247 protein-coding genes and 1 pseudogene (2 of these 248 cut by a window edge) are annotated in these 225682 nt (G+C 41.9%); 123 read left to right on the top strand and 125 right to left on the bottom strand.

Annotated features, from left to right (window positions below; translation table 11 throughout):
• The 4 genes in view from MCUP_RS07455 to MCUP_RS07440 are tightly spaced (each overlapping or abutting the next) and all read right to left on the bottom strand, a layout consistent with a single transcriptional unit that may run on beyond the window.
• A protein-coding gene (locus tag MCUP_RS07455) for a radical SAM protein (protein ID WP_013738186.1) crosses the window boundary here: on the bottom strand, positions 1 to 306 show its start. It extends 804 nt beyond the left edge of the window; the window shows 306 of its 1110 coding nt (coding positions 1-306); the start codon lies at positions 304 to 306; the stop codon falls past the left edge of the window.
• The gene (locus MCUP_RS07450; RefSeq protein ID WP_013738185.1) at positions 290 to 1348 is read right to left on the bottom strand and encodes a radical SAM/SPASM domain-containing protein; all 1059 of its coding nucleotides are present in this window, start codon (positions 1346 to 1348) and stop codon (positions 290 to 292) included. Before MCUP_RS07450 ends, MCUP_RS07455 begins: the two co-directional genes overlap by 17 nt.
• Positions 1342 to 2034 carry an MBL fold metallo-hydrolase gene (locus tag MCUP_RS07445; RefSeq protein ID WP_048057592.1) on the bottom strand — a complete coding sequence of 231 codons (693 nt, stop codon included), beginning with the start codon at positions 2032 to 2034 and terminating at the stop codon, positions 1342 to 1344. Before MCUP_RS07445 ends, MCUP_RS07450 begins: the two co-directional genes overlap by 7 nt.
• On the bottom strand, positions 2027 to 3151 hold the full coding sequence (locus MCUP_RS07440; protein ID WP_013738183.1) for a peptidase U32 family protein: 1125 nt from the start codon (positions 3149 to 3151) through the stop codon (positions 2027 to 2029). The genes MCUP_RS07445 and MCUP_RS07440 overlap by 8 nt, the downstream gene beginning before the upstream one ends.
• Positions 3152 to 3358: 207 nt before the next feature.
• Between MCUP_RS07440 and MCUP_RS07435 the strand changes: the two genes are divergently transcribed.
• From MCUP_RS07435 to MCUP_RS07420, 4 genes are all read left to right on the top strand, one after another.
• A complete protein-coding gene (locus MCUP_RS07435) occupies positions 3359 to 4564 on the top strand; it encodes a radical SAM/SPASM domain-containing protein (protein WP_013738182.1) in 1206 nt (401 codons plus the stop codon).
• A gap of 99 nt (positions 4565 to 4663) precedes the next feature.
• Positions 4664 to 5209, top strand: coding sequence for a hypothetical protein (locus MCUP_RS07430; RefSeq protein ID WP_148230920.1), 546 nt, complete (start codon positions 4664 to 4666; stop codon positions 5207 to 5209).
• Between the two features lie 219 nt (positions 5210 to 5428).
• Positions 5429 to 6187: a hypothetical protein gene (locus tag MCUP_RS07425; protein ID WP_013738180.1), complete on the top strand. Its 759-nt coding sequence runs from the start codon at positions 5429 to 5431 to the stop codon at positions 6185 to 6187.
• Positions 6184 to 6939 (top strand): oxygen-binding di-iron domain-containing protein, encoded by a 756-nt coding sequence (locus tag MCUP_RS07420; protein WP_013738179.1) that lies wholly within the window; start codon positions 6184 to 6186, stop codon positions 6937 to 6939. The genes MCUP_RS07425 and MCUP_RS07420 overlap by 4 nt, the downstream gene beginning before the upstream one ends.
• 316 nt (positions 6940 to 7255) lie before the next feature.
• Here MCUP_RS07420 and MCUP_RS07415 read toward each other — a convergent pair whose 3' ends face one another.
• Positions 7256 to 8002, bottom strand: coding sequence for a nucleotide-binding protein (locus MCUP_RS07415; RefSeq protein WP_013738178.1), 747 nt, complete (start codon positions 8000 to 8002; stop codon positions 7256 to 7258).
• Positions 8003 to 8357: 355 nt separating this feature from the next.
• Here MCUP_RS07415 and MCUP_RS07410 point away from each other — a divergent pair, with 355 nt between their 5' ends.
• Both MCUP_RS07410 and MCUP_RS07405 read left to right on the top strand, forming a co-directional pair.
• Complete coding sequence (locus tag MCUP_RS07410; protein ID WP_013738177.1) at positions 8358 to 9365, top strand: diiron oxygenase; 1008 nt, start codon at positions 8358 to 8360, stop codon at positions 9363 to 9365.
• Between the two features lie 95 nt (positions 9366 to 9460).
• Complete coding sequence (locus tag MCUP_RS07405; RefSeq protein WP_237698038.1) at positions 9461 to 10255, top strand: ParA family protein; 795 nt, start codon at positions 9461 to 9463, stop codon at positions 10253 to 10255.
• Positions 10256 to 10480: 225 nt separating this feature from the next.
• Here MCUP_RS07405 and MCUP_RS07400 read toward each other — a convergent pair whose 3' ends face one another.
• The 6 genes from MCUP_RS07400 to MCUP_RS07375 form a co-directional block, all read right to left on the bottom strand.
• Positions 10481 to 11320, bottom strand: coding sequence for an ABC transporter permease (locus MCUP_RS07400; RefSeq protein ID WP_013738175.1), 840 nt, complete (start codon positions 11318 to 11320; stop codon positions 10481 to 10483).
• Positions 11317 to 12222 carry an ABC transporter ATP-binding protein gene (locus MCUP_RS07395; RefSeq protein ID WP_013738174.1) on the bottom strand — a complete coding sequence of 302 codons (906 nt, stop codon included), beginning with the start codon at positions 12220 to 12222 and terminating at the stop codon, positions 11317 to 11319. Before MCUP_RS07395 ends, MCUP_RS07400 begins: the two co-directional genes overlap by 4 nt.
• A gap of 210 nt (positions 12223 to 12432) precedes the next feature.
• Entirely contained in the window at positions 12433 to 13380 is a 948-nt protein-coding gene (locus MCUP_RS07390; RefSeq protein ID WP_013738173.1) for a VIT1/CCC1 transporter family protein, read from the bottom strand.
• A 25-nt stretch (positions 13381 to 13405) separates the two neighbouring features.
• Positions 13406 to 13855 (bottom strand): hypothetical protein, encoded by a 450-nt coding sequence (locus tag MCUP_RS07385; protein WP_237697983.1) that lies wholly within the window; start codon positions 13853 to 13855, stop codon positions 13406 to 13408.
• A 58-nt stretch (positions 13856 to 13913) separates the two neighbouring features.
• Positions 13914 to 14837 carry a 2-oxoacid:ferredoxin oxidoreductase subunit beta gene (locus MCUP_RS07380; RefSeq protein ID WP_013738171.1) on the bottom strand — a complete coding sequence of 308 codons (924 nt, stop codon included), beginning with the start codon at positions 14835 to 14837 and terminating at the stop codon, positions 13914 to 13916.
• Positions 14824 to 16713 (bottom strand): 2-oxoacid:ferredoxin oxidoreductase subunit alpha, encoded by a 1890-nt coding sequence (locus MCUP_RS07375; RefSeq protein WP_013738170.1) that lies wholly within the window; start codon positions 16711 to 16713, stop codon positions 14824 to 14826. Before MCUP_RS07375 ends, MCUP_RS07380 begins: the two co-directional genes overlap by 14 nt.
• 255 nt (positions 16714 to 16968) lie before the next feature.
• Here MCUP_RS07375 and MCUP_RS07370 point away from each other — a divergent pair, with 255 nt between their 5' ends.
• Positions 16969 to 17454, top strand: a complete 486-nt coding sequence (locus MCUP_RS07370; protein ID WP_013738169.1) for a PaREP1 family protein — start codon at positions 16969 to 16971, stop codon at positions 17452 to 17454.
• Positions 17455 to 17456: 2 nt separating this feature from the next.
• Complete coding sequence (locus tag MCUP_RS07365) at positions 17457 to 19553, top strand: xanthine dehydrogenase family protein molybdopterin-binding subunit (RefSeq protein WP_013738168.1); 2097 nt, start codon at positions 17457 to 17459, stop codon at positions 19551 to 19553.
• Here MCUP_RS07365 and MCUP_RS07360 read toward each other — a convergent pair.
• Positions 19548 to 20339, bottom strand: a complete 792-nt coding sequence (locus MCUP_RS07360) for a hypothetical protein (protein ID WP_013738167.1) — start codon at positions 20337 to 20339, stop codon at positions 19548 to 19550. The two genes, MCUP_RS07365 and MCUP_RS07360, sit on opposite strands and share 6 nt — an antisense overlap.
• A gap of 167 nt (positions 20340 to 20506) precedes the next feature.
• Between MCUP_RS07360 and MCUP_RS07355 the strand changes: the two genes are divergently transcribed.
• Positions 20507 to 20989, top strand: a complete 483-nt coding sequence (locus tag MCUP_RS07355) for a hypothetical protein (RefSeq protein ID WP_013738166.1) — start codon at positions 20507 to 20509, stop codon at positions 20987 to 20989.
• 31 nt (positions 20990 to 21020) lie between these two features.
• Here the strand turns inward: MCUP_RS07355 and MCUP_RS07350 are convergent, their stop codons facing one another.
• Complete coding sequence (locus MCUP_RS07350) at positions 21021 to 21740, bottom strand: carbon-nitrogen hydrolase family protein (protein WP_013738165.1); 720 nt, start codon at positions 21738 to 21740, stop codon at positions 21021 to 21023.
• The gene (locus MCUP_RS07345; protein ID WP_013738164.1) at positions 21737 to 22864 is read right to left on the bottom strand and encodes a CBS domain-containing protein; all 1128 of its coding nucleotides are present in this window, start codon (positions 22862 to 22864) and stop codon (positions 21737 to 21739) included. The genes MCUP_RS07350 and MCUP_RS07345 overlap by 4 nt, the downstream gene beginning before the upstream one ends.
• A gap of 47 nt (positions 22865 to 22911) precedes the next feature.
• Here MCUP_RS07345 and MCUP_RS07340 point away from each other — a divergent pair, with 47 nt between their 5' ends.
• Positions 22912 to 23958, top strand: a complete 1047-nt coding sequence (locus tag MCUP_RS07340) for an acetoin utilization protein AcuC (protein WP_013738163.1) — start codon at positions 22912 to 22914, stop codon at positions 23956 to 23958.
• Here MCUP_RS07340 and purT read toward each other — a convergent pair whose 3' ends face one another.
• The 6 genes from purT to MCUP_RS07310 all read right to left on the bottom strand — a co-directional run bounded on the left by purT (position 23959) and on the right by MCUP_RS07310 (position 29023).
• Complete coding sequence (purT, locus tag MCUP_RS07335) at positions 23959 to 25146, bottom strand: formate-dependent phosphoribosylglycinamide formyltransferase (protein WP_013738162.1); 1188 nt, start codon at positions 25144 to 25146, stop codon at positions 23959 to 23961.
• Between the two features lie 57 nt (positions 25147 to 25203).
• Positions 25204 to 25806 (bottom strand): hypothetical protein, encoded by a 603-nt coding sequence (locus MCUP_RS07330; protein ID WP_048057591.1) that lies wholly within the window; start codon positions 25804 to 25806, stop codon positions 25204 to 25206.
• 63 nt (positions 25807 to 25869) lie between these two features.
• Positions 25870 to 26304 (bottom strand): hypothetical protein, encoded by a 435-nt coding sequence (locus MCUP_RS07325; RefSeq protein WP_013738160.1) that lies wholly within the window; start codon positions 26302 to 26304, stop codon positions 25870 to 25872.
• A gap of 167 nt (positions 26305 to 26471) precedes the next feature.
• Positions 26472 to 27119 (bottom strand): hypothetical protein, encoded by a 648-nt coding sequence (locus MCUP_RS07320; RefSeq protein WP_013738159.1) that lies wholly within the window; start codon positions 27117 to 27119, stop codon positions 26472 to 26474.
• 80 nt (positions 27120 to 27199) lie between these two features.
• On the bottom strand, positions 27200 to 27616 hold the full coding sequence (locus MCUP_RS07315) for a DUF3211 domain-containing protein (RefSeq protein ID WP_258167327.1): 417 nt from the start codon (positions 27614 to 27616) through the stop codon (positions 27200 to 27202).
• 426 nt (positions 27617 to 28042) lie between these two features.
• Positions 28043 to 29023: an FAD-dependent oxidoreductase gene (locus MCUP_RS07310; protein ID WP_013738156.1), complete on the bottom strand. Its 981-nt coding sequence runs from the start codon at positions 29021 to 29023 to the stop codon at positions 28043 to 28045.
• Between the two features lie 33 nt (positions 29024 to 29056).
• Between MCUP_RS07310 and MCUP_RS07305 the strand changes: the two genes are divergently transcribed.
• Positions 29057 to 29866: a hypothetical protein gene (locus MCUP_RS07305; RefSeq protein WP_013738155.1), complete on the top strand. Its 810-nt coding sequence runs from the start codon at positions 29057 to 29059 to the stop codon at positions 29864 to 29866.
• Here the strand turns inward: MCUP_RS07305 and MCUP_RS07300 are convergent.
• Positions 29772 to 30425 carry a hypothetical protein gene (locus tag MCUP_RS07300; RefSeq protein ID WP_148230919.1) on the bottom strand — a complete coding sequence of 218 codons (654 nt, stop codon included), beginning with the start codon at positions 30423 to 30425 and terminating at the stop codon, positions 29772 to 29774. The two genes, MCUP_RS07305 and MCUP_RS07300, sit on opposite strands and share 95 nt — an antisense overlap.
• A 47-nt stretch (positions 30426 to 30472) precedes the next feature.
• Between MCUP_RS07300 and MCUP_RS07295 the strand changes: the two genes are divergently transcribed.
• A complete protein-coding gene (locus MCUP_RS07295; RefSeq protein ID WP_048057588.1) occupies positions 30473 to 31012 on the top strand; it encodes a MogA/MoaB family molybdenum cofactor biosynthesis protein in 540 nt (179 codons plus the stop codon).
• Between the two features lie 106 nt (positions 31013 to 31118).
• Here the strand turns inward: MCUP_RS07295 and MCUP_RS07290 are convergent, their stop codons facing one another.
• A complete protein-coding gene (locus tag MCUP_RS07290; protein WP_048057587.1) occupies positions 31119 to 32957 on the bottom strand; it encodes a 4Fe-4S dicluster domain-containing protein in 1839 nt (612 codons plus the stop codon).
• A 162-nt stretch (positions 32958 to 33119) separates the two neighbouring features.
• The gene (locus tag MCUP_RS07285) at positions 33120 to 33335 is read right to left on the bottom strand and encodes a hypothetical protein (protein WP_013738151.1); all 216 of its coding nucleotides are present in this window, start codon (positions 33333 to 33335) and stop codon (positions 33120 to 33122) included.
• A 35-nt stretch (positions 33336 to 33370) separates the two neighbouring features.
• Between MCUP_RS07285 and MCUP_RS07280 the strand changes: the two genes are divergently transcribed.
• Together MCUP_RS07280 and queC are read left to right on the top strand one after the other, a co-directional pair.
• Complete coding sequence (locus MCUP_RS07280; protein ID WP_013738150.1) at positions 33371 to 35593, top strand: DEAD/DEAH box helicase; 2223 nt, start codon at positions 33371 to 33373, stop codon at positions 35591 to 35593.
• Positions 35594 to 35683: 90 nt separating this feature from the next.
• The gene (gene queC / locus MCUP_RS07275; RefSeq protein WP_013738149.1) at positions 35684 to 37072 is read left to right on the top strand and encodes a 7-cyano-7-deazaguanine synthase QueC; all 1389 of its coding nucleotides are present in this window, start codon (positions 35684 to 35686) and stop codon (positions 37070 to 37072) included.
• A gap of 162 nt (positions 37073 to 37234) precedes the next feature.
• Here queC and MCUP_RS07270 read toward each other — a convergent pair whose 3' ends face one another.
• From MCUP_RS07270 to MCUP_RS07260, 3 genes are all read right to left on the bottom strand, one after another.
• Positions 37235 to 37642 (bottom strand): DUF3211 domain-containing protein, encoded by a 408-nt coding sequence (locus tag MCUP_RS07270; RefSeq protein WP_048057770.1) that lies wholly within the window; start codon positions 37640 to 37642, stop codon positions 37235 to 37237.
• A gap of 284 nt (positions 37643 to 37926) precedes the next feature.
• Positions 37927 to 38649: a DUF1614 domain-containing protein gene (locus tag MCUP_RS07265; RefSeq protein WP_013738146.1), complete on the bottom strand. Its 723-nt coding sequence runs from the start codon at positions 38647 to 38649 to the stop codon at positions 37927 to 37929.
• Between the two features lie 19 nt (positions 38650 to 38668).
• On the bottom strand, positions 38669 to 39160 hold the full coding sequence (locus tag MCUP_RS07260; protein ID WP_237697982.1) for an NTP transferase domain-containing protein: 492 nt from the start codon (positions 39158 to 39160) through the stop codon (positions 38669 to 38671).
• Between the two features lie 72 nt (positions 39161 to 39232).
• Here MCUP_RS07260 and MCUP_RS07255 point away from each other — a divergent pair, with 72 nt between their 5' ends.
• Positions 39233 to 40300: an NAD(P)/FAD-dependent oxidoreductase gene (locus MCUP_RS07255; RefSeq protein WP_048057769.1), complete on the top strand. Its 1068-nt coding sequence runs from the start codon at positions 39233 to 39235 to the stop codon at positions 40298 to 40300.
• 348 nt (positions 40301 to 40648) lie between these two features.
• On the opposite strand, the gene MCUP_RS10150 is transcribed toward MCUP_RS07255, so the two are convergent.
• Positions 40649 to 41458 (bottom strand): hypothetical protein, encoded by an 810-nt coding sequence (locus MCUP_RS10150; protein ID WP_013738143.1) that lies wholly within the window; start codon positions 41456 to 41458, stop codon positions 40649 to 40651.
• The gene (locus MCUP_RS07245) at positions 41451 to 42113 is read right to left on the bottom strand and encodes a ParA family protein (protein ID WP_013738142.1); all 663 of its coding nucleotides are present in this window, start codon (positions 42111 to 42113) and stop codon (positions 41451 to 41453) included. Before MCUP_RS07245 ends, MCUP_RS10150 begins: the two co-directional genes overlap by 8 nt.
• Positions 42114 to 42248: 135 nt before the next feature.
• Here MCUP_RS07245 and segC point away from each other — a divergent pair, with 135 nt between their 5' ends.
• A complete protein-coding gene (gene segC / locus MCUP_RS07240) occupies positions 42249 to 42731 on the top strand; it encodes a SegC family DNA-binding protein (RefSeq protein WP_013738141.1) in 483 nt (160 codons plus the stop codon).
• Here segC and MCUP_RS07235 read toward each other — a convergent pair.
• Together MCUP_RS07235 and MCUP_RS07230 are read right to left on the bottom strand one after the other, a co-directional pair.
• A complete protein-coding gene (locus MCUP_RS07235; protein ID WP_013738140.1) occupies positions 42702 to 43703 on the bottom strand; it encodes a (Fe-S)-binding protein in 1002 nt (333 codons plus the stop codon). The genes segC and MCUP_RS07235 overlap by 30 nt on opposite strands.
• Complete coding sequence (locus tag MCUP_RS07230) at positions 43694 to 45076, bottom strand: FAD-binding oxidoreductase (RefSeq protein WP_013738139.1); 1383 nt, start codon at positions 45074 to 45076, stop codon at positions 43694 to 43696. Before MCUP_RS07230 ends, MCUP_RS07235 begins: the two co-directional genes overlap by 10 nt.
• Before the next feature lie 35 nt (positions 45077 to 45111).
• Here MCUP_RS07230 and MCUP_RS07225 point away from each other — a divergent pair, with 35 nt between their 5' ends.
• Both MCUP_RS07225 and MCUP_RS07220 read left to right on the top strand, forming a co-directional pair.
• Positions 45112 to 46122, top strand: coding sequence for an FAD-binding oxidoreductase (locus MCUP_RS07225; protein ID WP_013738138.1), 1011 nt, complete (start codon positions 45112 to 45114; stop codon positions 46120 to 46122).
• Between the two features lie 121 nt (positions 46123 to 46243).
• Complete coding sequence (locus MCUP_RS07220; protein WP_013738137.1) at positions 46244 to 47158, top strand: AbrB/MazE/SpoVT family DNA-binding domain-containing protein; 915 nt, start codon at positions 46244 to 46246, stop codon at positions 47156 to 47158.
• Positions 47159 to 47236: 78 nt separating this feature from the next.
• Here the strand turns inward: MCUP_RS07220 and MCUP_RS07215 are convergent, their stop codons facing one another.
• Positions 47237 to 47500: a hypothetical protein gene (locus tag MCUP_RS07215; protein ID WP_013738136.1), complete on the bottom strand. Its 264-nt coding sequence runs from the start codon at positions 47498 to 47500 to the stop codon at positions 47237 to 47239.
• Between the two features lie 142 nt (positions 47501 to 47642).
• Here MCUP_RS07215 and MCUP_RS07210 point away from each other — a divergent pair, with 142 nt between their 5' ends.
• From MCUP_RS07210 to MCUP_RS07200, 3 genes are all read left to right on the top strand, one after another.
• The gene (locus tag MCUP_RS07210) at positions 47643 to 48497 is read left to right on the top strand and encodes a sulfite exporter TauE/SafE family protein (RefSeq protein WP_048057585.1); all 855 of its coding nucleotides are present in this window, start codon (positions 47643 to 47645) and stop codon (positions 48495 to 48497) included.
• Positions 48497 to 48880 carry a DUF1634 domain-containing protein gene (locus MCUP_RS07205; RefSeq protein ID WP_013738133.1) on the top strand — a complete coding sequence of 128 codons (384 nt, stop codon included), beginning with the start codon at positions 48497 to 48499 and terminating at the stop codon, positions 48878 to 48880. The genes MCUP_RS07210 and MCUP_RS07205 overlap by 1 nt, the downstream gene beginning before the upstream one ends.
• A gap of 223 nt (positions 48881 to 49103) precedes the next feature.
• A complete protein-coding gene (locus MCUP_RS07200; protein WP_013738132.1) occupies positions 49104 to 49643 on the top strand; it encodes a thiamine-phosphate synthase family protein in 540 nt (179 codons plus the stop codon).
• Here MCUP_RS07200 and MCUP_RS07195 read toward each other — a convergent pair.
• Entirely contained in the window at positions 49622 to 50077 is a 456-nt protein-coding gene (locus tag MCUP_RS07195) for a PadR family transcriptional regulator (protein WP_237697981.1), read from the bottom strand. The genes MCUP_RS07200 and MCUP_RS07195 overlap by 22 nt on opposite strands.
• Before the next feature lie 211 nt (positions 50078 to 50288).
• Here MCUP_RS07195 and MCUP_RS07190 point away from each other — a divergent pair, with 211 nt between their 5' ends.
• Complete coding sequence (locus tag MCUP_RS07190; protein ID WP_013738130.1) at positions 50289 to 52136, top strand: type II secretion system F family protein; 1848 nt, start codon at positions 50289 to 50291, stop codon at positions 52134 to 52136.
• A gap of 117 nt (positions 52137 to 52253) precedes the next feature.
• Positions 52254 to 53972, top strand: coding sequence for a type II/IV secretion system ATPase subunit (locus MCUP_RS07185; protein ID WP_013738129.1), 1719 nt, complete (start codon positions 52254 to 52256; stop codon positions 53970 to 53972).
• Here the strand turns inward: MCUP_RS07185 and MCUP_RS07180 are convergent.
• The 5 genes from MCUP_RS07180 to MCUP_RS07160 form a co-directional block, all read right to left on the bottom strand.
• A complete protein-coding gene (locus tag MCUP_RS07180; RefSeq protein WP_237697980.1) occupies positions 53962 to 55146 on the bottom strand; it encodes a glycosyltransferase family 2 protein in 1185 nt (394 codons plus the stop codon). The genes MCUP_RS07185 and MCUP_RS07180 overlap by 11 nt on opposite strands.
• An 89-nt stretch (positions 55147 to 55235) precedes the next feature.
• Positions 55236 to 55751, bottom strand: a complete 516-nt coding sequence (gene ppa / locus MCUP_RS07175) for an inorganic diphosphatase (RefSeq protein ID WP_013738127.1) — start codon at positions 55749 to 55751, stop codon at positions 55236 to 55238.
• Between the two features lie 33 nt (positions 55752 to 55784).
• Positions 55785 to 56318, bottom strand: coding sequence for an HD domain-containing protein (locus MCUP_RS07170; RefSeq protein WP_013738126.1), 534 nt, complete (start codon positions 56316 to 56318; stop codon positions 55785 to 55787).
• Positions 56315 to 57652, bottom strand: a complete 1338-nt coding sequence (gene thiD, locus MCUP_RS07165; protein ID WP_013738125.1) for a bifunctional hydroxymethylpyrimidine kinase/phosphomethylpyrimidine kinase — start codon at positions 57650 to 57652, stop codon at positions 56315 to 56317. Before thiD ends, MCUP_RS07170 begins: the two co-directional genes overlap by 4 nt.
• Positions 57649 to 58338, bottom strand: coding sequence for a MoaD family protein (locus tag MCUP_RS07160; protein ID WP_013738124.1), 690 nt, complete (start codon positions 58336 to 58338; stop codon positions 57649 to 57651). Before MCUP_RS07160 ends, thiD begins: the two co-directional genes overlap by 4 nt.
• Before the next feature lie 100 nt (positions 58339 to 58438).
• Here MCUP_RS07160 and MCUP_RS07155 point away from each other — a divergent pair, with 100 nt between their 5' ends.
• Both MCUP_RS07155 and MCUP_RS07150 read left to right on the top strand, forming a co-directional pair.
• Positions 58439 to 58864, top strand: coding sequence for an SRPBCC family protein (locus MCUP_RS07155; RefSeq protein ID WP_013738123.1), 426 nt, complete (start codon positions 58439 to 58441; stop codon positions 58862 to 58864).
• Positions 58861 to 59202 (top strand): SRPBCC domain-containing protein, encoded by a 342-nt coding sequence (locus MCUP_RS07150; RefSeq protein WP_013738122.1) that lies wholly within the window; start codon positions 58861 to 58863, stop codon positions 59200 to 59202. Before MCUP_RS07155 ends, MCUP_RS07150 begins: the two co-directional genes overlap by 4 nt.
• 54 nt (positions 59203 to 59256) lie before the next feature.
• On the opposite strand, the gene MCUP_RS07145 is transcribed toward MCUP_RS07150, so the two are convergent.
• On the bottom strand, positions 59257 to 60819 hold the full coding sequence (locus tag MCUP_RS07145) for a GTPBP1 family GTP-binding protein (RefSeq protein ID WP_013738121.1): 1563 nt from the start codon (positions 60817 to 60819) through the stop codon (positions 59257 to 59259).
• A 60-nt stretch (positions 60820 to 60879) separates the two neighbouring features.
• Between MCUP_RS07145 and MCUP_RS07140 the strand changes: the two genes are divergently transcribed.
• Complete coding sequence (locus MCUP_RS07140; RefSeq protein ID WP_013738120.1) at positions 60880 to 61386, top strand: ZPR1 zinc finger domain-containing protein; 507 nt, start codon at positions 60880 to 60882, stop codon at positions 61384 to 61386.
• On the opposite strand, the gene hsp20 is transcribed toward MCUP_RS07140, so the two are convergent.
• Together hsp20 and mce are read right to left on the bottom strand one after the other, a co-directional pair.
• Positions 61358 to 61870: an archaeal heat shock protein Hsp20 gene (gene hsp20 / locus MCUP_RS07135; protein ID WP_013738119.1), complete on the bottom strand. Its 513-nt coding sequence runs from the start codon at positions 61868 to 61870 to the stop codon at positions 61358 to 61360. The two genes, MCUP_RS07140 and hsp20, sit on opposite strands and share 29 nt — an antisense overlap.
• Positions 61871 to 61934: 64 nt before the next feature.
• Positions 61935 to 62357, bottom strand: coding sequence for a methylmalonyl-CoA epimerase (gene mce, locus MCUP_RS07130; protein ID WP_013738118.1), 423 nt, complete (start codon positions 62355 to 62357; stop codon positions 61935 to 61937).
• Between the two features lie 88 nt (positions 62358 to 62445).
• Between mce and MCUP_RS07125 the strand changes: the two genes are divergently transcribed.
• A complete protein-coding gene (locus MCUP_RS07125) occupies positions 62446 to 64107 on the top strand; it encodes an acyl-CoA mutase large subunit family protein (protein ID WP_013738117.1) in 1662 nt (553 codons plus the stop codon).
• Here the strand turns inward: MCUP_RS07125 and MCUP_RS07120 are convergent.
• Together MCUP_RS07120 and MCUP_RS07115 are read right to left on the bottom strand one after the other, a co-directional pair.
• A complete protein-coding gene (locus MCUP_RS07120; RefSeq protein WP_013738116.1) occupies positions 64104 to 64643 on the bottom strand; it encodes a phosphoribosyltransferase in 540 nt (179 codons plus the stop codon). The genes MCUP_RS07125 and MCUP_RS07120 overlap by 4 nt on opposite strands.
• Positions 64636 to 65721, bottom strand: coding sequence for an alkaline phosphatase family protein (locus tag MCUP_RS07115; protein WP_013738115.1), 1086 nt, complete (start codon positions 65719 to 65721; stop codon positions 64636 to 64638). Before MCUP_RS07115 ends, MCUP_RS07120 begins: the two co-directional genes overlap by 8 nt.
• Before the next feature lie 147 nt (positions 65722 to 65868).
• Between MCUP_RS07115 and MCUP_RS07110 the strand changes: the two genes are divergently transcribed.
• Together MCUP_RS07110 and MCUP_RS07105 are read left to right on the top strand one after the other, a co-directional pair.
• Complete coding sequence (locus MCUP_RS07110) at positions 65869 to 67419, top strand: phytoene desaturase family protein (RefSeq protein ID WP_013738114.1); 1551 nt, start codon at positions 65869 to 65871, stop codon at positions 67417 to 67419.
• Positions 67420 to 67480: 61 nt separating this feature from the next.
• Positions 67481 to 69298, top strand: coding sequence for an AAA family ATPase (locus MCUP_RS07105; protein ID WP_048057583.1), 1818 nt, complete (start codon positions 67481 to 67483; stop codon positions 69296 to 69298).
• Here the strand turns inward: MCUP_RS07105 and MCUP_RS07100 are convergent.
• From MCUP_RS07100 to MCUP_RS07090, 3 genes are all read right to left on the bottom strand, one after another.
• Positions 69222 to 70010 carry an inositol monophosphatase family protein gene (locus MCUP_RS07100; protein WP_048057582.1) on the bottom strand — a complete coding sequence of 263 codons (789 nt, stop codon included), beginning with the start codon at positions 70008 to 70010 and terminating at the stop codon, positions 69222 to 69224. The two genes, MCUP_RS07105 and MCUP_RS07100, sit on opposite strands and share 77 nt — an antisense overlap.
• The gene (trxB, locus tag MCUP_RS07095) at positions 70010 to 70981 is read right to left on the bottom strand and encodes a thioredoxin-disulfide reductase (RefSeq protein ID WP_048057766.1); all 972 of its coding nucleotides are present in this window, start codon (positions 70979 to 70981) and stop codon (positions 70010 to 70012) included. Before trxB ends, MCUP_RS07100 begins: the two co-directional genes overlap by 1 nt.
• Positions 70982 to 71462: 481 nt before the next feature.
• Positions 71463 to 72290, bottom strand: a complete 828-nt coding sequence (locus tag MCUP_RS07090; protein WP_013738111.1) for a mechanosensitive ion channel family protein — start codon at positions 72288 to 72290, stop codon at positions 71463 to 71465.
• A gap of 235 nt (positions 72291 to 72525) precedes the next feature.
• Here MCUP_RS07090 and MCUP_RS07085 point away from each other — a divergent pair, with 235 nt between their 5' ends.
• Both MCUP_RS07085 and MCUP_RS07080 read left to right on the top strand, forming a co-directional pair.
• Positions 72526 to 73122 (top strand): hypothetical protein, encoded by a 597-nt coding sequence (locus tag MCUP_RS07085; RefSeq protein WP_048057580.1) that lies wholly within the window; start codon positions 72526 to 72528, stop codon positions 73120 to 73122.
• 48 nt (positions 73123 to 73170) lie between these two features.
• On the top strand, positions 73171 to 73644 hold the full coding sequence (locus tag MCUP_RS07080) for an NUDIX hydrolase (RefSeq protein WP_013738109.1): 474 nt from the start codon (positions 73171 to 73173) through the stop codon (positions 73642 to 73644).
• Here the strand turns inward: MCUP_RS07080 and MCUP_RS07075 are convergent.
• Positions 73630 to 74988, bottom strand: coding sequence for a RuvB-like helicase (locus MCUP_RS07075; protein ID WP_013738108.1), 1359 nt, complete (start codon positions 74986 to 74988; stop codon positions 73630 to 73632). The genes MCUP_RS07080 and MCUP_RS07075 overlap by 15 nt on opposite strands.
• Before the next feature lie 263 nt (positions 74989 to 75251).
• On the opposite strand from MCUP_RS07075, the gene MCUP_RS07070 reads away from it, so the two are divergent.
• Together MCUP_RS07070 and MCUP_RS07065 are read left to right on the top strand one after the other, a co-directional pair.
• Positions 75252 to 76073, top strand: coding sequence for a PfkB family carbohydrate kinase (locus tag MCUP_RS07070; protein ID WP_237697979.1), 822 nt, complete (start codon positions 75252 to 75254; stop codon positions 76071 to 76073).
• On the top strand, positions 76070 to 77116 hold the full coding sequence (locus MCUP_RS07065; protein ID WP_048057578.1) for a Y-family DNA polymerase: 1047 nt from the start codon (positions 76070 to 76072) through the stop codon (positions 77114 to 77116). The genes MCUP_RS07070 and MCUP_RS07065 overlap by 4 nt, the downstream gene beginning before the upstream one ends.
• Here the strand turns inward: MCUP_RS07065 and MCUP_RS07060 are convergent.
• Positions 77096 to 77533: a hypothetical protein gene (locus MCUP_RS07060; RefSeq protein ID WP_013738105.1), complete on the bottom strand. Its 438-nt coding sequence runs from the start codon at positions 77531 to 77533 to the stop codon at positions 77096 to 77098. The genes MCUP_RS07065 and MCUP_RS07060 overlap by 21 nt on opposite strands.
• A gap of 13 nt (positions 77534 to 77546) precedes the next feature.
• Here MCUP_RS07060 and rtcA point away from each other — a divergent pair, with 13 nt between their 5' ends.
• Entirely contained in the window at positions 77547 to 78557 is a 1011-nt protein-coding gene (gene rtcA, locus MCUP_RS07055) for an RNA 3'-terminal phosphate cyclase (RefSeq protein ID WP_013738104.1), read from the top strand.
• Here rtcA and MCUP_RS07050 read toward each other — a convergent pair.
• Together MCUP_RS07050 and MCUP_RS07045 are read right to left on the bottom strand one after the other, a co-directional pair.
• A complete protein-coding gene (locus MCUP_RS07050; RefSeq protein WP_048057765.1) occupies positions 78538 to 79500 on the bottom strand; it encodes an alcohol dehydrogenase catalytic domain-containing protein in 963 nt (320 codons plus the stop codon). The two genes, rtcA and MCUP_RS07050, sit on opposite strands and share 20 nt — an antisense overlap.
• The gene (locus MCUP_RS07045; protein ID WP_013738102.1) at positions 79500 to 80786 is read right to left on the bottom strand and encodes a glutamine synthetase family protein; all 1287 of its coding nucleotides are present in this window, start codon (positions 80784 to 80786) and stop codon (positions 79500 to 79502) included. The genes MCUP_RS07050 and MCUP_RS07045 overlap by 1 nt, the downstream gene beginning before the upstream one ends.
• A gap of 86 nt (positions 80787 to 80872) precedes the next feature.
• Here MCUP_RS07045 and MCUP_RS07040 point away from each other — a divergent pair, with 86 nt between their 5' ends.
• Entirely contained in the window at positions 80873 to 81106 is a 234-nt protein-coding gene (locus tag MCUP_RS07040; protein WP_013738101.1) for a hypothetical protein, read from the top strand.
• Here the strand turns inward: MCUP_RS07040 and taw21 are convergent.
• On the bottom strand, positions 81098 to 81871 hold the full coding sequence (gene taw21, locus MCUP_RS07035) for a tRNA 4-demethylwyosine(37)-methyltransferase Taw21 (protein ID WP_013738100.1): 774 nt from the start codon (positions 81869 to 81871) through the stop codon (positions 81098 to 81100). The genes MCUP_RS07040 and taw21 overlap by 9 nt on opposite strands.
• Positions 81834 to 82958, bottom strand: a complete 1125-nt coding sequence (locus tag MCUP_RS07030) for an amidohydrolase family protein (protein WP_013738099.1) — start codon at positions 82956 to 82958, stop codon at positions 81834 to 81836. The genes taw21 and MCUP_RS07030 overlap by 38 nt, the downstream gene beginning before the upstream one ends.
• A gap of 56 nt (positions 82959 to 83014) precedes the next feature.
• Between MCUP_RS07030 and MCUP_RS07025 the strand changes: the two genes are divergently transcribed.
• The 7 genes from MCUP_RS07025 (at position 83015) to cutC (ending at position 87142) form a co-directional block, all read left to right on the top strand.
• Entirely contained in the window at positions 83015 to 83836 is an 822-nt protein-coding gene (locus MCUP_RS07025) for a phosphoheptose isomerase family protein (RefSeq protein WP_013738098.1), read from the top strand.
• A gap of 7 nt (positions 83837 to 83843) precedes the next feature.
• The gene (locus tag MCUP_RS07020) at positions 83844 to 84086 is read left to right on the top strand and encodes a hypothetical protein (RefSeq protein WP_013738097.1); all 243 of its coding nucleotides are present in this window, start codon (positions 83844 to 83846) and stop codon (positions 84084 to 84086) included.
• Positions 84087 to 84092: 6 nt separating this feature from the next.
• Entirely contained in the window at positions 84093 to 84683 is a 591-nt protein-coding gene (locus tag MCUP_RS07015) for a hypothetical protein (RefSeq protein WP_013738096.1), read from the top strand.
• A 181-nt stretch (positions 84684 to 84864) separates the two neighbouring features.
• Complete coding sequence (cobA, locus tag MCUP_RS07010; RefSeq protein ID WP_013738095.1) at positions 84865 to 85590, top strand: uroporphyrinogen-III C-methyltransferase; 726 nt, start codon at positions 84865 to 84867, stop codon at positions 85588 to 85590.
• A gap of 18 nt (positions 85591 to 85608) precedes the next feature.
• Entirely contained in the window at positions 85609 to 85746 is a 138-nt protein-coding gene (locus MCUP_RS09890; RefSeq protein ID WP_083808577.1) for a YHS domain-containing protein, read from the top strand.
• Between the two features lie 40 nt (positions 85747 to 85786).
• Positions 85787 to 86623: a glyceraldehyde dehydrogenase subunit beta gene (gene cutB, locus MCUP_RS07005; protein ID WP_013738094.1), complete on the top strand. Its 837-nt coding sequence runs from the start codon at positions 85787 to 85789 to the stop codon at positions 86621 to 86623.
• Between the two features lie 6 nt (positions 86624 to 86629).
• Positions 86630 to 87142, top strand: coding sequence for a glyceraldehyde dehydrogenase subunit gamma (cutC, locus tag MCUP_RS07000; RefSeq protein ID WP_013738093.1), 513 nt, complete (start codon positions 86630 to 86632; stop codon positions 87140 to 87142).
• On the opposite strand, the gene MCUP_RS06995 is transcribed toward cutC, so the two are convergent.
• Together MCUP_RS06995 and MCUP_RS06990 are read right to left on the bottom strand one after the other, a co-directional pair.
• Positions 87087 to 87644 carry a nucleotidyltransferase family protein gene (locus MCUP_RS06995; protein WP_048057764.1) on the bottom strand — a complete coding sequence of 186 codons (558 nt, stop codon included), beginning with the start codon at positions 87642 to 87644 and terminating at the stop codon, positions 87087 to 87089. The genes cutC and MCUP_RS06995 overlap by 56 nt on opposite strands.
• Before the next feature lie 5 nt (positions 87645 to 87649).
• Positions 87650 to 89899 carry a 4Fe-4S dicluster domain-containing protein gene (locus MCUP_RS06990; protein ID WP_013738092.1) on the bottom strand — a complete coding sequence of 750 codons (2250 nt, stop codon included), beginning with the start codon at positions 89897 to 89899 and terminating at the stop codon, positions 87650 to 87652.
• 53 nt (positions 89900 to 89952) lie between these two features.
• Here MCUP_RS06990 and MCUP_RS06985 point away from each other — a divergent pair, with 53 nt between their 5' ends.
• Positions 89953 to 90696, top strand: coding sequence for a GHMP family kinase ATP-binding protein (locus MCUP_RS06985; protein WP_013738091.1), 744 nt, complete (start codon positions 89953 to 89955; stop codon positions 90694 to 90696).
• On the top strand, positions 90651 to 91451 hold the full coding sequence (locus MCUP_RS06980; protein ID WP_013738090.1) for a 4-phosphopantoate--beta-alanine ligase: 801 nt from the start codon (positions 90651 to 90653) through the stop codon (positions 91449 to 91451). Before MCUP_RS06985 ends, MCUP_RS06980 begins: the two co-directional genes overlap by 46 nt.
• On the opposite strand, the gene panB is transcribed toward MCUP_RS06980, so the two are convergent.
• Together panB and MCUP_RS06970 are read right to left on the bottom strand one after the other, a co-directional pair.
• The gene (gene panB / locus MCUP_RS06975; RefSeq protein ID WP_048057577.1) at positions 91430 to 92218 is read right to left on the bottom strand and encodes a 3-methyl-2-oxobutanoate hydroxymethyltransferase; all 789 of its coding nucleotides are present in this window, start codon (positions 92216 to 92218) and stop codon (positions 91430 to 91432) included. The two genes, MCUP_RS06980 and panB, sit on opposite strands and share 22 nt — an antisense overlap.
• The gene (locus tag MCUP_RS06970; protein ID WP_048057576.1) at positions 92118 to 92801 is read right to left on the bottom strand and encodes a hypothetical protein; all 684 of its coding nucleotides are present in this window, start codon (positions 92799 to 92801) and stop codon (positions 92118 to 92120) included. The genes panB and MCUP_RS06970 overlap by 101 nt, the downstream gene beginning before the upstream one ends.
• Positions 92802 to 92832: 31 nt before the next feature.
• Here MCUP_RS06970 and MCUP_RS06965 point away from each other — a divergent pair, with 31 nt between their 5' ends.
• The 3 genes from MCUP_RS06965 to MCUP_RS06955 are packed head-to-tail and all read left to right on the top strand — an operon-like array spanning position 92833 to position 95003.
• On the top strand, positions 92833 to 93561 hold the full coding sequence (locus MCUP_RS06965; protein ID WP_013738087.1) for an ABC transporter ATP-binding protein: 729 nt from the start codon (positions 92833 to 92835) through the stop codon (positions 93559 to 93561).
• Positions 93561 to 94736 (top strand): ABC transporter permease, encoded by a 1176-nt coding sequence (locus tag MCUP_RS06960; RefSeq protein ID WP_048057575.1) that lies wholly within the window; start codon positions 93561 to 93563, stop codon positions 94734 to 94736. Before MCUP_RS06965 ends, MCUP_RS06960 begins: the two co-directional genes overlap by 1 nt.
• A 36-nt stretch (positions 94737 to 94772) precedes the next feature.
• Entirely contained in the window at positions 94773 to 95003 is a 231-nt protein-coding gene (locus MCUP_RS06955) for an Lrp/AsnC ligand binding domain-containing protein (protein ID WP_013738085.1), read from the top strand.
• 148 nt (positions 95004 to 95151) lie between these two features.
• Here the strand turns inward: MCUP_RS06955 and MCUP_RS06950 are convergent, their stop codons facing one another.
• The gene (locus tag MCUP_RS06950; RefSeq protein WP_048057574.1) at positions 95152 to 95442 is read right to left on the bottom strand and encodes a hypothetical protein; all 291 of its coding nucleotides are present in this window, start codon (positions 95440 to 95442) and stop codon (positions 95152 to 95154) included.
• A gap of 143 nt (positions 95443 to 95585) precedes the next feature.
• On the opposite strand from MCUP_RS06950, the gene ccr1 reads away from it, so the two are divergent.
• Positions 95586 to 95762 (top strand): aCcr1 family cell cycle regulator, encoded by a 177-nt coding sequence (gene ccr1, locus MCUP_RS06945; protein WP_013738083.1) that lies wholly within the window; start codon positions 95586 to 95588, stop codon positions 95760 to 95762.
• Between the two features lies 1 nt (position 95763).
• Here the strand turns inward: ccr1 and MCUP_RS06940 are convergent, their stop codons facing one another.
• Genes MCUP_RS06940 through MCUP_RS06920 form a run of 6 tightly spaced genes read right to left on the bottom strand, consistent with a single transcriptional unit; the run spans position 95764 to position 99204 of the window.
• Positions 95764 to 96369, bottom strand: a complete 606-nt coding sequence (locus MCUP_RS06940; RefSeq protein WP_048057573.1) for an MBL fold metallo-hydrolase — start codon at positions 96367 to 96369, stop codon at positions 95764 to 95766.
• Positions 96370 to 96384: 15 nt separating this feature from the next.
• On the bottom strand, positions 96385 to 97518 hold the full coding sequence (locus tag MCUP_RS06935) for an isopropylmalate synthase (protein WP_013738081.1): 1134 nt from the start codon (positions 97516 to 97518) through the stop codon (positions 96385 to 96387).
• Between the two features lie 37 nt (positions 97519 to 97555).
• The gene (locus tag MCUP_RS06930) at positions 97556 to 98179 is read right to left on the bottom strand and encodes a 6-hydroxymethylpterin diphosphokinase MptE-like protein (RefSeq protein WP_048057572.1); all 624 of its coding nucleotides are present in this window, start codon (positions 98177 to 98179) and stop codon (positions 97556 to 97558) included.
• Positions 98176 to 98376, bottom strand: coding sequence for a hypothetical protein (locus MCUP_RS10145; protein ID WP_148230918.1), 201 nt, complete (start codon positions 98374 to 98376; stop codon positions 98176 to 98178). Before MCUP_RS10145 ends, MCUP_RS06930 begins: the two co-directional genes overlap by 4 nt.
• Positions 98360 to 98776 (bottom strand): hypothetical protein, encoded by a 417-nt coding sequence (locus MCUP_RS06925; RefSeq protein ID WP_013738078.1) that lies wholly within the window; start codon positions 98774 to 98776, stop codon positions 98360 to 98362. The genes MCUP_RS10145 and MCUP_RS06925 overlap by 17 nt, the downstream gene beginning before the upstream one ends.
• The gene (locus tag MCUP_RS06920) at positions 98773 to 99204 is read right to left on the bottom strand and encodes a hypothetical protein (RefSeq protein WP_048057571.1); all 432 of its coding nucleotides are present in this window, start codon (positions 99202 to 99204) and stop codon (positions 98773 to 98775) included. Before MCUP_RS06920 ends, MCUP_RS06925 begins: the two co-directional genes overlap by 4 nt.
• Before the next feature lie 32 nt (positions 99205 to 99236).
• Here MCUP_RS06920 and MCUP_RS06915 point away from each other — a divergent pair, with 32 nt between their 5' ends.
• Entirely contained in the window at positions 99237 to 99719 is a 483-nt protein-coding gene (locus MCUP_RS06915) for an NAD(P)/FAD-dependent oxidoreductase (protein ID WP_048057570.1), read from the top strand.
• On the top strand, positions 99719 to 100135 hold the full coding sequence (locus tag MCUP_RS06910; protein WP_013738075.1) for a 6-pyruvoyl trahydropterin synthase family protein: 417 nt from the start codon (positions 99719 to 99721) through the stop codon (positions 100133 to 100135). Before MCUP_RS06915 ends, MCUP_RS06910 begins: the two co-directional genes overlap by 1 nt.
• A gap of 21 nt (positions 100136 to 100156) precedes the next feature.
• On the opposite strand, the gene MCUP_RS06905 is transcribed toward MCUP_RS06910, so the two are convergent.
• Positions 100157 to 100552: a hypothetical protein gene (locus MCUP_RS06905; RefSeq protein ID WP_048057569.1), complete on the bottom strand. Its 396-nt coding sequence runs from the start codon at positions 100550 to 100552 to the stop codon at positions 100157 to 100159.
• A complete protein-coding gene (locus MCUP_RS06900; protein WP_013738073.1) occupies positions 100518 to 102029 on the bottom strand; it encodes a dihydropteroate synthase-like protein in 1512 nt (503 codons plus the stop codon). The genes MCUP_RS06905 and MCUP_RS06900 overlap by 35 nt, the downstream gene beginning before the upstream one ends.
• A 350-nt stretch (positions 102030 to 102379) precedes the next feature.
• On the opposite strand from MCUP_RS06900, the gene MCUP_RS06895 reads away from it, so the two are divergent.
• From MCUP_RS06895 to MCUP_RS06885, 4 genes are read left to right on the top strand one after another with little or no spacing between them, the layout of a single operon-like run.
• Entirely contained in the window at positions 102380 to 104977 is a 2598-nt protein-coding gene (locus MCUP_RS06895) for a COG1361 S-layer family protein (protein WP_048057568.1), read from the top strand.
• 49 nt (positions 104978 to 105026) lie between these two features.
• The gene (locus tag MCUP_RS10035) at positions 105027 to 105164 is read left to right on the top strand and encodes a hypothetical protein (protein WP_237697978.1); all 138 of its coding nucleotides are present in this window, start codon (positions 105027 to 105029) and stop codon (positions 105162 to 105164) included.
• Complete coding sequence (locus MCUP_RS06890) at positions 105149 to 105877, top strand: helix-turn-helix transcriptional regulator (protein WP_013738070.1); 729 nt, start codon at positions 105149 to 105151, stop codon at positions 105875 to 105877. The genes MCUP_RS10035 and MCUP_RS06890 overlap by 16 nt, the downstream gene beginning before the upstream one ends.
• Complete coding sequence (locus MCUP_RS06885; RefSeq protein WP_048057567.1) at positions 105874 to 106278, top strand: hypothetical protein; 405 nt, start codon at positions 105874 to 105876, stop codon at positions 106276 to 106278. The genes MCUP_RS06890 and MCUP_RS06885 overlap by 4 nt, the downstream gene beginning before the upstream one ends.
• A gap of 15 nt (positions 106279 to 106293) precedes the next feature.
• On the opposite strand, the gene MCUP_RS06880 is transcribed toward MCUP_RS06885, so the two are convergent.
• Positions 106294 to 106722 carry a PaREP1 family protein gene (locus tag MCUP_RS06880; RefSeq protein ID WP_013738068.1) on the bottom strand — a complete coding sequence of 143 codons (429 nt, stop codon included), beginning with the start codon at positions 106720 to 106722 and terminating at the stop codon, positions 106294 to 106296.
• 229 nt (positions 106723 to 106951) lie between these two features.
• Between MCUP_RS06880 and MCUP_RS06875 the strand changes: the two genes are divergently transcribed.
• The 3 genes from MCUP_RS06875 to MCUP_RS06865 are packed head-to-tail and all read left to right on the top strand — an operon-like array spanning position 106952 to position 108624.
• Positions 106952 to 107335 carry a hypothetical protein gene (locus tag MCUP_RS06875; protein WP_052296640.1) on the top strand — a complete coding sequence of 128 codons (384 nt, stop codon included), beginning with the start codon at positions 106952 to 106954 and terminating at the stop codon, positions 107333 to 107335.
• A 28-nt stretch (positions 107336 to 107363) separates the two neighbouring features.
• Positions 107364 to 107843: an AAA-associated domain-containing protein gene (locus tag MCUP_RS06870; RefSeq protein WP_013738065.1), complete on the top strand. Its 480-nt coding sequence runs from the start codon at positions 107364 to 107366 to the stop codon at positions 107841 to 107843.
• Between the two features lie 40 nt (positions 107844 to 107883).
• Positions 107884 to 108624, top strand: coding sequence for a VIT1/CCC1 transporter family protein (locus MCUP_RS06865; RefSeq protein ID WP_013738064.1), 741 nt, complete (start codon positions 107884 to 107886; stop codon positions 108622 to 108624).
• Here MCUP_RS06865 and MCUP_RS06860 read toward each other — a convergent pair.
• On the bottom strand, positions 108608 to 109531 hold the full coding sequence (locus MCUP_RS06860; protein WP_013738063.1) for a hypothetical protein: 924 nt from the start codon (positions 109529 to 109531) through the stop codon (positions 108608 to 108610). The two genes, MCUP_RS06865 and MCUP_RS06860, sit on opposite strands and share 17 nt — an antisense overlap.
• A 62-nt stretch (positions 109532 to 109593) precedes the next feature.
• Here MCUP_RS06860 and MCUP_RS06855 point away from each other — a divergent pair, with 62 nt between their 5' ends.
• From MCUP_RS06855 to MCUP_RS06835, 5 genes are all read left to right on the top strand, one after another.
• On the top strand, positions 109594 to 110925 hold the full coding sequence (locus MCUP_RS06855; RefSeq protein WP_013738062.1) for a DEAD/DEAH box helicase family protein: 1332 nt from the start codon (positions 109594 to 109596) through the stop codon (positions 110923 to 110925).
• Positions 110912 to 112354: an endonuclease Bax1 gene (gene bax1, locus MCUP_RS06850; protein ID WP_013738061.1), complete on the top strand. Its 1443-nt coding sequence runs from the start codon at positions 110912 to 110914 to the stop codon at positions 112352 to 112354. The genes MCUP_RS06855 and bax1 overlap by 14 nt, the downstream gene beginning before the upstream one ends.
• Positions 112351 to 112971 carry an HAD family hydrolase gene (locus tag MCUP_RS06845; protein ID WP_013738060.1) on the top strand — a complete coding sequence of 207 codons (621 nt, stop codon included), beginning with the start codon at positions 112351 to 112353 and terminating at the stop codon, positions 112969 to 112971. The genes bax1 and MCUP_RS06845 overlap by 4 nt, the downstream gene beginning before the upstream one ends.
• 42 nt (positions 112972 to 113013) lie before the next feature.
• Complete coding sequence (locus tag MCUP_RS06840; protein ID WP_013738059.1) at positions 113014 to 113901, top strand: hypothetical protein; 888 nt, start codon at positions 113014 to 113016, stop codon at positions 113899 to 113901.
• 121 nt (positions 113902 to 114022) lie between these two features.
• Complete coding sequence (locus MCUP_RS06835; RefSeq protein WP_237697977.1) at positions 114023 to 115135, top strand: RsmB/NOP family class I SAM-dependent RNA methyltransferase; 1113 nt, start codon at positions 114023 to 114025, stop codon at positions 115133 to 115135.
• A 51-nt stretch (positions 115136 to 115186) separates the two neighbouring features.
• Here the strand turns inward: MCUP_RS06835 and MCUP_RS06830 are convergent, their stop codons facing one another.
• The 3 genes from MCUP_RS06830 to mcu7 form a co-directional block, all read right to left on the bottom strand.
• Entirely contained in the window at positions 115187 to 115546 is a 360-nt protein-coding gene (locus MCUP_RS06830) for a hypothetical protein (protein ID WP_048057565.1), read from the bottom strand.
• 36 nt (positions 115547 to 115582) lie between these two features.
• A complete protein-coding gene (locus MCUP_RS06825) occupies positions 115583 to 115936 on the bottom strand; it encodes a hypothetical protein (protein ID WP_013738055.1) in 354 nt (117 codons plus the stop codon).
• Positions 115937 to 116115: 179 nt separating this feature from the next.
• Positions 116116 to 116304 (bottom strand): DNA-binding protein Mcu7, encoded by a 189-nt coding sequence (mcu7, locus tag MCUP_RS06820; RefSeq protein WP_013738054.1) that lies wholly within the window; start codon positions 116302 to 116304, stop codon positions 116116 to 116118.
• Between the two features lie 315 nt (positions 116305 to 116619).
• Between mcu7 and MCUP_RS06815 the strand changes: the two genes are divergently transcribed.
• On the top strand, positions 116620 to 118959 hold the full coding sequence (locus MCUP_RS06815) for a M1 family metallopeptidase (RefSeq protein ID WP_013738053.1): 2340 nt from the start codon (positions 116620 to 116622) through the stop codon (positions 118957 to 118959).
• Here MCUP_RS06815 and MCUP_RS06810 read toward each other — a convergent pair.
• Genes MCUP_RS06810 through MCUP_RS06800 form a run of 3 tightly spaced genes read right to left on the bottom strand, consistent with a single transcriptional unit; the run spans position 118934 to position 123579 of the window.
• Positions 118934 to 119641 (bottom strand): hypothetical protein, encoded by a 708-nt coding sequence (locus MCUP_RS06810; RefSeq protein ID WP_013738052.1) that lies wholly within the window; start codon positions 119639 to 119641, stop codon positions 118934 to 118936. The two genes, MCUP_RS06815 and MCUP_RS06810, sit on opposite strands and share 26 nt — an antisense overlap.
• A 10-nt stretch (positions 119642 to 119651) precedes the next feature.
• On the bottom strand, positions 119652 to 122471 hold the full coding sequence (leuS, locus tag MCUP_RS06805; protein ID WP_013738051.1) for a leucine--tRNA ligase: 2820 nt from the start codon (positions 122469 to 122471) through the stop codon (positions 119652 to 119654).
• A gap of 52 nt (positions 122472 to 122523) precedes the next feature.
• Positions 122524 to 123579, bottom strand: a complete 1056-nt coding sequence (locus tag MCUP_RS06800) for a radical SAM/SPASM domain-containing protein (protein ID WP_048057564.1) — start codon at positions 123577 to 123579, stop codon at positions 122524 to 122526.
• A gap of 323 nt (positions 123580 to 123902) precedes the next feature.
• Between MCUP_RS06800 and MCUP_RS06795 the strand changes: the two genes are divergently transcribed.
• Positions 123903 to 124142, top strand: a complete 240-nt coding sequence (locus MCUP_RS06795) for an Rdx family protein (RefSeq protein WP_048057563.1) — start codon at positions 123903 to 123905, stop codon at positions 124140 to 124142.
• Between the two features lie 2 nt (positions 124143 to 124144).
• On the opposite strand, the gene MCUP_RS06790 is transcribed toward MCUP_RS06795, so the two are convergent.
• Positions 124145 to 125809 carry a cbb3-type cytochrome c oxidase subunit I gene (locus MCUP_RS06790; protein ID WP_013738047.1) on the bottom strand — a complete coding sequence of 555 codons (1665 nt, stop codon included), beginning with the start codon at positions 125807 to 125809 and terminating at the stop codon, positions 124145 to 124147.
• Positions 125810 to 125933: 124 nt separating this feature from the next.
• A complete protein-coding gene (locus MCUP_RS06785; protein ID WP_048057762.1) occupies positions 125934 to 127862 on the bottom strand; it encodes a 4Fe-4S binding protein in 1929 nt (642 codons plus the stop codon).
• Positions 127863 to 127996: 134 nt separating this feature from the next.
• On the opposite strand from MCUP_RS06785, the gene MCUP_RS06780 reads away from it, so the two are divergent.
• Entirely contained in the window at positions 127997 to 128722 is a 726-nt protein-coding gene (locus MCUP_RS06780) for an ABC transporter ATP-binding protein (RefSeq protein ID WP_013738045.1), read from the top strand.
• Positions 128722 to 129717 (top strand): ABC transporter permease, encoded by a 996-nt coding sequence (locus MCUP_RS06775; RefSeq protein ID WP_013738044.1) that lies wholly within the window; start codon positions 128722 to 128724, stop codon positions 129715 to 129717. The genes MCUP_RS06780 and MCUP_RS06775 overlap by 1 nt, the downstream gene beginning before the upstream one ends.
• Here the strand turns inward: MCUP_RS06775 and MCUP_RS06770 are convergent.
• The gene (locus MCUP_RS06770; RefSeq protein ID WP_013738043.1) at positions 129700 to 130464 is read right to left on the bottom strand and encodes an enoyl-CoA hydratase/isomerase family protein; all 765 of its coding nucleotides are present in this window, start codon (positions 130462 to 130464) and stop codon (positions 129700 to 129702) included. The genes MCUP_RS06775 and MCUP_RS06770 overlap by 18 nt on opposite strands.
• Positions 130465 to 130684: 220 nt before the next feature.
• Here MCUP_RS06770 and MCUP_RS06765 point away from each other — a divergent pair, with 220 nt between their 5' ends.
• From MCUP_RS06765 to MCUP_RS06750, 4 genes are all read left to right on the top strand, one after another.
• A complete protein-coding gene (locus MCUP_RS06765; RefSeq protein ID WP_013738042.1) occupies positions 130685 to 131203 on the top strand; it encodes a hypothetical protein in 519 nt (172 codons plus the stop codon).
• A 213-nt stretch (positions 131204 to 131416) separates the two neighbouring features.
• The gene (locus MCUP_RS06760; protein WP_013738041.1) at positions 131417 to 131743 is read left to right on the top strand and encodes a translation initiation factor aIF-1A; all 327 of its coding nucleotides are present in this window, start codon (positions 131417 to 131419) and stop codon (positions 131741 to 131743) included.
• Positions 131744 to 131848: 105 nt separating this feature from the next.
• On the top strand, positions 131849 to 132496 hold the full coding sequence (locus tag MCUP_RS06755; RefSeq protein ID WP_013738040.1) for a serine protein kinase RIO: 648 nt from the start codon (positions 131849 to 131851) through the stop codon (positions 132494 to 132496).
• Positions 132496 to 133038 carry a KH domain-containing protein gene (locus MCUP_RS06750; protein WP_013738039.1) on the top strand — a complete coding sequence of 181 codons (543 nt, stop codon included), beginning with the start codon at positions 132496 to 132498 and terminating at the stop codon, positions 133036 to 133038. Before MCUP_RS06755 ends, MCUP_RS06750 begins: the two co-directional genes overlap by 1 nt.
• 192 nt (positions 133039 to 133230) lie before the next feature.
• On the opposite strand, the gene MCUP_RS06745 is transcribed toward MCUP_RS06750, so the two are convergent.
• Positions 133231 to 134421 (bottom strand): thiolase family protein, encoded by a 1191-nt coding sequence (locus MCUP_RS06745; protein WP_013738038.1) that lies wholly within the window; start codon positions 134419 to 134421, stop codon positions 133231 to 133233.
• A 33-nt stretch (positions 134422 to 134454) separates the two neighbouring features.
• The gene (locus tag MCUP_RS06740; RefSeq protein WP_013738037.1) at positions 134455 to 135711 is read right to left on the bottom strand and encodes a tRNA (N(6)-L-threonylcarbamoyladenosine(37)-C(2))-methylthiotransferase; all 1257 of its coding nucleotides are present in this window, start codon (positions 135709 to 135711) and stop codon (positions 134455 to 134457) included.
• Between the two features lie 55 nt (positions 135712 to 135766).
• On the opposite strand from MCUP_RS06740, the gene MCUP_RS06735 reads away from it, so the two are divergent.
• The 5 genes from MCUP_RS06735 to MCUP_RS06715 are packed head-to-tail and all read left to right on the top strand — an operon-like array spanning position 135767 to position 138893.
• On the top strand, positions 135767 to 136189 hold the full coding sequence (locus tag MCUP_RS06735) for a translation initiation factor IF-2 subunit beta (protein ID WP_013738036.1): 423 nt from the start codon (positions 135767 to 135769) through the stop codon (positions 136187 to 136189).
• 8 nt (positions 136190 to 136197) lie between these two features.
• Complete coding sequence (locus tag MCUP_RS06730; protein ID WP_013738035.1) at positions 136198 to 136494, top strand: DUF424 domain-containing protein; 297 nt, start codon at positions 136198 to 136200, stop codon at positions 136492 to 136494.
• A gap of 5 nt (positions 136495 to 136499) precedes the next feature.
• Positions 136500 to 137195, top strand: a complete 696-nt coding sequence (locus tag MCUP_RS06725; protein WP_013738034.1) for a 60S ribosomal export protein NMD3 — start codon at positions 136500 to 136502, stop codon at positions 137193 to 137195.
• Positions 137192 to 137818, top strand: coding sequence for a ribonuclease HII (gene rnhB / locus MCUP_RS06720; RefSeq protein WP_013738033.1), 627 nt, complete (start codon positions 137192 to 137194; stop codon positions 137816 to 137818). Before MCUP_RS06725 ends, rnhB begins: the two co-directional genes overlap by 4 nt.
• A 1-nt stretch (position 137819) precedes the next feature.
• Positions 137820 to 138893 carry a TGS domain-containing protein gene (locus MCUP_RS06715; protein WP_048057561.1) on the top strand — a complete coding sequence of 358 codons (1074 nt, stop codon included), beginning with the start codon at positions 137820 to 137822 and terminating at the stop codon, positions 138891 to 138893.
• 7 nt (positions 138894 to 138900) lie between these two features.
• On the opposite strand, the gene msrA is transcribed toward MCUP_RS06715, so the two are convergent.
• A complete protein-coding gene (msrA, locus tag MCUP_RS06710; RefSeq protein WP_048057560.1) occupies positions 138901 to 139449 on the bottom strand; it encodes a peptide-methionine (S)-S-oxide reductase MsrA in 549 nt (182 codons plus the stop codon).
• Between the two features lie 309 nt (positions 139450 to 139758).
• On the opposite strand from msrA, the gene ilvD reads away from it, so the two are divergent.
• From ilvD to MCUP_RS06680, 6 genes are all read left to right on the top strand, one after another.
• Entirely contained in the window at positions 139759 to 141432 is a 1674-nt protein-coding gene (ilvD, locus tag MCUP_RS06705; RefSeq protein WP_013738030.1) for a dihydroxy-acid dehydratase, read from the top strand.
• Between the two features lie 49 nt (positions 141433 to 141481).
• Positions 141482 to 142000, top strand: a complete 519-nt coding sequence (locus tag MCUP_RS06700; RefSeq protein ID WP_013738029.1) for a hypothetical protein — start codon at positions 141482 to 141484, stop codon at positions 141998 to 142000.
• Positions 142001 to 142065: 65 nt separating this feature from the next.
• Entirely contained in the window at positions 142066 to 143139 is a 1074-nt protein-coding gene (gene asd / locus MCUP_RS06695) for an aspartate-semialdehyde dehydrogenase (RefSeq protein ID WP_013738028.1), read from the top strand.
• Positions 143140 to 143190: 51 nt separating this feature from the next.
• Entirely contained in the window at positions 143191 to 143967 is a 777-nt protein-coding gene (locus tag MCUP_RS06690; RefSeq protein ID WP_237697975.1) for a hypothetical protein, read from the top strand.
• A 59-nt stretch (positions 143968 to 144026) separates the two neighbouring features.
• Complete coding sequence (locus MCUP_RS06685; protein WP_013738026.1) at positions 144027 to 145385, top strand: hypothetical protein; 1359 nt, start codon at positions 144027 to 144029, stop codon at positions 145383 to 145385.
• Positions 145386 to 145449: 64 nt separating this feature from the next.
• Positions 145450 to 145794, top strand: coding sequence for a hypothetical protein (locus MCUP_RS06680; RefSeq protein WP_013738025.1), 345 nt, complete (start codon positions 145450 to 145452; stop codon positions 145792 to 145794).
• On the opposite strand, the gene MCUP_RS06675 is transcribed toward MCUP_RS06680, so the two are convergent.
• Positions 145795 to 149022 (bottom strand): S53 family peptidase, encoded by a 3228-nt coding sequence (locus tag MCUP_RS06675; protein ID WP_013738024.1) that lies wholly within the window; start codon positions 149020 to 149022, stop codon positions 145795 to 145797.
• 227 nt (positions 149023 to 149249) lie between these two features.
• Between MCUP_RS06675 and MCUP_RS06670 the strand changes: the two genes are divergently transcribed.
• Both MCUP_RS06670 and MCUP_RS06665 read left to right on the top strand, forming a co-directional pair.
• On the top strand, positions 149250 to 149774 hold the full coding sequence (locus tag MCUP_RS06670; RefSeq protein WP_013738023.1) for a class I SAM-dependent methyltransferase: 525 nt from the start codon (positions 149250 to 149252) through the stop codon (positions 149772 to 149774).
• 136 nt (positions 149775 to 149910) lie between these two features.
• Positions 149911 to 151143, top strand: a complete 1233-nt coding sequence (locus MCUP_RS06665) for an NADP-dependent isocitrate dehydrogenase (protein WP_013738022.1) — start codon at positions 149911 to 149913, stop codon at positions 151141 to 151143.
• Here MCUP_RS06665 and MCUP_RS06660 read toward each other — a convergent pair.
• Together MCUP_RS06660 and MCUP_RS06655 are read right to left on the bottom strand one after the other, a co-directional pair.
• Positions 151140 to 151472, bottom strand: a complete 333-nt coding sequence (locus MCUP_RS06660; RefSeq protein WP_013738021.1) for a DUF6788 family protein — start codon at positions 151470 to 151472, stop codon at positions 151140 to 151142. The genes MCUP_RS06665 and MCUP_RS06660 overlap by 4 nt on opposite strands.
• Positions 151438 to 152619, bottom strand: coding sequence for a Cdc6/Cdc18 family protein (locus MCUP_RS06655; protein WP_013738020.1), 1182 nt, complete (start codon positions 152617 to 152619; stop codon positions 151438 to 151440). The genes MCUP_RS06660 and MCUP_RS06655 overlap by 35 nt, the downstream gene beginning before the upstream one ends.
• Before the next feature lie 484 nt (positions 152620 to 153103).
• Between MCUP_RS06655 and MCUP_RS06650 the strand changes: the two genes are divergently transcribed.
• Positions 153104 to 153397, top strand: a complete 294-nt coding sequence (locus tag MCUP_RS06650; protein ID WP_013738019.1) for a 4a-hydroxytetrahydrobiopterin dehydratase — start codon at positions 153104 to 153106, stop codon at positions 153395 to 153397.
• 41 nt (positions 153398 to 153438) lie between these two features.
• Here MCUP_RS06650 and MCUP_RS06645 read toward each other — a convergent pair whose 3' ends face one another.
• From MCUP_RS06645 to MCUP_RS06635, 3 genes are read right to left on the bottom strand one after another with little or no spacing between them, the layout of a single operon-like run.
• Complete coding sequence (locus MCUP_RS06645; protein WP_013738018.1) at positions 153439 to 154245, bottom strand: gamma-glutamylcyclotransferase family protein; 807 nt, start codon at positions 154243 to 154245, stop codon at positions 153439 to 153441.
• A 2-nt stretch (positions 154246 to 154247) separates the two neighbouring features.
• Positions 154248 to 154520 (bottom strand): hypothetical protein, encoded by a 273-nt coding sequence (locus tag MCUP_RS06640; RefSeq protein WP_013738017.1) that lies wholly within the window; start codon positions 154518 to 154520, stop codon positions 154248 to 154250.
• On the bottom strand, positions 154504 to 154869 hold the full coding sequence (locus tag MCUP_RS06635; RefSeq protein WP_013738016.1) for an NfeD family protein: 366 nt from the start codon (positions 154867 to 154869) through the stop codon (positions 154504 to 154506). Before MCUP_RS06635 ends, MCUP_RS06640 begins: the two co-directional genes overlap by 17 nt.
• Positions 154870 to 154908: 39 nt before the next feature.
• Here MCUP_RS06635 and MCUP_RS06630 point away from each other — a divergent pair, with 39 nt between their 5' ends.
• The 4 genes from MCUP_RS06630 to MCUP_RS06615 all read left to right on the top strand — a co-directional run bounded on the left by MCUP_RS06630 (position 154909) and on the right by MCUP_RS06615 (position 158358).
• Positions 154909 to 156201, top strand: coding sequence for a thermopsin family protease (locus MCUP_RS06630; RefSeq protein WP_013738015.1), 1293 nt, complete (start codon positions 154909 to 154911; stop codon positions 156199 to 156201).
• A 74-nt stretch (positions 156202 to 156275) separates the two neighbouring features.
• Positions 156276 to 157088: a slipin family protein gene (locus MCUP_RS06625; RefSeq protein ID WP_013738014.1), complete on the top strand. Its 813-nt coding sequence runs from the start codon at positions 156276 to 156278 to the stop codon at positions 157086 to 157088.
• The gene (locus MCUP_RS06620) at positions 157085 to 157825 is read left to right on the top strand and encodes a cobalt-precorrin-4/precorrin-4 C(11)-methyltransferase (RefSeq protein ID WP_148230915.1); all 741 of its coding nucleotides are present in this window, start codon (positions 157085 to 157087) and stop codon (positions 157823 to 157825) included. Before MCUP_RS06625 ends, MCUP_RS06620 begins: the two co-directional genes overlap by 4 nt.
• Positions 157822 to 158358 carry an SAM-dependent methyltransferase gene (locus tag MCUP_RS06615; RefSeq protein ID WP_013738012.1) on the top strand — a complete coding sequence of 179 codons (537 nt, stop codon included), beginning with the start codon at positions 157822 to 157824 and terminating at the stop codon, positions 158356 to 158358. The genes MCUP_RS06620 and MCUP_RS06615 overlap by 4 nt, the downstream gene beginning before the upstream one ends.
• A gap of 206 nt (positions 158359 to 158564) precedes the next feature.
• Here the strand turns inward: MCUP_RS06615 and MCUP_RS06610 are convergent, their stop codons facing one another.
• The 7 genes from MCUP_RS06610 to MCUP_RS06580 all read right to left on the bottom strand — a co-directional run bounded on the left by MCUP_RS06610 (position 158565) and on the right by MCUP_RS06580 (position 163934).
• Positions 158565 to 159455, bottom strand: coding sequence for an ATP-grasp domain-containing protein (locus tag MCUP_RS06610; protein ID WP_013738011.1), 891 nt, complete (start codon positions 159453 to 159455; stop codon positions 158565 to 158567).
• A 22-nt stretch (positions 159456 to 159477) separates the two neighbouring features.
• Positions 159478 to 160326: a hexaprenyl pyrophosphate synthase gene (gdS-2, locus tag MCUP_RS06605; protein WP_013738010.1), complete on the bottom strand. Its 849-nt coding sequence runs from the start codon at positions 160324 to 160326 to the stop codon at positions 159478 to 159480.
• Positions 160327 to 160335: 9 nt separating this feature from the next.
• Positions 160336 to 161109 (bottom strand): hypothetical protein, encoded by a 774-nt coding sequence (locus tag MCUP_RS06600; RefSeq protein WP_237697974.1) that lies wholly within the window; start codon positions 161107 to 161109, stop codon positions 160336 to 160338.
• Entirely contained in the window at positions 161076 to 161885 is an 810-nt protein-coding gene (locus tag MCUP_RS06595) for an S-methyl-5'-thioadenosine phosphorylase (RefSeq protein WP_013738008.1), read from the bottom strand. Before MCUP_RS06595 ends, MCUP_RS06600 begins: the two co-directional genes overlap by 34 nt.
• Positions 161886 to 161978: 93 nt before the next feature.
• A complete protein-coding gene (locus MCUP_RS06590) occupies positions 161979 to 162437 on the bottom strand; it encodes an Lrp/AsnC family transcriptional regulator (protein WP_013738007.1) in 459 nt (152 codons plus the stop codon).
• A complete protein-coding gene (locus MCUP_RS06585) occupies positions 162434 to 163423 on the bottom strand; it encodes an NAD(P)/FAD-dependent oxidoreductase (RefSeq protein ID WP_013738006.1) in 990 nt (329 codons plus the stop codon). The genes MCUP_RS06590 and MCUP_RS06585 overlap by 4 nt, the downstream gene beginning before the upstream one ends.
• Positions 163424 to 163433: 10 nt before the next feature.
• A complete protein-coding gene (locus MCUP_RS06580) occupies positions 163434 to 163934 on the bottom strand; it encodes a hypothetical protein (protein ID WP_013738005.1) in 501 nt (166 codons plus the stop codon).
• Positions 163935 to 163991: 57 nt separating this feature from the next.
• Between MCUP_RS06580 and MCUP_RS06575 the strand changes: the two genes are divergently transcribed.
• Together MCUP_RS06575 and MCUP_RS06570 are read left to right on the top strand one after the other, a co-directional pair.
• On the top strand, positions 163992 to 164807 hold the full coding sequence (locus tag MCUP_RS06575; protein WP_013738004.1) for an isoaspartyl peptidase/L-asparaginase: 816 nt from the start codon (positions 163992 to 163994) through the stop codon (positions 164805 to 164807).
• A complete protein-coding gene (locus MCUP_RS06570; RefSeq protein ID WP_013738003.1) occupies positions 164804 to 165343 on the top strand; it encodes a metallophosphoesterase family protein in 540 nt (179 codons plus the stop codon). Before MCUP_RS06575 ends, MCUP_RS06570 begins: the two co-directional genes overlap by 4 nt.
• Here the strand turns inward: MCUP_RS06570 and MCUP_RS06565 are convergent.
• The gene (locus tag MCUP_RS06565; protein WP_013738002.1) at positions 165333 to 165563 is read right to left on the bottom strand and encodes a hypothetical protein; all 231 of its coding nucleotides are present in this window, start codon (positions 165561 to 165563) and stop codon (positions 165333 to 165335) included. The two genes, MCUP_RS06570 and MCUP_RS06565, sit on opposite strands and share 11 nt — an antisense overlap.
• A gap of 107 nt (positions 165564 to 165670) precedes the next feature.
• Here MCUP_RS06565 and MCUP_RS06560 point away from each other — a divergent pair, with 107 nt between their 5' ends.
• Both MCUP_RS06560 and MCUP_RS06555 read left to right on the top strand, forming a co-directional pair.
• A complete protein-coding gene (locus tag MCUP_RS06560) occupies positions 165671 to 166048 on the top strand; it encodes a DUF5751 family protein (protein ID WP_013738001.1) in 378 nt (125 codons plus the stop codon).
• A 39-nt stretch (positions 166049 to 166087) separates the two neighbouring features.
• A complete protein-coding gene (locus MCUP_RS06555) occupies positions 166088 to 167449 on the top strand; it encodes a digeranylgeranylglycerophospholipid reductase (protein WP_013738000.1) in 1362 nt (453 codons plus the stop codon).
• On the opposite strand, the gene MCUP_RS06550 is transcribed toward MCUP_RS06555, so the two are convergent.
• A complete protein-coding gene (locus tag MCUP_RS06550) occupies positions 167420 to 169021 on the bottom strand; it encodes a DUF2070 family protein (RefSeq protein ID WP_048057557.1) in 1602 nt (533 codons plus the stop codon). The two genes, MCUP_RS06555 and MCUP_RS06550, sit on opposite strands and share 30 nt — an antisense overlap.
• Before the next feature lie 29 nt (positions 169022 to 169050).
• Here MCUP_RS06550 and MCUP_RS06545 point away from each other — a divergent pair, with 29 nt between their 5' ends.
• Genes MCUP_RS06545 through MCUP_RS06520 form a run of 6 tightly spaced genes read left to right on the top strand, consistent with a single transcriptional unit; the run spans position 169051 to position 174044 of the window.
• Positions 169051 to 169347: a hypothetical protein gene (locus tag MCUP_RS06545; RefSeq protein ID WP_013737998.1), complete on the top strand. Its 297-nt coding sequence runs from the start codon at positions 169051 to 169053 to the stop codon at positions 169345 to 169347.
• Complete coding sequence (locus MCUP_RS06540; protein ID WP_013737997.1) at positions 169326 to 170117, top strand: HAD-IIA family hydrolase; 792 nt, start codon at positions 169326 to 169328, stop codon at positions 170115 to 170117. The genes MCUP_RS06545 and MCUP_RS06540 overlap by 22 nt, the downstream gene beginning before the upstream one ends.
• A 37-nt stretch (positions 170118 to 170154) precedes the next feature.
• On the top strand, positions 170155 to 171855 hold the full coding sequence (locus MCUP_RS06535; RefSeq protein WP_013737996.1) for a succinate dehydrogenase flavoprotein subunit: 1701 nt from the start codon (positions 170155 to 170157) through the stop codon (positions 171853 to 171855).
• Position 171856: 1 nt separating this feature from the next.
• Entirely contained in the window at positions 171857 to 172834 is a 978-nt protein-coding gene (locus MCUP_RS06530) for a succinate dehydrogenase/fumarate reductase iron-sulfur subunit (protein ID WP_013737995.1), read from the top strand.
• Complete coding sequence (locus MCUP_RS06525; protein WP_013737994.1) at positions 172831 to 173703, top strand: CoB--CoM heterodisulfide reductase iron-sulfur subunit B family protein; 873 nt, start codon at positions 172831 to 172833, stop codon at positions 173701 to 173703. Before MCUP_RS06530 ends, MCUP_RS06525 begins: the two co-directional genes overlap by 4 nt.
• Entirely contained in the window at positions 173700 to 174044 is a 345-nt protein-coding gene (locus MCUP_RS06520) for a hypothetical protein (RefSeq protein WP_013737993.1), read from the top strand. Before MCUP_RS06525 ends, MCUP_RS06520 begins: the two co-directional genes overlap by 4 nt.
• Positions 174045 to 174135: 91 nt before the next feature.
• Here the strand turns inward: MCUP_RS06520 and MCUP_RS06515 are convergent, their stop codons facing one another.
• From MCUP_RS06515 to MCUP_RS06495, 5 genes are all read right to left on the bottom strand, one after another.
• Entirely contained in the window at positions 174136 to 175260 is a 1125-nt protein-coding gene (locus MCUP_RS06515; protein WP_013737992.1) for an aminotransferase class I/II-fold pyridoxal phosphate-dependent enzyme, read from the bottom strand.
• Positions 175244 to 176182: a homoserine kinase gene (locus MCUP_RS06510; protein WP_013737991.1), complete on the bottom strand. Its 939-nt coding sequence runs from the start codon at positions 176180 to 176182 to the stop codon at positions 175244 to 175246. Before MCUP_RS06510 ends, MCUP_RS06515 begins: the two co-directional genes overlap by 17 nt.
• An 82-nt stretch (positions 176183 to 176264) precedes the next feature.
• Positions 176265 to 177905, bottom strand: coding sequence for a molybdopterin-binding protein (locus MCUP_RS06505; protein WP_013737990.1), 1641 nt, complete (start codon positions 177903 to 177905; stop codon positions 176265 to 176267).
• Between the two features lie 44 nt (positions 177906 to 177949).
• On the bottom strand, positions 177950 to 178303 hold the full coding sequence (locus MCUP_RS06500; protein WP_013737989.1) for a PqqD family protein: 354 nt from the start codon (positions 178301 to 178303) through the stop codon (positions 177950 to 177952).
• Positions 178300 to 178770: a single stranded DNA-binding domain-containing protein gene (locus MCUP_RS06495; RefSeq protein ID WP_013737988.1), complete on the bottom strand. Its 471-nt coding sequence runs from the start codon at positions 178768 to 178770 to the stop codon at positions 178300 to 178302. The genes MCUP_RS06500 and MCUP_RS06495 overlap by 4 nt, the downstream gene beginning before the upstream one ends.
• Positions 178771 to 179139: 369 nt before the next feature.
• Between MCUP_RS06495 and MCUP_RS06490 the strand changes: the two genes are divergently transcribed.
• Together MCUP_RS06490 and MCUP_RS06485 are read left to right on the top strand one after the other, a co-directional pair.
• Complete coding sequence (locus MCUP_RS06490; protein WP_048057555.1) at positions 179140 to 180249, top strand: AAA family ATPase; 1110 nt, start codon at positions 179140 to 179142, stop codon at positions 180247 to 180249.
• Entirely contained in the window at positions 180246 to 181598 is a 1353-nt protein-coding gene (locus MCUP_RS06485) for a vWA domain-containing protein (RefSeq protein WP_013737986.1), read from the top strand. Before MCUP_RS06490 ends, MCUP_RS06485 begins: the two co-directional genes overlap by 4 nt.
• A gap of 1 nt (position 181599) precedes the next feature.
• On the opposite strand, the gene MCUP_RS06480 is transcribed toward MCUP_RS06485, so the two are convergent.
• Both MCUP_RS06480 and MCUP_RS06475 read right to left on the bottom strand, forming a co-directional pair.
• Positions 181600 to 181914 carry a hypothetical protein gene (locus MCUP_RS06480; RefSeq protein ID WP_013737985.1) on the bottom strand — a complete coding sequence of 105 codons (315 nt, stop codon included), beginning with the start codon at positions 181912 to 181914 and terminating at the stop codon, positions 181600 to 181602.
• Entirely contained in the window at positions 181893 to 182417 is a 525-nt protein-coding gene (locus MCUP_RS06475) for a hypothetical protein (RefSeq protein WP_048057554.1), read from the bottom strand. Before MCUP_RS06475 ends, MCUP_RS06480 begins: the two co-directional genes overlap by 22 nt.
• Before the next feature lie 757 nt (positions 182418 to 183174).
• On the opposite strand from MCUP_RS06475, the gene MCUP_RS06470 reads away from it, so the two are divergent.
• The 5 genes from MCUP_RS06470 (at position 183175) to MCUP_RS06445 (ending at position 187482) form a co-directional block, all read left to right on the top strand.
• The gene (locus tag MCUP_RS06470) at positions 183175 to 183504 is read left to right on the top strand and encodes a PadR family transcriptional regulator (protein ID WP_048057553.1); all 330 of its coding nucleotides are present in this window, start codon (positions 183175 to 183177) and stop codon (positions 183502 to 183504) included.
• Positions 183505 to 183922: 418 nt separating this feature from the next.
• Positions 183923 to 184732 carry an NAD+ synthase gene (locus MCUP_RS06465; RefSeq protein ID WP_048057552.1) on the top strand — a complete coding sequence of 270 codons (810 nt, stop codon included), beginning with the start codon at positions 183923 to 183925 and terminating at the stop codon, positions 184730 to 184732.
• 662 nt (positions 184733 to 185394) lie between these two features.
• Positions 185395 to 185637, top strand: coding sequence for an ArsR/SmtB family transcription factor (locus MCUP_RS06455; protein ID WP_013737981.1), 243 nt, complete (start codon positions 185395 to 185397; stop codon positions 185635 to 185637).
• 44 nt (positions 185638 to 185681) lie between these two features.
• Complete coding sequence (locus MCUP_RS06450; protein WP_013737980.1) at positions 185682 to 186530, top strand: LysO family transporter; 849 nt, start codon at positions 185682 to 185684, stop codon at positions 186528 to 186530.
• A 211-nt stretch (positions 186531 to 186741) separates the two neighbouring features.
• Positions 186742 to 187482: a class I SAM-dependent methyltransferase gene (locus MCUP_RS06445; RefSeq protein WP_013737979.1), complete on the top strand. Its 741-nt coding sequence runs from the start codon at positions 186742 to 186744 to the stop codon at positions 187480 to 187482.
• On the opposite strand, the gene MCUP_RS06440 is transcribed toward MCUP_RS06445, so the two are convergent.
• The gene (locus MCUP_RS06440) at positions 187479 to 188129 is read right to left on the bottom strand and encodes a uracil-DNA glycosylase (RefSeq protein ID WP_013737978.1); all 651 of its coding nucleotides are present in this window, start codon (positions 188127 to 188129) and stop codon (positions 187479 to 187481) included. The two genes, MCUP_RS06445 and MCUP_RS06440, sit on opposite strands and share 4 nt — an antisense overlap.
• Positions 188130 to 188385: 256 nt before the next feature.
• Here MCUP_RS06440 and MCUP_RS06435 point away from each other — a divergent pair, with 256 nt between their 5' ends.
• Both MCUP_RS06435 and MCUP_RS06430 read left to right on the top strand, forming a co-directional pair.
• Positions 188386 to 189627, top strand: a complete 1242-nt coding sequence (locus tag MCUP_RS06435; RefSeq protein WP_048057550.1) for a hypothetical protein — start codon at positions 188386 to 188388, stop codon at positions 189625 to 189627.
• The gene (locus MCUP_RS06430; protein ID WP_013737976.1) at positions 189617 to 190276 is read left to right on the top strand and encodes a chlorite dismutase family protein; all 660 of its coding nucleotides are present in this window, start codon (positions 189617 to 189619) and stop codon (positions 190274 to 190276) included. The genes MCUP_RS06435 and MCUP_RS06430 overlap by 11 nt, the downstream gene beginning before the upstream one ends.
• On the opposite strand, the gene MCUP_RS06425 is transcribed toward MCUP_RS06430, so the two are convergent.
• Positions 190248 to 190757, bottom strand: coding sequence for an NUDIX hydrolase (locus tag MCUP_RS06425; protein WP_013737975.1), 510 nt, complete (start codon positions 190755 to 190757; stop codon positions 190248 to 190250). The two genes, MCUP_RS06430 and MCUP_RS06425, sit on opposite strands and share 29 nt — an antisense overlap.
• Positions 190754 to 191404, bottom strand: coding sequence for a hypothetical protein (locus tag MCUP_RS06420; RefSeq protein ID WP_013737974.1), 651 nt, complete (start codon positions 191402 to 191404; stop codon positions 190754 to 190756). Before MCUP_RS06420 ends, MCUP_RS06425 begins: the two co-directional genes overlap by 4 nt.
• Positions 191405 to 191409: 5 nt before the next feature.
• On the opposite strand from MCUP_RS06420, the gene MCUP_RS06415 reads away from it, so the two are divergent.
• The 6 genes from MCUP_RS06415 to MCUP_RS06390 all read left to right on the top strand — a co-directional run bounded on the left by MCUP_RS06415 (position 191410) and on the right by MCUP_RS06390 (position 198251).
• Positions 191410 to 191628, top strand: coding sequence for a hypothetical protein (locus MCUP_RS06415; protein WP_013737973.1), 219 nt, complete (start codon positions 191410 to 191412; stop codon positions 191626 to 191628).
• A 46-nt stretch (positions 191629 to 191674) separates the two neighbouring features.
• Positions 191675 to 192112 (top strand): HIT family protein, encoded by a 438-nt coding sequence (locus MCUP_RS06410; protein ID WP_013737972.1) that lies wholly within the window; start codon positions 191675 to 191677, stop codon positions 192110 to 192112.
• Between the two features lie 10 nt (positions 192113 to 192122).
• Positions 192123 to 195092: an FAD-binding and (Fe-S)-binding domain-containing protein gene (locus MCUP_RS06405; RefSeq protein ID WP_013737971.1), complete on the top strand. Its 2970-nt coding sequence runs from the start codon at positions 192123 to 192125 to the stop codon at positions 195090 to 195092.
• An 82-nt stretch (positions 195093 to 195174) separates the two neighbouring features.
• On the top strand, positions 195175 to 196647 hold the full coding sequence (locus MCUP_RS06400) for a M61 family metallopeptidase (protein WP_013737970.1): 1473 nt from the start codon (positions 195175 to 195177) through the stop codon (positions 196645 to 196647).
• Positions 196648 to 196746: 99 nt separating this feature from the next.
• Positions 196747 to 197577 carry a TIM barrel protein gene (locus MCUP_RS06395; RefSeq protein ID WP_013737969.1) on the top strand — a complete coding sequence of 277 codons (831 nt, stop codon included), beginning with the start codon at positions 196747 to 196749 and terminating at the stop codon, positions 197575 to 197577.
• Complete coding sequence (locus MCUP_RS06390; protein ID WP_048057549.1) at positions 197574 to 198251, top strand: phosphoglycolate phosphatase; 678 nt, start codon at positions 197574 to 197576, stop codon at positions 198249 to 198251. The genes MCUP_RS06395 and MCUP_RS06390 overlap by 4 nt, the downstream gene beginning before the upstream one ends.
• Here MCUP_RS06390 and MCUP_RS06385 read toward each other — a convergent pair.
• The 4 genes from MCUP_RS06385 to cobT all read right to left on the bottom strand — a co-directional run bounded on the left by MCUP_RS06385 (position 198216) and on the right by cobT (position 201378).
• Positions 198216 to 198791: an METTL5 family protein gene (locus MCUP_RS06385; RefSeq protein WP_013737967.1), complete on the bottom strand. Its 576-nt coding sequence runs from the start codon at positions 198789 to 198791 to the stop codon at positions 198216 to 198218. The genes MCUP_RS06390 and MCUP_RS06385 overlap by 36 nt on opposite strands.
• Positions 198791 to 199456: an HAD family hydrolase gene (locus MCUP_RS06380; protein WP_013737966.1), complete on the bottom strand. Its 666-nt coding sequence runs from the start codon at positions 199454 to 199456 to the stop codon at positions 198791 to 198793. Before MCUP_RS06380 ends, MCUP_RS06385 begins: the two co-directional genes overlap by 1 nt.
• Positions 199457 to 199539: 83 nt before the next feature.
• The gene (locus MCUP_RS06375) at positions 199540 to 200334 is read right to left on the bottom strand and encodes a sugar nucleotide-binding protein (protein ID WP_013737965.1); all 795 of its coding nucleotides are present in this window, start codon (positions 200332 to 200334) and stop codon (positions 199540 to 199542) included.
• A gap of 15 nt (positions 200335 to 200349) precedes the next feature.
• Complete coding sequence (cobT, locus tag MCUP_RS06370) at positions 200350 to 201378, bottom strand: nicotinate mononucleotide-dependent phosphoribosyltransferase CobT (protein ID WP_013737964.1); 1029 nt, start codon at positions 201376 to 201378, stop codon at positions 200350 to 200352.
• A gap of 191 nt (positions 201379 to 201569) precedes the next feature.
• Between cobT and MCUP_RS06365 the strand changes: the two genes are divergently transcribed.
• Positions 201570 to 201902 carry a hypothetical protein gene (locus tag MCUP_RS06365; protein WP_013737962.1) on the top strand — a complete coding sequence of 111 codons (333 nt, stop codon included), beginning with the start codon at positions 201570 to 201572 and terminating at the stop codon, positions 201900 to 201902.
• On the opposite strand, the gene MCUP_RS06360 is transcribed toward MCUP_RS06365, so the two are convergent.
• The 5 genes from MCUP_RS06360 to MCUP_RS06340 form a co-directional block, all read right to left on the bottom strand.
• Positions 201871 to 202992, bottom strand: coding sequence for an aminotransferase class V-fold PLP-dependent enzyme (locus MCUP_RS06360; RefSeq protein ID WP_048057758.1), 1122 nt, complete (start codon positions 202990 to 202992; stop codon positions 201871 to 201873). The genes MCUP_RS06365 and MCUP_RS06360 overlap by 32 nt on opposite strands.
• 73 nt (positions 202993 to 203065) lie before the next feature.
• Positions 203066 to 203947 (bottom strand): hypothetical protein, encoded by an 882-nt coding sequence (locus MCUP_RS06355; RefSeq protein WP_237697972.1) that lies wholly within the window; start codon positions 203945 to 203947, stop codon positions 203066 to 203068.
• A gap of 93 nt (positions 203948 to 204040) precedes the next feature.
• Entirely contained in the window at positions 204041 to 204532 is a 492-nt protein-coding gene (locus MCUP_RS06350; protein WP_048057548.1) for an NOB1 family endonuclease, read from the bottom strand.
• Positions 204520 to 205260, bottom strand: coding sequence for an NAD(+)/NADH kinase (locus MCUP_RS06345; protein ID WP_013737958.1), 741 nt, complete (start codon positions 205258 to 205260; stop codon positions 204520 to 204522). The genes MCUP_RS06350 and MCUP_RS06345 overlap by 13 nt, the downstream gene beginning before the upstream one ends.
• Before the next feature lie 292 nt (positions 205261 to 205552).
• Entirely contained in the window at positions 205553 to 205903 is a 351-nt protein-coding gene (locus tag MCUP_RS06340) for a hypothetical protein (protein WP_013737957.1), read from the bottom strand.
• 204 nt (positions 205904 to 206107) lie between these two features.
• Here MCUP_RS06340 and MCUP_RS06335 point away from each other — a divergent pair, with 204 nt between their 5' ends.
• Together MCUP_RS06335 and MCUP_RS06330 are read left to right on the top strand one after the other, a co-directional pair.
• Positions 206108 to 207106 carry an NAD(P)/FAD-dependent oxidoreductase gene (locus tag MCUP_RS06335; protein ID WP_013737956.1) on the top strand — a complete coding sequence of 333 codons (999 nt, stop codon included), beginning with the start codon at positions 206108 to 206110 and terminating at the stop codon, positions 207104 to 207106.
• Between the two features lie 13 nt (positions 207107 to 207119).
• Positions 207120 to 207977 carry a class I SAM-dependent methyltransferase family protein gene (locus MCUP_RS06330; RefSeq protein ID WP_013737955.1) on the top strand — a complete coding sequence of 286 codons (858 nt, stop codon included), beginning with the start codon at positions 207120 to 207122 and terminating at the stop codon, positions 207975 to 207977.
• Here the strand turns inward: MCUP_RS06330 and MCUP_RS09880 are convergent.
• The 3 genes from MCUP_RS09880 to MCUP_RS06320 are packed head-to-tail and all read right to left on the bottom strand — an operon-like array spanning position 207864 to position 208888.
• Positions 207864 to 208373 carry a DUF371 domain-containing protein gene (locus MCUP_RS09880; RefSeq protein ID WP_083808575.1) on the bottom strand — a complete coding sequence of 170 codons (510 nt, stop codon included), beginning with the start codon at positions 208371 to 208373 and terminating at the stop codon, positions 207864 to 207866. The genes MCUP_RS06330 and MCUP_RS09880 overlap by 114 nt on opposite strands.
• Positions 208360 to 208581 (bottom strand): YhbY family RNA-binding protein, encoded by a 222-nt coding sequence (locus MCUP_RS06325; RefSeq protein WP_237697971.1) that lies wholly within the window; start codon positions 208579 to 208581, stop codon positions 208360 to 208362. Before MCUP_RS06325 ends, MCUP_RS09880 begins: the two co-directional genes overlap by 14 nt.
• Entirely contained in the window at positions 208487 to 208888 is a 402-nt protein-coding gene (locus MCUP_RS06320; protein WP_013737953.1) for a ribonuclease P protein component 4, read from the bottom strand. The genes MCUP_RS06325 and MCUP_RS06320 overlap by 95 nt, the downstream gene beginning before the upstream one ends.
• A 51-nt stretch (positions 208889 to 208939) precedes the next feature.
• Between MCUP_RS06320 and MCUP_RS06315 the strand changes: the two genes are divergently transcribed.
• A complete protein-coding gene (locus MCUP_RS06315; protein ID WP_013737952.1) occupies positions 208940 to 209569 on the top strand; it encodes a 16S rRNA methyltransferase in 630 nt (209 codons plus the stop codon).
• Here MCUP_RS06315 and MCUP_RS06310 read toward each other — a convergent pair.
• Positions 209560 to 210138 (bottom strand): hypothetical protein, encoded by a 579-nt coding sequence (locus MCUP_RS06310; protein WP_013737951.1) that lies wholly within the window; start codon positions 210136 to 210138, stop codon positions 209560 to 209562. The genes MCUP_RS06315 and MCUP_RS06310 overlap by 10 nt on opposite strands.
• Before the next feature lie 92 nt (positions 210139 to 210230).
• Complete coding sequence (locus MCUP_RS10085; RefSeq protein ID WP_013737950.1) at positions 210231 to 210377, bottom strand: hypothetical protein; 147 nt, start codon at positions 210375 to 210377, stop codon at positions 210231 to 210233.
• Positions 210378 to 210616: 239 nt separating this feature from the next.
• Between MCUP_RS10085 and MCUP_RS06305 the strand changes: the two genes are divergently transcribed.
• The gene (locus MCUP_RS06305) at positions 210617 to 211537 is read left to right on the top strand and encodes a cation efflux transmembrane domain-containing protein (RefSeq protein ID WP_013737949.1); all 921 of its coding nucleotides are present in this window, start codon (positions 210617 to 210619) and stop codon (positions 211535 to 211537) included.
• Positions 211482 to 212180, top strand: coding sequence for a hypothetical protein (locus MCUP_RS06300; RefSeq protein WP_148230913.1), 699 nt, complete (start codon positions 211482 to 211484; stop codon positions 212178 to 212180). The genes MCUP_RS06305 and MCUP_RS06300 overlap by 56 nt, the downstream gene beginning before the upstream one ends.
• A 1-nt stretch (position 212181) precedes the next feature.
• Here MCUP_RS06300 and MCUP_RS06295 read toward each other — a convergent pair whose 3' ends face one another.
• Complete coding sequence (locus MCUP_RS06295) at positions 212182 to 213048, bottom strand: MqnA/MqnD/SBP family protein (RefSeq protein ID WP_013737946.1); 867 nt, start codon at positions 213046 to 213048, stop codon at positions 212182 to 212184.
• A gap of 28 nt (positions 213049 to 213076) precedes the next feature.
• Between MCUP_RS06295 and MCUP_RS06290 the strand changes: the two genes are divergently transcribed.
• A complete protein-coding gene (locus tag MCUP_RS06290) occupies positions 213077 to 213583 on the top strand; it encodes a DUF84 family protein (RefSeq protein WP_048057546.1) in 507 nt (168 codons plus the stop codon).
• Positions 213584 to 213781: 198 nt separating this feature from the next.
• Here the strand turns inward: MCUP_RS06290 and MCUP_RS06285 are convergent, their stop codons facing one another.
• Positions 213782 to 214882: an aminotransferase-like domain-containing protein gene (locus MCUP_RS06285; RefSeq protein WP_013737944.1), complete on the bottom strand. Its 1101-nt coding sequence runs from the start codon at positions 214880 to 214882 to the stop codon at positions 213782 to 213784.
• Between the two features lie 1108 nt (positions 214883 to 215990).
• On the opposite strand from MCUP_RS06285, the gene MCUP_RS06280 reads away from it, so the two are divergent.
• Positions 215991 to 217418 carry an MFS transporter gene (locus MCUP_RS06280; RefSeq protein WP_048057757.1) on the top strand — a complete coding sequence of 476 codons (1428 nt, stop codon included), beginning with the start codon at positions 215991 to 215993 and terminating at the stop codon, positions 217416 to 217418.
• An 832-nt stretch (positions 217419 to 218250) separates the two neighbouring features.
• A complete protein-coding gene (locus MCUP_RS06275; RefSeq protein ID WP_013737942.1) occupies positions 218251 to 219732 on the top strand; it encodes an ammonium transporter in 1482 nt (493 codons plus the stop codon).
• A 233-nt stretch (positions 219733 to 219965) separates the two neighbouring features.
• Here MCUP_RS06275 and MCUP_RS10140 read toward each other — a convergent pair.
• The 4 genes and pseudogenes from MCUP_RS10140 to MCUP_RS06260 all read right to left on the bottom strand — a co-directional run.
• A pseudogene (locus MCUP_RS10140) lies at positions 219966 to 220111 on the bottom strand (DUF488 family protein, N3 subclade); the annotation flags it as partial.
• Between the two features lie 42 nt (positions 220112 to 220153).
• Positions 220154 to 220954, bottom strand: coding sequence for an ABC transporter permease (locus MCUP_RS06270; protein ID WP_013737941.1), 801 nt, complete (start codon positions 220952 to 220954; stop codon positions 220154 to 220156).
• Positions 220942 to 221853 carry an ABC transporter ATP-binding protein gene (locus tag MCUP_RS06265; protein ID WP_013737940.1) on the bottom strand — a complete coding sequence of 304 codons (912 nt, stop codon included), beginning with the start codon at positions 221851 to 221853 and terminating at the stop codon, positions 220942 to 220944. Before MCUP_RS06265 ends, MCUP_RS06270 begins: the two co-directional genes overlap by 13 nt.
• Positions 221840 to 222244, bottom strand: coding sequence for a PadR family transcriptional regulator (locus tag MCUP_RS06260; RefSeq protein WP_048057545.1), 405 nt, complete (start codon positions 222242 to 222244; stop codon positions 221840 to 221842). The genes MCUP_RS06265 and MCUP_RS06260 overlap by 14 nt, the downstream gene beginning before the upstream one ends.
• 437 nt (positions 222245 to 222681) lie before the next feature.
• Here MCUP_RS06260 and MCUP_RS06255 point away from each other — a divergent pair, with 437 nt between their 5' ends.
• Positions 222682 to 224058: an MFS transporter gene (locus MCUP_RS06255; protein WP_013737938.1), complete on the top strand. Its 1377-nt coding sequence runs from the start codon at positions 222682 to 222684 to the stop codon at positions 224056 to 224058.
• 19 nt (positions 224059 to 224077) lie between these two features.
• Here MCUP_RS06255 and MCUP_RS06250 read toward each other — a convergent pair whose 3' ends face one another.
• Both MCUP_RS06250 and MCUP_RS06245 read right to left on the bottom strand, forming a co-directional pair.
• Positions 224078 to 225439, bottom strand: coding sequence for a hypothetical protein (locus MCUP_RS06250; RefSeq protein WP_048057544.1), 1362 nt, complete (start codon positions 225437 to 225439; stop codon positions 224078 to 224080).
• A gap of 5 nt (positions 225440 to 225444) precedes the next feature.
• Positions 225445 to 225682, bottom strand: partial view of a hypothetical protein gene (locus MCUP_RS06245; protein WP_013737936.1) — the 3' end only. It continues 257 nt past the right edge of the window; the window shows 238 of its 495 coding nt (coding positions 258-495); the start codon falls outside the window, past its right edge; its stop codon occupies positions 225445 to 225447.

The raw sequence follows: 225682 nt of genomic DNA, 5'->3' as shown, positions 1-225682 counted from the left end.
TCCTCTCTCCCACGCTTCTCTAGCTATGAGGCTTAAATCCCTTCTGGCAAGAGGCTCTCCTCCAGACAGAAGTATGTGTTTTACCCCCATGTCTGAAGCCTGTTTAACTGCCTCAATCCATACTGAGAGAGGCAAATCATAAAACTGCTGAGTCCCAGAGCTAGAATAGCAATGGAGACACCTTAGATTGCAGTTCCTAGTTACGTTAAAAACTAACACGCTCGGGTATATGTCTTTCTGTCCTGAGTATCTTATCCTATCTGCTCCCTCTGGTCTGTTTGTTATTAGCCTAGAAACGCTTATCATGGCTTAAGACCCTCAAAGTTCTAGGAACGTAAGAGCAGAAGGGATCCTCATCCATTAGGTCTCCAGTTAGACTGAAGGCCCTAGCCCTACACCCACCACACACTGACCTGTACTCGCATATTCCACATTTTCCTCCCAAAGAGGAGGGGTTCCTCAACGATCTGAAAATAGGGGAGGTTTCATATATCTCGCTAAATCTTCTAATCCTAACGTTTCCGGCAGGTGTTGGAAGGAAACCGCATGGATATACCGTCCCGTCATAAGATATGAAGGCGTAACCGTTGCCAGCCATGCAACCTCTAGCTCCATTAACGCTTCTTCTTCCGTAAATCCTATCAGGGGGTAAGGGATTTGTAACGTTTAACTCGTTCATCACCCTAACTAAATAGGGTGCACATGTCATTCTTACGTTCAATCCGTCTGATCTCCATTCTGTCACCCTTTTCATAACTATTTCGGCTTGATCGGGGGAGATCATCATCTCCTTTGTAGCTCTCCCTGTAGGAATAAGCATGAAAATGTCCCAGAACGCGGGGTTGAATCCTTCAACCACCTCTCTCAATAGGTCAAGCTTTTCAACGTTATACTTACTAATTGTAGTGTTTATCTGAACAGGAACTCCAACCTCTTTGAGCGATTCTATTGCTCCCTTAGCCATTTTGAAAGCCCCCTTAACGCCTCTGAACTCGTCATGGACCTCTTCAGGACCGTCTACACTTATCGAAACTATGCTCACCCCAGTTTCCTTAATTTTCTTAGCCACATCAAGGTTTATACGACTGCCACTGGGTGATAGGGCGGTATTTAGTCTCCTTGAGGAATACCTCAATATCTCAAAAATGTCATCCCTCTTGAGTGCGTCCCCGCCACTCACTACGAAAAGCTTAACTCCGGAACTTGAGAGGTCTTCTACAAGTGACTTCACCTCTTCAGTAGTGAGCTCTCCTGGTAATCTATTGGGCAAAGCGTTAGCTCTACAGTGCCTACAAGCTAAATCACAAGCCTTTGTGCTTTCCAGGACAACTACGTATGGAGCTACCAACGGTAGATCACCTCACCGTGATATGGAACTAAAACAGAGTATGGAAGGGAGATCAACTTGTTGTACGACTCAAGGGCTAAACGATAGTCCCATGAAAAGAATCGCAATGGTGGTGAAGGCACGCCGTTAACGCCTCTAACCGCGTCTCCTGTGATCAAGTACGAGCCGTCAAAGAGAGCTATATGACCTCTCGTGTGTCCAGGCACGTAGATAACCTTAAACTTTGAGATAACCTCTCCTCCCTTAAGCGGAAAGTCCACATACACTGATTCATATTTTAATTCATTTATTCTTTTAGCAGTAGATTCAAATTGTTGCTTTGAAATTTGCATGAAGTCCTTCACGTCATCGTAAGATAGATCATACTTACTAGGACTTCGTAGAAAGTCTATCTCATTCACGTGCGCATAAACTTTGGCTTTACTAATTCTCCTTATTTCAGATGCGTTCCCAGAGTGATCGTGATGCCAGTGGGTTATCACTATATCTGAAATGTCCTCAACAGAGAATCCCCAGGCTTTGAGGTGATTCTCTATCGCGTCGAGATAACCAGGTAACCCGGTGTCTATCATCAGAAGCCCACCAGAAGGCCCTCCCTCTTTTATCACAATGTTGTGATTCAGAACCCCTCCAAAGAACTCCGGTTCCAACATCTCCATGATCCTTATGTCCCCTAACTTAACCATCTCCTCCAAACCTCTGAATTAACTCTATAGGAACCTGAATCCTTTTCAGGTCCAGGCTGTTTAGATCCTTTCCGTTTACGGTTATGACTTCCCTTGCAATTATGTCGCAGTACTTGCATTCTGAGCAACTTCTCTCCTCGCAGTTGTTATAGTCGAAGAAGTTTAGCCATTTCGATGGGAATCTCTTGTTATTAACTATGACCTCCTTAAGGACTTCATAGTCTTTAGACCCGTTAACCTTTTCCATCACCTTTGGTACTGCCCTCCCTTGAGGGTAGCTTAATACGTCTAAGAGGTTCCCCTCATAACTTCTCTTTGAGTAAGCTTTCACTGCCCGAACGATCCAATCGGTTTTCTTGTTCCTACCGGCTATCTTAAATCTATCGTAACCTAGCCTTTCGTAAAAATCTAAGTCTTCGGGCCTTATCCATCTCATCCTAATTATGTTAGCTAGATCGTTCCTCACGTCAGTAGCGCAGAATAGTATGGGATACTCAAACCATGCGTTTATTCCGCCTTCAACAGAACTCAGTGAGGATACTAAGTCATGAGTCCTCCTATATATACATCCCCAAAGACAGGAGTTGTTAGTTATCAACTCAAGGTCCACTTCCTTCCTAAATCTCTGTAGCGACCTCAGTAACTTAAAGTTCCTATTATCATCCTCGTGCAGTATTATCGTATTTGCCCCCAACTCAATAAAGTTCTCAACCTCCCTTAGGTTGTAGATTCTTGCGTAAGATGAGATCGAGACCTCTAACTCAGGATGCTCGCTCTTTATTATTTTCAATAGGAAAGGTAAAGTTACGATAAAACCGTCCACTCCAAGCTTTACTAACCTTTCGATCTCAGCTGAAAGTTTCCTTACGAAAGTCTCTGAATACTCCTTTCCATTTAACGTGGCCGTGTTCATCGTGTAAAGGAACTTAATGCCTCTCTCGTGAGCTAAGTCTAAATGATCCTTAAACCTCTCATCGTCCACATTCGGAAGCACAAAGGATGCCCTCCCATGCCCTGTTAACGTCTTAGTATGACTACCAAAAATATGCGTTACTGGGAACTCCCTTATTCTCTCTATTAAATTGTCGTCGAAATTGGTTCCTACAACGAGTCTCATGAAATTTTAATCTTTTCTCTCTTTTTTAAACTTGTTATATGATTAACTACCTTTAACGTAAGCTATAATGGAATAAAATTAGAAACGGAAAAAAGAGATCGTTGCCTCTTCACCTCAATGCAGACAACAAAAAGGATCCTGAGGATAGAAAGAAGGACCGGGAGATGTGGATATTCTCCTAGTTGGGGAGAATAGGGTGATCTCCCAGTGGTCCTCTCTAAGTTCAATGTTTTTATTGATAACATCATTTTTAATACGTTAACAGGCTACGCAATGGAACTTGACAAAGATGAAATTGAAAGGTTGAAGAAAGGAGACGTCCCAGATCATCTAAAGGACATCATAGAGGAGGGCTTCTCAAGCGGAGATGAAGACCTGCAAGATCTTGTAGAGTCCATATCGAAAAAACCTGTATTAGAGCCGACCTTACTTCTTACGTACAACTGCAACTTCGATTGCGTTTATTGTTTTCAAAAGGGATTCAGAAGGGCTATCTCAGTTTCAGAGAACGTAATGAGAGGATTCGTGAATTACATAAAGAGAAAAGAAGGAGGGAGGAAAGTGAGAGTCACGTTCTTTGGAGGCGAACCTTTATTAGAGCTTAGAAAAATCGAGGATATATCGAAATCGCTTTCGGGACTTAAGTACTCATTTAGCGTGGTCACTAACGGATCTTTACTCACTAAAAGCGTGGCTGAGAGGCTTATCTCATTGGGCTTATCTCACGTGCAGATAACGTTAGATGGGCCTAGAGAGGTTCACGATAAGAGGAGACACTATTTAGACGGAAGAGGCTCCTATGAGGTGATACTCAACAACTTGAGAAACTTACAGGATATTGTTAATGTGATCTTAAGGATAAACGTTGATGTGAAAAACCTCGATGAGGTGGACGTACTGTTTAGTGAGTTAAGGGAGAGAGGGATAACGAACATTAGATTAGACCCTCACTTCGTTCACTCTAACGTGTTCAGGAATGAGTGGTGGGATAACGTGATACCAAGGGATCAGGAGGCTGAGGTGCTAGAGAGATTCTGGGAAAAAGCTAGAGCTCACGGGTTTAAAATACCTCACGACGTCTTTAGACTAGGGCTCTGTGTAGCTCACGTCGATGAGGATATTGTTGTTGACCCCGAGGGAAGGGTATACCCGTGCTGGGCATTTTCTGGAAATCCCCTTTACGTCAAGGGGAGACTGACAGAGCAAGGGGATCTCATTATACTAAACGAGAGGTTGATTGGGAAAAATAGTTTAATATTAAGCCCTAAATGCAAGACATGTCCGTTTCTTCCGTTATGTATGGGAGGTTGCAGGTTCTTATCGATGTTAGAAGGAAAGGGGTATCATGGGCTCGATTGTAGGAGAGAGACTTATGAGCGGCTCGTTAATTTAGTAAGCCGTATCATGCGGTAATCTCCTTTGAGGGTAAAGTTTTCATGCGGTAAACCCCGTTAAAGAGAGATGAGATATGCTTTTAATAAACTTTTTAAAAAATTATAATCTTGATATTCTATGATTACAATGTGTGACTACAGAATATTCAGTACTGAGAGGCCGGTTAAAAGGTCCGAAAAAATAATCATGCTATCAAGGGAAAACTTCAATAAGCTTGGAACAGAAAATTACATTAAAGTTTTATTTACTGATAGAAGGGAAAGTCTAGACTTAAGCAAGAGCTATTATTACTATATCTTAGAAGATCTTAAAAAAATGGGCTTGATAGAGGATAACGCAATTTCGTTCAAGGCAGTCATACCGTTCATACCGAGGAACGACTCCATACAGGTGGATACGGGAGTACTTTATACTTTCAAGAATCATTTGATCTTCATTGACATGGGTTCAACAAGGTACGAGTGTGTTACCTGTCCGGTTTACTCAGAATGTGTTTATGGTCTGAAAAGAATAGCAAATGAAATGAAGATTAGGATAGGGAACCCTGACGATGACGAGGGAAAAAGAAAACTGAGAGTTCCATCTCTTTTGTGGAATAATCTAGTTAAGGCCATATTTGCAAAAAATATAGTAAGACTGGAAGTAATTCCAATAAAAAGTTGAGAACCCTCATTGTTACGCTTCTCAACATTATGTCAAGTTCTTTAACCCCCTCATCTTAAATCATAAGACGTCCAATGGAATTGGGTCATCTCTATACGTTGGGTCATCTCTATACGTTAATGGAATTCTGAACTCATGTACTTAACATGGTTAATCATCCCATTGGCTTAGCTTTATGAATTAGATTTTTAGCTTTATTTCTGTAAAGACAAAATAAGATTGAAATTGAAGAATTTCACTACCCAATTAAACGTTCCGTCTGCCTATGCTTTAATTAAACTGGCTGGCGATCCGCAAAACATTATCTCAGTTATGCCAGGAGTCGTCTCCATCAAGGAAAACAAGGTCAGACTTAAGTTCAGGAGGCTGTTTTTCTATCATGACTCCACCTATACTATATCCCCTGTAATTCAAAGTCAGAAGATGGTAGAATATAAACTTTCTGATGACAAAAACAATACTTTAAAAATTTTACTTTCTATAACTGAAAAAAATGAAGTAACGATTGCGGTAAGCTATTCGGGAGAAAGGGAATGGGTAGTTGGAAAGGCGTTGGATTCAATAGCGAAGGAAATCAGTTATGGATTAAAAAGAGAGTTAGAGAGTTCCATTACGGTGGAAAAGAACTATCAATCTGACTATTCAGATCTGCTCTCAAGACTGTCAACCCTAACTAAACTCATCATGAAGTCGAAAATGGTAAAGTCTGAACTCGTTGAAATCAAGGAAGGGGAACTTATAAACTACCTCCAGGAAGTAATAACTGAGTTCCAACAGTATCCAGTTATCTATGTGTCAGGAAGCGGTCAGGGTACCTTTAGACTACTCTTCATAAATGGAGAATTGAAAGGGGTTTACATGATTAAGAACGGAGAGGAACACAAGGGTGAAGAAGAGACGTTAAATAAGTTGAGTGGAACGTACAAGATACACACTTATGTAGCCCTATCTCCTAGAGTATTAGAGGTGATACAATGAAAGTCCATAAACCTTACGTTATATTTGAGGAGGGTGACCTATCGTTCATCTGGCTAGGTTTAGATGAGTCTGATAGAGAGAAGGGAGTATTAACGAATCAGTATCTGATTAGGCAAGGAAACGTGGGGGCATTATTGGATGCGGGAGGCTACTTCGTTTTCGAAAGAGTGTTAAACTCCATAAAGGAATTTGTGAGACTAGAAGACGTAGAGCTCCTACTCTTTAGTCACCAGGATCCTGATGTGGCTGGGGCACTAAATCTGTGGGTTGACATGCTACCTAACGCGAGGATATACGTCTCGGAACTTTGGGAGAGATTTTTACCTCATTTAGGTTACGATCTAGGGGAGAAAATAAATGACATACCGGATCAAGGGATGAAGATCCCTTTTAACGGGCGCTACATAGAGGCTATCCCAGCTCACTTCCTTCACTCACCAGGTAATTTTCACTTCTACGATCCAATATCTAAGGTTTACTTCTCAGGCGATATGGGGGCTGCAATCTTTCCTAAAGATAAATGGTATCTGATAGTAGAGGATTTTGAATCACATACTAAATTGATGGAATCTTTTCACAGGCGTTATATACCAAATAAAATCGCTGTTGATAAATGGTTAAAGAAAATAGAGAACCTTAACATAGATATCATTGCCCCACAGCACGGATCTATATTTATTGGAGATAACGTGAGAAAGTTCTTAACATGGATAAAATCCTTTGATAAGTTAGGGCTGGATCTGATCCCATGAAAATAACGATCTCTATTTTATTTATGAGTTTTAATCGATCAGAAGGCTTTTGTTAAGCAGAGGCGATGTAGGACTCTCACATGTCATCTGAAAAACGTAGTTTAAAAACCTGTTGGGTAATGACCATCAATAATAGACTTGAAATGTAATAAGATCTTTGTCTTACATAGAGATAACAGAATTTATAATTTCCTTACCCAGATCTGTTTCTTCTTAGATATAAAGAGACCACCATTTTATATTTTATAATTATTTACATCTTAAGATTTCAGATTATGGATCTGATTAATGATTCTTAGGAAAAACTAACATTGTTTTATTGAATCTGAAGATTATGAGATTGCACTAAGATACCCCCCCCGCTGCGAATTTGTTTTATCCTCTCTTCCATCAACCGTATCATGCTGTCTAGATCCGGTCGTATAGATGAGTCGACAAAACTACGAAACAATAACTCTTTATAAAACGGGATTTGTATTACATTAATACCTGGTATTTCAATGTTTAAATTACCTTTAACCATGTTTACTACTAACGCTAATAACCTCGCAAATGAGATCTGAGGTACCCAGCTAACTAACGTTTTCACGATGTCATTAAGGTGGGATAGTGTTAAGGAGAGAGATACTCCAGGAGTTGTTACAACGACTGATGAACAGTGAACTTCGCCCATAACCTCATAATAGCCCTTGAACTCCATGGCCATAATCTCATCAAATCCTGGAGGGTTGTCCGTTATCATAACATCTACTCCCTCCAGGAAGTTAGAGTAGGCCCTCGCGAAATCCCCTAATGATGGAAGGGAGCTAGGAGAAAAGGAAACCAATGACAAGACTCTTAACTTACCTATATTATCATAGAACTTCCCTTCTACTCCATCTCCCAAAACGTTGAGTAAACCAGTCTCAAGTCCATAAATCTTTCCTATAGTGTTAGTATAATCCCTGTCAACTAATAGAACGTTATACCTCTTTGATAACTCCTTTGCTAAATAATAGGCTAGCGTTGATTTACCTACTCCCCCTTTTAGACTCATCACCGAGAACCTAGCTATTTTAGCCATTATAATAAATGATCATTAAATGTTTAATAAATATTTTCATTTAACAATTAACTAAGCAAGAAATCCAACGAGACGTTTTTCAACACTATCCAAGTCATTAAAGTCGAGAAAAATTTTATTTAAACACGGTATTGAGACTGGTGGGCTCGTCATCTGTAGAGTTAATGACCAGGGACCTGTCTCGCCCACCTGAGAAGCCTATCGCCTGCAAATCCGATCATTAGAATTTACATCATAGAAAATCTCATCTCAAAAACTAATTTATATTATGAGTTATATATCTAAAAGGGAATTCAGTTAATTTGTTTCGGAAACATTTATATGTAAGTGAATATGATTATAATATAGTGAGAAGGTGACTTTAGACTTTAGTAGGGATCCTGAATATCCTCCATATAACGTATATCCACCCAAGTGGAGTTTTGATAATGAGAGGGCGTGGCAACTGTACAGGAGGGCGAAGAGGGAGCAGTGGGACGAGGAGGACATAGATTGGAACAAGATTAAGGAGATTGCCTCAGGTTTGGATAGGAAGCAGAGGCTGGCCATCGCCTACTGGTGGTCTCTACTCTCCAACTTCGATAACGCCACTCCCGTTTTCGCTTACGCCCTAGTTAAGTCCCACGAACTTCATCTGAACACTGCAGTGAAAGGTGTTTTGACTACAATTACGTATGACGAAAATAGACATAACGTTATGTGCGGGTTGGCTATAAACAGTGTGCTACCCGGTTATCCATTTGACTTTAAGCCCCAAGACGAGTTTGAAAACAAAGTTAGACTTAACACCCTGTGGACGTGGTACAACGGGGCGAGGTATTGGAGAGCGTATTTGGAGGCATATAGTAAGTACACCTTGGACGTGCTTTTCACCTCCTTCATGATGGGTGAGGCCGCAGCGACGACGGTCTTCACCACCATGTCTAAGGGATCTAAGATTGAGGAGATGAGGAAGGCCTTCAGGAACACAGCGGTGGATGAGACTAGACACTACGCTTTCACCCACTTAATAATGACTGACGGGGCGTCGAGGATGACGGACGAGCAGAGGAAGCTTGTGACCAAACAGGTGAGGGCTGGGTTCGTCTTCCTCTCCCTAATAACCTACAAACCCCCTAAGGAGTTCTGGAGGTTACCTCCTTGGTTTGAGGAAGTCAACGAGAGGATGGAGGACTTAGCTAGAGGGGCCGGGTTTTACATACCTGAGCTCAAGGAGAAGGAGGAGGCCTGGAGGACGGCCTTAGTCAGGGTGGGAGCCACGCTAGCTAGGTACGGGGTGAAGATACCTGCAATACCGGAGTTAGGGATCACAGGGGAGGAGATTGAAGACCTGAAAGAAGACGATTTCGTCCCAGTGTTCTAACCCTGAAATCGTGTTATTATTTTAAGCAAAAAATTTTTATCTAGTCTAAATGTGAAGGAATCAAAAAATAAGTGGGGAATTAAATTTTGCGCATAGTGATTCTAGGAAGTAAAGGCGGGGTAGGAAAGTCCACTATTGCACTACTTTTAGCTAAGCAACTATGTAGCTTAGGTAAGAAAGTGCTTTTAGTAGATAGAGATCAGCTAGGCTACGTTTCGTGGTTAGTTAGAATAAAGGGAAAGGGATTGGTCGCTAGCACTGTAGACAATGAGGAGGGGGATTATCTTAAACAGCTAGATATGAGCAATGGGGCTCTCACGGTTCTCAAATTTTACGGTGATGGCCCTAGATTTTATAATGATATTAAGAATATAAATTCTAACAAAGATCTTTTAGAGTCTCTCCAAAGAAGGTATAAGGACGTAATTAAGATAAAACACGACTTTGTAATACTTGACAACAAATCACATTCTTTCCCTTCTTCTAGAGAGATAGAGTTGGAATTGAAAGCTTATCTTTCCCTTTATCCGGGTACGCCATCGTATAGAGTTTTTGTTACAGACTCTCATAAAATTGACATAGAGAACTCGCTCTATTTTATATCGACGTTGGACAGAAAGGTGAACGAAAACAAGTTGGGCATTAGAGTTATTGCTCAATCGTTTGTAATAAATATGGTTCCACCTCAACGTATGGGTGAAATAGAGGAGCAAACCAGAAGCTTGAGGAGTTCGTTTGATTCTGTAATACTCTTACCATTTTTAGAAGAGTTATATGGTTTCACAGGAGAAGTGAAAGACATCCCTAATTTGAAGGAAATCAACAAACTGACTAGTGATATCCTTAAGTTTTATGACGATCCTTCTAAGAATTTTAAACGATCTTTTTGAAAGTCAAGGAAAATGAAACTTATTTACAGATTTGAGGTTTTAGTAACGTTCACGATCTTAGAGAATAATCTAATTTGGGATAGATCTTTTCCTTAGTCACGCTCTGATACCTGACTTTTATCAGATGCGTTTCATTTCTCGTTATCAGAAATATAAAGAATTGAATCGTTTATTTGATTTAATGAAACTTTTAAAAACGACGAACTGGGCGGGAAGCCCTTAGGTTTACGAGATCCTCTTTGGTATATCCCTTGAGAGCAAACTCATGAAACTTAAGATGAACGCAACTCCAGCGTAACCCAAAGTGAGTACTATAGCATCCGCTTCCGTACCAGGTATTGCTGGGAATATTTCAAGTGCCTGAACTATAAGGGAAGCGTTAGGTATCGAGCTGGCGTAAAGGAAAGGTAGCTCAGTAGCCCCCCATGAAGGCAAGGCTATGGCTATCGAATTGAAGATAGGATCGTTTGTTAATCTAGCCACAAAAATTAGGACGGCGCCTATCAGTATCGAACCTATAAGTACAGAGCTCGACACTAGAAATGCAAGACTACTTCGTCTCAAAAGCTCTCCAGCCATGAAAGCCACACCGAAGAAGGTTAGAGAGGAAAAAATCACAGAACCAACTAGACTAGGTAAGTAAGACAAGTCCGTTTGAACCCCAAATAGAAGTTCCGAGAGAGTTACAGCCAAAAGTACCATCAATAGATATATCGAAATCACTAAAATATAACCTCCAATTAGCTTACTTAGTCCAAATTTTAGCCTAGTTATTGACTTCGTAAGAAAGAAGTCTACAGTACCCTGTTCGTACTCTTCTGACATAGAACCAGAGGCAATAGATATGGCTATGAAGTGCAAAAGTAAGCTTTGAGGTAAAAGCACTCCAGCTATCCATAGGAGAGGTTGGATTGGAGAGATCAGCTGTTCTATCCTTGGGCTTCTAATCTGGGAGAGCGCAACGTACGTGCCTACTTCAAAGAGAACGGTTATCGTAATAAGCGAAATTACCTTTTTCCTGGCGACTGACCTCCTTAGTTCATAGAGGATGAGATCTAACATCATTTAGCTCTAGCCTCCCTTATTGCCATCTCGTAGGCCTTCTCTAAATCTTGGTTAAGATAAAACGATTTGACCCTAATTCCTCTCATCACGATCTCCCTAAGCAATTCCTCCCTTGAGTCCTCGGTAAGTTCTACAAAGAACTTGTTACTTTCGAACTCTATGTTCTTCACGTAATCCAATTTCTTAAGCAAAGAGAGGAGTGCCTCTCCATCCTGCGTCTCTATTATCACCCTGATCCCTAAAAACTTTAACACTAGGTCTTCCGTCGAGCCCTCAAAGAAAACCTTGCCCTGAAATAAGAAAAATACTTTGTCCGCCATTTTCCTAACCTCCTCTAACTCGTGAGTGGTCATTACTATGGTTACCCCTTCTCTCCTCATGTGATTCAGGACGTCCCTCATTTTTAAGTTAAGGATCGGATCGGTCCCTACGTTTGGCTCATCCATAATTAAGACTTCAGGACATCCCAATAGGGCCTCGGCCAGAGCTATCCTCTGGATCATTCCCTTACTGTACTTAGCAATCTTCTTATCAGCGTTCTCAGTCATATCTACGAGTTCTAGAACTCTCTTTATGTCTTCCTTGTTCACACCTTTGAGCCTAGCGGAGAGGGAGAGAAGTTCCTTCCCACTTAAAAAGGGAGGCAAGTTAGGTAACTCCTGAACATAACCGATTTTGTTAAAGACGTTCTTCTCCTTGAATGGGTCCTTTCCTAAGATCTCTATCCTACCCTGATCTGGGTTAATTAACGTAGTAATTATCCTAATGAGGGTAGTCTTGCCCGCTCCGTTAGGGCCTAATATAGCAGTAATGTAACCTTTACTCGCGGATAAGGAGACGCCATTAAGAGCCCTCTTAGTGCCATATCGCTTAAATACATTAGTTACGTTAACTGCTCCCATCAAACGATTCCTTATTCTATAAAGTAAAAAGAATGTGTGAAGTTTCAAACGATAACGTGTCTAAATGTTCAGTCAATAAACCATCTCCTAGGAAGCTAATCGGATTGCATTCAGCTGAATTTGATACTTCTCTGGTCAACGAATAGTTCATCTTCATGTTCGTATTTCACTTTTCGAAAGGATTTGTTTAGTTAAGTTCATCTCAATAGATCATCCAAGTCCTTCAAGATGGGCTAGAACTCCAAGTCCATGAGTCAGCAGGGCAGCACCTAGCGCTAAACCGGTCATCAAGGCTCCTCTCTTCCAAGGGTTAACGTCACTTACTATTCCAATCAAAGAACCAACCATGAAAGTCGAGGCTCCAGTTATAGCGTAAGCGGTGAGCAGCCCAGGATTCCCTTTCAATCCCAGGATAAACGGTATGATAGGAACAAGTGCACCGATTATGTAAGAGATTGCGGTAGTCCTTACGCTCTCTTTTGTCCTAGAGTTAGCTTCAGCTTGATCCGTCTCCTGGTTCTTCAACCTCGCTCTCCTTAACGCGTTGTTCCTAATGTCCTCCTCTGACTTTGAGGACAGGTAAGCCCCAATGCTCATTGATATCATGCCAGAAACTCCGACAATTAACCCCCCAATGGCAACGTAAAGCGGATTAGGAAAAATACCAGCTAAACCTGACACGGAAGCTAACACCTCTATTAGTCCGTCACTTACAGCGTAAATTGAGTCCCTAATAGAGTCCACGTTAATCTGATTCTGAATTAGAAGATCTTCATGAACTAACTCTTGCATCATTATGTTCTTAAACCCCTCCCTTTCAGTATCGCTGAACTCGGGAGACGTAGAGAGTTTGTAATACTTCTCAGCGTCATTTTCCTCTCCAGCCTCAACCAACTTGAGTGCTAAAGCTACGCCAAGGACCTTCCTAACCTTCAGGAGAAGGCGTATCTTAATTCTGTCCATAACTCCCAGATTACCTAGCCTTATTCCCCTAGACTGGGCTATACTCTCCCAGAACTTAGCGTGATTAGCTTCTCCCTCGGCTAGTTCTCTAAGCACTTCTTTCACCTTCTCGTCTTTCTCAATAGAGGCTAAGCTAGCGTAGAGCTCGCTCCCAAGCAACTCAGCTTTGTAGTTCCTTTGAACAAGCTTTTCCATGTGAATTTATTAGAATTACTACTATTTAAGAGTTGTTTCGAATAATTTCTCCCATGAACACCTTCTTGAAACTTGATGGTACTTCCACGTCTCGTGTAGATGCTATAAGAACGCAACACCAATCCTTGTACTCTTCTGGGTTGGCGTCCTTTAATACAAAATACTTTAATCTGTTTGGCGATGAATTCTCTATCCTTTTATAATCTGTGTCGTCCCTCAGAACCAGGTAAACGTTATCAGCCTCTATTTCCTTTTCTAATATGTACCAGACGACTCTCCTAGATTTGATCTCATTCCAGCTCTCCTTCGGCTTAGAGAGTTTTAAACCTGCGGGCGCGCGTCCTATTACCTCGTCTATTTCCATCAACTCAACCTCATCCTTCTTTAAGACAAACACTGCGTCCCCCTTAGGGTAATAAAGGTAGGTTTTATCGACTGAACTACCGATAAGAATTACAAAAACTTTATCGTTCATGTAATTAATAAAATACTCCTCTGACATTAAGAAAATAAAGTTCTAGGAAATAAAAGAGTTATACTTCCTTTTCCTTCAGTATATCATCAATTATGGTAGTTAACTTTCCTCCGTCCTCAATCTTAACCTTTGATGGGTTCCTCTGCTTGTAAGACTGAGCGTTACCGGCTATCCTCTCTTCATATGATGGGACCAATTCGTTCTGATAGAATATTCCTATGGGAATCTTCTCTCCCCACTCCAAAGATTTAAGCATGGCCTTAGCCATCTTGTCTCCTTCCTCTTCTGGTTTCCTCACCACTGGATCCCAGTTTGGATCAGAGTCCAATTTATACACCCTCTTATCATAGTACTCCTTAGTGTGTATGTCGTTGTAAGTAGGGCACGGTTGAAGTATGTCAATCAATGCCAACCCTTTATGCCTCACCCCAGCTTTGATCAGCTCCTTGAGGTGCTTTACGTCATAAGCGTATGATCTCGCTACAAACGTGTATCCTGAGGATATAGCTAAGGCTATAGGATTAACGTTATCGTTGATGTTAGGTCTAGGAAGGGATTTCGTCTTCTCTCCTCTCCTTAAAGTCGGCGAAGCCTGGCCCTTTGTCAGACCGTATACTCCGTTATCGTGAAGCAAAATCAACATATCCACATTTCTTCTACCCGCATTTACGAAGTGCCCAGCCCCGATTCCCAATTGATCGCCATCCCCGGCGTTAACTATCACGGTAAGCTCTGGATTAGAGAGCTTTATACCGATGGCAAAGGTTAACGCTCTTCCATGAAGTGTGTGAACCCCTGAGATGGGTAGCCTAAAGAAGTGTGGCGTCTTTCCGGAGCATCCTATTCCTGAGACTACCACCACATCCTCCGGAGTTAATCCCAGCTCTGATATTGCCTGTTGTTCGGCATTTATTATTCCAAAGTTACCGCATCCAGGGCACCAATCGTTCCACTCGGGTGTCCAGACCTTAGGCACCGCCATGTAATACCACCCTCTTCTCTCCCTTCAACGCCAACTTGATCCCCTCATATACCTCATCCCACGCCATTGGCCTACCGTTCCACTTTAGTATGTAGTTAGTCGGTTCTATTCCAGTACTTAACTTGTTAATGATACCGGTTTGGCCCTCATAGTTACCCTCGACGTCGATTATGACCTCCTTGTTTGAGAGTAACCTCTTCATCAGGTTCTTTGGATACGGGTTGAACATCCTGATCTGAATCACTTGTAACTTCATCCCCTCATTTTTAAGTTGATCCACAGCATCTAGGACTGCACCCTTAGGCGAACCCCAAGTTATAACAGCGATCTTTGAGTCTTGATCGCCGTAAAGCTTAACTCTCTCTTCCTCTGGTATCTCCTTGTCAGCCGTTCTCAACTTGATGAGCCTCTTCTCATACATCTTAATCCTGTTTTCGGAATCCTCAGATATATGCCCCAGTTCGTTGTGCTCATCGCCTGTATAGAACAGGTAAGCCTTACCTAACACGGCTCTAGGAGATATGCCGTCCTCACTGAACTTGAACCTCTGGAATTCGCCATCTGGTGCGTCAACCATTTTTCCCCTCTCTGCACGTAATTTGTCAAGGCCTAGTTCGTCTGTCTCGAAAATTGAATAGGCGTTGGCTATAGCCTTCTCAATTAAATGGATTACTGGAGTCTGATACCTTTCGGCTAGGTTGAAAGCCCAAACAGCGTCCTGAAAAGCCTCAACGTGATCGCTAGAGGCTATGACCAGTCGGGGGAACTCCCCATGACCAACGTACATTGAAAATAAGAGATCCGCTTGTGAGGTCCTAGTTGGCTGACCAGTCGAAGGGCCTCCTCTTACATAATAAGTTATCACGACTGGAACCTCGTTCATTCCGGCCCAGCCTATTCCCTCACCCATCAATGAGAATCCAGGACCAGACGTTGCTGTGGCTGCTCGGACACCTGTTAGCGCTGCCCCAGATGCCATATTAATTGCTGCAAGCTCGTCCTCTGATTGAACCACTACGATGGGCCTCTTTACCTTATCTCCAGTCTCAGGATCAAGTGACATCACTTCCTGGTGCGCCTCTATGTAAACGCTCTCATCGGAGGCAGGGGTTATAGGATAGTAACTCTGGAAACTCAATCCTGCATATATCTTCCCCATCGCCACTGCGGTGTTGCCATCCACCTGTATTCTCCTTCCAGTCTTAGGCAGCTCCTTTAGGTTGTAAAGGGGTTTGACTGAAGCCAACACAAGATCGGCCGCCGTAGTGTTTATCTTAACGAATGTCTCCTGTTTAAACGTTCTCCTCAAAGCGTCAAAGAGATAGTCCTTTTTCAGACCAGTGAGGCCATACGATACGGCAATAGCTGCAGTGTTCTTAGCCCTCTCAGCTACTGACATAGGGACTCCCACGCTCTCTGCGGTTTTCTTAACTATTTCGTCATAATCCAGTTCGATTAGTTTCACTCCCTTTCCCTCAGCGTATTTTAGAGCGTCCGATACAGTAGTCCCAAATCCTTTTGACGTCAAGAACTCACTAACTCGTTCTTGAATCTCCGGTTCCATGCTTTGAACCCTTTCTAACTTAGTGTCCTTTACACCCTTATTGTAAATTATCACGCCCTTAACTTCGGTAAAGTGTTGAAAGACGGTTTCTGCATCGAACGTTGCAAGTATGTCAACAACGCTTGAAACGCTCCTTGCTCTAACGTCGCTTATTGTCAAATTGAAATAACTATGCCTACCTTTTATGTTGGAGTAATATTCTCTATTTCCGTAAATGTAATAACCAGCACTAGCTAATGCTGCTCCAAAGATGTTAGCAGAAGTGTCCACACCTGCACCCTGGGCCCCTCCAATTTCCCAACTTATCCTCATTACTCTCGTATTATAATATGCTTCAGAAGATATTAAAGTGAACCTCCTGATGATTATAAACATGTCAGATACTATATAAACTTTCGAAATTCGTGAACGCTCGATAACAGAACTGATTAACTTCTCCTTAAGAATAAGTTTATTCCTCATCTTTTAACCGATCTTTGTAATTAACGATATAAGATCGATCGCTGCATTAGATTTGTTCATATAACAGTAGATTTGTTCATATAACAGTTACACACACTATAACTCATGCAAACCTTAGAAGTACCGAACGAGCTAGCTAGAAAGATAAATCAGATCGCTGACAACAGTAGAAGGAGGAACTATGACGTGATAATAGATCTTTTGCTAGATAGGTTGGACAAAGAGGAGGGATTAGATTTCCTCATGAAACTGAGCGAGGACTTTGAAACTGAGGGTGATGAACTTACTGAGGCGGGAATGTTAATTGAGGCTGGGGAGCTGTATTGGAGAGCTCTCTCCTATCTGATGAAGGCTGTGGGATTGAAATTAGGTTTCCAAGTAGCTAGCTATCAAGATCACTACTCTTTGATAGAATTTTTAGCTTATAAGTTAAACAAAGGGTCACTAATAGTTAGCTTCGTGAATGCGGAAAGACTTCATGGAGAGTTTCATCCACGTCCTCAAAATAGAGAGGAGTTCGACTATAGAGTGAGGCACTTGAAGTCACTACTTACTGAACTAAGAAATTTAATAGTTGAGTTTCAAAGTTAAGCATGCGCAGATCCGACGTTATAGATCTGATTCAAGGAAAAGGAACTTATGTAGATGACATACCTTTCAAAGGATATCACGCTGTGTTGGTGAGGAGTCCATACCCTCACGCACTAATAAGGTCAATAGATTACTCCGACGTTGTTAACAGGGGTGGTCTAGTCTTAACGGGTAAAGATATGATTTTAGGGAAAACGGATCGAAACGAGAGGGAGGGATCCTCTTTAGAGGGGGTCACACTAGCTGTAAAGAAAGTTAGATATGTTGGTGAACCCGTAGCCATGGTGATTTCAGACGACCCGTACAAGGCCTTAGATTTGGCCGAATTGGTTCAGGTTGACTACGACGAATTAAAACCGGTTAACAACATAGATGAGGCGTTGAAGGGGGAGAGTCTCCTATTTGAGGAACTGGGGTCTAACGTAGTGGGAAGTAAGACGTTCGAATACGGTAGTATACCTGATAATAAAGAGGTGACCCTGGACCTCTACTGGTCCAGATCCTCAGGGAACCCGATAGAACCCTTTGAGGTAATAGCGTACCCGGAACAGTGGGGAGTTAGGCTTAAGGCTAACATGCAGGCCCCTAACTTCTTGGCTAATGAGATCTCAAGGGCCTTAAACATAAGAGTGATAGCTGAACCTATAAGACAGGGAGGTAGTTTTGGGGCAAAGTTCTCAGTTCTAAATTACGCAGTCACTGCCGCGTTCGCATCCTGGAAATTTAAGTTGCCTATAAAGTGGGTAGAGACGAGAACAGAACACCTTACGTCATCGAACAGTTCAGGACCGGAAAGGAAATTTAGAGCGAGGGCAACTTTCCTATCAGACGGAACTATAACGGGTTTGGATATCAAGATTTGGGAAGATGTAGGCGCAGCTACATCTGGTGGACAAGCTTTTAAGCCTACAGGAATACTAGCCGGTCCCTATTCAATAAAGAACATTAGATATGAAGTTAATTTAGTTGCTACTAATAAGAACCCGCCAGGGGCTTTCAGGGGAGCTGGGACACCTCCTCATACCTGGGCACTGGAAAGGATTATGGACGCAGTGTCGGATGAGCTGGGGATCTCGAGGTATGAGATCAGAAAAAGGAATCTAATAAGGACGTTCCCTTACGTGGCTCCCTACGCCACTTACGACTCGGGTAATCCGACCGGCTTGCTAGAACTAGCGCTGTCTAGAAAGGACATATTTGAAATGAGAAATAAAGGATATGGTGTGGGATTAGCCTGTTCCACTGATCCCAGCACTCCCTCAGGGCAAGAGGAGGTTAAACTCTCAATAAGAGGTGGTAAAGTGATCGTTGGGATAGGATATGGACCTGAGGGCCAAGGAAACGAGCACACGGCTATGAAGTTAGTCTCTCAACTTCTGGGGTTACCTATGGAAAAGACATCGATAGAGTATCTGGACTCTTCTAAGATAAGCTCGAGTTTCGGACCTGGAGGAAGCAGGATGGCAGTCTTCATGGCTGGAGCGATAAAAGGGGCCACGGAGGAGCTAGTGAGAAAAGTTAGAACCAAGATTAGGGAAGATTTAGGTAAGGACGTTACGTTCTCGAATGGGGCTTTCTGGACAGATGATGGAACTGAAATACCGCTGACACAAGTTGAGGAGGAGGTTAACTATACGTACACTCTCCAAGGTAAAGCTAGATTCAACGCTTACCCATTCTCTTGCGACTTAGCCGTAGTGAAAATAGATCCCGATACGGGTATCATAAGACCAGTTAAACACGTGGTCTATATAGACCCTGGTAATCCTATCGACGAGGAACTAGTTAAGGAACAGGTGATTGGGGGCACGTACATAGGCATATCACTAGCGCTATATGAAAGCTTTGAATATAAGGAGGGTAAGCCAATGGCAACCAGCTTGTCGGACTATAACATGCCAACTGCAGTTGAGATTCCGGAGATAGAGGTGAACATAGTCCCCTCGCCTTCTCCTTTCACTCCTATGGGAGCTAAGGGAATAGGTGAGATACCAGTTGGAGTTGCAGCTGCTGCCGTAACGTCGGCTATAGAAGATCTGATAAAGAAGAGGGTTTCCAAAATTCCCGTAAAACCGGAAGATATATTTGAAAAGTCATAATAACTTGCTCGCTAGGGAGTCTATGATCTCCTTACCAAATATTAGTTTTCTTTTATAATCGTAAAATAATGCGGCCTTACTTCTAGCGCTTAACGTGTTTCCCTCAATAACCTCCTGTTTACTAGCTTTACCACTCTCTACCCTCATTATCACATCTTCACCTTGCGTAGAGACTTTAACAACGTTCTCCCACAACCTTACGTTCATGGCCAAAACGGAGGAGAATAAAACGAATTTAGTTGGATAGAAGTTCAGCGTCACCTCTCCCTCACTTAAGGCATCTACGGATTTGTTCTCTATAAAGATATTCCTTTTCTTCTCCAAATGAATTAGTTTCCCGTTTTTAAACGTCGCCACTAGGTCATCTTCACCTTGAGACGATACGGCTCTTCTTAACTCACCGTAAGACTCGTAAGGTACAAAGGTCAGTCTTACCTTACCCTCTTTAATCACTACCTTAGGCGGAACCAAGTTGTTCTCTACAAAAGTCAACTCGACCTCATCCTCTGGAAGGGCATAATAAGGGAACTCGTTCATCTTTTTAGCGTTAATATCAATTTTTTTTATAGCATTTTCCAAAAATAAATTCCTATCTTTAGAAAAATATTTGTATACATCTTTCAAATATTGTTCTAAATTTTTAATTAGATTCTTTAAAAGCTCATCTTCTAAATAAAAAGATACAATTGGAACAATATCCATCTCTTCTGACAATTTAAATGCTACTTCTGCTAAATTCCTAGTAAATGGGTTTCCCATAAACGCTTTCAGTGATATTGGTTCCATAGGTCAACTTTTCGTAGCTAACAATATATATTTACGTATTTAATCTCTTATATCATATATAAATTGGCTTTTCATTAAATGAAACAAATATATTTCTATGAAATTAGCGCTCCGGAAGCCCTGATATCGTTTAACATATATATAGAGGAACGAAGCGAAATACCTCAATGAAACCAATATACCTGGCTCTAATAGCGTTGCTAATAGGATCTGGAGTAGCCGCTTCCTCAGTTACCGGTTTCGGTCCTATAGCATTTATATCGTATCATATAATCTCCACACAAAATAACATTACAATAATACCAGCAAATGTAAATTTAGGTAATTTAACTCCAGGAATGAAAGGAAATGTAACAGTTAACGCTACAATAGTAATAACTAAAACAGATAATTACACTATAATGTTATTACACGTTGAAAAGTTGAAAAAGGACTTCTCGAAATTTGTTGTAGAAATAATGATGGAAGGTCAAACGTTTAATTTGAGTGAAGAACACCCTTCTAAGGTATTACAGATCCAAAACGGAACGTATAACGCAATGATAACGATATATTATAAGGTATCTCTAAACCCTAAAGGAGATCTCAACGTTAGCAACGAACCTCTTCTAATTATTCATCCAGCGGAACATGAAGTGAAACATGACTAACGTGGTTTTGACTAAAGTTAAGGATTTTTTTTCACTCGTTCAGCTCTTGAACAGAAAACTGAACTACTTCCTTCTGTCTTTCTAGCCTAAGATGAAAGAACGACATTGGATCGATATCGGCTATTGTGAAACCCTCTTCCTCTCCCATCTCGGCCACAACCTTTAGGTCAACTATCTCTCCTCTCTTGTAGGGAAGTATCGCAATGCTTCCACCTGGATAGTCAGGTAACTGAAAGGCATTAGCGTTGACTATTGCTATCCTGTTCTCAATGGCTCTCATCCTCACGTAATCTCTCCATCTGTCCATCCACTCACGTTTAATTTTTGAAGGTACCATAACTATCTCCACACCGTGTAAGAAGAGCGCTCTCACTATTTCAGGGAAGTCTAAGTCGTAGCATATTACCACTCCTATTCTCACTCCGTTTACTGAGAAAAAGGAGATTGATGTACCCGGTATTAACCTGCCTCTCTCCTTACCGAAAAGGTGAACCTTCTTCGCCAAGCCCAAGATGTTCCCCTTTGGAGATATTATGGGAGATATGACAGAAACGCCGTCCTCCACGGCTCCCGGTATTATGTAAGCCGTGTATTTCACTGCCAACCTTTGAAAGTCGGTTATGGGCAATTCGTCTAAAGTGCTTACCCACTTTTCTGGGAGCAAAATTATTTGTGATCCAGCCTCTAGAGCCTTTTCAGTGCTCTGAATTGCCGTCTGCTTAGCTGTTGGTTGCACCATAGCTATTTTCAAATTACCTCTTCCTTGTCACCCTTTTTCTCCTGTATTCTCTTTAATTTTTTGATTAACCTTTGCTCTAGAGTATCTACAGCCCTCTTCACTGCTGCAACTGGATCCCTATCGCTTTCGTTAGCTATGAAGTTACCTATCTTAGTTGAAACGTTTACTGATACCTTATATAACGGTTTGCCCTGACTTGAAGCCTCCTCCTTGAACGATACCCTGAAATTATTTACGTCAATGAACCTTTCTATTTTGGACATGTATCTCTCCAAGACTCCGTCTAGCTGCGCCTTAAGCTCTTTGTTTCTTAGACCTGTAGTTAACTTAGCCTCAATAGGCATAGACAGTTGGAACTTCGATTGAAGCGATTTTATGAGATCTATTCCACTTATTACGCCTGCAACGAAATCCCCCTCCATGACCGGTGCCCCGGATATCTTGTACTTGAGGAGCTTTTGGGCAACCTCTTTAAGAGAATCTGTGCCGTTTACGGTAATTACTGGAGACGTCATGATCTCCTTCACTGGACTAGCCATTATTCTCTCCTCTTCCGTTAATATGGAAGACCTCTTTCTTTCGCTCAATGGAACGTAAAGGGCGTTAACTATATCCCTTGTTGTCACTATCCCTACTAGTTTCTTCTCCTCTAACACAGGCAACCTGGATACGTTATCTCTTACCATGTTCCACCTAGCTTTTGCAACTGAGTCCTCAGGGTTCAAGGATAGTGGAGGGGAGCTCATGAATTCCCTAGCTTTCCCAGAGTCTAGTTGATTTGTATTAAGAAGATATGAGATCACCTGTTCCCTAGATATCATACCTAGTAAGTTCTTCGAATCGTCTACGACCGGTATGGCTCTAACCTTAGTTGTGTAGAACTTGACGATAATTTTAGTGAAGTCGTCCTTTTTAGATAAAGATACGACAGGTGAGGAAACGTTTATTATCTTTGTCTCTAAATTAATTCTCCTCCTAATTAGGTCCTTGAAACTGAGTATTCCGACTAACTTCTTGTTATTAACTACCGGAACGACCCATTGATTGGCCTCTCTCATTTTGTTCAGAACGTCCCTCAACTTCTCGCTAGAGCTAACTATCAGACCCGGCTGGCTCATGAGTTCTAAAGCGCTCATAACCCCACGTGTAATCTTTTATTAATCTAATTATAAAAGCTACTAGGATGCACAAGACAGTTTTTGTATGGGATGACAAGTATCTAGATTACTCGTTCCCAGGGGATCATCCTTTCAAGTCACTTAGAGAAAGTAAAGCAAAAAAATACATGGAGGAGAGAGGATTCTTCCATCAAATGGAAGTACGAAGACCTGACCCTCCTGATGAGAATGTGCTTTACTCTCTTCATTCTAGAGACTACGTGGAGTTCGTGAAGCTGAAGAGCATTGAAGGTGAGGGTCTGCTCGATTATGGCGACACTCCAGCCTTCAAAGGCGTTTTTGAAAGCTCTTTGATCAGAGTGATGGGAAGCGTTACCGGGATAAGGCTTCTCTCTCAGGGATACGAGCACGCAATTAACATTGGGGGAGGCCTACATCACGCCCAGAGAAGCTCAGCTTCAGGTTTCTGCGTGTTCAATGATGTGGCTCTAGCGGCAAAGGAAGGAGAGAAGTTCTTCAAGAGGATAGCTATAGTTGACGTAGACGGACATCACGGAGACGGTACACAGGCTCTTCTTTACGATGATCCCAACGTGTTAAAGGTTTCGCTCCACATGTACCATAAAGGTTTCTTCCCAGGTACAGGTGAGGTTTACGAAGATGGTATAGGAGCAGGGAAGGGTCTAACAGTTAACGTACCTTTGCCGCCTGGGACTGGAGACGATGCCTACCTTTACGCCTTCGACGAGGTGGTTATGCCACTTTTAAATAGATTCGGTCCAGAGGTAATAATAATCCAGGAAGGTGGAGACTCTCATTTCGACGACCCTCTAGTTGAGCTCAAGTTGAGCACCAGAGGGTACCTCTCAATAATTAGGAGGATTCACAACTTAGCTCACGAGAGATCATCGAAGATCCTCCTCCTTGGAGGTGGAGGATATAACTACGATGCTACCGCAAGGATATGGACCGTGTCTGTTGCAGAGCTTTTAGCAATACCTGAGGAGGAAGTGGAATCTCTTCATGACTGCTGCTTAACTTCAACAACTTCGTTCACTATGGATAAGGTAAAGGAAGTAGTAGAAAGAGTGAAAAAAGTTCATCAAATCTGATCACTTTACAAGAATCATGGATGCTGCCTTTCTGGCCTTCTCTCTAGCTTCATTTACGTCACTCCCGTTGGCCAGCACTACTCCCATTCTCCTCTTCTCGTAAGCCGAAGGTTTCCCAAAGAGCCTAATCTGTACCCCTGGAATTGAAAGAGCTTTCTCTACGTTCAAGTAGGTGGGAGACCAAGTCTCATATTGAGCTAAAATGACGTGAGACGCTGCAGGAGTTAATAGCCTCACTTGAGGTATCGGGAGACCCAGTGCAGCTCTGATATGAATCTGAAACTCACTGATATCCTGGCTGGCTAGAGTAACCAACCCAGTATCGTGAGGTCTAGGTGAGACTTCACTGAATAAAACTCTATTACCAGATACTATTATTTCTACACCGAATATTCCAACTCCGCCTAACTCGTTAACTACTCTTGTAGCATATTCCTTAGATCTTGAAATGATATCTTGATCTACAGTAGAGGGATGCCAGGACTCGACGTAGTAGTAACTAGGTCTCTGATGCTCGATAGGCTCTAGCGTTTTAGTTTCTATTGAACCGTTGTTCATATGCCTATATGTCAAGACCGTAAGCTCTGTGTCAACCTTAACGTATTCCTCAACTATAACAGACCTCCCCTTTCCTCTCGCGTGCGATATTGATTCCCTATACCCTTTCTCCACATCTTCCACGGAGTTTACTAAGACGTGACCGTGACCACTTGAACTCATCTCAGGTTTTAAAAGACAAGGAAAACCTACGTCTTTACAGGCGCTTTTAGCCTCCTCTTCATTACTCGCGAAGGCGTACCTTGTAGTAGGAACGCCTACTCCCTCTGCAGCCAAACGTCTGAGATCTATTCTATTCATGCAGGTTTTTACAGCGTTTGCATTAGGTACTATCTTGAAACCTTGCTCTTCTAGATCCAAGAGGGCATCGGTATCTATCGCCTCTATCTCCGCTATAACCGCATCAGGACTCTCTCTCTTCACGATACCCTTCAGAGCGTTCTGATTGAGCATGTCAATAACGTATTTCCTATGAGCCACGTGCATAGCGGGGGCCATATCGTATCTATCGACCGCAACTGTCTCGATGCCCAATCTTTGCGCCTCAATGATCATCTCCTTACCTAACTCACCGCTCCCTAAAATCATGATCTTCTTTGAACCTTGTAAAAGAGGTGTACCGAACTCCATGAGTGTCATTACTTAGCTAACATAAAAATGTAACTATTTTGTGATAGAAATTTTTACTTAAGCATGTAAAACAGAATCCAACCAATTTAGAAGACGTCTTTGATCTGCAAGAAAATTAGTGAAGTACCTCCAACCGGATGGCACGTAGCAGTTGGACGAGTAAGCCAGAACTACAGCACCAACTCTATATTTTTTAGAATATTCTGAGATCTGCTCGTAGTTATAAAAGGATACTTTAGCCTCTACAGGTATCCTTCCCTCAACAAGGATGTCAGGAGTGTTGTGATACCTTCTGTGAGTGAAATTGTATAAGGATTCGAACGCCTTAACCTGCCTTTGAACTTGAAACTTGTTCGCTAGGATTCTATACACGAACTCCTCGAATATTTGACCCATGAGTTTATTCAACATCAAAGTTCTGCTCTTTCCAGGATAGGCTAAAGCGGGTGTAGGGTCAACCTCTATCCCTGTGCTGCGCGAGATCATCTTTACCTTTTCTAGAAGAGCTCTTTCTTTAATAGTAAGATGAAACTTTAGATCATTAAGCTCCCTTCCCATGTACTTGATTAAAAGGTGTTGCCCTTCCACGAAGACTAATACCTCTCCATTATCATCTGGATAAAGCTCTCCATTTACAATAGAATAGCGAAAGACTTGCACATCTTGTAAAACGAGACTCGATTAATTAGTTGATCGCTTCGTTACGATCGTTGGGAACTGGACTTAAGTGTGAAACCCCTCCCAGACAGCTAACCTTTCGTTCACTGAAGCGAAGGGATCTACGTTGATCTGTAGCCTCTGTTCATCTTCACAGTTTTTACAATCGTAAAGAACCCATCCGCCCTCAAACTCCCATAAGTAGTAATATTCTATTGCCCTCCACCTTCTCCTCTGAGCTAACTCCCTTAGATCTTTCAGGTTAAACACTGGGAACGCTACGTAATCTTTCAGTTTCAGGTAAGATATTACTAACTTGTTCAGGTTCCTAGGATGAATTAAGACTGTGACCTGGGAGTGGAGAGGATCTAAATCTGATACCTTAACAATCTCAATTACACCTTGAGCGCTTGAATAAACTGCAACGTTTTCAAAATCTTGAAACATTTCCCTAAAATAGGCCCAGTCCCGGACTTTAGATCCAAGTAACCACGATATCATGGAAACAGTTTTTAAATGTGATATCCTATATCGTTTTTGATGATGACGTGACGGTTTCCTGATCGGTGAGGAACGTTTCCCATTCCTGAATCCGTTTACTAGATTGTACCTTAGTAATCATTTTCAGACTTAAATCCTGAATTTTTAAAATAGTTATGAATAATAAATTAACCAAATCTAACGGCTACGAAAAGGAACGCAAAAGAGAGAAAAGGAACGCTTAAGTTATCATCTATTAACGGAATGGCTTCTACCACTGTCGCTATCAAAGCGGAAATTAGACCAGGAATTGAGAGTAAAAAATACCCCAATGGTATGGTAAGGGCTAGCATGGCCACAGAGCCCCAGAAACCTTTGAACCTCCTCCCGTAAACGTAATTTCTAACTATTCCAGTAACAGCGTCTCCGAACGAAATGAAAAGGAGGGGAAGCAAAGCTACGTATAAGTACTTACTTCCCAGTTGCCAAAAGTCACCCTCCAGAATCCACGACATCAATAATATGGTTCCGAAGGAGAAAGAGAAATAAACCTCTCCCATGTTATCTGCTTCTTGAAACCATGACATGGGCTTCCTTAATCTAGTTACCAACAAGTAGGCCATCATAAGGTAGGATGCTAATATTATCACCAACGGTGAAGAAAGTAGGAAAGGAGACGTGACAGCTACGACTCCTCCACCTGCCATATGTATGAACTTCCTAGCTACATAGGTATTAGTTTTCTTAGAGACGATCCTAGAGAGCTTCAGTGTAACTAAAGCTACCCAAACTACGTAGAGAAGGCCAATCAGAAAGTCCTTAAGCGTAAAGATCATGTAGTTATCCTATCACTTGTGCCGGTTAAAAGAGTTGTCTGAAGACTTCATAGGACCTTTTTAAAAATATAAAAGCCATTTCATATTTTCCTTTTTATTCTCTCCAAACGTAAATCTTCCTCTAACCCGTGGAGAAATGACTCAATCCATTTGTTTAGGAGCCGATTAGAGAGCTTCTCCATCCATCCTTCGTATGATAAAGAGAGAACAATCTCAGCGATTTGCCCGTTCGGTCTGAACGAAATTGATAGCTTACCTGAACCTATTTTCTCTTTATAGAATAAAGTGAACGGAACGCTGATCTCGTTTTGTGATACGTATACGTTGCCTTTCACTTCGTGTTGGTAAAGAAAGTATTTCGCTTTCCCATTAAACGATCCATCCCTTATTATCAACATTTTGATAGTAGGGAACAACCTAGGGATAGTGAAGTTCGGATCTGAGAGGATCTTAATGAGGCTATCCATTGTATGCTGCGATGTTATAACTCTAGTCACTTTAATCAATGTGACCTACTATGATTAGTTGCTTATACTCTTTAAACTTTTTCTATTAATACAAATGTATGGTTCAAATAAAGTTTTTCCAGGTAAGAATAATTAAATATATTTATAGATCAAAATGATTTATAATTATTTGTTTCTAACTATATTGTAATTATATGAAGAAGCTTGATTGTAACCTGACAAGAGTCCAATCAACAAGTTGAGATAGAATTTAATCTCAATCTATTATTTGAATTAGTAGTCTGATTCTAGTATCCTTTTTTAATTATTTTATACTCAAAATTGTTTGTGATCCAAGTAAAATAAATACAACGTTTCATTTCGTTTAGAGGTTCAGACGACGGCCCAAATTGAGAGAAAGCTGGATGTCGTTCTGGCCATTTATCTAAAGGCAGAGACTTTACGTACGCTGCCCTCTCAGATCTCATGAGCCTCTCTACCAATTGAAAAATCTTGAACGTTAGAGAATCTATCCATGAAATACTCGTTGACTTTCTCTCCTTTAAATATGTAATTTACAAGGAGCTTAGCCACTCCTGGACCTACCTCAGCGCCATATCCGTCCAATCCTCCCGCGTAATAGATGTTTTCCACTATCTCGCCGTATGAAGGTCTCATATCTGGGGTACCCTCACAGAACTCTCCTGAAGTATGAAGTGGAACTATCTTACCTATTCTCTCTCTAATCCTATCTATCACCTCATCTCTTTCTATCGCAATCCTTCTTCCAGGAGGGGACTCTATGATCTTGCCGTCACCCACAATTGCCATCCCGCCGCCAAGGCCTAGTAGTGGTCTTGAATAAAATCCCTTTTCATAATCATAAATAAAATATTTACCTAATTGCATTAAACTCGTCATAACTACGGTAGCCCAACAATAATAGCTTTTTGACTTTACTTTAGCTAAACATGGGTTCCAAGGTCCAGCCGTTATCAGGAACTTATCTGCGCGAATAGTTCTGCCATCAACTTGAACTTCCCTTTTTTCTAAATTGACTTTTGCCCTACCTTTAATGAAAGGAACAGAAGAGATCAGTCTTGAAATGTAGACTAACCTGTCCCCTCCCCTAGATACTATGCCTCTCTCTCTCAACCACTCTACATACGTTTCCTTAATTTCAACGCCTGCTTTACCCCACGAATCTAAAATTTCCTTACTTATGTTACCTAGCGTTATAGAATCGAACTCCTTAATTGGAACGTTGATTTCCCTATAAAAGTTAAGGCTCTCACTAGCTAGCTCAATGTCCTTTCCTTTAAGTAGAAGAGAATGGATCAAACTTGGAAACACTCTTCTCTCTCCTGATTCTATAACGATAACTTCGTGACCTAACCTCCTTAACATGTGATAGAGCGAACTTCCTAGTATTCCTCTTCCCACTATAACTAGCTTCAACGATTTTTTGATCTTGTTGGTAGATATAAGATTATGCAGATATTTGAGGGCTACATGATAGTTCACAATGGGATAGTGTGGTCAGTGAAAGGATGTTTTCATCCTCCCGGTCATGCCATAGCTCTACCAAGATACGTCATGGGGAAAAAGGTAAAGAGAATGAGCGATGAATTGAGGATAGTAAGGGAAAGGTTTCCATCTTATCTCAGATACCTTGAGGAAATAGGGTTTGAAGTTCCTTTAGTTCCCTTAAGCGAGAGCGAGATTCTAGATCCCTTTTCTTTGAAAAAAGATTCGCTTGATGCGAAATTATCTGAATTTATCTCACTTTTTGACAACGTCGGAGTAACTGGAAGTTACCTTTATTCAAGGACAGGGAACGACTTCGATTTGTTAAGTACCGATCCTAGAAATTACTTTATCCTTAAGGAGTTAAGGAAGAAGGGAATTACGGATCCCTTAACTAGCGTGGAGAAATCCGAGCTAGAGACGTTAGACTCTAGAGACTTCTCTCTTCTTAAATCTAGAAGAGTTTTAGAAGGGATGTATAAGGGCGTCCCTTATACTTTTAAGATAGTAGAGTGTATTAATTTCGGAAGAGTGAAGAAAATAGAAAGATTTGAAGGGACCATTAAAATCACTGAAGCGAAGAAGCCCTTCTCCCTTCCAGTTATGTATTTGACCTCCTTAGGAATAACGTTGACTAGTTTCAGGATAAGGTTTACGGAGATACCCGTAGGAACTACGCTTATGGTGAAGGGGAGCCTCCTCCATAGGGAGGATATGCTGGACCTGGACCTGGACCTTGCTGAAGAGGTGAAGATAGTAGAGCTTGGGAAATAAGAATCAGCCTTTTAGTTAGCACACCTAGCGTTAAACCGTTAGTAATAATAGTTGCCAACTCAAGACCTGCAGTATCAGGGAAGTAGCCCCCTCCAAACCCTAATTGACTTTGTAATACTAACAAGTTTCTGATCCTTCCGTATTCCCTTCCTATGTAATACACTAAGGGGATTATATTTAGTAAAGGTATTTCGTTTACGATGGAGAATATCAGGAGAACTATCATGAGCTTAACACCGTTCTCCCTCCGCGAACTGAAGTTCGAGATGCTCTGATAGCCGTAAAGGTAGACGGGAGAGTTGACCGGATGGGACTCTATGTACGCCTTGAATCTCTCTGATGAGGAGGTATATATCGAGTTCGCCTCCATGACTACAACATAGGTCTCGTAAACCATAGCGACACCAGATATGAAATATAGCGCCAAAAACAGTCCTACTATGGATGAGATTTTAGGTAGTGAACCAATACCTAGACCGGCGATGGGTAGACTTATCAGAGCCAAAACTCCAGAAATAGAGTGAATGATCCCAAAAATTGTAGAGTACACTGTTCTCATTCTTCTCCACATTTTTTATAAATAGGATCTTATTTAACTTGATTCAAATGAGTCACGCGCACGAGAGTCACAGAAAGATGGCCCCAAAAAAGCTCCAGTTTTTTGTTATCACGATAAGCACTTCGAGATATGAGAAAATGCAAAGGAGAGAGCCCGTAGTGGACGAGTCAGGAGATATAATAAAACAGATCATAATCTCCAACGGACACGAGCTCAAAGGTTACTCTCTAGTCCCGGACGATAAGCTAAAGATCCTTAAGGCAGTTATAGATGCCTTACTTCTAGAAGACGTCAATGTCGTTGTGACTACAGGGGGCACAGGTTACGCACCTTCGGATGTTACCGTAGAGAGCTTAAGGGGAGTAATGGATAGAGAAGTGGAGGGTTTTGGAGACGTTTTTAGAGCCGTAAGCTTTGCTGATCCCAAAGTGGGTCCCGCCTCGTTCCTAACAAAGGCGAGCGCAATCATAGTAAGAGGGAAATTAGTTTACATGCTTCCTGGCTCCCCAGACGCAGTAAGACTCGCTATGGAGAAGTTAATAATTCCTGAAACCCCTCACTTGGTGTATCTAGCCAACTCGAGTTGAGAGCCCAATAGGAGATACTAAGTCAAATTTTCTAAGACCTCTGAAATATTTTATTAAATTGAGCGCATATGTGAGCTTCACAATAATCATAGACTAATTCCTGAATTTAACTTGCTAAGCTGTTCCTTATCCTTTCTAGGAAAACTCTCTTCGTCTTTTCATCGTTTATCAAGTTATTCCTTGACGCTTCGACGTACGCCAGAACTAACGATGCCGGGTCCTTATCCTTAATAAAGGAATCTATTAGTCTTGTAATAAAATCTATTTTTATATTATCATCTAATCCCTCGTACCAGCTTAGATCTTGTATTAATAACTCGTTGCCGTTAATTAGATCATTTAATTCTAATACCAGTTTGTTTGTATCGTTTTTATCTACATCGTCTAACACATCGACGTAGCTTGCTATATTCAATTTCTTAGCAGCTAGCGGGCAAACTGAGATCTCGCCTTTCGCCTTAGGGTTAGCTGACCTTTCATTATTAGCCATTTCAAGGAGAGCAAAACTACATTTATTGTTTCCCTTAATATTAGATTTATAAAAGCATGACTTATGAATTTCTTTAGAAAGTACTAGGTTCCTCTTCTCATCTGGAAGCAAATCAAAGACGAAGTACACATCTACGACGTTTTTGGGTTTAGACTGAAGTAAAAAGTACTGTTCCTCTGGGGTAAGCACGTAAATTTCCTCTATTGTGTTCGAGATCTCCACTTTCGATCCTTTGAGCAAGGACGAGAGTGGAACGTTCAGAGTAATTAGACCTAACTTAACACCCAGTGAATTGAAGTATTTTATAACTCTTAACGCCTCGTTAAGAAGGCTCTGCGAGATAGGTGTAATAACTATAGCCTTCTTGCTTGGAAGATCTATAGATAAGCTCATTGAAACCTCACTGTTTTTTGCCTTTTGTTTCAAATTATCTACAATATTTAACGAGACAGGACATACGTTCTCGCATTTACCACAGAAATGGCAGTTAGCGTAGTCGGTCTGATTGTTTAAGGCTAGCGAAATAAAGAATCCTAGAGGTGAGTAATTCTTATCATCCCTCTGTTCAACGTGAGGACAAACATAAACGCACTTACCACACAATATGCATCCTGAAAATAGCTCCTTTGAGTTCGAATCGGAGTAAGGCTCGAGACTGTAGGGAAAGGAGAGCGGAGTGTTTGATAAGGCTACGAATTTTATACTGTCTTTTCTTATGAACATGATAAGTTCTTCGACGTTGGAGAAAGCCCTTTCGTCCACTTCTAGAGTGTTTATACTTCCGAAATACCTATACTTGTAGTTTCCCATTTTGAATGAGTAAGGCCCCGACTCTGACATGTCCTTAATTTTATCTTCAAGTAAAGTTTTCCTAGTTTCTGGAAAAGACACATAAAGTGAGGCAAGGTCACCTACCTTGTGGAGCGTTACGTCCCTAAATGGTGGGATCCCTCCACTGTATAATAGCTTCACCCTATTTATAACGAAGTTGAAACTCCTCTCTAGTTTCATGAATAGAATCGGCTTAAACTCCTTTCTTATAAAAACCGATGAAATAAGCCCACCTTTGTAAAAGCCCGTGTATGTATTACCGTCAATTACCGCTTCGACCTCTACTCTTTTCCTTATTGAACCGAACTCATTAAATCCAAAACCTGCATCCTCAAAATGTACAGAGCCCCCAACTGAAGCGTCCTCTAATCCGTACACTTCCACATTGTAGTTCAGTAAATCTTTCCAAGGAGTTCCAGGAAGTACTTTTAATTTATCTCCTAAGTCCTGTACTCCCTTAAAGTCGGTGAAGTCAAGTACTCTCTCCCCTTCCTCTCCCCTAAAGTACTCGTATCTTGGTGTACCCCCGTTCATTAAGTCTTGAGTTCCCCTTACATGAATTACTTCCTTTGGCTTGCTCACCAATTTGGTCCTCGAGATGGCGGAAAAGATTGTCCCTTCCATTGCTGACTGTTATAATTGCGGGAATAAATGCGTTTCATCTATCTTGCGATATCATGTTTTTTATCAAATCATTTAATATAGTTGAAATAAGGTTAACCTTAAGAAAGAAACACTAGAATATATTAACTTTCTAGAATAAAATTTTGTGTTCCCTGAGAAGCTTTAATCCCCCCTACGAGTGGACCTATACTCTAACGTGAGTTTAAAGAACTTGTTTGGAAGGTCCTCAGCGTCGATAAGAGCGTAATCGTATTTCCTTATCACGGGAATTAAAACCCTGAGAACAGCTTCATTAATAACTACGGTGAGTCTATCTTCACCCTTATGGCTTGCAAGAAAAGATACCAATCCCTTTTCGTCAGTGACAATATCTGGCATAACTTTTATCCTCCTTATGAGAGATAATAAAGTCCATGCAAGTGCTTGATAAGATCTCAGAATCTCTAAAGGTATTTGGCGCTCAAATAGCTCACGTTTATACCGAAACGGCTTTAGATCCAGAGATCGGGCCACCGTTAGATGATACTAACCTCGATAAAAGGATAGTAAATGGGCTTGAAAAACTCGGCATTCAGAGACTTTACAAATACCAATACGAATCTATCAGTTCCATTCTTAATGGTGAGAACGTAGCGATAATTTCGGGTACGGGAACCGGAAAAACTGAGGCCTTCCTCATCCCCCTTCTAGAATTGGCCCTAAAAGGTGAAAGATCGGTCTTGATTTATCCAACTAAGGCGTTAGCAAGGGATCAACTCAGTAGAATAAATTGGTTGCTAAATTTCTTACCTGAGATAAAGGTCGACGTTCTTGATGGGGATACAGATAGGGCCAAGAGACAAAAGATATACGAAGACCCTCCGGAAATATTGATAACTAACCCGGATATGATACACGTGGGTTTAGCGCTCTCTCCTAATTTCAGACAAGTGATAAGGGGGGCTGACCATTACGTTATAGACGAGATGCACGTTTATGACGGCGTTTTAGGTTCGCATCTGAGAAGGATACTAGATAGAATTAGAGAGCTGAACGGTCCGATTCACGTTATAGGAGCAAGCGGAACAATTGAGGCCACTCCCCTACTCTTTAACGAACTCTTTGGTGTAGATGGAAAGATAGTGAGGGGAGTAAATAGAAGAAGGGGGATGGCAATTCATGCTTTGATCGACTCGAAGGGTGTAAGTAGATGGACTTTATCGTCCTATCTAGCGGGGCTCCTAGTTAAGGAAGGTCTTAAGACGTTAGTTTTTGTGGATTCGCAGCAGATGGCCGAGAGGCTTGCCAAGATAGCAGAAAGATTCGGTGCTAATCTTGCTGTGCATAGAGCTGGGATATTACCAAAGGAGAGGATGGAGGTGGAGGAGAAGTTAAGGAACGGTGAACTTCACGGAGTCGTTGCCACTCCAACGCTTGAGCTAGGAATAGATATAGGTAGCCTTGATGTTGTGGTCATGGCAGAAAATCCTCCTAGTTATCCTAAATACATTCAAAGAGCTGGAAGGGCCGGAAGAAGAGACAAACTAGGTCTGATCTTTACAGTGTTAGGTGATAGTCCTATAGATAACTATTTCCTTAGGAGACCAAGTGAGTTCTTTAGCCGGAAATTAACACCTATAACCTTCGACAACAGCAACATGGAGGTCCTAAAGGTACACACTGCTGCCTTTATCCTAGAAAAGTTAGGAGTGAATATGAACACTCTTCCAGATCTGTGGAGGAGAGCGGCAGAAGAGTTGAAGAAGGAAGGGATAATAGCGTGCGAAAACAAAGTATACTATTCCACCTCTAGCACAAGGGAATTTGTGCGTAAGAGCTCGCTGAGGAGCTCCGGTCCCATTGTTAAGGTAGTGGAACAAAGGAAAATAGGAGAAAGAGAGCTACCTGCCGCTCTTTATGATCTTTACCCAGGGTCACTATACATGGTGTCAAAAAGGACGTATGAGGTGAAGAGTCTAGACCTCAGAAGTCTAGAAGCTAGAGTAGTTAAGATCGAACAAGATAAAGGATATTACACCAAGCCCCTCTACTCTGTTGACATAAAGGAGTTTAAGGAGACAGAGTCTAGGAAGGTCCTTGGGTTACCAGCTAAATACGGTGAGTTGACCGTTACTGTATTTGTTACAGGTTACGTTGTCTACGATTACTATTCCAAAAGGGAAAAACCGGTGAATGAGGTCCAATACGACAACCCAATCGAGTTCACGTATAATACTAAGGGTATAATTATAAAGCATCCAGCAATGGATGATTGGGACCTGCTGTCCTCTATGGAAGCTTATCATGCAACTGAACACGTATTAATATCAGCCGGAAGAGTTGTAGCTGGCGCTTCGTTGACCGATCTGTCAGGGATCAGTTACCCTTCAGGACACGTGGTAATATACGATTCGAGTGTGGGAGGAAACGGGGTATCTAGACTGCTCTATAGTCGTCTTGAGTCAGCCTATGATATAGCCCTGGACATAGTGAAGGGATGTGACTGTGAAGATGGCTGCCCAAAATGTGTCTATGATCCGTACTGCGGAAATAACAATAGAGTCCTTTCACGTAAGAAGTCACTGAGGTTAATAGACTACGTTATCAAAGGTGAGGAAGCCGACGACTCTCCTATAGAGGGTAAGAGCGTCAGATAGACCCTTAAGGGTATGACGTCGAGACACTAGATCACAAAACGCTGAGTTAAAGTTAAAACGTAAAAGCGGTCAGACTTTTAGGTATTAGAAGTGTGCAGCGTTACTGGAGTTCTAATTCTAGATCCTAGTACGTACCTTGACGTAGAGAGTAAACTCAGTTCTATTCTAATTAAAGCTGAGGACAGGGGAAGGGACAGTTTCGGGATAGTATCAATAAATGTAGATGGCTCCGTGAATCAAGTTAAGTCCCTAGGCAGGCCATCAAAGAACCAAGAGAAGCTCAAGGGAATTGTATCCGAGAAGACTAGGGTAATCGTAGCTAACAATAGGGCCGAGCCTACAACTGAGTTTGTAAGATTCAAAACTGAAAAAGACATTCAACCTTTCGTTGGAAATAGGTTCGTAATAACTCATAACGGCATCATTGCTAATGACATGGAGATAGAGAAAAAATACGAAATCAATAGGACGACCAAGATAGATAGTGCGATCATACCACCGTTTCTTGAGAAGAAATGGGACGGCTCTCTGGAAGGATTACGTAATTCCCTAAAAGAACTGAAGGGAAGTTACGCACTAGTAATAGGAGATAGGCTTAAACCTGACAGAATATTCCTCGCTCAGAACTTCAAGCCCATATACATGGCTTATGACTTCAAACTTAGAGCTATCTTTTTCACATCTTTAGACGATTACTTTGATGTCCAGCCCTTCGATGAAGTCAACGTTAGAAAATTAGAACCTTATAGCGTAGTTGAGGTTTCAAACAAAAAAGAGTTTAGGACTTTGAGCCTTTACGACAAACCGAAGAGGAGAGCACTTGTGATTGCAAGTGGAGGTCTAGATTCTACGGTCGCTGCAACTAAGATGGTAAAAGATGGCTATCAGGTTACGCTGCTCCACTTCAACTATCATCACAAGGCAGAGGAGAGAGAAAGGGAAGCTACTAGAAAAATTGCCTCTTACCTCAACGTAGATCTCATTGAAGTCAATACTGACGTGTTTACCCTCATAGGTGAGAGTCCATTACTGAAAGCGGGAGGAGAAATAGTAAAGGAGAGGAAAGGTGAGGAGGGAGCGGAATTCGCTCATGAGTGGGTGCCAGCACGAAACTCAATATTCTTCACAGTGGCTATGGCAATAGCTGAAGCGCGAGGTTACGATACTCTCGTCTCAGGGATAAACTTGGAGGAGGCAGGAGCTTACCCTGATAACGAAATGGAGTTCGTGAGGATGTTCCAAAGACTATCTCCTTATGCAGTTGGACCCAATAAGAGAGTTGACATAGTGATGCCTGTCGGAAATTTGGTGAAGCACGAGATAGTTAAATTGGGCCTAGATATAGGAGCTCCGTTACATTTGACATGGAGCTGTTATGAAGGAGGCGAAAAGCATTGCGGGAGATGCGGGCCTTGTTACATGAGGAAGACCGCGTTTGAGATCAACGGTGTGAAGGATCCGATAGAATATCAAGATTGATCCTAACCTAAATAAATGATGATTGCTATTAATGAACTTATAACATAACGATTGTAATCCCAAATGTCCCCTTCACGCAATCATTTTTTCCTAATCATAGCAATACCAAAGATAACCCGGAGCAGTAGAGAGTTAACCTAGATTAAGGTGATCAGTGGCTTTCTAGATCTTCCTTTTTATTCGTTCTAGTCTGACTTCCTCGTCGAGCTTACTTCCGAACCCTGTGAACCACTTGCCCATGAATAGTCCTGACGTTCTTTCCATCCATCCATCATACTCAAATCTTAGAGAAACTGAACCTTTTTGTAACTCTATTGCCAATTTCCCGTTACCTGTTTCGTTCCCAGAGCCTAACGTGAATACGTAAGTTATGTTGTTCCCCTTAAGGACGTTTCCATGTATGGAAAATCTCATTAACATAAATCTACCTTCAGCGTTAAACGAATCTTTCTCTAAATTAACCTGTTTTATAGGAGGGAATAGCCTCGGGAGAACGAAAACAGGGTCTGACAAGATTGTAAATAAGGACTGAGGATCGTGAGATGTAGGAACAGTTATCGATTTAATCATTATAAATCTCGATAATCTCATATGAGATATCTAGATAAAAAGTTTATGGTTTTCTTATATTTTGGAAAATCTATGAATTCTTGAAGAATAAGGTAATAGGGATATAATTGAAACGCTAAGATACTAGTCTTAAGGGGACTTCTCTACTATCTTGATCTACTATATTAAACTACCATCCTATTACGTGGAAGCCTTTTCCTACCTTGACACTCATGCCACGAACTAACTTAAGGTTTTTAGTTGGACATTAAATTAAAACTAAAAAGCGATTAAAATGAACTTCATTATATGGACAATATTAACTGACCTAAGAAAATTGAGAGCAACCCTGAAATGAATATTCCGTCAAAAGTTCCCATTCCTCCAACGCTTATCAGCTGAGGCCTAGCCTCTAGAATCCTCCTTATGTTGAGCAGGTCCGCCCCAATTAAAGTTCCTATCACACTACCAACGTATGCTGAGGTAGGTATAAGTAGAGGGTCATTAAAGAAGAGAAGATAACTTGTTAATACAGAAAATATGGGAGCTATTAGAGGGTTCATCACCACACCCACCCCGTTAACTACCTTTGAGAACGACTTTGATATAATTATCATGATTATTATATTAAGCAAAATAAGTAACTTGTGTGGCAGAAGATAAAGTAAGGTTAGAGATAATAACAAAGGAATGACAGCGCCACCCACGTTAAATGCCAATAGAGTTGTAACGTAAGACCTTTCTAATCTAGGTATGTAAATAGGAAATCCGAATACGTACATGACCTCGTACTCTGGAACGATGGCAGGTGACTTAAACTCCTTCACGACTATATTCAACGAGCTGGTAATAAGGCTGAGGAAAGAAATCTCGACCGCTAATGCGTAACCTATTCCGGAGGGAAGACCGGCATAGACTAGTATATCTTTGAAATAGTTTATTGATATGATAAGAAGCAGAAGGCTAAGAATGACGTATATCGGCAACATTAAACCTCTGACTGGGGAAACTATTAATATCCTTTTCAAATGGAATCTTAAGAAATTATTAAGGACAATTTTTATTTATTTTCTCATAATCCTCTTTCGTATTAACATTGATTATAAGACCTGGATAAGTTACGGACTGGTAATTATCTAACGTTAAGCCTTTCCAAATGCTTACTCCAATGAACTCTGATCTGCTAAGCAATGAACAGATTGACGATCTGCATTCGCTAATGAGAAGATTTATCGCATCTTTGGGGATAAGAGGGACGTCGCTTGGGAAGACAATAGTTGGTCTCTCGACTCTAGAGACTGCCTCTAACACATCAACCTCGTACCCATAACCTGAGGTGTACAATATCTTGGCATCCATGGTTCTCAACATTGGTTCTATTGGGTGATTTCTGGTTGTAGCGATGAACACTTGATCAGAGAAATCCCATGCCGTTTCGATGACCCATCTTATCATGGGCTTTTTGCATACCTCCAGAACTGGTTTAAAAGGTGATAGCCTAGTCCCCTTTCCTCCAGCCATAATGATTGAGGTCGGCAATTTCAATTTAGATCAGTTGAATAATTAAGGATTATCTTAAATATTCTTTCTTCAGAATAAAGTATGTTAATCATGAAAAAGGTTATCGTTGTAGGAGGAGGAAACGGAGGTATCGTAGCCGCAAACAGGTTATCTGGGAAAGGATTGGACGTAACCGTCGTAGAACCGTTAGACGCACATCTGTACCAACCTGGAATAGTTGATTTCTCTCTCGGAAATGAAGACGAGAGGTCTATAGTGAAAAGTCTAGACTCCGTACTCTCCGCCAAACGCATTAAAGGAAGGGTTAGCAAAGTCTTACTTGAAGAGCACTCGGTCTTAGTAAATGGAGAAAAATTAAGCTATGACTACTTAATACTCTCCCCAGGAGTGGTGAGTAAACAAATAGACGGGGCATTAGATTGGCACACGTTAGAGCACGGTAGGATCTTAAGAGAAAACATTGCGTCGTTCTCTGGAGAATCCATAGTCATTGGATACACAGGTGTGATAAAGTGCCCTGCTGCTCCATTCGAGTTCGGCTTTCTGTTGAGAGAGAAGTTCCCTAAAACTAAGATCACCCTCTTAAATCCTGTAACAAGTCCTCCTGAGATACAAAGGCCCATGGCTGAAGCTTTCGGAAGAAGATCAAAGGAACTCAACATAGACGTGAAGAGAGGTTTCAAGATAGCAAAGATAGATAAACTAAACAAGATCATTGAATCAGAAGGCGGAGAAAAAGTAACTTATGATCTAGCCTTAATAGATCCGCCCGTAACTGTACCTGAGGAGTTTAAGGAGCTGGCTGATAAAAGCGGTTTCATCCCTGTGGATAGAACGACGTTAAAATATAGAGATTATGATAACGTTTTCGTTATTGGAGACGCTAACAATATATTAACACCGCCTAAAACTGGAGCTAAAGCTCATTATGAGGCTAAGATAGTTTCGGAGAACATTCTAAACGACGTTCACGGCGGAAATAAAAAGATCTATGATGGAAGTGCGATATGTGCAGTCTATGCGGGTGAAACAAAGGGATACCTTGTGAGAATGAACTTCCAGAAAAGTGGAATATATGGAGCCTCCTACATGTTTTATGAAATGAAGAGGATGTTCACTCGTTTGTATTGGACATCCTTAAAAGGTTTGATACCTTAGCGATGTTCTGAAGAGTCTAGAGTAGAGAGGACAGGAATTCAAGTTTAAGAGCTGGAGGTTTTCCCCCAGATTGTCATGATTTGAATGCAGGACTGGAGGATATATTTCCTTATAACTGCTATAATATTAAATCACAAAATTTTTCTGACAGCTTTATTTTCTCATGATCATTAATTATATTAAGGGTAGAAACTTATAGCGTCTAAGGGCATCTCTTGAACTGCTTTTCACAAGTGGTAAAAGAGTAAAGTTCAGGAACCTTCTCATGGATAAAAATCGAGAGACTTTGAAGTATAGTTGTTAAGCTGATTAGGTTCTAAGCACAAATCTTCCTTAGATAAATTGAATCTACTTTACTAAACCTCTCTGTTTAGTAATTAGCTCCGCCTTGGTATATAGATCTGGGAAAAGTTGCCTCATACCTATTTCTAGAGCTTCTTTAGCTACTTTGCTTATCTTAAAGCCAGGTCTCGTGTTGAAAAGATACTGTAGCACAACATAACTAGGATAACTCCATATTCCTATCTTAGGATCTTTATCCAAGAACTTTCTCATTAGCTCTAATTCCTCGTCCTCTAATCTCTGATCCCTTTTAACGTTTTGATTCTCTAGGGATATCATAGGAGACTTGTCAGCTCCAGAGTCTATGGTGTTGTCTACCCTCTGAGGAGAGTTGTCTACTCCCTGGACCCTGTTGTCTACCCTCTGAGGAGAGTTGTCTACTCCCTGGACCCTGTTGTCTACCCTCTGAGGAGAGTTGTCTACTCCCTGGACCCTGTTGTCTACCCTCTGAGGAGAGTTGTCTACTCCCTGGACCCTGTTGTCTACCCTCTGAGGAGAGTTGTCTACTCCCTGGACCCTGTTGTCTACCCTCTGAGGAGAGTTGTCTACTCCCTGGACCCTGTTGTCTACCCTCTGAGGAGAGTTGTCTACTCCCTGGACCCTGTTGTCTACCCTCTGAGGAGAGTTGTCTACTCCCTGGACCCTGTTGTCTACCCTCTGAGGAGAGTTGTCTACTCCCTGGACCCTGTTGTCTACCCTCTGAGGAGAGTTGTCTACTCCCTGGACCCTGTTGTCTACCCTCTGAGGAGAGTTGTCTACTCCCTGGACCCCACCATCCCTTTTCTTTCTATTAAGTAAAAAATCGAGTTCACTCACTTAAAATCACCTTTCCCAACTCCTCGTAAAGTTTTTCAATTCTAGGTCTCCTCAGTCTTATTTCCTCGTATCTCGAGACTGGTACGCCCAGTTTAGACGCTTCCGAGAACAGTCTAGACTGAGGTATGGACAATTGAAGGAACTTTACTGCCTTTAATTCCACATCTATAGGCTTCTTTGACATGCTAGTAAACGCTACTGCTTTCTTATTTAGACTCTGTAATCTAGAGTCTAGATTTCTTACCGCTTCAATTGCTAGAGGTTGAGGAGTTACAGGAGATAATATCTTGTCTGCAGCTACCATAGAGGCAACGGCTAAAGTTCCTAAATTGGGGGGCGTATCTATTACTAAGACGTCAAAACTTTCCGCGATCTTGACGATTGACTTCATCACGTCTTCTACTTCTCCACCTATTTCCAGCTTTAACAGTCCTAAATGAGCTGGAAAGACTTCAATGTTGAAGATGTTGATGCTCTTACCGCCTAGAGGGAACTCTCTCTTATCTCTCCTTATTCCGAATGAGAAAGATGTTCCACCCTCAGGGTCCATATCTAGAAGACCTACATTCATTTGCTTAGACAGACCATACGCTAAATTAACTGCCGTTGTTGTTTTGCCCACACCGCCTTTTTGATTAATAACTGTAATAATCATGTCTAGACTATTCCCTGAATACTCTATATAAGGTGTGGAACTAGTATTACGATAATTAACATAAATTAGTTAAAATAATAAATATAAATTAAGCTACCTCAATGTATATATATCTCTTGTTTAAATAGTTAAAGCATGTACATACAACAGGAGTTCGTTAGGTCCTTCTTCAGAGCCAATTGGTTCTCTAAGCTTATCATAGGAAGGGAGTTGGAAGCGGATGAAATAGCTGGGATGTACTTGGCAAGTAAGCTAAACTGCCCTACTGCAAAGAGGAATATAGGAGTCGGCTTCTATAGGTTAGGTTTAGAAGCCGTGAAATGGTTCCATCCCTCTGGCTCAATAGTCCAACCTAGGGCTGGACTTTACTTAATTCCTAGGCCCCACAAAAGGCAAATTTGTATTGGTTGCGATTGGGGACTTTCAATTAAGGTGTCGAATATAGGAAAGGACTTTCAGGACCTTGAAGAGGTGAGAGACTGCCCGAGAGTCTATGTAAAACCAGAGATAAAGGACGAAATGATAGAGGTCTTCGTAGAAAACGGATACGAAATTGAGCGAGAGCAACTTTTAGCAAAAAAGGAGATATTAGGCGCTCTCGCCCAGAATATCGGCTAAATGAACTGGTTTCAATCCTTTAAAAGCTAGAGCTAAGGAACAAGCTGGGTTGGTTGATAAAACCAGGTTCACTCCGCTCTTCTTGACTTTCTCGGCCTTTATTTTCATCACTTCGTCTGAGATCTCAGGATGATAAAGGAAGTACCCTCCTCCAGCCCCGCATTCAAAGGAGGGTTCGTCCATCTCAACTACCTTTATACCCACTTTCCTCATCACGTCTCTCGTGACTTTGGTTAATCCAATTAGGTTGGCGTGACACGGGTCATGGATTGTTACAGTCATATTGACTCTTCCATTTACATGTGCCAAAGCGAACTCCGAGAAATCCTCCACTTGAAGGCCCATTTCCCTCATGTGCGCTGAGCAATTGGAGGATAGAGACACCACTCTCCTTCCTTTGAACTTTTCCTTCAAATTTCCGATTAACTCCTCACTTCTTTTCTTCTCTCCTTCACTATAATGAGAAAGACCGCAGCATCCATTTACTATCTCAACCTTATAACCCTTTGACTTGATAAAACGAAGTGCGTTCTCTACCGTCTTTCTGAACGATAACGCCATCAGACAACCAGGGAACAGTAGAACGTTTGGATTATCCTCTCTATAGTCTAGAGGTGAATCAACAGACGGTATGAAGTCTCTAATCCTCTTTATCAAAGACGAGTTCAGGCCACTACTGGCTTTGAGCAACCTATAGGCCAACTTCGGTCTCTCCATTAGCAAGTTCATGGCCTTCCTTAAAGGTTGTTCCTCTCTCCTTAAGTGAATCAATCTCCCATATTCAACTCCGCTAGGACAAGCTGCTTCACATCTCCTACAGAACATACAAGTCTCTATTCCCACACTTGATATACCCAGCTTCACTGAAGCTATCCTTCCACGAGGAGAGTGAATTTCTGACCTAGTCACAACATAAGTTGGACAGGACTCAAGACAGAATCCACAGTGAACGCAAGAGTCCTCTAATCCCACTCCCACATCCACCTCAGCACATCGTTATTGGACTTACATCCTCCTAAAAGCTTACAGGGGTTTACCAAGTTCTTGGGGTCAAACGCTTTCTTAACTCTCTTGAACACCTCTAACTCCTCTTCAGAGTAATATAGACTCATAAACTTCAGTTTCTCTATCCCAATGCCGTGTTCCCCTGATGGGACGCCTCCTAACTTCAACGCCAGTTTCATTATCTCAGAACTCGTGTCTAAGGCTAGCTTCAAACTTTCCAACGAGTCTGGATTATAGGGGATTAGTGGGTGAAGATTTCCATCTCCTGCATGAAACACGTTGGCTATGAAAACCTTCCTCTCCCTTGCTATCTTCTCTATTCCAGAGAGGACCTCTGGGAGCGTCTTCCTCGAGACATTACAATCGAGAGTGAGATAAGCAGGGGCTATCACACCCATGGCAGGAAAAGCGCCCTTCCTAGCGTTCCAGAGCTTTTGTCCTCCGTCCTCTGGATGTATCAACTCACCGCCTGCTCCCTTCAAGACCTTGTTTATAAGGGAGACTTGCTCCTCGACAGCTTCTTGGCTGCCATCTAACTCAATAAGGAGTAGCGCCTTCACCTCAGGTATACCAGCCTTGTATCTACTTCTTTCAATGACCCATATTGAGTTACCATCCATCATCTCAAGAGCTGATGGTATAATACCGGCCTTAAAGATCTCTACCACTGCCTCTCCCGCCTCCTTGACGCTATTGAAAACCGCGAAAACGTCCCTTTTTGAAGAAGGTCTTGGGAATAGCCTAAGTCTAGCTCTAAGTATTCCTCCTAGCGTACCTTCTGCTCCAACGAAAATTGGAGTGGAAGAGAGAAAAGGTTCATGAGTTATCTGCTCAACGTCTCCGTTGGGTAGTATCACCTTTAGCGAGATAACGCTATTTACGGTCGGTCCATATTTTACTACGTGAATCCCGCCTGAGTCGTGAGAAACGTTACCACCTATTGACGAGACGCTAAAGCTAGATGGATCAGGGGCATAAAACAAGTGAGGAGGGGCATTCTTTGTAACCAAGGCGTTTACTATACCTGGACCTACTTCTATCTCCAGACCTGATTGAAAGTGAACCTTATTGAGTCTGGTCATACTGATGACGACTTCGTCATGTAGGGGAACTGTAGCTCCGCTCAAGCTAGTTCCACTTCCTCTGAACACGAACTTCACGTTATTGTCATAGAGAAATCGTACCACTTTAATGACATCCTCCTCGTTACCGGGAAGCACTACGAGTGAAGGACTTCCCTTAATCGCAGTAAATCCGTCAAATCCGTAGAGCTTCTTTTCGTCGCCAGAAACTATCCATCTCTCTCCTACGATACTCGCTAATCCTTCCTCTACGTTCATCACTTTAAATAATCACATTTCAGTAATAAAACGTAATGTGGATTGATGAGCTAGAGAAAGTGACTAAGGTGAGACAAATAAAAGAAAAGTCTGGATCCGTCCTAGTTCAACCCGAAAGTGAGCTCGAGTTCAAGGAAGTGATTAAGTTAGCTAACCAGCGACAAATAAAAGTCCACGTTATAGGTACGGGAGAGAACCATATAGGAGAGCCAGTAAACGCCGATCTACTCGTATCCACGAGAGGTTTGGTTGGAATTTTAGAAAGCTCTCAATCAGACCTTTACGTTAGGGTTAAAGCCGGTACTCCCTTCAGAGACCTCGTCAGAGCTTTGGATAAGTCTGGATTATGGATACCATTCTATCATACGGGGACTGTTGGAGGGTTCTCCTCTCTAAACTTTCCGTTCCACTACAGCCTTTTTTATGGATATCCTAGAGATTGGTTAATCGGTGCTAAGAGCGTTACCGGACTAGGAGAGATCATAAGGACTGGAGATAGGACTCCAAAGTTCTCCTCCGGATATAAGATCTGGAAAGCTATGTCTGGGGCCCTTGGTAAATTGGGTGCGTACCTTGAGATAACATTGAAAGTGATACCGAAGCCAGAGGAAACTTTTCCAGCACAAATCAAAGTTAGTGAAATTTGGAAGGCCATATCGAAGGGAGCGATTGGTATTACAATTTATAGAAAGGGTGAGGAGAGGGCCATAGCGTGGTTCTCAGGCCATTCAAGCTACGTTAGGAAAGTAGTACAAGAATATCGACAGGCCGATATCCCTAAATGCAGCGGAAGCACTATCTATTCTATCATTACGGTAAGGGGATTAGAACTCGAAAATACGCAAAATATAAATGCAGAGTGCATTGTTTCCTTTTTCGGATCTGGTTACTCTAGAATATACAATGGAGAAGATCTCTTAGCTCTGAGGGAGAAAGGTTACAACGTTATAGGGGAGAAGGGATGCTATAGAGATTGCCTCCCTAAGCAAAGCGAAACGTTCAAGATCTTGAAGAGTGCGCTCGATCCAAATGATATTCTAATATAAAGACACTTCTTTCGATGGATACCTAGAACTCCATATTCTTGTTGTTAGTTTTATATATCCATATATAATAGATTCAATCTAATACATAATCTTTTAAATAAATATCTTTGTAAATAACCATATGGATAAGAGGAGACTACAAAAGATCAAGGGAGGTAGCTACATAATTTCCTTGCCTAGTGATTGGGTCAGGAAAATGAACTTGGATGTGAAAAGTGAGCTAAAGGTTTACGAAGTATATGACGGCCTTAAGATAAGACCTCCTATCAAACCGACCCTAGAAAAAGTTATTGAACTTAAAGATCTTGAAAGCACGAAATACCTTGTAATAACCTATTACATGCAAGGTCTTAACAGAATAGTCATTAAGTCAAATTCTGTAATACCATTGGATGTTAAGAGAGAGTTAAGAGAGTTGCAACTTCAATGCTATGGATTGGAGATCGAAACTGAAACGTTCGACAGCATCTCCTTTAGGATTAACGTTAGCGTCTCAAACGACTTGATAGAATCGATGAGACAGTTTGTGAAAAAAATTGAGACTATTTTGGGAGACGTTGAGCTTCTCTTTAAGAACTTTACAAATGAGATGAGAGAGGATCTACTAGCAAGAGTTAGCATACTTAATAAGGATTATAGACTCCTAGTAAGGATGATAGCCGTAGGGGTTCAAAGGGATGACGAAGTTAACTTTCACATATATCCAAAAGATATCATACTTTTTGCAGTCGCACTCAGGGACCTCGGCAGGTTCATAACTCATCTAATGCTTTTCCTGAGGGAGATAAGTCAAGAGGAGCTAAACGAAATCTTTGAATTTTTTGAGAAACTAAGGGAAATATTCTTAATCTCTACAAATATGTTCTTAACTGAGGATCTCTCTAATATGGGGAAAGTTAGGGAGGGCTTTAGAGAGCTAGAAAAGGGAGCTCCTAAAACTGAAGCTGGTAAGGAAATGGTCAGAATGGGCTCATACTGCATAGCAATGATGGATAACGCAGTTAACAAAAGCGTTAGGCTTTACGATTTCGCATAAAAGCAAACCGCTCAGAAAGCCAAACTAGGATCTGAATCGTTCTCAATGTAGATGTTAATGTACCTTCGATGAGCGATACTATTCTCTTAGTTCGTTAGTAATATCCTCTCCTAAGGATCCTTTTATCCTCTCAAACGATTCGATACTTAAGAGTAGAACGGTTATATAAAACTCATCTCCGTACTTATAGACTTCGTTCAATACCGCGTCGACTATCTTCGTTTTCTCCTTACACGATACTTGATTTACACCTACTAACGTATATTGGTCCTCTTGTTTAAATGCCCAAGCGTCACCCACTAATTCCTTTAACTTAAGATAGCCAGCTTTGATTCCGTTCATATCATAATATGCACATTAAAGCTAATTAAAGGTGTGTTTTATAGTTCTTTCAAATGTGTTTTTCTCAACCAATGAAACCCTTTGGACAATAAGGTAACGAATGGTTTTAAAAACTCATTAGCCCCTAGACTCTGTGATCAGTATGAGTATCATACTAACTTTTTTATCGATATTAATTTTTAGCATGTTAGCAGGTTTCCTTGGTTCACTCACTGGTCTCGGCGGAGGTACGGTCTTGGTTCCCATCCTAACACTCTACCTAGGAATACCCATAATTTACGCCACGGGCTCAAGTCTGATCTCCACAATCGCTACTTCTAGTGGATCAGCCTCAGCTTACGTAAAGGAAAGGATAACTAGCGTTAGGATAGGTATTTCCCTTGAGATAGCCACGACAGCAGGATCTATAGTCGGATCGTTAACTGTGGCATACATTTACTCACTGCGTTTGCAGTATTTAGTTTACATCATATTTGGAATTGTCCTCCTATTTTCAATTTATCCTACTTTGAAAAAGATGAAGGGAGAGTTCCCCACACCTAAACCTCCAGACTGGACCACTAAAGCGTTAAATCTATACGGTGAATACTTCGATCCTGCAAATAACACAACGGTTAAGTACTGGGGGGTAAGATGGTGGTTGGGTCTCATTGTGATGTTCTTTGCAGGTTTCATTTCTGGTTTGTTGGGTATAGGTTCAGGAGCTCTCAAGGTTATAGGTATGGATTACGCAATGAACCTCCCGATGAAAGTTACAACCACTACCAGTAACTTTATGATTGGAGTCACTGCAGCAACGGGTAGCGGGATATATTGGGCCCTAGGTTACATACAACCGTTCCTTGCGGCTCCAACTGCGATAGGTGTCTTAATGGGGTCACTAATTGGAACTAGAGTTCTAGTAAGGATGAAGAACAAGAGAATAAGAGCAGTGTTTCTAATTATACTAGGATTCCTAGGCGTGCAGATGATTCTAAGAGGATTGGGGGTGTTATAATGGAAGTAGAGGACGTTATAAGTTACTCTCTCATCGTGGGGGTCGTAGCAAGCATACTTCTGATCATTATTGGGGTGGTCCTTATATTTGTTCATGATGGAGCTCAGGGATTCACACTAGAGCAGATAGGTAACGTTCACTCGTTTATCAACACTTCAACCACCACTCCTGAGAAGGTTGTACAAGGAGTTCAGAAATTGGATGGCCTTTCATTCGTTTATCTGGGATTAATTGTTCTTATAGCCACACCCATTATCAGGGTAATTTTACTAATTGGAGATTTCCTTAAGAACAGAGATCTGCTTTATACGATACTTTCACTTATAGTTTTGATTAACATACTTATAGCTATATTTATAGTCCCTGATTATATCATAAAATAAAAGATATATTAGAATTTCATTACCTTAACTAGGTTTATCGAAAGTTGAAGTGACCTGCCGGGAACTTTTAACGTATCTGTGGATGAAGATTAACCCGTTGAAATGTTTGAAATGGAAAGAGTCCTGGTACCGCTCAATATAGTTATCTCAATCGATGCGTTAACTCGAAAGAAATTGGCAAAGATCTAGTAAGTTTTATGATTCAGATAATCTAGGTTTCCCTATGATTGAAGAGAGAGCTCAGGTTCTACGTGACCTTGAAGAGGCCGTTAAGCGTTTCGTTTCCAATGATAAATCATTTTTGTTAATTCCTGAGATTAGGACAAACGTAGGATACGCTTTAGTGAACGCGCAGGACACTTATGACGTGGCTGCAATACCTGGCAGATTAACTGTGGCCTTCAACAAGGTAATATATTGCCTTCCTCCAGCGTTTGGAGCATCAGACCATATAGCCAGGGTCATCTTAACGAGTATGAAGTTTGATCCCAACATTAGAAGCGCGATGAATCTAGCGCTTTACCCACAATTCTTCGGTCTCAATCCTTACGTTTTTGATAGGACGACTGAGCCCGCTGAGAGAAAAAGGTTAGAGAAGAAAACAATGAACTTCATGATTGAAAAAGCGTTTAGTGACCTCGGAAGGATACCAGAGTTCATTGTAGATAAGGGAGATCTTGGAAAGGAGCCGGGACTATTCGTGTTAGGTAAGACCCCTCAAGAGGTTGTGAATAAAGCTCTTCAACTGACCTCTTTGTTATGATCCTCAAGGATCATCTCTATCTTTTTTCTACATTCCATCAAAACTAAGTCAACGTCATGAAATACTTCCGGTTTTTCAAGTTTAGACCTATAGTTATATAATACAAGGCTTAAATCGAATAGTTCTGAGGCCAATCTTCTATAATTCGTGTTTGAGAAGAAGTGCTTAACGTGAGCTTTAGCCTCAGCCCACTTTTGCTCTCCGTCCTCAGTCAATTTGTAAACCTTTTTACCATCCTTCTCGACTACTGTCACCGAGCCTTCCTTGATTAAGCTCTTTAAAACTGGATAAATTGATCCTGGGCTCGGTTTATAAACTCCATTAAATCTAGTTTCAATAGTCTTCATTATTTCATAAACGTGCATGGGCCTTAGATTGAGCGCATCTAATATCAGGAATCGCAAGACGCCACGACGCAATCTCTCTAAGTTCATCTTCATAAGTGAGTATATGCATTCTAAAGAAATATTTGTTTTATTATGACACACTTTTCATAACTCATGTTATCTGGACATTAGGGCGTACTCCAGATTATATATTGAAATTTGTATATTTATTTTTATTACACAATGATAATATGCCTACAGTGACTCAAAATGAATTAAAAGGAAATATTTTTAAACATATAAGTAAAGATACTTATTAATGGCATTTAAAGGATGGAGAAGAGGAAATCAAGCTACTAAACCATCTAACAGACAATCGTTAGGTATAATAGGAAACTTTTACGAACTTGGAATCGTAAAGTCAATATCTAAAAGCGTAGAGAAAAAACTACTCATGGCGGGCCTCTCAATCGATCCTAGAATATTTGCAGCGCAGATCTTCTTTTACTTAAGTATCTCCTCAGCGTTTTCGGCTCTTCTCGCCTTCTTTGGCATTTACATTATAGTTAAGTTGTATTTGGTTTACAGATTGGCTAAATTTGCTGTGCTAGGACTTATGTTGTTAATGTTTGCCGTAATAATTCCTCCAGTGACCTATCTTTTACTTAACGTTAATATCTCACAGACTATAGAGAATAGAAGAATAGGCTTAGATGCGGAAAGCGCCGCGTTCTCGGCCGTCTTCACAATTTTCCTTAAGTCTGGCCTTAGTCCAAGGATCCTCTTTGAGAGATTATCTAAAACGACCGCCTTTAATTATATTAATCAGCTGACGCTTTACGTATCAAAGAGAATTGATTTCCTTGGAGAGAGCGTAGAGGACGCCCTCCTAAGAGCTATTAAAGTGTCACCTTCAAGGATACTCAATGACTTTCTCCTAAGTTACGTTTCGGCTGTGAGGAGCGGAGCACCCGTTCTAGACACCGTATCGGCAAAAGCTAAGGACATTTTAAGACAATTAGAATTAGCTGCCGACATAGCTGCTGATAAGCTATCAGGAGTGGGAGAAACCTACGTAATTTGGTTGGCCTCTGGTTACATCACGTTCTTTCTAATTCTGCTTCTGGAGGCTCTATTCCCTGGGATTGTGGGAGGGTCCATTCCTTTAAACGTATTCGGGGCAATTCTGGTCTTAATTCTTCCCTTGGTTGATGGAGTTTTCATTTTGATGGTAGAGCAATCCCAAATGAGGTTCCCGGAAAGGAAGGTCTCATCCTATAGAGTGTTTTATGTCTCCCTAGGGGTAGGCCTTATTACTATGTTTGTTTTGTTAGGCTTGACGAAGGAGCTCATTCCCTTCCTCACGCTCTCGGGTAACACTAACGACGTTACGGCGATTTCACTAATAATGATGATAGCCTTTTTGATAGCGTCAGTACCCCCAGCTATCATAACATCAAGAGAGTTGAAAAAAGGCACAGGTTATGACCCATATGTAGTTAGTTTACTGAGGGCTATTTCAGAAGGAATAAGGGCGGGCTTGTCTCCAGAAACGATTATAGAAAACATAAAGAACAGTCCTGAAATGGGTAAACTATCTAATATTTTGAAAAAAATAAGTGGATACATCTCGCTTGGCTATCCTTTGAGAGACGCTTTCATAAAAGGAGTGGAAGAGATCCTTGATTTTACTTCAAGGATTTCGTTAGTATCCATAGCTGACATGATAGATATTGGTAGCCTTACACCTGAAACTATTGAAAGCCTGGCTGAGCAGGTGGAAACTCAAATAAAGATAAAAAGACAATATGAAAGTAAGGTCAAGATCTTACTTTATACACCCTATATAGGAGTGATAATTTCAATCATAGCTGTAAACTTTCTGTCCGCCGCAATCCTAGGATTAATAACCAGTAATTCCTTCGCTTTCTCATCTGGAGCTCTTGGTGAAGCTAAGGTACTGTTACCAGAGGCGGTTTTCATAACTACAATAACCAGTATGATAAACGCATTCGTTGCTGGCTTACTAGTTGGAAAGCTAGGACATGGAAAAGTTGCCTCAGGATTTATTCACTCAGCAATTATGGTGGTTATCACTGCAATACTAATGATAATCATCATTCATGTTCACTTTACGTTCGGTCCATCTGTAGCGCCAAGCGGATGAGAGAGTCACCAAGTATTCTTAATCTTCATCCTTTAACTAATTGTACTTGAAACTCTCTATTTACCCTTAATTGAAAAAGAGAAGTTTATATAATAGCTAATTATAACAATATTTAGCATGAAGTTAAACTTTCAAATCTCCTTGCCAAAGAGAGGTACATCTAAGAACAATGAATTGAATATTGATGACCTCCCTATTAGCCTTTATCCAATAACTGTACCTTACGAAGAACTTCCTGAAATAATGTCAGAATATGAAATTGATATGTCTAATCTTTTGCCATCTAATGTGAAGTCATCTTTTGCATCTCACAACATGGAATTATCCGTGGCTAACCCTCACACTTTCATTGTCTTCGACCAGGATAAAGGAATATTTAGATACGTCCTAGTTGAACCTCCAATAGACGAAAACATATTTAATATCTATATCTTTTTAATTAGAGAAATAGAAAGATCCTTGTTAAGTAAGGAAGAATCTATAGACGTAGCTAAGATCCTGTTAGACGCAAACTCTAAAATGCCATCTATGAATCTAATTCAGGGACAAGTAGGAGGAGTGTTCAAGCTAAGCACTAAGGGAAAGGTGGCTCTATATTATCTCCTGAGGAACATGTTCGGGTATAACATCTTAACCCCGCTTTTAGCTGACAGCAAAGTTGAGGACATTTCTTGCAGTGGAATCGGGTTACCTATCTATGTTTATCATAGGGAATACGATTATGTGCCAACTAATCTAGTTTTGAGCTCAGAGATGACGGTCTTAAACAAGACGATAAGAGGTTCTGATCTTTTAGACCAACTGGTTCTAAGATTGATATCTTTATCTGGCAAGACCGTGTCGATCGCCAATCCTATAGCTGACGGTATATTACCGAAGGGAGATAGAATAGCTGCAACCTTTAGACATGAGGTGAGCGCTAGGGGATCTTCATTCGTTATTAGGAGATTTAGCGAAAGACCCATAACAATTCTTGACTTGATGAACAGCGGAGTAATCAGCGCTGAAACTGCTGCTTATCTATGGTATTCGATAGACCTTAGGATGTCATTGATGGTCATAGGAGTGACGGGTGCGGGGAAAACTACAATGCTTGGATCAATATTGAACCTCGCTAAAGAGTCTCTAAAGATAGTATCAATAGAAGACATCCCAGAAATAAGGCTTGCTCAAGAAAATTGGGTTCAGTTGTACTCAAGGCAAGCTTACGGCGATTCTGGCAAGGAAATAAGTTTAATGGATCTACTAAAGCTGTCATTAAGATACAGACCTGACATAATAGTAGTAGGGGAGATAAGAGGTGCAGAAGCGTACACCCTCTTCCAAGCACTTTCAACAGGACATGGTGGAGCTACCACTTTCCACTCTTACGATTCAGAAAGTGCAGTAAAGCGATTAATGAACCCGCCATTGAACATCCCATCCGAATGGATACCGATGAATAACATAATCATTAACGTTAGGCGTTTGCCTGTATTGATTGGTGACAAGATTCAATTGAAAAGAAGAGTAGTTGCTATAGACGAGATAGTTACAGCGTCGGACTTCAGGAGGGTTGTAAACTGGGATCCTAAGGTTGACGTACATACGGTCGATCTTGAGAACGCTAAGGTACTTAGAACAAGACTGGAGGAATCAGGAAGATCTCTTGAGGAAGTTAAAGATGAGATTTCAAGAAGGGCCCTATATCTTAAGCTAATGGCGACTTCAAAGGATATAGTTCAGAGCTCAGAGAGTTATAGGATGGTTAAGAAGTTCATTATAAAATACAGTTTAAGACCTGAGGAGGCCTTGAGGGAAGTCTCCAGGATGTCATCGATTAAGGTTACGGTATAATTAGTAATAAAATTGATATTATAAACAATATTATGGCTTGAAACGGTTGATTCGATAGGGAAACGAGACCTGAGACGAAGAAAAGAAATGAGAGAACGTTCGCCTCTATTGGAATCCAGTCACTATCTACATCTTTTATGGAGTTTACGATCTTTGGCGTCACTTTCCATTTGAACTTAAGCCTTATCAGTCCTGAGAAATAACCTACCGAAAATGCGGAAATTGTCAAAGCTGGTATCCTCATGTCGTACTCTCTTGTCTTGCTTCTTAATGAGAAAACAAACGTTATGACCAGAAACGTGGACAAAGATGCAAGCCAATAGAATGGAGAAGACCTTAATAATCCAGAGAGAAGGCCTAAGACCAGCAATCCAACTAGAAGTAAAGGATAGATGCCCCATTGGTTCGCATAAAGAGTACCTTCTATACCTCTTATACCCTTCCTTATCATTGAGAGGCTATATGGGAAAAGTTCACCTGAACCGTAGGCCCATCTTTTCATCTGTTCGAAGAAATCTCTCCATGAGTAAGGGGCAAGTGTGGTTACCAAAACATCGTCAGCGTAACTAACTCTAAGCCCTTTGAGATACATCCTGATACCTATTTCCAGGTCCTCAGCTACCTTATTTTCCTTCCATCCTCCTATCCTATTCAGAGCATCCCTTGTTATCGCGAAAGCAGAGCCGTTGGGGAAAATGGGAAGATTTCTGATAAATCGTCCGCGAAACAGGGAGTTCATTGAAAACTCTGTCATTTCTGCATAAAGTTTCTGGAGTTTGTTGAGAGGAGACCTCACCTTTAATCTAAGTGATACCGCATCTGAACTAGAGAGATGATGTGACACCCCTTTCAAGAAATCTCTGTCAACTCTAGCCTCGGAATCCAGGTAAACTAAGAAATCGCCTTTCGCGATGTTTGAGGCGAAGTTTAGAGCTCCAGCCTTCCTACCCAATGGCTTATCCCGTCTTATCAATCTGAAGTTAGCAGGATACACCTTTGGTAAAAGGTTGAAGGCTTCTTCGCTATCGTCTGACACTATGATCACTTCGTAATCCTCATAGTTAAGATTAGAGAGGTTTTCAATTAGTTCCTCTATTACCTTAGGCGGTTCGTCCTTTATAGCAACTATAATTGATGCCTTTCTATTAGAACTTGTGTGACCCTCGCATTTCAAAGGCGTTTCGGTATAGTAAAGCGATTGAAGTAGAATCCATAAGGATGAAATAAGAGCGAAAGTCAGGATTAGCACATCAATAAAAAGCATTAACTTTTCTTCCTCTCTATTGCCTTATTTATCTTCTGCTTGGCCTCCGAGGCTGATCCCCATCCAGATATCTTCACCCACTTTCCTGGCTCCAACTCTTTATAGTGCTCGAAGAAGTGGACAATCTTGTTTTTGATCGCATCGTCTATATCGCTTACATCTTTTATCTTAGAAAAGGACGGATCTATCTTCTCCTTAGGTACAGCTACTATTTTCTCATCTATTCCCTCTTCGTCCTGCATGTGAATAACTCCTACAGGTCTAGCCTCAATAACCGTCCCTGGGAATACCGGTTGATTCGTTAGAACTAGAACGTCTAGTGGATCTCCATCCTCACTTAAAGTACCTGGAATAAAACCATAGTTAAACGGGTAACTCATTGAAGTGTAGAGAAATCTGTCAACTTTAATTACCTCTTCGTTCTCCTTGTATTCGTATTTTACGCTTGACCCGCTTGGAATTTCTATCAAAACGTTAACTACGTCTGGAGCTTTCTCCCCTGGACCTATTTTCATGTTCTCGATAACTAGCTAGATTATAAAAAAATATTATTTTCGATCTAGAATTATACCCTCGATATCCTTCTTAATTGAGAGGAAACAATCAGTTTTCCACATCTCATTCAGTTTAGATTCATAGGTGTTGATTATCTCATCCACATCGTAACCTGTTTTCTTGTATCTAAGAGCCTGCTTATAGGTGGCTAACACTTCTGAAAACTTGGCTACCATTCCTTCCAACGTCTCTCTATTCTCGTACTCCAAAAATAGGTCCTTTCCCACTCCTAACTCCTCAATCGCTGAAATTTCTAGTTCTCTTTTATCCGTTCTCTCAGTTACCCACTTAGGTAAATCGCCAACTAAGCTCTCCCCTACATCATGAAACAGGGCTATCACAGAAGCATGATCTGGATTGACTTGATATCCTTTCTCCTTAAGTTTAGTTGCTATGACATATGCTATTACAGCAGCTTCGAAGCTGTGACCTGCCACGGTCTCGCCAATACCCGGAGGGACTCCCCTTTGCATCCATCCTGTTCTTACTAAGTTCTTACATCCTACAATTAACCTTTCCAGTTTCAAGTTCTAACCTCCTTCAAGACCAAACTAATGGAGTGCATCATCTCATCAATTGATTCCGTCCAAAACCTTATCATAGCTTCCTTTCCTTTGATCCCTGTATCGAAAATAACGTTCGGTAACTTACCGTGATTCTGAGAAACGTATTCTACGATCCAGCTCATAGTCCTTCCTTCCTCTCCCTTAGGCTCCTTCTCTCGATCAACTTCTAAAACCTCATAGCCTATATTCTTAAAGGCTCTGACCAACTTTTGGTCGTAGCGAATGTTGATCAGCGTGTCCCCCTTTCGCTCCTTAAGTACTATCGAAAGGAGAAGTCTAGCGGTGTGTGTGGGGTAGCCGAAAGAGGGAGGCATACCAACTCTAACTCTCCCTCCCCATTCTCTGATGATCCTGCCTTTAAATGTGGCTATGTCCTCAAGACCTTCCACATATTCTGGAGAGATTGAGTGAGCCAGGTTTGACTGAACTTCAGGTATTAAGACGTGAAAGTGGTCTTGACTCTCTACGAAATCAGCAAACGTTTCCATATCACGAAGGACCTTAAACCTCATGGAGTCTCTCTCAAGGGAGACAAGAGGTTCCACAGGACCTATCCCTTTCCCTATTTCTAACCCAAACTTGATGCTCTCTTCCATTCTGCTCTTCACTGCCGGTAAGGCTTCCTCGACCTTTATTCCCTTAGCTAACATACCGGCAAGCATTGAAGCGAAGACGCTTCCCGTACCGTGAGTGTTCCTGTTCTCAAGCCTGTGAGATCTCACTAACATGGTCTCCTTTCCGTTATACAAAACGTCAACTACTTCGTCAGATTGAATGTGACCCCCTTTCACTATGACGTATGGTATCGAGAAGAGATCGTGAATAGATTTTGCCGCTCTAATTTGATCTTCTATTGAAACGACCTTAAACCCCGCTAACGCTTCGGCCTCAACTGCGTTTGGGGTTAGTACGTATGTCTTAGGCAGTATCATCTTCTTAAAAGAGTCTAGATCCTCTATGAGCCTGGTTCCGTCCTTGGCCACAATCACAGGATCCACAACGGTCAGACGATCAATTAACTCTGAAATAACCTTCATCTGTCCAGAACTAACTATCATGCCAGTCTTTACCGCTGAGACCTGAAAATCTGTAAATATCGTCTCTATCTGCTTTTTCAAAAAATCAGGCTCAATTAGCAAAGTCCCCTTTATTCCTAAGGTATTCTGTGCAGTAATCGCGGTGACGACTCCTAAACCGTGGACGCCAACGGACTCAAACGCCTTTATATCGCTCTCTACTCCGGCCCCAGCCCCAGTATCAAATCCTCCAATAGACAGTGCATTGAGCTTCTTCAAGTTCTCTTCACCCTTGTGTTCCCAGCAACCACCCAATACTCACCGTCATCTCTAACCTCTAGTTTCCATATCCCTGTAGTGTGTTTCACAAGCTCTATAGTATCCTTAACCGCATCAATAGCGTCCTTCCTTCCTCTACCCAAAACCATTATTAAGATTACGTCATCCCCGGGTTTCATTTTATCAATAGCGTGGATTATCTTAATGCCTATTACGTCACGATACCTCCTTTTTATCTCTTCTTCAATCTCGAGCAATCTCTGTTGAGTGTAAGATTCATATGACTCGTATATCAAGTCGTTCACTTTATGACCGTCTACCATCCCCTTGACGAAACCCACGTACACTACCATAGATCCGGCTTCTAGCGGAGCCAAGCTCCTGAAGTTTTTGATCTCTTCTAGGATATCAAGCTTGCCTTTTCTCAATTCTCCTCCTGCAGGAGGGGGCAATATCGCCACTTCGTCACCTTCCTTCAATTCTTTCACGTCCATTTTCCCGTTCACTAGAACGAAAACCTTAACTCCAGTCACTTGGCCTTCAAGGAGAGCCTTAAATCGCTGACCGTACCTTTCTTTCAATTCATTAATGAGGCAATCCAATGTGAAGCAATTAGTGTAAACTTCTTCGATCTCTTTTCCAGTTAAGTCCTTAACTAGGGCGAAGTACCTTAACTTTAACCTCATCGATCTCAACTATGTATATTCTGTCACAATTTTTAAGTAAGCTAGAAAGAGATTTGATACTTGCTATAGATTTTTTTGTGAGGAACCAAAAAGGTAGTTTATGAAATATCAAGGTGAAATCAAGTTAAACGTTGATAAGGCGATGATCTGGAGCATATTGAGCAACCCTGAGTCTGTGTCATCGTGTTTCCCAGGCGTCAAAAGTTTCTCAAAAGAAGGGGATACCTATAAGGTGACAGGCACTGCCGGTATAGGATTTATTAAAGGCGAATACAAGGCAACGGTTACTTTCAGTGAGGTAAAGCCTTTCGAGAGCATGGTTATAAATGCGAAAGGAAGCGGGTTGAACAGTAACGTCGATATAACAGCAAAGGTGATAGTTGATGATGGAAAGCTTGCCTATGATGCGGACGTTAAGGTAGCTGGAGTGTTAGCCTCGGTAGGGGCTAGACTAATGGATCCTGCAGTTAACAAGATAATATCTGACCTCTTTGAATGTATAAAGGCTAAGGTGGAGAAGAAGTGACCACATTAAAAGGAGAGGAGAAAATTAAGAACAGGAAGGTAGCTATAGATTTCTTTTCAAACGAAAGGAATCTCTTGGAGTGTATCCCAGGTATAAAGAAAATAGAGGGGAAAAGATTCACAATCGAAGCTAAGATAGGACCTCTTAGGGCCGAACTGTCCGGACAAGTCGAGGAATATGAAGTTAGAGAAAATGAGGTCTCTAACTTACTCAAGGTAGAAGGACCTGGACTTACGATCGTGATAAAGACCAGGTTGCACATAACTGAGGCTGAACTTAATTGGGAAGCCGAGTACTTAACTGACGGTTCGCTCGCAAAAGCTTCGCCAGCACGATAGCGAAACAAGCGGAAGAGGTCTCTAGAAGCATAATCTCATGTGCGCTGTCTAAAATCAATCGGTCCTAGTTATTATCCCCAGTCCTCTTGTCCTACCTTCCCTAAAGACGAATATCTGACCCGGCTCTACATACTCCGACCTGAACATAAACGTTAAGTGAACTTCAGAAGTGTCTCCAGTCCTTAGTATGCCCTTAGCTATCTCAGAGAACTTGACTGCCTGTCTTATAGTATGTAAATGCATGGTTGCTACGTAACCTTCCCTAATTGTAGTGGGATGATGTAACAGTATCACTCTGGACCAAAAACTCCTTACGGCTTTAGCCTTATTTCTAATTAGAACCATGCCCTTCCTTAAGCTGTCTCTATCGATCCCTTGAAGAGCGAAAGTGGCTATCGATCCTTGAGTCACAGAGTCTACAAATATTTTATTTAACTGAATGCTTTTTACCCTTACCTCCCTGAATTCGTTATATTCATTTGGACCAATCAAAAGGATATCGTTAGCTGATACCTTTCCCCTTATTACAGATCCTAAAACAACGGGTCCTACTCCAGGCACATTGTACGTCTCGTCAATGTAAACGAGTGGGTCTGGTGAAGGAACCGTCCTTCTAGGAGGGAGAAGGTTTAGAAACCTTATCAACAAGTCGAGTCCTTGACCAGTAACGTTGGATATCTTAAACACTGGAACTACCCTCTTTGTCTTCATCCCTATTATTCCGTTCAGCACGTCACCCTCATCTTCTACCTCTAATGCCAATCTGTTAATTCCAGGTATCTTCAGCATCTCCTTTATTTGATTGATGATCTCAACGGTTCTCGATTCAGGGAATTTATCTATTTTGGTGATAACAATGAAGATGGGGAACTTAAGAACTGTGGAGACAGCTAGATGCTCCCTACCCATAATGCTTAGACCGTCGTCGGCTCCTACGACTAACATGACGTAATCGACTTCGTAACCCATCAATCCCTTTAATGTGGTTCTGAGGTACCTCTCGTGTCCTCCTAAATCAATGAGCCTTATGGTTTTAGCGCTCTTTAAAGTTATTTCAGCTTCGTCAGTAGGATCTCGACAAAGCGGGTTTACTGGATTCCCTGAATAGTCAAACCCAAGTAATCTCATGGTTATGGAAGAGGTCCTTCCGCTGATCACTTCATGTAGATATCTAGCTACCGCACTTCTCAGCGATCCGTTTCCATCGTCCAACTTTCCTAGGATCAAGGTACCGGTCAAAGTGCTCTTACCTGCATTAACGTGCCCCATGACAGCTACGTTTATTTGTATAGGGATCTTCTCTTTATGCAATCTTACCAAAAGCTCCCCAACGTAAAGTTCTTCCCTTACCTTCACTATCCTCTTGTGGGAAATTTTAGCGCTTATCATCGAGGCTATCTTTTCTACTGTTCTGATGGTTGACTCAAGTTCCTTTAGTGGTAAACCTATCGCTTCTCCTTCATCACTTACCCCGACGACGTATAGCGCCTCTCCTCCTCCTTCCTCTAACCTGAACTTCATTTGTGTAGCTAACTCCTGGAGCCTCTGTTCACTGAGGTCTGTGAGAATAAGTTTATATTCTATCTTTCCCAAATCATTTTCTCGTGGAAATCTCATACCTTAGGTACTCTCTATATTTAATTTGTTATAATACCAAATAAGCTTTGGTTGAAGAGTATGGAGCCACAACTCATAATGGATCAGGTGTTCAAGTGTCCTGTATGTGGGAATGAGACGCTTCAAGCTAAGGATTACGTTTATGAAACCTCTACAGACAAACTACTTCTGTCATACTGGTCGTGTACTACATGTCATTTCACTTACAGGGACGTTAAGCCCTATGAAACGAAAACGCCCATAGAACTTTCTCTTTCTGTGGAAAATGATGATGATCTGTCCTCTATAGTTTATAGATCAGCTTTTTGTACTGTCAATATACCAGAACTGGGAGTGGAGATCCTACCAGGTTCGTCCTATCAAGGGACAGTGACTACGGTCAGGGGACTACTAGAGATATTAGTCGATAACGTAGGATATTTTTGCAAGGGGAATAAGTGTAATAAAATCAAAGACGCTATGGATGGGAAAATAACCTTCACTTTGATCTTGAAGGACCCTTCAGGGACAAGTTTCATAAAAAATGATAAAGTTAATGTTACTCGACCTTTATATCCTTCCCAGTAGTCACTACCTTCTTCTTCATAACTACCTCTAAAACTCCGTTCTTGTAGTTGGCCTTAGCTGAATTCTCGTCTACTGCAGCCGGAAGTTCGACCTCTTTGTAATATTTTTTATCTTGAGAGTTAGCTGATATTACCAAGATATCGCCATTAATCTTAACCTTTATATCGTTCTTGTCCACTCCAGGTACCTCAACTACTACCCTAATCTCGTCGTTCTTTTCAATGACGTCCACTAGTGGTTCCCTTTCCTCAGTTAACAGAGGTTTGTTACCTATCCTCTTTACGTTCCCGAACTCTTCAACCACTGGTTTCCCATCAGGTCCCATAGTTACCTTAAAGCCGTAAACGTAAGGCTTGTATCCTGTAGTTCCTCCCTTCTCTGCCGCCTTGAAGAACTCCCTCTCCATTTGTTCGAACTCTTCCTCAATTTGCCTTACGAGATCGTCGAAGTAACTAAATATATCTTTTGATTTCTTGGTGGGCATCGTTGATCCCGTTTATATATTTGATTGAGAAAATATAAAATTTTCGCTCAAAGTATAAACTTCTTTAATGTGCCTCCTGAACTAGCTCCAAAAGTAAGCCCATTACACTTTTCGGGTGAACGAACGCTACAAGATGACCTCTAGCTCCCTTTCTGCCAGTTTTATCTATGAGGGCTAATCCTTTACTCTCAAGGTCTTTCAAAGACTCATTAATGTCCTTAACCTTTACTGCTAGATGATGCATTCCCTGTCCTCTAGTCTTGAGGAACTTCGCTACCGTATTGTTCTGGTCCTCATGGTTCATAGGTTCCATTAGCTCAACTGCCGTTTGCCCCTCCTTACCCGTTAGGAAGGCTACCTTTATGCCCCTATCAGGCAGATCTTCTCTGTGAACTAGTTTCATCCCCATCTTCCCTGTGTATAACTTAATCGCTTCATCTATGTTCTCCACAGCCACTCCCACGTGATCTATATCTAGAGTATCCATATGATCTATGATGATTTTTACTATATAAGTTTAAGCAAAAGGCAAAGGTTATATATTGTATAAGCAAATTATAACAGGGTATTCCTGGATGGTTACACAAGAAAGGGTTAACGAGTGGGAGAAGAAGTACCTAAACCCCTGGTTGGCCAAAAGAAAAGAGAGGAAGGTTAAGTTTACGACCCCTTCTGGAATAGAGGTAAAATCTCTTTACACACCATTAGACTTGAAGGGCGATTATGAGGAAAAGGTAGGGTTTCCAGGAGAGTATCCGTTCACACGAGGAATATACCCAAATATGTACAGGGGGAGAATATGGACAATCAGACAGTACGCAGGTTTCGGTTCAGCTGAGGATACGAACAATAGGTTCAAGAAACTGTTGGAAGCTGGACAAACAGGGCTAAGTACCGCTTTCGATTTGCCCACCCAATTAGGTTTAGATCCTGATAATGACTTAGCTTACACAGAAGTGGGAGTAGTAGGAGTATCTATGTTCCATTGGAGAGAGATGGACCTGGTTACCAATGGCATACCTCTAAACAAGGTGTCAACGTCAATGACCATAAACGCAACCGCAATGGAGTTGCTCTCCATGTACGCTGCGGTAGCTGAAAGTAGGGGAGTCTCCCTAACTGAGATAGATGGGACGGTACAGAACGACATTCTAAAGGAGTATATCGCAAGGAAGAATTACATTTACCCACCAGAACAATCAATGAGATACGCAATTGACATCATTGAATACTCTTACAAAAACATACCGAAATGGCATCCAATAAGTATAAGTGGATATCACATAAGGGAAGCTGGAGCTGACGCAGTGCTTGAGGTAGCTTTCACTTTAGCGGATGGGATAGAATATGTGAGGAAAACTTTGGAAAGAGGTATCCCTGTAGACGATTTCGCACCTACCCTTTCCTTCTTCTTTGCAGGTTACACTAACCTGTTTGAGGAAGTAGCCAAGTTCAGGGCAGCCAGGAGGATGTGGGCCAAAATAATGAGAGATATGTTTAACGCTAAGAAAGCTGACTCTATGACGTTGAAGTTTCACACACAAACCGGAGGAGCTGAGCTGACTGCCCAACAACCTGAAATCAACATTATAAGGACAACTATCCAGGCTCTCGCCGCAGCCCTTGGAGGCACTCAAAGCCTTCACGTTAACTCCTATGACGAAGCCGTAGCTCTGCCCAGCGAGAAGGCCGCGAAGATAGCGATAAGGGTTCAACAGATAGTAGCGTATGAAAGCGGATCTACAGAGACCGTTGATCCTTTAGCGGGATCATACTATGTGGAGTGGTTAACCGATGAGATAGAGGAGAGAGCATGGAAGATCATAGAAAGGGTGGAAGGTATGGGAGGTATGATGAAGGCTGTAGAGAAAGGGTTCCCTCAAGCGGAGATCGCTGAGAGCTCGTATAGACTTCAGAAGAAAGTAGAGGAGGGCGATATGATAAGGGTTGGGGTTAACATGTCATACGAACCCGATTGGATAGGTACAACTGAGGTCTTCAGGGTTAGACCAGAGGTAAGGGAGAGAGTGATAAGTAGGTTAAAGAATTACAGATCTGAGAGAGACGAGATGAAAGTAAGGGACTCTATCAACTCTTTAAGGAGGGCTGCTGAAAGTCCATCGACTAATCTATTCCCATACGTTTTGGATGCCATAAAGAAAGGTTGTACTGTAGGCGAAATTAGCGGAACGCTGAGAGAGATCTGGGGAGAATACAAAGAACCTATTATATTCTAACCTCTCATTCTCGAGAATATATTGTGAAGCTCAAAATACTTTTCTTTCTTAGCTACGGGAGCGTCAGGGTTAGTTCTGACCACGTCCCATTTGTCCCATGGAAAGATAATCCACTTGCCCACCTTATCCCCGTAATAGTCGGGTATCTTCCTCGACCATGGCTTGACGTAAAGTGTTGCCGTCCTAATTACTTTAGGTGAGAACATGGACACTACGTTAGTTACCGCTTCAAGGGTCTCTCCCGTATCTGAAACGTCATCTACGACGAGCACCTTCTTGTTATCTAGATCGTTAACGTAAACCGCCTTTATCACTGGTTTACTCTCAGTTTTCCCCACGTCTCTATAGAATTTTATATCTATATACTTTATGTTTTTCATATTAAGTATATCAGCGAAAAGTTTAGCTGGTATTACCCCTCCTGTAAGAATGGCCACTATGGCATCTGGCAAGAAGTTATCCTTAGCCATTTCTTTAGCTATTCTGAATATCTGTTCCTCGATGTCGTCCCATGTTGGATTGTAAAATTCAACCATTCACTGTCACCAACGGAACTTCGATTTCTTCCTTGAGGAGACCTCCGTGATGACCTTTAAGTCTTGCGTACGTCGAGCTCTCTCTGAAGCTAAAAATGTAAGAGGTGTAATCTAAGGGTACGCCTATGAAGTCGGGCAAATTAGGGTTTTCCACACCGCCTAAAAGAGGTATCGCCTCATCTCTCTTGAAAACCCTCATGTTGAACTTGTTCTCCAGATAAACCTTAAGGTCGAATCTAGATTTGAGGAACAAAGCTCTTGAATCCCCATAAGGAGGTACATCAAGCATTGACATGAGCTCCGGTTCCTTTTCGATCTCCACTATGTTTGATGTACCGATGAGTCCATGGTCTGCAGTTATCAGCCCTACGTAGTCCTTCCTTTCTTTAAATAATGAGAAGAATCTCATAAATATCTCCCTTGCCGCTAAGATAACGGGTTCAGCATATGGACCGTATTTGTGAGCTAAAGAATCTACGTCAGGTATGTAAACGTAGATGAACTTAGTTCCCTTTTCCATTAACTGTTTCGTGGACTCGTAAGCGTCCCAGACGTTGAGGAAAGTTCTAGTCTCTTGAACGTGACCGTGTATAGCCTTAGTGTACTCCGTGTTCTCTATCCCTGCTGGTATCACTGAAGCCGTTCCATCCTTTACTTGAGATAAATATCCGATGGCGTTTGGAAAAGCCTTCTCAAACGGAAAGCCCCTGGCTAATGAGTCCCTTTCGTTTGAAGTAGGATGAGTATACCTTAGGGTATTTATTATACCACCTAAGCTCTTCACGAACGTATTGTAACCTAGAACTCCATGCTCGGCCGGCGTCTTAGCAGTGAATATCGTAGCTAAGGTAGTAGAGGTGGTAGAAGGGAATACCCCATGAATCTTGTTTGCTTCCTTAACCTCACCTAGTGATCTCTCCATTATGTTCCATCCGAACCCGTCCAGTAAGAGAAGGACTAGTTTATTTCCTGCAATTTCAATGTGACTCCTGCATTGCACCTGAAGATCAAGCCACTTAGCTAACCCGCAACCTAAAGAGTACAGGTTCTTTCCGTAGTCAGGGAATATTAGTGACATAGGATAGTGTTAAAAATCACGTATAATAATATGATTATATGTCAATAGCTGAAGTCATGGTTTACATGTCCTATTTAGCTATAGCCTTGATATCAATCGCTGTAGCCCTCTCTGTTCTAAACTGGTTGTCAAAACGGAAGTGAAACAATGTATGACGTGACGGTGATAGGAGGTGGTCACAATGGTCTCGTGGCTGCAGCCTACCTTGCTATGAAAGGACTAAAGGTTGCCGTATTTGAAAGGAGGGAAATAGTTGGAGGGGCCTCAGTAACGGAAGAGCTGTGGCCAGGTGTAAAAGTATCAACTGGAGCTTACGTACTTAGCCTCCTGCGGCCTAAGATCATAAAGGACCTTAATTTGGAACGTTTCGGACTAGAAGTCATTACTAAAGATCCAGGCTTGTTCGTACCTTTTGAAAATAGGAAGGCGTTATACGTTTGGAACGACGTGAATAGGACCCTGAAAGAGATAGAGAAGTTCTCTAAGAGAGACGCTCAGGCTTATCGTAGATGGCTAAAGTTCTGGGAGCCCTTTTATGATATGGCCGACTTGTTGATGCTCAACCCACCTGTCTCACTTGAGGACATCGGAGAATTGGTCCAGCTTATGAAACTCTCAGATAATAAGGAGGACTTACTTTACTCACTCAGAACTTTAGTTCAGGACGCTTCGTCTCTTCTTAATGAGTTCTTTGAGTCGGAAGAACTGAAGGCTGCGCTCGTTGAAGATGCGGTGGTGGGTACTATGGCGTCTCCCTCAATGCCAGGTACGGCCTACGTATTGGCTCATCACGTACTTGGAGAAGTTAACGGAATTAAGGGAGCGTGGGGTTATGTAAAGGGAGGGATGGGAGGAGTGACTCAAGCTCTTAGAAGGGCTGCTGAGACCTTAGGAGTAGAGATTTACACTGGGACTGAGGTGGATAAGATATTAGTTAAAGGAGACAAAGTGGAAGGCTTAACTCTCACTGACGGTAAAACCATAAGATCTAAAGTAGTACTATCTAACGCTGATCCTAAAACTACTTATCTGAAACTACTGAGAGAAGCTGAGATTGACGAAAAAATAATTAGCAAAGTGAGGTCATTAAAAAGTAGGGGAGTTTCGTTCAAGATCGTGGGTTACCTTGACGAACTTCCGGATTTCGGTGGTGGAAAGTCTCTAAGCCCAGAACATATGGCCTCAGAGTTAATACTACCGTCTGTGGATTACGTGGAGAAAGCGTTTACCGATTCCAAGGTCTTTGGTTACTCTAAAGAGCCGTGGCTATCTATCAACATACAATCTTCCGTAGATCCTACAGCGGCCCCACCAGGTAAGTTCGCTTTCTCCATATTTGGTCAATACTTACCTTATAATCCAAAGTTAGATGAGATGAAAGACCTAATATATCAACTCTCAATAGAAAAAATTAGAGAGTACGCACCTAACTTTAAGCCTGTTAAATACGAAGTCTTGACTCCTTTAGACATTGAGAGAAGGTTCGGAATAATTGAGGGAAACATTTTTCATCTAGATATGACACCGGATCAGTTGTACTTATTTAGACCCCTCCCAGGTTACAATTACAATACACCCATAAAAGGACTTTATCTTTGTGGATCGGGCACTCATCCAGGTGGTGGTGTTACAGGAGCTCCAGGCTATAACTCTGCAAAAAAAGTCATTTCTGACATGGAAAGCGGAGTCCTTAGATGAATAAAATTATACCAATTATTTTTACTGTAACTTATATACGAGGGAACAAGAATATCACTTAATGAACTACACTGAGACAATGGTAATCCTTTTTATAGCCCTAGCGGTAATAGTCTACATACTTATGGGATTATTTAAAAGATTTACTACCAATTTCACAACAAGTGATAAGGCAGCCCAGGTTCAGTTAAGAACCAATAAAAAGAAGGAAGAGGAAGAGAAGAAAGCTTCCTGGGATGAAATCGGAGGGTACGATGACGTAAAGAAGGAGATTAGGGAGTACATAGAATTTCCATTAAAGAATAAAGATCTGGCCAAAACTTACGGGTTGAGACCTCCGAAGGGGGTTCTATTATTCGGTCCACCAGGATGTGGTAAAACCCTCATGATGAGGGCCTTAGCTGGAGAAGCTAAGTTAAACTTCATTTACGTGAATGTGAGCGATATAATGAGCAAATGGTACGGTGAGAGCGAAGCCAGATTGAAGGAGCTCTTTGCTAACGCAAGGAAAAACGCTCCTTGTATACTTTTCTTTGATGAAATAGACACGATAGGAGTTAGAAGGGAGACACACAGCGGAGACTCGGTAACTCCAAGGTTACTTTCCCTAATGCTTTCTGAGATAGACGGGCTTCATAGCGATGAAGGGGTCATAATTGTCGGCTCCACTAACGTGCCTCAAACCTTGGACAAGGCGTTACTTAGAGCTGGAAGATTCGATAAGTTAATATTTATAGGTCCCCCTAGTAAACAGGCTAGAGTAGAGATCCTTAAGGTTCACTGCGGAGGTAAACCACTAGCGCAAGATGTTGATCTAAACAAGATAGCAGAGATGACTGAAAGATACAGTGGAGCTGATCTAGCCAATATATGCCAAGAGGCAGCTAGGAAGGTGGCGGTGGAAGCGTTAGAGAGTAAAAAGGACAGGAAAATAACCATGCAAGACTTTACTGAAATAATTCAGAGATATAAACCTAGTATAACGCTTCAAATGCTTGAAGAATTCGAAAAGTTTAGACTAGACTATGAAAGGAGATCTAGGAAATCTGAAGATGTAAGAGAAGGAGAGGAGAAAATAACCCTTGACGATATAGGTGGATACACTAAGGTTAAACAGGAACTTAAGGAGCTACTAGAGCTTCAACTTAAGTACGCTAAACTTATGGAACAAATGAAGGTTCCACCTATAAGAGGACTACTTCTCTACGGCCCTCCGGGAGTTGGTAAGACTATGATGGCGAAAGCGCTAGCTAAAACCCTTGACGTTAAGCTAATCTCAGTGAGTGTTGCCGAGATAATGTACAAAGGGTATGAGGGCGCAGTCGCAAGCATAAAGGAGGTATTTAATAGGGCGAGAGAGAACAGACCCTCAATCATATTACTTGATGAGTTGGACGCAATAGCCTCAAGAAGGAGTCAAAGGGGCAATTCCGAGTCGTCTAAGATAGTTAATCAGTTGTTAACTGAGATGGATGGAATAAGGAACTTGAAGGAGGTAGTGGTAGTAGGCACGACTAACAGAATAAAAGTTATAGATCCTGCACTGCTTAGACCCGGTAGATTTGATATAGTAGTCAAGATGGGACTCCCTAACCTAGAGGAGAGGTTAGACATACTCAAGAAATACCTAGGAGAGGAGAACTGCGAACAAGTTGATTGTAAACGAATAGCTGTGTTGACAGAGAACTACACTGGGGCCGACTTGGCAGCCTTAGCTAGAGAAGCTAAGATAATAGTGCTAAAGGACATGATAAAAGGAAGACAAGATAGGAAACTAAGCAAAGAGGACTTGGAACAGGCGCTCAAGAAGATAAAGCCTTCCACATTTTCAAGATCTTCTGAGAAAGAGAAGAGTCTGGAGTCACCAGAACGTTCTTAATAACTGAAACCCTTTGCAAATCTATAGTTATTCTTTCTCCATCTAAATTAAACGGGTGTATCCCTAGCCTCTCACAGAAGCTCAAGGACGAGGCTATGTCAACGTTCCTCAGCTTATTTCTAAGATCTACGAATAGATAAGCTCTCCCTGTACAAACTAGAATCATATCTAATGACGCGGCTCCTAGATTCCTAGTCTTATAGCTCCCTTCAATCCAAGAAAGTATTAAAGAGGTTTGGTTGAGCCCAGTCTTATCGAAGTATGGGAGGACTATTCTCTGCTTAGGTAAGGGAAACTGCTCTATCCTCAATCCGTTCACATACGTCCCAGAGGAGTCGTATGAGTAAGTCTTCCCAGAGAATATCTCTCCAATTACGCCGGCTACAGGAGCCCCTGAACGAGAGAATAGAGCTATTGAGACGGATGCCCAGGTTATTCCGTTTAGATAATTAGTGCTACCATCAAGAGGATCTATGACAGCCACGAACTCAGCGCCTTTCTTCTCTATGGTACCGCTCTCTTCAGTCACGTAGGCTACAGAATATCCAGTTTCGTTTAATTTCTCAAGGATGAAATCCTCAGCTAACTTATCTACCACCTTTGTAGTATCGTTATCGTGTGTTCCAATTACCCTATCTAATCCCTCCTCCCCGCTCATTTCCCTTAAATATTTGGTAGCCTCTACAGCAATCTTTTCTAAGCTATCTCGCATTAGGTCTTACCTTTCTTTTCGTTTATAAAGTTGTAAGCACTATGGGCTGCAACTGCACCCATGGCTGTTGACGTGGCTACCTGCCTAAAGCCTATCCAAGTGTTTGTACAGTCTCCTGCAGCAAAGACTCCTGGCAGGTTGGTCCTGGTCCACTCGTCTACCTTAATGTAGCCTTGCTCATCAACTTCCAGTCCGTTAAGTTTTGCGAATTCCTTAGGAGGTTCAAAACCTATCTCCACGAAGATACCATTAACGTCGAGCTCCTTCACTTCTCCAGTTTTTAAGTTCTCGATTAAAACTTTTCTTACCAACTTATCTCCCCTTATTTCCTTCACTACCGAGTTAAGAAGCATTTCAACATTTGACTTCTCTTTGACCAGTTTCACTATAATTGGCTGTGCCCTGAACTCCTCTCTCCTGTGAACTAGGTAGACCTTCGTTGCGTACCTACTTAACAGTTCCGCTCCGTCTAAGGCCGAGTTACCGCCTCCTACTACCACCACAGGTCTATTCTTAAATAGGGGCGCATCACAAACTGAGCAGTATGAGACCCCTCTCCCTAGAAACTCATTCTCTCCAGGGACGTTGAGTTTCCTCCTCTTCGTTCCAACTGCAACTATTATCGTAGAGGCCCTGAACTGACCTTTCCTTTTAGTCTTTACTACGTAACTGTCTCCTTCCTGTTTAAAGGACTCCACTCTATCCATCAACATAGGTACCTTGTATTTTTCTACATGAGAGTTGAACGTTTTTATCATATCCATTGCTTGGATACCGATCAATCCTAGATAGTCATCAACTTCTCCCGCTTCAGTCAATTGACCGCCAGGCGTCTCTCCTATAACCAACGTTTTAAGCATGTATCTAGCTGCGTAGAGTGCAGCGCTATAGGCTGCAGGACCGAGACCAATGATTATGGTATCGAACTTTTCATTTGGATCTATGTTATCTAACCGTGGAATGAGATTCAAATTGAGACTCATAAAATCTCCATTATTTTCAAAATATTAAATGTTGTCTCTATTCGTGTTTAAACTTTTTCTTATAAAAAGATAAGTTTTTGGATGCCAACTCGGTGTCATGAAGTATCGTAAATATAGGTTAAACAGCGCTGGGAAGTTCTCGCGCATATTATAAACCCAGCCTAAGAAAGGTTTTACCAGGCATGACACAAACTCACGTTATAGAGCCTCATCGCCCTTTTCATTCATTAAGTTAATAGAAGACGTCATAGAGCTCCTTCAATGGGAATCTGCGCTTCATAACGTAAGTGTTATTCCGCAGAGACGTTCAATACCCTCCTGAGTTCTCATGTCCAAATACGATGCGTTTTTATAGACTAAAATTTTTCATATTTTTCCAATCTTAAACCGTGTATTTATTGAAACTCTAGTCAATAGAATTTGGGTAACACGATGAATCTCCCTGATCGTGCACACTTGAAGTTCCTTCTCACTTACCTTTAAGTTCCCAGTAAGCCCTATCAAACGCCTTATTTATTATATCCATATGATGTACTAGGTTCTTAATGTCCTCAACTTTTATCAAAACAAGGAAAACGTTAGTTGAACCGTTCTTGCTATTGAAGGAAAGTTTAGGTGGTTCCGCCTTCGCTACTTTGAACTCGTCCTCAATTATGTTTTTAGCTCTCTCGAGTAGAACAGTCCCTGGAACGTCAGCGTTAATCGTTAGCTCATATGGATAAACAAGCTCCTCGCCTTCCCTAAGTTTCGTGAAAACTGTATTCCCAAGGAAGGCCGAGTTAGGAACCTTTACTAGGTTTCCAGTATACGTTCTTACTTCTGTAAAGAGGAGGGTTACTCTCTCTGCCTCCCCAACGATAGGAGGTGACCATATCCAAGAACTTAAAATTACAGCGTCACCTGGTCTCACTGTTTTACTCGTGGTCACCATGATCCCGGATAATATGTTTGATACCACGGTCTGAGCCGCGAGTCCTATCGCTACTCCACCCACAGCACCTCCTATAGCAGCCCCGGTTAAGTTGACTCCCAACGCTGACAAAACAGCTAACACGAGTAGAGAATAGAGAAGTATATCCACTATAAGAGAGATAGATCTGACTGTAGTTTTATCAGCCTTAGATGCGAGATAGTTGTCTAAAGCGTACTTAATTATCCTGATCATAATGTAACCAACTATACCTACTATCGCAGCGTCTAAACCGAGCTGTATGTCGTTAAGATATGGGGCTAAATTGGATTTAGAAGATACAAAGGCTATAAGCAACGTATGAACAACGTACGCTATTATTCCCAATATAACCAGTAATATAAGAACGCGTATGAGGGGTCGCGTGTAACTCATGGGTAATACAATGGACGTGATTATATTTATTTGTTATTAATTAGTCTAATATATAGATAATTATTACAAGGAATCTTCCTTATCAAATCCTGTAGAAATTTTATTAAAGACCACTTCCTCACTTAAATTTAACGTTTAGCACATTATAATTAAGATTTTTAAAAGGGAGTTTAATCGTTTGGGATCAATGAAATATATTAAAAGGCCAAAACGAGAGAAGGACGTTCATGTCGCGCTGGAGATTTCTGCCGAGCTGTTTTCATCAGAACTAGGAAAACAATTAGGTTTGCCTATTAATGAGGTTGAACTTGTAGATTTAGGCAACGAAGGTTTCGCTCTTTCAATGGATCATCTAGATGAATTAAAAGAACAGGATATAAAGAACTACTTTGATCTAGGTAAGACATTACCTTTTGAGGAATTCCTACTCAATGTAGATCTAAAGAGAGAACACGTAATGATGAGAGATGGAAAGGGATACATTATAGATCACGGGCACGCTCTAGACGCATGGAAACCTCTTTATTACGTTGAGCAGATAATTCAATCCCCTGTAACTCGATTTGATTTGTGGGCCACTGATGACGCTCTAAAGGAAGGTGTAGAAATAATTAAAACGATTGAAATTGAAGAAGTAACGAGAACTTTAAGGAAGTCAATGGAGTCTGTACTTGATGCAAAAATTTGTGCTGTCTTTAATAAGCAAGCTCTTGAAGACCACCTTAGTATTTCAAAGAAGATTTTGAAACACAGGAAAATGATTGTCCCTAGATTCTATGGCTAATCAATCTTCTTAGGAACAGTTATAATCAAGGTAATAAGTATTTAATTTATGGAATGTAACGCAGCTGTTGTTCTTATCATAAGAAAAGATAGGAAGTTCCTAGTGATTAAGAGAGCGGAGCAGAACGGAGATCCGTGGAGCGGACATATGGCTCTACCAGGGGGCCATAGGGATGGAAACGAAAGTTGTGAAGAAACTGCAAGGAGAGAGGTCATGGAGGAGGTCGGGATAAACGTGAAGAATCTCAGTTTCTTGGGAACGTATTCGCCAAATAATAAGAGAGACCTACATGTAGCGGCCTATTTAGGTGAAACTGATACAGAAGAAGTTCGTCCAGACGCGGAAGTTGATAGGTGGTTTTGGATAGATCCTGAAGGACTGGTGGAGCAAGATGATCACTATATTTATGAAGGTTACGTTATCTGGGGCATGACGTATCGAATAATTAAGGACTTTTTGTCAGTCCGGCAACGATCAGGTCATCAAATCCACGCCGTCGACCAGTCATCACTTGAGAAATAGACTTTCATTCTCCTTTACATATTTAACGCTTCTTCTTAAGTCGCTGAACAACCTGGACGCCTCCTTAACATCCTCCGCTTTCACTACGCCTCGGCCCGCTTTTCTAGCTATCACCTGAGAAGGCTCTAATAACTGAATTGAATATCTAAGGCTATCCTCAACTGATAGATTGGTAAGCTCCTCTAACGCCTGGGGATCCAATTCGATATCTAGCTCCTCAGCTCTTATCGCTATTATATCTCTGTTTTCCTCCCTGGTGTAAGGTTTCGTAGTGATTATTAACAACCTGTCAAGAAGGTCCAGCGGCATGCCGTGAGGGGCCTCAACGTCTGTACCCCTTATTTTTGTCGTTCCCCTATTAGTTGCCAAGACTAGGATTGGTGCTAGCTCGGCCTCAAGTGCTTTAGTCAGGAAAGAGAAGGTTTCGATATCTAGCATATGAGCGTCGTCTATGAAGAGCACCCCTGGAATAAGTTCGCCTACTCCCTTGCTGATCAAGTCTTTCACGTATGAGTCCACTTGTTTTCTAATGTCCTGGTTCACTTCCCTCTCAGTCCAGGCTGAGAACAAGGCAGTTATAGAGAAGCTTTGTGCAGCTATCGTTAAATCTAAGTCGTATAAGGTGAACGTGTTGGTTAGCTCCTTCTCCTTTTTCACTGGCCCTGCAGGTATCTCCACCAGTTTTCCTGACTCTATATCATAAGTTTTAACGCCCTCGAAACCTTTAGCCCTTCCAACTTTAACTACGTTTCCGGTTTCTGCATCTATCCATATTACATCTCCTTTACGTACTCCTTGTCTACTTATCTGCTCTGCAATGGCCTCTCCTGCAGTTAAACTCCTTTCCTCATCCTTGGTTCCTAGTTTGATCTCAACTTCCCTAGGTATCTGTACGTAAGGGTTCATCTTACTCCTAGCTATTTTCATTTTAATCTCTTTCACCACTCCCTCATATACCATCCTCTTTTGTCTCACTCTTACGCCAATAGATTTCCTCAGAGCCTGAGTTAGTACCTCTGTTTTCTTTAAGTCTACAGAGTAAATTTCAGATGCGTTTAGGGTGTTGAAAGGAGTGTCCTCTCCTAATTCCTTAGCTATACCTACTGCTAAGGCGGTCTTTCCAGTGCCTGATGGGCCTACTAGTAGTATCCCCTTCCCTGCCATCTTGCCTTGCCTTATAAGCTGGACTACTACCCAAGCTGCCTCTCTGGCCTCTACTTGTCCAACGAGTCCGTCTGCCTTATATTTAGCCTTTCCGTTCTCATCTATCCCTAAGCCTGTAATATGGCTGTGAATACTAGACCTCTCACTTCCAATCTTCTTAATCTCTTTGATCTCAGCCATTGGACACCCCATAAATTTGAGGGAAGAGGTATTTTTGAATTTAACTTTACAATTTATGGTTTTTATCTCTTAACTAGACGAGAAGGATATTCAAAGTGTTTAGAGACGGCCCTATGTTATTAAGGTTGATACGCCAGTCAGCTAAACATTAATTAACTAGAGGAGAGGAGGAACAGTCTTAATACATGATGACACCAATTAAGTCAGAAATGTGAAGAGGTGGCGGCTAACTGAACGTACCGGTTCATTTATCAGTAGGTAAGTTGAACATAGACGTGATAGTTAAGGCTGATAAAATACCTGAACCAGATAGCCCTGTTTACACAGACGTTATGGGAATATTCCCTGGAGGAGCGGCCACAAATTATGCACTTAGCGTACGCAGACTAGGACATGGTTCCAAGATACTTTCAAAGATAGGGAGATCCTCAGTAGTAAAGAGTCTCATGTCTCAGTTGGCAGAGGAAGGGGTTGGATTAGATTACGTGGAGGAAGTTGAAAGTGAGCCTAACATGACATTAATTTTCTTGAGGGAAGAAGGTAAGATTTCAATGATAAGGAAAACTATTCGAACCCTACTACCAACTGCAGAAGACGTCATCAAAATGAGGGGTATGTTTGACGTGATTCATTTCGCTTCGATTCCACCGACTTCAGTGATTTATGACGAGAGCGCTAGGCTGGTCAGCTACGATCCGGGCCCTTACGCGTCTGACTACTCAGGCGAAAGGGTGGACATTATTTACTCCAATTATGCTGAGTATCAGAAACTCGGTTCTAGGATCAACGCCAAGCTGGTAGTTATAAAAAGGGGCTCTAAGGGAGCGCTAGTCTATGGTGATGGAGTGGAATGTCAAGCTGAAGGGCTTAAGGTGAACGTGCTCGATACGACAGGTGCAGGTGACGTTTTCGATGCTGCGTTCAACGTTAAGTACTCAACGGACGAGTCCGTAGAGGAAGCTTTGAAGTTTGCTATAACGGCTTCTGCATTAAAAGTGGAGAGACTGGGAGGTGTAAGTTCACCAACTCTGCACGAAATAATGGAAAAGCTAAAAAGTATTGATCTAAAAATAACTTGCAGATGATTGTATTATTTGTGGACATAGACTATTTCTTTGCACAAGTGGAAGAACTACTAAACCCTTCCCTTAAAGGAAAGCCAGTAGCAGTCTGCGTTTACTCGGGTAGAACTAAAGATAGTGGAGCCATAGCTACTTCCAACTATATGGCGAGAAGACTAGGAATTAAGGCTGGGATGGCTATAGTGAAGGCTAAGGAAATAGGAAAGGATGTCATTTTCGTTCCCATGAGAAAGGATCTTTATAAGGAGATCTCAGATAGGGTCATGAGCATTGTGTCGACTTATGGCGACTCGATGGAAATAGCTAGCATAGATGAGGCATACGTTGACGTAAGTAGGAAGGCAAGGAACTTACTTGAGGCAATGGATCTTGCCAAGAGATTGAAAGAAGACATACTTAGAAAAGAAGGGCTAAGAGTGACGATAGGTGTAGGTCCAAACAAAGTATTAGCTAAGATTGTCGCTGAAAGGAACAAGCCAGATGGGCTAGGTGTAGTTGATAACGTGACGAAATTCATCGATGAGATAGAGATCTCAGAGGTACCAGGTGTAGGTAAGAAGACTGAGGAGATCCTCAAAGAGAGAGGAATAAAGACGTTAAGGGATGTGAGAGAGTTAAGGATAGAAGATCTGGCTAAACTTGTCGGCAGAAGCAGGGCCTCCTACTTGATGAGCCTAGCCTTTAATACTTATAACGAACAGGTAAAGCCTAGGCAAGTGTCACACCGAGGTAGATATGTCACTTTAACCGAAAATACTAGAGATATAAACGTCATACTCCCGTTTATCAAGAGAGCTGTTGACGAAGCGTTCAGTAAAATAAACGGCTTACCAATGGAAATATACGTTGTCGCTATAATGGAGGACCTTGACATAGTAAGTAAGGGAAAGAGCTACAAGTTCGCCCTCACGAGGGAATACGCAAATGTAGTTTCAATCGAGCTGCTCAAGAAGATCATTGAATCGGACAGAAGGAAAATCAGAAGGATTGGAGTCAGGCTAGGTAAGATATCGAGGTCCTCAACCTTAGAGGATTTCCTCCACTGATAACTGAATTAAATTTCGTATATCTTTTAAATCTGGAATACCAAATTTGTTGATGTAATTTAAATAGCCCATAATCCCTCTATCCTCTCCCTCTATTTGCGATTTGACAGAAACGTTAAAGAATAATGGTATAAAGGAAGATAGTCTGAACTTCTCAATCCTTAAGACTTTAGATATCTTATTGTAATCATGTCTTACCTCTGCTGCCTCCACTAGGGCCTTTTCGCCTTCAACTAGTTTGATATCGTTTAGTTCATCAAATTTATCGATAACAACCACGAACCTACCTTGCCTCCCTCCCTCCACGTCTTCAAAGAAGTTCAGACCTAGAACGTACTTTCCACTAGAGGTCAGAGGAATCACAACTAACCTTTCCCATCCTATCGGGTTAACTACCGACTTTATTTTCACTTTCATTGACACTTATTACATGATAGAACTAGATGGGTCTTTCGGTGAAGGCGGAGGACAGATCCTGAGGACGTCTCTTGCCCTATCCTGCTTGACTGGGAAGGGGTTTAAAATCACTAACATTAGGGCCAAAAGGAAGAATCCGGGCCTACAGCCTCAACATCTGAGCAGCGTTGAGCTAATGAAAGCGATCTGCTCTGCAAGGGTGAAGGGAGACGAGTTGAACTCGACGGTCTTAGTTTTCGAACCCGAAGAGATAAAGGAGGGGGACTTCACTATCGATATAGGAACTGCAGGAAGCATATCCTTAGTTGCCATCACTGCTCTACCCGTTATGATTAACAGAAAGATAACCTTAAAGATCAGAGGTGGAACTGACGTTCCTCATTCACCTCCTATAGATTACCTCAGATTGATTCTGATCCCTATTTTAGAGAAGGCTGGAATTAAGGGAGAGATAGGACTCGTAAGAAGAGGACACTTTCCTAAAGGCGATGGAGAGGCCGTTTTCTCTTTCTTTAACGCCAAGATAAGTGAGGTAAACCTTACTGAATTTGGTAAACTATCGGAGATAGCAGGAATATCACATTCGACGTCGTTACCACCTCATGTGGCTAAAAGGCAGATTCAAGGGACGTTGCGCATTTTAAATCAGCTAAAGGTTCCAACGAAAATCATAGAAGACACTGAAACTACAGGGACCGTAGGAAGCGGAATTGTGCTAGCTGCAAGAGGAGACTCGGTGATTGGGTCCAGTTCGCTCGGTGAGCGAGGCGTTTCAGCTGAGAAGATAGGAGAAAATGCAGCTAAAGACCTTATCTCAGAATTGAGCTCTGGAGCTGCTGTAGACTCGCATATGAGCGACATTTTGATTACTCTCTCGTCTTTAACTAACTTAGACTACATAGGATCGAGTTTTACGCTTCACGCAAGGACAAACCTTGAGGTAGTGAAGAGGTTCGTTAGAGTGAACGTAGACCTTCAGGGTCACTCGCCCTTCAGACTAAAAATTAGGAACCTGGATATATGACGGGTCTGCCTATTACCCTACCTTGAATGAGATCTATAATTGCACTGTTTATCTCCTTAATTGAGTAAGGCAAGGCTAGAGTCTTCAATTTGCCCGTTTCGTATAGCCTAACCACACGCTTCATCTGTTCTAAACTTCCGTAAAGTATACCTCTCACCTTTAATCCCCTCAAGACGAGGAGTTGTTCGGGTAGGGTTAATTCGCCTCCGAACTCTCCGACCACCCTTAACTCACCCGTTCTCCTAAGCAACCAAGGCAGATCTCTGAGAGTGTACTGACTTCCTACGTAATCTATGATAACGTCGAATTTGTTAGAGGTGGCAAATGCGGATAGATCTGTTGAGTATTCACCACCGGTGTAGACTATCTCGTCGGCACCTAACTCCTTTGCCTTCCTTAGCTTAGCTTGATTCCTGCCAACAACCCAAACTTCAGCCCCTTCGTTCCTAAGTAGTTGGATTGAAATCATAGCTACCTCCCCAGTCCCTAAAACGGCTACTTTGCTTCCCTGTTCTATACCATCAACAGAGTTCATTGCTGTAACTCCAGCGTCAGCAAGTGGTGTCGCATCAATAGGATTCCCTTTTACCGGTACCAATGGGAAACCTGTAACGTCTACGTACTCTGCAAAACCTCCGTTCATATTTACTCCCAATACGTTCAGTTTTTCACAAAATTGATTCTCTCCCCTTCTACACTGTTTACAAAGTCCACATCCTCTTGCGTTATATACCAAGTAAGTTTTATCCTCATTAACTACGGATATCTCATGTCCTAGAACTAAAGGTAACTTTAAACTCAAATCCCATGTCCATTCACCCATAATAATGTGAAGATCCCCATGGCACAGCCCAGTAGCACCAACTTTTACTGGGTTTAATGGGCTTGAGACTTCCTCCAGTGACAATGGTCCTCCGAACTTTCTCAGTACAGCGGCTAGCATTACCATCCAGCCTTCAGGTATGCTTCCCTTTCCCAATCTGTCACAAAGGATTCGTAGTCCTCTATCTCTTTAGACTTGAGGTCTAAAAACGCTCTCACCAAGTCCTCTCCGAGCGAGTACTTCAATGAAGAGTCTCTCTCAAGGAAACCTAGAGCCTCCCTGATATCCCTAGGAGGAGTGGTCATCTCATTATTAACGTCAGTGTCTAGGTTCTTTTCCAACCCTTCTATACCTGCAAATATTATTGCCGAAAGGAGCAGGTAAGAGTTAGTAAGAGGATCTGCGAGCCTAAGCTCTATGGATCTGCTCTCCTTTACGTTACTGGGTATTCTAAGCAAGAAGTGTCTCTCAAATCCCATCCCTCCTAAACTAGGAGTTATTATCTCTTGAAACCTCTTGTAAGAATTTATAGTTGGGGAGGCAATAGCCAAGATGCTCTTAAGGTGCTCTAATATTCCTCCAAAGAACGAATAAGTGGCTTTACTTAATCCGATTCCCTTTGGATCGTTAGGATCTAGCGTAGCGTCTGAACCGTCTGTCTTCTTAAGAGTTACGTATATGTCCATACTACTTGCAGGAGTGTTGGAAAAAGGCTTGGGCATGAAAGTCGCAATCTTGTTGTATAACTTCGCTACGTCCCTTATGATTTCCCTAGCTGTGATAAGGTAGTCTGAAGAGACCATAACGTCGGCAGGGGAGAACGTTATCTCGTATTGTCCGGGGCCGTAATGTTTGTTTATCATTTCCACTTGAACGCCGACAAGCTCAAGATACTTTATGACATCCCTAAGGAAAGATTGCTGATCCATTAAACCTTCTGGAGAGAAAGCCTTACCTGCATCAGAGGGTTCTAAGTAACCGTCGTTATTCTTTAAAAGATAAAAAGTGGGTTCAAATGATATCTCAAGCTTGTATCCGTGCTCCTCAAGTTTACTGTTGGCCTTTTGTAAGAGAGTCCTTGTACAGTACTTTAATGGAGTCCCATCAGGTAACGATAAAAAGGAGAGAACCCTAGCTGTCCTCTCTAGGTAGGGTATTATCACGAACGACTGTGGATCAGGTATTGCAATAATGTCCTCATAACGAGATTTGAGTGGCCTATCTTGAAAATCTAATAACACTAACGATTCTGCATACGGTACACCTAGGTCCTGGGTCATTATTCTCTCAAACTCAGCTCTCCTTAGAGATCTTCCTCTAACGTGACCTAGTACATCTATGAACTCGACTCTGACGTAATCTACTCTACCAGACTTTAAGGTTTCAATAAGATCCGTCTTGGACAAATCTATCTGCGGATAACTGTCGTAGCTAAAATAAAAGCGTTAAATAGACATACCAGGTTTTATCATAGCGTCGGAAATATAGAACTATGGGTATAGGAACGGAAGAGTTAGAATTAATGAACCTTGGAGTCTTAATAATACAAAGACGAAAGGTTAGTTTAGGCAACTATGAAATCGTGTTCTATAGGAGAAGAAGGGGAAACGAATTCGTTTATGTTGTTGAGGTAAGTCTAATGGGGGAGATCAAGGCTAGGGGTCTCTTCACGGAGTTCAGGAACGCCTCCCTATACGCAGGGACCTGGCTAAAAAGTTTAATGTGATCTCTTCTTTATATCTAAAATGACGTGATACTTACCGGGGTTTGTACTTCTAACTATCCTGCCTTCTAGTGCTCCGGGAAACCTATCCATAGCCTTCCTTACCGGATCCTCTCCCCTCTCAACTTCAACCTCCACAAACAAGTGTAAATGTCCGCCCTCCTTGAGTCTTTTCATAGCGCTCAGATAAGCTTCCTCGTCTCTTTCGGGAAGAGGAGATATGACTCTGTCTGCTTCCTCAAGTTCTTCCATCCTTTTGAAAGCGTCACCGTACATTGGTATTACGCCATAAGCCTTATTCAACTCAACGTTAACCATCATGAAATAATATGCGAAAGGATTAATGTCAATGGAGTAAACTACGCTCGGCTTCCTCATCTTATAGGCTAGTATCGAGATGGCCCCAAAACCAGAAAACATGTTGATAACCTTCTCACCTGGCCTCACTTTTTCTGCTATTCTCCTATGTTCATAACTCAATTTTTCAGAAAAGAAGACCTTCCTTAGATCAAGGTAAAAGGTGCAACCGTGCTCCTTGTAAAGGGTGTCGCTCCTAGATTCTCCAGCCAGATGTAAATAAGTTGGTAACCTATACCGTCCTGATACGTCCCTCTTCCTTCCCCAAACCGCACTAGTTTTAGTTTTACTCATGACTTCTTCGGCATACACTTTTAACTCTTGGAGATCGTACTCAAATGGGACCGGTATTATAGCTATGTCGCCTACTATTTCAACCCTTTTCCAAAGACTTGGTCTTTCTGAACTCATCTATGATCTCCTGAGCTTCCTCTATATCTTTCATCCCTACGTTCAGAGGAGAGCCTCCGTCTAACACAGGTTCCCCGCCTACGATAACCGTCTCAGGAATTCCTGTGGAGAATATGAGGGTCTCATAAGGTGACGAGAAATCTAGTGGAAAATAAGGAGGCTCATTAACTTGATAAACAACTAAGTCCGGTGTGGATCCTAGTTCAAGAGGATACCTCATTGATAGTTGCTCGTAACCCCAAAGCGAAATGGCTCTCAATGCTTGATCTGGCGTGAGGAGTAGCCTAGAGACAGCGTACCCAACTTCCATCCTAGGGTCAAACCTTAAACTAAGGTCCAGAGAGAGGGATGGGGAGTAGGATCCCAAAGTGAATTTGCAGACCTCTACAGATGGAAGGAAAGATAGACCCATCCTTCTATCCTTGATAAGGGAAAGATCTGACCTAGATCCTCCACCCATAGCTATTACTGTGGGAGGAAACTTGTTCGTCACGTTTACTATCCTATCCACTAAAACCGGAACTTTAGTTTCTTGTGAGAGAGCAATAACTTCCTCTGCATACTCGGGATCACAAAGCTTCAGTATTACCTTGGTGTCTCCTCCTTTCCATCTTTCATTTAGTACATTAAACTCCCTTTTCCAGTCTGAAGGGCCCCAGTTACATCCTACATTTACAGAGATTATGGGCCTTATGCCTACCTTCATCATGGCCCTCGCGACGGTCTCTGGAAACGGATCTGCGGTCACCGCAGTAGTAACTCCACTCCTTAGAAGGTGATACGCCCCTAAAAGGGAGAGATGATAGACGTCGTTTTGAGTCATGGATGATATCAGGTCATTAGCGTTCTCATGGCCTGAAACTATTGAGTATCTGAAAGGATAGAGCGAAAGTAGAGTATGAGTCGAGACGAACCCAGGAGACACTATCCTTTCTCTCCCTCCCAAAACTAATTCTACGTCCTCAAATCCTTCCTCATCTCTTGATTTCGAGATAGAAACTACCTTTGATCCTTCTATATAAATCGATACGTTCCTTAACACAGAAGACCTTTCAAAAGCCAGTCCCGCATTAATTTGTATCCTCAAGATTGATACTACCTAACCGTAACGGGAATTAAGCCCTTATATAAATTTAGTATGTTATGGCCATAGAACTGTTGGAAAAAGAGGCTAGAGAAATACACAAGATCAGACCAAAAATAAAGATTGTACTTGATCACGGAGTTGTTACTGGAGCAGGGGACTCGTATGCGGCCTGTTTAACCCTAGAAGGCAAGAGCAGAGGTAAATTTAGATGTGTAGATCCTTATGAACTGTTAGATTGGGAACCTCCAGATAACCTGATTGTTGTCTCAGTTTCTGGAAAGCCTAAGGTCTACCAGCACCTGATGAAGGCGTTTTACAGAAGGTCAAATATCCTCCTAGTTACAGCGAACCCCAGTTCTATCATCTCATCTCTAGCTAACGAAATAATTGAGATCCCTTACGTACATAATCAGAGACTTCCTGGCACCCTATCATTTGTAGCTACGTTGAAGGTCCTCTACGCGTTGGGTGGATACACAGAACCAGAGGAAATTTCTAAGCCGATCAAACTTGGAAGAAATCCTTTCTTTGTAGGGAAATCGGAGAACTTTGGAATTGCGTACTTCGCATGGCTAAAGATGGCTGAGGTCTTTGGAGAGCAGGCTAACGCTGAGAGGCTGGAGCAGTTCCTTCACTCTCCAATTTTCTCCTCAGGAGGGAGAAACGTAATCGTTTTCTCGTCTGGAGATCCTAGGGAACTGGACTTGAGTAATGAGGATCGTGAGAAGTTTATCCTCACCGAATGTAAGACCTCTCTCTGTAATGCAGAGACTATGATTTTATCTTTAATTCAGGAGATGAAAGAGAGAAATTGGGACAAGATCTACTTTTTAGAAAACGAAAAGGTATTAAGGATCAGCTCCAAGTTGATATATTAGAACAGCAATGTCAGAGGAGGTTGATTTAACTAAGCAATCAGGAGGTTGTGGAGCGAACTCGCCTGCAGTGACTCTCATGAAGACCTGGCTGGAGAAAGGAGGGAATAGGAACATTAAAGTCGTTGCAACTCCAGGAGTTCAAGTGGATCAAGTTGAAATGTGGGTAGCGGCTATGAGCGAACAGGGTGTTAAGTTGATCGAGAAGAAAATCGAGGACGGGAAGGTGGTATTCACAATTAGTTTACCGTGATACTAGATGAATTATCTTAACCTAGGAAAATACATAGGGATTTCCCTGTTGTTCGTGTCCGCTCTCGTGTACATACTAGGAGATCCTCTACTTCGCCTGATATCTTATCAAGGACCTATCATTTCGGGGGCTCTCTTAGGCTGGTACGTAATTCACAGCTCCACTCCTCAGGATAGATACATAGAGGATCAGGATAACGAAAAGGTACCCGTAACTTCACTACTACTGAGGAAAAGAGCTTGGTTGTTGATAACTCTAGGCATTGCACTTCTGATCCCTTGGTTTACTCCTCAAGTCTTCGCTATTTCCTTGAGGGATCAGTTCTTTTTCGTTGTGGCATTCCTTTTTCAAGTCATTGGCGGATTCGTTATAGGATACGTTATACCCTCTCTCAGATTCATGGAGAAGTTCATTTTGTATTCACTGGGCTTCGGAGCAGACCTTTTCTTCATTTTACTTCTATACATAGATTCTATGCTGTTCTACATTTCTCAGACAGTCCTACTTAACGACGTCATCATCCTTGTCTACGGTATAAAATTACTTGAGGGTATATTATTCGGAGTCTACATAGTAAAGAGAATTAACGCTATTTAACGCTTTACAATTGTAGCCTAACTGACGTAAAGTTCAGAACTTAGAAAGAGACGTCGAGTCGCTCTAAGTTAGACCACTGTTCCCTTTAGGTAGTTTAAACTCATCTCTCCAGGTTTCAATCACTCAATATTTTCTTTATCGTATTATACTTTATTAGGCTAGCTTATCTAATTTCTGAGGAATGAAAGGAAGGGTTGTCCTCGTTGGAGCCGGTCCTGGAGATCCAGGGCTGATCACAGTGAAAGGTTTGCAGTTACTAAGCACATGCGACGTAGTGGTGTACGATAGGCTGGTCTCAGAGGAGCTACTGAAGTTCGCCAGGAAAGATGCCGAACTCATATACGCAGGTAAGAACTTGGGTGAAGCGTTAACTCAGCATTCAATAAATGAGATGCTGCTTAAGAGGGCGCTTGAAGGTAAACTTGTTGTGAGATTAAAAGGAGGAGATCCTTACGTTTTCGGTAGAGGTGAAGAGGAGTGTTCGTTTTTGCTTGAGAGGGGTGTGGAATGCGAAGTAGTTCCAGGAGTTACGAGCGCTATAGCCGTCCCTAGTTATGCTGGAATTCCAATTACCTCTAGATGGTTCTCTTCAGGGTTTACCGTTCTCACCGGATCAAAAGCTGATGGTTCAAGTATTGACGTAAATTACATTCCGAAGAAGGGAACCTTGATCATAATGATGGGTGTATCAAAAATTGATGAGATCAAGAAGGTCCTCCTTCAAGTGAGGGATATCAATGAACCCGTTGCGCTGATTGAGAGAGGAACTACCCCGTTTCAAAGAGTTATCGAGTGTGTCATTGGTAATATGGACTCGTGCGTGAAAGAACACGGAGTCTCTCCACCTACAATAATCGTCATTGGAGAGGTGGTAAAGTTAAGAAATAAATTATGGAAATACCAATAGTGTGATAAGGACGTAATCATGAAGGACCCTGTATGTAATGAGGAGATTAAGACTTCAAATTACACCTATGTATACAAGGGTAAGACGTACTACTTCTGTAGTCCTATGTGTATGGCTGAGTTCAAGAAACGACCAGAAAAATACATCAAACCGTGAATTATGAAAAATATTTATATGACGTCATTTAAGTAAGGTTATGTATCCGCCTAAGTTTGGATATGTTATACCAGATAGTATAGACGAGGTTAACGAATTTCTGAGCGAGCACGAGGACGCTAAGGCCTTAGCAGGTGGGCATAGTTTGATTCCAATGTTAAAATTGAGGATATTGAGACCTTCTTATCTTGTAGAATTGAAAGGATTAAATGAGTTGCACTATCTTGTTAACGAGCAAAAAAGGATCAGAATAGGAGCCTTAACAACTCATTATGAGATCTTAAAATCTAACTTGCCTCTCCTGAGTGAGGCCGCCTCAACTGTGGCAGATCCCCAAGTTAGAAACATGGGTACGATAGGAGGTGTTATATCACACCTAGATCCCTCAGCTGACTATCCAGCCTCTCTAATAGCCATGGACGCCACTGTGAAAATAAAGGGCGTGAAGGGGGAGAGAGAAGAACCTTTCAAGGACTTCGCAAAGGATATGTTCTCACCTGATCTCAATCCAGGTGATTTAGTCAAGGAGATCATCGTCCCAGACTTCTCAGGTTACACATATTCGTATAAGAAATTGGAGAGAAGGGCAGGAGACTTCGCCATAGTAGGGGTAGCAGTGTTGATGAGGAAGGAATCTGGAGTGATAAAGGACGTGAGGATAGGACTCACTGCTGTAAACAACAAGGCTGTAAGAGCCTATGAGGCTGAGAAGATGCTTCTTGATAGATCATTAGATGACAAGCTATTGGAGGAAGCGTCTACCAAAGCTATGGAATACGCTAATCCAACTTCAGACATAAGAGGAAGCTCTGAATATAAAAAGAAAATGACTAAAGTCATGACGAAGAGGGCCCTTCTTGATGCGTACAAGAGGTGAAAAGTTATGAAAATATATGAAAAAGACCAAAAAGTGAAAATAAGCTTCAAAGTAAACGGAAAACAAATAGAAACTGAGGTGGAACCTAGAAGGTTACTTGTGCACGTCCTCAGAGAGTTAGGTTTCACGGGAGTACACATAGGGTGTGATACATCGAACTGTGGCGCATGCACTATCCTACTTAACGGGAAGAGTGTAAAGTCGTGCACTTTACTTGCTGTAGAGGCAAATAATACTGAGATTCAAACAGTTGAGGGCTTAGCTCAAAATGGGCAACTTCACCCAGTGCAAGAGGCCTTCTGGGACAAGCACGCGTTACAATGTGGTTACTGTACACCAGGAATGATAATGCAAAGCGTATGGCTCCTAAAGGAGAACCCTAATCCAACTGAGGAGGAGATCAGAGAAGGGATATCTGGTAACCTATGTAGATGTACTGGATATCAAAATATAGTCGAAGCTATCAAGGCAGCAGCCGAGAAACTTCGACTAAATCAGCCTCTGTATCAACGTCAATAAGTATTTCATTTCCGCACTCCACAAAACATACTCCTTCGGTTTGTTTCAATATAACTTTAGCTCCCACATCTCCCTTTATATCTCTTATTTTAGAATAAAGTTTATTTGATATTAATACTGGGTTCCCCCACTGCCCATCGTGTACAGGAACTACCGCTTGGCATTCTTGAGAGAAACCATTTATAATTCTCCTCACAGTTTCCTTTGTAATTAGTGGCATATCGCCCAGGGCCACTAAAATTCCTTCAGTGTTGGTAAAAAACTTTAATCCGAGTTTTAAGGACGACGAAATACCATCTCTCCACCAGGGATTGTACACAATTACCTCATCCGGAAAAGATTGGATTATTTCTTTAGCGTATCTCCCCGCCACAATTACCCTTTGATTAGGTAAAGACTCCAATACCCACTTCAGGACTGGCTTTCCCTTTAGGTCAGCCAATAACTTATTTTTTCCGAATCTAGATCCCTCACCCGCAGCTAAGACTATTACTCCTATCATAGGTTTCACATGTAAACAATTTCATCTATCACGTCTCTGATGATCGGAGGAATGACAACCTTTTTCAAAACATCGTTTAGTAAAGCGGCCCTGAATTCAGACCTCCCTACGATGCTCCTTGATTCGTATTCTAACTTCTCTGAAGCCTCTACTCTCTTTATAAGCTCGTCAGTAAGCTGATCGAAATTCATGCTGTTAACTATCTCACTCCATCTGTTAGCCTTTTCCTGCAAGTTTAGTTGGTTTGTTGCTATATTTGTAAAATAACTCTTTATTTCCTTATTAGTAGCCAATTTCTGAGTCAATAGATTCAAAAACCGTTTCCTAACCACAGGTATTGAAAGTAGTACAAAGTAGGATTTTCCTCCTAAACTCCATGAGTTCACTCTCTCCGCAATGTCATCAACTGACAAATATATGGCGTCCTTCAAAGCGTCTTTAATCATGTTTACAATCATCTCCTCATTAACCTCGACGTTCATAGGCGTTAGCTTACTAGCCTCCTTTTTAACAAAGGAAGCGTAAACTGATACAGTGTTAAACTTCCACGTGGAGAAAGGACAGAGAGTGAGAGCTTGCTTCGTCTTCATCTGAACTAACCAGCCGTAATAAGAGGTCATATATGAACCTGCACATTCGGTGTCGTCTCCAGAGAACCCTAGTTTTCTAGCCCAACAACCCACATGCACTGGTCCCTTTATCTTATCTTTGAGAAATTCAAAGGCTAACACCCCCTTTTCTCCGCTAAGTTTATTGTATACGTATAACCCCTCAGGGCAGAGGAAATATACTGCTTGTAGGCCTAACTTATCCTTTAGTTCCTTAATTTTCATGACGTCTGATTTAGCGTCCTCCAGATTTCCTGAAATGTATTTGTCGTAACCGCAGCAGGTACCATCTATGATCTTAACTCTGGGGGACGATGAAAGTTTTTCTCCTTCATCTGTGAGGAATTGAAGAAAACCTTCAACTCCTTGAACATCGTACTTTGAGGCACATCCCACAAAGAGCATAACAGGAGGTCTGTTTCTGTATTTACTATCGATGGCCTTCTCCATCTCCTTTAACCTTGAGGGAATGGAAGGAGTATCAATCTGTCTCACTTTCCTATTCTCGTTTATGCGAGGTAATGCCTCTGTTATTGACGAAATCTGAACTCCTACTGGACAAGCTTCCTGGCAATTCATACACCCAAAGCAGGGCTCAAATGCAGTTTCTTCTGTGACTAGCCTGCTGAATTTACCAGGTGGAGAACGTGCGAAGTCACGAGTTAAGTTATAAGCTAGACAAGAATCTAGGCACTTCCCACAATTTACACACTTCAACGACTCCTCATACTCTACTTTAATTGAATTAGCGTACTTTGGCACCTTCACCTTGTTTTCAAATTTTTGTAGAATTAACTTGTGTACCTCAGAGTAACTCTGCAGATTGGGGAAAGGTAGAACTTTAGGGTTCTTTTTCAGGAAGTCGAACGTATCGTCCAGAGCTTCTTTAGGCACACTGCCGCATCTAACTATCATCCTGGACGGTGAGTTATAATTTATTATATATCCTAAAATAAAATTGATTTTTGGCACTTCCACAAACTCTTCTGATCTTAAGCATATCGGTATCTCATCCCTTTTTATCGACTTCTCAATAGAGGTAGATACGTCCTTAATCAGTTCCCTTGTGTCTATTGTGCTTTCCTTTTTATTTACTAAAGAGGAGTATATGGAAGGAACGTAATAAGACGCTGCTCCATCCCTTATAATCCCCGCCCACGCGAACTTAGACTCCTCTTTAGTTTCAATTAATTCAGAATAATTTACAGCGAGAAGGTTTACGTTTAACTTATCTTCAAACTCGTAAACCTTTTTCTTAAAATTTACGAAACCGAACTTGTAGCTCCCGAAACCTGAACCGTTGGTCGCTGTAAAGCCTCCTACAGTTCCAAGCAGATATAAAGGGAACAGAGCTGGAAAAAGGCCTTCTTCGCTCGTCTTGTCGATAAGGTCTTTAAAGGTAACACCAGAAGGCACGAGAAGTTTAGCGAAGGGACCGTTACTTTCAACTATCTTATATACGCTTCCATCCCCAAAACGAGATGGGGCCGAAACGGGCCTGGGTTTCAAATATTGGATAATCGTGCCTGACATAGAGGTCCCCTTTCCTAGTATTACCTCAGTCTCCTCTTGGATTAACTGTTTCTTTATATTGCCCGGTCCCATGATAGCTAAAGCCCTACTGAAGATCGAAGCGTCTAATAGCATTCGAGGACAACTAGGATTTATAGTATTTAAATATACTACTCTTAAGACCCTAAATGGTTGACGTTCTAATACCTTTGAGTGTTTCCGGCGTTTGGTATCCGTACTTAGCCGAAGACTTAGCTCAATCGGGCTCAATAGGGATTACCGTATTACTAGAACCATTCTCATACGCTAAAGTTGGGAATGGTGAAGGGATCCTCATAAATGGGGAAAAAGTTAGGCTAGACAACGTAGAATACTTATCTAGAAAATTAGGAAAGGTTAAAGTGGAGATTGAGACAGGAGTTCCTCTTGGATATGGATATGGATTAAGCGCGTCGATAAGTCTAGCTTACGCTTTGGGTGCCTCAGAGATAAAAGGAATCGATCCTTATTTAGCGGTCTTGGAGGCTCATAAGAGCGAGATAATAGCAAAGAACGGCTTAGGTGACATAGTGTCTCAATACTTTGGGAAAAATATTGTGTATAGGGAGAAACCTGGATTCCCTCCTTACGGAGTGGTAAGATCGTTCCCTATAGATAGCGACAATATTTATTCTTTGCCTATTGAGTCCTTACCTACTACAACTATATTGAAACCGCTTGATGTATCGTTCGAGTTGATCCAAGATTTTTTGCAAAATCCTACCTTAGAAAGATTTTTTAGTGTATCTAAAAGATTCACAGAGCTTTTAGGATTTGAAAGCAAGTACCCTAATTCGTTCAGAAAGAAGGGGTTAATACTTAAATTTGGGGAACCTGAATCCGAATCATGGATAAGGCACAGGATCGCGAAAAGAGGAGCTTACGTGGAATAGTCCCTGAGAACCATCCTAGGAGAGACTCAATATTAGTTAGGGAGAGACTGGTTGAAGCGATGGAGGAAGACGTGGTAGTTCCACAAGGTTTGATAGCTCAAGGTAGAGGAGAATGTTTCGATTATCTCATAGGCGAACAGACGCGTGACTTTGCAAAGAAAGCAATTAGATACGCCGCACTCCTTTTAGTTAAGGCTAGGAACCCCGTAATCTCAGTGAACGGAAATGTGGCTGCGTTAGTACCGAGAGAAGTTGTAGAATTGTCTAAAGCTATACCAGCTAAGCTTGAAGTGAACTTATTTTATAGAGACGAGAAAAGGGAGAGAGCGATAGCTAAGGTCCTAAGGGAGGCAGGAGCACAAGAGGTATTAGGTGTAGGAGAAAACGCATCAGAGACGATCCAGGAGTTATTTAGCGAGAGAAGGCGAGTAAGCAAGGAAGGTATATTTAGTGCGGACGTAGTTTTAGTAGCTCTGGAAGATGGGGATAGGACAGAGGCGCTAACCAAAATGGGGAAGAAAGTGATAGCCATTGACCTTAATCCGCTATCTAGAACGTCAATGAAAGCGACGGTCACAATCACGGATAATATAATTAGAGCTATACCGGCGCTAAAGAACGAAGTGATAAACGTTAAGAAAATGAGAGAAGAGGAGATAATGGAAATAGTTCAAAACTATGACAATAAAGACACATTAAGGGAAGCAATGAAATATATCTCACGCAGATTAGATCAACTCTCTCTTGATTTGTAGTTCTCCCTTCCAGGAAACTGCCCTGATTTTACATCTTCAACATACTTCTTTACCGCGTTAGAGATCTCGGCCTTAAGATCTAAATATTTTTTAGCGAAGTATGGTTCTACATCCCCCATACCTAGCAAGTCATGAATCACGAGTACCTGTCCATCACAGTGTGGGCCTGCCCCTATACAAATAGTTGGTACTGAAACCTCTTCCGTTATTTTCCTAGCAATCTCGGAGTACACATTCTCTATGACTATTGAAAACGCGCCCGCCTCCTCCAAGGCTCTCGCGTCTGCAAGTAGCTTCTGCTCGTCCTTAACTGTTCTATAACCTCCAAGAGTCAGGAACCTCTGAGGTGTCAGCCCTATGTGACCCATAACTGGTATTCCAGATTTAACGATCTTACTTACCCTTTCGTAGACCTCAACTCCTCCCTCGAGCTTAACCGCATCGGCCCCCTCTTGAGCTAAAGTACCTGCGTTTCTTATAGCCGATTCGTTTGATGTCTCGTAGCTCAAGAAGGGCATATCAACCACAATGAGTTGCCTTGGAAATGCCCTAACTACTGCTCTAGTGTGATGTATCATATGTTTCATTGTAACTTGAAGAGTGGAGGGGAAACCTAACATGTTCATACCTAACGAATCTCCCACCAGAAGTCCATCAAGCTCCGTGTTAGCTAATATCCTCGCCATGGAGTAATCGTAAACTGTCAACATCGTTATTTTCTCCTTTCCCTTCTTTTTCAGGAAGTCTCGGATAGTTACCTTTTGCATTGCTATTCTTTACTACCTTAGAAGCCAGCGTTAATATTTTCTTAATACGTTGTGAAATTTCCCTCGTCTCCTCGTATTGTGTAGACCTCCTGTAAACGTCTAGGAGAAGAGGCAGTTCCTCAAACGCAATCTTTCTAAACGTTATCCTATCCAGATCCGTTTTGAGCCCCCTCTGGAGAAGGATACCCAACTTCTTCTCTAACCCCACTAGGTCAAGACTTAAAGCTTGAGTCTTGATTAAAACTATTTCAGGGTCTTCCTCATCCTGTTGTAAAGCTTCCCTCACTGCATCCTCGTCAATGAACCTCCACCAGTGCTGGTTACTTGTCTTATAGGAGGTCTGGATAATTCCATAGTCTCTCTCTAGTGCCCTTAATATCATTTTAGGCTCTATGTCGTAGCCTAGTTCCATCAGCTTAGAGACTAAAGACTTGTAGTCAAAATCGCCTACCTCGCTCCTTCCTCTATCCTCAGTTACAGAAAGGGCTACCCTTAATATTATGGAGGCCTTCTCGTACTTCAGCAAAGCTTCTGTTAATCTATCTTTTAGAGTCGCTATCAATGACCGTTCTTCTGAAAACATTATTATTAGTTAATCTCCTCTAGATTAGAGTATGATCAATGACCAATACGCGGTTAGTGTTACATCGCTTACCAAAGAAGTTAACAGGAAGAAGATATTACGAGATTTGTCCTTTCAGGTTAACGAAGGAGAGATATTCGGAATAATAGGACCCAACGGAGCTGGTAAAACTACGACTCTCAGAGTCTTAAGTGGGATTATTGAGACCTATCAGGGTATTGTTAAATTGTTTGGGTTACCTCCTGAAGTTGCTAAAAGGAAGGGTTTTATCTCTTACATGCCCGAAGACGCGTTCCCTTACGATAGGTTAACTGGACTAGAGAATTTAGAATTCTATGCTAGAATATATTCTGGAGGAGATAAGCGACTCGAAGGTGAATTTCTAGAGCGCGGTATAAAGATAGCAGGGTTAGGAGATAGGATATACGACAGAGCTGGTGAGTACAGTCGAGGAATGAAGAGAAGATTGATATTAGCCAGGACCCTAATGGTAGAACCCAAGGTGGCTATCCTTGACGAGCCGACATCCGCTCTGGACGTTGAGTCGTCCGTAAAAGTAAGGGAAATCATTAGAAATATGACCGGTCATACCATTATTTTGTCCTCTCATAACTTACTGGAGGTAGAGTACATGTGCGATAAGGTCCTTTTAATTAACGCAGGGACCGGAGTAAAGATAGGCAAACCTCGAGAGATAGTTGAGGAAACTAAGACCAAAAACCTTGAGGAGTCCTTCATAAAGCTCATAGGTGAGAGATAGTGTTGTCGGATTTACTTAGGAAGGAATGGCTGGATTTAAAGAGGGACAAGAAGATCTTGTTAGCTTCGATCCTAGTCCCTCTTTTTCTCCTTCCTCTGATAGGAGTTGTCATATACGCCTCATTCATATCCCAACCTCCAGTTGTAGGTATAGTAAACAATGAGAGTTATAATCTCCCTTACGTGAACGCACTGAGAGACTACGTTCAGACTCATGGAGGTATAGTTTATGTAAACAACTTCTCCATAGTTCCCGACGTTGAGGTTATATTTCCTCCCGATTTTGCAAAAAATATTACTAGCATAAATGAGGTAGCTTACGTAAGGGAGATAGTTCTTATCTCGTCCCAAAGTACGGCCCAGGAGCTTGTAAATAACGGGTTGTACTCGATCCTGTATAACACATCGTTACACAGGATCGAAACGTTGGAAAACAGATCAGGTGTGAGCGTCAACCCCTCAGTGGTGAGAGATCCTTTGCAGATCCAACTCGGATACATAAAGCCTAGCAAACAGCCCACTTCGGGAAGTGTAGACAGGTTGGGGCAACTAGCTAGAGTGATCTCGTTAATACTATTCCCAGCCTCAACGCCAGTGATATTTTTCCTCACCGATGGTATTTTAGGAGAGAAGGAAAGGAAAACATTAGAGTCCTTACTTGCATCCCCCATCTCTCCCTATAATTTTATTCTAGCTAAATTACTTATTTCAATATCATTAGGGGCCATCTCTTCTTTAGGAGATCTGATAGGGCTTGCGATCTTCTCGATATTCTCACCTATAATCGTGGGTGGGAGCACCAATCTTACCGTCTCTTTCGCCCTTTCTGTTATGATAGCGTACCTACTGATGGTCTTATTAACAGCTTCAATCTCGCTGATCTTACTTATCTTAATAGGAGGGTCTCAGAGAAACGTTCAGATTATAAACTTCTTAATAACTGGATTTGGAATGCTGGCGTCCTTCTCTGCCTTGATTCTAAACTTTGCGTCATTGGGAGGACTTTCGTTCATCCTTTTGATACCATACGTTCAGATAATTGCTGGACTACTTGATGGTGTATTTGGTATCACAAACATGATGCTGACGCTCTACGTTGGAACCTTTACGGCTTCGCTTGTTCTAATTTTTATCTCTTCAAAGATTTTAAATCCTGAGAGACTCCTTCTTAAGTGATGAAAAGTTTTTAATTGAAAACTATATCTTTAATGTATGGGAAACCTAAAAGCATATGTTTTATTAATAACCTCAATTGGAAAAGAACTAGATGTTGTAAATGATTTGAAAAAAATTGAAGGTGTAAAAGACGGTACGCCTGTGTATGGTGAGTACGACGTTGTAATAGAAATTGAAGGTAAATCCCTAGACGATGTTAACAGGACTATTTCTCAGATCAGAAGAAATCCGAATATAATTAGAACCGTGACTCTAATATCAATGTAATCAGTTTTTTATCCCTCTTCATCTAACGTCAGGACGTCTCTGCCACATCATTAACATGATTGAAAGGGGACCCACCTATGTTCATCCTACCCTGGAACCCAGGATCACAAATCCCATAGGCCCATTAATAAAATTTAGTTAAGAATATTTATGCTTGATCTATCTCCATCTGCTCATCATCTGTTTCCTCAAGCACTTTAAGCTTTTTTGCCATCTCCATTACTAATAGATCCAGTTGAGCCAACCTAGCCTCAAGATACGCTATCGACTCTTCCAATTTCTCTGTATTTTCATTCCTTGAAGAATCTTCGCCCCTGTTTTCTATCCCGTTCTTCACGTAGAACTTAACCAGGTCAGTTATTTGAATGCCCATGTCTTCAGCTTTCCTTTTCAGTTCCTCATACATCCATTCCGGGATAGAAAGGTGAATAGTTGGCACTGTACTTTCCTCTCATATAAAATATAGGGGCTACTATTATATTAATCTTCCTAATTAGATCTTCCTCTTTATTTAGGAAGATGGTAGTATCGCTACAGAAAATACTTAAACCATAGCGATCTAATATAACTATTAGGTCTCAAATGAGAGTAATCACATTTAAAGCGGAGGAAGATCTATTGGAACTGTTAGATAGATACGCAATAAGGTACGGTTTGAATAGAAGCGAAGCTATCAGGAAAGCTATTGAGAAGATGGTTAAAGATGAGATGAGCAAGGAAACGGTACCAGTAGCAAGAGTTGAGAGAATAAAATTGTAAGCTAAATTTGAAATAAGTATATTCCTTTTTCCATTCTTGTTTCATCTACTTCTCTGGTAATGAATTGCTTGTAGTTGATGTTCTTAAGGAATTCGTTTGGAGGATCTAAAGGCATTAAATGTCCTTTAATCCAGTAGTGAAGGGGAATTACTATTGAAGGGGATAATTCCTTGATTACCTCAATAGCTTGAGACCAGTCTATTGTTATTGTACCTCCTATTGGGAGGGCTAGAACGTCAGGTGAAATCTCTTTTAAGATTTTGCTAGGTATCTCCCCTATATCTCCCATGTGAACGAAAGACACGCCTTCTTTGTTAACTTCGTATATGCTAGTTTTCCCCCTCGCTTTACCCCCTTGTTGGTCGTGATTGGCCCTAAAGGACCTAACCTTGTACTTAGAAATGCGAAATTCACCTAAGTATCCTATCTTCACATCCTCACTTTCAATGATTTGATACGCGTTATGGTCAAAGTGATCGTGAGTTATAAGCACGATGTTGGCCTTAGTCAAGCTCGGCTTAGAGAGCCCTATACTTCCACCGTCATGAGGGTCTATAACTATTATATCGTCTATTGAAACCATGGAATGACCGAATAGTTTTATCATTGGCTAAATAGACAGTTAAGAACTCAAAAATCTAGAGGCTATCCTCCTAGCGTCTTCCGCACTGACTTTCCGACCTGTATCTGCTATCCTTTTTACCTCGCTTAACACTATCTTAAGTTTCTCGTCATCCAGATATATTCCCTGTTCCTCTAAGATCTTCCTCAACCCGTGGATTCCGCTGTGCTTACCTAGAGCTAATCGTCTGAAGTTTCCGACCTCTTCAGGTGACATCGGTTCATAGGTTAACGGATTCTCTATAACACCGTGAACGTGTATACCGGCCTCATGTCCAAAAGCGTTATCACCAACTACTGCCTTAAAGAAGGGCACAGGAACACCAGTTAGTTCTGACACAAGCCTGCTAGTGTCATAGAGCAGCCAAGGTTTAACTCCTACATCAAAATCCAGGAGCTTCTTGAGTGCCATCACAACCTCCTCCAATGAGGCGTTTCCGGCCCTCTCTCCTATCCCGTTCACTGTTACATGCACTTGTCTTGCTCCGCCAAGAACGCCGGCGATGGAGTTGGCCGTAGCCAATCCAAAGTCGTTGTGGCAATGTACACTAATGATTCTACCAGAGGAGACCGAGGTGATTTTACTAATTAGCTGTTGGAACCTGAAGGGATGCATAACTCCTACCGTATCGGGTATATTTATTCTGTCCGCCCCGGCCTCAACTGCCGTTTTTACTACTTGGAGTAAGAACTCTTCGTTTGTTCTAGTTGCGTCCTCTGGACTGTACTCTACTATAAGCCCGTGAGATTTTGCATACCTAATAGATTCGTAAATCCTATCTAAAACTTGATCTCTTGTCATCTTTAGCTTATATTTTAAGTGAACGTCTGAAGAGGCTATGAACACGTGTACACTAGCTAGTCCCGCCTCTATTCCCCTGTCTATATCTCCATTGTTTGCCCTAGCTAACCCCGTTACTTCTACGCTATCCCCAACCTCCTCTAAGATTTTCTTTGTTGCAATGAACTCTCCTTCTGAAGATGCAGGGAAACCTGCCTCAATCGCATCAACTCCTAATCTCTGAAGTTGTCTCGCTATCTTCACCTTCTGTTCTATAGTGAGATCTATACCAGGGGCTTGCTCCCCATCCCGTAAAGTTGTATCAAATATCCTAACTTTCCTAGTGGAGAACACTCATCCCTCTACCACATTAATAAAAAACTCCCTATTTTTATAAATCTTTCCTATTTAGGGTATGTATAATCTCTTTGGCTAAGTTGAGTTTTTTTCTCTTCACATAAGTCATAGGAACGTCTGCCTTATAGTGCGGCTTAGAATATCTACCTATATAATCTGAGTCGAAATCCATGCCGTATAACTTTATCTTTCTGGCGTTGAAAATTTTTGCGATCAGGTAAGCTCGATCCCCATCAGTGAAACCTCCATACAACTTCACTCCGCCGAAGGGGCTCACTTGCGCCGTAACGATAAATCTTCCCATTAGGTCAGTTTTCCAATGATGCTGAATGTTATCTCCATGAGCGTGGACTACGTAAAGCGAACGCGGATAGCTGGTGATTCCATCTAGATCTGTAACCACAACGTCTGGTACAATAAAGTTTTCCACGAGGTAGTTGGTAGCACCGTCTGCAGCAATTATTACGTCCTCGTTCAATTCCTTAACCTTTACGATAGAGGGTCCCGCTCCCACTACGGCCACGTTAGCTCCATCCAACATATCCATTAGATCTTTTTCCAAATCGACTTTCAATTTCATGTTCAACAACAATGCGGAAACGTAATCCCCTCTTATAGAGTATCCAAACTCCCTTCTAACCCAGTTATAGAAGCTCAGCCATCTGACCTTATCGTAAAGTATATTGTGTCACCTTTTCTTGAAATAATATTAATAGTATATTTATTTTTAATAAAAATAAAAAATGGACTATCTTTAGATATTGTAAACACGACGTCTCTCCCTTTGAGAAACTCTATGGCCTCTAATGGATCGCTTGAGCACGTAATGTCGTTAAGGTCAATTGTGGAATCCATCAAAGATCTCCCTCACCTTGTCAAAGACGGACGTTACTCTCTTCAACAATAAATCGACCTCTCCCTGTCTTGCTGGAACCGAAGGAGCCTTAGTCGGTGATTCGTGTAACAGAGTTAGAGGGAAAATCTCCCTCCACAAGTCTTGAATCTCTGATATTACAGCCTTCGTGGTTCTGTCCAACTCTCTACTCTCTATTAGATAACCTAACACGTCTACTGAGGAACCTGACTCTGGGATCACGGCATAAAGAGAAAGCAAAGTTGATGCAATGTTATCCAATGTCTCCTTACACCTCACCACCGTAAAGTACAAATCGCCGTCATTGAACGCTTCGGTTGATTCCTTCAAGGTCCTCGTTGCCCTTAAAAGGTACTCTGATGCTAGGGCACTATTGTTCAAATATCAACCACCTCTCCTCTCTTAACGTTCTTCAGATCAATTAATTTTTTCCCCATATAATTTACAATTTTTTTATTAGATTGAATAAAGATGTTATCTGGGTCATAAAGAACGTGTCCTAGTGAAGAAATGATAACAACGATAGGGAGATTGAACTCTAGTTCTTTAGGGCTTATGATAATCCCCCTGATAGATGGGTCAGAACGTTTCTCCAAGACCCACTTTTTGCCCTTCTCTGTCTTCCTTAAGGACTTATAGAAATAATTAAATATCTGTCCCCTAGCTAAGAAAGAGATAGTATCAACTTCCTCAAGTATGACCAACATTAGGTTAGGATTTCCTTCTAGAAAAATCAGACCCCTTAACTTCTCACGATAGTGATAAAGAATCGACTCAGATAGGTCAGATATCAGCTCCCAAATGGTCATGTTTAAAGTCTTAAAGAAACTGAAATAAAGTTATGGATTATTGGGCGTCAAGGTATTTGTCTCAAAGACCATCCATGAAAATTGATATAATAGAGGTGGAAGCTCCTTGCAACTCTGAATGCCTTGAGGGAACTGAGTTTAGATCCCTCCTGAGTGACGAAACTTTCAGATCTAGGCTGGAGGTTATAGATAGCCTAGTGAGCTTAATAAAAGAACAGGTTTCAGTGCTAAGAAGGGAGGTAAAGGAAAGAATAACAGGGCAAGGAGTAAACATAGATTCCTTAACCTACGCTATTTACAGATTAGTGGAGTATGGGGGTAACACGTCGCTTGGGGAAAAGGTGACCTTCGATAATAGAGTGATTGCAGAAGGGCCCTTTAATTTTCTGGTAAACGTGAACGGCCAGATAGATAGGATTATCAAAGATCCTGATATAAGATCTATATGTGACGAAATCAGATATTTAATTGAGGCGTTATGGGAACACTTTAATAAGAACATGGTGAGAGATTAATGAAGATAAAAGTAGGTATAGAAGGTTTTACTATAGATTCGGCCCACTATACGCTGTCTTCCCCTAAAGATGACCAGCTTCACGGCCACACCTACACTGTAAGCGTGGAAGTTGAGGGAGACATTAACGAAGACAACGGATTCGTAGTAGACTTCAACAAGTTAAGGAACTTAGTAAATCAAACCATATCTCTATGGGATCACAAGTTTATAGTCCCAAAAAAAGACTTTGAAAAGATAAATATCGCCTCTCCTTTTAGGGTTGACGTCAAACTCATTGAGGCTCCTTATCCCACCGTTGAATACATAGGAATAGAGATCGCCAAGCATATATATAATTCATTAGGAAATAATTTTAAGATATCAGTAAAAATTTACGAAGGGAGAGATTCCTATGCCGTAGTAGAGTATCCGTGATACTGATAATATAATTAAAAGTTAATCTACTATCATCCTTAGTCCAATTGGATCTACCCTAGTGCAAGATTCACAGCTAGATAAGAACTCCACTATTCCTTCCTCTATTTTTAAGCATGTGTTCTTTCCTTCTTCAATCTTGGACATGAATCTAGGTCTATCATCTGCACATGCTCCCTCTCTGCTAACTTTGAAAAACCCATCGTACTCACCCCTCCATATAGGATTAAACCCATTAAAGAGGAATATACCGCCAAATATTTTTGGATAGCATAGAGGTGAACTACACGACGAAAGTCTCATTGTTTCTAACAACTTTTTAACGCATTCACCAGTTGTTTCGAGAGGATAGTGTGCAATTGCTAACTTATACTCTCCGTCATTAAGAATCGTAATCCTTGGAACTGCTATCCTCACATCCAATCCTCCTCACTAAGGGTTCATCTTGAATATAACTCTTATCTAAACTACTAGCTATTTCGGCTTTGGCTAACTCATAACCTAGATATAATGCGTGATCAGGGGAAATCTGTCCAATTTCTCTTAAGATGGTCCTTCCTACAGACAGTCCATCCTCTCCCTCAACTAGAACGTTGGTTCTTCCTGAGAAGGATGCGACTATCTTCCTGTTCTCGAGGAAAATACGAAAGTATCCTGAATCCATCTTAGGCTCTATTTTTTCAGCCTTAATCCTTTGTCCAGATATGGGAGGAACCTCGACCCTTTTTTTCTCCTTAACGATAAGAAGATCTATACCCAAACCTTTAGGGACTTTTCCCTGTTCGTGAGCCACAGTCATCATCTTTGTAGCTCTCCTCAGTTCCCAAGAGCTCCATTTAGTTTTACCTTTCTCCATAGTAAGGAAGATCGAAATACCGAGTTCCATTCCAATTACAGATAGTAAAGAGTTTATCCCATGACTATCCGCATCTAACAGTTCTGTAACGTTGAGAGATCCCATTAACATTGGTACGTCTCGCAAAGTTCGGCTTAGCTTTGAGTATTCCATAATACTATCAGTGAACCCCATCAGAGGAGGACCCAACACTGGATCAGCTATTAATTTCTCATAGCCTCTAACCTTTGCCTTCTTAACAATTTCTAAAGTCTCTTGGGCTCTGTTTTCAGTAGTAAAAGGGGCAACAACGAACGCCGCATCCTTCCTAAAGTCCTCCAGATCATAAACGTTTGTCTCATTTAAGTTAAATACTATAGAAGCGCCTCCCTTAATTCCCTCCTTCAATAAATACGGGGAATCGCTGTCTATACCAATAACGGGAGCGATATCTTTTATCGCCTTTACTCTTCTTCTCACTTCATCAATATCGTTAAATCCCACTGGGAATCCCACAACATAAGCGTCAACGAAATTTCTAGTTCTCTCCACCTCTTCAATCCATTTGTCTAGAGGAGATGATGGATTTAACTCTAAAAATATCCTGAAAGGTGGAGGTCTCAGTGGGACTTTCAGACCTATGTCGAAGGAGTATATCGCTTTCTCCTCTGCTTTCCTTAAAGTAGCTTCTATTTCTTCTTTGAAGTTTGATTTCAGGATCACATCGGCTGGATAAATAGTTGAGAGCTCTATTCCTTTCCTTAAGGCTTCGATAGCTTTCCCTACATCCCAGGCGTTCTCCGTTCCCTTATAAGTCCTTACGCCTAGTTCTTTCTCCAGGATCTTAGCGTCTCCGTACACTAAACCTGGAAGGATAAGGTAATCGTAGGATGAAATCTCATCCTTCCTAGCTTTGAGTTTTTCAAGGATATACCTCATGCTCATTAGGGAGGCTACAGGATAATCCAACGATATTATCGTAATTTGATCTTCATATCCTTTAATGGCTTCCTCTAGAATTGGCCGAGCCAGCTTACCTGTTAGCAAAAGGACTCTCATATTTCTTAAGTAAGGATCACTTCATGAGTTTATATAACTGAGATTAAGTGACATTTCGAGCCTTTAACTAATCATTTATTAATATTTTAAATCCAAATATTTTTGATTTGACGAAGCTGCATATCCCTGATAACTTAAGCCAGTTCGCTAGAGGGATTATTCAGCTTTTATCTTGTAGCTAATAAATAACAATTAAATCATGATCATACGACTGGAAACATCAACGTTCAGACTTTTACTTTCAGATTTTAGAACATCTCAATTCTTCTATCTTTTTCCAATATAAATGTAATAATTGGTCTCCTCATCTTGACATGACTTTAAATACTAAAGATATATCTTTAGCATTCATGAAACTAAGGTCAATATATCTTGCATTGATATTAGGCTTGATGTTGATTGGTCCGTTTTTTACTGGTTTACAGATTGACCAGGGATTTGGAATACCTTCTCCGCCCCCGCAACTTCACTTTATTATGTATGCTAGACCTCTAGAGGAACCTTTAGCCCCAGGTATGACTAACGTTCCAATAAATTTCACTATTATTAACGTCAATAGCTTAACTTTTTATAACGTAAACATATCGGCTTTCTCGATCTTTCCTTTCCAATTAATCAGTTATTATAACAATACAGAAAACACTACCTTATTAAGATGGAACCCAGGCCAGGCGGTAAGCGTCGTCTATTATTACAACATTCAGAGCTCCGCCCAGCAAGGAGTTTACAACATAAGCCTCAAGGTGGCTGGGTTTATATCATATTTTCAAAAATTCCATGAAACTCTTAACGCTTCTGTGGCTATCCTAGGTTACGCTAGAGCTTCTGTACAGGCTGTATGGGGATCTCCTTCTTCTCCGCAATTAGTCGCTCCTGGCGATAATAACGTCCCTATAACGCTCATAGTTAACAATCAGGGAAACGTACAGCTCTCGAACGCTTCAATAATATTGACCTCAACGTATCCGATAAAGTTCATGCAGAACTACCTAAACATAGGATATTTGCCACCTGGCCAACCGATTGAGGTGACGACCTACGCTTCAGTCTACCCTAATGCTACCACAGGAGTATATCAAGTTCCAGCTGAAATCCAGTACTTCTCATCATCTAAATTGACCACATCAATCTCTATACCTATCACAGGTTATCTCAATTTCTCTGCAAATTCAATATGGGGTAGTACAAGTGATCCCATAATAGCAGGAGCTGGAGAGCCAAGACTACCTCTTACTATAATAGTAAACAATCTGGGAGACGTTAATGCACTCAACGTAAGTATTACTTTCCCTCAAAATGAGTATCCTCTTCACTTCTTACAACAGAGCGGATATCTAGGAATAATTCCTTCAGGTCTTTATTCGGAAACCACTCTAGTCGCTTCGGTTTACTCTAACGCATCCCCTGGAGTTTATTACATAAAGGGATCTATAAACTACTTCAATGAGAACGCACCTATTTACGTACCTGTAACTATCCTAGGTTACGCTAGAGCTTCTGTACAGGCTGTATGGGGATCTCCTTCTTCTCCGCAATTAGTCGCTCCTGGCGATAATAACGTCCCTATAACGCTCATAGTTAACAATCAGGGAAACGTACAGCTCTCGAACGCTTCAATAATATTGACCTCAACGTATCCGATAAAGTTCATGCAGAACTACCTAAACATAGGATATTTGCCACCTGGCCAACCGATTGAGGTGACGACCTACGCTTCAGTCTACCCTAATGCTACCACAGGAGTATATCAAGTTCCAGCTGAAATCCAGTACTTCTCATCTAGAGAGAGCATTAGCACGTTTATCACTATACCTGTTGTTGGTTACGAAAGTTTCTTCATATCAAGTGTATGGGGATCCACTTCAACCCCATTAACTGCAGCTCCAGGGCAAGAGAACTTGCCCTTAACTTTCATAGTTAGAAACCTGGGGGACGTTAATGCACTCAACGTGTCTCTTTATTTCAATCAGTACGAGTTCCCTGTTCAGTTTTCTCAAAACTCACTTATGCTTGGAATTATTCCGTCTGGAGAGATAAATGAGGGCTCTGTCACAGTTAACGTCTACCAAAATGCCACGCCTGGAACTTATTACATCCCTATAGTAATACACTATAGCGATGTTAATTTAACACAATACGTTCCGATCACAATATATCCTCCAAAGATTACTATTTCAGTTTTCACTGATCCACCTCAGGTGTTCCCTGGATTTTATGATGTAAGAGTGGGAGTACTCCTAACAAATTATGGAACTGCAACTGCCCAAAACTCATATATTACAATTCAATCACCGTTCCCTGTAGTCTCTCAATCCAACGTCACTGTAGGTGCTATACCTCCTGGTACTCCCCTCAACATAACTTACCTAATTAACGTACCTGACTCTGTAAATCCAGGTCAATACGATCTCAAATTTAACGTATTCTACGATGGTGGAACGTATACAAAGTCCTATACATTAACTGTGTATCCAAAGGCTAACCTAACTATAGTCAACGTAATCTACTCATCATTACAACCGGGCGATACAAAGGTACCTATCACTCTCGAAATCAAGAATATAGGCAACGTAACAGCTAAGAACGTGAAAGCGATATTAGGAACGTCGGACGTAATTTACCCACACGTGAGCTCTTCTAACCCACTCCAAGCTCTAACTGCCTCTGAATCTAGTTTAGGAGATATAGGACCTGGACAGATCATAAATGTCACTTACGTAATTGACGTTAGTGGAGGAGCCTCAGTAGGAAGCTATCCGTTAACTTTAACACTATTATGGAATCAAACCGGGTCATTTGTGCCTTTTGTTCAAAACGATCACTTCATAGTCAACGTTACGCCACCTCTCACCACTGTTCTACTACAAAATCCATTATTCTACATTGCTATCATAATAATAATTGTAATAATTGCTGTTGCTATAATTTTACTCAGAAGGAAGAAGTAACACATTAGATTTTTATAAACCTCCAAACTATTTTTTATTATACATGCTAATGGAACCTTTAATCAAACTTTTAGCGTATCTGGTTCCAGCTTACTCTAGGTTATCTTTAGCGTTAGCGCTGCTGTTCTATGCTGGTCTACTGATCTTGGCCATCTCTACGGTGCTAGCTTCATGCATAAGAAGTTGATTATCTTTTTGATTTTGTATTTCGCACTCTCGCTAAACGGTTCAGGCCAGGTAAGCGCTGTGATGTACTACAACGGCACGGTCGTAGTCCACTTCGATTCATATAAGTGGATTTACGTTCCGGAGAACTGGACGTTAGAAGGTTCTCAAAACGTAACCAAGGTTGGAAATTACATTTATCCTACATCACTACCTGCGAGAGCCTCATTTAAAGTTGAGTCTAGAGGAGTGCTCTCAATAGACGAACCTAACATATCGTACGTAACAGTAATTCTCCCGTTAAACTCAAGGATATCATACATGAATCCTACACCTAGCTCACTCACTGAAAACAATAATGAGCTAAATATCGATTTTAACTCAAGTAACGTTACGATAGCCTTTTACTTAGTAAGCGGAAGTTCGTTGTTTAACAATCCGTATTTCTATTCAACTATTGCGAGCAGTTCCGTCACTGCATATTTTGGTTACTTGTTGTGGAGCTCCAGAAGCGGCACTCAATTAGTTGAACCCAATGAGCTAGATGAAAGGGACTTAAGGATAATAGAAGCGATAAAGAATGGGGCGGACAGCCTGAATAAGATTTCAGAAGTTTCACTTTTACCTAGGACAACCGTATACAGACGAGTGAAAAGATTGATCGGATTGGGCATTATCGAGGAGGTGAGGGAAAGAGGGAAAGTCAAGTATCTCCTCAAGGGTGGCTCAAAATGAAGTCCGCTCTGATAGTTTTGCTCCTGCTTATATCAATAAGTGCTGCTGTATTCTCGTCTGTAAATCTTGTTAACACTTCTATTCAAAAGGAACCTAGCGGATATCTATTTAATGTAACGTTCACTAGGCAATTTGTGGTTGATCATTCCGGCAATTATTTAGTAAAACTAAACCATAATTTAAATATAAAATCAATTTACATCATAGTAGTTTTTAGTCATGAAAAGGGAGATCGCCACGTCTTAGTTCTTACCCTCTCTTCTCCTTCATCCGTTCTGCACTTGGAGAAAGGCGTCTATGAGGCCAAGTTCTACGTTACCGGCATCTCCTCATATAATTTAACAGACCTTGAGGTAGAAGAAAATATTAACGTGTCCATCTCGTTTGAGGGAAACCACTAAATCAGTATAGGTAAATCAGTATAGGACAGCTATTTCGCAATTTTTAACAAATTCCTTCACGAATTTCACGTACGCTTCCACATCGTCAACCTGGAGGAATTCAAAGATGTACCCATCGTAATGCAACCTCTTTCCTATTTCCCACGCGTTCTCCACCCATTCGCCCAATATGTCGGTAAGAAATACAGGAAGTTCCCTTAGTTCCTTCTTTAAACCAAAGTAGTCCCCTAAAGCCTTAATACCTTCAACTATAGCTTTAAAGAGCATTTCGCTAGCTAGAACGTGAGACGTCTTAACGATTTCGCTGGCTCTCTCCAGATAGAAATTTGCTGTATCCAATCTTATTTTTACTATTTCGTCGGTGCTTAACTTACCCTCCAGCGCGTCATTAGCTTCATTCCTTGAATCCCTCCCTATTTCAATTATAGCTTCAGGTAATTTCACGATATTTATATTGGAGATCCCTATCTTATAAAAGGTGCAATTAGATATTACTGCTTTGAATCCTAGTGCTTGACATTGAGAGGTTCACTACTCATTAGCTTACATAAAATAGAGCTCAAGGAGTGAAACACATAACGTATGCTGATCAAAATCGAGTTTACTTCCCTGGTGACGGATCACATGATGGGGCAAATTATATATTTACGACGAATGTATAAATTATGTTAAGTTGAACATCTACACAGCCTTGCTTATAGCTAGCTCGGTTTGCCTTTCGCTTGGAGGGTATTTCCTATTAGGTGTAGTTCCACCTGTCCTTTCCTTAACTACATACGTTGTTGTAGTAGTATTACTCACTCTTTCATTTTTAGCATGGAGAGGAAATCAAACCGCAATAAATACCGGTTTAGTACTCGCGGTGTTAGCAATAATCTCGTCGACCTCGTCCCAGGCCCATTTGACTGCTCTCTCAGAGATAGATGATAACCTAAGAATAACACTGTTAGACGTGCTAATGATATTAGGTTTCTACTTGTTTCCAGGAATTTATATCGTCGTGCGTTTAAAGGAAATGTTGAAACGTAGGAGAGCACTCGTCGATAAGAAAGATTGAAATAGTTCACTGGGTCTATCATTATCTTATGAGCGTCATTAGTTCTGATGCAAGGATAGCTGACTTACTGGGCTTATTATCGGTTCTCCAAAACGTCTTCGGAGGTAAGGCGGACCTATATCAAGTGGAGAAGGAGATGGAAGTCGACGTTGACGACTTGATGCCCATAGTTTACGCTGCTAACCATATGGGCTTCGCTACTGTAGGTGAGGGCGATATAATTATAACGGATAAGGGTTCAGAGTTTCTTAAATCTAACATTAAGAGAAGAAAGGAAATACTCAAGGATAGCTTAGTAAAGACTGAACCGTTTAAGACGGCGCTTGAGCTTAAGGAGTTTAGTTTAGAGAGCCTTATGGAGGCCTTAGAGAGGAAGGGTATCCAGGAATACAACAAACCTGAAGGAAAATATCAGCTTCAATTGATACTTTTGGAATGGGGTGTTTACTCGGGATTGATCTCAAGAGTTGATGAAGAAAAGTATAAAGTCAACTACGACAAATCGTAATTCACGCAATCCTTTTAATCAATAACAATTAGTTCATATTATGGTTGAAGAACATAAGGAAATCCAACATAAGACCCAGGAAGCGGACGTCTTCAGAACTAAGGTTTTCGGAATACAGGATGGCTTAATAGGAGTAGGTAGCATTGCCTTAGGGGCAGCAGGCTTCTCCCATGACTCTTTAATAGTGTTGATAACTGGACTTATTGCAACGATAGCTCAGGCTTTTTCTATGGGAGTAGGCGAATTCATCTCGACCAGAGTCAGGATGCAAGTTTTCAATAACGAGATAAGAAAGGAGAGCTATGAAATTGAGCATTATCCTGAGAAGGAAAAGGACGAATTAATAGCCTTTTACAGGGAGAAAGGTTTCAGTCACGAAGAGTCTAAGAGGATAGCGGAAATACTGATGGGAAATAAGAACGTTATATTAAACGAAATGTTAATTCATGAGCTAAAAATATTCCCTGAAGAATTTGAAAGACCTATCAGGCTAGGTTTAATTATGGCTCTCTACTTGATAATAGGAGGTCTTATTCCCTTGATTCCTTTCACTTTTGACGTTGTATTTAGGATAGGCTTCGATGTGTCACTAATATCTTCCGTTCTTCTCATACTCTTAACTCTCTCCATTTTTGGATATCTCTCCACTAACTACACTGGCTTACCCAAATATAGGGGAGCGTTAGAACAAATAGGGACCGGTTTGCTAGCTTTGATAGGAAGCTACCTAGCTGGTTACGCGTTATCTCTAGTTTTTGCTGTCCCTACTGGTCTGTTCTAAGAAGATCAGCTAGGTTTTTAGGGATCTTAGCAGGTCTGTTGTCCTTTGCGAAAAGTTCCCTCCTCTTGGCCTCAAGTTGTCTAACTTCAAGCCCTAGAATCTCTGCAGCAGTTGTTACCTTAACTCCGGCAGATCTGGCTACGTCATGAAGACTGGACAAAACTTTAAGGTAGTTGAGATCCCTCAAAACGTGATGATCTACAACCATCTTCTCAAGACCCAACTTGGCTATCTTCTCCATGTTTTTAACAGAGCTTTGAAGTTGATCCTCTGTAAGTGCCCTACCTAATAAATAGCTTAGAGGACCGTCTATTATAATGAAATTTGGATTGCTTGAGTATGTAAACTTTACGTGTTCATCACTAGGTAATCCCTCAACGTCTGATGTAAATAGCACTGAAGTATCGCCATCTTTCACATTCACTTGAATCACGTATCCTAATCTAACGTCAGCTCCATGAGGGACAGGGTGAGAGATGCTGATTTTAGTTCCACCAAACCTATACTCTCTACCATCAGCGTTGGAGATCTCCTTAGGTAAACCTTTTATCGATCTGAGAAACTTAGGGGCTCTTATCTTTCCTTGACTGACATTAATAAATGAGTTAGTGTCCTTAATCAACACAACCTTATCCTTATAGACGTCTTTAGGGATGACGTAACCAGGATCGTGATGATCATAATGATAGTGAGTTACTACTAAAACGTCAGCTATCTTGGCCCTCTCGATTATTTTCTTGGCAAGTTCCATTAACGTATCAACTTCCACCTGGTGAGGGGGTAAACCGTATCTCCTAGGAGCTAAAGATATCGCAGGGTCGATAACTATTCTAACATCCTTTGTCTCAACGTATGTTGCCTGAGACCTAACTCCTAGGCTTTCAAAAGCTATGGGTTCTATTATCATTGTTTTGGTAGGTAGTGACAATGATTTTTAACTTTTAGATATTAAATAAGTTAGAATCTGAGTTGGTTTCTCTGAAATATTTCAAGGGACTTCTTTTATCTACTCATTACGCTCCATCATTCAAGTGGAGTGAGGACTTTAAGGCTTATGTGGCCCCCGCATACAACTATGCAAGTGCTCTAGAATACTTCAGAAAAGGGGAGATAGAGGTAGACGATAACGTAATGGATCCGTTACCCTTTCCTATAGTGAAGGATAACATAAAGTTAAGGGAGTATCAAGAACGTGCACTGAGATTATGGCTTTCCAGGAAGAGGGGGGTTCTAGTCTTACCTACAGGAGCTGGGAAGACTGTTATAGGTATAAAGGCATTGTCAACGTTAAAGGTAGCCACCCTAATAGTAGTTCCTACAATAGAACTGTTACATCAATGGGCTGATAAGATCGAAGAGTTACTTGACGCCTCCCCTGGTATAATAGGGGGAGGAGAGGACAGGCTCTCAGGAATAACCGTCATAACTTACGATTCAGCCTACATTAAGGTGGAACAATTAGGAAATAAGTTTCCTTTTGTAATATTTGATGAAGTTCATCATCTTCCATCGATTGGTTACATCAACATAGCCGAGCTTATGGCTTCCCCCTTTAGGATGGGATTAACAGCTACTCCAGAAAGAGAGGACGGGAGACATGTATTACTGGAGGACAGAGTTGGCCCTGTCCTAGTTAGACTTCATCCTTCACAACTGAGCGGAAAGTACTTAGCAGAGTTTAAGACAAAGAGGCTCTACGTCGAGTTAACTCCTAAAGAGAAGGAGAAGTACGAGGAGCTGAGGGGAAAGTTCATATCTTACCTTAGAAAAAAAGGGTTTAGAATGAGCAGTCCCAGAGATTTTCAAAGACTCATATATTTAGCTGGAAGGGACAAAGACGCCCGTGATGCGCTTCTAGCGTGGCATGAATCAATGAAAATATCAATTAATTCAGAGAGCAAATTGGAGAAGCTTAAAGAGATCCTTAAGGAGTACTTGGGTCACAAGATAATCGTTTTCACTAGAGATGTAGACATGGCGTATAAGGTATCGAGGGAGTTTCTCATACCTGCAGTGACTTACCTCACTCCTAAAGATGAGAGAAAGGAGATACTTTCTAAGTTCAGAACCGGAGACTACAAAGTTATAGTTGCATCGAACGTTTTTGACGAAGGAGTTGATGTGCCTGACGCCAGTGTGGGGATAGTACTGGGCGGATACGGTACTTCAAGACAGATGATGCAGAGACTGGGTAGGATATTGAGAAAGAGTGAGGGGAAGGTGGCTACACTTGTAGAGATAGTTAGCAAAGGAACTTCTGATCACAACCTGAGCAGGAGGAGATCCAGTGCTACCAAGTGAACTGGTAAGGTTTAAGATACATGGAGATAGGATATACCCTCTCTTCATTGGGAAGAGGGAGTTAGACCTAATCAACGAGATGATTTCTATATACAAGCCCTATAAGACGTTCGGTGAGGTTGAAGAAGAAGTAAAGTTACTCGAAAGGGTCCACGGAAAGACAACGCACGGAGCTAAACTAGTGAGAGGGTTGCACAAAGTTATATCTAGGTACCTAACTCTATCTGAAGAGTCAACGATCGATTCGAAAAAGATAAGGGCGGAGCTCTTCAGTAAGGGACCTGCGCTATCGGAGGAGGAGAGGAAGAAGAGAATAGCGGAGGTAAGCGAGATGTTTAACGTGGACGCTGAGAAATTAATGTACGCTGATCTGGAGGAAAGCAAGATCATAAAGGAAGTAAAAGTTCCCAGTGCCATAGATATAGCAAAGGAGTATAACCTCTCTCTATTTCAATCAATTTTATTCAAATCGTATAAGGTAACGTTCTCAGGAGAATTGAATTGGAAGGAATTGTTGAGGACGATAAAAAGATTAGGGCTTATGTATATCGCCTATCCTAATCCCGTTAAGATTGACGTAATAGGGCCATACACGCTGGTAAAGCCTTCGGAGAAGTACGGAAGGAACCTAGCTCTCCTAATCCCATATGTGGTAAGTTCTCCCTCATGGCAAGCGGAAGCTGAAATTGTTCTGGGAAGGAAGAAGAGGAGAATCTACATGCTGAAGGTGGAAAACCTAGAATGGATAAGTAGTAATTCATCACATGAGAAGATATTCGATAGCTCAATAGAGGAGAGCTTCTATTGGGATTTTAGGAACGCTATAAAGGACTGGAAACTCGAGAGGGAACCAGGTCCTATCGTAGTTAACGGAAGAATCTTCCTCCCTGACTTTATCGCTCTAAAGGATCACCTTGAGGTTTTCATCGAAATTGTAGGATTCTGGACGGAGGATTACATAAGGGAAAAGGTTAAGAAATTGGAGGGAAGTTCGAAACTCATTATACCTATAGTGAATGAGGAGTTAGGGACTGGCAGGATAGAGGGGCTACAGTTAGTTACATACAAAAGAAAAGTAGATGTAACTAAGGTCTATAAACTGTTAAAACAAATTGAGGCGTCTAACGTTAGGAAGATAGATTATAAGCTATGGGGAGATCCTGTCATTTCTTTAAAAGAGATCGCATCGAAGTATGGTGTTTCAGAGGCTACGCTAAGGAAGGACTTAATGGAGTTCCCTGAATATGTACTTTTGAAAAATTACTATGTCAAGAGGGACTTGCTGGAACTTTTATCGAAAGAGGATTACTCTGGAAGAAAGCTTCAAGATGTCATTAAGGAGAAGGGAGAATTCATTGTAGACGTTTTAGAAAAATTAGGCTATAAGATAAAATGGATAAATATATCTGAAGCCGTGATCAGCAAATGAGAGTCCTGTTACTTGATCTTGACGGCACGTTAGCTAATACCGCATCCGTACACAAGGAGGCTTGGGAGATCTCGCTAAAGAGACTAGGTATAGAAGCGAAGGTTAATTTAGACCTTCTTATGGGGAGGAGAACTATTGACATCGCTAAAACCTTAGCGGGGGAGAGATATCAAGAGCTGTTTGAACTTAAAAACGCTATTTACGATGAGCTAGTATCTACTAAAGCGAGTCCTTTACCTTGTGCGAAGGAACTCGTAACTAGAGCCAAAAGTAAAGGTTATTCTACAGCCGTAGTTACTTCTTCATTAAGGAGATCTGCCTTGAGAAGTTTAGAGGCTGTAGGGATAAGCCCTGATTTACTAATAGCTGGAGATGAGGTCCCTATAGGAAAACCGGACCCATATCCTGTGTATTTAGCCTTGGATAAGCTCAAAGGAAAGCCTGAACAGAGCGCTGGAGTTGGAGATACGATATATGACTTCCAGGCCTTTAAGAGGGCCGGCATCAGAAACATTTTCATTATAAAAGGTCTGGATTCTAGCGTTTCAAGTCTAATTGAGGAGAGCGTTACCTTAGTTGATACTCCCTGTCAGGTTATCCAAGCGCTAAACCTTTAAACTAACGAAAGAGTTTTTAAATGCGTTATCGCGAGATACCCAATGGAGAAAGTAAAGTTAATAGGTATAGGACTTGCCTTGGTTGTACTTGTGATTGGAGCGTTATTGTATTTGGACTATCACGTATTCACGGGTAGTCTATCAACCCCTATGAGTAATTCATCAATATCTACACCAAATTTGCCAACTCAGGCGGAGATAAGCTCCATTCTTCCTAATTGGAAAATAGTTTCGCTCGGTGAGATAAACTCTTCACAAGTATTAAACGGGATCTATCCCGATGCTGATGCCCTGTATCAAGAGTACCTCCAGGAAGAAGGCAACAATCAATCTATCATTTCGATCTTAATACTCCACTTTCCAGGGCAACCTAACGCATCTCAACAGGTCCCTCATACCGTAATAGGCCATTACGTGATAATGGTAAACGGAACTGGAATTTCAAACAATGAGCAGTTAGCAATATTGAACTTAGCAAGAGAAGTTTTTGTAGGACATAACGGAACGTCTTTAACCTTGCCTAATTTCTTCTATCCTAGCACTTCCTCTTTACCACTTGTAGAATATGTTGTAGCTTACCTTAACACTAGTGAAGGGCAGTTTACACAGTACTCTGTGTATTACTTAAGTTCAGGTATTAGCAGTGGAGAGTCTGTAGGTGTCAACGTTGTAGAAGGAAACAATTCAACTCAACTCTATAACTATCTTTACTCCACTACCAAGATTAGTTCAAACCAAACTCAATCAGGTCCGGAATCCTTAGCAACAAATGGAACCTTCGATGGGGCTCGATACTTTAACATCTCTACCACTGGGCCTTATGGTTCAACATACTATTTCGTGGCTTTGAAGGGAAACTATGTAGTCCTTACGCAGTCCCAACCTTTGCCCGACTTCCAGTTATTTGAATACATTATTACGAAACTATAGATAGAGTTAAATTTACGAGCTGGAGGTACTTTAATTGATTTTAAGTTTTTTATGTTAAAAATCACTCTTCAAAAACTTAACGTTAATCACGTTACCTAAAGGCTGCGTAAGGTGATGAAAAGTGAAGAGTAACCGATGGGTGAAGTCTCCTAGTCCAACTGATGAGTGCAAAGGCGTTATAGAGAGAGCACTAAGTTTTATAAATAACTCATCACCTGAGGCAAGCTTCAAAAGAGCGATAAGAGGTCGACCCAACTTACCAGGATGCTATGAACTATACCTCAAAGTTTTATGGTCTTTGCCTAGAGTTATTAGAGTGTATCCTCATGTTAAACCGTTTTCTAGAGAGGCCGTTGAGCTAGCGCTTAATGCTAAACCAGATCCGTTCTCTCTTCCCAGATGGATTTTTGAAAGAATGTATCCTCTTCTTGGAGATAACGGGATGGCTGGATTATATTCGAGGAGAAGTTGGGTAAGAGTTAATACTCTAAAAGGAGATAGAGATGAAATAATAGAGTCCTTAAGAGTAAAAGGCTACTCCTTTTCATTGGATGAAGATTTCGATTTCCTTTTAAATTGGATCTCACCTAAACCCTCTTCAACTGACGAATTTAGGGAAGGACTTATCATACCTCAAGATAAGTCCAGCGCCATAGTGGTGAGCGTATTAAATCCCAAGCCTGGAGAAAACATTCTAGAGATAGGAGGTTCACCTGGAGGTAAAACCTCATTGATACAGCAAATCACTAATAATTCGTCTTATGTCGTTTCACTTGATATTTCGGAAAAGAGGGTAAATCTTCAGAGACGCCTCCTAAGGCTTTGGGGGGTAGAGAACGTTGACGTCATACTAGCGGACGGTTCCAATTTCAAGGTAAGAAAGGTAGATAAGATACTCATAGACGCGCCCTGCTCTAATAGCGGAACAATAAACGTGGATCCCTCAATTCCCTTTAGACTGACAAAAACTGAATTGAATAAACTTGTTAGGATCCAAAGGGAGATACTGAAGAATGCGTTTTCGTCTGGAGTAGAAATAGTTTACTCCACCTGTTCGCTTTTCCCGGAAGAGGGAGAGAAGCAAGTTGAGATCTACTCTAAATACCTTGAGAAAGTGACAAATGACCCTGCACACTTCGGATACAAAAGGAGTAAGGTGTGGATGAGGGTGATGAGAACCTACCCTAGTTTAGATCAAAGCGAGGGTTTCTTCATTTCAAAGATCAAACCCTAGTTCAAAACGCTCCAAATGACACTTTAGCAGCAATGTTTAAATATGAAACTTTCAGAGTAGGCCAAGCCCAAGACCTACAGCGGCTAAAATTATGAGCAGTATTATTGTTATTATGAAGGTCACTATCGCGATTCCCAATGCACTAAGCCAACCAACATCAAATATCTCTTTGAAAACCCATAAAACGGCTACGAACCCAATTAAGAGGCCTAAGAGGTGACTGAGTGGACTTATTAATCTCGCTAGTAGGAAAAAAATTAGAAGAGCTAAAAAGGTAGCCAACATTGCCTTGCCCAAGCTTGCGTGGGACGAGAATAGTTTGGCAGATAACCAGACTGGTACAGATACAATAACCCAAGTTATAATAAGTGAAAAAATAAAAATTAAAACTTCTATAATATGATCAACCATTTGAATCAAGAATTTTCGCTATATATAAATAAAAATTTATTCTGGATAGGCCTCTGCATACATCTCTTCGTCAAGGTCTTCTCTTATATTCTTCTTTATTTCTTCCAAATGCTGCAAAACATCGTTCAGTGAATTGTATTGAGTCGGAATGTACTTCAGCCTACCGTAACTCATCATATAAGACCCTGGACATAGGAATTGGTTCTTCACTACAATCGCCTCGGGTTCTAGTTCCAATATAGCATGCATGGTCATTTCCTTACTCATACCGTACCCAGGGTTCTCGTACTGTTCTACTTCTTTCTTCTCCTCGTCTATTATAGCTATTATCTCGGCTTCCTCCAAAGGTTTTAGAGTCTGTTCCTTATCATATGTTACGGCTATTCTCATTTGAGATCAACTTTCTTACACTCCATAGTTTATAAAATAGAGTATAAACCTAAGGATATACTCAAGCTCTTCTGAACGATATTCATTGATCCGATATATTATTACACTTTAATCGTAAAAACACTTAACAATAAACTCGTAAACTAGAAATCTAAAAAATAAAAACTGACTAGGGCCCTTTACTTCTTCCCTATCATAGATAATAGCTCTTTAGGGGCATCTTTCTCGCTTACTGCTCCCCTACCTGTCTTGCCATTGTCGTCGTAAGTGAACGATACCATCTTCCCTACTTTCCAAACCTTCTTCACTTTGCTTATATCCACTTCCAGATCTTGGCCCTTATATTTGAACTTTATTTTGGTTGCCATTGAATGTTAATACGCTATTGACGTTTATAAACCTTGCGATATTAAGTTAAGTACTACTAATGATAATACCTCAATATAGACTCCCATATTTAGGTATCAAATTTTAACGGATGAAGTAAGATATCAATTCTTATCTAATAATAAATCCTTTCAGATTTACTTAGTAATGCTAGTAATTCAAGAAAGAGCACAAACTCGTCGGACTGAAGATTAGTATATAGAATAAAATCAAACTTCACGATAATTGGATCTTGATAGCTTCTAAATGCGGAGAGATACGGTTAGCTTTTTAGTCAATAGTTCACGTCTCAATTTATGAAAATAAATCTGTACGATATTTTTGTAGAGTTTGACTTTAAGGAGTTAGCCTATAAAGGAGTGGAAACTATTGATCTAGAGACGGAAAGAGATTTGGAGCTAGATTCATCCGGACTTACGATATCAAAGGTTGAAAGTAATGGTTTAGATCTTGACTTCGAGGTACACGATGACAAAGTTAAAATAAGGACAGGAAAGTTAAAAGGAAAGTTAACAGTTCATTTTTCTGGGAAAGTTAGAGATTCTTTAGTGGGGATTTACCGAGCTCCCTATGATGGAACTCACATGATTTCTACCCAATTTGAGTCAAGTCACGCTAGAGAGTTCATCCCCTGCGTCGATCATCCTGCATTCAAGGCAAAATTTAAGCTTAAGATAGGCGTGAATAAGGGTCTTCAAGTCATCTCTAACATGCCTGTAATGAACGTAAAGGATAGCGATGGGAAGGTAATATATGAATTCCAAGAAACGCCACCCATGTCAACGTATCTACTCTATGTAGGAATAGGAAAGTTTGAGGAATTTAAAATAGAAAATAAACCGGAGATAATAGTGGCGACCGTACCCGGTAAAATATCTAAGGCTAAACTTCCGGGGGAACTAGCTAGAGATTTCATTAAAACATATGAAGAGTACTTTGGAATCAAATATCAACTGCCCAAGGTACACTTAATTGCAGTCCCGGAGTTCGCCTTTGGAGCTATGGAGAACTGGGGTGCTATAACGTTTAGGGAAACGGCTTTGTTAGCTGACGAAAGGTCTGGATTTTCGAACGTCAGGAGGGTTGCTGAAGTTGTGGCTCACGAGCTTGCTCACCAATGGTTTGGAGATCTAGTTACAATGAAATGGTGGAATGATCTATGGCTTAACGAAAGTTTCGCCACATTCATGAGCTACAAAATCATTGATATGTTAAGACCGAATTGGCATATGTGGGGGGAGTTTCTATTAGATGAGACAGCTGGTGCGCTTCTCAAAGACTCTATACCAACCACTCATCCCATAGAGGCTACTGTAAACACTCCTCAGGAAGTGGAACAAATATTTGACGACATTAGTTACGGTAAGGGAGCTTCAATCCTCAGGATGATTGAGTCTTACATTGGTAAGGATGAGTTTAAGAAGGGAATTTCGAGTTACCTTAAAAGATATAGCTATAGTAACGCTGAAGGGAGGGATCTATGGGCCAGTCTTGAGGAGACCTCAGGAAAACCTGTTTCAAAGATCATGCCTGCATGGATCTTAAACGAAGGCTATCCCGTTGTGAAGGTTGAAGTTAATGATGATACCATAAAATTGACACAGGAGAGGTTTGGTCTACTTCCCGTTCCCGATAAGACGTACCCTATTCCTATTACTATAGAAGTTAATGGAAAGAGAAAGGACGTAATGATGGAAGACAAACACTTGGAGATAAAAGTTGGAGAAAAGGTAGACAGTATAAAGGTGAACTTAGATAAGGCGGGGTTTTACAGAGTATTATACAACGAACTGGCTCCAGTTTTAGCCACCAAATTGACAGCTGAGGAACAGTGGGGACTAATCAACGATTACTTCGCGTTTTTATTGGCTGGTAAGATTAGTAAAGAAGAATACATATCGCTTGTGAAAAAGTTGATCAATGCTGAAAGTCATTTACCCGTGTTAGAGTTAGCCGATCAATTATCTTTCCTTTATGCAATTAACGCAGAAAAATATGGAAACATTGCGATCGAATTTCACAGCACACAAGTAAACAAGTGGAAGGGAAGAGAAGACGAAATAGGTAGAAGGACGTTCTCTATCCTTGCTATCAACCTATCTAAAATGGATCCTGAATTCGCAAGCTCGCTTTCAGAGCAATTTAGAAATTATGAACTGCTGGATGGAGATCTAAAGAGCGCGGTAGCTGTGGCTTACGCTGTATCAAAGGGCTCAAAAGCTCTGGACGAATTACTACATAACTATAGGAGTTCAAAATTTGATGAGGAAAAGGTGAGAATACTTAACGCTATATTATCCATGAAGTCGCCATATACAGTAGTAAACGTATTGAGTATGGTCTTCACTGGAGAGATGAAGAAACAGGATATAATTAGGTCAATTCAATATTCATTATTTTACCCTTCTGTAAGGGAGGCGGTTTGGGAATGGATTAAACTGCACGCGAAGAAAGTTGCTGAGATTTACGGAGGGACAGGTATCTTTGGGAGAGTTATGGCGGATGTCATACCATTACTAGGAGTTGGAAGAGAGGAGGAAATTGAAAGGTTCTTCAAGGAAAACCAGATAAAGGGGGCCGAGAAGGGCATACAACAGGGATTGGAGATACTTAAGGCCGTTTCAAGGATCGCGTAGACGATATAAAGTTCGTTATTTTTATTGCATCCTCACTGCTCAGTTCTGTTATAACGTGATAACCTCTCTCACTCTCAGTCTCAAGAGGTGTAGAAGTAATTATTGCACTTGAATCTGAGATAACTACGCTAAAACTTACGTCGAAATCCACCTCTATTACGTGCATCTTTTTAGCTAAACTCTCCCTAATCCCTTTATACTCCTCACTCATCCTTTTCCTATTTTCTACTTTTACCGTTATCTCCTCTTTACAGTCTCTTCTTCTCTTGTAGGAAAAGTAGAACACATATGAGAACACGGCAAGTCCAACTACTATACTTCCTATGATCTCAAGCTGACCAAGCCTACGTAAAAAGAGGACTATCCATATGGCTCCTACCAAAACAAGAACTATCCAGGGTAACCTGGAGTATAACTCTATGCTCTCTGACAACTTTTTAATTTCTTTAGATATCTTTTCCTCCTCCTCCCTCATATATCCTTTAGCTCTGTTCTCAAGCCATCTACCCCAGTTTAGATCCGAAGTTATTAAAGTAACGTCGATTCCACTAGCGGCCTTTCTTAGTAAGTCCTGGGCTAACAGTTCGCTTAGTTTACCTGTCAGGACAACTATCCTCTCAACTGAAGAGTTTATCATCTTTCCTACTCTTTCAAGCAATTCTTGGGTACTTAACAGCTCCAAGAGATTACACCTAGAGGATAACTATACCAGGCATTAACGGTAAGGTACTGTTCTTCTTCCCCTTAATATCAGGCGCGGATGAGTCGTCTGATCTGTAAACTTGGATCTCGTCAACATCAAGTTTCCTCATTAGGAAATTGAGGTTATCTATTATGGTCTTAAACTCATCAATGGAATAAACAGTAATAAAGTCTCTTAACGTGGATGGCAAGGTTTGTATCTTCTCAAGCAAAGTCTTAAGATTCTCCTCCCTTAGCCCGATGGCGGAACTTAGCTCACGAAGGTTATTTCTATCCTTTAATCCTCTTAATACAGCCCTCAGCAATCCAAGCTCGTCTGAATTCGAGACGTATATTATAAGCTTCTCAGGCTGCTTATTTGTAAGAGAGGCTAGTGCTTTAACCTGCTCTATTAAATACCTTATGTACTCCAATTGAACTAAAGCCTGACCGTCTACCTGTAACTCTTCAGGAGATGGATATCTTTGTAGCGAGACTAAATCTTCGTTAAACATGCTCCATATTTCCTCGGCTATATGAGGTGCCCCAGGAGAGATCAGTCTGCTCCATATGTTAAGAACTGTCTTCAGGGTGTACTTGTTAGGGAAATTTACCATGCTTATGTAATCTCTAACTATATCATAGAACTCATATAAGATAACGTTGAAGGCCTTTCTAAAGTCTAACGAGTTCATTAGGTCATTGACTTCTCTAACCTTATAATGAATAAGGGAAAGCAACCATTTTTCTGGCAGGCCGTTTTCACCTGAGCTCTTTAGTTTAGACACATTTACGGCTAGATCATACATTCTCCTAAGTTGGTCAGTAATGGCTTTAATCGAGCTCGTGTCAAAGTCGGTATCCTCTGAGAGTTCGGAGGAAACAGTTAAGGCCAACCTAACGGGATCTACGCCGTACTCCTCTATCGCTTTGTACAAAGGATAAATGTTCCTAAAACTCTTACTCATCTTCTTCCCTCCAACCCTCACGAAACCGTTAACTACTATCCTTCTTGGAACAAGGTTTTCGCCAAATATAGCTAAGTGATTGTAAATCATGTATGGTAAGTGATTTTGAACTAAGTCCCTTCCGCTATGCCTAGAATCTAGAGGATACCAATAGGAGAACTCCTCTCTCAAAGCCTTAAGTTCGTCCTCAGGTATACCAATAGACTTGGATAAGTCAATCGGGTTTCCGTTACCTAGCATCACGTAATTCCAAAACTCCTCGTTTAGTTTCTCAGGATCGTAATTCAGTTTATGGGAAATGGTATAGAAGGCCATGTAGATCGTGGAATCGCTCAAACTGTCAATTATCTGCGACTCGTCCCAAGGAAGTTTAACTCCGAGGCCTCTAGTTCTAGAGCAAGCCCTCTTCTTTAAAGAAAAGATGGCCCTAGCTAGATCTCTCTTAGAGCTCTCTGGCACTACATCTATCTGGTCTAAAGCCTTCAAAGTCCACGACTTCCAGAACGGGTTATCGTAATCGATATACCATTGATCTCTTATTACCTTAACTACTATCTCGGTTCCACATCTGCAATAAATAGGCCCGTTAAGTACCTCATATATTGTATCGTGTTTACCCAGGCTTCTCAAGAGCTCAACTACAGCTTTTCTAGCCTCTGGAACCCTTTTCCCCACAACCCTCTCCTTTATTAAGGGTCTCATGTAGTCTGGAACCAAATCTACTACGTCATCTCTAACGACGCCTTTATAGTACTCCTCCCTATAAAGTGAATCAATATAATCTTTCAATTCTGCAGGGTTCTTGGTTCCTGATAGGGTTAGTACTTCGGGCCCAGGGAAGTCACCATATCCCTCTGTAGATATTACTGGAATAACTTCAACTTCGTCCAAGACCTCAGATAAAGCTAGATAGTGCAAAGGCTCGTGGGCTGGGACACCCATAACGGAGCCCGTTCCCGTTTTTGGATCCACGTACTTACTTGGGTATACCTTCACGTCTTTCCCAGTAATGGGATTCTTAACTGTTACGCCAAGTAACTCTTTCCCTTCTATTTCCCTTTCAGGAACTAACTCACGTTGATAAGAGAGCTTTTGGAAGGATTCCTTAGACAAAACCCAATGAGAGCCCCTAACTATTACGTATTTAGATTCAGGATTTATCAAAATTGAGTTGGATCCAAAAACGGTCTCTGGTCTTGAGGTCGCTACGGGGAAGACCAGGTCCTTTCCCTCAAACTCTATTAAGTCAATCTCCTGAATTTCAGGCTCGACGTCACCTTTTGTGTCATGCATACCAACGGGGAAGTTATCATTAGGACAGAACCCAACTGCGTCCGTTGAAGTGACTACGAACCCTTTGTCTCTTAATCTTTTGAATTGCCACCTTATAAACTGCTCAAACCTAGGGTCGACGGTTGTAAATTCCCTTCTCCAATCAACGCTAAGCCCCAGAGCTCTGGCCATCCTCTCCATATCCTCCTTAAAGTATTGTGCCAACTTGAGAGGATCTTGAAACTCCTTTATTTTCTCCTCATCAATCTTATATAAAGTGAAGAAGTCGTTTATTATATCCTTATCTCCCCTCTTTATAGCCTCTGAGATGGAAAGGATAGGGGTACCTGTGAACTGGAAGGCGAAAGGGAAGAGAACGTTCTTACCTATCATGCGTTGATATCTAGCCACGATATCTGCAGTTACGTACGTTCTACCGTGGCCAATATGTAGAGGACTGTTAGTATAAGGGAAAGCTACAGTTATAAAGTACTTATCCTTACTTGAAGGGTTAGCGTCAAATACTTTCCTTTTTTCCCATATATCCTGCCATTTTTTTGCGATCTCGTTGAAGAATGCTGAAGAGTCCATAAAGATTATAGGATAAACGTCCTTTATTACTTTGCGGGTCTCCCCTTACGGGTTATGGAATTACCTCTGTGGAGTCTTTGGTTGGATCGTAATATATGTCACTTTTTGATATTTTTCCTGATTCTATAAGATGATCTACAGTAGGTATAATAGATAATACGTTCCTTAAATACTCCTTATTTATCTCGTCTACCACCTTAAAGCCTTCGTCTCCCCAATACTTTTCTTGCGAGGCGTAAAGACATCTCCCTCCACAAACTCTGTTGAACTCACATCCCCTACATTCCTGCGGGAGGGGATCTTCGATAAGTCTGAAGCCAGAGTCTACCCTACCTAGTTCTGCCCACTTCTCTCTAACTGCTATTGGACATGACAACACTCTTCCGTCCGTAGTAACTGAAACTGAGTTGTATCCTGCACCGCATGGTGATCCTCTATACCCTCCGAAATAATGGGCACTGATCACTCCCAAAATTGGTATTATTTTTATTATTTTCCCTTGAGTGAGGCCCTCCTCAAACAGTCTTACGAGTGACTTTATCCCTGGTAGATAACTCTTTTCAGCCCACTGCTTAACGTTCCATCTTTCGCTCCATATCACGTTTAATTGCCAATGTATTTTATCAAAAGCTCCTGTATTTAGTAGATATGTAACCTCACTGAATATGTCAGAATCCTCAGTCACGGTCATCCTAGCTATCGTCTCTACGCCTAACGACTTCAGGTAACTGGCGTTCTTCACTACTCTATCGTGTATTCCCCTCCCTCTATGCTTATCTGTAACTTCCTTTCTCCCATCGATTGATAGGAGCGCAACGTCCATCCTTCGCCAATATCTCTCAGGGAGAAGCTTTATCATTGTACCGTTTGTCTGGATCCCATACCTATTAGCTGGGATGTCGTCCATAAACCTTTCTATGAAAAGGGGATTTGATAGAGGCTCGCCCCCATAAAATATGACTGTGGGATCGCGATCTCTTGAGATCAGTCCTTTCAGCTTTTCGATATCATATTTCACTTCCCAAGGCACTGTAGTCCTATCGAACGAACCACCACAGTAATCACAGGTGAGATTACACTTACCAGATGTAAATATGAGCCATAACATGGTCTTGGTTTTAGAACGACTAGCTTATAAGAGGATTTATTTATAAATTTAGAAAATTGAGTGAGCCTGAATGTGCATTAAGCCCTGAGATAGAGCGTTAACAGTAAGAACCTGTAACTCTAGATGAGGGCTTGAGCTGATTTCTTTAGTCTTTATTTTGAAGATCATAGTGAAACAACTTCTGAACGCTCGAGGTGAAGCCAAAAGCTTCGAGAGGCAACGTTTTAATAACAATAGGAAAAGAGGGCATAAATTCATTATTAGCTTAATCTTACCTTTGCGTTAATACTTAACTATTTAACTAATAAAAAAGTAATCGATATATGCACGAAGTTAAAATCGTGTATTGCAGGCCATGCGGATACTTAGACAGGGCCTTAGAGGCCGCTAGAGAGATACTATCATATTTTGACGACGTAAAAGTAGAACTCGAGCAAGGTAAGAACGGAATATTCGACGTCTACGTAGACGGTGAATTGAAACTATCACGTTATCAATTGAAAAGGTTTCCAGAAATAGAGGAGATGTTGAAAGAAATTAGTTCTAAAAAACAGGTATCTTAATTTCAACTCAAGTTGCCTTTTTTCCTACCTAGGAAAGTCCTAATTTTTGGAATCTCAGACTTCATTGCCCTAGAAATGCTTACAAAATAACTTGGGAATTTATTCAAACCGCTTGTATTTAGCTCCGGAGCGTTCAACTGGAGTGCTACTGTACTTATGGTCTCACCTATTGACAAACCCTCAAGATTAGCTGTCCTGCCCTTAAGAAGAGTCAGCACTAGATTTCCCAGCCAGACTAATGTAGCAGCGTCGGCTATGAAGGCGCCTACTGCCGATATTATTTCTGAGGACACGTATACGGGAGTGTTGGGAAATATCTCCGCTCTTCTAGTTAATCCTGCCAAACCCAAATTGTCAAATCCATATACTATCATCGCTGTTCCTATCATGTATCCAACCATGTGCAACCATCCTAACTTAGTTGAATACCACATCCTACCAGTAAGCATTGGCACCATATAATAGAGTGTAGCGAAACCTGCAGGAACAATGGAGAAGAATATCATTGCGTGGAAATGCCCGGGAACCCACATCGTGTTGTGTATAATGGAGTTGAAGGAAATATCCGCGTTAGAGATCCCTGTTACTCCTGCAGCTATAGCTCCCGCGAAGCTTATTGAAATCCACAAAGAGATGAGGTTAACCTTAACTGATGCCCCTTTAACTGTTGCCCACAAGTTGAAGAAAGTTAGCATAGATGGGACTACTACGGCGTAAGTAAGCACCTCTTGCATAACCTTTACTGATACAGGGAAGTTAACCATGTAAAGGTGGTGAATGGGGACGTTATTAGAGAAAATCAGATACATTAGCGCAGCTATCCTTGCCATCTTATCGCTGTAAAGCGGTTTGTTAGCCAACAACGGGATGAGGTAATACATGGAGGCAATTGCAGGCATCCAGACTATGTACACTATCGAGTGTCCAAGTATCCAAAAAGCGATTTGATTAGCTATTACGTTCATTCCAGTGACACCAGCTATAGCCAATAGGTCCCATGTGTTAGCGGCCGCCTCACCGCTCCAACCTATAGCTATCATTAACGACGTCATTAGTGCAAACACTGCAAAAATAGGCAACTTCTCCTTAGTCGACCTAGAGGCTAAATAGAAATGATAGATTAACCATATTACGAACATGTAAGTGCCAATGTCTAGTAGCTCCATACCAACGTACCACAAAGGACTCAACACGTACTGAGAGTAGTTGGGCAACCCTAGAGGCGCGAGATAATACCAGGAGCCGGCAGAGAAGTAGTTGTCGTTAAACGTAGGGTAAAGTACTATAGGCCCTTCTAACAACATGAAGGAGATGTTAAAGATGATAAAAGCTAAGTTCATAAACCATTTTAACCTTGGTTGAATTTTCAACATTCTAAGCGAGATAAAAGCGAATATAGCTATTTCAAGCTGGACTGCGAATCCAAAAAGGTCCCTAACTCCATGAAGAGTTATAGAACCGTAATACTCCTGAGAAGTCAATATAAAATTACTGGAAGTGGCCCAGACTGCCTCTTGTATCCTAGCCATTAGGGCGTCTATGATACCAAGAATGCCCCAAATAAGGCTTAACACAATCATAGCCATAGTTATCCTAGATAACCAGTCCTTATCTAGTTGGAAGACCTGTTTAACGAAGTTTACCAACCCACTTATAGGAGTACTCATATCACTCTTTAACAGTGCTTTGGTGATATATACGTTTGTTTTATAAAAGTTAAAATTAGTCCATAAACTATAGCCAGAAATAATTGAAGTTAACTAAAAGTACTATGATTATTAAATAAATAATTTATTTTAGTTTTCCTTTTAACCATGACCTTACGTCGTAGAACGTGATGTTGCCGTAAGGACAGGCCTCCGCACAGTCTCCAATTCCTACGCATCTCATTGACTTGAACTCTCCTCTCTTAATGAAGTTTCCAGGTAGGTCTGTATTACCCACCGGACAGGCATTTACACACTCCTTGCTTTCGCATTTCACACAAACACTAGGATCTCTCACCTTTAACTTAAAAAGTCCTAATCCGCCGAAGAGCTGATTGAAACTCCCCCAAGAGCACCAACCCTGAGTGACGCAAGCGTAGGAGCCCATAAACGGTATCGAGATGAACACTACGTACCAAAGGAAGTTGAAGTAAAATGCGTAGAGAAAGGTAGTTGGGTCGTTCCCGAATATTTGAACATTTAATATTCCATCTTGATCTAAGAAAGACAACACCGCAAACGTTAGCAGAGAGATCCAGACGGACAAAGCTATAACCTTATACCAAGGTCTTATCTTGCTCGTAAGAGTCTTTCTACCCAACTTGGAGTTCCTGTTAAATGTCTTTAGGGAGTCATAAAAGGTGCCCTGATACATCATTGGAGCTGTACATGTGACAGAGCATATCTGCCTTGATCCGAAAAGGAAGGAGAGTATTGCGCTTACAACGTAAGTTCCTATTATACCAGTGATAAGATATTGCGATGATACTGGGCCTAACGTTCCTAATCCCATGCTCCACATGTATGGCACGTATGGCAATTTAGGAGCCAAAGGGGAGAAAGATGGCAGATATATGGTGTAAATTGCGTAGGCGGATATCATGAGTAACATCCTTATCTTGTTCTCCTTAAGCTTCAGCTGACCTATCCTGAAGACCGCTAACATACCCATTTCAGTTCCCATCATGAGCAAGAACCAAGTCGATCCTGTAACCGATCCGAATATCGAGAGGAAATCAAATAGAGCTCCTAGTCCGTATGCGGAGGCAGGATTAACGAAACCTAAGGGTAGAGATGAGAGAAATCCTTGTAGTCCAGGAGAGAAAGTCCCAGTCACGAAATCTAAGACCCCTCCCATGAACCACTCCATGATAAAGGTTACAAGAATGAACGTGAAAGTCCACTTACCATCTCTTAGATAGTTTCCCTTAATTTTGCTGGGCCCCTCGATCGCCCTGTAAATGAACCACGTCATACCAGCTAACATTGAGAAGTCAAATAAGTACCAACTACCAGTTACATAATAGAAGAAGACTCCTCCCATCATGAGCGTGAACACCAACATTAACTCCAGGGAGGTCATCGTATCTTGCGTTTTCTTCAATCTGTCTCTATATAGGGACTCATAGATCAATATTGTAGCTACTATCATTAGACTTGCGTTAAGCCAAATAGTGGTGGTTACGAATGCCTCATCGTCTGCTAAGATAACGGGAGAGATACCCATTACTGGTAGAGATACTAGTAAGAAGTTTCTCAGGTTCTTATCCAACCCTTTAAAGATGGAGTAGATAAGTGTGAAGGTCATCTCTGAGATCATTACGCCAAAATACCAATAATTCTGAACGCCTAAAAGTGGGTTTCCTAGCTGCTTTGATAAAATCGAGTAAAACGTTTCCCCCATCAAAGCCTCAGAAATGGCCATAGTAACTGAGAAAATGAGGACGGTGTACCATTTCCTCACGTTTATTTTCTTATTCATTTTGAATAGAATTGGAATTAATCCAAATATCATGTAGGCTGAGTTGAGCGAAAGAGCAATAGCCTCTGTAGTTGGATTAGGGGTAGAGAAAAAGATGGATAGAGATGCGAACATAACTACCATACTTCCGCTTAAGTAGAGAACTAGTAGGAATCCTATACCGTCTGTTCCTTTCTTAACTAAATAAATGAGATAAATGGAAAAAGCCGACATCAACGCTGCTATCGTTAGGAACACAAAGAGGTAATCCATAACTTTTATCATGTAAAAGGTTATTTAAACTTCTCACTAAAATTGGGATCAATTTTTAAATAACGTTTTGGATATCAGAGTAATAACGGATTTACGATAAATTAATTATATTCCCTTCCTTCATAATAAGGTTTATGAGAATCGTCAACGTTGAAAATCTATGGAAGATATATGGAAAAGATAAGGAGGCGTTGAAAGGGATAACTTTCTCGGTAAACAGCGGTGAAATATTTTCTCTTCTGGGACCCAACGGAGCTGGTAAAACTACTACCGTTAAGATCTTAACTTGCATGATAAGACCTACCAGAGGAAAAGTGGAGGTCATGGGATACATCGTTCCTGAGCAATGCGATAAAGTGAGAGAAAGAGTGGGAATCGTCCCTCAGGAGTTTCAAGGGTTCTCAGATCTCACGGTCGAGGAAAACATATCATACTTCGTGAAACTGTACGGAGGAGATAAGTCTCAGATAGAGGAAATAATGAAGGGCTTAGATCTCCTTGATTTCAGGAACACCAAGTTCAGGAACATATCAGGAGGATATAAAAGGAGAGTCGCAGTAGCTTGTTCGCTAGCTGGATCTCCGAGGCTAATATTCATGGACGAACCAACGGTGGGACTGGATCCGAGATCTAGGAGGAGCGTTTGGGAAACAATAAAACGCGTGAGAGATGCAGGTGTAACTGTGCTTCTCACCACTCATTATTTGGACGAAGCGCAAAAGCTTTCAGACAGAGTTGCCGTGATATTCGATGGAAAAATAGTTAGGCTTTCCACTCCCTTAGAGCTCATGGAGGAATTTAGAAAACAGTCATTGGAAGAAGCCTACCTGGCCCTAATGGAATCGCTGGGTGATTCTTAGTGAGGAACGTTTTGATAACGACTTGGGCAATCATAAAGGATAACCTGAGCAGCAAGACTACTTTATTCTTTGTAATATTTTTCCCCTTATTTCTTACCATAATCTTCGCTTTCGGCTTTGGGGCTGCAGCCGAACCACACGTTACGGTTGTCGTTAATGGAGATAGTGGCCTTGCTGAATATCTAAACCATAGCGTTCTTTTCTCAGGGATAGTAGGCTCTAATGAAAAACAGGCCTTACTTCATAACTACATTTACGTTTCTGTAAACAACGATACTTTCACCCTATATTACCCCCAACAGGACGATTATCTCATCCCATCACTTAAGGCCTTGATTCAAAGCTACGTCACAGGCGGTCAAACGGTAAACTTTCAAACGGTGGAGCGGCAAGGCTTCACATATTATGACTACGTTATTTCAGGAATGATTGGAGTAATAGCCCTTTCAAACGGTTTATTCGGAGTTACGGGAGTTGGAGCCGGTTATTATAGAGATAAACTAGTTGACAGATTGGCGGCTTCCCCTCTCAAAAGTTACGAATGGGTGATAAGTTTCATCATATATGAAATAGTGATCACTTTGATCTCTACTGTTCCAATATTGGCGTTAGGTTTAGCCTTCGGCTTCCTTCCTCTGATAAGCCTTTCCTTTATAGGATTCCTTGCGCTTGCTACGCTAATGTTTGCTGGACTAGGGGCGGTTATCTTCGGTCTTAGCCCAAAGGATAAACTCTTCGTAGCTCAAACTGTAGCTAACATAGTGGTTTTCCCTTTAATGTTCTTAAGTAACGCATTCTTCGCAGAGAGCTCGTTTCCTCCCACCCTGCGACCCATAGTCGAGTATCAACCCCTTTCTATAATCAATAACGTAATAAGGGACGTCTCAGTTTACAACACCATACCTTCGACTTTTGACCTAGTATATATAATAATATTCACTATTACTTTCATATATTTTGGTGGAAAGTTAATGAAGCTAAGAGAAACTGATTGAGGTCCATGAAGGGGTAGATTTGGAGAAGAAGGAGTTTATCCCTTCCCTAGCTTCGTCCGATATAACTTGAGTGGCTACCTCCTCAAAAGCCTTATCTAGACTGGAAATCATCTCCGAGAATATCAACCTTCTCATCCTAACTTGAGCAGAAGGAGACATAACCTTAAGTCTGTTCAGAACGATTAACAACTCTTTGTCCAGGTCTTCCGCCTCATAATCTAAAAGTCCAACCTGTTTTGCTAGAGAGGTGTCTAACTCCTCTCCAAGCATGGCTAGCTTCCTGGATGCCCTAGGGCCCAGCAAATAAGGTCCTATCGATACGAGAACTGGAGGGAAGACTCCCAGTCTACCTCCTGGCGCCGCAAACTTTGTTCCCTTCTTAGCTATAACTATGTCTAGAACAAGGAGGAGCTCCATAGACGCACCGTAAGCTATTCCCTCAACTAGACCAACAGTTACCTTGTTTATGGACATAAGCTTTACGAACAGATCCCTCATGTGTCCGAAAAACACCTTAGCGTACTCCTTATCGTTAGATGCCTTCAATAGTTCTCTAATGTCTGCTCCAGCCCCAAAGTTACCATTGCTACCCCTTATGACCAGGAAATGAGGGTCCCTTATTTTCTCAATCTCTGATAGCGTGTCAAGCATATCTAACATGAACCTGGTATTGAAAGTGTTATATTTTCCTCCAGTGTTAAACGAAAGATAAAGGTACCCTCTCCTCTTCTCTAGCTCTACACTCATTACAAAAACTATAATGAGGTTAGGGGTATAAATATTGACCTCTCTCCTATCATAGTTTCACCGAACACGTGCAAAGTTCAGGAAAAACTCGAGGTATGTGTACAACCTTCTTCATCGTGAAAGGTGGCGGAAGGTGGTAAGAGAAAGACTCTTTAATTAGAAGCCCGCTCTGTAGAAATATTTTTTATGGATAGACGAAATTGATAAGGATGAAAGTATCGTGAACGCCCTAGAGCTGCTTAAGGAGCAGTATGGGTTTTCTGAGGATGAGATTGAATACGCAATAGATAGGGCTAAAGGTATAATTATGGGATTCGCAATGGAGTACAGAGCCAGATTAGTTCTAGAATCGATGAATTTCGTAAATATAAAGTCAGTTGATTTACCTACTCATGATATAGAAGCAGAGAGGGACGGAAACAAATATTTCATTGAAGTGAAAGCTACAAAAAGATCTCCTACTAAAGAATATAGCGCATATAAACTAGCCATGATAGCGAAACTAGATGGCACCCACCTAACCCTCATGATGACACCAAAACCTAACTTGGTCATTACAGAAGAGATCCTAAGCGAACCTAAGAAAATCCTATTCAATTTCTTTAGGTTAGCTCTAAACAACAAGAATGATGAATTGAAAAAGTTCTTGGAGGATGAGAGGAACAAGAAGATAGTTAGATCTTATGATAAGGTCGTTCTCTCCACGTTACATGGAACGTTAGAATCGTTAACTACGTAACTTTAAGTAACTTGTAGACGCTTTGGAAGATCTTTATCCTTATTAAGTTCTCTAGCCTAGACCTGTATTAACTAAGGCACCTCAATTAGATACGTACAAGACAAAGACTAATAGAAGGCTCACTTGCATAGAAATTATTCCACAACTTGGAAGAACTAAAATAAGTTTTTAATGTTCTCCATTATCGTTGTAATGAAAAAGGTGTTCGTTTAGTTGCCTAAAAAAGACAGATCAGATCAGGCACCGTCAAGGGATGTGCCGAAGCCGCAAGAAGGGGAAGTCATCTGTGTAGTTAAAAAGATGTTAGGAGCTGAACATATAATTGTATTATGTCTCGACGGGAAGGAAAGGACTGCCAGAATACCTGGTAGAATGAGGAAGAAAACTTGGATAAAAGAGGGAGACGTTGTGTTAGCCGCACCGTGGGACTTCCAACCTAACAAGGCCGACATAATTTATAGATATATGAACGATGAGATAAAGAGATTAGCAGAGGAAAAGGTAATTAGTAGGGAGGTAATTGATCAACTTAGAGGTTGATAGAGAATAGGAAAGAAAAATGAGAAGAGAAGAAGGGATAAGGACGAGTTTAAGACCGTCGATTCCACTTTTGATAGCTCTACTTCGCTAGCTGTAATTCAAGTTATGAGGAGATTGAGCGTTGAATCTGTTCTAGGTGCTATTGCCTCAGGTAAGGAAGCCAAAGTGTATCCTGCTAAAAACAGCTCGGATAAGATTATAGCTCTAAAGATATATTACACGTCAACGGCCTCTCACAAGAGGGCTATAAGGAAATACACTTCACTTGATAATAGGATTAATTCCAAGTTCAGTAGTACGAAAGAGCTCATATACGGATGGGCAAGGAAAGAGTTCAGCAACCTCTTAAAGATGTATAAATCCGGCGTAAGAGTTCCAGAACCCTATCTGTTAATAAAAAACGTGCTGGCTATGGAGTTTATAGGATATGGAATAAACAGGTCCCCTCTGTTGGCGGAGCTAGATGAGGTTACGCAGGACATTTACCTAGACGTTTTGGCTCAAGTTGAGACTATGGTGATCAAAGCTCAACTAGTGCATGGAGATCTGAGCGAATACAATATCATGGTAAAAGATGATAAAGCTTACATAATTGATGTAGGACAGGCTTTACCGCTTAAGGATAACGGATCTCTGGAACTGTTAGCCAGAGACCTAGCTAACGTTAATAAGTTCTTTAAAAGTAAAGGTATCGACGTTATACCCGAAAAAGAGTTATTAGATAGATTTAGTTTATCTAGCTTGGAGAACTAATGTTTGTAAGCGTGCCGGATGAGAAGTTAGAACTAGTTAAGTCCCTTCTATCTGACTTATCGAGATCTGGGGGAATAGAAATACTTTATGATGAGAGATCTAAGAATTTTATTGTAGATCCAAAGAATCAGAATCCGTATCAAGCTTTAAAAACAGTTTCAGTAATAAACGCTTTAGGCCTTGGCGTACCTGTTTCAGACGCGTTCAAGTTGATAGGAGAAGAGTACATCCTTGACGTTATAGACTTGAAACAGCTATCCCATGACAAAGCTGTTATGTCCAGGATAAAGGGGAGAATTATAGGGGAGGGTGGAAAGACTAAAAGGATCATACAGGAATATACTGGTGTTACAATAGTTGTGTCTGACCATCACGTAGCTCTCATTGGTACTTACGAGCAGATCCCTATAGCTAAAAAGGCTCTAGAACTTATATTGAAAGGAAAGGAACATTCTACAGTTTACAGATATTTAGACAAAGCCGAAGAGGAGCTAGTTAGGTATAGATCAAGTCTAAGGAGAGAGAAGCTAGGCCTAACCTAATATTTGAGCTTGAAGCGAGATCGAGTAACCTCTTAAGATAGGTTCTGCAAATCTTTCTAGATCAAGTTACACGGATACCTCATCAGACTTATGGTTGCGATTCGCTAATTATCAGATCCTTGATAAGATTTCTCGCTAACAAGTGAGACTCAAAATAAACACGCAATAAGGGAACGTAAAGACTAAACGTGATCACCCGATAGGTCTCATCAGTTCTACAGCTAGAGCAGTAGATCCGCCAGTACCGTGACAGATGCTCGCTATTCCTCTTTTTCCCTGCATCTTGCTCAATACGTTTAAGAGAGTTACAATTATTCTCGCCCCGCTGGCCCCTATAGGATGTCCTATTGCTATAGCCCCACCGAAAACGTTAAGCTTTTCATAGGGAACGTTCAGGAACTTATGAAGGAGAACGTTGTTAACCGCGAAAGCCTCATTGTTCTCGAAGTAGTCAAAGTGGTTTACTGTAAGATTAAGCTTAGACAAGAGCTTCTTTATGGAGAAAATTGGAGCCTCAGTGAATCTCCAGCTCTCAATGCCTACCCAAGAGTAACCCATGATTCTGGCCACCGGCTCCACTCCGTATTCTTTTACCGCTTTCTCACTCATGAGAACTAGAGCAGCTGCACCGTCAGAGATCTGCGAGGAGTTCCCTGCAGTATGCACACCGTTTTCCGTGAACGCTGGTTTAAGTGACGCTAACTTTTCTAAGTTAGTATCTTGCCTTATCCCTTCATCTCTATCTAGCTTACCCTCGTTTAGCCTAACTGGGACTGTTTCAGAGTTAAATATACCCTTCTCCCAAGCTTGATGAGCCCTCCTGTTGCTCTCAAGTGCTATCTCGTCTAACTCCCTCCTAGATATATCCCTTTCCTTTGCTACCATATCAGCTTCCTGTCCCATCAGTTTGAAATTGAAAGGATCGGTAAGACCGTCCTGTAACATAGTATCGATGAAGCTTAAGCTCTTACCGGAGAGAAACTTAACGCCCCATCTTACCTCAGAACTAACAGCTAGCATGGCCTGACTCATTGACTCTATTCCTCCCGCTACCACTATATCAGCGTCCTCATTCTTTATGATCTGGGCAGCATTAGTGACGCTCATCATCCCTGATGAGCATACCATATCTACGGAATAACCGTCTACTTCCCAAGGTATCCCAGCCTTTAGTGCTGCTTGTCTTGCCACATCCTGACCATGACCTGCCCTCAGAACGTTTCCCATTATAGTGATTTCGACTCTAGAAGGATCTAGATTGGCTCTATTCAGAGCCTCCCTTATGACAATTGCTCCCAAGTCTACGGGTTTAACGCTTTTAAGCGAGCCGCCAAAGCGACCAATAGGCGTCCTCACAGCAGAAACTATGTAAACTTCGTTCATAGAATCTCATCTGTATACAATAATTTAAACTTTTTAAACAATTTCTCCTCTAAGATCAAAGAACGAAGAGTCTACAATTTTCACATCGTACCAATTCCCTAGTACTGCGTCACTCAAGATCACTGGTATGTAGTTTATCGTCCTGCCTATAATAGTGTCGTCCTTTCCTCTCTCTAAAGCCAGGACTCTCATTTGTCTTCCCAGATACTCTTTATGCACTTCCCTTGATAACTCCTCATAGAGCGATACGGCTCTCTTCAGTCTTTCCTTCTTAATCGGGCCTGGAACTTGAGCAAGCATAGAGCTCCTTGTGTTTGGCCTTATAGAGTACATCGCTATGTGGATCCTCTCAAACCTGAGCTCCTTCATCAGATTTAACGTATCTTCGAATGCGCTATCGTCCTCTCCAGGATGTCCAACTATGATATCTGTCGTAATGTTCACTAAACGGAACTTCTTTCTAATCTCTTTAACAATTGCTCTAAACTCATCTACTGTGTATTTCCTGTTCATTTCCCTCAATACTTTATCGTTACCGCTTTGGACTGGTATGTGAAAGAACTTGTACACCTTAGGGTTTTCCCAAGCCTCTAATATAGAGTCCAAATGTCTCATTGCCATCTCTGGTGTCATCATCCCTACCCTTATCATGAAATCACCTTCTAGAGAAGCGACCTCCTTGACTACGTCTGGTAACGTAACCTTACCTCCCATATCCAGTCCATATACTGCGGTGTCTTGCCCAGTGAGTTCGATCTCTTTAGCGCCTTGAGAGATCATCCTCTTCACGGTTTCAACTATGTTCCTTAAGGGGTAACTCCTCAGGTTCCTCCTAGCCAGTTTCGTAATGCAGAAGTTGCAGTTACCAGCACAACCGTCCTCTATGGGTATTACGGATATTAACCCGTCAAAAACTCTTGGAAGGATCGAAGGGGTCTTGCTATCTAGGCTGATCACACGTTCGTTACTCTCCACTACCTTAACTATGTCACTTATAGACTGAGGTCCTATCATTGAAGAGCTCGGCGAAAGCGAACTAACCAACCCTGGTTGAGCCCCAGTCAAACAGCCAGCTATAACAAGTTTTTTCCCAGTCTTTGAGAGTTCCCTTATCCTCTTCTTCATCTTTTCCTCGGTCTCCATTCTGACGGCACATGTGTTTATGACCACAACGTCAGCACCCTCAAGGGTCTCTACTATCTCGTGGTTCCTTTCTCTCAGTAAAGACATCATTGAGTAAGTGTCTCCCTTGTTAAGGGCGCAGCCGTAAGTCTCAAAATAAACCTTCATTGCTTCAACTAGTCACATATTTAACTCCGTGATTATATAGAGTTAATTGAGCTTCATGAATAAAGACGATAAGCAGTATTTCGCTCTCTTAGACAGACTTTACATTAAATTGCCCAAGAAGGACTTGGCTTCAGAGACACAGGCTCTGCCGGTTCTATCTATTATAAACATAGGGAACACCACTATTATCAGGAACTTTGGGGAATTTTGCGATAGGATCAGGAGAGAGGACAAAATATGCATGAGATATCTCTTAAAGGAGCTGGCTGCAGCAGGGTCACTCTCCGAAAACGGGCAGCTTTCTATACAAGGTAAGTTCTCGTCATCAATAGTGAACACGTTTATGGACAGGTTTATCAAAACTTACGTTCAGTGCTCCACATGTAAAAGCCTTGATACTGTCCTAGTTAAGGATAAGAAAATATGGTATATTCAATGCTTAGCGTGCGGAGCTAAGAACTCAGTGAAACCGCTCTAAGTGAGACAATGAGGGTAGTACTCAACGTGATAAGGGGAGAGGGTCACGTCTTCGTCAACATTTGCGAGAAGGAGTATCTAGGAAAGGAGTTTAGAGAGGATAAGGTTATACTAAACGTCAACGAGGAGTTTTATGGAGGGGAAGAGGTGGAGATGGACTACGCTCTCAATCTAGTTGAAGAGGCCACAGTGGTTAGCATGATAGGGGATAAAGTTATAGAAGAAGCTATGAGAAGGGGACTCGTTCATAGGAACGCAGTGTTGTCCGTATCAGGGGTGAAATTTGCTCAAATCTATAACCTGTGATTTTCATGGCGGGAAGGTTTTGCGTGCTCTGCGGGAGGGAAGAGGTAAAGCTTATAGATAGACTTTGTACTTCCTGTTACATTAAGACCAGAGAAATAATCAAAACGCCTAAGGAAATAGAAGTGATAACGTGTAAGGTTTGTGGCTCTAGGAAGTTCAAGGGAAGATGGGTTCAATTCAGAAACGACTTAGAGTCTGAGATTGAGGAGGAGGTTCTATCGTCTATTAGCTTAGATAAGCACGTCGAAGAGTATCACTCTGAGCCTGCAGGGATACGGTCTGACAGATCTGGAACTAAATACGTTGTAGTGAAGGTAACAGGATCGATAGAGGGGGAGAAGTTCGACGTCGAGAGAGAGATTCCGATAAAGATCGAATCGGTGCTCTGCCCTTCTTGTGTAAAAAGGAGAGGTAAGTATTATGAGGTTATCGTCCAGCTTAGGTCAAAATCAGGGAGCATTTCATTGGACGAAAAGCAGTTCTTTGAGTCGTTCTTCTCTAACGAAGATATTAGCAACCTCTCTGACGTCATGATCCTGAAGGAAGGAATAGATTACTATTTCATGAACAGGGCCATAGCAAAGAGGTTAGTGTCCAAGTTTACCAGTGAAGTGAAAGTTGAAACTAGAGAGAGTTATCAGAGAGAAAGAATAAAAAGAGGTAAAAGGGAGGCTAAATTAGTAATCTCCCTGAGGTTATGAACCTGGGTATAGATGAGGCGGGGAGAGGATGTCTTATAGGTCCAATGATAGTTGCGGGTATAGTTTTAGATGAAAAAGGAAGAGAGGAACTAAAAGAGCTTGGCGTGAAGGATAGCAAGAGATTAACTAGGAAGAGAAGAGAGGAACTATTCAACGCTATTATCGAGAGGAGTAAGGGAATTGCAGTGGCAAAAGCTGAACCTCTTGAAATAGATAGTAACAACCTCAACGCTCTAACCTATAGGAAAGTGAGTGAAATTATTAGTTCCCTCTCGTGGTTAAATCCCAAAATCGTTACTGTAGATAAAGTAGGAAAGGAGACCGAAGTAATAGAGCTGATAGAGAGACTAGGATTTGTTGCTAACGTAGTTCATAAGGCAGACGAATTGTTCATTGAGGCGAGCTCGGCTAGCATAATAGCCAAGGTCATCAGGGACAACATAATAGAGCGACTAAAACTAAAGTACGGAGATTTCGGAAGCGGATATCCCTCTGATCCAAAAACTATAAGATGGGTAAAGGACTTGGTCTCCAAAGGAGAGGAACCGCCAAATATTATAAGGAAGTCGTGGAAATTATTGCAAAAATATGCTCCTTCCTTTTACGTAGAGAAGGTGATCTAAACTGGTTACTAACCTCCCTGCTGAAGCTAAAACTAAATGGCTTAGAGTAATGGACGCTAAGACGCCGGAGGAGAAAATTAAGGCAATTCAGGATTTCCTAAGCAGCGTACCGAAGCACAAGGGTACGGAGAACCTGGTTTATTGGGCCAAGAGGAGGTTATCTGAATTAAGGGAGGAGGCCGAGAAACAAAGGAGGAAAACTAAGGGTGGAGGATTTTCTTTCTTCATAGAGAAGGAGGGCGCTGGCCAAGTCCTTGTCTTAGGAAAGGAGGAGTTGAAGAACCCACTCGTTCGTAATCTAACTAACGTGAAACAAGATCCTAAAGATTACCCAGTTCCCGCTATGTGTTACTTTGAGGATTCACCGATTCAACTAGTTAATCCTCCCCAGATAATCCTTGATTCTAGGATGATAGTGAGCAAGCTGTTAGGCTTAGCTAGAAATTCAAACTCTATCCTAATGGTTCTAGAAGACGTAGACGAGTTCTACAGGATGAAGGATTTCCTGGAAAACAATAACATCATTTTGGGGAAACCCAAGGGAAAGGTAATTATTGAAAGGTTTAGGAGTAGCAAGGAGGGACTAAGAGTGGTACAATTAGGTCGACTTGTTGGCACAACTGAGGACGAGATTAAAAATTACATGAGAGAGTTCGGCATTAAGTCTGCAGTGATTAAGATTATGGGAGAGGTAACGTTAGACGATGTCGAAAAATCGTTATTTGAAGCAATCACGTTCAAGCCTGTCGTCATAGCCTCCGTTAAACCGTTTACGGTTCAGGGAATACCAGTAGTTCCTATAAACGATGTTGGGAGGCTCAAGATGGAGCTCTTTAACAGCCTTGACGTAATAAGGGTATACACGAAGGAACCGATGGAGGAACCTACTACAGATCCATTATTTATGAAGAGAGGGTCAACAGTATATGACGTAGCTCAGAAGTTACATAGCCAGCTCTCTGAGAACTTTAAATATGCCAGAGTGTGGGGAAGATCTGCCAGGTTTCCAGGTCAAAGGGTTGGAGAGGATCACGTTCTAGAGGACAAAGACATAGTTGAGATACACGTTAAGTGAAGAGACGTTAAGAAGTCTTAATTTTGATGATTCTGGAATGATTGGTCATCAATTTCCTGATCTTAGGATCAATGACTACTCTACAATAAGGATAGTTCCTGTTCCTGTCGTAAAAGCTTTGATGATAGTCCTCGGCAGGATAGAACTCCTTAAACGGAACCACCTCTGTAACTATTTTTCCGTGATATTTGGTCTTATTCAGCTCGTCTATAATTTCAAGGGCAATTTTTCTTTGCTCTTCATTGTGATAAAGAATAATTGAACGGTATTGGGAGCCCACATCATTACCTTGTCTGTTCTTCGTTGTAGGATCGTGAATATCAAAAAACACCTCAAGGAGTGTCCTATAACTTATAACGTTTGGATCAAACGTTATTTGAACAACCTCTGCATGTCCGGTCCTATCCGAACAGACATCTTCATAGGTTGGGTTGGGAAGCCATCCCCCTGCGTAACCTGAAACCACCTTAATCACGCCATTCAACCTAGAAAAAACCGCCTCGGTGCACCAGAAACAACCTCCACCCAAAGTCGCCATCTCTAAATTGATTGCCATAAGAACTATGATTGTTATAAATATTTAAAAATCAGTCTAAAATGCTTAAACATGTTTCCTCGAGAGCTCCTTCATAAAACGCTAAAGGTGGCTCTTTTTAGATTTAGGAGAGCTAACGCAAACCACTAAGCGAAAATTACGGAAGATCTCAACGTTGAATTATACAAAATTGCATTCATCAAGGCTTCAAATACTCGAGAGTTGGATGGGATTGTCATCCTGACGTGCTGTCATCACCTTTTCAGCAAAGACCAATTCAATCATTTAGGAACATAAATAGTTAAATATTTTTAAACGTTCCTTAAGTCCATGATTGATAAATCTAGATCTAACAAGGTTTACGGAGGACCTGAGAAGGCTCCTAATAGGGCTTTCCTCAAAGCTATGGGCTTGACCGATGAGGACATATCGAAACCCTTAGTTGGGGTGGCTGTAGCTTGGAACGAGGCCGGTCCATGCAACATACACCTTATGGGCTTATCACAGGTAGTTAAAGAAGGTATAAGAGAGCTTGGAGGGACTCCTAGAACGTTCACGACACCGGTTGTAATAGACGGCATAGCTATGGGAAGTGAGGCAATGAAGTACTCTCTAGTGAGTAGAGAGATCATCGCTAATACCGTTGAGCTAACGGTTAACGGCCACGGATATGATGGGTTTGTGGCGCTGGGTGGCTGCGACAAGACTCAGCCAGGCCTGATGATGGCTATGGCCAGACTCAACATACCTTCAGTCTACATGTACGGAGGAACTACTCTACCAGGAAACTTCAAAGGAAGGGATATAGCTATAGGAGACGTATATGAGGCAGTAGGTTCATATGCGGCTGGGAAAATAACAGCTGAAGACTTAAGACTTATGGAAGATAACGCTATACCAGGCCCCGGGGCCTGTGGAGGGCTATATACGGCAAACACAATGGCTTTACTATCTGAAGCCCTTGGTCTAGCCTTACCTGGAAGTGCGACTCCTCCTGCAGTCAGTTCGGAGAGAACTAAATACGCTAAGGAAACTGGTAGGGCTTTGATGAAGATCATGGAAGTTGGACTGAGGCCCAGAGAGATATTAACCTTTGAGGCGTTTGAAAACGCTATTACGTTACTTATGACAAGTGGCGGTTCAACAAACGGTGTGTTGCACCTGCTGGCCATAGCTCATGAGGCAGGGGTTCATCTAACGTTAGACGACTTCGATAGGATAAGCAAGAGAGTTCCAGAAATAGTGAGCATGAAGCCTGGTGGAGACTACGTTATGGCTGATCTTTACAAAGTGGGAGGGGCACCACTAATTCTCAAGAAGTTACTGGATCGCGGTTTACTTCACGGTGATGTGATCACCGTAACAGGGAAGACCATGAAGGAGAATCTCCAAGAGTACATACTTCCTAACGTTAAACACGATCATATAGTGAGAGAGTTATCTAATCCCTTCATGCCGGCTGGGGGCTTGAGGATACTTAAGGGATCGTTATCTCCAGAAGGATCTGTAGTTAAAGTTTCAGCTTCTAAAATAAAGTATCATAAGGGTCCTGCAAGAGTGTTCAACTCCGAGGAAGAGGCGTTCAATACGGTAATTAAGGGTGGAATCAAGGAGGGAGAAGTAGTGGTGATTAGGTATGAAGGGCCTAAGGGTGGTCCAGGTATGAGGGAGATGCTTGCCGTTACTAGCGCTATAGTTGGCCAAGGTCTAGGCGAGAAGGTAGCCCTAGTTACTGACGGGAGGTTTTCAGGAGCCACCAGAGGATTAATGGTAGGTCATGTAGCCCCAGAGGCCGCAGTAGGAGGACCTATAGCCCTTCTTAATGACGGAGACGTGATAACTGTAGATACGGATAAGGGTAGGCTAGACGTTGATCTCTCCGAGGAGGAGTTAAAGAGGAGAACAAAAGATTGGAGTCCTCCTGAGCCTAGATATAAGACTGGGTTGCTAGCTCAATACTCGAAGCTAGTAAACTCCTCAGCGAAGGGAGCTGTGCTTTCGTGATGTAAGACTTTCGAAAAGTCTTTTTTCCTTTAAAGGTAATGTTTCGTTTATGGATATTAACAGAGTTAAGATCTACTTCATGTTTCTGATAGTCAACGTTACCATCCTCTTTGTAGTTTCCGCAATCCCATCCTCTCCGCAAATTGGACAGCAGATATTGAACTCCTTGAATTCTACAGTGACTACGAACCAGGGCTTAGTAAGCATGGGCACTTCCATCGCAGGGCATAACTTTTTCCTTTCCCTTTTCATGTCCTTTCCGTTCATTGGCATACCGGCAGGACTTTTCATTTTAGCAGAGACCGGCTACGCCTTTTCAGCAATAGGATCTTTAGAAAGAATTCCTGGGGTGGCTCTACCTACACTAGAGGCCTTTCTACCCTTTTTCTGGCTCGAATTCCTATCTTACACTGCAATGATGACCGAGAGCTATTTCTTCACGAAGGCCATTCTAGGAGGATACTGGAAGAGAGAACTATCAACTTACGTTCTAGTCATAGGTTTGGTCGCAGTAACTCTTACTGTTAGCGGATTTGTAGAGTCATTTTTTATTTCTATAGGAGTATAAAATGAGGAACTTATATGGTTAAAGTAAGTTTATATTCTACAAGTACAGAATAGATAGTGATACTTATGAGGAGAACCTTAAAGGCCGCTATTCTGGGGGCCACAGGATTGGTCGGCATAGAGTACGTGAGGATGTTGGCTGACCATCCCTACATTAAGCCAGCGTATTTAGCAGGAAAGGGATCCGTAGGTAAGCCATACGGTGAAATAGTAAGATGGCAAACTATGGGCACGGTCCCTAAGGAGATAGCTAATCAAGAAGTTAAACCAACTGACCCAAAACTAATGGACGACGTGGACATAGTCTTCTCACCATTACCGCAGGGAGCTGCAGGACCTGTAGAGGAGCAGTTCGCTAAGCTGGGCTTCAATGTGATAAGTAACTCTCCTGATCATAGGTTCGATATGGACGTACCTATGATTATACCTGAGGTTAATCCCCATACTGTAACTTTAATTGATGAGCAAAGAAAGAGGAGAGATTGGAAAGGCTTCATAGCTACTACCCCACTATGCACTGCCCAGGGTGCTGCCATCCCTCTAACCCCCATATACCAGAACTTCAAAATGAACGGGGTTATGATAACCACTATGCAATCCTTGTCAGGTGCAGGATATCCAGGAATAGCCTCATTGGATATTGTGGACAATGCGCTACCTCTCGGAGATGGATACGACGCTAAGACGGTTAAGGAGATAACAAGGATATTGAGCGAGGTAAGGAGAAACGTTAAGGAACCAGGCATAAACGAAGTGACGTTAGACGCTACAACGCATAGGATAGCTACGATTCATGGACATTATGAGGTAGCCTACGTTACATTCAAGGAGGAAACCAATGTAATGAAAGTAATGGAGACCATGGAGAACTTCCGCGGAGAACCTCAGGAGCTGAAGCTACCCACTGCTCCAGACAAACCTATAATAGTTACGACACAGGACGCGAGACCTCAGGTCTTCTTCGACAGATGGAGCGGGAATCCACCTGGTATGAGCGTTGTGGTGGGTAGACTAAAGCAAGTTAATCCAAAAACTATGCGCTTCGTCTCGTTAATTCATAACACTGTTCGTGGGGCAGCTGGTGGAGGAGTCCTAACAGCAGAGCTTCTTGTAGAGAAGGGATACATAGACAAAAGGTAAAACTGGATTTAGTTTTTAATCTCCCTTTCTTTTTCTCCTTATGGTGTTCATTTGGACTTCATTGAATTAGCAATGAAGGTTGGCATTGAAAAGGAGAAAGCCGTGTTCGTCTATAGGAGACTTAACGGCGGTTATTACATGAAAATTCACTACTCAAAGAGCCCTATAATGTCTAACATTATCAATTGGCCAAAACTCTATCTGAAGACAAAGTTCTATCCTAAACTTGCACAGCCTGGCTATAACGAAGCTGTTCAACTTCTGATAACATTAGACGTGGTATCTATTATCGGCATGTCCTCAGTTTTACTGAACAGACCGATCCAGGTTCAAAAAATAAAGGAGGACGTAAAAGCTGCATTCAACTCAATAAGGGAGGACGCGATGGGCAACTCAACGTATCCTTTCCCTGAATATGGGGAAGTCAAAATCACTCAGGACTTCTTTCCTTTCATAAACGATTTGGTTGAGAAAAGAAGGGAGGATGATAGAAGAGACTTACTAGAAGTGCTAAACGATATAGCGTATGAGAGTAAAACCATGGAAGAAGTGAGGGTAAGACATCCGTGGGCGAAAACCATAAGGAGAGAACAGTCGCTCAAAGCGTTTGGATTGGCTGGTAAACTAGACGATTTCCTGAAAGAGAATGAGAGTTACGTTTTGATTTTATCCGGACAAAGGAGCGGGTATTTAGATAAGCTGCTTACAGAATTAGGCATCACAGAGGGCTTGAAGGTCCTTAAAGGAAATCAATTAGCAGATACAGGATTTCTAGAAACGCTAGAAGGGATAAAGAGGAAAATCCTTGAGATATCTAATTACATTTGATCGATACCAGAATTGGAAACCTCAAAATTATAATATCGAGGAAGTATCTAATACCTTAGATGAAAACTGTACACATAGCGTTAGTTGTGGATGCGAACGGATCTCCGCTCACTCCAGAAAGACAACTAGCGGTTGCTCTTACTAAAGCGTTATCTAGGAAGGTTAAAGTGACTTCCGCCACGTTAATTGGATGGCCGGTACAGTTAGTGAGAATGGAGGAACTGGGTGGCTACTTGTCATTTGATGAGACTGGACAAATAGATACTAAATTTGATAGGGTTGTACTTGGCGACTACGAGCATTACCTGAACTCCTTTTCAAAGTTGACCACTCCTGATGAGTTCCTAAACGTTCTTAGGAACGTACCGTGGTTCGAGCCTAGAGGTGTGGAAACCGTAAGATTGAAAGGGTTGATAAGCGAGGATATAACTCCATTCGTAAAGAACCCCTCAGTCCCGCTACCTACTATCTTGTTAGAGAGGAAAATAACAGATGATGTGATCTCGCTGGAGATAGAGGAGTGGAGGAGAATCCAGAAAATAATAACAGGGGAGTTGGAAAAATTAGAGGAGTATAAAAGGAGTTTTTCCGCAATATCAGAGATGTTTATTGGTAAACTAGCAGAAGAGAGGAGAAAAACAGAATCATTGTATGATCAACAAATAGAAAGAATAAACGATGAGATGGAGCAGTTATTGAAAGTTAAGAAACCACTAGCTTATGAAGAGGTTAAGAAGAAATCATTGGAGTTCTCCTCAAAGATAGCGGAGATTTATGGGGTTATGGCCAAAACGAGACTTGACGTAGAAAGTGGAAAAGTGTCAGAAAGGCAAGCAGCAACTCTAGAATCAGCTAAGGAAAAAATACTAAAAGACCTGGACAATCAATTAAATAAGCTGCTAGAGCCTTACCTTTCTGAAATTAGGGTATTAAAACAAAAGATAGACTCGCTTGAAAAAGAGAAGAAAGAGGAGTTGATGAAAATCGACAGCAAGCTCGAGCTTCTAAGAAAAACTGGTAACGATGTGATAGCTTCGTTTGAAAGAGTAAAGGAAAACAAGAAAAGAGAGCTAAATCAAATTACAAGCTTAGCTAGAAGGACCATATACATAGAGGACAGAGTTGAGGCTATAGTCCCAGTGCTACTCGTGAGGGACGCGCTCAGCACATCGCTTGCAATTTCAGGACTTATTTATAGCGGTAAGAATAAGTCGTTTCTGAATTTAGGAAGTATAGGAGGAAAATTGAACAACATCTCCACGCCCATAAATGACAGTTTGACTAATCTGTTTAAGGTAACCGACCCCGCCCTTCCAGACAACATAAAGCTGTTAAGAAGAGAAATAGAGAACGGAGTACTCTGGCTTGAGGAAGAGGGCTGGAAGGTTAGGAAACTTTTTGAAGACTACTTTTGGTAACTGCATGTGAGAATATTGAGCTATAAACCAAGGTATTTTTATTCTCAGCAACTTTAAGTATGATGTGGATGCAAAAACCAGGAAAAAGACAAGAAGAGTTAGAGTAACCGAAAGCATTTCTGCGTTTAAGGAAGAGCTTAGAGCTATAACCTTTGAACCCTTATATGGGGATTCCATAAAAGCCATTATTACTAAATTAACTGCTAAAATTCAAGAAATTTCTGAAAAATATGATTACTCTGTAGAGTTTCCTAAGGGGGCGGAAGTTGAAACTGATGGAAACACATACTATTTTGTATATAATCTGAAAATAAAAACCAAGGTAGGTACTAAAAGGGTTCAAATGGAGGTTCAATACATGATGTATGACCAAGAGAGTTGGGTTGGCATGATTACTAAAATATCATAATTATTTTCTTTTCAAAATCAAAACGGCCACTAATAAACCGAAGATTAATATGATAAGTGCGATAGCTGGGTTTTCATTTGGGGAAACTGAATTTTGATTTGTATGAGAAGAGTTAACTCCACTAGCTTTAGGCAAGGATATGTGTCCTGAGTTGGTCGTAAGAATCTGCACGGGAGTTATTGCTGTGTTATTTAACAGGCTGCTATTCACCAGTCTATAGTGAAACACTTGAGTGTTAATTAAGCTTACAGTAGAGTTTATAGCTGTAAGATTATATATAACTGAGTTTATAATAGTAGCATTATGATTAATAATCGTCGCATTTAAGATGTAAAGGTTGTACCCTGAAGTTCCATTAAAGACTGGTGTTAGAACGTAAGGCATTAGTGTAAAACTTGCAGACGGTTGAGGTATAATATTTAAGTTAGCGTAATTAAGAGACGATCCAAGATCTACAGGATAGCCTTCACTAGAGACACCACTTACGTAAACTAACCATTGACCTGCCAAACCGTAAGGAGACAGACCTAATCCATTGGAGTTGGCCCCTGATGGGAGGTCAAAGTAGCCTATCCAGCTACCGTTTTCGTACCTTAGAGGCACGGCGTTAGATATAGAGAGTGAGTCGAAGGAACTCTGTAAGTAAGCAGGAATAACTATTGCTGTGAACGTACCGTATTTTACTGGAGTGCCATTAGGATAAGTTATAGTAGCATTAATTAATAGGGAGGAGTTCTGTAACGCGGTCTCTTGAAGTCCGTTAAGAGAGAGATGAACGGATGAGGGGGAAACGTATATTTGTGTCGTTCCGATGCCCTGCGCAGTGTAATTAGTGAAATTATATGTAGCCCTAGCCTCTACGGTATAGTAGCCAGATGGTATCCCTTTAGGCAGTTCAGCTTGGAGAACGTAGAACTGGCCTGATGATGTTTCAATTGAGTTCACCGTAGTGTTAAAATAATATATTCCGTTCTTAATGAAGCTCACGGTAACGTTAGGTGATCCTAGGGTTTCAGTGAAAACTGCCAGAGTGAAGTTCTCCCCAGGAGACACTACTAGGGGTTCCGTAGCTACTTGCGGTATGATATAAGGAACTACATATATCCCGGAAACGAACTCGTCGAACCCAAAAGTGTTAGATAGTTTAACCAAATAAATTCCACTAACCATTGAAGAATTTAGATGAAATGAGCCGAACTCGTAATCTGTAGCGTTAGTTATGGTAATTCCAAACTGACTGAAATTTAACAATAAGGGATGGCTTAACTTGACAGTGGAGATCAGAGTCTCCTCACCTGTAGTTGGATTATAGGCATAGAGATATGCCGTTATTTGAGAGCTGGAGAAGGCCGTGGTTCCGTTTGGATAGGTCAAGTGTACTAGCACGGGCAGATTGCCTGGGGTTGGATAGAGTGCAACCTGAGGCAAGATATATTGAGCTTGAATTCCCACAGTAAAATATGTCCCGGACGAGTTATCTCCTTGAGTCACTATAAGTTCTTGCGTTCCAGATCCGTGCGCTATAAAACTTCCAACCCAATACGTTCCGTTAAAACTAAGAGGGATTTCCCCTAAGTAAGCCGTTCCGTTAAACAACTTCGCTATAGGCTGTAAAGAGGAAGGACCTTTAACGATCACGTTAACGGTCTGCCCGTCAACGTAAGTAGTGTTCTGAACTGCTACAGCTAACGTTTGAGACTTACTAATAAGCGAAACAAAATAACCTGCATTGATGTATCCCAGACCAGTGACAGGATTAGGAGTTCCATTAACGACGTAAGGTGTGTTGTATCCGAAACTTATCGGTGAGAGGGCCTTCGTTCCGTTCAGAGAATAAATTAAAGGATTAATGAACCCGAGCCTTCCGTGCACCTGTACTGCTAAGGCAATTATAGCTGAGACAAGAGGTGAAGCTAATGAGGTTCCTCCTACTAGCTCCGAGACGTTATAGTAATAAGTTACAGGGACGCCTGTATATGGATTACCGTCCGCTACCACATCGGGTACCATCCTGAATCCCTCAGCTCCTTGATACCAGGGGCTAGGGAATATGGTGCTGAATCCGCCTGTGCTAGCTCCAAAGAGGCTTTCTCCACTCCAGGCTGTTTGTGTGGAACTCCCGTTGGAGTAATACAATGAGCTACCACCCACGGCTAAAACGTATGGATCTGAGGCAGGAAGGACTAAATTCCCAAGAGGTGAGAGGTAGAAGTTATTTCCCGTTCCTCCGCTGTCTCCGCTAGCTGCAACGAAAGTTATACCCTCTACCTCACCCAGCCAGTACTCATAGGTCATCGATTGAACCATAGAGAGCGGCAACAGCCCTAGGTCTACATATATCTCAGGAATACCAAAACTCTGTGACACTACCGATACCTGGTCTTGTTGATCTATATAAGCTATGGCCTCAGGTAACGTAACGTTTGGATTAGCCACGTAAAGTACTATCCCAGCGTTAGGAGCTAACACATGAGCGTACTCTACGTCCAACGATATCTCTAAAGCCCATCCGTTAGCTATCCCATCATTAGGATTATACGCACCAATGCTCTCTACCTTAAATGAAGGAGGGTTACTAACGTTATAGCTTCTATCGAAGTCCTGTAGCTGCTGTTGGATGTAAGGGTCTCCGTAAAAGTCCAATATTCCTATAGTCACGTTAGTCCCATTAACTCCCTTGTTAAGTAATGGAGTGACATTATAGGCCTGCATTAGCTCTTTCGGAGTTACCACAGAGTAAGCCACTGCCTGCGTTACATTCATCAAGGTGTTTGGTCTTTGAATGAGAAGAGAGGTTAAGTTCGTTGAGAAGACGTAAGCGTTCGAAGCCAGCGGAGAGTTTACGCCAACATATTGATAAAAGGTCAAATTGTGAAACCTCTCTACGTAAAACTGGCCGCCTAAGGCCTTGATGAACTGTTCAGCTGCGCCTGTTGCAGTTATGACGTTCATGTAAACTTGAGTTTTAATACCCACGCTGTTCAGATAACTTACGAGCCTATCTATATCTGATTTGGGTATAAATAGAGATTGAACTTGCTCTCGACTCAAAACCTTATGTTCTTGGACTAACATCTGAAGCTGTTCTAGGTTCTGCGGTTTTTCCACTATTGATACAGTTACCAACTGATTTGGTGAGATGCTGTTCAATAGACTTTGCTGACTGACGTGAGCAAAAGGTATCACCTGGCTTAACATTAATGTAATTAAGATGAGTTCCTTTATCATAGGCAAAGGTAGAAGTGTAATATCAAAAAGTTTATCATAACAAAGTTCTCATATCTGGGAATTTAAGAGTTGATTAACGCTCTCTGAACATTTCTTTTCCTGAACTCTAACTCGAGGTATCAAAATTGATTTCTAAAAACCTTAATTTAGAGCCTCCTCAACCTTTTTAGACTTAATTTATATCCATGTTTAAATGTGGAAAATGACCTCTATCAGTGTGCTAAGCCTTGCCTACATACTACCCTGTCAAGAGGATGGGAATAACGCTTGATGAACAAAATTTTATTTTAAAAAGATTAATACAATTTAAAACTGAAGGAGACGTCCTAGATATAGGAAGTGGCAATTCCCTTATACCGATTCAATTGTCCAAAGCGTGGAATAAGAAAATCATAGCAGCTGACATATGGGATGAATTCCCAATTGAACTGGCTAAAAGGAACGCGGATGAGGAGAAGGCTTCCGTAGATTTCATACGTATTGAAAGGCCGAATCTTAAGTTACCGTTCCCTGAATCTAGTTTTTCCTTCATTTACTCTATCATGTTTGTGTACAATTTGAGGAAAAACGAAAGGGAAGCCCTGTTCTCAGAAATACATAGGGTTTTGAAGGAAGGCGGTTCGTTCCTGTTGGTAGACCCTGTAATAGTTAGGAAGGAAAGGAAAGAACTGAAGGGGTTCACAGAAACGCTCTATAGGGAGGAGAACGCGCTTTTCTATTATTTAGCGAAAAAAGTTAACCGGCCGTCTTAGGACCCCTTGGGGAACACCGTTAAGACAGATCTGCAGCTATAATTGAACGTTACAAACTCGCAACGAATTAATGTATTAACCGGGGGGTTAAAGATCCTTCCGAAAATTTAATAGTTAAATGAAATAGAAGACCCATATGAACCAAGTATCAGATGGAGAAAAAGTGAAATTTGAAAACGGAAAGTGGATAGTCCCACGTAATCCTGTTATCCTTTACATTGAAGGAGATGGAATAGGTCCAGAGATAGTAACTGCAGCTAGGAAGGTTCTGGATAAGGCAGTGCAGAGGGCATACGGTTCTAAAAGGGAGATAAAGTGGGTTGAGGTTCTGGCTGGGGAGAAGGCCTTCGTCAAGGTGGGAGATAGGTTCCCTAAGGAGACTCAGGAGATGCTAATGAACTACAGGGTTGTGCTAAAGGGTCCACTCGAGACCCCGATTGGTAAAGGATGGAAATCAGTAAACGTTGCAATAAGGTTAATGTTAGATCTTTACGCTAACATAAGGCCAGTTAAATACATAGATGGTTTGGAGTCTCCCCTGAAGGAGCCAAACAAGGTCGACATGATTATCTTCAGGGAGAACACCGATGATCTCTACCGAGGTATCGAGTACACTTACGATAGTGAAGAGGCGAAAAAGATTAGGAATTTCCTGAAGGATGAACTCGGGATAAAGGTCGAAGACGATACTGGAATAGGAATCAAGGTAATTAGTAAATTTAAGACCGAGAGGATTACGAGGATGGCAATCAATTACGCGATTCAGCACAACAGGAAGAAGGTCACGATAATGCACAAGGGAAACGTGTTAAAATATACTGAGGGTGCCTTCAGAGATTGGGCCTATGAGTTAACAAAGACCGAGTTCAGAGATAAAATAGTTACAGAAGAAGAGGTAAACACTCAGTATGGAGGTAGAGCTCCAGAGGGAAAGCTGATAGTGAACGACAGGATAGCTGACAACATGTTTCAGCAGATTATTACTAGGCCTGACGAATACGACGTTATATTAGCTCCCAATCTAAACGGAGACTACATATCTGACGCAGCGGGAGCTCTAATAGGAAATATCGGAATGTTAGGAGGAGCTAATATAGGAGATTCTGGAGGTATGTTCGAGGCAATACATGGAACAGCTCCGAAGTACGCTGGGAAAAACACAGCTAATCCGACGGGGATAATAAAAGGTGGAGAACTGATGTTGAGGTTTATGGGATGGGATGAAGCTGCAGAACTGATAGAAAAGGCCATACTGACTGCCGTGTCATCAAAGAGAGTTACACAAGACCTTGCTAGGTTTATGGGGGTAAAAGCGTTAAGTACTTCAGAGTTCACCAACGAATTAGTAAACATCATAGATACGCTTTAGTCCTGAAGCGCTAAAGAAATCCTTTCTAAGGTTTTCCTTAACCTCCTCTCCTCATCTTTGATGATGGAGAGTTGCCTTTTGATCTCTAGAGCCTTCTCAACTTGTTTCTTAATTTTTTCAACTTCTTTACCTAGATACTTACTCTTTAGTTTACCTTCTTCCCAATACCTTAGATAATAGTATTTCTTACCGTTTATCGTTTTAGATTCGACGTGTCCTGAAGGTAAAGATTCCAACTCCTTTTCCAGTATGTTTCTTCTCTCCTCAATTTCAGATAGTCTGTCCTCTACGTCCTTAACTCTCTTCCATAGATCTCTCGTCGTACTCATATCCCATCTCCTCCGTTAAGTTCTCCTCAATCACTTTCATAATCCTTTCCTTGTCATGAACCTCTACGTATTTTCTAATCCCCCCTGCTCTCCCCCTATTCATTATCTTTATTTTCACAATACCAAACATATCAAGCTCTGACACTATGTCTGAGAATCTTCTATAGGAGAGTGGCTTTTGCTTCAGCTTATCACAATACTTAGAGTAGACCTTATGGGCCGTTACTACATCGTCACTGGTCACTATAGCCCTTAATGCTAGCTTATAGTGGAAAGGTAAAGATTTCACTGCCTCAAATAACCTTTCCTGTTCGTATTCAACTATAGCCTTGTCAACGTGTTCCTTCTTTATGAACCCTATGCCAGATGCTAGTTGAGCGGCCCTAAACAAGAGGTTCACTGCCTTCCTTGCGTCTCCATGCTCTCTAGCTGAGATCGCCGCGATGTACGATAGTATCTCGTCGTTGTACGTGTTATCAATAAGCCCATATTCGGCGTACTTTGCGAGTATTTCCTTTAATTGGATAGCGTCGTAGGGCTTAAATATAACCGAAGGGCCTAGCGAAGATAATACCCTAGGTTCCATGTAATCCCTCACGTTTATATCGTTACTGATCATGATAACTGAGACGTCGGCATCTGCCCTTAGAAGCTGATAGAGAACTATATCTCCTCCCCTTCTCTTAACTAAGGTATCGACCTCGTCAAGGTAAATTATGGCCTTCTTGCCTCTTAGCACACTTTTAATTTTATCTATATATTCTCCCAAGTTTACCCCATGTCTTGGGACTAGACTGTTAGTTAACTTCTCTGCTATGACAGATAGAACGGCCTGAGGTGTTCCACCCACTTCTCTTGAGTTCAAATATACTTGTTTAACGCCACTGTATTCCTGATCCTCCTTCTTAACTTCCTCTATTTCGTTGTAAATGTATTTCACAACGAATGTCTTTCCAGTTCCAGTTAAACCCAAGAAGAGATTCGAGAACTTAACGTCATTCTTAACGAAATATCTAACCGCTATGGCCGATTCGCGAATTATGTCCTCTCTGAAGGGGATGTCAGTGAACACCGAGAGTGGGTCGATGAACACCTTAGGGTTCTTTATTACCTCACCCTTTCCCCCCCTTAACGCTTCTCTGATCACATCGTTTCACTCGTTTCTGAGGTTAAATTTAGTTTCATCCATTTCTTTAGTATTATCTTCATCACTAACGATCGCGTTAATACCTCCCTCAAGGGAAGAGCAAGCCTTTACAGTATAAAAGCAGCGTTTCTTGTACCTAAATTCCCTAATACCTTGTCAAGTAAGGGCAGACAGTGTGTGTGAAGAAACAGAGTTTCTTCCGTAACGAGTCTTTCAAATGAGTCTTCTTTTCTAGTCAATATACAAACTATACGTCTGCTAGCGTAAGTTTTAGGTTACTAAAAACGCTGTTTAACCGCACAGACAGTTAATCGCTTTGTTAATACTTAGAGCGTAAGTATTACCTATTTACTTTAATTTAACTAGTGATCGTTTATTAATACAAAAAGGATTATTTAGGGAATGACGTAAGTAGAAACATTGCATCTATACTGTACAACTGTTTATGCTAACAAATATAGTTGAGGAATGTAAACGGTATGGCATGGTTAAGTTAAATCTAAAAGATATAGAGAGCTCATTGAATGAGTTGAAGGGTTGGAAGTTTGAAAACGATACGTTAGTTAAGGATTTCCTCTTTAAAGACTTTTCGAATTCAGTAAAGTTCTTAACTATGGTACAGCCGGTAGCTGACTCGCTAGATCATCACCCAGACGTGTGTATATTCTACAACAAAGTTAGAGTAACCTTAACAACTCATGATGAAGGTGGGGTCACGGACCTTGATGTGAAGCTAGCCAAAAAGTTAGACGAGCTTGCTAAACTGTTTGAATATTAACCGGGGAGTTAAACAGGTGGTCCAAGGAGTTCACATGATCTTTATAGGCCAGTACTTATACAGCCTCCCTTCCATCTCCTGTTCAACCCTCTCAGGATGATATTTTTGTACTCCTCAGTTGGCTGAGAGTTTCCTTCAGTTTGATCTGAGACGTAAGTTAGCGCAAAGTACTCCCTTTTCTGCTCGTCCATTACCTTTACAGTCCTCCTTACGTATCTTATCAGGTGCCCTTCTGCCTTGTCTAGAGTGTTTAGGTAGTCCTCCAGTAAAGTGTATGTATAACCGCATACCTTGCCGTTCTGATCCTTCTCAAGGTTAGCGCACGTACCGTACTTGCAGGGTACATTGAAGACCATCTTGTATCCAGGTAAAATTGTGTTAACTTCTCTCAATATCTCCTTTACTCCTCTACTGGTAAGAACCTCGTAATTAGTGTTTTCAGCGTATGCGAATAGGTTCAATATTACTGGCATTCCAACCCACCTAGGGTAATCTCCAGAAGGGATCTGTTCCCTGTCCTTAATCAGCTGGTTATACCTGTAAATGTAAACGCCATCCAGCTTGAATTGCCTCTTCTCATCGAAGTAAACCGATGTCATCTCCCTGACGTAAAGGTCATCTTCTTGATTCTTGTAATCCTCTACCTGATCTAGAAGGCCTAGAGTAGTTGCGTCTATCTCGTAAACTTCTCCCCAAACTCTTCCCTCTCCCTTTACCACCCCAGGGTAACCGCCAAGGTCATACATCTCGTAGTTTTCCGCATAGCCCAAACCTACGAATCTAGATCTCTTTAGGTAGTGATGTAACTCGAAGCCGTACCTCAGACTCCCATATACGAAAATGTACATCCCTATCCCTCCATGAATTGTAACCAAAGTTCTAGCTCAGATGAGCTTATTTCCCTTATTGTTTCTCCGTTTTCCTTTATTAGCCCGCCAATGACCTCATATCCGTCTGACACTTTCCTTAACTTTATTTCAACTGTCCTTATTATCTCAGATTCCTCACCTCCAGCCTCACTTAATGACGGAGGATAGTAAATGAGATAGTAGTTATCGTTAGATAGGAGCTTATACCTACCTGACGCTTGAAGTCTCTCTAGCGTTTCAAACGATAGTTTCATCAATATTCCTCTTAACTATAAGTTTTAAATCCCTCATGTCCTCCACCTTCACTGTGTCCCCTTTTCTTATATCATCTAGAGCCAATGCCTCCCAATACTCTCCTTCCAGTACTACGTAACCTATCTTCCCCCTTGGTATGTCATCTATGGCCTTACCTATCTTCCCTTTGTAAGTATAGATGTTCCTTTTCCTTGTCTTGGCTATTACGTAAAACATCCTATATGCTAGGAATCCAATAATGGCCACTGACGGAATAACAACTAGAGGGTCGTATATGTAACCAGTTACTATGAGAGCTATTATCAAGATCAGTATGATTATTACAGGAATTACATAACCGTGTGCCACGAAAATTTTTATTGTCAACCGATATTATAAAACATATTCATGAACTTTCTTTCACTTGGCATTATCTTCATGTTGCTTTCACTTGCAGCTAGTTCGATTCAATACGCCTATTCCTACCAGGTAGGGATCTCGTTCCCCGTTGGCGTAACTTACTTTCCGTTGTTTTCTGTAACCTACACCCCTTTCGTTGAAGGCGTAGTTAATTTAACCTCTTTAAGCATAGGTAGGTCTTTCATTTCCGGTCAACTCTTTCAGTACGGCAACGCTTCTCTTCAACTCAACGTTATGTTAAACGGTACTTATTGGGTACAGAACGTTATGTTATTCCATGAACTTAGCGACAAAACGTTTGAGGTGATCATGGTTGTCAACTTTTGGAACTTGACAGGGCCATTCACTACCTTGATCCAGAATTCAACTATCTTTCAAGGATTAGGAGTATATTGTTATCAAGGACCTAGATTCAACGTCTCTCTTCCAGTTTCGCTCTCCCTTTTCCTCAACTCATCGAGAAGTCTACAGTTCGGATATTCAGTTAATGGGGAAAGAAACGTTTACCTAGATCTACCTTTTAGTGGTCTCTTCAAGTTAGGGGGACTTTCAGCTAATGGACTACCTAATGACCTGGAGATAGTATGGGGAGGCCCAGGAGGAGGTAGCTCGGTTGACATGACCGCTCAGGGAAGGGAGGAGCTCTATTATCTTGACGACGGTAAATTAGCTGTAGTTCCCTCAGCGCTTTCAGTTGGGTTAGACACTGCGGAGTCTGCTTATGGGATTGCAACCTCCCCAGACTTAAGCAACATAACCCTCCCGTCAGCTAACATAAACCGGGGAGTTAACTCACCGTCAGTACTGTGGCCCATCCCTCCTAAAATTAACGTAACACAAATTAACGATATGGTAAAAGTCAAGCTTTATTATGGGAATTATACGTTCTCTAACCAAGTAGTGGAAATAAGGGTGATTAAGGGCCTCTCTCTAACTCCACTATATCAGGGAGTAACTAACGCTAGCGGAGAGGTCGTCTTCAAGAACGTGACTGAGCCATTCTACCAGGTCTATTTCCCGGGCAACTATTCGCTTTCTCAATCTTACGCTCTCTCATCTCCCCAGTTAAATCGTTTGATAGGTTCGACTACAACGGCTTTTGACAACCTAATTAATTTCCTTAAGACATACAATTTTAAAAAAGCATTGAGTTCAGACTTTAATCACGTTAAGTATCAGTCGAAAACTTCAGTTGACTATCTAACTCTAGAGGTTATACTAGGGTTGGTGGCGGGTATATTAATATCAGCGTTAACTTTGAGGAAGTTATCACATAGCTAATGTTAAATAATAAAGAATTTTTATTACCAAAACCACGAATCCATGTTTTTAACTTCAGAAAACATTTATATCATATGTCTTTAATTGCAGACGTAGTCGGTTTAGTCTTCCTGCTTATTATCATTCTGATCTTCGTAGCGTTATCATTTAGGGTAGTGAGGGAATGGGAGAGGGCGGTAGTTCTTAGACTAGGCAGGATATTGGCAATGAAGGGGCCTGGGATAATTTTTCTCATTCCCTTCGTTGACAAGCCTTTGGTTGTAGACCTTAGGGTGAGAACGGTAGACATACCTCCACAAACCACAATAACTAGGGATAATGTGACCGTGTCTATAGATGCCGTGGTTTACTATAAGGTAGTAGATCCGATGAAAGCCGTATCGATGGTTGCTAACTATAATATGGCGGTCTTGAACATATCTCAAACCTCGTTAAGAGACATAATAGGACAAATGGAACTAGATGAGGTGTTAAGCAAGAGAGAGGAGATAAACAAGAGATTGCAGGAGATCCTAGATTCTTACACAGAGGCCTGGGGGGTTAAGGTGACCGCGGTAACTGTAAGGGATATTAAACTCTCCCCCGATCTGTTAACTGCGATAGCTAAGCAGGCGGAGGCTGAGAGGCTTAGAAGAGCTAAGGTGATACTGAGTGAAGGAGAGAGACAGGCCGCAACGATCTTAGCAGAGGCATCAAAATCGTATCAGAACAATCCGATGGCAATTCAAATAAGGTTCCTTGAGACGCTCTCCGATATATCTCAAAGAGGAGGATTAGTGGTAGTTGTCCCTGCAGGTAAGGGAATTTACCCCACTTTAGCAACTTCTATGGCACTTGCAAACAGGCTTAAAAAAACCGAGGGCTCAGCTAAGAAGGAGGGAAGTTGAAAAAAGTAACTATCATGGGAGTAGGTCCCGGAGATCCGGAACTGCTTACTGTTAAGGCATTGAAAAGGTTGAACCAATGTAACTCAATATTTTTTACAGGATCCTTGATAGGTGATGAGATTAGGAAACTTATTGAGGGTAAGAGAGCATTTGATACCTCTTCTATGACCATGGAGGAAATAGTAAGCAAAATTAAGACCGAAGTTGAGGAGGGAATGGAAGTATGCGTTATTCACGATGGTGATCCGTCGATTTACGGTGCGATAAGCGAAGAGATGTTTCTCTTAGGTAAGGAAGGAATAGAGACGGAGGTAATACCCGGGATAAGTTCGTTCCAGCTCTCCGCGTCTCTTCTGGGGATAGAATTGACGTGTCCCGGTGGTCCCCAGTCAATAATCATTACTAGGCTGCCTTACAGGACGGACTACAAGAAGGAAATTTTAGTTAACAGAGACTCAACAATAATTATTTTTCTTTCCATTCACCTAGTCAGCTTAATTCAGAGCGAACTGTTAAAGACCTTTCCTGCAGACTTTCCAGTGGCTGTGGTTTACCGAGCCGGTTGGCACGATCAACTTATTTTGAGGGGAGAGCTTAAGGATCTAGAAAAGATGGTCAGGGAAAATAAGATAACTAAAACAGCTTTAATCTTCGTAAGCGAATGTTTGAGGTACTCTGGGAAAAGGAGCAACCTATATTCCCCGAACTTCGTTCATTCATATAGGGGATCTCAATGAACCTTTATGGCATAGGGATAGGCCCAGGTGATCCTGAATTAATAACTCTAAAGGCATTAAAAATGATACGAAAAGTTGACGCTATAGTGGTTCCTGTATCCTCATTGAAGTTGACGTATAACGCCGTTAAGCCGTATTTAGGCGGGAAGGAGGTTATAGAATTCAATCTGCCAGTGAGGAGAGATAGATCAGAATACAGAAAGCTGGCAGATTCCATCTCCTCGTATAGGGAAGTTGCCTACGTCACGTTGGGCGATCCAGCGTTTTACAGCTCTCTTTATAGGCTATCTGAACACGTTAGTGTCGCAGAAGTGGTGCCAGGGATCAGTTCCTTCTCGTGGTGCTCCGCCCTTCACAAGATTCCTATTGGTCTAGGAGATGAGAAAGTCCTCATCTCTCCAGGTAACTTAGATGGATCCTATAAAGCTGACACTTTCGTTTTCATGAAGGGAGAAACCGAGGCTCCTATAAAGTGTGGAAACGGTTACTTCACTGTATCTATAAAGAGATCAGCCCAGAGCCGAAACGGTTAGGTACTCATCGAGCTCTATGATGGGCCTATAATATCTAACATATATCATCTCTTTCACCTTTGATAAACCTCTTCTCCCTTATCAATAAAAGGGTTTGCAATTAGCCTCTATAGACAATTAGCTATAACTCGAGCGTAACGATGATCTAAAACATAGAGGATCAGGGCGAGAGCTCCACATCATATCTCAGACGGTTTTGCTTATCCTCATTTCCTGATCTTCTCAAGTAAAAGGTCGACAATATATTTAGATGGGTTCAAGGAGGTAGCGGTTTCAAATCCCTTCCACAAGGGGGCGGCGTTTACTTCTAGAACCTTATATCCGTCGTCTAGATCCTCCACTATATCTACACCTGAGTAATCCAGCCCTAAGGCCTTAGTTGCCTTAACGCTTATCTCCTCTATTTCTTTTAGGTCAGCCGACGCTATCGATTGAACTAAGGCTCCCTGAGCTACGTTTGTCTTCCAATTTTCTTGCGAAATTCTATAAAAACTACCTAATAGTCTCTCTCCTATTACGAAAGCCCTAATGTCTCTGTTAGGTTTCTTCACGTATTTTTGGATGTAGACTGGCTGATTGACTGAAAGTATAGACTTAGCTACCCTGAAGGCGATATCAGGATCGCTAACTCTAACGGATCCTAATCCTAAGCTACCTACTAACGGCTTTATTACAACATCCTTCCACTTCTCTGTTAACCTCATTACCTCGAACGGGTCCTCCAGAAGAGCCGTGTTAGGAACTGGGATTCCAGATCTTTGTAGTTTTATTATACTTGAATATTTATCCCTGGCCAGCAGCATCGAATCTACATTGTTCATTACAGTGACTCCGGCGTTTTCTATCTCCCTTAATACGTCCACTCTCCTTAGCATTTGTTCTATCGTTGTTAGAAACCCTAAATTGCGCAGAAGCGCACCGTCTATCTCAAGGGTTTTCCCAGCGTAACTTATCTTCTCTCCTTCCTCATCTAGTGAATTTATCCTGGATACCCTGATATAGTAGGCCGTGTGTCCTCTGTTCTTAATCTCGAGAAGAAGTTGCTTCGAAGCTTCAGTTACCTTAGGTGACTCGTGAACTACTGCTATCTTTGTCAAGTTATCTCAGGTTAGCGTTATTTTAAAATATTTTATTCTTTATTCCCGATTCTCCGATCAGACCGAAGGCAAGGAAGTCTGGCAAAGCCAACAGTTGATCCACATACTCCCCATCGATTGGTAGCGATCTCACAAGCTGAATGTAACGTTCCTTATACTCGTTGTACTTTAACCTAACGTAGGATTCGTATCTGCCTGTTGTAAGAGAGAACAGTTGCTTAGCGCTTCCAACCAGATTGTCTTTATCTTGAGTCACACAGTCTACATAATCGTCTACGATCTGATATATTATCCCTAAGTTCTTTCCGATCTCCATTAAAGTGTCAAGGAGCTCTATCTTTCCAGAAGAGAATGAGGCTAACATCGCGGGGAGCTTGAAAAGAGAGGCCGTCTTTAACTCAACTGTTCTAACGTAATCGTCATCTTTGCCGTACATGTCCTTAAGAGCTCCCACTGCTGTGTCTTTCCAGAGATCTACGCTTATTTTTAATGCTTTCTCTCCATATCCTGAAATAATGTTTAGTGCGGTGGGAATTAGGTAATTTGACACAAAAATCACTTTTCGGTTGGTGTATACTGCCCAGGCTGCCTTCATACCTCGCCTCAATTCGTCATAATCTACAATATCGTCTAAGGCAAGGGATGCTGAGTGCAGTATTTCTGTAGCTAGAGCTCCAGGATACGCGTTCTTCTCTTCTCCTCCTAAGGCACCATTAAAAAGGAACATTAGCGTACCTCTGAATCTCTTTCCATCCCTCATGATGTACTTAGACATCTCCATAACCTCCCACTCCCTTGTCTCCTTTAGGAACTTCTCTACAAGTTCGTCAATTATCACCCTGCTCCTAAACCAGAATTCCATTAGGTCCAAATGCCATCATCATCCTCTAGTTCTATCCTTTAGAATGTAAGACATAATACTTAAATATATAGGAGCCGTTAAAGGGTCAGTATCTATCTGAACCTCCTTAACTTTCATGTTCTTACTTCTGAGAGAGTGAGCTAATTTCCTGCCAACCATGAAATCAACCCCTGTGTATATTACGTTTGAGTCAGAAAAGTCATTTTCGTAAAACGTTTTTACTTTTTTACCTAGGTTCATCCTAAGGATTGGAAGAGATGGCGAAAGAGTGGGGGAGATGAGGAGGTCTAAATCGATATCAATTTGCTTGATTTTCTCCTGTAACCAATCTTTAACGTCTGAGAGATCTATCTCTTCTTGAAGCCTCTTCGATCTAGGTGAGGTGTAAATGGAAGTCAACCAAGATATTATTGACAACGAGGCGTTAAGCTCACACGTTTCCCCGCTTACTACTATTTTCTTAAGTCGAGAGCTCACTTCACGACAAGTTATTAGAACTCCTTTCGCGTTGAGAGGTACGACCACATTGTCTATATCTCTTATCTCGTCATCCTCATTTAGTAAAAAGACAGTATATGCGTTATCTGAGTACGGAACATCAAGGTAGAGGAAGTCATAGACGTTAAGGATCTTAACTATTTCGCCAGAAAGGGCTGTCTTACCTCTAAGCAAGGTGTAAGCTGGAAGGTCCATCCTGTAACCGTAAACTATTGTGGAGAACTTAGGTAGTTCAAAATTAGTCAGCTTGATCTTCTTTATTATATCAAAGCCGTCTTCAGGGAGTGGCAACATGAACACTCTCTCTCGTCTGGTGCATCGGGCAAGGACTTAATAGTTTCCCTTAAAAGGGCCTTGGCCTTCTCAGTGTTCTCAGCCATCACCTTTGTCACTTCCTCAGCAGTGACTGGAATGTCTGCAAACACGTCATAATCTGTAATCATTGCTATCGTGGAATAGCACATCTCAGCCTCACAGGCTAAGTTAACCTCAGGTACTAACGTCATCCCTATTACGTCTGCCTTAAATACATCTTTCCACACAACGCTTTCAGATCTGGTCGAGAATCTAGGCCCTTCTATGCAAATGTAAGTACCCTTCTCGTGGGCTGTGATGTTTAGCTTCTTAGAACTTTGAATTATTACCTTTCTCAACGAGTTGCAGAAGGGTTCAGCCATAGAAACGTGTGCTACTACCGGACCATCGTAGAATGTATATTGTCTCCCTTTAGTCATATCGATGAACTGATCAGGTATCACGAAGTCTCCAGGCTTGTACTTTAGGTTTAAACTACCTACTGCAGACACTGATATTACCCACTTCACTCCTAGTTCTTTAAGGGCCCAAACGTTCGCCCTGTAGTTTATTTTATGGGGAGGTATTCTATGCTTCCTCCCGTGTCTAGGGATGAAAGCTACCTGCTTACCTTCAAGGGTACCAAGGGTAATGAGGTCGCTAGGCTCTCCATAAGGAGTGTACACTTTAATCTCCTTGGTGTTTGAGAATATCTCAGGATCGTATAGACCGGATCCGCCAATTACCCCAATCGAGGCCTTTTCTTTTCCGCTCATGCCTGATATCAATGAAGGTATCTTTTTAAAAGTGATATGGCGTTACTGTGCAGTTATGTCAATGGGTTTATTGAAAAAATTTTAGCATAGTTGTCAATCGTCTAGGTTCTTCTTCTCCTTTATCGTTCTCAAGGCGACCATGGTGTAAGTCGACGAGACCCCCTCTAGCTTTCCAATGTAATCCAAGACTTTAGCTAACTCCTCCCTAGACCTCACCCTTACCTTTAAAAGAGCATAATATTCTCCTGTAACGTCATAAATGTCATAGATCTCGTCCATTTCTACAAGTTTCTTGAGAATATCCTCGTATTTTTTCGGTTCCGCTTTTATAAGGATGAAGGCAAGTACGTTAAGGCCAATCCTATCCAGGTCTATCTCTATGCCGAAGTTCTTTATTACCCCTTCCTTTACAAGCCTCTTGACCCTCATATGTATAGTCGATTCGCTTAAGTCGAGCATCTTAGCTAACCTAGAGAACGGTGTCCTGGCGTCCTTTTGCAGAATACTTAGTATTTTCTTGTCAACATTATCTAGATAATAATAATCAGTCATAATATAGCACTCCCAAACAGTTTAATAAGATCTAACTTCCCGAAGTCACCCATAGCGAACTTTACAACTAGTTTGGGATCCGCCCTAAGTAACACCTTCTCTAAGGACTTAACCGAGTTGGATGCCTTAGCCCTTTTTATGACTGAGGCGTGAATCTGTAAGCTCCAATAGAGCTTACTATTCCTGAACTCCTTTGAGAAGTCCTTCCCTTCGAGCAAGGAGTGAGCCATTATTTTAGAGGATATTATAGAGGGCCTTATACCTTCACCTGTAACCGCATAAACTGTGCCAAGCGCCTCTCCAATATAATTTCCATTAAGTCTCTCCTCGATGACTCCAAAATCAGCAACTCTAGCTCCATGCCTCACCAGTATTTTCCCTGAGGTTATTGACTTCAGTTTTTCTGAAATGAACTCTAAGCTAGAGTACCCGCCCACTCCGATTTTAGCCCCTAATGGATCAGGGAAGATCCATCCATATCCCAGGAGGTCGGAGTAAAAGTACATGTCAACCATCTCGGGATCGTAGTTGAGATCAGTTACGTACTGTAACGCAGGTATAGTTAGGTCCTTCGAGAGGGAGTAGTGACCCGTCGCTAAAATCACTTTGTCCGCTTCCTCGATTTTACCATTTAGCTTTAACTTCCCGTTTTCAAGCACGGCTTTTGAGTTAAGACGCAGGTCTACCTTCTCTCCTAATCTCCTAAGCATTAGAGGTTTATCCACTATATACCCCAGCTTACTCCTCTCTCTGACTTCTGAGATCAGCTTCCCATCCAAGAATATTCTAAATCCCTTTATTTCGCTGTAAATAGACTCCTTCGGTATTTCAATGTAATTCTCTATCCCCCTTAAGACACCCCATGCGCAAGGTTTCTTACCTACGTCATCTAATCCTTCGTATACGGTAACGTCGAATTTAGTCCCCTTCAAGAACCAGGCTAAAGATATCCCTGCAGGTCCTCCTCCTATTATGGCAATTCTCATCGGAACACCTTTACTTCCTAAAGTACATCATAAGTATAAAGCCCATTGTAAGAAATCCAGTATAAAGGATTATTAATTCGTAAAAGTTGTGAAGGAACTTACCAATTATGGCTCCAATCAATATCGTTAATACAAAAGCGAAGTAACCGTCGGCCAGGTAAAGTATCTCCTTCTTGAACAAGCTTCTCCAGATATCTTTAGTTGCGAAAAAGAAAGAAATGAAGAAGGGTATAGATTCAATTAGCGAAACGATTCCAAAGGGTCTAGGGTGAAGTGGTAGTACGAAAAACACACCTAGAGCTAAACCGAACGAGAAAATTCCAGTAAAATACAGAGAAACTATAGAGTTGTCTTTGCTTGTCCACGGCTTGTAGGTCCAAAAGAGATAAAGAACTATCATAAGACCTACGACGGTAGTACCAATAAAGGCGAAAAAGCTATCAGCCAAACTGGGTATTACAGGTAATAGTATTAAGAGTAAAGAAACTCCAGCTACTTGCCAATCCTTCATTTAAACCATGATACACCTATTATTAAAGATAAAAATATCTAATGGTAACATGGTATCATGAGATACAATAAGCCAATACTTCTCATTCACGGTGGTGCGGGCACATGGAGAAACGTCGACAAGGAGAAGTCTTTATCAGTTATGCAAGAGTCTTTAGATAGAGGATACTCTGAATTTAGAACGGGAGGATCTATTGAGGCCGTAGTTGAAGCTATAGCGGTGATTGAAGACAGTGGGGTATTTAATGCGGGCGTTGGGAGCGTGAAAAACTCGGAGGGAAAGGTAGAGATGGACGCTGGTTTAATGTTCGGTAGGACTTTATCAATTGGGGCAGTAGCGTCCATAAGGGCTAGGAACCCTATAAGAAAGGCCTACCAAGTGCTTAAGGAGGGGAGACATGTGTTGATGGCGAGAACGTATTGGGAGGACGTTGACGTAAATGAAGGTCATGCTCAGGGAGATACTGTAGGAGCCGTTGCCCTAGATGAACAAGGAAATCTGAGCGCTGGTACGAGCACTGGAGGAATAAGAGGAAAGCTGCCCGGAAGAGTTGGGGATTCTCCAATACCCGGGGCAGGATTTTACGCAACCGAAAGGGTAGCAGTATCATGTACAGGCGTAGGAGAGTTGATACTGAAGGTCCTTCCTGCCAAGGAGATAGATACTTTAAGGGCTATGGGGTATTCACTAGAGGATTCATTAAGGGCAGTTCTAAACAAATTTACTGCCACGTTTGGGAGGGACAACCTAGGTATGATAGCGTTAGATTCGGAAGGTAACGCTGCAGCATCATTTAATACTGAGGCAATGCCCAGAGGTATTAGATGGAGAGAAGGGAAGAGAGTGTTCTTTAAAGAGGTTGATTCGTTGTGAAGATCCTTGTGCTTAGTAACATAAGGTTCCCTGAACCTCATATAGAGAGCGTACTGTCTAACGTAATAAAGAAGGAAGAACCCGAAACTATAGTGCTTAACGGTGACACCACTCAATGTTACTGGGACTACGAGTGTCCCAGAGTCATTGATGTGCTCTACGTGATAAGAAGTATTGCACCCTGGGCTCAACTGGTTTACATACAAGGAGACATGGATCCGCATGCCTTGAAATGCATAATGGCCGAACCTAGGTATAGAGAGGAGATAATAGGCACTACTATGTACATCGCTGATGCCTCATCGATAAAGTACTATATCATTCACGGTCATCAAGGCGATATAGATCAGCTGAGAAAGACGGTTGGAGCCGGACCCTGGGATTGGCTCGTAATAGGCCAGCATAAAAGGCTCGAAGTTGATAAGTTAGCTAGAGTCATTTATGCTGGGGGAATAACTAGGGAGTTCCCTCCAGAAAGTAGAGGGTACGTTGTTATAACCGACTCTTCGCACTACACACGTAGTCTTACCCACTGATTTGTGGTAATATATCAGGCATCTTCTGAATTATTTTAACGTCATATAAACCTTCTATTGGGTCCTCACCTTCCTCCCATATCACTATCCCATCTGCCATAATCACGTTTCTTTCCCCTTTGGAGAATATTATTTCACCAATGGAGGGAACCCTTCTTAACTTCCTTACTACTCTCCTAATCTCCGGGGTGAATTTTTTATAAATTACTTGAACTATCACACAAATATATTGTCCAGTTAAGTTAAAAGATAAAAGAAGCGTAGTGAAAGTATAACCTCGTTCCGAGATGCATCACTAATATTAACTCCAGGCTGAGGATGTAGATTATGGATCTGAGAAATAAGTCCCTCCTCGTCTTGGTTCAGGTCAGAGAGGAAACTCTTGCTGACGTGTTCAGGAAAGCGATGAGGGACGCCAGAACCGCAGGCTTCAGGAAAGTTATGATAAATGTCATTTCATCGCTTCCTCATTGGCAAGTGTTAGCTAACTGCAGGGAAGCTATACTAGATAATATTGACCTGGGACTCGAACTGTTCGTTTGGAATCCCGGTGACGTAGAGAAGATGGTTGATAAATACATCCAGGCGAAGCCGGACGGTCTGACAGTTTATTGTGACGAGGATAACAGGTTTTCAATGGTTAAGTTGGTTAGTAATCTTCCGGACTCTCTCAAAACTGGAATTGTTAAGGACAATTGTAAGTAGTTTTTTATTTTAGATCGATATCAAGTTCCTGGGATATTTTTGAAACAGCTCAACTACGACGTGTTAATAATAGGTGGAGGTTTTGCAGGATCTACAGCTGCCTGGCACTTAGCCAATAAAGGATTGAAGATACTGCTCATCGACAGTAAGCCGTGGAGTAGAATAGGAGATAAGCCTTGTGGAGATGCAGTAAGCAAGGAACACTTCGACAATTTAGGCATGCCTTATCCTGAAAACGAACAGTTAGAGCAGAAGATAGAGGGGATAAAGCTTTACAGTCCAGATATGTCTACCGAGTGGACGGTAAGAGGAGAGGGCTTCGAAATAAACGCCCCAGCTTACACGCAGAGGATATTAAGGGAGGCTCAAAATCGAGGAGTCGAAGTTATGGATATGACCACTGCGATGAAACCTATCTTAGATAACGATTTCGTGAAGGGAGCGATTATATTTGATAGAAGAAAGGAAGAACAAATCGAAGTCAGGTCTACCGTCGTAATTGAAGCTACTGGTTACTCAAGGAGCTTCAGAAGTAAGTTACCTCAGAACGTTCCAGTTGCAGAAGATATGGACGAGAGGGATGCAGATATAGCTTACAGGGAAGTGGCTTACACCAAGGAGGAGATTGAGGAGCCGAGTTACCTGAAGATATTCATCAATCAAACCACATCTCCTGGAGGTTACTGGTGGTATTTCCCAAAAGGAAAAGATAAGGTTAACATAGGGCTAGGTATTCAAGGAGGTATGGGGTATCCTAGCATTTACACGTTTTATGAAAAGTACTGGAGAGATTACGGCTCCGACGTAGATAGAAACAGAATGATAGTAAAGGGAGGCGCTCTTGTACCAACTAGGAGACCCTTAGATACGTTAGTGTGGAACGGAATAATTGTTATAGGAGACTCCGGTTACACCGCTAATCCGGTCCATGGAGGAGGGAAGGGATCAGCTATGATATCAGGTTTTTGCGCCGCCAGGTCAACCCTTAACGCTTTTGAGAAGCGTGATTTCTCCTCTCAGTCTCTATGGGAAACTAACTTGTGTTATAATGAGAGATATGGAGCTAAACAGGCGAGCTTGGAACTGTTCAGAAGATTTCTACAGAGACTGAGCGACGACGATATCAGCTACGGTATGAGGAGGAAGGTCATAAAGGAGGAAGATCTACTTGAGGCTAGTACAACAGGAGATCTTCAACTTTCTGTAGCGGATAAGGCCATGAGAGTACTCTCAGGACTTGGTAAACCCTCCTTGTTATTCAAGCTGAAGAACGTTGCGCAGTACATGAAGGACATAAAGGACCTTTACAGGAACTACCCAAGAAATCCGGCTAAACTAGACGCGTGGAGAGCCGATGTGAAGCAGCTAGTCTCAGAATTTGATAAGGTAATCTCCAAGTAAGGATATGGCTAGCATAACGTAAGGGAAAGCAACAGGTATCCAGAAAGTCCTCATGGCGAAGTTTCCCACCTGTTCTAGCCCCTCAATCATTATCGAAATGAACTTCCCTATAGCCTTAGTTTTTACGTCTATTATCATGTAACCAGCCTCTACCTCTCTTAACCTTGACTCAGCCATTTGAGCTGCCTTTTCGGAGGGCTCGAGGAGGGCTGGACAAGGTTCAGCAGGAGTGTATAAGTTTCCAAAGCTTGTTCCTGTGCAAGAGTGATCATCAGGAGTTACGAGGATTACCCTATCAAATCTAGATTTAAATTTCTCCTGTATTAACTTACCTGTCTCTTCATCAGCGTTGTTTGCAAACACATAGATTATCAGAACCCTCTTTTCCCCGTCATCTAAAACCAGTGCCTTAACTTTGTCATTGCATACACCTTCGCATTTCCTATCTAGTTGTGTCTCCCCGTACCCAACCCTGAGCACCCTTTTCTCTGGCATCAACCATCTTTTTGTTAAGAATTCCTTCAGGGCAGTCTCATCCCTGCGGCTTATCTCTTCTTTTAGCGACTCGTTATGGCAGTCTACAACGAAATTGTTAGTCTTGAGCGAGGTGTCCCAAAGGTCTCCTGGCAAATCGTCAATTCCGTATCCAGGTCTCTCCGCGAAATTAAGGGAAAACCTGTCAAATACCAAAGAGGTTATCCTAAACCTATCTTGTGAACTAAACGCTATTCCTAGGAAAGACAACTTATTCCACTTACCGCTTCTTATCTTCTCCGATACTTCCCTTGCTACCTTTAACGACTCTCTGCTCGAAGCTAGATCCAGCTCGTGACTTCCTGGTCCGTGAAATACTATCGCTTTAGCGTTTAGTTCCTCCTCCACTTGATAAGGAAACAGGGAGCTACCTACTCTCCCGTACATTCCGAAATGAATTCTGGGGAGTATTATTGTAACCTCACCCAGCTTTAACGCTACTATAGACGAGTTAATCCTGGTTGATATGCGTTCTAGAAAACTCTCCACTTCCTCTTCCCTTTTATAGCTCATGGCTCTTAAGAATGGCCTGACTATCTTCAGTGATGGTATCCCTGTAACGTCCTTCCCCTTCCTATTGACTAATATAATGTAAAGGTAGGAGAACACACCTACAGCAAGATAAAACGCAACGAAAAGCCCCACATTAGTTGGTAAGGTCAGAAGTCCAGATATCATTCCAATTCCAGTTGACAAAGCTGGTGACGTTAGATCTCCGTAATCTATTAGCATTATGTAAGTCATTAGAGGTATAAATAGTCCGAAAGATAGGCTTACTATCAATGGAAGAAACGAGGTTATCAAATAAATAATTCCAAAAATTCCCATCATGGCTAAAAAAGTTTTAACCCTTTTATGCAGAGCAAAGAAATTAAGGAGAATGTAAACTAGAAGCCCAGCGATGTATCCTATCCCATCGAACAGAGACCTAACTAAGGATAACCCAACCTCAGCTCCCACCCATATCGACAAAGCCTGTACGGATGGTAACCTTATTAATTTGGAATAGTAGCTCCTTGTTAACTTTTCTGAATCCACGAGTAATCAAAGAAGGGGAGGATAAAAAAATGATTGAAAACGCTTTGTCGGAGCTTAACCCTCTAAAGACCCTAAGGAATGACCTTGGAGAATGCGTTATGTATTACGTGGAGCTAAAGGATTTAGGGGAGTTTTTGATCTTCGAGTTTCAAGGGAAGACGAACTATGTAAAGGTCATGAGGCCCTTTCCAGGTAGGTGGAGTTGCGATTCTGCTCTATATAATCCTCGCGGTCTTTACGTATTTGATTTAGGGAAAGGTATAACAGGGAGGGACATAATAAGTAGGATAGAGGCTATTTCAAAATGGTCCCAGACTATGATTTAATCATAAGCGACGTTGACGGTGTGATTCTAACTGAAGGAGAACCTATATGGGAAAACATTATTCCTCTAAAGAAGCTCTTGGACAAAGGTAAGAAGATAATCTTCGTAACTAATAACTCTGGTTTCAGTAGAGTTCTTCTCTCAAGGCAACTAACTTCTCTAGGCCTGCAGGCCGAACCTAAGGATATAATAACTAGCGGACTCGCGGCGGTGATTTACATGAAAAGGATGCTAAGAGTCAACAGGGCTTATGTGATAGGTGAGGAGGGATTGGTTGAGGAAGTCCAAAACGCAGGAATGGAGGCTTTGTTTACTACCGACGCTGAGAGAGTGAACCCAGAGGCGGTAGTCTTGGGTTTAGATAGGCTGGTTACTTACGATAAGCTTTCCATAGGAATGAGGTGCATCTCCAAAGGTGCCAAATTCATTGTGACCAACATGGACAGATTATGGCCATCCAAGGACGGATTGAGATTGGGGGCCGGAGCGTTGGCTAGTGCTATAATATATGCAATAAGGAAGGAACCGGACTTCGTAGCGGGGAAGCCGAATAGGTGGATAGTCCAAGTCGCAATGGAGATGACAGGAATTAAGGACCTAAGTAAAGTGCTTGTCATTGGAGATCAGTTAGAGATAGACATAAAGATGGGTAACGACATGGGAGCTGATACGGTTTTAGTGACCACAGGTATCAACAAACGAGAGGACGTTGAGAGGCTGGGTGTACATCCGACGTTTCTGGTTAAGAACCTCACTGAACTAATATCCTAAAGTAATTCTTAATAACACATCCAATGTGATTTTTTGTATGGACAAACTTCTTTATGACGTAGTTGTTTTAGGAGGAGGTCTTGCGGGACTGATGTCTGCCCATGAGGTTGCTTCCGCAGGCTATAATGTTGCGGTCGTTTCTAAGGTCTTTCCCACTAGGTCTCACTCCTCTTCAGCTGAAGGAGGCATAGCTGCATACGTGCACGGAAACTCGGATCCAAACGATAACCCAGATTACATGACATATGACACCGTGAAAGGAGGAGATTACCTTGTGGATCAAGATGCGGCTGAACTCCTCTCTCAGAAGTCCGGTGAAATAGTCCAGTTCATGGAGAGATGGGGGACGCTATTTAATAGGCAACCTGATGGGAGAGTGGCTTTAAGGTATTTTGGGGGCCAAACTTATCCGAGGACTAGGTTCGTGGGGGACAAGACTGGGATGGCGTTACTACACACGCTTTATGAGAGAGTTTCAGGCCTCTCTGTAGATTTCTACAACGAGTGGTTCGCTGTTGACCTTGTTTTAGACGAGAAGAGGGTAGCTGGAGTTTTAGCCCTTGAGATGAGGACGATGGAACCTTCCTTATTCGTAGCTAAGAGCGTAGTAGTAGCTACAGGAGGTATGGGTATGCTCTACGCTCACACGACAAACGCATACATAAACACGGGTGACGGTTACGGGATGGCTTTGAGGGCTGGCGCAGCGCTTAAGGACCCTGAATTCGTTCAATTTCATCCAACTGGTCTGTATCCGTCAGACATCCTGATAAGCGAAGCCGCTAGGGGTGAAGGCGCGGTCCTTAAGAACAATAAAGGGGAGAGGTTTATGGCTAGATACGCTCCAAAGAAGTTGGATCTAGCGCCTAGAGATATAGTTTCAAGGTCTATGACGATTGAGATAAGGGAGGGGAGAGGCTTTCCTGGAGGTTACTTAGCGCTAGATCTCACTCATCTCGGGGAGAGTTACATAAAGGAGAGGCTGGCCCTTGCTTACGAGGCGGCTCTAAGCTTCGCTGGGGTGGACGCCACTCAGGAACCGATACCAGTTAGGCCCGCCCAACACTATTATATGGGAGGGATAGACGTTGATATCACTGGAAGGAACCCTGATCTACAGGGACTCTTCGCAGCTGGAGAGGCTGCATGCGTGTCCGTTCATGGAGCTAATAGGTTGGGTTCTAACTCCTTGCTGGAAACGTTAGTTTTTGGAAGAGAGACTGGGAGAGCTGTGGTTGAGTACTTAAAGAAACATGAGGGACATTCATCAACGTCTTTAGAAAGGGAAGCAGAGGGACTGTTGGACGAGGCCTACCGTTTCGTAAAAAGCGAGTCGGGAGTTCACTTCGGTGAAATCTTAAACAAGTTAAGACAAGTAATGTGGGACGATGTGGGAATCTTCAGGAATGAGGACCTATTGAAAACAGCGCTTTCTGAGGTTGAGAAGCTTAGGTCACAAGTGAAGAACATGTACGTTTCGGATAAGAGCAAGACTTACAATACAGAGTTCTTTAACGCCCTAGAGTTAAGAAATATGATGGATCTGGCCGTTGTCATAGCTAAATCAGCTCTCAATAGAACTGAATCCAGAGGGGCTCACTTTAGGACAGATTACCCAGAGAGGGACGATAAGGCGTGGTTGAAACATACCATATCTTACCTTAAGGGCAATCAGGTGGAGATAGGATATAAACCAGTCACGTTCACGAGATGGCAACCTGAGGCTAGGGTGTACTAAAATGCAACAGAGTATGAAACCGTCCGAAAAGTTAGAGCAAGTTGAGATAAAGGTCAAGGTTAGGAGATTTAACCAGGAGAGAGGCCAATATTGGCAGGAGTACAAGCTAGTTGTAGATAGGTTCACTCAGATGACTGAGGTCCTTAGAAGGATTAAGTCAGAGCAGGATCCTACCCTGGCCTACAGGGCCTCCTGTCATATGGCAGTATGTGGAAGTTGTGCCATGAAGTTAAATAACGAGCCTAGACTAGCATGTAAGACCTTAGCCTTGGATTTGGTCAGGAAGTACAACACTAACGAGATAGTTGTGGAACCTATGGATTTCTTCAAGGTCGAGAAGGACCTCATAGTCGATATGGAAGACTTCTACTCTAGGATGTACAAAGTCAAACCTAGGCTGTATCCCGCTAAGGAGGTAGTAGAAAACAAGGCGGAGCAGAGGTTAACTCCTGAGGACCAGAAGGAGTTATGGAAGTTTGCCCAGTGCATATGGTGCGGTCTCTGCGTGTCCTCCTGTCCCGCAGTTAGGATCGATAAGGAGTTCTTAGGGCCTGCAGCTCACGCTAAGGGGTATAGATTTCTTGCCGATCCTAGAGACACACTATATGAGGAGAGGCTAAAGGTTCTAATAGATAGCTCGTGGAGGTGTACGTATTGTTATCAGTGTTTTAACGTATGCCCCAGGGATGTAGAGCCCGTAACTACTATAAAGAAGACCAGGGCACACACTAAGTTCCTTAAGCAGAAGTCAGAGGTGGCTGAGACTGGAGAGAAACATGTAAAAGCTATTTTCGAAAGCATAAGGAACACAGGAAAGCTAGAGGAAGCAAAAGTTTACTTAACCACATACGGTTTAGTTACATCGATAAGAGACATGTTATATACGATGAGGAACGGCAAGACTCAACTCGCCTTAATTAAGGAGAAGAAGGTAAATGAGATTGGTCAGATTCAAAAACTAATGGGTGAGAAGGAATGAAGGTAGCTTATTATCCTGGTTGTGCAACCCATGGATTATCTAAAGACGTAGATGTGGCCACGAAAAAGGTGGCAGAGGTCCTAGGGCTTGAGTTAGTAGAAGTTGAAGATTGGAACTGTTGTGGAGGAGGTTTCCTGGACGAGTACGATGAGAAGGCTCACGTATCGCTGAACTTGAGAAACCTATCCAAGGTCGAAAAGATGGGACTCTCTAAAATGGCTACCCCTTGTAGCGTTTGCCTACAAAGTCATAGGCTCGCTGTGAACAACTATAAGGAGAACACTGAGTTAAAGAAGGAAGTAGATTCTAGACTTAAATCAGCATCGATAGAGTATAAGGGCACAGTTGATGCGGAACACATAGTGTGGGTTTTAGTGAGAGACGTAGGTGTAGAGAAGATAAAGTCTCACGTCACGAGACCCCTTTCTCAACTTAAGGTTGCAACGTATTATGGCTGTCAAATGTTAAGGCCAGAGAAGATAATGGGTTTTGAATCTCCTTATAACACTCACAGTTTAGAAGATCTAGTATCTTCTACTGGCGCCACTCCCGTTAGGTTCCCAATGGCGACCGCTTGTTGCGGTTTCCCACTAATGGGTAGCAATCCCAAAGGCGGGTTAAAGTTAGCATACAACGTGCTTAATTCAGCTAAAAGCATGGGGGCAGATATAATGATCCATCCTTGTAGCTTATGTCACTTACAGCTAGACGTTACCCAATATAAGGTTATGGACGAGTTCAAGACAAATTGGACTATGCCAACTATGTACGTTACGCAGCTCTTAGCCATAGCGTTCGGTATAAGTCCTAAAGAGCTCGGATTGAGTAAAATAGCAATGAAGGCGTTGGAACAGAGGGGAATTACGTGATTAACGATCTGAGTCCTATTGGAGGAGAGTTAAGCGACTGGAGAGACGTCTCAGAGAGGCCTGGTAAGGACCCGTTCGCGAAGGAGGCTGAGTATAAGGTAAATGACATATTTTGGGGTAAGTTGCATAAACGTAATACTGGAGAACTGTACGTGCTCATCATCTCGAAGATTCCCTTCAATTGGAAAGAAAGGGTAAAGGACTTGAAATTGAAAGGCGAAGTGGTGGATGCAGCTGGTGGAATCATGTGGATCAGAACCGAAGAGTCAAACCTGCTAGAGGACCTGGCTTCAGTAAGGGACTACCTCGTGAAAATAAAGTCACAGGTCTCCTCTAAATGAGAGGAGGCCCTAGCTTCACTCCGCCGTGGTCTCACGGCTGTTTGCTAGGTATGGCTGAGTAATATCCTCTGGAGAGCAAATAAAGCATTCGCTAAACTTTCGACAAGGCTTTGTCCAGGTCCTCAATTAGATCCTCAACGTCCTCAATACCAACTGATAACCTGAGCAGCGAATCTTTTATTCCAGAGGCCTTTCGTTCTTCAGGAGATAAAGTTCTGTGGCTCATCGTTGCTGGATGAGAGATGAGAGAGTTTACACCACCCAGGCTTTGGGCTGGAACCACTATTGACGTTGACTTCATCACCCTTAACGCTTGTTCAGCATTACCCTTGACTTCAAAGCTAACTACCCCGCCATACCCTTTAAGCACTCGTCGAGCAACCGCATAAGTCACGTGACTCTTTAGGCCCGGATAGTAAACCTTTGAGACTTTGGGATGGCTTTCAAGAAACTCCGCGATCTCCTGGGCGTTCTTATTTATTACATCCATCCTTATCTTTAAGGTCTTCATCCCCCTGATAGTTAGGAACGCAGGATGCGGATCAAGAGATGTGCCGAGGGTCCTTCTCATCATGTCAATTTCCCTCACTAGATCACCTTTTCCGGCTATCAATCCCGCTATCACGTCGTTGTGTCCTGCAATGAACTTTGAGGCACTGTGTATTACAAGAGAAGCCCCGAACTCAAGTGGCTTTTGGTTAATGGGAGTCGCAAAGGTCGAGTCCACCAAAAGAGTGCATCCGGTCTCTCTACACAGTTTACCTATCGCCTCAATGTCTACAACCCTAAGGAGGGGGTTAGTTACGCTTTCAACCATGACGACGTCATAACCCTTCTCTAACATGGTTAGCATCGCCTCGTCCTCTGCAGGCGCGACGTCAACCTTCACGCCCCAAGAAGAGAGGTAATCCTTAGTGAACCTAAGGCTCCTTCCAAACATGTCGACGTGTACAAGCAACTTCTTTCCTGGTCTAAGCAAAGTGAGCAAACTGGTAGATATGGCTCCCATACCCGAGGAGAACGCTAACCCGGCCTCCGCTTTCTCCAGGTCAGCTATCTTCTTACCTAACTCCAAGACAGTAGGGTTAACTTCTCTAGAGTACCTGTACTTTTCCCCTTCTGGATATAAGAAGGCTGAGGTCTGATAAATTGGAATTGTTATAGCTCCGGTAGTGGGATCTATCGCCTCCTTAACTGACTTAGTCGAGTCCTTCAACTTTCACACCACCTCCAATCTCTGTCGTTACGAAATCGCAATCAAACCCGAACCCTCTGCATACGTCAGTCGCTCCTAACTTAATCTTCTCCAACTCGGTCTCCTCATCGTAAAGTACTAAAACTGAGGGTCCCGCTCCGCTCACACAGACTCCCACAGAGTTATACTTCAACGATATCTCACGAATTTTAGGATAGTAGGGGTAGAGCGGCTCCCTAGCCTTCTCTACTATACTATCGTTCATTCCCTCTTGAATCAGGTTTCGGTCCCCTTTAATCAACCCAACCATCAATGAGGAGAGGTATCTAGCGTTTTCCACAACCTTGTTGAGCTCAACCTTGGGAGGAACAAGTTCTCTAGCTCTCTTGGTCTTACCTACTCCAGTAGCCAATCTAGGTATGATCAGCATTATCTTAAAGTCGTAATTAACGGCCACTCTAACTATTCTGAAAGGATCGTGTGAAGTGACTGCGACAACGCCACCAAAAGCGCTCGCAGCCACGTTATCAGGATGTGGAGATCCACTAACAGCTTTCTCCCCTAACACGGCGTACTTCACTATGTCCTCAAGTGAAAGGTTAAGATCTAGGAGCCTGCTTACGGCCGCTACTGCAGCAACCGCAGAAGCTCCACTGCTTCCAAGACCTAGTCCAGGAGGGATCCCCTTAACTATTTTGAGTTTTATGATCCCCTTAATTTTATAATCCTCCATTATCGCCTCAACGGGAACGCTAGCGGAGTTTTTGGAAGGATCGGTAGGTACGCTTGAGTCGGTCTCTATAAAGATTTTACCTTCCCCCGAGTCTAGAAGTTCCGCATATACTACGTCATTAAACGCTCGATGGCTCATAGATAGCACATCGTAACCAGCACCCAAGTTAGCAGAAGACGAAAAAGCTATAGCTCTCACTCTCATGCTCATCGACCTCTTTTAACACTGTAAGGACGCTTAAAGAAGTCATGAGCTGAGAATAATCAGACAAAGTAAAAGGCTTTTTGACCAGCTAACCTTCTGAAAATATTCCTTTAGAGAATTGTTTATCCCTGATCACGAGCTTCAGCTTCTCTTGGACCAATTTCTCTCCCTCGATGTAACCCTCGGGAGCTATTACTTTGGCCTTTCCAAGGAAGAAAGAGGCTGTAGCAGGAGACTTTAATTTAACTGCAGGCTCGTTCACGAGCTTACTCATTCCTATCCAATCGTTATATCCTATTTCATCCCCCTTCCCGTTAACTAAGATCCATCTTTTAAGCTCTTGGTACTCGTTCAAGTCCTTCCCACACACGAGGTCACTTATCACCAATATGTCGCCTATACCGAACTTCAGAGCCGCACACGCAGGAACGGATCCTAAAAATATCTTTCTCACGTTAAGGTCCTTCAGTTTAGGGTCCTCTTCCCCTATTAGGACAGGTCTCGTGTCAAGGGCCTTAGCGAACACTTTAATCTTCTCTCCCTCCTCTACATATTTTCCAGCCTGCAGCATAACGAAGCCGTCAGAGCTCGCGAAGGTTCCCACCATGTAACTCTCAGTAGGTACTGGAAGGGCAAAGTAGACCTGACCTTTCTTGAATAGGAAGACAGGTATCATGGTTGTCCTAAACCTATCAGCCTGTATAGGTAAGATTGATATCGCTTCAACTTCACCGTTGTAAGTATATCTTCTGGCCAGATGCTTTCCGTTTAGTTTCCCTATGTATTTTTCAACTAACCTATCAAAAAGGAAAATCGTAGCCACAATGTTGCCTGACAACCCGAAAATGGGTTTCCCCTTTATCTCTCCTAGTATAGTTGGCTTCCCCGGTTTAACGTTTATACCCTGGACTATGATCTTACCTTCCTCCCTAATTATTTGATGTACGTAGTCCTTCTCGCCAGCGCTTGTGCCACCAGTAGTTATTATCAGATCAGCTGAGTCCGAGGCTTTCATTATAGCGTTCCTAATAACTTCCTTGTTATCTGGTAAAACTTCATAGTTTACTACCTCACAGCCCATTTGAGTTAGTTTAGATAAAAGGAAGTGAACGTTGCTCTCATATATCTTTCCTTTAGGTAGATCAGATCCTGGAGAGACCAACTCGTCTCCTGTTGCAATTACGTACACTTTTACCGAATCGAAGACCTCCACTCTATTTATACCTAAAGAAGCTAATGATCCAACGTCCTCTGGGGTAACCTCTTGTAACTCATCTAGAATTATTGAACCCCTAGGTATATCGCTTCCTACCCAAGCCACGTTAGTCCCGAATCTAACTCTCTTGTTTATTATTACTTCTGAGCCATCAACTTCGGTCTCCTCAATCTTAACCACCGCATCTGCCCCTGAGGGGATGGGTGACCCTGTGTCCACCTCTACGGCTTCTCCTCCCTTGATCCTTATGTCTTTCCACTCACCTATTGAAATCTTATTCACTTTTTTGAACTTTCCAGGAGTTGAGCTTGAAACTATTGCAAATCCATCAACGGTCGATCTAGAAAAAGGAGGATAGTCTATTTCTGCCACGACTGGAGAAGACGTGATTTTACCAACGGATTTTAATATATCTAACCTAGAGACCCTACCTTTAGGTGGGAGAACACTTAAGAACTTATCTAAAGCCTCGTCTATACTAGGTAGATTAGTCTCTGGAACAAAATTCCTCATAAATAAAAATAGACAAAAGCTCCTTTTTAAATGGATTATGTAAATTAGATAGATATTAGTGCGGCTTCCTGTAGCTGTTGAAGAACTTCCACTATTGGACCTTTAATCTGATCCTCTTCAACTTGACCTTCTACGCTTATCTCGTGGATTATATCGCCCACAGTTTTCTCCCCATCGCACATGGCCCAAATGAAATAAGCTATCCCTGCAACCTCATAAATCTTCTCCTCGCTCAGCTTTATGATGTACTTATCCTCGTTTTCGCTCTTGTCAATGAATTCCCCCTCTCTTCTTGGCTTCTTATCCTTAATCTCGTCATAGCTGAGATGAGAGTGGGATCTCAGATCCTCTTGAGGCTCCCCCTCATGATTGTCCGGTGTTCTACCCTCGTAACTCACTCTTCTTCCTCTCCGCCTTCCTCGCCTTCTCTAGGTTTCCTCCTGTATCCACCGCCGTAGTTACTGTGACCGCCGTATCCTCTCCTGCCTCCTCTTCCTCTAAAGCTCCTTCGTGGAGGCGAATCGTCTGTTGGACTGTTTTCAGGTACTTGATCGGCTTCAGGTATTGACTCCTCTGCAGATTCGGTTATCTTAGATCTGCTCCCTGCATTCAACTGAACTTGTCCTTTGAACACTGTGGTCCAAGCGTTCTCTACCTTTATTATCTGCCCTTCTTTCACTTCGTCTGCTTGATTTCCCCACAGGGTGAGTTTGACTCTCCCTGTGTCATCTCCAACCATTACTTCGCGTATTGTTCTAGGGCCGTTCTTAGTTTGAACGACCTTCTGCTCACCTACTTCTAAAACTCTGGCGGTCACATTTATGTTTTCCATCCCGCCTTTTAGGTTTCCTATCTTTTCATCCATATATCTCGACTCACACGAATTTGTTAAATCAATTTTGTAACTCTCATATATAAATCAGTTGGTTATGTTCAGAAACTATATCTATTTGTTCTGTTAAACAAAGTGGTTCATTCGCAATTTATGTATCTATATAGTTAATTTAATTCAAGTCTGAGACCCTTTCCTAAGAACTTCGAGAGCATATGTTTCGACCTCGGAAAAACTTTAGAGAAAATTTATAAATGATAAACTTGATTTAATCGCGATATTAGCCTAAAACAATTTTATTATTTCACGTTTCTTAACCTCTCTTTATAAGCCACTAACGAGTAGACAATATATAGGGAGAAAATAGTGAGCTCTTCACTCCTTGAACTTCCGAAAAAGTTTATGGAATCCCTCTATGCGCCCTTCGTGGGAAGAGAGGAGGAGGCTAAAGTCATAACGCTAGCTTTACTTACTAAAGAACACATAGCCTTAATAGGCGAGCCCGGGACGGCCAAGTCCGCACTAGCTAGAAGAGCGGCGGATCTCTTAAACGCTAAATTCTTCATGTACTTGTTAACTAAGTACACTGAACCAGCTGAACTGTTTGGAGCTCTAGACGTTAACGCGTTAAGGCAGGGCGTGTACAGGAGAATTACCAAAGAAAGGCTTCCTGAGAGTGAACTAGCCTTCCTTGATGAGATATTTAACGCAAACTCCGCAATACTGAACGCCCTGTTGTCCCTTCTTAATGAAAGGGTAATATACGATGGTTACAACGTTATAAAAGTACCTTTGAGGACCCTAATAACTGCAAGTAACAGAGTTCCTGATGAACCAGAGTTGGAAGCGCTTTACGACAGGTTACTACTTAGGCATTACGCGAAACCTATAGGAGAGGACATGTGGAAGGACCTTATAGAGTCCTCATGGAACCTTGAGTTCACAGACAAATGGAAGGTAAATGAGCACGTGATGACAGTGCAAGACCTTGACAGGTTATACAGCATGATCTCAGAAGTTGACCTAACTCAGGTCAAGTCAAAGTTATTGAAGCTCTACGTTATGCTTGAGGAGAAAGGAGTTCACTTGACTGATAGAAGGAAAGGTAAAGTCTTAAAGATAGTTTCAGCTCACGCCTTGCTTAACTCAAGGACTAAGGCTACTGAGGAGGATCTGGTGGTGCTCAAATACATAGCCCCAAGGGAACTTGACGACTTCGAAAAAGTCTCAGCTTTGCTGTCCGAGGAACTTAAGACGCCGATAAAGTACATGAGAGAACTAAACGAGATATTTAACAACATAAAGGAGGCCGGAAAATACGTGGACGCCGCTAACGAGTCTGATCCTAGGCTGATAGATCTGATCAGAAGTTTGAGGGCCACTAAGGACAGAGTTATCTCATTAGGTAAAGAGAGTGGGGATGAGAAAGTCGAGGAGTTCTCCAGAGAGGTTGGTTCGGAAATAGATCGGTTAGTTGAGAAAGTTGGTAGGAAGCTGGGGATTTACACATGACAGGTCTCCTTAGAGGGATTGATTATGAGAGTCCAATAGTCAAATACAGAGGCGAGAGGATCTTAGGTACCCTAAGGAAGGTATCAGGTAGGGAAACTAACGTAGATCCGCTTTTCCTCATTGATACGTTTTATGTTCATTATCTTCCTCTTCCTATAGTTAAGACAAAGGAGGAAATTCAACAGAGTGACGCCGTGAAATACTCCTTAATAGACCTAACTATGTCATCTGAGATCGTAAACAGGAACAGAAACTACTCAATAGCTAACTCCGCTGTTAGTATGGCCCTCTCGGTAAGTTACGTTCAGAACCTGATCGAGGAACTAGAGAGAATTAGGAGGACCTCCCAGTCTCAAGAGGAGAGGGAGGCAGCGGAGCAGATCCTAAACGGGTTAATGAAAGGTAGCCAAGGAAAGGAGGGAAAACAGAATCAGAACCAACAACAGAGTCAAGCGACTAACAAGTTAATGAAACAAGTTCATGAGAAGGCGATGGCCAAAGCTACTGAGGACTCAAACTCAGTAAAAAGTATGCAGAGGATAGTGGGAGGTAACGGTGCCGGTACAGGATCTATGATGAACTTTGAGGGAGATATACATGACGTGTTAAGACTAGCAAGGAACACAGAGATAAAGAAGATCTTGGAGTTTTTGAGCGGGATACCTAGACTCGGAAGTTTCACTAAGAAGAAGACGGCAAGGTACTCTAAAGGTGAGCTATTTGGTTATGAGGAGGGTTCAGATATTGAGAGGCTTGTCCCTTCGGAGCTGGCCTTACCTGAAGAGGTTTTCGACGTCAAGTTAGCTGAGAGCCAGCTTCTTCTGTATCAAAAACAAATCAAAGAAACGTTAGGGCCCATATATTTGCTGTTGGATAAATCCGGAAGCATGGATGGGGAGAAGATATTGTGGGCCAAGGCAGTGGCCTTAGCTTTATACAGTAGGGCAAGACGTGAAAACAGGGACTTCTACTTAAGGTTCTTTGATAACATCCCCTATCCCTTAATAAAGGTGATCAAGAATGCTAAAAGTAAGGACGTCATTAAAATGGTTGAATACATAGGTAAGATAAGGGGAGGAGGGGGGACAGATATCTCCAGGTCAGTTATGTCTGCGTGCGATGACATAAAGGACGGCCACGTGAGAGGCGTTAGCGAGGTGATAATATTGACGGACGGAGAGGACAAGATAGCCGAGACTACAGTCAGGAGGTCGTTGAAGGAAGCTAACGCGACCTTGATAAGCGTAATGATAAGGGGAGATAACGCCGACCTAAAGAGGGTTTCTGACAACTACTTTGTTGTGTATCGCTTAGACCAAGGAGATCTCTTAAGGGTAGTTGAATCCTAACTCAAAGGACAGCTTTAATCTCTTTCTTTATCTCCTCTTCTAAAAGAAGTTTTATTTCAGCGTGATGCATTCTAGTTAAATGCAAGAACATTCCTCTTTTTGTGAATGGACCCTTCGTACATAACCTGCAGTACAGAAGGTTGGTCTCTTGGGAAATGAGCCAAAGGCTCACCCTGCCAACTACTCTCTTGGCCATTTCCTTGGAGGAGAAACCTACTGCCCTAACGTATTCTTCATCCTTAACTGTAATTTGAGAGGCGTACTTTGCCGTTAGCTCAACTAACTTCTCCGCAGCTATTGAGACTCCACTATCCATAATCTATCACGGACTGAAGATATACCTATGGCCAACACGAATAGGGTAATCAATCTTTTCATCTTCTCGAGGATAGCCAGGTTCTCTAAGAATCTTCCTAGTTCGTTCACCTCTAGGCCTAAACTCCTGAGCACCCTCTCCATTCTAACCTCGGCCTCGGCGAAATCTAACGGGACGTCTCCCTCATCTATCGATCTCTTAATCGGGGGTATCATCTCTAAGGTCTGTCCTAACTCTTCCTCGCTTATCTCATCTAGCACATCTAGGATACTTCTCCTCAATTTTCCTCCTAGAAATTCCGCCATTCCAGGAACATAATCTAAAGGCACAACACTCATGATCCAATTGTCAACGTATTTTCTAACTATCTCAACGCTATCTAAGGTAAGTTCATTCATAGACTTCAGAATCGAGGCGGCTGCCACAATGTGAGCTAAGGCCTCCCCGGAACCCTCGACCACAGATTGAGGGAAGTTCAACTTACTATCAACATCTACGCTCAATCCAGATTACCTAATTCTCCATTTTGACTAAGGATGGCGTTTAAACTACCAGCCCTTATAATACTATTGAAATAAAGGTATTAACACGTGCAGGCTAGGCTATTAACCACTAACATGCTATCGATGTTGATGGGACAAATAGATTAAAAATCGTAGCGTTTCTGAAGACCTTTAAGTTATTAGCCGGCCTATGATACGTCTAAAAAGACATAAAACAACTCTTAATTTAGGAGAAGACTAAGCTAACTTGTTCGAGGCTATTTCAAGTCTTCTAAATTATCAACTAGGTAGAATCCGTACGATCTAATCGTAATGAGCATAACGTCCTACTTCTCGGTTAAGCGAAACTCTGACGTAGATATAAATTAATCCTCCATTTTTAAGAAATGATATGGCGAAACCTTAAGTCAAGAGGAACGAACGATCCTAACATTGGAATTTCATTTTATGAGCCTCTTTAAGGATTGATTTGGCACGTATTGGGTCTCTAAGCTCTTCGGTAAAACTCTCGTTCTAAGGCTTTAGGGCATTGATCTTTCCTCATTATATCAAATTACGAGATATTCAATAGTCTAAAATTTGAAAACTAACATGTTGATATCCGATTCCGGTCATTTCGTAATAGATCTGATATAGATCTCACTTAAGTTCGTAGTTCATATTCCTTTTCTTTCTAGAGAAGATTAATTAATTAATACATTTTATTCAAAATTAAAGGTTTATAATTCCATTTAGAGCTACTTAATAGCGTGATAGATTGCCATACAAAGAGACTCCCAAGATGATGATAATTAGGGGACTGATGCAGGTTATAGTTGTCTACATAATTTGCCGTTATGGGGACATGTATGGTTATCAAATAAAATTGAAGGTAGAAGGGTTGCACAAGAAAAGGATACCACACGGAGTGATGTATACAACTCTGAAGAGGATGGTAAGAAACGGTATATTGTCCCCATACATGAAAGATGGGAAAACGTACTATACGGTTACGGAAGATGGAAAGCTGTTCTTAAGAAATCATCTGCATATTTTAGCCAACGCTGACGAAATAATAAGAGAGATATTAGAATACTATAAGTCATAGATTAGGTTAAGCCGATCTTCGCTGAGCTAGGTAGTCACTGACTACAGCTTTAATGAAGAAAGGCAGATATTGATATAGATAAAAATTTAAGTAATTAACCAAAACGCTATCATAGGTAGGAAACAAGAACTTAAGAGGGTAATTAAACGCCCCAACTGAGTAACACGTAGAGGGGGATTGTTACCCGTTAGGAGCTTGATGAGTTCTCAGATTAAACCGGAGGATGAGAAGAGCGGCGAGGTTCAAGAACATGTACCTTTTACCATCTAGCTCATGACCCAACTGCACATCACGACTCCTCGTTATTAGTTTCAGTCCCTAAAATCATCTATCAGTTGTTATTCAAACTTTAGTGATGTAAAACGTGTTGAAAACCTTTTTAGATAAAGGTTAAGTACAAGTGCGAAGAATATAGAATGTGGAACAGAGGTCATTAGAGAGGGATATTCTAGATCTGGATTATGCAAAACTATCTAGCCGTTTAATACTAAGATTGAGGGACTACATAATAAAATCTGGTAAGAAGGGAGGAGTAGTAGGCGTTAGTGGAGGAATAGATTCAGCTGTAACCGCAACTTTGTTATCAAAAGCTGTTGATAATTTCTATTTTCTTATAATGCCATCTAAAAGCACTCCGAAGGAGGACTTAGAAGACGCTTTAGCGCTCACAGATTTGCTGAACGGTAAGGACAGGAGATCGGTAATCTGGATAGACGATGTTGTGGAGAGGTTTTCAAAGTTGGTAGATGTTAACGATAAAGTTATTGTAGGTAACGTGAAGGCCAGGACTAGAATGATTCTTCTATACGCGTTTGCCCAAAAGCTAGACTATCTAGTTATAGGAACCGGAGACAAATCCGAACTATTACTTGGATATTTCACAAAGTATGGAGATGGAGGAGTTGACGTTTTACCTATAGGGGATCTGTTTAAAACACAGGTTAGGAGACTGGGCGAGTACCTAAATTTGCCAAAGAACATAGTAAGGAAGCCGAGTTCGCCTGCCCTTTGGGAAGGGCAAAGTGCTGAGGAGGAGTTAGGAGTCAGCTATGAGGCGGCCGACCCTATTCTATATCTCATAGAGAAAGGAAAATCCGATCCTGAAATAGTAGATATCCTTGGAGTGGAGCCAAGCTTAGTCTCAAAAATTAGGGCCATGATAGGGAAGTCAGAGCATAAGAGAAAACCGCCAGAGATATTCAGATTAGAGCAACTATATTCATCTTAATCCTTTTGTATAATAAATAATAAATTCCTAATATTAGATTCACATTGGGATCTTTTGTGGGCACACACGTTTTACTGTTCCCTCAATCGATTTGAACTGGAATCTTTTCTGTTCACAATAAAGCAGATTAATTAAAACGTAAATGCTCAACAGCTCATTACAGGTTTAAGATCTTACGTAATCGTGTTAGTTTCGGAACGTAGATATTTCACAGAAGGTTTCATTAAGGTTAGATAATATTTAAATCTCATTCAAGTACAGTGATATTGTGATATCTCAGAAAACTGATATTTTGAGGTTATTTGCACTTATCTTAATGATCATACTCCTGTTACTATCATTAGTTTTTCCTTTACTGATATTTGGAGCAATTCTATTATCCGGCTTTAATTTGTTTGTTAGTAAATCATTTATACCAATAACAATATTGATGTTATTGCTATTAGCACTACATGGCAGTTTTTATTTCATAGGGATAATTCTTATAGTTGGATTATTAGTCCTTAACTTTTTAAAATATATTGAAAGAAATCCGTTCTAATTTTCTCAAACACGGTTATAAGATTATATCGATTCGATAGTATTTTGTCACTGTTCTAAACAATTTAATATCTTTTCTAGACGTTAGGATTAAGATATACAGTGGCAAGTAAAGATATGACATGAGAAAGTTAGATGAAGTCTTAAGTGGAAAAGGATGGGATACAAGGAAAAAAATACTAGAGCAATTATATATCAATCCAACTACTGCATATGATTTGGCAAAAAAACTTAATTTAAATTACTCAACTGTAAGATATCATTTAGATTTGCTAGAGAGGTCTGGGCTTGTAAACCATAAGACGTTAGGAAGCAAACAGCTTTATCTCGCCACCAAGAGCGCGCTATCACTGAAAATAATATAAACCAAGGTTTCCTTTTTTAAAGCGTGAATTTCTCAATAGTTTTTATGGCCATTTACGTTATGGCTCTAGTTATAGGTAAGGTTATCAAGAGATCCTTTCCTAAAATTGGGGACGCAATAGTATTGACTTTGATATTTTCCATAGCCTTTTGGGGAGGATCACAGATAGGATCGGGAGAGACGTTAGCTAACGTTCTGATAGGGTCCATTGTTATGGCGTTTTTAGTAGTTCTAACTACACTGGGTGTTGGATTGGCTTTTAATAAAGAGACCACAGTCAAAGGTCAATCCAATTTAGTTTTAACTCAACTAAAGTATGGCATACCCCTAGTTGTGGGACTTGCGTTTGGTTTCTTCGTAAGACCCTCTTTACCCTTCGGGACGATCATAAACTATGAGCTGTATGCCTTGGCGTTAATTATAGGATTTAATATGGGTAGTGAGATAAAACTAAGGGCAATCTTTAACGTAACCAAGGAGGCTTTAGTCACAATTATAGTGGTAATACTCGGAGCATTGGCCTGCGCTGGGCTGTCTTATGAACTAGGCCTATTGCCAAACTTAAAACTGGCTATCGTTATGTTTATGGGAGCAGGTTGGTACAGCTATACTGGGCCTATAGTGTCAACCTATTACGGGCCTGTTTATGGAGTCGTAGCGTTCCTTATCAACTTCTTTAGAGAACAGATCACTTTTCTTATCGTCCCATTGCTGGTTAAAGTAAGGCCTAACCCGTACTCTGCCATTGCCATAGGGGGAGCAACATCTATGGACACAACACTAGGTTTGTATTCATCAATATTTAGTGGGGAGTATTCGCTAAGCGCTATGATAAGTGGCGCATTGTTAACGTTAGTTATACCAATAATTTTACCTCTAACAATTTCAATTTAACCTTCACTGAATTGGGAGCCACATTTAGACTAAGGCAAATTAATCGCGAAACCATTAAGTTTTAATTCAGTACCTCGAGTCTCTAATCATGTTTAGATCAAACTTCTTCGGTTTAAACAGAGATAACGTGGTCTCAGAGATCAACTATTATCTTATGGGGTTAGAAAAATATCTTAGAATAAAAACTATCATATGTTAAAAGGTGAATTAAATGTCCAATAATGAGATAATATTCAAGATATTTGAATCGGATTTCTATATAAGTGAGATGGTAAAGATATGGGACGAAGGTAACAAATGGGCTAACTGGATTAAACAGTTATCGCAGCGCTATAATCTAGGAAAAACCGTGCTCGATGTACCTTGCGGAGTAGGAAGGGTAAGTTACTTCTTAGTTAATGAAGGATTTAACGTAACTGGGATTGATATCTCAGAAAGAATGCTTGAGATAGCTAAGAAGAACGTTACAGGGGCTAAGTTTGTAAAAGGGGACATGAGGAGGCTGTCTGACACCGTTAAGGATGAAAAGTATGACATAGTATTGAACTTGTTTAATAGTTTAGGATATTATAACGATGAGGACGACATGGACATCCTGTTCTCGATCAGGACAGTAACAAAGGGGATGGCTATCGTAAATTTAGATAGTAGGGATTATTTAATATATAATTTACCAGACGTTAGGTACTCTTACGTTCCTCCATACATGGTTGTCGACATATCTAGGTTTGAGCCCACAACCTCTAGGGTAGAAGTCGTAAGAAAATACCTTGACAAAAAGGGAAACGAAGTCGGTTCGTTAGAGTATAGCCAAAGGTATTACAGTTTGCATGAAGTAGTCAAAATGGCAAAGCGGGCAGGGTTCAGGGTTGAGGATATACTCTCTGGCTACTCGTGGAAACCCTACGAGATTGGTGACCCGCAGATGACCCTCGTTTTATCTCCAAGTTAGGCGTTCGCGAGTTCCCACGCGTAGCGTAACGTGTCCATCCATTCTGTCCAGGATAGCTTTCCAGTTCTAGTGTTTAGGGGGCTCGGATGATAGCTTGAGATAACGTATTTCCCGCATACTTTTATTACGTTTAGATGACGAAATTGTTCTCGAAAGTTTAACACTATCTCTAGAGCCCTGAAAGCCACCTGGCCAAGCGTCAAGATTGACCTAAGATTTGATAGGGCTTCAATTGTAAACTTCAAGTTCGTGGAGCAGTTTTTGATCTCCTTCATGTTTACCTTATTTTCCGGTGGAGCACAGCTCACCGCGTTGGTCAAGTAAACGTGTTTTAAAACAAGTCCATCGTTTCTGTTTTTCCCTTCTTTCAAATTTGATAGACCTAGCTCGTACAAACCCTTTATCACCCATTTCCCGCTCTCATCTCCTGTGAAAGGTCTTCCTGTCCTATTTCCCCCATGCGCAGCCGGCGCTAGACCCAGGATTAGGAGAACCGCGTTTTTATCTCCAAAGCCTGGGACAGGTTTTCCCCAATACTGCTCATCGTATCTCTTATCGAACCTAGCTACGTACTCCGAAAACGACCTTAGCCTCTTGCAAAGATCGCAATTGATTAACCTGTTCTCTAAAAACGAAATGTCGTTCATTACAACTTCATTTTCAATCGTCACGTTAAAGCCTAATTAACTATTAGGTCTAAGACCTTAATTGATATTAAGCATCTGATACGCCCTCTTACCTTATCTCTTCATAACTTTTCACAAAATTTGTTTCTCATTAGCAAATGATAAGTCAGATTTAATCTCTTCCTAAGCATCATTGAGGCCTGTAACGGGTAGAAAATCTTCGGGAAAGGTTTTTCTACTCATTAAACCTATATGATATCTAGTCCAGGTAGGGAAATTGAGTATTTTGCAAGTGGTATCAGATCCTGAGATACCGAAGGTAAGGTGTTTACTAGTAGATTCGGCCGGTACTGAAAAAGATATAATGACAATATCACTTCAAGATAATGGAGTTCACGTTCATAAAACATTAGAGAACGATCACTATATTATACCTCCCATTCCACAGATAAGCACGTTAATTAAGGAGGTAATAGAGGAGGTAGCTGAGGAACTTAACGCTGAGGCAATAGTGTTCAGATATGGAGGAGAAAAAGCCGATGAAGTGGAAGACTTGATACTAAGCGACGCATGGTATGACATTGAGAAGTTAGCTTTGGCCGCGTCTAAACATGCAGCGTTATCAGAGGAAATAGACTCTAAAGTCGTTATTGGCATAATAAAGTTCTCTTCGTTCATTTATGCGGCTACAGCTATCAGAAAGGAGGACACTTTTCCTCTACTTCAGATATACATGGATACCTCCTCTGATCTTCCCTTAATAAGAATATATAACGAGTTAGGGCAATTAGTTGAGGAAAGGAGAGAGAAAGTTGACGACTTTGAAGCTTACGTTAAATCCCTAGTCTCAATGGACGATGCGACTGTTGTATATAGGGAATCCAATACAGACATTCCATCACCCAAGGAGATTACAACAGAAGATGGGTCAAAGTTCTACGTAGCAATGATCTTTAAGTACTTTCTGGGTTTCCTTCCTTCTCCATCTATATACGAGGTAACAAATAAGAAAATTATCATAAAAAATAAGAGGAAGTTAACTAAGAGTCTGAGAGCGCTCCTTTACGTTGAAAAGCTTTCAGACGAAGGAGGGGTTGAGATCTTGTTAGGTAATCACGCCGTTCCTCTAAACATGTTAAACGAAGAGCTCCATAAGCTCTCCAGGAAGGGAAGAGAGATGTTAGAGAGGAAAGGTATAACCTTCAATACTGACGACGCGCTAAAGGAACCTTTGTTGAAGGAGCTTCTAAACTACAAACCTCAATACGGCTCAGGCGACGTTTATCTTGGTATAAGGGTGGTTCCTTTAGCGTTCCTTGTAGTTGCCAAGGATAAAGAGGAGTTCGATCAGATAGTGAGCAGGATAGCTAACGGTCCCACTTCTGACGGTTATGAGATACTCGATGAGCTAATCAAGAGCTCTATATCTGGATACTTCATCGGTTATCTTATGACTTTAGAGGAAGCGTTAATTATTTACTCTGATATATCCTCGGAGTTGATGAGAAATGACAAATGAAATTTACATGCACGTTTTCTCGATAAAGTTACTTCCAAAATGGTGGTCATTGAATAAGGGAGAGAGGTCTAAGATAATTAGCTTAGTGAAAGAGATCGAGAACCAGCACAATTTGATTTCAATAAAGAGGTACGTTAGTGTAAATAGGCCCTCATCGATAGTTTACTGGTTGAGTGGAGACGATACCTCATCGCTAATGAGGTTCAGAAGTTCAATCCTCTCTGCCCTTAAGGGATACGCAGATGAGGACATAGTTCTGTTCTCGATATTTAAACCGTCTCCTTACACAAGGGGAAACTTCGACGTCAGGGAAACGTTGAAGTCACCTCCTCTAAGGTATTTTGTAGCCTACCCGATGAAGAAAGATGTTGAGTGGTATCTCCTTCCTTTTCAGGAAAGGGAGGACGTTATGAGAGAACACATTAAGGTAGCGAAGGAGCACGCGGCAAACAAGGGAATAAAGTCCTACACTACTTACTCGTTTGGTTTAGCTGATTACGAGTTCGTAGTCCTGTACGAGATGGACTCTCTCTCTGATTGGGTGGAAGTAGTCGAAGCGCTTAGACAAGTGAGGGCTAGGAAATGGATAGTTAAGGAAGAGCCTCTTATAACTGGAGAGCTCATAGATTTAGAACACCTTTATACTTAACGTAGAGTACGCCAATGATGGTCTTACCGTCCTCTATTGAACCGTTGATAACCAGGTTTTCCAGATCCTTGAATTCCATGGGCTCAACCTTAATCACTTCGTACTCCTCAGGTCTTGCCCCAACGTACTTTAGGTCAGACGCTAGGTAAAGGTGCATAACCTCATTAGTTATGCCTGGTGAGGGGTAGAAAGACAGCAGTTTAGTAAGGGAACCCGCCTCATAACCCGTCTCCTCTATCAACTCCCTCTTGGCTGTGGTTTCTGGATCCTCTCCCTCATCTATTGTTCCAGCAGGGAACTCATATATCCATTTCCCTATCACCGGTCTATATTGTTTGATCATGATTACCTTGTCCTCAAGCAAAGGTACGAGGACGACCGATCCTCTATGTTTAACGTACTCTAGCTGCCTCTCTTTTCCGTTAGGTAAGGAGACCTTCTCTACGTGCACCTCAAACTTCTTACCTGAGAATATTTTCATGTGCTATTCCTATCTGACACGTTAAAGTACCTTTCTACCCTTTTGTACATTTTTTCCCAATCTATCTTAAATAAAAGAAAACCTAAAATGGCGAACAATATGGACGAAATTATACCCAGTTCTACAGACGGGATGTCAGTTAACCTGCTTATCTGGATAAGGCCAGTTACCTCTATACCTATCTCCATCGAACTCTTAAGTATCTTTGAAAAAATTGTAATCTCGAGCATCTTAATTATAGAGGCTTTACCGGCTCCTCCAACTAGGAACACGAAGTCGTCAAAAGGAAAGAACGGTAAGATTGCCGTTAGGAATAAAACTAGATAAAACGATCTCCCTTTGATAGATTGATGGAAGAACTTGACGTTTTTGTTATTCTTTAGCGTAGACCCCAACCCGTAACCTATCATATACATAACGCTTTTCGCTATGGCAGATCCGATCCCAGAAACTATCACTACCTCGAGGAAGTTATATGGATTTACTCCCTCCTGGATTAAGAGAGTTGAGGCAATTACAGTGTAAGGTGCACCGAAGAACGGCGTCGCGTTAGATATGAAAGAGAGTACAAAGATTAGCGCTAGTATGTAATACTGCATCAATATCACGGGGGTTATCGCTTTATTTATCTTCTCTCCTAATCTCATCTATAATGAAGCTTCTCATTCCAATTGAACCAAGCATGATTGGCTCAAAGCTAATCGCTTTGTATATAGATAGGCAGCCTGTGCTAGACTATGAAGAGGAGATTCACGGAGAGAAGGAAAGGAAAATGGTGCTGAATGTGAAAGGCCTATATACTAAGGGTACTCATACGTTGGAGCTGTTAATGGATAAGGGGTCGTACAGAAAATACATGTTCGAGATATAACGCGTGGAATCAAAGTTTAAATCGTTTATTTTTATTCATATAAACCATGTGTTTGTTCTGTAACATTATATCAGGTAACGAAGAAGGTTACTTTGTGTATAGGGACAAGGACGTTTCCGCAATATTGGATAAATATCCAAGCGCACCTGGCCATACTCTCGTTATGCCAAATAGGCATTTCAATGATATACTAACCACAGAAAAATCTTTACTCCCTCATCTGATTGAAAAGACAGTTTTCATCGCGAGGTCAATAAAGGAGGTCCTAAACGCAGAGGGAGTGAGACTTTTAACTAACGTTGGTAGGACCTCGGGCCAAGTTATATTTCACACTCATGTTCATATAATTCCTAGCTGGGAGATATTACCCTCTATGTTTTCTAATTTTGTACCAAGAAGAATGCAGGAAGAGTCATACTATACCTCTTTGCAAAAAGTTATAAGTCAATATATCAAAAGTAGCATAGAGAAAGAAATTAATTAAGGTGGAGTTATTGGGTGTAAGAGAGGAACTGGAAGGACGTTTTGGGGAGAACTTTTCCGACTCTTTGGTGGAGCGATTATCTCATACCGCTGACATGGGGTTTGTTCCACAACTAGTGTGGACCGGAATAAAAATTAATATTATTCCTGACTATGTAGTATATCCTAAAAATGTGGAAGATTTAATTGACATTGTAAAAATTGCAAATAAATATAACATTCCTATTACGCCATATGGTAGAGGTACTAATAGATATGGCAACGCTATACCGGCTGACGGAGGTATCCTGATAGACTTCTCCAAAATGGATAAGGTTGAGATAGACGACTCAACTAAAGTTGCGATCTCAGAGGCCGGAGCAACCTGGAAGTTAGTTGATATAGCTGCGCAGGGCAGAGGCCTACAGCTTAGGACCTTTCCCTCCTCCTATGATTCAACTGTAGGGGGAGGAGTTTCGGGAGATGCCTTGGGGGTTGGATCTTACCAATTCGGCTACATATGTGATAACGTAGCCTTCGTTGATATGGTGAACCCTAAAGGGGAGCTAGTCAGACTGGAAGGCAAGGACTTGGCCTTGGTTTGTGGAGCTGAGGGTACGACAGGGCTGATATATAGGGCAGGGATTAGACTGAGGCCTTTTGCCCCAACCGAATCGCTGGTGTTAGCTTACGATAACTTTGAGCAGGCCTATAGAGGGATAGGCGAGTTCTATAGGGAGTCAATTCCAGCGTGGCACGTTCAGGTTAGAGGCCCTGCAATTTCGAGTTATATCGCTCAAAATTTCAAGGCTTCATTAGCTCCAGACAAATGGAACATGGTAGTCTTGTACCCCTCAAACGTATCCTCAATTGTTGAACCTAAATTGTATAGAGTGGCTCAAAGCACTGGAGCTAAGACCTTTGAAGGAGAGTGGACTGGATGGTGGTCCTTTAATCATGGAGTCAATGCGGCCCTGAGAACAAAAGGGCTTCTAATCCATCAACATGGATTGATTCACTACACGAAGATAAAGGACCTTGTTGACGGGATTCAGGAGAATTTAGGTAAGTTAGGGGACCTTACGCCTGACGGAGGTTTTGATCTGGATATAGACCTGGAGAGAAGGGAGACTCTCCTAGTTAACGCGTTCACTCAAGTTTCGCTTACTCCAGTAGATAAGAAGATACTTTTTGAGCTGGCTAAGAACACGCTGATGATGGAGCAGTACATAAAAGTTGGAGGATCCATGCTTTCAGTTGGCATTTTCGTTCATAAGTATGCCAAAAACAGGTTAACGGCTATGGGCAAGGTATTTCAGGACGTTGGTATCGACAGGTACGAGGTGATGAAAAAGTATAAGGAGGAAATGGATCCTAACGAGATATTCAATCCTGGAAAGGTCTTTGAGCCTAAGAATAGGGCTAAGGAAGTATTAGACATAGTGAAGAAGCAGAACGAAGCGATGAGATATAGGTTTGGGATAGGCTTCGCTAAAAGGATCGCTCCAGGTGGTGAGATCGAAGGATATAAAGTTACTAAGAAATATCTTGATATGTTCACTGATTATGCAATAAAATGTATAGATTGCGCCATGTGCGTTACAGTTTGTCCGCAATATAAGTTGATTCCACAATGGCCTTACGCCCCTAAGGGTATGTTTGATTTCACCAAAGGTTTGATATCTGCTTTTGAGCTCAACGGTAAGATAGACGTTCCAGAGAGCGCTATAGCGGAGATCTCAGGATGCCACAAATGCGGTCTATGTGATGGCGTTTGCCCCGCGAGGATACCTATATCCTCCATGTTGATAAGGCTCAGCTCCATGGTAGTTAGAAATATACCTGAAGAGGCTAGTGTAGAGATACCCATACCTGATAAATATAAGGAGGTAATATCGGAACAAGCTGATATAGGGATATGGTTTGGAAGATATTTGGTTGATAACCCAACCACAATGTTTGCGGCGTTGGAGCTTTTCAAGAGACTAGGCCTTAAGGTCAAGATATTCGGAACGTCACTAGATAGCGGTTTCAATGACTACATTAGCGGTAACGGAAACGAACTTATTGAAAAGATTAGAAAGAATTCAGAAAACATTAACGTCTTGGAATTGATCACAATTTCGCCTGAGGATTACAAAACGTTCAAGGAAGGATATCAGGAGTACTCAAAGCTTGTGAACCTTAATCAGAGATTTGAAATAGTCCCGATTGAGCTGAGACTATTGAAATCTATTCAGATGGAAGGAGGAGAGGAGATAAACCTTCACGTGGCGTGCTTTTCAAGCGATTACGCAGACGAGGTGTTGAAGAGACTTAGAGAGAAGGGATTTAAGGTAAAGAAGATTGAGGGATGTTCTGGCGCAACGTTAGAGAAGAACGTTGGGAAAAGGGCAGACATGATGGCTAAAGCGATAGGAGAGAAGTACGGAACCATAATTACCCTATGTCCGCTCGCAGCTGCTAAATTTAGAAGCGTAGGCGTTAATGCGAAAACGCTTGTAGAGTACTTGGCTCAAAAGGTGGGGGCTGAAGTGAGGACCGTAGAGGCGACATATAAGGTCCCCGAATCTGATAAGAACGCAATCCTTGACGCTCTAACTAACTCTCTATTAGACAGCCTCAAGAAGAGGGCATCGTTAATAGCCGATACCGTGTCTTTCCTCTCTTCCGGAGTGGACGAGTACAAGAAGATAATTGAGCCGATAATAATTGAGGCCGTGGACGAAACCGCAGCGAACGTTAGGAGCGTCATTTCGTCTTTAGCGTCTAAGAAAGCCAGCGACGATAGCACTGAGAAAGTCGTGGTCTTCAACTCATACGTCAAGGAGTTTGGCGGATTGTTGATGTCCTTAACCTTAGATTCTATCGTCTCTAATTTAGTTCAAGAAATTAAAGCTAAATCTATAGATGAATTTTCAGATAAAGACTTAACTGTAGTCTTGTTAGAGCTGTTGAGGGATAAACTGGGAAGGATGAGATCTATAGTCTCCACTAAATGATCTAAGAACTCGTTTTAATTTAAGATTTTTAGGATGCAGCGATCCACATTAATCATTAATTTTGCCTAGAGTCATTACTATTGTGATTTTCAAAGTAACTCCAAAACCCAGATACGTTGAGGTCTCGGCTGAGGGCAGAGAAGGCTTTGTAACGTTTCCTACTTACTTACCAGGTTCGTACGTAATCAGAGAACTGGAGCGTAACTTAGTTGATATCGAAGGAGTGAGAGTTTCGAAGAACAAATTCTACGTTAAGGAGAACTTTAAGTACAGGATGTATGCAGCAAGTAAAGATCAGAGAGAGGCAATCTCAACTCAGGACTATTTATTTATAAATCCTCCGGCCGTTTTCCCATTTCAGGATAAAAAGGAAAGATATTGTGTCAAGATATTAATTGATTGGCCTATATCAACCACTTTAAAGAAAGAGGGAGATTACTTTTGTGCCGACGATTACGAAACCTTCATAGACTCTCCAATACAAGCCAGTCCTAATCTCAAGAGGATAGTTATTGACGATCATCACGAAATCTCAACAATTGATGAGCTAGACGTTTCGCAGATAAGACCCTTAATAAGGGAGATAGATAATGAAATGGGATCGCCTGAACGATATATATTTTTCTTCAGGAGGTCAGATAGGAACTACGGAGGGATAGAACATTTAGATTCCTCCGCCATTGTGGTTAACTGGGAGAGATCCGAGTTAAGTCAACTCTTAGCTCACGAGTACTTCCACAGATGGAACGTAAGGAAGTTCAGACCTAAAGACATGGAGTTAAATCTAGAGACTGAGGGCTACTCTGAGTTACTTTGGTTCGCTGAGGGTATAACAGACTACGTGGCATGGTACGTTGCAACCAAAACGGGAAGCGTAAATCCGGACGATTCGGGTAAATACGTCGCCAACGCCTTATCTAAGTTAACTTTTCCAGGAGCGAAAAAAACGTCTTTAGCCGAAGCCTCAAGGACAACTTGGATCAAGTATTATAGGCAGGACGAGAACTTTCTGAACTCTTCGGTATCTTATTATGAAGGTGGTCTATTGGTAGGACTGCTCTTAGATATTAAGTTAAGGCAAAGAGGGGGGAGTATTTTTGAAATATTCAGGAACATACCAGAGAGGTACACCTTCCACGATATAGACAGATATCTCAAGTCAAGGGGGATAGATGAGCTTGAGGAAATGATTTATTCCCCATCGTCCATAATCCTTGATTTTCTAAAAGAGCAGCTTACTGTTTCATTAGTTGATGAAGGGTCCCAATATTTCGGTGTCATATTGGAGGGTAATAGAGTGGTCTACGTAGAGGATAACTCTCCGGCCGATAGTGCAGGACTAATGCCTCAAGACTTGATAGTAGGAGTTAATGGAGCTTCTAGGTCTCTAGAAGTGAAGGAGGCCAGGTTGATCGTAAACAGAGAAGGTAGGTTAATTGAAATGACGCTCAGACCAGGAAGGAGCCCTGGACATAAGGTGAAGGTAACAATTGACGGGCCTAAATTTCTAGGAATCAAGGAAATACAGGGTACCTCTACAATAAATATAATTTAATTATTATCGAGATTTAATTTACGCTTAACAGCTTAAGATGGGCATCAGATTTGAAACCCTTTGTTAATATCTTATAAATAGGAGGTGGTTCTTTAGGACATGGTCAACATCTATCTTGGACCAGCCGGTATACCTATTTCGCTTAGGGGTAAAGGAAGCAAGGAGGCTATAGAGTTCATAAGTAAAATCAAATTAAACGCGATGGAGATTGAGTTTGTAAGAGGTGTGAAGATGTCGTTAAAGACCTCAAGGGAGCTAGGCGAGGCTGCCAGGGAATACGGAGTGAGACTATCCGTTCACGCTCCATACTACATCAATCTCTGTTCTCCTGAAAGGGACAAGGTGGAGGCCTCTAAGAGGAGGATCTACGAATCGGTTGAGAGGGCTCATGAGATGGGTGCCGATGCGATAGCCATACATGCTGGCTATTACGGGAGATTCTCTGAGGAGCAGTGTTACTCCATGATTAAGGACTCGCTAATCGAGATAATTGACAAAATGAAGGAGAACGGAATAGACGGAGTGAAGTTAGGTGTGGAGACCATGGCAAAGGAAACCGCATTCGGCACCATTGATGAAGTTATAAGGATCTCGAAGGAGGTCGAAGGCGTCATCCCTTACATAGATTGGTCTCACACCTTCGCTCGACAAGGAGGGAAAATAGACTACGACGAGATATTGAGTAGGCTTGAGAAAGAGTTGCGTTTAACTCACATCAATTCTCATTTTCAATCCCTGAAATTTAGTAAGGGGAGATTTATAGACGTCCATGAGACCGTGGACAAGAACGCTCCTCCTTTTAGGCCCTTAGCAGAAACCTTACTTAAGAGAGACATATCGATTACGTTGATATGCGAGAGCCCTAAGATGGAAGAGGACGCATTAGTTATGAAGAGCATATTAGAGAGCTTAGGTTACAAGTTGGAATGAGAGCCTTGTGGATTGTGGCATCTGACTTTGATAGAACCCTCTCACACGAGAGGGATTCCTTTAAATTAAGGGATGATTTGAGCATTAAGATCAACCAATTTTCTAATTTCTTTAAGTTCTTCGTAGTTACAGGGAGGGAGGAGAGGTTCATAAAAGTCCTAGCTCCGAACCTGAGACCAACTGGCTGGGTTTTAGAGAATGGAGCCTTGATAATAATTGGAGAAAGGAAAATCATCAACGCGCCGGAGGGATGGTTTGACTTGAGGGAAGATATTAGTAGGCAACTTAACAGGATCGGCGTAAAGCATTCGTTAGGTGAAGTTATAATTTACGTTAATTCGTGGAAGGAAGCGAGAGATTTCGGAAGGAACGTAAGGGTAGAAATGAACAGGGGCGACGCGATGATTTTGCCTGAAGGTGTAGATAAGGGTAGAGGGCTAATTAAGGCTATTAAGGAGTCTAAAAGCGAAGGAAAGATAATAGCCGTGGGAGATGCAGAAAACGATGAGGCCCTATTTAGAGTAGCCGACATTAAGGTAGCTGTTCGTAACGCTCTCTCGTCAGTAAAGGAGCAAGCTGACTTCATCACGGAGAAGGAAGATGGAGAAGGTGTGGCTGAACTGTTAGATCTGATCCTTTCAGGAAACTTTTCTAAAAGAGTAAATATCAACTAGGATTTTATGGACCTTTTCTCTATGCCAAGGGTAATACGCTAGTAAGGGGAAGGCTAACTCTATCGTTTCGACCTTGAATCCCTTAGAGTTCGCTTCTCTGATTATAATTTCCCTAGATTTAGGGTTACTCCTGTGTATTGAGTACACTGTGTTTGCAATCTCTAGGGCTTTCCTAAGGAAGTTGAGATCAATCCCCCTTACGGCATTCCCAAAGGGCGGATTCTGTATCGCTGTGTCAAATCTCCCGTTAAAACTGTTGCAGTCAGCCTCTACGAATTCAGCTTCAGCGTCTATGGTCCTGAGGGTGGATTTAGCGACCTCTAACGAGTCCCTATCTATGTCCACACAAGTGCAATGTCCACCTAAAGCGGATATACCTAAGCAGAATCTTCCTGTACCACAGCCTAAATCTGCCACCCTTTTATTCTCTATCTCCCCCCTAACGTAAGCTGTCCAAACTATCGTGGAAGCTATGTACGAAGGTGTTAAGTACTGTTCTAACTCCCATTTAGGTTTAGGATGGGGAGGAACGCTTTCCATCAAAATTTCAATTTTTCTTTTAGTAAGTCCAGAGCCTGATATAGATCGCTCACCTTGTTCTCCTTTATTTCCTCGTAGAAGCCGAAGCGATCAAGTAGAATCGGTTCCAAATACGCTCTCTTTGCTCCTACATAATCTATCTCATATACGTCACCGATGTGAACGCCAGTGTCTCCTGCCTCCTTCATAGCGTGATAGAAAATCTTAGGGTTGGGCTTCATGACCCCCACGTCACAGGACGCTATCACGCTATCTAAGTATTGATAAAGCCCCAGGGTTTTTAATATAGTGTGAACCTTTCTGGTAGTGTTAGTAACAAGAATAACCTTAACGTTGTTAGATTTCAACTCTTTTAAGAATGGAATGGCGTCATCGTAAAGCTCAAAACGATCTGATAAGTAATTCCTTGAGGAGAGGTTTTTTATAACTTCAAGATCAACTGGCCTCCCCATTTCATAAAATATGTCTGCGAAGTCTAGTTTTGACAGCCCATCGTGATCTGGGTGGGGGAAGTTGGATTTGCCCATATGTTTCATTAAGGCTCTAAAGACTTCCTTTTCAGTGACTTCAATACCCTGTTCCCTCATGGCGTTAGCAACGCTTTCATGCATTCTTGGGACGAATTTCACTAACGTATCTCCCATATCTACAAAAACCGTTCTCATAGTGGGTTTTACCTGTCTACAATTAAAAAATTGTAGCTTTATCACACGTTAGCGCTTTAAGCGTCATGTGTCTGGGGTTTAAATCACAGGTTTAGTAAACTGGATAGAGATCGATTTAAGGTCTGTCCGTTCTTTTGAGGTACGATCAAAAGCTCCTTTATATCTCTCTTAAATGAGAGCTTGATACCGAACGATCTGATCAGCCAGTCATCTAGCGAAAGGTCGAAATGTTCCCCGTCCCTTTCTATAACTTGACCAGGAAAATAACTAGCTATCTCCTTAAAGGCCTCACACTGATTGATTCTGTTCCCCACGTTTATTACTCCAGTCGCCTCTTTCAACAGAAGCTGAGATATCACTTTACCTAACTCTTTGGTAGAGATGGCCGAAAAGTAGAAGTTCTTGTTGCAAATTACTTTTCCCCTTAATATTAGGTTCTTAAGTAAGCCGCTTAGCAAGCCCTTAAAGGAAAGGGAGAAAAGGAGACCGACCCTCAAGATTAGGTAGTTACCCAAAGAAGCTATGCCAGTCTCACCTGCAAGTTTGGTTATACCGTAGTAGTTTAGAGGATCAGGCGTTGATGTTTCCTTATAGAATCCTCTCCTTCCGTTAAAAATCATTGATGACGAAAGATAAACGTTCTTAGCGCCAACTCTATGGGCAGCTCTAGCTATGTTTATTGCCAACCAAGTATTTACGTTCCAAGCTCTAGCTTTGTCAACGTTAGCTTCGTAATACGGCGTCTCGTAAGTGTGTATTACGATGTCAGGTCTCTCCTGAGAGACCCTATATGGGGAGTCCCCAACTACAACTTCTGCTTCAATCTCAGCAGCTATCTCCCTAGCTACCTCTCCCTCATCGGTCACTAAAATCTTCATGATCCACTAAATCGTCTAGCTGTTAATAAGATAGGAGTAAAACCTCTCTATCTTCTGTAACAGCTGATCTTCTCCTATTCCAGAGTTCATGGCAAGTCCTAGGGCTCCACCTGCTCCAACTCCCTCTTTCACGATCCCTCTCTCGTAAACCCTTAAACCGTTATACTTACTTCTTCCAAGATCTATGTCTGAGTAGGATAAGTTTATATCTAATTCTTTGGATACTTTCAGTATGTTGGCCGAACTGTCCTTCACTATCCAACGAGTGGTCATTATCCCCACATCCCTCAACCTCTCTGGAGCGAGCTCTCTTATTATTGCCGCAACGGCAGTCATCTGAGTTCCTCCTGCCAATACAACCTGTCCTTTAAATCCAATCGCTAGCCCTGCAACCGCTAAAAGGACTGGATCAGATAGCCAGAATATCCTTTCTCTAACGTCGGAAGGTGCTCGTGCTAACGCTTCGTTTACTATTGTTCTCTTTAAGTCTTTAGGATTGTTAGGTGAGGCAGAGCTGACTATTTGTACGCCGTCAAATCCCAATCCGGTCAACACGGCAGCTGCCGTAGTGGTACCTGCGGGAATAGATTCACCTATCATTAGGAGATCGTGGCTGGATAGACTCTCCGCTAGTAGAATGGCGTTTTGGATGATCCTCTCTCCGACTTCCTTTCTAACCCCACCCTTCCTTATATCCCTTCCAGGTTCACCGTGAAGGTCCACGAAAGATATCAGAGGCTTAACCCTTGCCCCTGCGTTCACAATGAGTTTGTCAACACGCAAGAAGGATAGAGAAGCCCTGGTTAAAACTGCAGGAGTGGGAATTCCGTCCGGGGTAACTGGGACACCTTTAATCGTCTTACACGTTCCAGTAATGAGGTACTCAGCGTCTGCAGCCGGAGTTACCATAGTTAGTTCAGGAGTAGCACCTGCTATTGTAACGCCAGGTATTAAGCTCACGTCAGTGGTGCCTATGACGAGAAGAAAGGAAGGGCTCTTTGTGCTTATCCTCTCGGATAAGTTACCTAAGAGATTGACTAGCATGATTTAAAATGCTAATATCCTTTTATAACGTTTTTAACTTGGAGAGTCTCAAGTATCAGAGCAGAAACTAACCTGATCTTAACTTGTGTAATTGATCACAAGAGGAATAAAAAGATTAAGACGAGCCTTGAGAAGCTAAAAGTATAAACCTTGTAATTAGATTAGTTGTCATGGGATTTCGGGATTACTACATGATCTTGGAAAGAGCGTCCAAGATGAGCAAAGAGAGCTTCTTAGCTGACGAACAGGTAAGGTTGGAGGTAAGAAAGGCGATAGAAGGTATGTTAAGCGAACTTTCAATCTTAGGGTCTAATTTGGTTGATGGGAGAGACGAGGATCTAATATGGAACCTTGCCAGGAAGGGGGTGATTTTGGCTCCCTTGGCCCAAGAGCTTTCTGATATTATCAGCATATATAGATCAGGTGTAGATGAACTAATTTTCGTAAACCTAGTAAGAATAATGGAAGACATAGAGGAGGCCTATTACGCAATCAAGTCAAAGCTTCTCGAATCCCAGAAATAGCTTTTGAAATCTCCTCCTCAGTATTATAGAAGTGTGAGGATAGCCTTATTCCGGCGCCCCTAGGAGAGACCACTATTTTCCTGGCTAGAAGTTTCTCCGCGATCTTTTTCGGTTCGTTAACTTTAACCACAACTATACCAGCTCTCGCCTCCTTAGGGGTCACTACCTCCAACCCCTTATCTTCTGCCTCATCTATAGCGTGAGCCGAGAGCTCTAGGATCCTCCTCTCTACGTCTTCCCTTAATGGGGTCAATCTTTCAATCACCTTACATAAAGCGAGGTTAGACGAGACGTCCACGGTTCCTATCTCAAACCTTCTAGGTCCCTTTTCAAGGGAGAATCTTTCAGGGTCGAAATCCATGAAGCTTGAACTAGTTTTCCAACCGTAAAATGGTGGATCTTCAATAAGTCCTTCCCTAACGAACATGAAACCCGAACCCTGCGGCGACATCAGCCACTTATATCCTCCGCTCACAAGAAAGTCTACGTTCATCTCCTTAACGTCTATCTTCATCGCTCCTGCTGACTGAATGGAGTCTACAAGAACTAAGGAGCCGACTCTCTTAGCCTTCTCAGCTATCCTCTTTACGTTTAGTTTAACACCGGTGTTGAAACTCACGTGACTGATTACAACTAACTTAACGTCGTCGGTTATTTCGTTATATATAGAGCTCTCCAACTCAGCTGGACCAGATTTAATCATCTTTACCTTAATCCCTCTTTGAGTTAACTTGTACAAGGGGTAAACAGTTGCTGGAAACTCAAGGTTGTTAGTTAATATAAGGTCGCCCCTATTTAGTCTAAGGCCGTGAACGATCATATTGATGCCGTAACTAGTGTTAGGTACGAACGAAATTTCATTAGGGGAGGAATTGATAAACTTTGATACAGTTTCCCTCAAAGACAGCAAATCGTCGTTTTCAATAACGTTAGCATGTAGACTCCCTTTACTTGATATCCCGTAAATGTATCTAAAGCTCTCCATAAGGGCGAATATGGGTGTGGGTGAGACTGCTGCGTGGTTGAGGTAAACAAACTCCTTAACCGCAGGAATCTCCTCTCTAAATTCCGAAAAGTCTATCAAAAGGATCAAAGTCTAATTGTTTCTTTTCGATTTAAAGTTAGACCATGAACGGTTTAAGGAAGTTGTGTTACAGAAGGCGTCATTTTTTAACCGTCACCTCAATTTTAGGGTAAGTCCACATCCCCTTCCTAAATATCTCATAAGGGATTGAATATCCTAAAGCGTAGAGGGGACTCTTCGTAGAGAGTATAATCTCCATGGATCTGTTCTTCAATTTCTTTAAAACTGATTCCAACCTAATTCTGTCTACGTGCATCTCTGATACAAATATGTCCTCCCCTTCAGCTGTCCACAAGACGTCAGGGAATTCCTCCGAGATGTCATCCTTTGATATAACCTGAACAATGAAGTCAAGGTTACCTAGAGTGTACATAAAGCCTGTAATAACCTTAAGGACGTGATGTCTATGCGGTATTAGTCTCAAATCAAAGAACGGGTTGACCTGAATGGTAGCCACGCCCCTTATGTCATTCTCATCGGGTCCGTCTAGTGTGGATCCCTGCTTTAGTTCCTCCCTATCTTCACATTTCCACCTCTTCGACTCAAAGTCGTAACATTGAGGATCTCTGACAAACTTCCTAGTCCCCTTTATCTGTGAGATAAAAAAGTTAGAACCTGAGATCTTCTTAAGTACATTGTCAACCTCCTTCATCACTTTCTCATCTGCGAAAAGTATGATTGAGAACAACTGATCTTGTATATCCCCTCTGAATAGATTCATAATAGGATGGAAAAGTTTGGAAGCGGTCTCATATTTTATATGTGCTCCCTTTATAGTCAGAAGGTATTTCCTTAAGCCTAAACCTTCTGAGTAGACGGCAGGGAATAAAGTCAAGTTGTATTGATTCTGAAGTTCCAGTATGGTTCTTGAAACCTTAGTTGAAGGTTCGCCCGTAACCTCCGCTAGGCATCTGGGATTTCCTCCAAACCTTATCATCATTTGAATGAGTGTTGATTTCACTAAGATCTTAATCTAATAAAGATATTCATAAGATTTTCTAGTACAATCTAGTTTAAAAGTATAAAATAACAATCAGGCCGAAATTACAACTAACTAGTTCCTCTGATTGGACTTGATTGCGCTCTTCCTAATTTTGCCTCCGCATATAGGGCACTCCTGCTTTGGCTCCTTATAAACTCTACCGCAGCTCTCACAAACGTAAGTGAAAGTTTTTATCTCCTGCGCTGCCCTACCTAGCCTAACAGGACTGAACTTTATGCCGAGTTTCATTAATACGTTTTGAACAGAAAAATCGTCTGTGAAAACCACAGCAGGAGAGAGGTCAATCGCTAGACCTATAACTGATTTATCTGTTTTAGTTAGGCTGCGTTCGTTGATCTCCCTTATTACTTTTTCAACTACCTTAAGGGCAGAAGGAGACGGTTCCATGGCTACAACCTTGTTGGTGATCATTGAAAAGGAAAGGTTACCCATGGAGTGAAGATCCTTAACTTCCTCTATCACTAGAGGCGTTGTAAAGACCCGGTCGAACGAGTTCTGAAGGCCACTTAAGAACCCAGCAGTATCGAAAATTACTTTCTCCAACTCATGATACCTCTTACAGGATCTATCTTAAAGAATCTGTAAATAATCGCGTTTTTGGATGGAGAGACAACTATCTTTTCACCAGGTTTTGTGTTCCCTACCACGTTTCCATCAACTACAACACGAGCTTTTTGATCATATCCTTTGCTTTCCATTATCAAGTTTATTTCAGTTCTTGGGACTATTAAAGATTTTACTGGCGTAAGTATAGGACTAACTAATGATATTTCTAGCGAATCCTTTGTCATCAAAAAGACACCTGTTATGGACATGCTCCAGCCAGTAGAACCTTGAGGGGTTGACACAAGAACTCCGTCACCTTCCACAGTGAAACTGGTACCTGAGATCGATACCGTTATGACTATGCTCTCTGGCTCATCGTAAAGGACTCCTACCTCATTAAATGCCTCTCTTTCCCCTCCCGGGAATTTCACCTTTATCAGAGGGTATTCCTCAACAATGTAATCTCCCTTCTTAAGCCTATCTAAAGCCTCCTCAACGTGCTTCGGCTCAACATCCATTAGGAACCCCCTTCTCCCAGCCTTAACTGTCATTATGGGTTTGCCGTAGTCTATTGCTCTCAGGAGAGTTCCATCTCCACCTATAGCTAGAATTAAGTCCGCGTTTCTATCATCTAAAACGAAGCCCATGGAGAGGGCTAGCTTTCTGATCTCATCGACTAAAGGATATATCTCTGGACTCTCCTTGTGTATTATTTTAAGTCTCATCCGCTTCTATGGTCATCACATCATCTAATAATTCTTTTTCAGACGTGGTTCTACGTTAAGCTTTGTCATTAGACCAGGGCTTAATGCGGTGATCGACTAAACGTCCTTCGTGTTACACAAGGGCTGTTACTAACGTTTTCCCTCATCTCACATCAGCCTCAGAATCTACCTTTTCACCTTCATGAGCAGACTTTTCCTGAAAAATAATTGCGTATTATCAAAAATTATATTTTACAAGTACGTATAAAACTAAATTTTAATGTGTTCTTAATATAGAATATGTTAAATATTTTTAAATCGTTGCCTCGCATCTCACGATTAGCGACACCTGAAAGACCCTACTCTCGTTAGTTATTACGACCTTCCCTTTAGCGTTAAGTAATCTCACCTTAAACACCTTCTGCTTGGGCCCTCCATTTACCCTCATGGTTACCCAGCTAGAGACGCCGTTAACTATGAGCACGCACTTCCCATTAACTTGCAATTCTATAGATTGACTGGGCATAAGGTGAAAAACGCTCTCCGTGTAATCACTCCCAGGGAAGCTAAGCGCTTCATACATTATCTTTCTATAGTATCTTAACCACAGGCTGCTCATAGCTATCAACGGAACTGTTAGGATCAACAAAACGACTTCGAACATCTGATATCAATCTATAACGTTAATTTATATCTCTTATGATTTTGAGAGCTGTAAAGATTAAATGTTTTTAATTGAGAAAATTTATATCTAATTTTATATAATGAAAGATTCTAGAGTTTAAAATTAATAAGGTCAATGTCATTTCTGTTCATGACTAATGTCGGAAAGTTTAAATAGTATAAATTAATCAGTCACATGATAATCATGGGAGAATACGACGTTGTAGTAATAGGTGGAGGACCCGTAGGTCTGTTTGGAACCTTCTACAGCGGGCTCAGAGATATGAAGGTGTTATTGGTAGATTCTCAAGACGAATTAGGTGGACAATTAGTTACCTTATATCCAGAAAAAATGGTGTACGATGTTGGAGGTTTCGCGGGTATTCAGGCATACGACTTAGCTCAGAGGCTCATTGAGCAGGCTAAGATGTTCGGTCCCGATATAAGGATCGGGGAATGGGCGGACGTACTGGAGAGAACCCAAGACGGGATGTGGGTAGTTAAAACTGATAAGGGAGGAGAGTTCAAGACTAAAACCGTACTCATATCTGCAGGCATTGGGAAGATAACCCCTAGTAGGTTAGGAGCTAAAGGAGAGGTTGAGTACGAGAATAAAGGGTTATATTACACTGTGAGGCGGAAGAACGATTTTCAAGGTAAGAGGATCTTGATAGTAGGAGGCGGAGATTCCGCTGTAGATTGGGCCCTCACCTTGGCCCCAATAGCGAAGGAAGTCACCTTAATACACAGAAGGGATCAATTCAGGGCACATGAGAGGAGCGTCAAGGAGATGTTTGAGGTAGCTAAGGTCTACACTTGGCACGAACTCAAGGAGGTAAAGGGGGATGGAAACAAGGTAACTCAGGCGGTGATTTTCGACAACAGGACCAAAGAGGAGAAGACCCTTAACGTTGATTCCGTAATCATAAGTATAGGACATAAGGGTGATCTAGGCAACATGTTGAAGTGGGGTCTCAACATGAAAGGGAGGGATATATTGGTGAACGCTAAGATGGAAACTAATCTTCCGGGGGTATACGCTGTAGGAGACATAGCTTCAGTAGACGGATCACCTAAGTTGGCGCTGATAGCTGTAGGATTCGGGCAGGCCGCTATTGCCACTAGCGTTGCTAAGAAATTTGTAGATCCTAACGCCTCGGTGTTCGCGGGACACAGCTCCGAAATGGATAAGTTCAAGAAGTGATTTCTCAGTTTTAATGAAATGCTTGAAGGTACCCAGGAGGAAGTTAGGGGAGCTAAAGGGAGTGGAAGTTCATCCTGGGTACAACATAATTTTTGATGGGGAATACGCCCTCATTCCAGTTTCGAATTTTCAAGGAGAACTAGTGGAGTGTAATCCGTTGCCTAAAGAGAGAACCCCTAGATTAAACGAGTTAATTCCAGGTCTCTCCTCATTTTACAAGGTTGGAGATATACTGATCATATCACCTAAGAGAGAAATTAGGGGGGAGGAGTTAGATCTAATCTTGAAGACCTATAGGGCTAAAAGCCTCTTCATAAGGAAGAAAGTGAAAGGAGAGTTTAGGGTGAACGAGCTCATTCACGTAGCTGGCGAAAACAGAACCACCACGATATTTTCAGAGTCCGGCATTAAGTATTTCGTTGACGTCTCTAAGGTCTACGTTAATCCATCTATGGCCACAGAGAGGTTGAGGATCGTAAATGAGATAGACAGAGGGAAGGTACTTGACGTTTTCACAGGTTACGGTGCTCTAGCCATACCTCTTTCAAAGAAGTTAGGTTACGCCGTTGCTGGAGATATCAACCTAGACGGTCTTCTCATGGCACTCAAGTCAGTTCACCTTAATTCGAGTAAGATACTCCTAGACTTGGTTCAATATGACGGCAAGTATCTCCCATTTAGAGATAAGGCGTTCGATTTAGCGGTGGGTGATAACCCTACAGCCATAGACGACTTCGTCAATGAGATATGCAGGGTTTCACTTAAGGCTGTAATTTATAAACTCGGGAAGCTTGACGCTGGCTGGGAGAGAGTCAATGATTACTCTAAGGATCTCTTCATCATGAAGAGGTTTCTCAGATGCGATAATTAACGCTAAGGCTATGCCCTCCTTTAGCCTTAAAACTAGATCTCTTCTTAAGTCCTTAGCCGACTTATTAGCTTTGATTAATATCGTTGCGTCGGAAATGAAATCGGATTTCCTGACTATCATCTTCACCTCTGATGTGAAGGTGAGGTTTTGTGATCCCCTCCCTGATATTACGTCCATTAACCCGTCTTTTAACAAAACGAGGTAGCCATATCCTTCCGTCTTGAGTATCGACTTAACGTTATCTGATAGGTCCTTTGCCCCCTTGTTGGAATTAATGCAGACTATACAGTCTCCCCTAGGGGTTAGGTAATTCTCCTTAGTTATCTCCAGCGTTGTCTGATGTTTAGCTAAAACGTTCCTGTGGCCAGTACAGTTAATGTAGTCAAGCGCTATCATTTTTCCTCAGTATAAATGTCCTTCCTCTTATTTCTACCAATTCACTCTCGGTCTCCTTAGCTACCGCCTCTGCCACCTCTTTTCGTCCCAGAGACTTGTTTATTATCTTAACTTTAACGACTTTGTGATCCTTTAAGTGCCTGCTTATCTCCTCTTTCATCTCGTGAGTGAACCCTTTCTTCCCTATCCTTACCTCTGCGCCCTCCACCAATACCTTTGAGTTTCTTTGCGTCTCTCGTGTCATATCTCCTTATCCACCCACATACTAGACAAGTCCTGATTAAAATCTTTGATCTAATTCTCCTTCTTTCCGTTAGACCTGGAACTAGAGGCGTAAGGCATACCCTGCAAAATCTTCTCTTATAGCTTACAGGCAATTTTATACGCGCCTTAGAGGAGTACGCTAACGCTAACTTCACGTATTTCCTTGAGAGATCTAGGTTACCTTCTAACGCTGTTTGATAGGCCAGATCTATGAGTTCTTCTGATCTCTCTAAGATAGCCCTTTTGGTCATTGATGTTATAAACGTAAATAGTTTTTTATCTAATGTTGTTCCGTTTCCTCGATGGATATAATCTTAATAGAGTCATCATTGGAACTAGTTCCAGAGCAGATAAGGTATCACCCTAGTGTGGTGAAGAACGCGCTAAAGGTTGGAAAGGACCCATCAAAAGTCTTGCTGGACATCTCTCTCCACTATCACGCTATGAGAGATCTGCCTAATAGAGAGAAACGAGGGAGACCCGATATAGTCCATACCGTATTAACTATGGTCCTGACCGATCCTGAATTTAGAGGAGAGGTTCTTATTCACACCGTAGATTCCAGGATAATTAAGGTCTCGAGGAAGATGAGACCTCCTAAGAACTACCTTAGGTTTGTAGGTTTGATGGAACAGTTATTAGTTTATGGGAGAGTCCCATTGGAAGGTGACCCTTTGATGGAAGTTTCTACTCTAACTTTAGAAGAGGTAATAAGGGACAGAGGTCTGATATTGCTAGATGAGAAAGGCCAGAGGGTCAACCCATCATCGCTTTGCAACTCCAAGGAATTCATAGGGGTAGGAGCGTTCCCGCACGGCGACTTTGACCCAGAAGTTAGAAAGCTGTCTGGGAGTTCCTTATCCATAAGCGATAAGACTCTGGAAACACAACACGTAGTTTGTCGGCTAATTTCCTCCTGTGCTCAAGGTTGATTTACCCTAGCTCTGACGTAAATTATTCCTCCAGGCGAAGGTACGATCTCCACTATAGTGAAACCATAACTTTCAATTATCTTCTTGAATACCATAGAAGCGCAGAACGTGGATTCCAGACTAAATCCTGTCCCTGTTAACCTAAGTTCTATGTCGTCCCCTTCTAATTTCCTTATCTTTAGGTCCTTTATTGGGAGCGTTGACTTCACGTTTTCGTAGAAAAGCATTAGTTCCTCCAACGTTGAGGCCTTCGATTTTAAATACGAAGCTACTTGCATCCCAGCACCTTCGCATAAGGACTGGAACCCCTTCTGGTCCTTCTCATAAGCTAGCTTGGCTAAGTTCTCGATGTACCAGGAGGTTACAGGGATAACGTCCAAATCCTTGAATACCTTGTAAAGCTCGACCAGATCCTGTAACCTAGTCGAGTCCTCTCCTGTCTTTATCATCTCCAACATCGCTTTGAGCGCCAGGTTAGTGAGAGAGTATATGGTGTAACCTCTAACCTTAGCTTCCTTCTCTATTTCCTTAATTAGATCACTATCAGCTGCTATGTTTACTCTACCCAACTAAGTTCATAAATATACACATTATAATACTTTATAAAACCTTTGTAATGTATTGTAATGTATTTTACTTGGTAAAACTAGTTTAGAATTGGCTAGTGAGGTGTGAACGCTACTATATCGAATATAATAAATAATATTAGAGCTATAATGAAACCACCTAGGTACCAATTACCATCTTTGAATAAAGCCTTTATCAAGTCCATTATTCCATTTATTTCGTTCTTATTTTCCTTAGCCATAAAGAAGAATTGTCGTCCTTAATTAAAAAGTTTTCTTCATTAATTTTAGAGTAATTTCATTAACTGAGTGAAGCGATTCGTGCCCCCTGATGAGGATCATGGCGTGACGTAATTTAGTTTACATCAAGTTATAGTCAACCTACCACGATTGCGCTCTTTGTCCTTCTCTCTTAATAGAGTTATAATTTATTAGAGTCTTATCGTAACATTATATTAAGGGTAGAGAGCGGTGATGATGTTTGCTTCCCTTAGAAAAGTTCAATTCTATATCAAAGTTGTTTCTTTTATCAGGGATCTCACTCATCCCTATTTCTATTCTTGAGCTTTATTACGGGAGGTATTTCTCTTCATATATATTAATTGAGGACAGTTATCACGGTTTAGTTGATGCTATAACAATCCTGCTCGTAGCTTTATTCCTGAGGGTGGTTCATAAGAGATCAAAGAGGTTCCCAATGGGTCTCTATAACCTAGAGAATCTGATCGTTATAGGCTCATCTTTACTAATCCTATACTATTCCGTGGACGCTTTAATTCAAAGCCTAAGCTCTAAGTCCTCAGTGCCTATTTGGGCGTCAGGGCTTACTATAGCTAACGCTTTGATAACAGGTAGTATATACATCGCAGAAAGGAAGTACTCTTGGCTCCTCCTCGTGAAGAACGACATCGCCCACGCCAAGTTAGATATTATGATGGAGGGGGTTAGCAGTGCGGGGTTGGTCATAGATAACTATTACGTTTCGTTAGGGATAGTTATAGCCATAGTGGCTTTCATTTTGAAGGAGTCGTTGAAAACGATGAAGGAGGCCATTCTTTCCTTGGTTGGAGCAAATTGTGAATCTGAGTTTGGAGAGAGGGTAGAAGCAATGTTGAGAGGTTTCGGGATAGACGTTAGGAAGGTTTACGTGAGGAGATTAGGTTCGTTTTATTCCATTTATATCATATTCGGTGTACCCTCATTCACTCCGATAATTGAGGTCTATAAAATTAAGAAAAAGATTCAAAGGATCGTCTCCACCTTAGACAACGTAGTAATGACAGATATAAGGACGGTACCTATAAAAATAATCAACTATGATACAGTTCCACCAGTTGGTAAGGTTAATGAGGCGGATAGGACCGGACGTGGATCTTCTAGCTTGGCTAACGGGAGAGAGTAAAAATGACATAATCAAGTTACTGAAATCTATTTCAAATCTGTCCTTCACTCCAATACCTCGAAACAAGGCGTTGAGAATTTATTTTCAAACGTCTTCGAACACTTCGTATTACTTTAGAAAGAGCTTGAAGGATAACTTCTTCATTCTCATCTCTGAACGTGGAGTTCCGGTTCTAAGATTTGAGAACTACTCTGGGAACCCGTTGGCGTATAACGTGGAATCCGACTCGTGGGATTTAAGCTTGGACAGTAAGTTTGAGCCTGAACTTTTCGAATTTCAATATGAAGGCGAAACTGAACCCCTTCCCTTCTCTAGGTTTTCTGACGTTAAGTCGTTTAGCGAAATCCATAGAGCTTCCTTGAATTGTGGTAATCTGCAAGGTTTCATTATAGATTACGGAAGGAGAGACTTCGTCCTCGACGTTGTAACTCCTTATCAATACGTTAAGGAGAACTTGGAGTTACTCCCTTTCATTAGATACTCAATGACGCTAAGCGGTCATGAAGGACATGCCTATCTAATGGAGTTCTCAATACCTGAGAGGCACGTTAAGGAAGTCATGGAGGTCATGCATGACGTTAGGGATCACGTTAGTCTTTTAGTTGGAACGATCAGTAGGGACTACACGCGACCCTTCATCTAAGCTATACGATGTCTAAACCCTTAAGCTTAGGCAGCAACCCCTTCTCTTGCGTAAGCTCATAGAACTTTTCAAGTCCTTGCCTAACCTTGTCTATGGGCACGTTATATTCCTGTATGTCCGCCCAGATAGTTTTCTCTACTATCTCCCTTTCCATGTTCACTCCTTGAGCTTCGCTCATGATCTCTACGTCCCTTTTTATTACCTTATCCAAGTTCTTCTCAGCCAGCCTCTTACTTCTCTCATAGAGGTCTTTGAACTTTAAGACGGCTTCCTTTCCTAGCTCTTTAGATATGACTACAGTTCCCATCGGCATCGGCGCGCCTCCAGATATCTTCGTCCACATGTCCCACATGCTAGTTATGACGAAAGGTTTTATCCCAAGCTTCTGCATAGCGTACATCATTTTTATCTCATGAACGGCAACCAACACGTCCCCTTCCTTCCCAAGTGCCTTGATCTCATCCAACACTTTTGGTATTATGGCTAGCTTACCGTATTTTCCTATCAGAAGTCTGTACAATGTGAAAGCGGAGGTGTTAGATCCGTGAACGATAAGCGTTGATCTCTTAAGATCTTCTACGCTCATGTTGGTCGTGGATAAAACGGGCATGCCTGTGATACCGTCAACGGCGGTTGCTACAGCGTTTCCTAAAATGTAGTAATCGTCTTGAATATAGGGATACATAGCTGCAGAAGGAACGGAAACGTCAGCTCTCTTACTAAGTACAGTCATGTTTACTTCTTGAACAGTTGGAATTATTTCAAATTCAAGGTTTACTCCATCCTCTTTTATCCAACCTTCCATCATGGGAATGAAAGGATAGAGATCCCCTGAGTCAGCTAGCGCACCAATCTTTATTGTTGTCATAATTTTATGAATGAATCGGTGGATAAAAATGTTGATATGCGTGGGTTCTACAAACCCTATTAAGCTTGGTGCGGTGTCTGACGCCCTACGTGAGATCGATAGCCAATGGAGGATTAAGAGCGTAGACGTCTCCTCTGGTGTGAGCGCTCAGCCTTGGTGCGATGAGACGTTCGCAGGTGCTAGGAATAGGGCAATGGAGGCTCTCCTAGACGGTGAATGTGATATAGGAATAGGTATAGAAGGCGGTGTCTGTTGGAATAGAGGAAAGATAGTAGCGTACGCCGTCATTTACGCAATGTCTAGAGATAAAGAGAACTTTTCTATATCTCCCACTTTCACTCTCTCCAACGAACTCTCCAAGCTCGTCCTTGAGGGTAAGGAGTTAGGAGAGGCCACTGACCTGGTGTATCGGGGGTCTAACACGAAGCGTGCAGAAGGTGCTGTCGGCATGCTCACAAGGCTGATAGATCGGAAGAGACTTTACAAGGACTCCGTAATCCTTGCTTTGTACCCGTTTTACAATGGGGACGTTTAGTTGGACCCCTCATTCAACAGCGGCAAGTCTTACGTAGAGTGTATACGTTGTCCAGTTGAAGACTTTAAGAGGAACAGAAAACCTCTCACGTTCTCAAGTTAGATATTTTTCCTCACGAATTGTACTAAACGGTTAGCACGTATCTCGGAAACCATTCATTCAATTAAGACCCCGATTGAATATTACAACATCGTGGTTCTAATATCGAAACGTTCTCTCAAGCGCCCTAATTGCTTCTCCTAGTTCCCTTATCGCGCGGCCAACTTCATCTTCGCCTACTCTACTGAAACTTAATCTAAAAGAGTTACTACCTCGATCTGGCGAAAAGAAGAACTTCTCTCCTAAATCAACCTTAATATCTAACTCCTTTAGGGGTAGCGGTCTCTCCCCTCTACAGAAAGCTGACAATCCGCCCTTAGCCTTAATACAAGATACGTAGGAAGGAAAGTGCTCTACTATGTTTTCAAAGACAAGATCTCTCTTCCTTCTGTACAACAACCTGGACTTCTCCATTAACGATTCTACTATGCCTCTCCTTAGCATCTCGTTAAAGACTAATTGATCCAGGGAAGAGTTACGTCTATTTATTTCTTTTTTCAGTGAGATTAATTTCTTTAAGTTCTCGCCTTGAGCTACCAAGACCCCCAATCTAATTCCAGGAAAGATTAACTTGCTCAAACTAGAAACGTAGATTACTCTATCTTCTTTATCGAGTGACTTCAGGGAAGGTTGTGGAGTAATGTCGTATGTGAGGGATCCATAAGTATCGTCCTCTACAATCGTGAGATCGAAGTCGGTCGCTATCTCTAGCAGAGTTTTCTTTCTTTCTCTAGTCATGATCAATCCAGTTGGGTTGTTAACTGTGGTCACGTAAAGGTACTTTATCGGATCGGCCCAAATTTTAAGGGCTTTCAATCTCTTTTCAAGAACTTCTGTCATAAGTCCTTCCTCATCCCAAGGTACTGGTTGGGTCCTTATCCCACGGAAGTTCATAGTGCTTATGAAATCTGGAGATGTGGGCTCCTCAGAACCTATCGAGTTTTGAGAAAACAGGTCCGATAAGAGGTATATCCCCTCCTTCACTCCATTAGTTATTAACAACTCGTCTTCCCCTATCACGAAGCCTCTATTTTGCAAGAACTTAGCTATCTCCTTCCTAAACGCTTCAATCCATTCCTTTTTATCCACTTGTAACAAGTTTTTCTCTTTATCAGAAAAAAGTTCGCATAGTATTTTCTCAACTTCCTCTGAGGGGAGGAGCTTAGGATCCGGATCCTCACCGCTAAGATCGATTTGCATGTAATCTATTTATAAATTAAGTTATAAGTTTCTTATTCTTCTTTTATAAAGGCGTGTAAGTATTTCATACTTTTTAATTCTTCAAGGTCTTAATAAGAATCCTTTATAATGTTAAAGAGTTGACACGACAAATAATAACTATATCTAAACAGAATCCATTCTAGATCTACGACGTACTTATATACTGGTCAGGCGCTTTAAAACCATTTAAAAGTTAATCCATCTATTAAAAGTGAAAAACAACAAGAATCTGAAACTCCCGCCGCTTATAGTTACTCTACCGATTTAGACAGTGTGCCGAAACCGTCGGTTTGTCACAATGCCCTCCTCTCATTAGTTTTGAAAGGAATCGCTACCCTTTGCTCTAGAGCCGTATTATCGGTTATCCCCTGAGGTACCTAGTCTACTGGAAAGGTTCGAAGAGCCCAAACTTTCGATGTGTTCGATCCGGCTTTCCTTTCCGGTTAGGGATTCAAGTCCCCTCAGCTTAGTTAGGAACCGAGATACGTAAAAGGAACCCTCAATTCTTATGGTTGATCGCAATGGAGGTGTGGCCGTAGCTCATCGTGTTAGCTATCTCCCAATCTTAGACTCCGGTGTAACATTTCGCTGATGGGTATGAGCTTCAATTTTACAGGACGAGCATACTCAACTAGGAAAAGCTACTCTCATTAGGTCAATACCTTTTTGTGTCGGCCGATTCATGCATTTGTTCACAACCCTCTAGGTTTCGAGCTTAGTACACCGTTAGTGGATCACCTAACTTTAATGCTTTATTTAATTTAAATTTCTAATTATAAACTAGAATGGAGGGCTTTAAGAGGTGAAGGGTATTCACACCAGGTTTAGCTTTCATCTCCATGGAGGATTCTACCTAGAGGCAACGTTGATTTTCAGTTACAAAATAAGGCTAGTTTCCAGAACCTCCACTACGCTTTCAAATCTATTAGTCCTTCATCGTATATAACTTTTAAATCTCTCTCTGAGAACTCAAAGCTGAACCATCTCTTCTTTGAATCGCATCGCTTCGTAAGTAGTTATGCTTAGATATCTAATATTAAGTTATTAGATGGTCAAATTTATAACTAACTACTACATTTCTATTAAGATGAACAGAAACATCATATTACTTGTGTTAGTCCTAGGAACTTTGATGGCTGCCGTTGATGGGACTATAGTTCTCCTCGCGTTACCGGAGATAGCTCAAGACCTTCATTCAGACCTCTTCACTTCGATCTGGGTGTTGCTAGCGTATCTTCTAGTTTCTGCAATACTCTCCACTCAAACTGGTAGAATAGGCGACATTTACGGTAGGGCTAAGATATTCAACTTAGGTTTCGTTATATTTACAGTGGCCTCAGCTCTCTGTGGTCTATCAAATTCGATTTATCTTTTGATAGCGTTTAGGCTGGTCCAAGGGGTAGGTGGAGCGATGATGTCAGCTAACAGCGGAGCGATAGTTGCAGATCATTTCCCTCCTAATATGATGGGACGTGCTTACGGATACACCTCATTGGGTTGGAACATAGGGGCCCTAGTTGGTATAGTGTTAGGAGGTACTTTGACAACCTTTTTCGGGTGGCCTTACATTTTCTACATTAACGTTCCTATCGGGATAGTCTCAGTTATACTCGGTGTAAAGTACATTAAAGACGTAAATAAGGTACCCAAGAAACTTGATATAGTAGGGGCCCTGACTATAGGGTTATCGCTCGTTTTGATATCATACTCCTCCATCACCATCGCGAGCGTCGGGCTGAGCCTAAACATGATCGCCATCTTGATGATTGGGTTGGCTCTCTTGGGCGTTTTCCTCTACAACGAAAGTAAAGTCAGCAATCCCATCATTGATCTCAACGCGTTCAAGTATAGGTTGCTAGGTTACAGTCTGACCGCAAGTTTCCTCCAAAGCATAGGAGGTCTGGCAATCACTTTCCTTCTAATAATGTATTTACAGGGAGTACGTGGTTTATCTCCTCTCGATTCCTCCCTCATACTTCTTCCAGGTTACGTGATAGCCAGCTTCCTAGCTCCCTACATGGGCAGGCTTAGTGACAGGTACGGCTCCAGGTGGTTAGCCACGTTGGGGCTAGCTATAATCATGCTTTCCGTGATCCTTTATTACGTGGTGCTGACGCCTAACGCCTCTTACCTTACAATCCTGATAGTATCTGGGATAAACGGTGTGGGGTCAGGAATGTTCTGGCCGTCCAACACTTCAGCGATAATGTCGAGCGCGCCGAAGGGCTACTTCGGTTCTATCTCAGGGCTTTCAAGGACTTTAGGTGGTATAGGCACGATCTTAAGCTACGTGATATCTCTCACAGTTGCAGCAGCTGCAATACCCAAATACGTAGCTTTCGAGATCTTTCTAGGCACCTCTAAGTTGGATGGAGGCCTCTCTTCAGTATTTGTGGTGGGACTACATTACGCGTTTCTTTTATCTGCCTTGATATTGGCAGGTGCGACGGTTCTATCTTTCATGAGGGGTAAAGAGACGAGAACCGAGAAGGTCAGGACTGAAAACGCTAAATAGCGGATGAGAATAAAGGTGTCAAAACAGTGCCATAGCCTCATCGTGAGCCCTGTTTTTAGTCTTCGAATTCACTGTTTAAGTTCAGGGACTCCTCTCGTCTAAGGCCCGATGGGAGATTTAGCCAGATCAGATAGCTCAAACCGTTCAAACTTTAGCTTTCACGAGGCGAGAGCGCTTTAGGGAGTTCGTTAGGACTTGCCGAACCTCAAGAGCCTCATCCGCATTATGGAAGGATTTAGAGCCTCTTAATCAACTCTTTGAGCGGACGTCATATGTTAGAGTACCCAGGTCGCCATCTCGTAAGACTAACCTAAGAAATGTAACTCAGAAGAACTAACTTTGATTGACAGCTTTCCTGTTAAGGATCAGAAGAGATCTTTCATGATTAAGTCGAAAATTACCGACCCTTCTAATTCAGCGTAAACGCCCTTCCAGTTTTAAAGAAGAGAAACGAATAGCTAAGACGCCTTCTTAAGGTTCACTTAGAAGTGTAGAGCGCTCGATACTGACTCTTGTTCCTAATAACGATAAAACTCATTAAACACCCTTTGGACGTTCCGGTAGGATTTGTAGTCAATCCGGGTTTCTTATTAACTTACTAAAAACTGTTCCTCACATCTCCCTTTATCATAATATAATTATGAATTACAGAGGATTTAAATTATACCAAACTTATGAACAAACTTTGCATAAAATTTTTTTATACTCTGCATTTCTAGCAACAAAGAAAACCCGAATATTTATTAATAACTTATGCTTACTTTTATATAATTTTCATGCAAAACGTTGCGCATGTTTTTAAAATATTTAACAGAGTCTAAGAAGGAGTAAAATGATTAAAAAATACGTGATAGTAGTTGGGTTATTCTCTATTCTCTTGGGACTAACGGCCTTAGGAGCTACTAACTCTAGTTTAGAGCAACTGAACTCGACCGTCACAGCGTTAGAGAATCACACGGCGGACTATCCATCAGTGGCAGTACCATCGTGGTTGGACACAGGGAGTAATGCGTGGATGCTCACGGCAGCTACTTTTGTTGGACTTCAGAGCGTGCCGGGAGTAGCGTTATATTACGCAGGTCTTACGAAGAAGAAGTACGCTATTAATAGCGCCATGATGGTGTTCTACGCGTTCGCAGCAGTCCTCGTCATATGGATGATAGCTGGTTACAACTTCGGCTTCGGTAAACCTCTGTTAGAGATTAACGGATATGGCATTCTCGGTTCACCAACGCCCGCAACAGCTGGACTTTACGAAGGTTCGCAGACGATATATGGACCTGGTAACACTCCGCTAGACATTCCAACTTCAACTTACATATTCTTCCAATTCGTGTTCGCTGCGATCACTCCTGTCCTATTAGCTGGAGGGGTTCTTGAAAGGATGAACTTCAAGGCTTGGATGGTATTTGTACCTTTGTGGTCTCTCCTAGTTTACAGTCCAGTGGCTTATTGGTTGTTCGCGGGAGGTTGGCTAAATCAGTTAGGTGCGGTAGATTTCTCTGGAGGGTACGTGATTCACGTGGATGCAGGAGTTGGGGCACTAGCGGCTGCACTGGCCGTAGGTCCTAGGCTAGCCTCGGAGAGAAAGCTGGAGGCGCACAGCTTACCCCTTCTATTGGCTGGGGCAGGTTTAATATGGCTAGGCTGGGACGGATTTAACGGAGGGGACCCTGGAGGATCTACCATAGACGCTGCGATTGCAGTACTCAACACTAACGTAGCTACCGCCGTTAGTGCAATAACCTGGATGTTAATGGACATGAAGTTCTTCGGTAAACCCTCCCTTATAGGAGCCACATCTGGGGCAATAACGGGATTGGTAGCTATCACTCCGGCTGCAGGTTACGTAAACGGGATATACGCTATGCTGATAGGTATAGCCTCTGGTTCCCTACCTTGGCTTGCGCTCTATAAGTTAGAACCTAAGCTGAACATTGACGATTCTTTAGGCGTCTTCTCAACTCACGGCATAGCTGGTATTGTTGGGGGTATACTTACTGGAGTCTTCGCGGATCCAAACGTGACGAAGTACGTTGATCCCACTCTCGTCGGAGCGTTATATGGAAACGTTGCGCAGATAGGAATACAGGCTCTGGGAGCTCTGGTCGTATTTGTGTACGACTTCGCAGTAACTTACGGTCTCTTGAAGGCGATAGGTCTGTTCATACCTCTGAGAGCACCACCTGAAGCCTTAAAGGAGGGAGACTACGCAATACACGGAGAGGTGGCCTACGTTGAAACCAATGGAAGGATAGTTGAGAAAGCTGAGGAAAAGGTAGAGGAGAAGGCCAAGAAGAGAGAAGAGGGCTAAGACGCCAGATGATTTTTTTAATTTCATGTTAGGTTTCTTTACTAAGGTTTCCCCTTCCACTCTATGTATTCTTTCAACGCTATACTATTGTTAGTCTCTGGCTCGATCGCGACCCTAAAAGGTGGGATGAATTTAAATTAAGATATTCACAGAAACTGGATAAAAATCCTAGAGTACAAGAGTTAATGGAACTCTCTGAGAACAATACGGTAACATACTCGGCAAAAGATGCACTTCCTTAACTCATCCGAAGGCGCCACGTTCTCCATCCATTTATCTATCGCTTCGATATTGCTTATCCCTCTGGGCCACAACCTATCAACTAGCATCCTCACTCAGTCGTTAGAGGACGATCATAGATTCTCTTTACCTTAATCATTGGATTACTTCTGGAACGTCAATAAATTGATAAACAGGAAAATCAGTATTCGCTTAGAGTCCCCTTCTTCCTTGATGAGTTAAAAGAGTAGAGGTAGAACAAAGCTCCAAGAGGTAAGAGTATTGCGTTGAAGATAAGTAGAACTATCAATATCCCTCCTATTGCTATAGGTCCGTATCCGTCCAACATGGCTAGCCTCAAGCCGTTCAGCGCCCAAGTGAGAGGGATCGCCAAGCTTATGTCCTTCAGCCACAAAGGTAGGACGGACACCGGGAAAACCGTCCCTGACATGAGGGTGGTGAATGTCGAGAAGAAGAAAGATATAGGGTTGCCTTGCTTTACAAACATAGTGAAGCCTGCTGAGATCATAGAGAGCCCAAGGGATGCAGACAAGAGCAGTGTTAAAACGAGGAAAAAGGAGAGCAGATTTACGTGATATTGGGTGTGAAGGATAGCACCTATGGCAAGGATCACTCCTGCGTTTACTGAATTTATTGTGAATCCCCAAAGAGCTGAATAAAGTAGAAATGATAGCACCCCTCCGTCCGAGAGAACGTAGTATTCAATCGTACCGTAGAGCTGCTCGTTTCTGAGTCTTTGGCTCAACGTTGATATGGTTGAAGAGACGTAACCCTGAAAGGCCAGCCCTATTATCATGAACTCGGTGTAGTTGCTTGCTCCCTCAAGGTTTAACTTCCCTCCAAGTGAGTCTCCGACGAAATAATACGTGAAAACCGGTAAGATCCAGGAGAGGACGTTTAAAATCATCTGTGTTTTATAACTGCTCCATATCTTGAACCCTCTGAGGTAAATGTAAGCGTAAACCTTAGCTAGAGTGCCCATCTCCTATGTCCTCCCCCCGTCCTGTTGGTGGTGGAGTCGGCCTCCTCCGTGAGCGAGACGAAAACGTCCTCTAAAGTGGCCGGTTCCCTCCTTATCTCCTCCCCGTCTACGTTTAGATTCCCAGGAACTCTGACAAGGAAGTAATTATCAGAAAAACCTACTACGAACTTCCTTAGCTTCGGGTCAGCCTCTTTCACTTTGATCAGTTTCATCGTCCCAATCCTTTCCTTCAGCTCTCCAGGAGGCCCCTTAGCTATCACTTTGCCTCTATTTAAAATAACTACGGTGTCAGCAAGATCCTCCACTTCTATCATGTTGTGAGATGTCATAAGAACGGTCTTGCTCCTGGCAAGCCCTTCCACTAATCTCCTGAACTCCCTTGAGGAGATCGGGTCCATACCTAGAGTCGGTTCATCCATTAGGATGACTGAAGGATCGGTGATGAGCGCTCTAGCGAGCGCCAACTTCCTTGCCATCCCTGTGCTGTACTTCATGTAAGGGACGTTCATCCATTCATAGAGACCCACAAGCTCTAGCAGTTCCTTGCTTCTAGATCTAGCCTCATTCAAAGACAGGCCTTGAACCGAGGCGAAAAAGATTAGGTTCTCTAAACCAGTCAGCCTGTAATAGAACGCCCGATCGCTAACCATCATGATCCCTAGGCGCTTCCTGACCTGTTTGGCCTCTCTGGTGACACTGAAACCGTCAACAAGAGCGTCCCCCAAGTCGGGAACAGTTAAAGTGGACAAGATCTTAATTAGGGTGGTCTTCCCAGCACCGTTATGACCAACCAGTCCACATATCTCTCCCTTATTCACGTCAAAGTATACGTCGTTGAGAGCTCGAATTTCCTTCCTCTTCACTTTAAAGACCTTATGAACTCCCTCAACTTTGATCATTCAAGATCTCCTCCAACTGAGAGAGTATTCTCCTTAATCTCTCCCTAATCTCTGCGTTAATCAGTTCCTTGTTTTCAACAACGTACCTGATGTTATATTCCACGTCTCCTATCACAACGTCCAAGTTACTTTGTGGAGCGAGAAGTTTCCTCCCTTTCTCCGTTATTTGATAATACTTCTGCCCTTTCTCCGCTTTTGACACGGATATTAGCTCGTTCGACTCCAGCTTATCTAACGCGGGATATATTGCCCCAGGAGAGGGTCTCCATATACCTTGAGTCACCTTCTCGATCTCCCTAATGATCTGGGCACCCGTCATCTCCCCCTTTTTACTGAGCAGAGACAGGATCAACTCAGACAAACCTCTCCTCCTGTGCCAGTGCCCATACATAGATATCGATATTGATATCGGAATAAAAGGATTTGCTAAATTGAGCCCTTCAGGGAGAGATCGCTAGAATAAACGATAGGGGAACCCTTTCCTGAAGTGCTAACCCCCATAGTTACCTCAACGTTAAATCCGTGTTCAAGCCAATGGGATTGAAAGTCAAGTCCCTTTTAGCTTTTCTCTTCACAGAGAAAGAGTCACTCAACGGTCTCGATAGCCAGGATTGAGACACGTTTTGAGGTCAAATTGATCCTTATTTGTTAGCTTTTTTTAAAATATTATCTTAGATATTGATTCAAGATTTAAAAACTGGGATTTCTTCACTCACCTCCTAACAGCCCTATATAAACTATATATCTTCTCGTAAACTATATTCTAGTATAATATAATAAGTTGACTATATACAATTTATTTAAAAATATTTACCCTCACCTCACTTTATGAAAGATGTATTCAAACCGCTAGATGAGAAGAAGTTCTCTTTCTTTCATGTTAAATCCTTGCTAACTACTGGGATGGGCGTTTTCACTGACGGTTACGATCTTTCCTCCATAGGAATAGTCTTGTTGCTAGTTCTCTCCGAGTTCGGGATAACGACGAAGAGTCCTGATTACGTTAGCTTAACAGCTGCCATATCAGGTTCAGCGTTAGCTGGAGCTGCCGTAGGCGCAATACTCTTCGGGTTTCTATCAAACATGGGGAGGAAGACCTTTTACGGCGTGGATGTGGCCTTGATGACTGTTGGGGCGTTGCTTCAGGCTTTCGTTACCGATCCAACCCAGTTGATCATTGTGAGGTTCCTACTTGGCTTGGGCGTCGGAGCTGATTACGTGCTCTCACCAATGATAATGGCTGAACACTCTAACGCTAAGGATAGGGGTAAGATAATAGCTCTGGGCTTCGGCCTATTCTGGGGCTTCGGAGCCACTTTAGCTGCAGTGGTCTACCTTGCTCTCCAGGCAGCTGGGGTTCCATCGTATCTAATATGGAGGATTGTCCTAGCGGCTGGAGCTGTACCCGCAGCTTCCGTTATTTACTTGAGGAGGAAGATACCAGAAACGGCCAGGTTCTTAGGAAGGATTAAGGGAGACGCGGAGAAACTTAAAGGAGTTATAAGGGAGGTAACTGGGGAAAACGTCAGTGTAGACCCTGAGATAAAGGATAAGACCAGCGCGCTATATTACATTAAAAGAAATTGGAGCGTCTTCCTATCTGCCTGTCTCCTTTGGTTCCTCTTCGATATAGTGGCCTACTCAGGGATTCTCTTCGGTCCTAGCCTCATAGCGCAAAGCTTGGGGATAAACTCAGGAGTTTTCCAGCTTTTAATAGAGGGAGCCTTCACGGTACCTGGAGGGATAATAGCGTTATCTCTCATAGATAGGGTAGGAAGAAAACCTCTCCAAGTTATAGGGTTTGTAGGGATGGCGCTTTCGCTACTTTCGTTTTCTCTATATAAGAATATGGCAGGTCTAGCTTTCTCCCCGATGATAGCGTTTGCGTTATACGGGTTGCAAAACCTTGCAAGTCAGGCAGGACCAGGATCCGTTTCCGCTTCCGGGATTTTAGGGGTAGAGTTGGCTCCTACCAAGGTGAGGGGAACGATTCAGTCTCTTACCGTGGCGTCTGGTAGGATAGGCGCCACGTTGACCTCCTTCGTCTTCCCTTCACTTTTCCACCAGTACGGAGAGGCGTTCGCGATCTACTTCCTTGCGGGAATCGCAGCTATCGCCGCAATCCTCACGTTTGCGGTCATACCTGAGACGAAAGGGAAATCGCTAGAGAACTCATCAAGAGAGATAGATCTAGTTCAAACCTGAAAGTGTTGAAACATAAAAGTCAAACTTTTTCTCCCGCTTCAGGGGACGCTAAGTTCTCAGCAGGCCGATCCTCATCTAACGTGCCTTCGAAAATTGGTCTAATGACCTCTCTCAGTATCTCGCTGTCCCCGTGAAGAACCCTAACTGCCTCCAAAGTGGTGATCTCGATCTTCCTTATGTGATTGCCAACGTTTAACCTAGAGGAGTTAGTTATGACGAACCTGCCCGAAACGTTACATTTTCTCCTCTCGTGCTCAACGAACTTCACCTCAGATAGTAAGCTAACCTCTTCGTCCTCTTCCCTATCGTCGTTCATGAGCTTGACCTCTCCGAGAAACGCTTCCTCCCCTCTCAGGAAGAAGATCCCAACGACGAGCGATTTCCCATTCGCTTCGACCCTCTTACCTCTAGAGTGAACGTAAGTTATCCCTAGCTCCTTGGCCTCAGAGGCTATCAAGTCCCTAATTTGCTTCTCCAGATCCCTTGACTTACCTTCTGGATCGTTCAGGGAGTGCGAGCTCTTAATTCTCTCCCTAATGCACTCCAGGTCCTCACCACACTCCTTCTGAAAGCTCTCGACCTGAGATTTCATGTATTGTAAAATTGAGCTGACCGTGTTAAGTTCACCACCGTTCCAGAGGGATAGCACTATAGGGAAGAACTCCTCAACGAGATTATGACAGTACACGTCAACTATCTCCCTGATGTCCTCAGCAGTCAGCATCGAATCTAGAGATATCCTGCTCTCGTCTAACCTTCTCCTTATGGCTAGATCGGTTACCTTGCTGTAAGAGTCAGTTGGTATCGCCATGATCACCGGGATCCCTAGGCCAGAGTTGATCAGCCTATGGATTTTTGGGATGTGGGAGTCCCTGACCTCATCGATCATGAGGTTAACGTCGGTGAAGTTCTTCAGATCCGAGATGAACCTTAGGACCCCGTCAAAGTTCCTCTGATAATCAAGGCAGTAGAGCCTTAGATCAACCTCTTCATATTTACCACAGGCTTGGCTCAACCAACTCTCGAACTTTATGCCCATAATTCTCTTAAGGAAGTTATAGCCTAGCTTGGCTTTTTTGGAGTTTAAGGAGGACCTTACGATCTCCCTTATCTTCGTTCGATCAACCTTGTCCCAAAACTCATCCTCGATGTCGTTCCTGCTCGAAAGGTCCAAAAAGAAGGTCATCCCTGAGGACTGCGCCTGAGCCTTCTTTAGGATTGTCGTTTTTCCCATTCCTGGTTGCCCTATAATCGAAGCTATCTCCTTCCTTTTTATGGCCTCCAAAGTCTTCTCCAGATATCTTCTGTATGTAGGCCCTACTAACACAACCTGCATGGAGTTCCAGGTGGTAACAGTCAGCTTGGGTACGTTACATATCAACTAGCTCACCTTCTCCTCTTGACGATTCCGTAAACCGAACCCCTCCTCACGTATCCTTCTTCTCCTCCAGCTATCAAGTCGTAATGGCTCTCAACGTGTTCTCTCACGGAAGAGTAGAACTCCTCTTTCGTGAGCCCCATCTCTACCCTTATGGCCTGAAGGTGAGCGTAACCTAGGTTATCTTTTATCTTATCGTATATCTCATCGAAATTGTCTACCTTTACCCTAGATTGTTGGGCTATC

This window comes from Metallosphaera cuprina Ar-4 (genome assembly GCF_000204925.1).
Classification (GTDB): domain Archaea; phylum Thermoproteota; class Thermoprotei_A; order Sulfolobales; family Sulfolobaceae; genus Metallosphaera; species Metallosphaera cuprina.
Note: the sequence above shows the minus strand (reverse complement) of the source record. Positions and strands in the feature narration are given on the sequence as shown.

Excerpts from the sequence above, each read along its gene's own strand:
- cutB (WP_013738094.1), top strand. The coding sequence starts at position 85,787 with ATGTATCCGCCTAAGTTTGGATATGTTATACCAGATAGTATAGACGAG.
- MCUP_RS06665 (WP_013738022.1), top strand. The coding sequence starts at position 149,911 with ATGAACCAAGTATCAGATGGAGAAAAAGTGAAATTTGAAAACGGAAAG.
- MCUP_RS07295 (WP_048057588.1), top strand. The coding sequence starts at position 30,473 with ATGAGTCACGCGCACGAGAGTCACAGAAAGATGGCCCCAAAAAAGCTC.
- MCUP_RS07365 (WP_013738168.1), top strand. The coding sequence starts at position 17,457 with ATGCGCAGATCCGACGTTATAGATCTGATTCAAGGAAAAGGAACTTAT.
- MCUP_RS07320 (WP_013738159.1), bottom strand. The coding sequence starts at position 27,119 with ATGATCTTTACGCTTAAGGACTTTCTGATTGGCCTTCTCTACGTAGTT.
- MCUP_RS06540 (WP_013737997.1), top strand. The coding sequence starts at position 169,326 with ATGGTCCCAGACTATGATTTAATCATAAGCGACGTTGACGGTGTGATT.
- MCUP_RS07290 (WP_048057587.1), bottom strand. The coding sequence starts at position 32,957 with ATGGAAGGGACAATCTTTTCCGCCATCTCGAGGACCAAATTGGTGAGC.
- MCUP_RS06490 (WP_048057555.1), top strand. The coding sequence starts at position 179,140 with ATGGAATCCCTCTATGCGCCCTTCGTGGGAAGAGAGGAGGAGGCTAAA.
- MCUP_RS06990 (WP_013738092.1), bottom strand. The coding sequence starts at position 89,899 with ATGCTATTAGACGCTTCGATCTTCAGTAGGGCTTTAGCTATCATGGGA.
- MCUP_RS07245 (WP_013738142.1), bottom strand. The coding sequence starts at position 42,113 with ATGATTATTACAGTTATTAATCAAAAAGGCGGTGTGGGCAAAACAACA.
- MCUP_RS06545 (WP_013737998.1), top strand. The coding sequence starts at position 169,051 with ATGATTGAAAACGCTTTGTCGGAGCTTAACCCTCTAAAGACCCTAAGG.
- MCUP_RS06430 (WP_013737976.1), top strand. The coding sequence starts at position 189,617 with ATGACAAATGAAATTTACATGCACGTTTTCTCGATAAAGTTACTTCCA.
- asd (WP_013738028.1), top strand. The coding sequence starts at position 142,066 with ATGAGGAGAACCTTAAAGGCCGCTATTCTGGGGGCCACAGGATTGGTC.
- MCUP_RS06895 (WP_048057568.1), top strand. The coding sequence starts at position 102,380 with ATGAAACTAAGGTCAATATATCTTGCATTGATATTAGGCTTGATGTTG.
- MCUP_RS06450 (WP_013737980.1), top strand. The coding sequence starts at position 185,682 with ATGGCCATTTACGTTATGGCTCTAGTTATAGGTAAGGTTATCAAGAGA.
- MCUP_RS07230 (WP_013738139.1), bottom strand. The coding sequence starts at position 45,076 with ATGAACGTAGAGGAAGGATTAGCGAGTATCGTAGGAGAGAGATGGATA.
- MCUP_RS06295 (WP_013737946.1), bottom strand. The coding sequence starts at position 213,048 with ATGACAACAATAAAGATTGGTGCGCTAGCTGACTCAGGGGATCTCTAT.
- MCUP_RS07200 (WP_013738132.1), top strand. The coding sequence starts at position 49,104 with ATGATTGAAGAGAGAGCTCAGGTTCTACGTGACCTTGAAGAGGCCGTT.
- MCUP_RS10035 (WP_237697978.1), top strand. The coding sequence starts at position 105,027 with ATGGAACCTTTAATCAAACTTTTAGCGTATCTGGTTCCAGCTTACTCT.
- MCUP_RS07120 (WP_013738116.1), bottom strand. The coding sequence starts at position 64,643 with ATGGTTGAATTTTACAATCCAACATGGGACGACATCGAGGAACAGATA.
- MCUP_RS07420 (WP_013738179.1), top strand. The coding sequence starts at position 6,184 with ATGAAAGTCCATAAACCTTACGTTATATTTGAGGAGGGTGACCTATCG.
- MCUP_RS06685 (WP_013738026.1), top strand. The coding sequence starts at position 144,027 with ATGAAAACTGTACACATAGCGTTAGTTGTGGATGCGAACGGATCTCCG.
- MCUP_RS06395 (WP_013737969.1), top strand. The coding sequence starts at position 196,747 with ATGGTCAACATCTATCTTGGACCAGCCGGTATACCTATTTCGCTTAGG.
- MCUP_RS07360 (WP_013738167.1), bottom strand. The coding sequence starts at position 20,339 with ATGGAACCAATATCACTGAAAGCGTTTATGGGAAACCCATTTACTAGG.
- MCUP_RS06505 (WP_013737990.1), bottom strand. The coding sequence starts at position 177,905 with ATGAGGAATTTTGTTCCAGAGACTAATCTACCTAGTATAGACGAGGCT.
- MCUP_RS06630 (WP_013738015.1), top strand. The coding sequence starts at position 154,909 with ATGAACTTTCTTTCACTTGGCATTATCTTCATGTTGCTTTCACTTGCA.
- MCUP_RS07210 (WP_048057585.1), top strand. The coding sequence starts at position 47,643 with ATGAGTATCATACTAACTTTTTTATCGATATTAATTTTTAGCATGTTA.
- MCUP_RS06380 (WP_013737966.1), bottom strand. The coding sequence starts at position 199,456 with ATGAGAACGGTTTTTGTAGATATGGGAGATACGTTAGTGAAATTCGTC.
- MCUP_RS07190 (WP_013738130.1), top strand. The coding sequence starts at position 50,289 with ATGGCATTTAAAGGATGGAGAAGAGGAAATCAAGCTACTAAACCATCT.
- MCUP_RS06955 (WP_013738085.1), top strand. The coding sequence starts at position 94,773 with ATGGGAAACCTAAAAGCATATGTTTTATTAATAACCTCAATTGGAAAA.
- MCUP_RS07080 (WP_013738109.1), top strand. The coding sequence starts at position 73,171 with ATGGAATGTAACGCAGCTGTTGTTCTTATCATAAGAAAAGATAGGAAG.
- MCUP_RS06290 (WP_048057546.1), top strand. The coding sequence starts at position 213,077 with ATGTTGATATGCGTGGGTTCTACAAACCCTATTAAGCTTGGTGCGGTG.
- MCUP_RS10085 (WP_013737950.1), bottom strand. The coding sequence starts at position 210,377 with ATGGCTAAGGAAAATAAGAACGAAATAAATGGAATAATGGACTTGATA.
- MCUP_RS07300 (WP_148230919.1), bottom strand. The coding sequence starts at position 30,425 with ATGAGAACAGTGTACTCTACAATTTTTGGGATCATTCACTCTATTTCT.
- MCUP_RS07255 (WP_048057769.1), top strand. The coding sequence starts at position 39,233 with ATGAAAAAGGTTATCGTTGTAGGAGGAGGAAACGGAGGTATCGTAGCC.
- MCUP_RS07380 (WP_013738171.1), bottom strand. The coding sequence starts at position 14,837 with ATGGCGGTGCCTAAGGTCTGGACACCCGAGTGGAACGATTGGTGCCCT.
- MCUP_RS06750 (WP_013738039.1), top strand. The coding sequence starts at position 132,496 with ATGTTTGTAAGCGTGCCGGATGAGAAGTTAGAACTAGTTAAGTCCCTT.
- mcu7 (WP_013738054.1), bottom strand. The coding sequence starts at position 116,304 with ATGGCAACCAAAATAAAGTTCAAATATAAGGGCCAAGATCTGGAAGTG.
- MCUP_RS10145 (WP_148230918.1), bottom strand. The coding sequence starts at position 98,376 with ATGGATTCCACAATTGACCTTAACGACATTACGTGCTCAAGCGATCCA.
- MCUP_RS07085 (WP_048057580.1), top strand. The coding sequence starts at position 72,526 with ATGAAATATATTAAAAGGCCAAAACGAGAGAAGGACGTTCATGTCGCG.
- MCUP_RS06815 (WP_013738053.1), top strand. The coding sequence starts at position 116,620 with ATGAAAATAAATCTGTACGATATTTTTGTAGAGTTTGACTTTAAGGAG.
- MCUP_RS06285 (WP_013737944.1), bottom strand. The coding sequence starts at position 214,882 with ATGCAAATCGATCTTAGCGGTGAGGATCCGGATCCTAAGCTCCTCCCC.
- MCUP_RS07390 (WP_013738173.1), bottom strand. The coding sequence starts at position 13,380 with ATGGAAAAGCTTGTTCAAAGGAACTACAAAGCTGAGTTGCTTGGGAGC.
- MCUP_RS06825 (WP_013738055.1), bottom strand. The coding sequence starts at position 115,936 with ATGAGAATAGCCGTAACATATGATAAGGAACAGACTCTAAAACCTTTG.
- MCUP_RS07205 (WP_013738133.1), top strand. The coding sequence starts at position 48,497 with ATGGAAGTAGAGGACGTTATAAGTTACTCTCTCATCGTGGGGGTCGTA.
- MCUP_RS07050 (WP_048057765.1), bottom strand. The coding sequence starts at position 79,500 with ATGCTAGCCGCTGTACTGAGAAAGTTCGGAGGACCATTGTCACTGGAG.
- MCUP_RS06940 (WP_048057573.1), bottom strand. The coding sequence starts at position 96,369 with ATGATAAAACTATTCGGTCATTCCATGGTTTCAATAGACGATATAATA.
- MCUP_RS06885 (WP_048057567.1), top strand. The coding sequence starts at position 105,874 with ATGAAGTCCGCTCTGATAGTTTTGCTCCTGCTTATATCAATAAGTGCT.
- MCUP_RS06340 (WP_013737957.1), bottom strand. The coding sequence starts at position 205,903 with ATGTTCGAAGTCGTTTTGTTGATCCTAACAGTTCCGTTGATAGCTATG.
- rtcA (WP_013738104.1), top strand. The coding sequence starts at position 77,547 with ATGATAGAACTAGATGGGTCTTTCGGTGAAGGCGGAGGACAGATCCTG.
- MCUP_RS06560 (WP_013738001.1), top strand. The coding sequence starts at position 165,671 with ATGGATCTGAGAAATAAGTCCCTCCTCGTCTTGGTTCAGGTCAGAGAG.
- MCUP_RS06345 (WP_013737958.1), bottom strand. The coding sequence starts at position 205,260 with ATGAGACTTAAAATAATACACAAGGAGAGTCCAGAGATATATCCTTTA.
- MCUP_RS06730 (WP_013738035.1), top strand. The coding sequence starts at position 136,198 with ATGAGGGTAGTACTCAACGTGATAAGGGGAGAGGGTCACGTCTTCGTC.
- MCUP_RS06530 (WP_013737995.1), top strand. The coding sequence starts at position 171,857 with ATGCAACAGAGTATGAAACCGTCCGAAAAGTTAGAGCAAGTTGAGATA.
- MCUP_RS07355 (WP_013738166.1), top strand. The coding sequence starts at position 20,507 with ATGAAACCAATATACCTGGCTCTAATAGCGTTGCTAATAGGATCTGGA.
- MCUP_RS07115 (WP_013738115.1), bottom strand. The coding sequence starts at position 65,721 with ATGTCACTAATATTCCCTGACTACGGAAAGAACCTGTACTCTTTAGGT.
- MCUP_RS07140 (WP_013738120.1), top strand. The coding sequence starts at position 60,880 with ATGGAGCCACAACTCATAATGGATCAGGTGTTCAAGTGTCCTGTATGT.
- MCUP_RS06495 (WP_013737988.1), bottom strand. The coding sequence starts at position 178,770 with ATGGATGAAAAGATAGGAAACCTAAAAGGCGGGATGGAAAACATAAAT.
- MCUP_RS07145 (WP_013738121.1), bottom strand. The coding sequence starts at position 60,819 with ATGAGATTTCCACGAGAAAATGATTTGGGAAAGATAGAATATAAACTT.
- MCUP_RS06375 (WP_013737965.1), bottom strand. The coding sequence starts at position 200,334 with ATGAAGATTTTAGTGACCGATGAGGGAGAGGTAGCTAGGGAGATAGCT.
- MCUP_RS06330 (WP_013737955.1), top strand. The coding sequence starts at position 207,120 with ATGAAATGCTTGAAGGTACCCAGGAGGAAGTTAGGGGAGCTAAAGGGA.
- ppa (WP_013738127.1), bottom strand. The coding sequence starts at position 55,751 with ATGAAAATAGGTCCAGGGGAGAAAGCTCCAGACGTAGTTAACGTTTTG.
- MCUP_RS06985 (WP_013738091.1), top strand. The coding sequence starts at position 89,953 with ATGGTTGACGTTCTAATACCTTTGAGTGTTTCCGGCGTTTGGTATCCG.
- MCUP_RS06840 (WP_013738059.1), top strand. The coding sequence starts at position 113,014 with ATGGAGAAAGTAAAGTTAATAGGTATAGGACTTGCCTTGGTTGTACTT.
- MCUP_RS07065 (WP_048057578.1), top strand. The coding sequence starts at position 76,070 with ATGATTGTATTATTTGTGGACATAGACTATTTCTTTGCACAAGTGGAA.
- MCUP_RS07395 (WP_013738174.1), bottom strand. The coding sequence starts at position 12,222 with ATGGGAGCAGTTAACGTAACTAATGTATTTAAGCGATATGGCACTAAG.
- MCUP_RS06390 (WP_048057549.1), top strand. The coding sequence starts at position 197,574 with ATGAGAGCCTTGTGGATTGTGGCATCTGACTTTGATAGAACCCTCTCA.
- MCUP_RS09880 (WP_083808575.1), bottom strand. The coding sequence starts at position 208,373 with ATGATAGCGCTTGACTACATTAACTGTACTGGCCACAGGAACGTTTTA.
- taw21 (WP_013738100.1), bottom strand. The coding sequence starts at position 81,871 with ATGAGTTCAGAAAGACCAAGTCTTTGGAAAAGGGTTGAAATAGTAGGC.
- MCUP_RS06480 (WP_013737985.1), bottom strand. The coding sequence starts at position 181,914 with ATGGATAGTGGAGTCTCAATAGCTGCGGAGAAGTTAGTTGAGCTAACG.
- MCUP_RS06740 (WP_013738037.1), bottom strand. The coding sequence starts at position 135,711 with ATGAAGGTTTATTTTGAGACTTACGGCTGCGCCCTTAACAAGGGAGAC.
- MCUP_RS07285 (WP_013738151.1), bottom strand. The coding sequence starts at position 33,335 with ATGCCAGATATTGTCACTGACGAAAAGGGATTGGTATCTTTTCTTGCA.
- MCUP_RS06580 (WP_013738005.1), bottom strand. The coding sequence starts at position 163,934 with ATGAAGGATTGGCAAGTAGCTGGAGTTTCTTTACTCTTAATACTATTA.
- MCUP_RS07040 (WP_013738101.1), top strand. The coding sequence starts at position 80,873 with ATGGGTATAGGAACGGAAGAGTTAGAATTAATGAACCTTGGAGTCTTA.
- MCUP_RS06770 (WP_013738043.1), bottom strand. The coding sequence starts at position 130,464 with ATGAGTGTAGAGCTAGAGAAGAGGAGAGGGTACCTTTATCTTTCGTTT.
- MCUP_RS06335 (WP_013737956.1), top strand. The coding sequence starts at position 206,108 with ATGGGAGAATACGACGTTGTAGTAATAGGTGGAGGACCCGTAGGTCTG.
- MCUP_RS06525 (WP_013737994.1), top strand. The coding sequence starts at position 172,831 with ATGAAGGTAGCTTATTATCCTGGTTGTGCAACCCATGGATTATCTAAA.
- mce (WP_013738118.1), bottom strand. The coding sequence starts at position 62,357 with ATGGATACTCTAGATATAGATCACGTGGGAGTGGCTGTGGAGAACATA.
- MCUP_RS06415 (WP_013737973.1), top strand. The coding sequence starts at position 191,410 with ATGAAGCTTCTCATTCCAATTGAACCAAGCATGATTGGCTCAAAGCTA.
- MCUP_RS06965 (WP_013738087.1), top strand. The coding sequence starts at position 92,833 with ATGATCAATGACCAATACGCGGTTAGTGTTACATCGCTTACCAAAGAA.
- MCUP_RS06675 (WP_013738024.1), bottom strand. The coding sequence starts at position 149,022 with ATGATAAAGGAACTCATCTTAATTACATTAATGTTAAGCCAGGTGATA.
- MCUP_RS06590 (WP_013738007.1), bottom strand. The coding sequence starts at position 162,437 with ATGACTGATTATTATTATCTAGATAATGTTGACAAGAAAATACTAAGT.
- MCUP_RS06255 (WP_013737938.1), top strand. The coding sequence starts at position 222,682 with ATGAAAGATGTATTCAAACCGCTAGATGAGAAGAAGTTCTCTTTCTTT.
- MCUP_RS07225 (WP_013738138.1), top strand. The coding sequence starts at position 45,112 with ATGTGGATTGATGAGCTAGAGAAAGTGACTAAGGTGAGACAAATAAAA.
- MCUP_RS06780 (WP_013738045.1), top strand. The coding sequence starts at position 127,997 with ATGAGAATCGTCAACGTTGAAAATCTATGGAAGATATATGGAAAAGAT.
- rnhB (WP_013738033.1), top strand. The coding sequence starts at position 137,192 with ATGAACCTGGGTATAGATGAGGCGGGGAGAGGATGTCTTATAGGTCCA.
- MCUP_RS07060 (WP_013738105.1), bottom strand. The coding sequence starts at position 77,533 with ATGAAAGTGAAAATAAAGTCGGTAGTTAACCCGATAGGATGGGAAAGG.
- MCUP_RS07220 (WP_013738137.1), top strand. The coding sequence starts at position 46,244 with ATGGATAAGAGGAGACTACAAAAGATCAAGGGAGGTAGCTACATAATT.
- MCUP_RS07160 (WP_013738124.1), bottom strand. The coding sequence starts at position 58,338 with ATGAGGTTAAAGTTAAGGTACTTCGCCCTAGTTAAGGACTTAACTGGA.
- MCUP_RS06300 (WP_148230913.1), top strand. The coding sequence starts at position 211,482 with ATGAGGCGGATAGGACCGGACGTGGATCTTCTAGCTTGGCTAACGGGA.
- MCUP_RS06510 (WP_013737991.1), bottom strand. The coding sequence starts at position 176,182 with ATGAGCATGAGAGTGAGAGCTATAGCTTTTTCGTCTTCTGCTAACTTG.
- MCUP_RS06625 (WP_013738014.1), top strand. The coding sequence starts at position 156,276 with ATGTCTTTAATTGCAGACGTAGTCGGTTTAGTCTTCCTGCTTATTATC.
- MCUP_RS06980 (WP_013738090.1), top strand. The coding sequence starts at position 90,651 with ATGGATAAGGCACAGGATCGCGAAAAGAGGAGCTTACGTGGAATAGTC.
- MCUP_RS06870 (WP_013738065.1), top strand. The coding sequence starts at position 107,364 with ATGAGCGTCATTAGTTCTGATGCAAGGATAGCTGACTTACTGGGCTTA.
- MCUP_RS07375 (WP_013738170.1), bottom strand. The coding sequence starts at position 16,713 with ATGAGGATAAGTTGGGAAATTGGAGGGGCCCAGGGTGCAGGTGTGGAC.
- MCUP_RS07400 (WP_013738175.1), bottom strand. The coding sequence starts at position 11,320 with ATGATGTTAGATCTCATCCTCTATGAACTAAGGAGGTCAGTCGCCAGG.
- MCUP_RS07025 (WP_013738098.1), top strand. The coding sequence starts at position 83,015 with ATGGCCATAGAACTGTTGGAAAAAGAGGCTAGAGAAATACACAAGATC.
- cobA (WP_013738095.1), top strand. The coding sequence starts at position 84,865 with ATGAAAGGAAGGGTTGTCCTCGTTGGAGCCGGTCCTGGAGATCCAGGG.
- MCUP_RS06745 (WP_013738038.1), bottom strand. The coding sequence starts at position 134,421 with ATGAACGAAGTTTACATAGTTTCTGCTGTGAGGACGCCTATTGGTCGC.
- MCUP_RS06830 (WP_048057565.1), bottom strand. The coding sequence starts at position 115,546 with ATGGTTGATCATATTATAGAAGTTTTAATTTTTATTTTTTCACTTATT.
- MCUP_RS07195 (WP_237697981.1), bottom strand. The coding sequence starts at position 50,077 with ATGAACTTAGAGAGATTGCGTCGTGGCGTCTTGCGATTCCTGATATTA.
- MCUP_RS06280 (WP_048057757.1), top strand. The coding sequence starts at position 215,991 with ATGAACAGAAACATCATATTACTTGTGTTAGTCCTAGGAACTTTGATG.
- MCUP_RS06260 (WP_048057545.1), bottom strand. The coding sequence starts at position 222,244 with ATGTATGGGCACTGGCACAGGAGGAGAGGTTTGTCTGAGTTGATCCTG.
- MCUP_RS06575 (WP_013738004.1), top strand. The coding sequence starts at position 163,992 with ATGAGATACAATAAGCCAATACTTCTCATTCACGGTGGTGCGGGCACA.
- MCUP_RS06860 (WP_013738063.1), bottom strand. The coding sequence starts at position 109,531 with ATGATAATAGAACCCATAGCTTTTGAAAGCCTAGGAGTTAGGTCTCAG.
- MCUP_RS06440 (WP_013737978.1), bottom strand. The coding sequence starts at position 188,129 with ATGAACGACATTTCGTTTTTAGAGAACAGGTTAATCAATTGCGATCTT.
- MCUP_RS07280 (WP_013738150.1), top strand. The coding sequence starts at position 33,371 with ATGCAAGTGCTTGATAAGATCTCAGAATCTCTAAAGGTATTTGGCGCT.
- MCUP_RS06640 (WP_013738017.1), bottom strand. The coding sequence starts at position 154,520 with ATGAAACTATCGTTTGAAACGCTAGAGAGACTTCAAGCGTCAGGTAGG.
- MCUP_RS07385 (WP_237697983.1), bottom strand. The coding sequence starts at position 13,855 with ATGAACGATAAAGTTTTTGTAATTCTTATCGGTAGTTCAGTCGATAAA.
- MCUP_RS06600 (WP_237697974.1), bottom strand. The coding sequence starts at position 161,109 with ATGTTGCCACTCCCTGAAGACGGCTTTGATATAATAAAGAAGATCAAG.
- MCUP_RS06385 (WP_013737967.1), bottom strand. The coding sequence starts at position 198,791 with ATGGAAAGCGTTCCTCCCCATCCTAAACCTAAATGGGAGTTAGAACAG.
- MCUP_RS06735 (WP_013738036.1), top strand. The coding sequence starts at position 135,767 with ATGAATAAAGACGATAAGCAGTATTTCGCTCTCTTAGACAGACTTTAC.
- MCUP_RS07155 (WP_013738123.1), top strand. The coding sequence starts at position 58,439 with ATGAAATATCAAGGTGAAATCAAGTTAAACGTTGATAAGGCGATGATC.
- MCUP_RS07075 (WP_013738108.1), bottom strand. The coding sequence starts at position 74,988 with ATGGCTGAGATCAAAGAGATTAAGAAGATTGGAAGTGAGAGGTCTAGT.
- segC (WP_013738141.1), top strand. The coding sequence starts at position 42,249 with ATGTACATACAACAGGAGTTCGTTAGGTCCTTCTTCAGAGCCAATTGG.
- MCUP_RS06425 (WP_013737975.1), bottom strand. The coding sequence starts at position 190,757 with ATGAAAATATTCTCAGGTAAGAAGTTTGAGGTGCACGTAGAGAAGGTC.
- MCUP_RS06800 (WP_048057564.1), bottom strand. The coding sequence starts at position 123,579 with ATGTTATGGCTCATATTTACATCTGGTAAGTGTAATCTCACCTGTGAT.
- MCUP_RS06900 (WP_013738073.1), bottom strand. The coding sequence starts at position 102,029 with ATGAGAGTCCTTTTGCTAACAGGTAAGCTGGCTCGGCCAATTCTAGAG.
- MCUP_RS07415 (WP_013738178.1), bottom strand. The coding sequence starts at position 8,002 with ATGGCTAAAATAGCTAGGTTCTCGGTGATGAGTCTAAAAGGGGGAGTA.
- MCUP_RS07100 (WP_048057582.1), bottom strand. The coding sequence starts at position 70,010 with ATGCGAGATAGCTTAGAAAAGATTGCTGTAGAGGCTACCAAATATTTA.
- MCUP_RS06915 (WP_048057570.1), top strand. The coding sequence starts at position 99,237 with ATGGATTATTGGGCGTCAAGGTATTTGTCTCAAAGACCATCCATGAAA.
- MCUP_RS06445 (WP_013737979.1), top strand. The coding sequence starts at position 186,742 with ATGTCCAATAATGAGATAATATTCAAGATATTTGAATCGGATTTCTAT.
- MCUP_RS07185 (WP_013738129.1), top strand. The coding sequence starts at position 52,254 with ATGAAGTTAAACTTTCAAATCTCCTTGCCAAAGAGAGGTACATCTAAG.
- ilvD (WP_013738030.1), top strand. The coding sequence starts at position 139,759 with ATGATTGATAAATCTAGATCTAACAAGGTTTACGGAGGACCTGAGAAG.
- MCUP_RS06275 (WP_013737942.1), top strand. The coding sequence starts at position 218,251 with ATGATTAAAAAATACGTGATAGTAGTTGGGTTATTCTCTATTCTCTTG.
- MCUP_RS06320 (WP_013737953.1), bottom strand. The coding sequence starts at position 208,888 with ATGACCAAAAGGGCTATCTTAGAGAGATCAGAAGAACTCATAGATCTG.
- MCUP_RS06485 (WP_013737986.1), top strand. The coding sequence starts at position 180,246 with ATGACAGGTCTCCTTAGAGGGATTGATTATGAGAGTCCAATAGTCAAA.
- hsp20 (WP_013738119.1), bottom strand. The coding sequence starts at position 61,870 with ATGCCCACCAAGAAATCAAAAGATATATTTAGTTACTTCGACGATCTC.
- MCUP_RS06995 (WP_048057764.1), bottom strand. The coding sequence starts at position 87,644 with ATGATAGGAGTAATAGTCTTAGCTGCGGGTGAGGGATCTAGATTCGGA.
- panB (WP_048057577.1), bottom strand. The coding sequence starts at position 92,218 with ATGCAAAAGGTAACTATCCGAGACTTCCTGAAAAAGAAGGGAAAGGAG.
- MCUP_RS06865 (WP_013738064.1), top strand. The coding sequence starts at position 107,884 with ATGGTTGAAGAACATAAGGAAATCCAACATAAGACCCAGGAAGCGGAC.
- MCUP_RS06970 (WP_048057576.1), bottom strand. The coding sequence starts at position 92,801 with ATGTTTTCAGAAGAACGGTCATTGATAGCGACTCTAAAAGATAGATTA.
- MCUP_RS07105 (WP_048057583.1), top strand. The coding sequence starts at position 67,481 with ATGAACTACACTGAGACAATGGTAATCCTTTTTATAGCCCTAGCGGTA.
- MCUP_RS07440 (WP_013738183.1), bottom strand. The coding sequence starts at position 3,151 with ATGAGACTCGTTGTAGGAACCAATTTCGACGACAATTTAATAGAGAGA.
- MCUP_RS06265 (WP_013737940.1), bottom strand. The coding sequence starts at position 221,853 with ATGATCAAAGTTGAGGGAGTTCATAAGGTCTTTAAAGTGAAGAGGAAG.
- MCUP_RS07270 (WP_048057770.1), bottom strand. The coding sequence starts at position 37,642 with ATGATTAAATCGATAACTGTTCCTACATCTCACGATCCTCAGTCCTTA.
- MCUP_RS06410 (WP_013737972.1), top strand. The coding sequence starts at position 191,675 with ATGTGTTTGTTCTGTAACATTATATCAGGTAACGAAGAAGGTTACTTT.
- MCUP_RS07305 (WP_013738155.1), top strand. The coding sequence starts at position 29,057 with ATGCAGATATTTGAGGGCTACATGATAGTTCACAATGGGATAGTGTGG.
- MCUP_RS06315 (WP_013737952.1), top strand. The coding sequence starts at position 208,940 with ATGGATATAATCTTAATAGAGTCATCATTGGAACTAGTTCCAGAGCAG.
- MCUP_RS06660 (WP_013738021.1), bottom strand. The coding sequence starts at position 151,472 with ATGAGTACGACGAGAGATCTATGGAAGAGAGTTAAGGACGTAGAGGAC.
- msrA (WP_048057560.1), bottom strand. The coding sequence starts at position 139,449 with ATGGCAATCAATTTAGAGATGGCGACTTTGGGTGGAGGTTGTTTCTGG.
- MCUP_RS07370 (WP_013738169.1), top strand. The coding sequence starts at position 16,969 with ATGCAAACCTTAGAAGTACCGAACGAGCTAGCTAGAAAGATAAATCAG.
- purT (WP_013738162.1), bottom strand. The coding sequence starts at position 25,146 with ATGGAGTTCGGTACACCTCTTTTACAAGGTTCAAAGAAGATCATGATT.
- MCUP_RS07110 (WP_013738114.1), top strand. The coding sequence starts at position 65,869 with ATGTATGACGTGACGGTGATAGGAGGTGGTCACAATGGTCTCGTGGCT.
- ccr1 (WP_013738083.1), top strand. The coding sequence starts at position 95,586 with ATGAGAGTAATCACATTTAAAGCGGAGGAAGATCTATTGGAACTGTTA.
- MCUP_RS07430 (WP_148230920.1), top strand. The coding sequence starts at position 4,664 with ATGATTACAATGTGTGACTACAGAATATTCAGTACTGAGAGGCCGGTT.
- leuS (WP_013738051.1), bottom strand. The coding sequence starts at position 122,471 with ATGGACTCTTCAGCATTCTTCAACGAGATCGCAAAAAAATGGCAGGAT.
- MCUP_RS06725 (WP_013738034.1), top strand. The coding sequence starts at position 136,500 with ATGGCGGGAAGGTTTTGCGTGCTCTGCGGGAGGGAAGAGGTAAAGCTT.
- MCUP_RS07325 (WP_013738160.1), bottom strand. The coding sequence starts at position 26,304 with ATGATATCGTGGTTACTTGGATCTAAAGTCCGGGACTGGGCCTATTTT.
- MCUP_RS06790 (WP_013738047.1), bottom strand. The coding sequence starts at position 125,809 with ATGAGTACTCCTATAAGTGGGTTGGTAAACTTCGTTAAACAGGTCTTC.
- MCUP_RS06420 (WP_013737974.1), bottom strand. The coding sequence starts at position 191,404 with ATGAGATTAGGAGAGAAGATAAATAAAGCGATAACCCCCGTGATATTG.
- MCUP_RS06890 (WP_013738070.1), top strand. The coding sequence starts at position 105,149 with ATGCATAAGAAGTTGATTATCTTTTTGATTTTGTATTTCGCACTCTCG.
- MCUP_RS06785 (WP_048057762.1), bottom strand. The coding sequence starts at position 127,862 with ATGGATTACCTCTTTGTGTTCCTAACGATAGCAGCGTTGATGTCGGCT.
- MCUP_RS06910 (WP_013738075.1), top strand. The coding sequence starts at position 99,719 with ATGAAGATAAAAGTAGGTATAGAAGGTTTTACTATAGATTCGGCCCAC.
- MCUP_RS06585 (WP_013738006.1), bottom strand. The coding sequence starts at position 163,423 with ATGAGAATTGCCATAATAGGAGGAGGACCTGCAGGGATATCTTTAGCC.
- MCUP_RS06615 (WP_013738012.1), top strand. The coding sequence starts at position 157,822 with ATGAACCTTTATGGCATAGGGATAGGCCCAGGTGATCCTGAATTAATA.
- MCUP_RS07340 (WP_013738163.1), top strand. The coding sequence starts at position 22,912 with ATGCACAAGACAGTTTTTGTATGGGATGACAAGTATCTAGATTACTCG.
- MCUP_RS06535 (WP_013737996.1), top strand. The coding sequence starts at position 170,155 with ATGGACAAACTTCTTTATGACGTAGTTGTTTTAGGAGGAGGTCTTGCG.
- MCUP_RS06845 (WP_013738060.1), top strand. The coding sequence starts at position 112,351 with ATGAGAGTCCTGTTACTTGATCTTGACGGCACGTTAGCTAATACCGCA.
- MCUP_RS07020 (WP_013738097.1), top strand. The coding sequence starts at position 83,844 with ATGTCAGAGGAGGTTGATTTAACTAAGCAATCAGGAGGTTGTGGAGCG.
- MCUP_RS06645 (WP_013738018.1), bottom strand. The coding sequence starts at position 154,245 with ATGTACATTTTCGTATATGGGAGTCTGAGGTACGGCTTCGAGTTACAT.
- MCUP_RS06755 (WP_013738040.1), top strand. The coding sequence starts at position 131,849 with ATGAGGAGATTGAGCGTTGAATCTGTTCTAGGTGCTATTGCCTCAGGT.
- MCUP_RS06700 (WP_013738029.1), top strand. The coding sequence starts at position 141,482 with ATGGATATTAACAGAGTTAAGATCTACTTCATGTTTCTGATAGTCAAC.
- cutC (WP_013738093.1), top strand. The coding sequence starts at position 86,630 with ATGAAAATATATGAAAAAGACCAAAAAGTGAAAATAAGCTTCAAAGTA.
- MCUP_RS09890 (WP_083808577.1), top strand. The coding sequence starts at position 85,609 with ATGAAGGACCCTGTATGTAATGAGGAGATTAAGACTTCAAATTACACC.
- MCUP_RS07215 (WP_013738136.1), bottom strand. The coding sequence starts at position 47,500 with ATGAACGGAATCAAAGCTGGCTATCTTAAGTTAAAGGAATTAGTGGGT.
- MCUP_RS06595 (WP_013738008.1), bottom strand. The coding sequence starts at position 161,885 with ATGAGCGGAAAAGAAAAGGCCTCGATTGGGGTAATTGGCGGATCCGGT.
- MCUP_RS06365 (WP_013737962.1), top strand. The coding sequence starts at position 201,570 with ATGATCTTGGAAAGAGCGTCCAAGATGAGCAAAGAGAGCTTCTTAGCT.
- MCUP_RS07345 (WP_013738164.1), bottom strand. The coding sequence starts at position 22,864 with ATGAGCGCTTTAGAACTCATGAGCCAGCCGGGTCTGATAGTTAGCTCT.
- MCUP_RS07125 (WP_013738117.1), top strand. The coding sequence starts at position 62,446 with ATGGTTACACAAGAAAGGGTTAACGAGTGGGAGAAGAAGTACCTAAAC.
- MCUP_RS06920 (WP_048057571.1), bottom strand. The coding sequence starts at position 99,204 with ATGACCATTTGGGAGCTGATATCTGACCTATCTGAGTCGATTCTTTAT.
- MCUP_RS07015 (WP_013738096.1), top strand. The coding sequence starts at position 84,093 with ATGAATTATCTTAACCTAGGAAAATACATAGGGATTTCCCTGTTGTTC.
- MCUP_RS06795 (WP_048057563.1), top strand. The coding sequence starts at position 123,903 with ATGCACGAAGTTAAAATCGTGTATTGCAGGCCATGCGGATACTTAGAC.
- MCUP_RS06455 (WP_013737981.1), top strand. The coding sequence starts at position 185,395 with ATGAGAAAGTTAGATGAAGTCTTAAGTGGAAAAGGATGGGATACAAGG.
- MCUP_RS06270 (WP_013737941.1), bottom strand. The coding sequence starts at position 220,954 with ATGGGCACTCTAGCTAAGGTTTACGCTTACATTTACCTCAGAGGGTTC.
- cobT (WP_013737964.1), bottom strand. The coding sequence starts at position 201,378 with ATGCTAGTCAATCTCTTAGGTAACTTATCCGAGAGGATAAGCACAAAG.
- MCUP_RS07445 (WP_048057592.1), bottom strand. The coding sequence starts at position 2,034 with ATGGTTAAGTTAGGGGACATAAGGATCATGGAGATGTTGGAACCGGAG.
- MCUP_RS06650 (WP_013738019.1), top strand. The coding sequence starts at position 153,104 with ATGGTTAAGTTAAATCTAAAAGATATAGAGAGCTCATTGAATGAGTTG.